Origin of the sequence: Janibacter endophyticus (assembly GCF_016888335.1) — a bacterium.
GTDB lineage: Bacteria > Actinomycetota > Actinomycetes > Actinomycetales > Dermatophilaceae > Marihabitans > Marihabitans endophyticum.
This window is the reverse complement of the sequence record NZ_JAFEJG010000004.1, coordinates 1514074-1742569: the sequence shown is the minus strand read 5'-3', so window position 1 is coordinate 1742569 and position 228496 is coordinate 1514074. Positions and strand designations below refer to the sequence as shown.

The window sequence follows — 228496 nt, the reverse complement described above, 5'->3', positions numbered from 1 at the left end:
GCGGTGAGTTCGACGTGCCCACCGGCAGGGGTGTGGCGCAGGGCATTGTCGAGCAGATTGGTCAGCACTTGCCCGAGCCGGTCCGGATCGGCCTCCACCGCGGCCTGCTGTGCTGTCGGTGAGACCTCGACGGTCAGTGCCACGTCACGTTCCCGGTACCGGCTCTCGGCCTGCGCCCGGGCGGCGCTGAGCAGCTCGGTGACGGCCACCCGCGTCATGCGCATGGTCAGCCGGCCCTCCTCGGCGGTGGTCACCACCGCGATGTCCTCCCCTAACCGGGCCAGGCGAGTGACCTGGTCACGCAGCAAGGTCACGGTCTCTTCATCGGCATCGTGGACGCCGTCGGCGATGGCCTGTAGGTACCCGTCCAAGATGGCCAGCGGGGTGCGTATCTAGTGGGCGAGGTTGCCGAGCATCCGGATGCGGGTGGCTTCGACCTCGGCCAGGTCGGCGGCCGTGGTGTTCAGCGCTTCGGCCAACTCATCGAGCTCCCGGCCCATGCCCACATGTGGGACCCGAACCGAGTGCTCTCCGGCGGCCACCGCACGGGCGGCAGTGGTGGCCGCCGCCAAGGACGCTGTCACCCGGCGGGTGAGGAACAGGCTCACCGCGACCGAGGCCGTCAGTGCCGCCATCAGGGCCAGGGCCAACGACAGGGTCGAGGCGTCGCGGAACGCCCACTCGGCGTGATAGACGACCGGCTCATTGGCTGCCTGGCCGGCGACCATATGCTCGTGAAAGATCCGCGGTCCGAGGCTGGCGGCGACCAGCCACGCCGTCCCCGCACCGACCAGCACCACCGCCACGGTGGACAGCAGCAGCCGCGTGCCCAGCCCCCACCGCCGTGCCCTCACCGTCCGGTGCCCATCGTCAAATGCGACACCGCGATCGCGTCGACCGCTCAGCGCGCCGATCGCGGCGAGCCCGTCGCATTTGACCTGCACGTCGTAGAATCGCAGCAACGAACCCCAAATGACACAGGAGGGTGCGGGCGGCGTGCTGATTGGATACGCGCGGGTCTCGACTGAGCGCCAAGACCTCGCTGCGCAGCTGAAGGGCCTGGCTGACCTCGGTGTGGACCGGGAGCGGATCTACACGGACAAGCGCACGGGGCGGTCGATGAAGAACCGGCCCGGGCTCACACAAGCGATCGCCGCCCTTCGTCCTGGGGATGTGCTCGCGGTGACCAAGCTCGACCGGCTAGCCCGATCGGTGCCAGATGCTCGCGACCTCGTGGGTCAGGTGTACGCCAAGGGAGCGGCGTTGCAGCTGGGGCCGTCGCTGCACGACCCGGAGGACCCGGTGGGAAAGTTCCTGTTCAACGCACTGGCGATGGTCGCGGAGTTCGAATCCGACCTGAATCGGCAGCGCACCATGGAGGGCTTGGCGATCGCGCGGGCGCAGGGCCGGCTCAACGGGAAGCCGCCCAAGCTCAACGAGCGGCGCACGAAGAAGCTGCTCCAGGACTACGAGGCCGGCACCGCGACGGTCGGCCAGCTCGCCGAGGACTACAACGTGTCGCGAGCAACCGTGTACCGCACGATCAAGCGCGCGAAGGCGCAGGTGGAGGATTCTCGATGACCGCGCTCCGGGAGGGAATTCCGTGAGTTCGCCGGCGCCCGAATATATTCTGCTGCGGGGCGAGGACCCGTCGCAGGTCCCGCTGATCTTGTTCCACGGTTCGAACGGCAGCGAGGTCGACCTGCTCCCACTGGCTCAGCGGCTCACGCCTAGCGGCGCGCACCTCGGTGTGCGTGGGACGGTCCGACTGCCCGACGGGCACGCGTTCTTTCGTCGCCACCCAGACCGCCGCATCGACGAGGACGATCTCAGGGCCAGGATTCCCGGGCTGGAGGCGTTCATCCGGGTCATGCACGATGACCTTGGCGGTGTCCGGCCGGTCGCCGTGGGGTTCTCCAACGGAGCGATCACGGCGGCAGCCCTGCTGATGTTCCACGCAGATCTGCTCAGCGGCGCGGTGCTCTTCCGGCCGCTGTCTCCCTTCGTCACCACGCCCCTCTCCAATCTTGACGGCCTCCCGGTGCTGGTCCTCGACGGTGCGCATGACGAGCGGCGGTCGCCCGGTGATGGGTTCCGCTGTGCTCAGGGGCTGGCAGCAATGGGGGCCGACGTGACCCACCACGTGGTGCCCGCGACGCATGCGCTCACGGACCGCGACGAGCGTCTGGCTATTGCGTGGCTGCGTCGGACATCGATCACCCGTCCCGAGGCGGTGTCTCAGTGACCACGGTTTACCGGCTCATCACAATGCAGGGTGTAGTTGGCGAGTCGGAGGAGGCGAGCCGCTCGTCCCTGGACGACATCTCGTCGGGGCGGCGAGGCGGACTGCGCTCCCACAAGGGCGCCCAGGGCGTACGCGAGACCAGCTGTACAACGAGGCGCGGCAGATGGGGATCGAGGGGCGGTCCAAGATGAACAAGGCCGAACTGCAACGCGCGGTGGACGCCAAGAGGTAGTCGCGGGGTCCGGAGCCAGACCCCCGCAGAGTAGCCTGACGCCATGGAGTCGGCGCTGACTTTCCTGGTGGCCGCTTTTCTCGGCGGCGCTGCGGCTGCTGCGCTCAGACTCCCCGCCCTCGTCGGCTTCCTTGCGGCGGGCTTCGTCGTCAATGCCTTCGGGATCGAGGCGCCGGTGTGGTTGGGCTGGGTGGCGGACCTCGGGGTGACGCTGTTGCTGTTCAGCATCGGGCTGAAACTCGACCTCCGCACGCTGCTGCGCCGCTACGTCTGGGTGACGACAGGCCTGCACTTGCTGCTGTTCAGCCTCTTGTCGGCGTTGCTCATCGGAGCGTTCGCCCTCGTCGGTCTGGCCTTCGACCGCGACCCCGGGGCCATCGCGCTGGTGGGGTTCGGGTTGTCGTTCTCCAGCACGGTGTTCGTCGTCAAGCACCTGGAGGAGTTCGACGACGAACGCTCGCTCTACGGCCGGGCTTCGATCGGCATCCTCCTCCTGCAGGACATCGCCGCTGGCGCTGACCCCTGACGGCACAACCCTGCTCGGCGCCAGCTACCACGACGGGTTCGGCGAGGCCTGGCCCACCGACGGCGAGCAGCTCGGCGAGCCGCACTCCCGCTTCGAGTACGCCAACCTGCACGCGATCGTCGCCGCAGACGACAACGTCTACGCACCCTCGCTCGGAGACGACCTCGTGGCGCAGTTCCGGCTCGAAGACGGGGAGCTGAAGCCGCTCTCCCCGGGCGCGGTGAACGCTCCGGCCGGAAGCGGCCCGCGACACCTCATCGTGGACGGCCGGCACGTGTATCTGCTGACCGAGTTCTCCGGCGAGGTGATCCGCTACAGCCGCGGCGACAATGGCGGCCTCAGCGAGGAGCAGCGCACCATCGTCGTCGACCCCGACGCCGGGTTGAGCCGCAGCCGCTACGGCGCCGACCCCATGGAGGAACACCTCATCTGGGGCGCCGACCTCCACCGCGGCGGCCGGTTCCTCTTCAGGGAGAGCGGGGAGCTCACCGAGCTCTCCCGCCGCCCCGTCGACGCACCCCTGGCGTACCTCGGTCCAGGCGCAGCACAGCAATGGATGGATCCTTGGTGGCGGCGAACACCAGGTCGCGCTCTGGGTCGATCGCGAACGTGCTGCAGCCTTTGACGTCGCCCGAAGTGGCGAGCACCTCGAGGCGGGGGTTGGGCTCCCGGTGGATCGCGAGCGTGCTGATGGTGCCGTCTCCGGCGTTGGCGATGAGAACGAGTCGGGTCATGGATCCACGCCAGCCGCTCGGACCGCGGGGAGAAACGGTTCGGGCACGAGAGCGTCAGCCACCCGGCTCGTCGCCGCGCTTCGCCTGCCGCCGCCCGGCGTGGACCCCCAGCTCGTACCCGACCATCGCCACCAAGGTGATCACCACCAGCGGCAACAGGAACAGCACCAGCACCAGCGTGAAACCCTCGAGCGAATCGTGGCCGATCGCATCGAGCACGAGGTACGCCGTGTACGCGCCGTACAGCAGCAGAAACATGGCCCCCTCCCAGCGCGCCACAGTGAAGCCGGTGAGCACCACCGGGGACAGCGCCACGGCAACGGCGAGCATGAGGGGAATGTCCAGCGCCAAGGCGGCGGGCGGCACCGGAAGACCGTTGCCGGAGATGAGCGCAGGGACGCCGAGCACCAGACCGATGTTGGCGATGTTGGAGCCGACGATGTTGCCGACGGCCATATCGCGCTCCCCGCGGACCGCGGCGATGAGCGATGTGGCCAGCTCCGGCAGCGACGTACCGAGAGCCACCACCGTGAGCCCGATGACCAGCTCGCTCACACCCAACGCTTCGGCAATCGACACGGCGCCGTCGACGAGCTGGCCGGCACCGAGCACCAGCAATCCCACTCCGATCGCGAGGAATGCAGCCGACAGAAGTACCCCCGGCCTCCGTCGCCCTGTGCCCGCCTCGTCTGACGGTTGCTCGCTGTCGTCCATCGTCTGGCCGGGATGATCGTCCGCCTCGGGCGAGCGACGGGAGACCCAGACGGTGACTACCGTGTGCACCGCCATCAACGCCAGCAGTATGGTCCCGTCGGCGAGTGAGATGCGGCCATCGAGCGACACCAACAGGAGTACCACAGTCATGCCCACCATCACCGGCACATCGAGGCGTACCAACTGCTGGCGCACGGCGAGTGGCAGCACCAGGGCCGACAGACCCAGGATGACCAGAATGTTGACGATGTTGGATCCGACGACGTTGCCGACCGCCAGGTCGGGTTGACCGTTCAGGGTCGCGCCGACGCTGACGGCGAGCTCAGGTGCAGAGGTTGCCAGGGCGACTACCGTGAGGCCCACCACCAGCGAGCTGATCCCCGCGCGTTTCGCCAGATCGGAGGCGCCGCGGACCAGCAGTTCGCCGCCGCCCACCAGAAGGACGAGACCGAGCACGATTCGGCCCACGTCGAGGAGATTCATACCGAGAAATCTAGCGCGGCCGAACCCTCGCTCGGACTGATCAGCGGCTGTGCTCCGTGCGGTAGGCGTCGAGCGTAGAGGCGACCGCGCCGTCGGTGTCGACGAATTCGCTGGCTAGGAGGTGGGCGAACTCCTCCAGCGCCACGCGCAGCTGCTGACCGCCGTCGCGCACGGAAACGTCCTGCGCGGCCAACGCGGCGTCCCGTAGCGCGAGGGCCTGGTCGAGTTGGAGCGAGAGCGCCATGTTCGGCTCGGTCTCCTGGAAGTAGAACTGCTCCGTGTGGTGGGCGAAGTCGGTGCGGACCTCCAGGATGCTGCGCGCAAGGCCGCTCAGCGTGGCGTGTGCAGCTGACGGGTGCCAATCGACGAGGTGGCCGGCCGCGTCCGTCTCGGCGAGCGTGCGCAGCTCCATCGCCAAGGCCCGGCGGCGGACGAGCGGTCCCTCGATCTGGGAGAACCACGTGAGGGCGGCGGTCAGCAGGGCGAACCCGGCGAGCGCTTCAAGGGGCGGTGCGAACCGTAGCCAGGGACCGGTGCCGACCACGTCGCCGAACCCGAGCGTCGCGATGGACACGAGCGAGAGGTACAGGGCTTCGGCGAAGTCCGGGTACCGCGAGGGGTCGATCCCTGGCGAGTAGAGGAAGCCGTCGGGAACGTACGGGACGTAGATCAACGCCCCGGCCGTCACCATCAGGACCACCCACAAGGCGATGGAGGACACCATGGCCAACGGTCCCGTCGCCGATCCCAGCGGATGTCCGAGTCTCTTCGAGGCCCTCCAGATGAGGCGCATGAATGGGGCGCTCAGCCAGCCGTCACCGCTCGGGTACAGCAGGGTTTGGAACATGTCGACCAGCACCGCGGCCATAGCCACCAGCCCCACGATCACCCAGACCAAGCTCACCCGTGCCTCCCTCCCCGGCGCTCCGAGCCTAGCCCGTAGAGCGCGGTCGTGGGCGGCACCGAGGAATCGCGCCTGCACCGGATCGGCTCTGTGCCGATTCGGACGAGACGGTCGGGGGCCGCGCTATCGTCGGGAGACACTCACGTTGTCACAGCGACAATGTCGGGGGTTTAGTGTGGCTGGCCTCGACCTCTCGGTCCGTCTCAGGTTCACCGATTCGGCGGGAAGTCACTGGAGTAGGAAGGACGCGCGACCGGTCCGCGAGTTGAAGCACCACGACATCGGTTGGCCGATGGACCCCGGGCTCCACACGCCGGTCAACTGAGGGGGGCCTGACCCCGGTTCTTGGACACGCTGAATCCAGCACGTGGTGCTGGGGAAGCGAGATGATCCGAGAATCATGGCTAGGAAGAACTATTCCGAGGAGTTCCGTCGTCAGGCCGTCGACTTGTACGAGTCCACCCCGGGTGCCACGGTCCGCGGCATCGCCGAGGACCTCGGCATCGTGCGTGGCACGCTGCGGGGTTGGCTCGAGGTCTACGGGACCGGCAAGAAGACCGCTGCTGACGGGACGTTGACCTCCAGCCCACTGCAGTCCAGGCCGTCGAAGAGGAACTCCTCGGCGCCCGAAGGTGAGACGCCGGAGCAGAAGATCGACCGACTGGAGGCCGAGAACGCGGCGCTGCGGGCCGAGACCACCAAGCTCACCACCGAGCGGGAGATCCTGCAGCGGGCGGCCAAGTATTTCGCCGGGGAGACGCGCTGGTGAGTCGCATCCAGTTCGTCGCCGACAACTCCGCCACCTTCGAGGTGAAGCGACTGTGCGAGCTCGTCGAGATCGAGCGCTCCTCCTACTACGCCTGGCTCAAGGCAGCCCCGGCACGCGAAGGGCGAGCTCGGGCCGATGCCGAGCTCGTGGAGCGGATCAGGGCCGTCCACGCCGAGGACAACACTTGCGGTGCGCCGCGGATCACCGCCGAGCTCAACGACAACACCCCTGCCGGTGAGCGGGTCAACCACAAGCGCGTCGCGCGGGTGATGCGGGCCGAGGGCATCCGTGGCTATGTGAAGAGGCGGCAGGTGCGGACCACGATCCCCGAGCCGTCGGGGCAGAAGTACCCCGACCTGCTCCAGCGCGACTTCACCGCCGAGCGCCCCAACCGGCGCTACGTCGGCGACATCACCTACCTCCCGCTCGCGGACGGGACGAACCTGTACCTGGCGACCGTGATCGACTGCTACTCCCGACGGCTCGCCGGCTGGGCGATCGCCTACCACATGCGCACCGAACTCGTCGAGGAAGCGTTGAACGTCGCGGCCGCGACCCGAGACAGCCTCAAGGGCGCGATCTTCCACAGCGACCACGGGTCGGTCTACTGCTCCAAGGCCTACGCCCAGCTCTGCAAGAAGTTCGGCGTCACCCAGTCGATGGACGCCGGCGGCTCGTCGGCCGACAACGCACTCGCGGAGTCGTTCAACGCCACGATGAAGCGCGAGGTCCTCCAAGACACCGCCTGCTGGCCCGACGAGCTGACCTGCCGCCGGCAGGTCTTCAGATGGCTCGTCCGCTACAACACCCGCCGCCGTCACAGCTGGTGCGGCTACCTCTCCCCGTCCACCTACGAGGCCCGCCGGGCCGCTACGCTGCCAACCGCCGCGTAATCACACCCCGTGTCCAAGATCCGGGGGTAAGGCCCAGGGTCTGCACCCCGGGAAGGTGTCTCAGTGACCACGGCTTTCGGGTCACTCTACTTCTGAGCCATCAGTTTCGAGCCGGATTTTGGGCCGTCTGGCGAGACTCGACGAGGCTGCTCGAATACGAACGTTTCCGAGCAGGTGCCGGTCCGAGCGTGTTGATTCTGCAAGTCTGCTCCTCGTGGGTGTGGCCTTGGCCGTTATGTGGCGGGGTTCTGTCGCCGCTTCGTGAGTTCCCTGATGATCGGGCGAATCGTCCCGTGGGTCGATCCCCAACTGACACAGCCTCGTTCGCACGCTTAGCGACTCCGGGCTGCGTAAAACCACTTCAGTCCTCGCTGTATAGTTCAGCGCATGCTGACCATTGCTTCTCGCCTGGACGTGATGAACCGGTTGGGCCGCGCGCTGGCCGACCCGACCAGGTCCCGGATCATCCTGACGCTGCTCGACCGGCCGGCCTACCCGGCAGAGCTGGCCCGCGATCTGGACCTCACCCGCTCCAACGTGTCCAATCATCTGGCGTGCCTGCGCGACTGCGGCATCGTTGCTGCCGAACCCGAGGGCCGCAAGACGCGCTACGAGATCGCCGATCCCCACCTGACGCAGGCGCTGACCGCCCTGGTTGACGTCACCCTCGCGGTTGACGAGAACGCCCCGTGCATCGATCCTGCCTGCTCGGTGCACGGATGCGACGCAGCAGAGGCGGGCGCGTGATCCTGGCTGCGGTCCTGCAGGCAATCGGCCTGTTCATCGCGACCAACATCGACGACATCATCGTGCTCTCCTTGTTCTTCGCCCGCGGCGCGGGCCAACGCGGGACGACCACCCGCATCTTGGTCGGCCAGTACGTGGGGTTCGCCTGCATCCTCGGTGCCGCTGTGCTGGTGACTATCGGAGCCGGAGCATTCCTGCCCTCAGCAGCTATCCCGTACTTCGGGCTCATCCCCCTGGCCCTCGGTCTCTGGGCTGCATGGCAAGCCTGGCGCGGAGACGATGACGACGATGACGCCAAGGTCACGGGCACGAAGGTCAGCGCGTGGACCGTCGCAGGAGTCACCTTCGCCAACGGCGGAGACAACATCGGCGTCTATGTCCCCGTCTTCCTCAGCGTGGAACCCATCGCAGTGGTCGCCTACTGCCTCGTCTTCCTCGCGCTCGTCGCGGTCCTGGTCGTAGTCGCCAAGTTCGTTGCCACCCGGCCGCCGATCGCTGAAGTCCTCGAGCGCTGGGAACACATCCTGTTCCCCATCGTCCTGATCGGCCTCGGCATCGTCATCCTCGTCAGCGGAGGAGCGTTCGGTCTCTGACGGAGCCAAAGCGAACGAGAGAGGTCGCCAGGCTCGACGCTCCGGTATAGGGATCCCTGTGCGGGTTCATGCTGCGCAGCAGGAGAGTTTGGTGATGTCGGTGGTGAAGGTTTGGGCGGTGAGTTTGAGGCCTTCGGCCATGGTCAGGTAGGGGCTCCAGAGGTTGGCGACCTGGTCGGTGGTCATGCCGGCCTCGAGGATGTAGACGCCGGCGGCGGCGAGGTCACCGGCGTCCTGGGCGAGGGCGGTGATGCCGATGATGCGGCCGGTGTCGCCGTCGGTGACGATCTTGATGAGCCCGCGGGTGTCACGGTTGACGATGGCGCGCGGGACGTGCGCCAGGGGCAGGACGCGGCTGTCGCAGCGGATCCCGGCAGTGCGGGCCTGCTGGTCGGTCATTCCGACGGAGGCCAGGGCGGGGCTGGTGAACACGACCCGGGGCAGGTGGCGGTAGTCGACCTCCCGGCCGGCTCCGGTGAGGGCGTTGTCGGCGACCAGGGCGCCGTGGGCCGCGGCGACGTACACGAACTGCGGGTGGGCGGTGACGTCACCCGCGGCCCAGATCCGCGGGTTCGTGGTGCGCAGGTGGCTGTCGATGATGACCTCGCCGCGCTTGCCGGCGCGCACGCCGATGGTGTCGAGGCCGAGCGTGCCGGTGACCGGGCGGCGGCCGGTGGCAACGAGGAGCTCGGCCGCGCGGAGCTCGTGTGAGCCGTCGGCGGTGGTGGCGGTGACCGTGACCTCGCCGGTGGCCGGGTCGCGGCGCACCGCGGTGGGCACCGCGCCGCGGATGATCTCGATGCCTTCGTCGGCGAGGATTTCTTCCAGGGCGGTGGCGGCCTCGGGTTCCTCGTGGGAGGCCAGCCGTGAGCGGACGAGCATGGTGACCTGGGCACCGAGGCGGGAGAAGAGCTGGGCCTGCTCCATGGCGACGTAGCCGCCGCCGATGACCAGCAGCGACTCCGGGACGTGGTCCAGCTCCATCGCGGTCGTCGAGGTCAGATAACCGGCCTCCTGCAGGCCGGGGACCGGCGGCGCCCAGGGCGTGGAGCCGGTAGCGATGAGGTGGTGCGCGGCCCGGACGGTTTCCGCCGTGCCGTCCGGGCCGGTCACGCGGAGTGCCGGCTCAGTCGGTGTGCCGACGAAGGTGGCCTCGCCGGGGTGGAGGGCCCACCCGTACTCGGCGGCCAGGGCCGCGTACTTCTCGCTGCGCAGCGATCCGACGAGCTTGTCCTTGCCGGCGACCATGGCGGGCATGTCGACCGGTGGGGCGTCGGGGAGTGGCAGACCGGGGAACCGGGCGGCGTCGAGTGTGACGTGGCGGGCCTCGGCGGCCGCGAGCAGGGCTTTGGAGGGCACACACCCGGTGTTCACGCAGGTACCGCCGATGGTGCCGCGCTCGATCATCACCACCCGCTTGCCCAGGGTGGTGGCGCGGATCGCGGCCGCGAACGCCGCCCCACCGGACCCGATCACTGCCAGGTCATACGACCTGCCCTTGTCCGTTGCCGTCATAAGTCCTCCCTTGTTGCCGCGCCTCAGGACCAGGATCGACCTTCCAGTGCACTGGAAGGTCAAGGCAGAATGAGTGGCATGCGGATCGGTGAGGTGGCTCAGGCGTCAGGCACGACAGCTAAGACCCTGCGGTACTACGAGGACGTCGGACTCCTCCCCGACCCCGACCGCAGCCCGGCGGGGTACCGGGACTACGGCCCCGAGGTGCTCGACCGGCTGCACTTCATCCGCCGGGGCCAAGCCGCCGGGCTGACCCTGGCCCAGATCGGCCAGGTGCTGGCCATCCGAGACCGGGGCCAGGCCCCCTGCCAGCACGTCACCGACCTGCTCGACACCCGCCTCGCGGTCATCGACCGGCAGCTCGCCGAGCTCGCGCAGCTACGCACCACGATCGCCATCCTGCGCGAGCACGCCACCACTGGCGACCCGGCCACATGCTCCCCCGAGGACGTCTGCCGCTACCTGTGACCCGCGAAGGTCACCGGCCCGTGGCACCATCGCGACATGGCCGATGACACCCAGCAACGATGCTCGTGCTGCGGCCGCCAGCGGCCACGAAGGTCGCTCCACGCACTCGGGAGCGAACCGGCCTACATCTGCCGAAGGTGCGCGCTCTGGGTCGCCCTTCGCATCGCTCGCGACTGAACGACTCCGCCCGCAACGCGGGCACGCCGCCGGCCGCGGCGAACATCGTCGGATGGTGCGCGAAGGAACCAAAGGGCGCGAATGACGACCAATCATCACGCCGCCAGCGCGATCGCGGGCGCCCGTTGCCGCACTCCTCATCCGACGGTCTGAGCTCCACCGCCTGGCAGTGGTCCGAAGCCTGGAGAGGGCATCGGAGCCGGACGGGACCCCCTAACGCTCAGTGGTCCGCCCTCGCAGCGGTTGCGGTCGGTCCAGTTGTCCGTCCCGTAGGAGGAACCCGTTGCGGAGGCGGTGCAGGTCATCGGCGGAAACCCACGCCCGAATGTTCGCAAGACCGCCCGAGAAGGGTTGTCCGGTGACGGTGCGTCATATGGGACGGCCTGTCGTCCCGTAAACGAACGTTTCCGAGCAGGTGCCGGTCCGAGCGTGTTGATTCTGCAAGTCTGCTCCTCGTGCAGAGACCCACTTCCAGAGCTGACCGAGCGGCTTGGTGGCTCATCGGCGTTCTTGGACTCGGGGTCGTTGACAGACTGATCACCGATTGGATCGGTTCTACGGATGGACTGTGGGTCTACGCACCTTCTGCGGTCGCGGTCCTGTTCGTCATCATCACCATGCCCGGCGGAGTCCTTAGCCGTGAACGGCGCGGCGCGAGCCCCCTCGGCCGTCTCATCGCCAGTGTGTTCCTGCTGGCCTACCTGGGTCTCGCCCCCGTGCTGGCCGCTGACGGGCCGGTTGTTCCCACCATCCTGGGGATCAGCCTGCTCGCCATCGCCAGCACCTCATTGACCTGGAATGCGCTGCGCACCCGCCTCTCCATCGATGACGTCGCCCTCGGGGTTGCGCTCCTGTTGCTCGGGGTCGCGGGCCTGTTGCTCGGGGTCGCGACCCTGCTGCTCGGGGTCGCGCTCCTGCTGCTCGGGGTTGCGGTCCTACTTGATAGGGACACCCTGGCCGGGGTTGCGTTCCTGCTGCTCGGGGTCGCGGGCCTGCTGGCCGGGGTTGCGTTCCTGCTGGCCGGGGCCGCGGTCCTACTTGATAAGGCCACCCTGGCCGGGGTCGCGGTCCTGCTGCTCGGGGTCGCGCTCCTGCTGGCCGGGGTCGCGCCGCTCCCCCGCGGCTCGGGCTGCGGTTCCGGCTGAGGCGCCGCCTTGGTGGGCGCGTCAGCTCGGGAGATCGCGGCCCGGTTGTGGTCGCGGAGGGTGCGCCCGGCGCCCTCGGGCTTGGGTGTGGTGTTTGTGGTGGTATCGCGGAGGCTGGTGCGCTTGCGTGCCATCACTTGGCCCCTTCCTCGTCGCGGCCGGTGATCTGCCGCATGGCGTTGCGGTAGTCCTCGGCGATGGCGGAGCCGGGCTCGTAGAGGCTCACGGGCATCCCCGCGGTGTAGGCGTCGGCGGCGGCGACGGCCTTGCGGATGGGTTCGGTCACCTGGCCGGGGAATCGTTCGTTGAGGAGGTCGACGACCTCGCGGTCGAGGAGCTGGCGGGCCTCGAACTGGCCGGGGACGATCCAGTGGACCTTCTGGCCTGGTCGCAGCCTCGGGGCGACGCGCTGGGTGATGACGTCGACCGATGCTCGGGTTCAGGGCAGCCAGGGGTCCTCGCTCACCACGAACCTCAGTCGAGCAGGGCCCGCACGGCTGCGACCGTGTCCGCCTCGACCGCCGTCTTGTCGTCGCGGTAGCGCAGCACGCGGGCGAAGCGCAGGGCGATCCCCGCCGGGTAGCGCCGCGAGGTCTGCACCCCGTCGACCGCCACCTCGACGACCTGCTCCGGGCGCACGTAGACCGTCCAGTCGTCCCGGTGCGTCTCGAGCTCGAGGAAGCGCTCGGTCTGCCACGCGAGCATCTCGTCGGTCATGCCCTTGAAGGTCTTGCCGAGCATCACGAGCCCGCCGTCATCGCCCCGCGCACCGAGGTGGATGTTCGACAGCCTGCCCTTGCGCCGCCCGCTGCCCCACTCCACGGCGAGCACGACGAGGTCGAAGGTGTGCCGCGGCTTGACCTTCGTCCACCCGCGACCACGCGCCCCCGCCGCGTACGGCGACGCGAGGTCCTTGACGACCACGCCCTCGTGCCCGCCCGCGACGAGCTGGTCGAAGAACGCCTCCGCCGCCGCGGGGTCGGCGGTCACGACGCCCGGGACGAGGGCCGACGCCGGCACGAGCGCGCGCAGCGCGGCGGACCGTTCGGCGAAGGGGGCGTCCAGCAGCACCTCGTCGTCCCGGGCCAGCAGGTCGAAGAGGTACGTCGTCAGCGGCGTCGCCTCGCGCAGCGCCTCGACCGAGCGGCTCGACGCGGTCCGGGCCCCCGTCTCCTGGAAGGGTCGCGGCCGCCCGTCGGGCCGCAGCGCGATCGCCTCCCCGTCGAGCACCGCCGACCTCACCGGCAGCGACCGCGCCAGCTCGACGACCTCCGGCAGGCGCACGGTGATGTCGTCGAGCCCCCGCGTGAAGACCCGCACCTCGTCACCGCGCTTGTGCACCTGGACGCGGATGCCGTCGAGCTTCGCCTCGACCGCGACCTCGCCCTCGTGCGCGGCCATCGCGCTCGCGACGTCCGGGGCCGACCCCGCGAGCATCGGCCGCACCACCCGGCCCGTCTCGAGGGTGATCTCGGAGAGCGCCGCCTCTCCCCCGGCCATCGCCGGGGCGACGACGTCATAGGTACGGCCCGCGAGCATCGCCGCCCGGCGCACCACCGCCTCCGGGACCTCGGCCGCCGCAGCCACCGCGGGGATGAGCACCCCGTCGAGCGCGCCCTGCCGCACCTCGCCGAGGAGCAGCGCCCGCAGCCAGTCCTGCTCCGCCGACGTCGCCCGGCCGAAGAGGCCGGTGACGATCTCGACCTTCGCCGCGCGTCCCCCTTCGCCCGCCAGCGCCGACAAGGCCGCGTCGACGTCCGCGACGCTCAACGACGACTCCGCCACCGGCTCGGGCACCGTCGCCAGGGTCCGCCAGCCCACGCCCACCCGGCCCTGCGGCGTGACGCCGGAGAGGTAGGCCGCGACCGCGCGGGCCTGCTCCGGGCCGGCCGCGCGGAGCGCGTCCGCGATGAGCGAGCGTTTCGCCAGACGCGACGAGGTCGCTGCCACCTCGCGGGAGACGGCAACGACCTCGGAGAGCGGGAGCGGGTCCATGCCCGCACGCTAGACCCGCGTCAGTGGCGCATGTGCGTCCACGGCTTGGCGAGCTCGAACCGCCGCCCGCTCATCTCCTTGACCTGGATCTCGACGACGTTGAACTTCTGCGTCGGGACCCACGGCCGCAGCGGGACGTTGTCGGCCCGGTAGGCCTCCTCGCCCTCGAGGACCCGGGCGCTGCCGCGCAGGATGACCGACCAGGCCTCCTCGCTGCGGGTGTCGTCGATCTCGAAGGCGACGTCGGAGTTCATGACGACCCCGAGCAGCTTGTTGCCCTCGGCGGTGCGGAAGAGGATCGTCGAGCCGTCGACGGCGTAGTTGATCGGGGTGATGTGGACCTCGCCGGCGAGGTGGAAGGCCAGGCGCCCGAACTCGTGCTTCTTGAGCTGCTCCCAGCACTCGTCGCGGCTCATCTCGTGGATCGGTGACTCGGTCATCGCGCAGCACCCCTTCGTCGTCACGGTTCGGTCCCCCCATCGTAGGACCGTCGAGGGACGGGCGAAGGGGTGGCCGCCCACCCCGCGTAGGCTGGGGTGATCGACCTCACGCCGGCCCACCGCCGGTGAGGTCGTGCTGCACCCCCGTCTCCCACCAGGAGGGTTTGTCGTGACCGTCGCTCCCGAGGGCCGTCGTCTGCTGCGCGTCGAGGCGCGCAACGCCGAGACGCCGATCGAGCGCAAGCCGAGCTGGATCCGGACCACCGCGAAGATGGGGCCGGAGTACAACCAGCTCCACTCGATGGTCAAGCGCGAGGGCCTGCACACCGTGTGCCAAGAGGCCGGCTGCCCCAACATCTTCGAGTGCTGGGAGGACCGCGAGGCGACCTTCCTCATCGGCGGTGACGTGTGCACACGGCGCTGCGACTTCTGCGACATCGCGACGGGTCGGCCGACGGCCCTCGACATGGACGAGCCGCGCCGGGTCGCGGAGTCCGTGCAGCAGATGGGGCTGCGCTACTCGACGGTGACCGGTGTCGCCCGTGACGACCAGCCGGACGGCGCCGCACGCCTCTACGCCGAGACGATCCGGCAGATCCACGCGCTCAACCCGACAACGGGTGTCGAGATCCTCCCGCCCGACTTCGGGGCGAAGCCGGAGCTCGTCGGGCAGGTCTTCGACGCCCGGCCCGAGGTCTTCGCGCACAACCTCGAGACGGTGCCGCGGATCTTCAAGCGGATCCGTCCGGCCTTCACCTACGACAAGTCGCTCCAGGTGCTGACGATGGCCCGTGAGGCCGAGCTCGTGACGAAGTCCAACCTCATCCTCGGGATGGGCGAGGAGGACCACGAGATCGAGCAGGCGATCCGCGACCTGCACGAGGCCGGCTGCGACATCCTCACGATCACGCAGTACCTGCGTCCCTCGAAGATGCACCACCCGATCGACCGGTGGGTCAAGCCGGAGGAGTTCGTCCACTGGAGCGAGCTCGCCGAGGAGATCGGCTTCAAGGGCGTCATGGCCGGGCCGCTCGTCCGCTCGTCGTACCGCGCGGGTCGGCTGTACGCGCAGGCGATGCGCCGCTGGGGCCGTGAGATCCCGGAGAACCTCGCCCACCTCGGCGAGGGCGAGGGCTCGGCGCGGCAGGAGGCCTCGGCGCTGCTTGCCGCGGGCAAGTCCGGCGCCGCTACCGCGTAAGATCGGCGGCACTATGGCACGCAAGGACACTCCCGCGGCTCCCCAGGAGACGCGCAACCCCTTCAAGCGCATCGCGCAGGTCCACCGGACCGTCAAGACGATCGACCCGCAGATCACGGCGTGGATGCTGCTCGCGTTCGTCGTGGTCATCGGCATCGGTCTGCTCATCGGCTTCCTCATGGGTCACCCGTGGCTGACCCTCATCGTCGCGATCCCCGCGGCGATGCTCGCCGCGATGATCGTGCTGGCGCGCCGTGGCGAGGCCGCGGCCTTCCGGCAGATGGAGGGGCAGAAGGGCGCGACCCTTGGTGGGCTCTCGGCGCTGCGGCGTGGCTGGTACTACGACCAGGAGCCGGTCGCGGCCGACGCGGCGCGGGCGCAGGAGATCCAGAACGCTGCCGTCGTCTTCCGGGCGCTCGGGCGCCCCGGCGTCGTCCTCCTCGCCGAGGGGCCGAAGGCGCGTGCCGCCAAGCTCCTCGAGAAGGAGAAGAAGAAGGTCGCCCGCGTCGCCCCCGGCGTGCCGGTGCACACCTACCACGTGGGCTCCGGCGAGGACGAGCTGCCGGTGAAGAAGATGCGCTGGACGCTCACGCGCCTCAAGCCGGCGCTGTCCAAGGACGAGATCATCGTCGTCAACAAGCGCCTCAAGTCCCTGCCGGGCATCCGCCAGGGCATCCCCGCCGGCGTCGACCCGGCCTCGGTGCGGATGAACCGCAAGGGCCTGCGCGGCCGCTGAGCCAGCACTCCCCCTTCGCCCCCCCCTGTCGCCGCGTCGAGGTATCAACGACCGGTCGGCCGGCCGCTGATACCTCCAATCATGAGGTGCGGATGACGCGAGTGCCGGCAGCCCTGTCGTGCATGCCGTCCCCGTTGCCGTCGGTGATGACCGCCGGGATGACGAGGCAGAGCAGCGCGGCGCGGATGACGCCCTGGAGGATGGTTGTCTGCGGGCGGTGCACGGGGGCGACCGCCACACCGACGAGACGGTGACCGAGCGAGCCGCCGGCGAGGGGCACGAGCAGCGCGTGCTCGACGAAAAGGATGAGCAGCGGGTACCAGCTCTGCTGGGCCGGCGTGATCTCGGTGAGCTGCCCGATGAGCCCGAAGGTGATGGCCAGGCAGGCCATCCAGTCGATCGCGATACCGACGAGTCGACGCAGAAGGCTGGGTCTGGACGGCTCAATCTGGCTCACGCAGGGCCACGATACGGTGTGTAACACGGCGGAAACACTTGGGTCATGGTCGGGAAACCGGGCCTGCCTACGGTGTTCTCACACCACCCGGCTGGCCGGATCGCCAGTCGACTCACCAGGAGGACGGCTTTGTTCAGCAGCCCCGAAGAGGTCCTGAGCTACATCAAGGACGAAGACATCAAGTTCGTGGACATCCGGTTCTGCGACCTGCCCGGCGTCATGCAGCACTTCAACGTGCCGGCCGAGAGCATCGACGAGGACTTCTTCACCGAGGGGCAGATGTTCGACGGGTCCTCGATCCGGGGTTTCCAGGCGATCCACGAGTCCGACATGAAGCTCGTCCCGGATGTGAAGACGGCCTACGTCGACCCGTTCCGGGAGGAGAAGACGCTCATCATGAACTTCTCCATCGTCGACCCCTTCACCGGTGAGCCGTACAGCCGCGACCCGCGCAACATCGCCGCGAAGGCCGAGGCCTACCTCAAGTCCACTGGCATCGCCGACACGGCGTACTTCGGCGCCGAGGCCGAGTTCTACGTCTTTGACGACGTCCGCTTCGAGACCAAGGCCAACGCCGGCTACTACTACCTCGACTCGATCGAGGCCGCGTGGAACTCCGGTCGCGAGGAGGAGGGCGGCAACAAGGGCTACAAGACCCGCTTCAAGGGCGGCTACTTCCCCGTCCCGCCGGTCGACCACTTCGCCGACGTCCGCGACAAGATGTGCCTCAACATGGCCAAGGTCGGCCTCCAGGTCGAGCGCAGCCACCACGAGGTCGGCACCGCGGGTCAGCAGGAGATCAACTACCGCTTCAACACGCTGCTGCAGTCCGGCGACGACATCATGAAGTTCAAGTACGTCATCAAGAACACCGCGTGGGCGTTCGGCAAGACGGCGACCTTCATGCCGAAGCCGATCTTCGGTGACAACGGCTCGGGCATGCACACCCACCAGTCGCTGTGGAAGGACGGCGAGCCGCTCTTCTACGACGAGCAGGGCTACGGCGGCCTGTCCGACATGGCCCGCTGGTACATCGGTGGCCTGCTCAAGCACGCCCCGGCGCTGCTCGCCTTCACCAACCCGACGGCGAACTCCTACCACCGTCTGGTCCCGGGCTTCGAGGCCCCGATCAACCTCGTGTACTCGGCGCGCAACCGCTCCGCGTGCATCCGCATCCCGATCGCGGGCAACTCCCCGAAGGCCAAGCGCATCGAGTTCCGGATCCCGGACCCGTCGGCCAACCCGTACCTGTGCTTCGCCGCGCAGCTCATGGCCGGCCTCGACGGCATCAAGAACCGGATCGAGCCCCCGGAGCCGATCGACAAGGACCTCTACGAGCTGCCGCCGGAGGAGCACGAGGCCATCGAGCAGGTCCCGACGACCCTCCCCGAGGTGCTCGTCGCGCTGGAGAACGACTACGAGTTCCTCCTCGAGGGCGACGTCTTCACCGAGGACCTCATCGAGACATGGGTCGCGTGGAAGCGTGAGAACGAGGTCGCGCCGCTTCAGCTGCGGCCGCACCCGCACGAGTTCGAGATGTACTTCGACATCTGATCGGAGTGCAGAACGAAGGGGTCCAGGACGACGGTCCTGGACCCCTTCGTCGTCCTACGCTGCCGTCATGAGCCCCGCCCCCGCCCTGGACAAGCCCACCGTCGGACTGGCCGCGCTCTTCGCGACCTCCGGAGTGATCCACATGGTCAGGCCCCAGGTCTTCGAGTCGATCATCCCGAAGCCGCTCGCGGGCTACCGCCTAGAGCTCGTCTACGCCTCGGGCGTCGCCGAGATCGCGTGCGCCGCAGGCCTGCTCCACCCGGCCACCCGCAAGGCCGCCGGGCTGGCGAGTGCCGCACTGCTCGTCGCAGTCTTCCCCGCGAACGTCCAGATGAGCGCCTCCCAGGGCAGGAGGGCTCAGCGCAAGGGAACGCCGCAGGCGCAGGCGTTCTTCGCCGGCACACTGGCGCGCCTCCCCCTCCAGTGGCCCCTCATCCGCACCGCCCTGCGGGCCGCCGGCCGCTGACCCCTTCGCCCTCAACGTGGCGAAGATCAAGCCGCCCACCCGGGACGGCCGAGCCCCTGTCGAGGACAATGACGGCAGCCCGACCACCGAGGAGAGCACAGGATGACCACCCCGAGCGAGACCCAGCCCGAGCAGCAGGCGCACGTCCTCTACGACAAGGACGGCAAGCCGACGACGGACCGGCCGTGGATCATCCGGACCTACGCCGGCCACTCGAGCGCCCGCGCCTCCAACGAGCTGTACCGCAGCAACCTCTCGCGCGGCCAGACCGGCCTCTCCATCGCCTTCGACCTGCCAACGCAGTGCGGCTACGACTCCGACGACCCCATCGCGCGGCCCGAGGTCGGCAAGGTCGGCGTGCCGATCAACAGCCTCGACGACTTCGAGATCCTCTTCGACCAGATCCCGGTCGAGGAGATGAACACCTCGATGACGATCAACGGCACCGCCATGTGGCTGCTCGCCCTCTACGTGGCGCTCGCCCGGGAGCGCGGCGTCGACGTCGCCGAGCTCAAGGGCACGACGCAGAACGACCTCATCAAGGAGTACCTCGCCCGCGGGACGTACATCTACCCGCCCGAGGCGAGCCTGCGGATCATCGCGGAGATGTACGAGTTCACCCTCGCCGAGGTGCCGTCGTGGAACGCCTCGAACATCTGCAGCTATCACCTCCAGGAGGCCGGCGCGACCCCGGTCCAGGAGCTCTCCTTCGCCCTGGCCAACGCGATCAGCCTGCTCGACCTGCTCAAGGAGCGCGGCAACATCGGGCAGGACGACTTCGAGCGCTCCGTGGGCCGCATCTCCTTCTTCGTCAACTCGGGCATCCGCTTCGTCGAGGAGATGTGCAAGATGCGCGCGATGACGGAGATGTGGGACGAGATCACCAAGGACCGCTACGGCGTCCAGGACGCTCGGTACCGCCGCATGCGCTACGGCGTGCAGGTCAACAGCCTCGGACTCACCGAGGTCCAGCCGGAGAACAACGCGTGGCGCATCCTCATCGAGGCGCTCGGGGTGACGCTCAGCCGCGACGCCCGCGCCCGAGCCGTGCAGCTCCCGGCGTGGAACGAGGCGCTCTCGCTCCCCCGCCCGTGGGACCAGCAGTGGTCGCTGCGGCTCCAGCAGATCCTCGCCTACGAGACCGACCTGCTCGAGTACCCCGACCTCTTCGAGGGCAGCGTCGTCATCCGCTCGAAGGTCGACAGCCTCAAGGCCGAGGCCTACGCCGAGATCGAGAAGATCATGGGCATGGGCGGGGTCATCGGCGCCATCGAGAACGGCTACATGAAGTCGGCGCTCGTGAAGTCGATGTCGGAGCGCTTCAGCCGGATCAACGCCGGCGAGCAGCTCGTCGTCGGCCTCAACAAGTGGACCGACGGCATCGAGTCGCCGCTGCTCAGCGGTGACGACGGTGGTCTCTTCACGGTCACCGCGGAGTCGACCCAGGAGTCGCTGGACAACCTCGAGCAGACCCGCCGGACCCGCGACCAGGCCCGCGTCGACGCCGCGCTCGAGGCGCTCAAGACCGCGGCCCGTGACGGCAGCTCCATGATGGAGCCCTCGATCGAGTGCGCCCTGGCCCGCGTGACCACCGGCGAGTGGGCCCACGCCCTGCGCGAGGTCTTCGGCGAGTACCGCCCGGCGACCGGTGTCGACGGCCAGAAGCTCACCCTCGAGGGTGACCGGGTCGAGGCACTGCGCTCGCGCATCGACGCGCTCGCCGAGGAGATCGGTCACCGGCCGCGGCTCGTCGTCGGCAAGCCCGGCCTGGACGGCCACTCCAACGGCGCCGAGGTCATCGCGGTCTCCGCGCGGCACGTGGGCTTCGACGTCGTCTACTCGGGCATCCGGCTCAGCGCGCAGGAGATCGTGCGCTCCGCGGTCGAGGAGAGCGCCGACCTCATCGGCGCCTCGGTCCTCTCCGGCTCGCACGTCGAGCTCGCCCGGCAGATCATGCAGGGTCTCGAGGACGAAGGGGTCAAGGACGACGTCGCGGTGATCCTCGGCGGGATCGTGCCGAAGGGTGACTTCCAGGCCCTCACCGACCTCGGGGTCGCGAAGATCTACACGCCGGCCGACTACGACATCCTGGACATCATGGAGTCCTTCGTCGGGATCCTCGAGGACAAGGCGCGCTCGTGACCCGCGGCGCGGACCTCGCGGGGGCCGCGCTCTCGCGTCGGCGCTCGGACGTCGCGCGTCTCGTCTCGCTCATGGAGGACACGCGCGTCTCCCGGGCGGGCGAGCGTGACGAGGCGATCGCGGTGCTCGAGGAGGACGCCCGCTCGCGGGGTCACCGCAGCACGGTCCTCGGGATCACCGGCACGCCCGGCGCGGGCAAGTCCTCGCTCGTCTCCGCGGCGACGCGGGAGATGCTGCGGCTCGACGCGGAGGCGACCATCGCCGTCGTCGCGGTCGACCCGTCGTCGCAGATCACCGGCGGCGCGCTGCTCGGTGACCGGACGCGGATGACGACGTCGGTCGAGGAGGAGCGGCTCTTCTTCCGCAGCCAGGCGTCGGTGACGGCGCTCGGTGGGCTCGCTCCCCCGACGTACCTCGTCGTGCGGGCGCTCGTGTGCCTCTACGACTACGTCATCGTCGAGACCGTCGGCATCGGCCAGAGCGAGGCCGACATCAAGCACCTCGCCGACACGGTCTATCTCGTGATGTCACCCGGCGGCGGCGACGACGTGCAGATGCTCAAGGCGGGGATCGTCGAGATCCCGGACGCCTTCGTCATCAACAAGGCCGACTCCCCCGGCGCCCAGACGGCGTACCACCAGCTGCGCGGGGCGCTCTGGCTGGCGCGTCCTGTCGACGCGGACTCGGTGACGGTGATGCTCACGTCAGCGCGTCGCGGTGACGGGGTGGCCGAGCTGGCCGGCGAGATGCTCAGGCACCGTGAGGTCGCGGTGCCGCCGGAGGCCGTGGCCGAGCGGGCGGCGCACTTCTTCGAGCTGTGGGTGCGCGACGAGTGGGGCCGGCAGGGCCTGCGGGCGCTGCGTCCCGACCCGTCGATGGGTGGTGCCTGCGACCCGGTGGCCGGCTTCGGTGCGGCCCAGGCCGCCTTCGGCGAAAGGATGCGCGAGCACCTCACCGCCAGCCGGCCCTGACCCACGCCCTGCCCCTTGCAGGCGCACGAGCCAAGGCTCCTACCCGCTCTCCTGGGTAGGAGCCTTGGCTCGTGCGACGTGTGGGGCGAAGGGGGTCAGGCGGCGACGAGGGCGAGACCGGCGTAGGCACCGTCGCGCTCGATGAGCTCGGCGTGGGCGCCCTGCTCGACGACCCGGCCCTCGTCGAGGACGACGATCTGGTCGGCCCGCTCGATCGTCGAGAGCCGGTGGGCGATGGTGATCGTCGTCCGGCCCGCGGCCAGGGTCTCGAGGGCGACCTGCACGGCCCGCTCCGTCTCGTTGTCGAGCGCGCTCGTCGCCTCGTCGAGGACGAGCACCCGCGGGTCGCGCAGGATCGTCCGGGCGATGGCGATCCGCTGCTGCTCCCCGCCGGAGAAGCGGTAGCCCCGCGACCCGACCACCGTGTCCAGACCGTCGGGCAGCGACGCGACGAGGTCGGCGACCTGCGCGGCGGCCAGCGCCTGCCACAGCTGCGCGTCGGTGGCGTCGGGCGCCGCGAGCAGGAGGTTCTCCCGGATGCTCGCGTGGACGAGGTAGGTCTCCTGGCTGACCACGCCGACGATCGCAGCGAGCACCTCGGGGTCGAGGTCGCGGACGTCGACGCCGTCGATCGTGACCCGCCCGGCCGTCGGGTCGTGCAGCCGCGCAACGAGCGAGGCGAGCGTCGACTTGCCCGAGCCAGTGTGCCCGACGAGGGCCAGCGAGCTGCCCGCCGGCACGGTCACCGAGACCCCGGCGAGGGCGTCCCGGTCCGACCCGCTGTACCGGAAGGTCACGTCCTCGATGCGGACCACGCCGCGGACCCCCTTCGGGTCGAGCGTCACCGGGTGGGCAGGCGCGACGATCTCCGGCTCGAGGTCGAGGTACTCGAAGACCCGGCTGAAGAGGGCCATCGAGCTGACCCACTGGGCGCCGACGTTGAGCAGGCCCATGAGCGGGCGGAAGATCCCGGCCTGGAGGGTCGTGAAGGCGATGAGCGTGCCGATCGTCATCCCGCCCGAGGTCGCGGGGAGACCGGCGGCGAGGTAGATCGCGGCGGGCACGGCGGCGAAGACGATCTGCATCGTCGCCATCCGCCAGCGCCCGGCGAGCTGGCTGCGCATCTCGAGGTCGATGAGGTCGTGGCTGACGGTCGTGAATCGCTCGGCGTCGCGGCGGGTCGTGCCCATGAGCTTGGCGAGGCGGATGCCGCTCACGGACAGGCCCTCCTCGATCCGGACGTGGAGGTTGGCCAGCGCCGACTGCTGCCGGGCGGTGATCTCGCGGCGCAGCAGGGCGACCTTGCGGGTCAGCCACACGGCCGGCGGCACGACGACCAGGGAGATGAGCGAGAGCCGCCACGACAGGGCAACCATCGCGACGGCCGTGGCGATGGCGGTCGTGAGGTTGCTCGCGATCGAGGTGGCGGTCGTCGTCACGACGCCCTGCATGCCGCCGACGTCGTTGATGAGCCGCGACTGCACCTCGCCGGCGCGCGAGCGGGTGAAGAAGCCGAGCGACTGGCTCTGCAGGTGGGTGAAGAGGCGGGTGCGCAGCGTGTGCATGACCTGCTGGCCGACCTGCGCGCTCATCCAGGTCTGGACGACGCCGAGGAGCGAGGTGACGATCGCGACGCCGACCATGCCGGCGACGACGAGCAGGAGCAGCCGCACGTCCTGCTGCGGGATCGCCACATCGACGACCTCCCGCACGAGGAAGGGCTGGGCCATCGAGACGACGGAGATCGCGACGATGATCGCGGTGACGACCGCGAGGACCCGGCGGTGCGGGCCGAAGAGAGCCGCGACCCGGGCGAAGGGGACGGGGCGGGCCTGGAGCTGTGCCCGGTCCTTGGGGTCGATCCGGCGGGGGCCTCCACCGCCGCTACGCACGCCGGGGCCGCCGCGGCCGCGCTCTGGGTTCATCGGGATGTCGGTCATACGCACCCCTCCTTTCATTACTGAGGTTGGCTCACAATGAGGGTAACGCACGGTCTCGCGATAGCATTCCCAGCACCATGACGCCCACCACCGACTCCCCCGAGCCGCTCGGCGAGCTCTTCCTCGCGACCTCGCGGCGCCTGCGTCGGCAGACGATGGAGGCCTTCGCGCCGCTAGGGATCACCCCGCACCAGGCCCGGACGCTGCGGACCGTGCTCGCCGAGGGGCCGATGCGGCTCGGCGTCCTCGCCGGCCGCCTGCGGATCGCACCGCGCAGCGTCACCGACGTCGTCGACAGCCTCGTCGAGGCCGGGTGGGTCGCCCGCTCCCCCGACCCGGACGACCGGCGCGCCACCGTCATCGAGGTGACCACGTCCGGGCGTCGGCAGGCCGAGGCGGTCGAGGCCGTGCGCCGCGAGGCGAGCGGGCGCTTCTTCGACGCCATGCCCCCCCAGGACCGCGCCGAGCTCAAGCGGATCCTGGGCGACTTCCTCGCCGACTGACTCCCCGTGATCGCACGAGCCAAGGCTCGTGCGAGTGGTTGGGGGCGGCGACGGTCGCACGAGCCAAGGCTCGTGCGACGGAGGCAGGTCAGGTGTCGAGGAAGAGGTCGAGCGCCGGGTCGTCGCCGCCGCCGTAGCCGGAGAGGTCGGTGACACCCTCCTCGGCAAGCACCTCGTCGTCGATGAAGAAGCGGCCGGTGCACCCCCGCGGGTCCCGCGTGAGGATCGCGTGCGCGGCGTCGGCCATGATCTCGGGCGTCCGGCTCCGGGCAGTCAGCTCGTCGCCGCCGAGGAGGTTCTGCACCGCGGCGGTCGCGATCGCCGTGCGCGGCCACAGGCTGTTGGCCGCGATGCCGTCGCCGCGCAGCTCCGCCGCGAGCCCGAGGGTCACCAGGCTCATGCCGTACTTCGCGATCGTGTAGCCGAGGAAGGCGCCGGCCCAGCGGGGGTTGAGGTTGATCGGCGGCGAAAGGTGAGGATGTGCGCGGCGTCGGAGTGGCGCAGGTGCGGCAGCGCGGTCTTGGCGAGGAGGAAGGACCCGCGGCAGTTGATGTCCTGCATGAGGTCGTAGCGCTTCATCGCGAGGGCACTCGTCGACGACAGGTCGATGGCGCTCGCGTTGTTGACGACGATGTCGATGCCGCCGAACCGCTCCACGGTCGCGGCGACCGCCGACTCGACGGACGTGTCCTCCCGCACGTCCCCGACGATCGCGAGGGCCTGGCCGCCCGCGGCCTCGATCTCGGCGGCCGCGGTATGCACCGTCCCCTCGAGGCTCGGGTGCGGCTGGTCGGTCTTGGCGAGCAGCACGACGTTGGCACCGTCGCGGGCGGCGCGCCGCGCGATCGCGAGACCGATCCCGCGGCTGCCGCCCGACATGAGCAGGGTCCGTCCGGCGAGTGTCCTGCTCATGCGTACCTCCAGGTGGGTAGGAGCCTTGGCTCGTGCGAGGGGTCGGGGGCGATAACGGTCGCACGAGCCTTGGCTCGTGCGAAAGGGTGGGGAGTGGGGTCAGGCGGGGAGTCCGTCGAGACGGGCGAGGACCTGGAGCATGACCTCGTCGGCGCCGCCGCCGATCGAGGCGAGCCGCACGTCGCGGAAGAGCCGGGCGGTCCACGTCTCCTCGATGTAGCCCATGCCCCCGTGGTACTGCAGGCAGGTGTCGGCGACCTCACGGACGAGCCGGCCGGCGACGAGCTTGGCGACCGACGCCGCCCGGGTGATGTCCTCGCCGACGAGGTGCATCTCGCACACCCGCAGGTTGTGGCTGCGCACCAGCTCGACCTGGGCCTGGAGCTCGGCGAGGCGGAAGGCGACGTGCTGCTTCGTCGCGAGCGGGGTGCCGAAGATCTCGCGCTCGTGGACGAACTGCCGCGTCCGGGCCAGCGCCTTGTCGCACGTCCCGGCCGCCGAGTACGCGGCGAACATCCGCTCGATGATGAACTGCGACATCTGTTGCTGGAAGCCGCGCCCGATCTCGCCGATGGTGTTGCGCACCGGCACCCGCACCTCGTCGAAGACGAGCTCCGCGGTGTCGGAGCTGCGGTTGCCGAGCTTGTCGAGGGTGCGCGAGACCGAGAATCCTGCGGAGTCCGTCGGCACGATGATCTGCGACATCCCCTTGTAGCCGCCCTCGTCGGAGGTGCGGGCGAGCAGGCAGATCCAGTCGGCCTGGGTGCCGTTGGTGATGTACATCTTCTGGCCGCTGATGACCCAGTCGTCCCCGTCGCGGCGGGCGCGGGTGCGCAGCCGCGAGACGTCGGAACCGGTATCGGGCTCGGTCACGCCGATCGCGGTGACCGCGGTCCCGGCGATCGCCGGCGCGAGGAACTGCGCCTTTTGCTCCGGAGTCCCGAAGCGCGCCAGCGACGGCGTCGCCATCATCGACTGGACGCCGATGGCCATCGAGACACCCGCGGTGTCGCTCCGCCCGAGCTCCTCGGCGGCGACCATCTGGAAGCTGTGGTCCACCCCTTCGCCCCCGTACTCGGGGTCGTACTCGAGACCGAGCAGGCCGACGGCGGCCGCCTTCGGGAAGAGCTCGTGGGCCGGGAAGCGGCCCGCGGCCTCCCACTCGTCGGCGAAGGGGTTGACCTCGGTGTCGACGAAGTGGCGGACGGCGGCGGCGAGGTCACGGTGGTCCTGGGTGAGCTGCATGAGGGTGACGGTAGGGACGCGTCTCGAAAAAAGCAAGCGTGCTTGCTTTTTTGAGAGGAGGCTGGGACTCTCCTCGCCATGAGCGAGATCTCCGACTTCCTCGACGAGTGCGCCGACCTCGACGCCCTCGTCGCCGACCTCCCCGACGAGGACTGGTCGCGCGACACCCCAGCGAAGGGGTGGACCGTCGCCCACCTCGCGTGGACCGACGAGGTCGCGCACCTCAGCGCGACCGACCCCGAGGGCTTCCAGGCCGTCGTGCAGGAGGCGATCGCCGACCCCTTCGGCTATGTCGACGTCAAGGCCGCCGAGGGCGCCGCCCTCCCCCCGGCCGAGCTGCTCGCCCGCTGGAGGGAGAGCCGCACCCGGCTCGGCGAGGCCCTCGAGTCCCTCGACCCGGGCGCGAAGATCGCCTGGTTCGGCCCGCCGATGAAGCCCCGCTCGATGGCCACCGCCCGCCTCATGGAGACCTGGGCGCACGAGCAGGACGTCGCCGACGCCCTGGGTATCGAGCGCACCCCGAGCGACCGGCTGCGCGGCGTCTGCCACCTCGGGGTCCGCACCCGCGACTTCGCGTACATCATCAACAACCGCGAGCTTCCGACCGAGCAGTTCCGCATCGAGCTCGACGCCCCCGACGGCTCGACGTGGGAGTGGGGGCCGCAGGACGCGTCCGAGCGGGTCACTGGCCCGGCCACGGACTTCGCGCTCGTCGTCACCCAGCGCCGCGACACCGCCGACACGGCCCTGCGGGCGACCCCCGTCGCTGCGGACTGGCTGACCTTCGCCCAGGCCTTCGCCGGCGCGCCCCGGAGCATGCGCCCGTGAGCGCCACGGTGGGCCGCGACCCCGAGGTCCTGCGGATCGGCAACTGCTCCGGCTTCTACGGCGACCGGCTCTCGGCGATGCGCGAGATGCTCGAGGGCGGCGAGCTCGACGTGCTCACCGGCGACTGGCTCGCCGAGCTGACGATGCTCATCCTGCTGCGCGACAAGATCAAGGACGAGAGCACCGGCTACGCCAAGACCTTCCTGCGCCAGGTGCAGGACTGCCTCGGGCTCGCGCTCGACCGGGGCGTCACCCTCGTCGCCAACGCAGGCGGGGTCAACACGCCCGGCCTCGTCGCGGCGATCCGTCAGACCGCCGCCGACCAGGGCCTCGACGTCACCGTCGCCCACGTCCGCGGCGACGACCTCGGCCCGCGTGCCGGCGAGCTCGGCCTCGGCACCCCGATCGGGGCGCACGCCTACCTCGGCGGCTTCGGCATCGCGCGCGCGGTCGAGTCCGGCGCGGACGTCGTCGTCACCGGGCGGGTCAGCGACGCCTCGGTCGTCCTCGGCCCCGCGATCGCCCACTTCGGGTGGACCCGCGACGACCTCGACGCGCTCGCCGGGGTCACCGCCGCGGGGCATGTCATCGAGTGCGGCACGCAGGCGACCGGCGGCAACTACCCCTTCTTCACCGAGGTCCCCGACCTCGTCCGCCCCGGCTTCCCCATCGCCGAGGTCGGCCGCGACGGGTCCACGATCATCACCAAGCACGAGGGCACCGCCGGCGTCGTCAACGTCGACACCGTCACCAGCCAGCTGCTCTACGAGATCGGCGACGCCCGCTACGCCGGGCCCGATGTCACCACCCGCCTCGACTCGCTGACGCTCACCCAGGAGGGGCCGGACCGGGTCCTCATCAGCGGGGCGAAGGGGGAGCCGCCGCCGCCCGAGGTCAAGGTCTCGTGCACCGCCTTCGGCGGCTTCCGCAACGAGATGACGATGGTCCTCACCGGTCTCGACATCGAGGCCAAGGCCGACCTCTTCCGGCGCCAGTTCGAGGACGCCCTGACCACCTCGCCCGCCGAGGTCACCTGGACGCTCGCCCGGACCGACCACGAGGACGCGTCCACCCAGCAGCAGGCCGCCGCCCTGCTCACCGTCGTCGGACGCGACGCCGACGCGAAGGTCGTGGGCCGCCCCTTCGCCAACGCCGCCGTCGAGGTGGCCCTCGGCTCCTACCCCGGCTGCCACCCCACCGCTCCCCCGACGAACGCCGACCCGTACGGCGTCTTCGTGCCGCGGTACGTCCCCCAGGAGGCCCCGGTGCACGAGGTCGTCCTCGACGACGGCACCGTCGAGCGCATCGAGGCGCCCACGGTCACCCAGGCGCTGGAACCCCTTCGTCCAGAACCCGCCGTGGACCCTTCGAGGACCGTTCCTCGCACCTCGGGGACCACGAGGCTGCCGCTCGGGACGATCGCGGGGGCTCGCGCGGGCGACAAGGGCGGCGATGTCAACGTCGGGGTGTGGGTGCGCGACGACGCGCCCTACCCGTGGCTCGTCGACCTCCTGACCGAGGCGACCGTCCGCGAGCTCCTGCCCGAGACGGCCGAGCTCGACCTCGAGATCACCCACCTGCCCAACCTGCGCGCCGTCAACGTCGTGATCCGTGGCCTGCTCGGCCGTGGCGTCGCGTACAACGCGCGCTTCGACCCGCAGGGCAAGGGCGTCGGCGAGTGGCTGCGCTCGCGGCACGTCGACATCCCCGTCGACCTGCTCCCCTCGTCCTCATCGACCCCCGAGAAGGACCCCGCATGACGCACGCAGACTGGAGCAGCGAGGAGCTGCGCGCCCTGCGCGAGACGACCACCCGGTTCGTCGAGCGCGAGGTGCTCCCCCACCAGGCGCAGTGGGAGGAGGACGGCGAGCTGCCCCGCGAGCTCCACGCGAAGGCCGGGTCGCTCGGCCTCATCGGCGTCGCCTTCCCCGAGAAGGCCGGCGGCGGAGGCGGGGGCCAGCGCGAGGCCGTGACCGTCGGCGAGGCCCTCCACGAGGCCGGCGCCGCGGGCGGGGTCTACGCCTCGCTCTTCACCGCCGGCATCGCCTGCCCGCACATCGTCACCGCCGGCGACCAGAGCCAGATCGAGCGGTGGGTCGCCCCCACCCTGGCCGGGGAGATGATCGGCGCGCTCGGCATCACCGAGCCCGGCGGCGGCTCCGACGTGGGCGCCCTGCGCACGACCGCCCGCCGCGACGGCGACCACTACGTCGTCAACGGCGCCAAGACCTTCATCACCTCGGGCGTGCGCGCCGACTTCGTGACGACCGCGGTGCGCACCGGCGGCGACGAGCACCAGGGTGCCCGTGGGCTCTCGCTGCTCGTCATCGAGCGCGGCACCCCCGGCTTCGAGGTCTCGCGCCGGCTCGCGAAGATGGGCTGGCGCTGCTCCGACACCGCCGAGCTCTCCTTCACCGACGTCCGCGTCCCGGCGGAGAACCTCGTCGGCCCGGAGAACGCCGGCTTCCTCCTCATCGGCAGCGCCTTCCTCAGCGAGCGGATCGGCCTGGCCGTCCAGGCGTACTCGCAGGCGCAGCGCTGCCTCGGCCTCGCGACGGCGTGGTGCCGTGAGCGGAGCACCTTCGGGCAGCCGCTCATCGCCCGCCAGGGCATCCAGACCACGCTCGTCGAGATGGCCCGCCGCATCGACGTCGCGCGGACGTACACGCGCTCGATCGTCGACCGCTACGAGTCGGGCGAGCAGCTCATCGACCTCATCCCCCAGGTCTGCTTCGCGAAGAACACCGCGACGGCGACCGGCGAGTGGGTGGCCAACCAGGCCGTCCAGCTCTTCGGCGGGATGGGGTACATGGCCGAGAGCGAGGTCGAGCGGCAGTACCGCGACGTCCGCATCCTCGGCATCGGCGGCGGGACCGTCGAGATCCTCAACGACATGGCCGCACGACGACTGGGACTGACCGCATGAGCACCCTCCGCAGCACCCTCGACCCGAGCACCGACGAGGCCCGGGAGGCCCGTGAGTCGATGCTCGCCGCCCTCGACGAGATCGCGGTGGAGGTGGACAAGGCCGTCATGGGCGGCGGCGAGAAGTCGATCGCCCGCCACCGTGGCCGCGGCAAGCTGCTCGCCCGTGAGCGGATCGAGCTGCTCCTCGACGAGGACTCCCCCTTCCTCGAGCTCTCCAGCCTCGCCGGGTACGGGACGCAGTTCACCGTCGGCGGCAGCGTCGTCGGCGGCATCGGTGTCGTCTCCGGCGTCGAGTGCCTCGTCGTCGCCAACGACCCGACGGTCAAGGGCGGCGCGAGCAACCCCTCGTCGCTGAAGAAGAGCCTGCGCCTGCACGAGATCGCCCTGCAGAACAGGCTGCCCGTCATCACCCTCGTCGAGTCCGGCGGCGCCGACCTGCCGACGCAGAAGGAGATCTTCATCCCCGGCGGGGCGATCTTCAAGAACCTCACCCGGCTCTCCCGCGAGGGCATCCCGACGGTCGCGCTCGTCTTCGGCAACTCCACCGCCGGCGGCGCCTACCTGCCGGGCATGAGCGACCACGTCGTGATGATCGAGGAGCAGTCCAAGGTCTTCCTCGCCGGCCCGCCGCTGGTCAAGGCGGCCACGGGCGAGGACAGCGACGACGAGTCGCTCGGCGGCGCCGAGATGCACGCCCGCACCTCGGGCCTGGCCGACTACTACGCGCTCGACGAGCAGGACGCGATCCGGCTCGGCCGCCGCATCGTCGCCCGGCTCAACTGGCACAAGGCCGCCGGCCCGGTCACCACCGAGCCGCTGCCCCCGCGCTACCCGGCCGAGGAGCTCCTCGACATCGTCCCGCCCGGCCTCAAGGCCCCCTTCGACCCCCGTGAGGTCATCGCGCGGATCGTCGACGACTCCGACTTCGACGAGTTCAAGCCGCTCTACGGCGGATCGCTCGTCACCGGGTGGGCGCAGCTGCACGGCTACCCCGTGGGGATCCTCGCCAACGCCCGCGGCGTCCTCTTCAGCGAGGAGTCGCAGAAGGCGGCGCAGTTCATCCAGCTCGCCAACGCCTCGAGCACGCCGCTGCTCTTCCTGCACAACACGACCGGCTACATGGTCGGCAAGGAGTACGAGCAGGGCGGCATCATCAAGCACGGCGCGATGATGATCAACGCGGTGTCGAACTCGACCGTCCCGCACATCTCCGTGCTCCTCGGCAACAGCTACGGCGCCGGGCACTACGGCATGTGCGGCCGCTCGTACGACCCACGCTTCGTCTTCGCCTGGCCGTCGGCGCGCTCGGCCGTCATGGGGGCCAAGCAGCTCGCCGACGTCGCCTACAACGTCTCGAAGGCGTCGGCGCTGGCGCGCGGCAACGACTTCGACGAGGAGGGCATGAAGGCGGTCCGCGAGATGATCGAGGGCCAGATCAACGCCGACTCCATGCCGATGGTCCTCTCCGGGCTCGTCTACGACGACGGCATCATCGACCCGCGCGACACCCGTGACGTCCTCGGCATCGCCCTGTCCGCCATCCACACCGCGCCGGTCGAGGGCTCCTCCTCCTTCGGCATCTTCCGAATGTGAGCGCCGCAATGACGACCCCCACAACCACCCCCATCACCAGCGTCCTCGTCGCCAACCGCGGCGAGATCGCCCGCCGGGTCTTCGCCACCGCGCGCCGCCGCGGGCTCGCGACCGTGGCGGTCCACTCCGACGCGGACGCCGACGGCCTGCACGTCGGTGACGCTGACGCGGCGATCCACCTGCCGGGCAACGCGCCCGGCGAGACCTACCTGCGCAGCGACCTCGTCATCGAGGCGGCGCAGCGGGCCGGCGCCGACGCGATCCACCCCGGCTACGGCTTCCTCTCCGAGAACGCCGACTTCGCCCAGGCCGTCATGGACGCCGGACTGACCTGGATCGGCCCGGACCCCGAGGCGATCCGCGTCATGGGCTCCAAGATCGCCTCGAAGGAGAAGATGCGCGAGGCCGGAGTGCCGGTCCTCGAGCAGCTCGAGCCGTCGGCGATCACGCAGGACGATCTGCCCGTGCTCGTCAAGGCCTCCGCCGGTGGCGGCGGTCGTGGCATGCGGGTCGTGCGCACGCTCGCCGAGCTGGAGAGCGCGGTCGAGTCCGCGTCGGCCGAGGCGGGGTCGGCCTTCGGTGACGCGACGGTCTTCTGCGAGCGGTACCTCGAGACCGGCCACCACGTCGAGGTGCAGGTCATGGCCGACCGGCACGGCACGGTGTGGGCGCTCGGCGAGCGGGAGTGCTCGCTGCAGCGGCGCCATCAGAAGGTCGTCGAGGAGGCTCCCTCGCCGCTCGTCGAGCGGGTCGGACCGCAGATGCGCGAGGCGCTGCTGTCGGCGGGGCGGGCTGCCGCCGCGGCGGTCGGGTACGTCGGCGCGGGCACCGTGGAGTTCCTCGCGACCGAGGACGGATCCTTCTACTTCCTCGAGATGAACACGCGCCTGCAGGTCGAGCACCCGGTCACCGAGTGCGTCACCGGGGTCGACCTCGTCGGGCTGCAGCTCGACGTCGCCGAGGGCCGCCCGCTCGTCGGCGACGAGCCGACGATGACCGGCTGGTCGATCGAGGCGCGGATCTACGCTGAGGACCCGGCCGACGGCTGGACCCCGCAGACCGGCACCGTGGCCACCTTCGACGTGCCGGGCGTGCGCGCCGAGTTCGACCTGCCGCCCTCGCACGGGGTCCGGCTCGACGCCGGCTACGGCGCGGGCTCGGTCGTCTCGACCCACTACGACGCGATGCTCGCGAAGGTCATCACCTGGGCGCCGACCCGGGAGGTGGCGGCGCGTGAGCTCGCCTCGACCCTGCGGCGCAGCCGGGTCCACGGCGTGACGACGAACCGTGACCTGCTCGTCGCGACCCTCCTGCACCCCGAGGTCCTCGCGGGCACGGCGGACACGGGCTTCTACGACGCCCATGGGCCGGCCGAGCTCACCGCGGGCAGCGGCCTCTCCCCCGAGCTGGGCGCCGTCGCCGCCGCGCTGGCCGACGCCGCCGCGGGCCGCCCTTCGCTCGGTGGGCTGGCCGGGATGACCCCGGGCTTCCGCAACGTCGGCGGTGGGCTCTTCCGCCGGCGCGGGTACGCCGTCGGCGAGGCCGAGATCTCGGTCGGCTACCGGCTGGGGCGTGACGGCCTCGAGGTCGAGTCCCTGCCCGAAGGGGTGGAGAGCCTCGCCCTGGTGAGCCACGACGCCGACCGGGTGGTGCTGCTCGTCGACGGCGTGCGGCGCACCTTCGAGGTCTCGCGGCACCCGGTCGCCGGCCAGGACGAGCCCGGTGTCGCCGTCGACTCCGCGCTCGGCTCGGTCGAGCTGCGGACGCTGCCGCGGTTCGTCGACCCGTCGGCTCAGGCCCCGGAGGGCGCGCTCGTCGCGCCGATGCCGGGTGCGGTCGTCCGGGTCGCGGTCGAGGTCGGCGACACCGTCACCGCCGGGCAGCCGCTCATGTGGCTCGAGGCGATGAAGATGGAGCACCCGGTCGCCGCGCCCGCAGCCGGTACCGTCACGGAGGTCATGGTCACCGTCGGCCAGCAGGTCGAGCAGGGCACGAGCCTGGCCGTCGTCGAGAGCACCGAGGAGGACGCAGCATGAGCGAGCAGGCTGCACCCGAGCGCCGAGTCGCCGTGGGCACCGAGGGCGGGGTCATGACCCTGGCCCTGGACTCGCCGCACAACCGCAACGCGCTGTCCAACCAGCTCGTCCGCGAGCTCACCGAGGGGCTGGCCGCGGCGGACGCCGACGAGTCGGTGCGCTGCGTCGTGCTCACGCACACCGGTGGCACCTTCTGCGCCGGCGCGGACCTCACCGAGGCGACCGAGGGTGGCACCGACGACCCCGCCCGGGAGCGTGCCGAGCAGCTCGTCGACCTCCTCGAGGCGATCGTGCGGTGCGGCAAGCCGGTCATCGGTCGCATCGACGGGCACGTGCGGGCCGGCGGCATGGGGCTCGTCGCCTCGTGCGACATGGTCGTCGCCGGGCCGTCGTCGACCTTCGCGCTCACCGAGGCGAAGCTCGGGCTCGCGGCAGCGGTCATCTCGATCCCCGTGCTCGCCCGCCTCGACGACCGCTCCGCCTCGCGCTGGCTGCTCACCGCGGCGACGTTCGACGCCGCGGAGGCGCAGCGCATCGGGCTCATCACGCAGGCTGCGGAGGACGTCGACGCGGGTGTGACCGCGCTGACCGACGAGCTGCTCCAGTGCTCCCCGCAGGGGCTGCGCGAGACCAAGGTGCTGCTGACCCACGCCCTGCTCGAGGCCTTCGCCGCCGGGCGTGACCGGGTGGCCGAGCAGTCCTCGCGGCTCTTCCAGAGCGAGGAGGCCCAGGAGGGGATGATCGCCTTCCTCCAACGGCGACCGCCGCGCTGGGCGCCCGGGGCCCAGGGCTGATCGGAGCCAGCATGAGCACGACGACCGAGCCGAAGCAGGACCGCAGCCGAGCCACCCGGCAGCGGCTCCTCGAGGCGGCCGTGACCTGCCTCGCGACGAAGGGGTGGGAGGCCGCGACCGTCTCGGTCATCGCCGCGGAGGCGGGGATCAGCCGGGGCGCCGTGCAGCACCACTACCCGACCCGCGAGGACCTCGTGCTCGCCGCGCTGCGCTTCATCTTCGACGAGCGCAAGGCGCAGATCGAGGCGACGCAGATCTCCCGCAAGACCGGTCGGGCCCGGGTGCACGAGGTCGTCGCGCTCATGGTCGACGTGTACGGCGGCGAGCTCTTCCGTGCTGCGCTGCAGGTGTGGACGGTCGCCGCGGCCGACCCGCACCTGCGGGATGCGGTGCAGCCGATGGAGCGGACCTTCGCCCGGGAGGTGCACGAGATGGCGGTGCGTCTGCTCGAGGTCGACGACGCCGACCCGCAGAGCCGGGCACTCATCCAGGCCACCCTCGACCTCTCCCGCGGGCTCGCGCTGGCCAACCTCATCACGGACGACTCCAAGCGCCGCCGCCGCGTCGTCGCCACGTGGGCCGACCAGCTCGCCGACGCCCTCGGCGTCACCGACTGACCCCGCCCGCCCCTTCGCCGGCGCAGAAGGTGTGTCTGTTCTGGACGACATGCCAGATCGGGCCTGTCGCCCTCCGACTCCATGCGGATGACGCACGCGGACATGGCCGATCAGTCATGTCTCCAACCCTCACGTCAGGGGACGGGAGCCGGCCGCTCCTGAGACCACCGAGACTGCGCCGAGCGGCGCACGTGGCTGCGGGCGTGCTCGAGCGCTGGCGGGAAGGTGTCGAAGAGGTGCCGCTGGTGCCGCAGGGAGTCGATGACGCCGACGCTCTGCATGAGCGGGAGGTGGGCTGCGGGGACACCCTTGATGAGCACCGTCACCCCCTGGCTCTCCAGGGCGCGGACGATCTCGGCGAGCGTGTTGGCGCCGGTGGCGTCGAGCGTGCGCAGCTCGGAGAAGGCGAGGATGACGACCTCGATGCTCCCCTCGGCGCTGACCTCGCTGCGGACCCGCTCGGCCGCGCCGAAGAACATCGATCCGCTGAGGCGGTATACCGCGATCCGCTCGTCCTCGGCGATGGGCGCCGAGGTGATCTCCTCCCGGCGGACGCCGCTGGTTCGGGCCACCGCGAGGAGCGCGAAGACCGCCGCGACCCCGATCCCGAGCTGCACGGCCTCGATGAGGTCGACGAGCACGGTGACGGCCATGGTGAGGACGAGGACGATCGCGTCGGCTCGCGTGCTCCGCAGGATCGTGCGGACCTCCTGGTAGGGGATCATCCGGACCGCGGTGAGCATGAGCACCGCGGCCAGGGCCGCCATGGGGATGCGTGAGACCGGCCCGGAGGCGAGGTAGATGACGCCGAGCAGCACGACGGAGTGCGAGATCGCCACGAGGCGGGTCTGACCGCCGGAGCGCACGGCCACCGCCGTGCGGGCGATCGCCCCGGTCGCCGGGATGCCACCGAAGGAGCCGGAGGCGACGCATGCCAGACCCTGCCCAACGAGCTCGCGGTCGGGGTTGTACCGGGCGTCCCCGGAGAGGTCGACGGCGACCCGCGCGGACAGCAGCGACTCGATCGCCGACAGCGCCGCGACGGCGACGGCCGCACCGAGCACGGCGGAGATCACCTCGGGCTCGAGCGACGGCACCGCGGGGGCGGGCAGGGAGGAGGGCAGCTCGCCGATCCGCGCCAGGGGCAGGTCGCCGAGCTCCGCGAGCACGGTGACGAGGACGATCGCGAGCAGGGACCCGGGCAGGCGAGGAGCGAGCCGACCGAGCAGGAGCATGATCCCGACGACCACGAGGACGACGAGCACGGGCCAGCCCGCGGCCGTCCAGTCGGCGGACTGCACCGCGTCGAGCGCCGCGGCGACCGGGCGTCGGCCGACCGCACCGGAGGAGTCGAGGACGAGCGGGACCTGCTGGAGGAAGATGATCGCGCCGATCCCGGCGGTGAAGCCGGCGATGACCGGCCACGGGACGAGCCCGATGAGCTGACCCAGGCCGAGCAGCCCCGCGGCGACGAGCGCCAGGCCGGCGAGGATGCCGACGAGTGCCACCGCCGCGACGCCGTGCTCGCCGACGATCGGCACGAGGACGACGGCCATGGCTCCGGTCGGCCCGGAGATCTGGATGTTCGAGCCACCGAAGACCGCGGCGACCAGACCGGCGACGACCGCGGTGACCAGACCGGCGGCGGCGCCCGCACCAGAGCTGATCCCGAAGGCGAGCGCCAGCGGCAGGGCGACGATGCCGACGGTCGCGCCGGCAGCGAGGTCGCCCTTCCACGTCCGGCGGACGTCGGCGTAGTCGGAGCGGTGCGGCAGCAACCCGCGCAGGGCGGCGGCAGTCATCGTGCGCCACCGGACTCGACGGCCAGCGCGAGCCGCTCGTGCTGGGCGTCGAGGTGGGCCAGCAGGAACTCGCGCGCGCTGCCGAGCAGGGTGGCGACCTGGGGGTAGGCGAGCTCGCAGGTCACGGTGTTGCCGGTGCGGGTCGAGGTCACCACGTGGTGCCGCCGCAGGACGCCGAGGTGCTGCGAGAGCAGCGACGCCTCGAGCTCGGTCTCGGCGAGCAGCGTGCTCACGGGGACCGGGGCGTCGGCGGCGACGAGGATCTCGAGCACGCGGATCCGGGCGGGGTGGGCCAACGCCTTGAAGAGGTTGGCCTTGATCTCGTAGAGCGGGGCGTCGGCAGGAGGTCCAGGCATTTGAGCAGTTTAGCAAATGCTCAATCCGTTGCCGACCGGTGCCTCTCTGCGCAACTGCCCGGGTGCGAGAAGGACGCGGTGGCGAGCACGCGCTGGCAGGATGCGCGCATGACGCAGCGCCAGACGACCCCGCCCGCGGAGCGGCAGGTCTGGGCGGTCGCCGCGCTCGTGTGGCTGCTCGTCGAGCTGATGCGGGGCTGGACGCCGCTGCTCATCACGGTCTTCGGCCGCGCGGCGGAGACGCCGCCGGAGCTCATCGGGCTCTTCGCGCTCGCCGTCACCGCGCTGCCGCTCGTCGTCCTCGGTCTCGCCGCGGACCGGCTGTCGTCACGCGCCGCCGCCCCCGCGCTGGTCCTCGCTGCGCTCCTCGCGCGCCTGCTCCTCCCCCTGCTCTCGGGCCGGCTCCTGCTCGCCGTCGCCACCCTCGGCGTGATGCTCGCCCTGACCGCGCTCGCGCTGACCGCCGCCCGGCTCGGCCGGGCGCTCGTGCCGGGCCTCTTCACCGGGCTCGCCGCGGGTGCGACGACCCACGCCGCCCTCGGGACCTGGGGTGCGGTGCACCGGCTCGACGTCGCTGGGTCGGTCGTCACGGCCCTCCTCGTCGCGGCGGTCGTCACCACCCTCCGAGGCCATCGCGAAGGGGCCCCCCGGCCGGCCCCCCTTCGTCTCGCCTGGGTCGTCCTGCCGGTCCTCCTCGTCGCGGGCATCGCCCTGGCCAACCCGGCCCGCGGGCTCGTCGCGGGCTCGGTCGGCGCGATGCTCGTCGTCGCGGCCACCGCCGCCGCGGCCCTCCTCGCCCGGCGCGCCTGGCCGCTCCCCCACCGGGCCGTCGCCGGCGTCGTGGTCGTCGCCGCCACCGCGGCGTCGATGCTCCGCGACCCGCTCGACGCGGTGGTCCTGCTCGCCCTGCTCGTCGGCATGCCCGCGCTGGCAGTGCTGCTCTCCGACGGCCGATCCGGGAGCGCCTCGCCGACACACGTAGCCCGCGCGGTCGGGTCGAGCGCGGTGGTCTTTACGGTGCTGCTCTTCGCCTTCTACGCCGGGTACGACATGGGCTACCGCGCGGACTGGGTGGTCGTGGCGGTCGCGGTGGCCGTCGTGGCCGTCGCCCTCCTGCCACCGCCGCCCGAGACGGTCACGACCGCCGGCCTGGCCCTCCCTTCGCGCGCGGCGACGGTCGTCGTCGTGGCTGCCCTGGTGGCGGGGGTCGGCCCCTTCGTCACCGTCCGTGCCCTCGACGACGCGAGGCCGCCCACCGACGGCACCGTCCGCGTCGCCGCGTGGAACCTGCGGATGGGCTACGGCATGGACGGCACCTTCCGCCCGGCCGAGGTGGCGCGGGTGCTGCGCGAGGAGGGCAGTGACGTCGTGCTGCTCAGCGAGATCGACCGGGGGTGGTTGCTCAACGGCGGTCAGGACCAGCTCGGGGTGCTCGCGCGGCTGCTCGGCTTCGAGATGGCCTTCGGACCGGCCGGCGACCAGGTCTGGGGGGACGCGATCCTCAGCCGGTGGCCGCTGGACGACGTCCGGGGCGAGCGGCTCCCCGGCTACGACTCGCTGACCGGCGCGACGGCGCTCAGCGCGACCGTCACCCCGCCGAAGGGGTCGAAGGTCCGGGTGGTCGCGACCCACCTCCAGCCGGACTCGGAGGGCGAGGACCCGACGCTGCGGCAGGCCCGTGACGTCGCGGCGATCGCGAAGGGGGTGACCGGTCCCGTCGTCGTCGGCGGTGACTTCAACTTCCAGCCGGGCAGCGGGTCGTGGCAGGCGATGCTCGACGCCGGGCTGACCGATGCCCTGGCCGCTGCGCGTCCGCTGCGGACCGCGCGCAGCGACGAGCTGACCGAGGAGATCGACCACGTCTTCGTCCGAGGGCTGACGGCCGCATCGCCCCGCGCCCCGGAGTCGCTGCTGTCGGACCACCTGCCGATCGTCGTCAACCTCCGGGTTGCAGCCCCGGCCAGCGACTGACGCCCGTCACGCGTGGCAGCGCGGTGAGAGGCACTGTCCGCCCTGGCAGACATGCGCGATGAGGCATATGGGTATGCAGCAGGCGAATGCCGATATGTCTCAACCGCTATGTGCCATACGAATATGCCGGATCGGCACTACGGGGAGAACGAGGGATGTCTTTCAGCGCCAGTGGTCTCCCGCGCCGTTACAGGCCGGTCCTGGCCCGGGCCGCCGGCTGATCGCGGTCAGCAAGGAAGTCAGCAGTCACCGTCGAGTCGACACCGTTGACCGCCCGAACGAGCGAGGCCAGCTGCGCGCTTGGCTCCGCCTCCGCGTCGAGCGCCGCCTCGAGCTGTGCGACCGCCGCGGGTGACAGCCTCAGAACACGCTGCTCGGCCAGGACCACACGAGCACGTTCGAGGGACGCCCCCATGACGAACGACGTGAGGTCCTGGCCCTGCGCCTCCGCCGCCTCACGCAGCAACGCCAATGATTCGGCACTGCACCGCAGGTTGAGTCGCTCGCTCTTTGTCGTCATGGCTTCACCCTCTTCTTCGCGCCGGGACTGTCAAATGTACTCACTCAGTACGCACATCGCAATGCGCTACTGATTCAGGGTGGCTAGCGGGCGTGCCGCTCCGGAAGCCACTACGGTCGAGCGCACTGCTGAAGGCAACGATCTCAACGGGATGGACCGAACTCATATTCTCACCGTACGAGTCAGGCACGACAACGTCCTGGCACCAATCAGCCGGGCCTCGTCAGACGTCCACCCAGCGCTTCTCGCCCGGGACGGCCACCCCTTCGCCCGAGGTCGCGGAGGCGACGACCGCGGCGAGACGCGCCTCCTCCCCCGGCGCGACGGCGACGTGCAGGGTCGCCCGCTCGGCGTAGTCGGTGCCGGTGACGACGAGCCCGGCGCTGCGCAGCTCGTGCTCGACCCGGCCGGCGTCGGCATGGCCGACGGCGAGGGTGTGCTCGTGGACGAGCCGGCGCTCGAGCGGCCGGGCGTCGTCGAGGGCTGTGCGGACGGCGTCGCCGTAGGCGCGGACGAGCCCGCCGGCGCCGAGGAGGGTCCCGCCGAACCAGCGGGTGACGACGGCGGTAACGTCGCGGTACCCGGAGCCGCGGAGGACGTCGAGCATCGGGGTGCCGGCGGTGCCGGCGGGTTCGCCGTCGTCGTTGGAGCGCTCGGTGCGTCCGTCGGGGCCGAGGATGAAGGCGCTGCACGTGTGCCGGGCGTCGTGGTGCGCGCGCCGCTGTTCGTCGATGACGGCGCGGGCCTCGGCCTCGGTGGCGGTACGCACGATCCGGCAGCGGAAGCGTGACCCCCGGTCCTCGACCTCACCCCACGCATCGGCCGCCACAGTGCGGTAGGACGACGGGGCCCGCGGGGGTTCGCCGCCTGCCATCAGTACTCGGCTGCGGACAGGTCCGTCGCAGCGAAGTCGTCGCCGACGAAGATGACCGGCTCGCCGGTCGTGGCGGCGAGCGCGTAGGTGAAGCAGTCGCCGAGGTTCAGCCCGGCTGCCGATCCCGTCCCCTGGCCGAAGTCGCGGTGTGCCTCACGGGCCAGCTCCGCCTGCTCGCGCGTGAGGTCGACGACCTCGACCCGGAGGACCGTGAGCAGCTCGTCGAACCGACGGCGGCCTGCGGGCCTGGTCCGCCGGTCCAGGACGATGCCGCACTCGACGTAGGTCGCCGCGGACATCCGAGGGCGCTCGGCCGCCGCGATGGCGGCAAGGATGCGATCCGCCTCGCGTTCCTGCAGGAGGACTGCCATGACGGCCGAGGTGTCGATGATCATGCGGGCAGCCCGTCCTCGTCGTACATCCCTGCGAGGTGCCGGCGCACGGCCTCCCGGTCGGCGTCTGTCCAGGACTCGGTGATCTGTGCGGCGAGTTCCTGGGCCCGGGCGATCCGCTCGGCCACCGGGTCATCGGAGCTGTCGAGTCCGGCGAGGTAGCTCTCGAGTGCGGCTTCGAGCGCACTCGTCTGGGTCGTACCGGTCCTCTCGGCAGCCTCACGCGCCAGGGCATGGACTCGGGCGTTCTTGATGTTCATCGCCATGGTTTACACCTCACTATCGCCAAGTCTACACCTAGGTACCATACGGGGCGCTGCGTAGGGTGCGGCGATGACCTTCTCGATCGTGGCCAGGGACGGGGACGCGTGGGGCGTCGTGGTGGCGAGCAAGTTCCTCTCGGCGGGTGCGGTCGTCCCGCAGGTCGAGATGGGGGTCGGCGCGGTCGCCACCCAGGCGATGGCCCGGGTGGCGTACCGGGGCGAGCTGCTCGCGGCGCTGGCGCGGGGCGAGTCCGCGCAGGCGGCGCTCGATGCCGCGGTGGCCGCGGACGCCGGACGCGGTGACCGTCAGGTCGGGGTGGTCGGCGATGGCGGTGCCGCGTCGTGGACGGGGCCGGGGTGCATGCCGTGGGCGGGTGGACGCACGGGCGAAGGGGTGAGCTCGGCCTACGCGATCCAGGGCAACATCCTCGTCGGTCCGGAGGTCGTGGAGGAGATGGAGCGGGCCTGGCTGGCGTCGGCGGGCGACCCGCTCGACGCGCGGCTGCTCGCGGCGCTGCTCGCCGGGGACGCGGCGGGTGGGGATGCGCGGGGCCGGCAGTCGGCGGCGATCCTCGCCTACGAGCCGGGCACGGGGTACGACCGGTGCGGGGTGCTGGCGGACCTGCGGGTCGACGATCACCCGGACGCCCCGGCCGAGCTCGCGCGGATCCACTCCCTGCACACGCTGTACTTCGGCGCTCCCGAGGGCGTCGCGCCGCTCGAAGGCGAGCTGCGTGAGGAGGTCACGGGACTGCTCGTGCAGGTCCGTGCCCGGTCGGCGGACGCGGCGGAGTCGGTCGAGGCGACGCTGGAGTGGTGGATGGGCGAGGTCAACCTCGAGACCCGGCACGCGCTGGTGGGATCGACGCCCGCGTGCTCGAGGAGCTGCGGCGGGAGGCGGCTGAGCGCAGCGCGGGCTAGCGCGCGTTCTCGCCGCGGTCGACGGTGCGGGTCCACCCGTCGCCGTCGCGTCCGTAGATGATCCGGATGTGCTGCCGGTCGGGCGAGCCCTGCCAGTACTCGATGCGCTGGGGCTGGACGCGCCAGACCCGCCACTCCCCCGGCGGCACGGTGGCGCGGGCCTGGGGGCTGCGGGCGGCGAGGTCGGCCTGGCACTCCTCGTGGCTCGCCTGGACGACGGGTCCGCGGATGCGGATGGCGCGCATCTGCGGCTGCCTCCACAGGCTGAGGGCTGCGGCGGGGTTCGCGGTGAGCTGAGCGGCCTTGCGGGAGGAGGCGGTGCCGGCGAAGGCCCACCCTCGCTCGTCGACGTCCTTGAGCAGGAGGGTGCGCGCGTCGGGGATGCCGTCAGCATCGACGGTGGCGAGGGTGACGGCGATCGGCTCAGGGACGCCACCTACGACGGCCGTGCCGAGCCAGTCGGTGAAGAGGTCGTGCGGGTCCGAAGGGAGCGCGTCGAGGTCGGGGGCGGTACCGGTGAGCGAAGGGATGGTCCGGAGCCGGTCGGCGATGCTCATGCGATCACCCTGGCATGTTGCATGTTGCTCACGCGTCGCCGGGGTCGCCGCGGAAGGTGGACATCGTCTCGCCCAGGGTGATCTCGTGCCCGCAGTCCTTGCACTTCACCGTCCAGAAGGTCGGGCTGATCACGCACCCGCCGAGCTCGAGGTCGTGGTCACGCTCGACCTCCTCCATGGCGGCTGCGGACGGCAGGCCGTAGAGGCGTCGCCGGAGACTGGTGGAGCCGCGGGCGGGGCAGGTCTCGGCGGTGGTCATGCGCTCTCCCCGAGGAGGACGAGGTGGAGGGTCTGACGCAGGAGGGTGACGGTGCGCTCGGCGTGGGCGCGCTCCCGCTCGCAGGCGGCTGCCTCGGCCTGCTCGCCGCGGTCGAGGGCGTCGTCGTGCGCCGTCATCCACTCGATCTCCTGCTCCTCGTTCCACCGGATGAGCTCGAGGATGAGGTCGTCGTCGTACCCGCAGAGCTTGGCCATGGCGTGGGCGTCGACTGAACCCTCCTCGAGCGCGTCGAGCTGGAGGAAGCGCGCCATGACGGGGTGGATGCGGTCGGGCTCGCCGTCCGACGGGGCTGACTGCGGAGACCCGAGGAAGGTCCGCCCGCCGGTCGCTCCGGCGACGCTCTCCTGCTCGCTGTCGATGACGTGCAGGAGGTGGGCGAGCGCCCCCTTGAGGTGAGCCGGGACGAAGGGGGCGGCTGGCAGGTCGACGCTGACGAAGACGGTGCCGTCGGCGTGGACGAACTTCAGGAGCTCGTGCTCCTGGTTGAGCCGGGCCACCGCGGCGTCGGCAGCAGCACCGACGCTGATGTCGATCGCCAGGTGCCCGAAGACCTGGACGAGGGTCCGTCGCGGGTGGCACCGCACGAAGGCGACTGCCCGCCCACGAGGCACGACAAGGTCGCCGTCGGAGTCACGGCGCGGCTCCTGGCCGAGCATCGCGGTGAGGGTGCCGACGACGACGTGACCCAGGTGGTCCGGGCCCAGGGGGCGGACGACCATGTCGCCCCACGCCTCCGGTGAGCCGGCCGGTGCCTCAGGAGTGAGGGCTCGCTCGCGGCTCACGAGCATCGACGGGTGGACGACGTCGAGGACGTCACGCAGGACGCTGACGACGAGCGCTGCCGCCTCGTCGACGTGGCTCATCGGGAAGGCGGCGGTGTACCCCTTCGCCGAGCGCCGGGAGAGACCGAGGCGACGCAGGTCGGTCAGGCTCGACCGGCTGAGCCGCTGATCCGGCGCGACGGTGCTGTTCGACGCGACCCAGACGACGACCTCGTCGCCGGCGCGTCGCACCGCGACGAAGTGGCGACGCACCCGGTCGTCGCGCTGCTTGATGAAGAGCGGGATGCGCCCGTCCCGCAAGGTCACCATCGTGTCCGCGAGCGCCTCGCGGAAGTCACGCCACGCGCTCTCCAGCGCCTCGTCGAAGCTCCCCATCTCGACCACCCGACCCCCCCATCTCGAACCGACACCCCAACGGTACGGATGACCACTGACAACGCTGGGGCGTCAGGAGGTCCGCCCGGCTCGGGAGCCCTTCATGCAGGTGCCGATCCGGTGGTGACCTGCGAGCTGACGAGCCGCTCGAGCTCGGTGAGGCCTGCACGCAGCTCGGCGGCGAGCCCGTCGAGCCCTGCGTCCTCCACCGCCCGCGACTCGTAGGCGGAGGTCAGCGCACCGAGGTACCAGAGGTGCCGGCGGGGGTCCTTCTGGTTGAAGCGCTCCCACAGCGACGAACCCTGTGCGCGGTGGTCGGCGATCATCGACCGCAGGTTCTGCAGCTTGTCCGCTGCGCTGACCCGCAGGACGTCGATCGGCTGGTCAGCCACGTGGTCGACGTAGGCCTGCTTCCGCTCATCCCACGGAGGCTTCTCCTCCCCCTTCGCCGGGAGAGCGTCCGAGAGGCCCTCGACCATGCTCGCCACGTGCGCGCCGAAGGCAGTCTCGATGCGGGCGAGGGTCTCTCGGCCGCCCTGGTCCTCCGCGGTGTCGTGCAAGAGCGCGGCGACGACGTCGTCGGTCGCTCCGCCAGCCTCGAGGACGAGCGAGGCGACGCCCCACAGGTGCGCCATGTACGGGATGTCGGTGCCCTTGCGGGCCTGGTCGACGTGCTCGTCGAGGGCGAAGTCGAAGGCGGCCTTGACCGTCGACCAGTCGATCTCACGGGGTTGGGTCATCGAGGGTCCTCTCGGGGTTGTGAGGGTGTGGTGCGAGCCTGGTACCGCTCGTTGCGAAGTGTTGACCGTTCCGGAAAAGTCCGTGCTCGTCAGGCCACGATGAGCAGCGTGAGGCAAGCGCCCCGAGGCGGTCGATGGCCAGGTCGAGCACCGCTCGGTCGTGGCCCGGTTGAAGAGGTCGGTGTCATCGGCGACGGCGTCCATGTCCACCACTTGAGCCGCCCGTCCGGCGAGGTGAGGTGAGGTGAGGTAGATGTTCGTGTAGGGCCCGAACTTGCCGGGCGTGCCGAAGGTTCTGATGACCCGGCCAGCACGGATGAAGTCCTCACGCGTCATCCCCGCCGAGCGGCCGAGGACGACGTCGGCGCTCCCTTCATCGGAGGACTCAAGCGCGTCAATCGTGTCTCTAACTCAAACCCTCCAGTTGGCGGGCGTTGAGACGGCGTAGTCGCCAACACCGATCGCGGCGAAGTGCTTGGTCGCTGCCTTGATCTTCGCGTTCTCGGTCGGGCGGCGCTTGACCTCGTCGTCGGTGCTCTTGGTCTCGCGGATCATGTAGATCCGGTCGGCACCGTCCTCGTGCTTGATGATCGCCCAGTCCGGGTTATACGGGCCGACGGGAGTGTCGATCTTGAACTTGCCCGGGAGCTTCATGAAGAGCTTGATGTCGCTGCGGCCGTCGAGCAGTTCGGCGAACTGGCGCTCGGGCTCGGAGTCGTAGACGACGTAGTCGAAGTCGGACTTCTCCGGGTTCTGCAGCTTGTACATCTGGTCGAGGAAGCGGTCCTTCTCCTCCTGACCGTCCTTCTGCAGCTCGCGCAGCTCATAGACGTAGCCGCCGATCTTTTCGTACTGGATGCCCTCGGTGACGATCTCTGCGAGCACGGCCTGCAGCCGACCCTTGACCATCTGGATGAAGTCATTGGGGTTCCCGATGAACTCGGGCAGGCGCTCGCTGTCCAGAAGGATGTCGATGATCGTCTTTCGCGTCAGCGACGTGGCTTCCTGCAGCTCGGTGATGATGTCGGGCAGGTCGTAGGCCCCCTGGAGAGATGCGGATCGCTGGCCGGTCTCGGTCGCCTTGGTGCCACCGCGAAGAATCTTGACTCCGGCACGGGTCACTTGGATGCGAAGCGGCTGGATGGCCGGCGCTTCCTTGATCGCCTTCACGGTCGCCTCAATGAGCCGGTCACGCTCGACCGAAACCCGGTACGTCGTGCGAGCTGAGATGGCGCGCCAGAACTCTTCGAACTCGGGGTTCGCGAAGAGCTCCTTGTTGAGCTTGCGTGCCTTCCGCTTGGACTGCGGCTTCACGTACCGCTCGATGCTAGAGCGGCCGATGTACTCGATGATCGTGTCTTCGTACGGCCAGAAGAAGTCCGGGATGTGCTGCTTGAGGTCGAACCCGAGCTGCGTCGGATGGTAGGCAGCGGTGACCTTGCCGTCCTTGATCATCCCCGAGGACTCCAGTGCCTCGTAGAGAGTCTTGGAGCGCTCGTAGCCGAAGTACTCCGGGCCGTCGGGCTCGATGTGCTCTTGGTAGAGGGCGATCTTGGAGAACTCCTGCAGGCGCACGCGACCGATCTCGACGCCCGACTTCTCGTACTCGGTCTGGAGCGACTTGGCGAACGCGACGTAGGACTCGTTGGCGATCACGGTCAGCTGGGCGACGCTGCGGTCTGCCACGCGCTCGCCAGTCTGGTCAACCGGCAGGCGGAGGCCACGGCCGATGGTCTGGCGTCGCTCTACCTCGGCACCCATTTCGCGCAACGTGCAGATCTGGAAGACGTTCGGGTTGTCCCAGCCTTCACGAAGTGCGGAGTGGCTGAAGATGAAGCGGACGGGCTCCGCCTGGTCGAGCAGGCGGGCCTTGTCGCGCATGATCAGGTCGTAAGCGTCGTCGTCGGCCTTGGTGCTGCCTGACGTGTCCTGGAAGGTGTCGGTGCCGCCGCGCTTGGCCTTGAGAACGGAGAAGTAGCCGCGTCGAAGCTCGGCGGGATCCTGCGGGAAGAGTTCCTGCCATTGCGGCGACTTGGCTCGCTCCTCGCGGAACAGCTCGTCGAACCACTGGACGAACTGGCCGTTGGCGTCGATGTTGTTGAAGCCGTCGCCGAGGAAGTTCTCGACCTTGTCGATGAAGAACAGGCTGAGCACCTTGATGCCCTTCGACGCCAGCATCGTCTGCTTGCGGAAGTGCTCCTTGATCGTCTCGCGGATCATCTCGCGGTAGATCGAGTCGGAGTTGCCGCCGATCTCCTCGCCCTGCTGAAGCATGCCGTGCTTGTTGAGCTCCACGAACTGAGGCTCGATCGACAGCTCGGTGATCCACCAACCCTCGTAGGCGGGATTGTTGGTGAGGTTGGACAGCTCCTGGTCTCGCTTGGCCTTCACGACTCGGCGAGTCAGAGAGCCATCGGCACCGCGTACGGCCAGCTCGAGCTTGGCCTCCCACGGGTCGCGCTTGACCTCGACGACCTTGATGTACGGCGTGGCGTCCGAGCCCTGCTGGGCGACCTCTGCGACGACGATCTGCTTGACGAGGCCGTGGTCGTGGGCGTCGACCGGGTCGAGCCGGTAGACGACATTGCGCTGCTTGCGGTGCGTCGCAGAGAACCGCAGCGTGGCAATCGGGTCGAGCTCCCCGATGGAGGACTGCGAGAGCTGCGACTCCATGTTCTGCGGCTCATCCATGATGACCACCGGACGAGTCGCCTTAAGGTAGTCAATCGCGCGAAATCCTCCCAATTGGTTTCGGGCCTGATGGATAATGCGCGTATTAGCATTTCCGCGGATCGCGTCAATTGTCATAACCATGATCTGAACGTTCGTGCTGGTCGCGAAACCTTGAACCTCATCTGCGAACTTTCCCGAATAAACCGAGTAATCGAATGGCTGCGCGGGATACAGGCCACGGAAGTGCTGGTGCATCAACTTGATGCTGGTGGTGACGCCTTCCTTGATCGCGACGCTCGGCACAAGAATGACGAACTTGGTGAAGTTGTACGTCTTGGCCAGCTCGAAGATCGTCCGCAGGTAGACGTACGTTTTGCCGGTGCCGGTCTCCATCTCGATGTCGAAATCGAGGGCATCTCCCGCGAGAGCCCCGAGAACCTCCAAGCCGTTCTTGTCCTGGACAGCCTGCAGGTTCTGCAAGATGGTCGCCTCGTCGAGAACGAGGTTGTTGCCCACCGCTCCGACCTCCTGCGAGAGATCGAGATCGAGACTGGTCTGATCCTGGGCTCCGTTCAGCGTGCCCTTCGTACGCAGCGTAGTCAGGACCGCTTCCGCGTCTTTGGGCTGGCCGTCGAAGAGCTGCACCAGCGACCCGATCGCGTCGAGCTGGTATTGCTGCTTGGCGTCGAACTTGAACTCCATCAGGCAGTCCAGAGCTCCACGCCCTTGCTCTTACAGAGCTGAGCGAGGTTGGTCTTCAGTTCGTCGTCACCGTGGAACGCGTCCTCGAGGATTACGAATCGCGCGGGCTCCTCATCCACGACCGCGCGGAGCTGGTCGAGCGAGGGCTTCGTGTGCTCGTCGAGGTACGCAAGCAGCAGGCCGCCTCCAACAGCTTGAACGGTGAGGCCTGCGATGTCCTGTTCCGCCGACTCCTCCGTGAGGGAGTAGCCCTGCTTCAGCAGCAGTTCGGCGAGCAGCGAGTCAGCGGTCGCGTCATCCTCCGCGCTGTCGCGGAGCTCAAGGAGGTGCTGCTGAAGCTTGTCGGCATCGACGTCGCTCGACACCCGCCACTTCGAGAAATTGGTGTCGACCAGGGCGAAAGCCCGGAATCCAACATCGACCGCCTGGCCGGCCAGTTCCGCCTTCACCTGTTCGCCTGCCGCGTCGATGCGCTTACGCGAGATGTCAGCAATGGTGTCGAAGCCAGCCCGCTTCGCATCGGCATCGTCCGTCGGCTCGGGCAACTGGACTGCGATGAACCGGCGGGCGCCACCGTCCTTAGCGTTCACTGCCATGACTGAGTGCGCACTGGAGCCCGACCCGGCAAAGAAGTCCAACACGATCGAGTCGGGCGTCGTGCCAATCGCGACCAAGGTCTTCAGAAGCTTGGTCGGCTTCGGGTTATCGAAGTAGCTGCCGCCGAGCAACTCCCGGACTTCGGTGCTTCCAGTCCGCGTACGGCCAAAGCGGTCGTCGACGAACAACGAGCGCGGCTTGCCGCCCGGCTTCTGGTAGTTCTTCGTGTAGACGTTCCCGTCTTTGAAGACGAGCTGGTCCATGTTGTTCTGGACCTTGTCCTTGGACCAGCGCCAGATGGCATTCGGGCGAGCGGGATCGCGATGCGAAAGCTTGTAGACCTGCCCGTCCGGACCCACAAGGTCGTAGTCCATCGAGCTGGAGTACTGAAGGTTTTGCTTGTCTAGGCGTTCGAGGGCGTATTTCCCGCGCTCGTCCTCATTGTTGTACGAGGTTGTCGCCACCGCATCGGGATCGAGGCCGAGCGCGTTGTCGGTCTTCGAGCGAGAAAAACACACGATGTATTCGTGATCGACAGCCACCTCGCCGCTGTCATTGGCGCCGCCGCTCTTGCTCTTCCAGATGAAGGACGCGAGGTGGTTGCCCTCACCGAAGACCTCGTTACAGACCTTCACGAGGTTGTCGATCTCGTTGTCATCGATCGAGATGAAGATGACGCCATCCTGCGTCAGCAGGTTCCGGGCCAGCTTGAGGCGCGGATACATCATGTTCAGCCAGTTCGAGTGGTAGCGCCCCTCGGACTCGCTGTTGGTTGAGACCTTCTTGCCCTCTTCGTTGACCTGCTTGGTCCACTCGAGATAGGTCTCCAGCCCCTCCTTGTAGTTGTCGGGGTACACGAAGTCCTTGCCTGTGTTGTACGGAGGATCGATGTAGATCATCTTGATCTTGCCGTGGTAATGCTTCTGCAGGATCTTGAGCACTTCCAGGTTGTCGCCCTCGATGAAGACGTTCTTGGTCGTGTCCCAGTCCTTGCTCTGGTCCTTCATCGGGCGCAAGGTCGCTGTGGTGGGCTCCTGGGCGGCGCGGAGCGCGCGCTTCTTGCCCGGCCAGAACAGGCCGAACCGCTCGCTGCTGTCGGCGACGTCGTCGGCGAGGAGCTCGGTCAGCTTGGTGACGTCGACCTTGCCGTCCGCGATCGCCTCGGGCACCAGCTCCTGCAGCTGGCGCGCCAGCTCGGTCCGCAGGTGGGGGGTGGCGCTGGGGATCTCGTGGATCTCGTCGTTCATGCAGTGATTCTCCATAGGATGTTGAACAGGTCTTCGGTCTCGCGCTTGCCCTTGAGCGACTGCTCGATCAGGTCGAGGTACTTGTCGATCTCTTCCCGGAGCTTGATCCGCTCGCCTCGCGCGCGGTCGTCCTCGTCTTCGGCCTTCTGTGCCCAGCGCCTGGCTTCCTTCTTGTGTCGCAGTTGCTCCATCGGGTCGTCGGTCTGTCGCGCCGCCTTCCGGCTCTCCTTCTCCTTCTGGCGGTAGTCGCGGATCAGCCCTTCGGACTCTGCCTTGCGGTCGAGCGTGTTCCGGTAGAGCAGCTCCTCCTGCTGGTCGTAGTAGCGAGCGTTGCGTGCCTGCACTTCCTTCTCGAACACCTCTCGCTGGGCGTCCAGATGCTGCTCGAAGGCCGACTCGTCGATCATGTCAATCGGGTCCGACACTTCTGTGCAGGCGAGGTCCATCAAGTCAGCGACGTATTCGTGGTCGAGCCACTCGCCGTCGTCGGTCAGGAGCCCCGCGAGCGCGTACGACTCAGAGATGTCCTCGGTGCCGGCCTTCATGCGGAACGTGACGACCTTGCTCACGAGCTGCCCGCTCTTGCCCTGCAACGCCTTGATCGCGGTGCTGGCCCGCTGGGACTTGCCGAGGCTGAACGTCAGCTCACGCGCAGGCGTGTCCGCGTCCTTCGAGGTGGCAACGACGTACTCGGCCAGGGGGCTGGCGAAGCGGTACTGGTGAGCGTGTTCCTGCGGCTGCGACTTGAAGAAGTAGCGGCCGGTCTTGGCGTCTGGGATCGGGGCCGTGTGGAGCTCGAACTGGCGGCCGTCTCCCTCGAAGGTGGCGACGCTGTCGAGCTGGTACTTGGTGACCGCCAGCAGGAGCTGCTCGAAGCGGTTGAGCACCTCGCCGGACTGCGCATCATACGACTTGAGGCGGTCCTGGACGTTGGGGTCGAGGTTGTCGAAGACCTTGGCCTTGGCGCTGGCCATCTCCTTCGAGATCTCGCCTTCGAACTGCTTCTCCAGCTGGTTGAAGGCGACCTCGATGTCGCCAGCGGTCTTGCAGCGGTTGAGGATGTCGCTAATCGTCTTCTCGAAGTCAAGGCCGTCCTCGATCGAGCCGAGCACCTCGTCGCTGGCGCCGAAGACGCCCTTGAAGAGGTGGAACTTGTCCTCCAGCAGCTCGAGGATGCGCTGCTCGGCAAGGTTGCCCTTGTTGGAGAAGTTCACGACGACGACGTTGTGCTGTTGGCCGAAGCGGTGGGCGCGTCCGATGCGCTGCTCAACGCGCTGCGGGTTCCAGGGCAGGTCGTAGTTGACGACCATGGAGCAAAACTGCAGGTTAATGCCCTCCGAGGCTGCCTCAGTGGCGATCATGATTGTGCCCTCCTCGCGGAAGTAGTCCACGAGAGCCTTGCGACGGTCGGCAGCCAGGACACCGGTGACGACGTCGCTTCCCTTGTTGCGTTCGAGCCACTTCTGATAGATCGCTGTGGCCTGCGGCGAGTCGTTCCGGCCGTTGAACAGGAGCAGTCCCTCGCCCCATCCGGCCTCGGTCAGCGAACGGGCGATGTAGTCCTGAGTCACCGTGGAGTCGGTGAAGATGATGGCCTTCTGAGGCGCTCCCAACTCGCGCAGGCGCTCGAAGCCGAGGTCAAGCGCGTGATTGAGCTGGACGGCCTTTTGGTTGACCGTGATCGCCCGGGCCAGCGCGGCGTACTCGCGCAGCTCACGGACCTCATCCTTCATGGGCTCGATATCACGCGGGTCGAGGGCCGTGAATCCGGACTTCGGCTCCTCGTCGAGCTCTTCCTCTTCCTCGTCGGTGAGGTCGGCGTCGACCATGAAGCTGCCCGTGTTGGTCCACCGCTTGCCCTCCTCGACTTCTCGCTCCAGCCGGCCCGCAACGCGTTCGAGCGTGCTCGCGATGGCGTACGTCGAGGAGCCGAGGCGCTTGCGGATGATCAGGGCGCTGAGGTGGCGTGTGGACTTCGAGAAGGCGTAGACCTCCTCGCGCTGGAGGTAGTCGTTGACCAACTCGTACAGGCGCTGCTCGTCGCGAGACGGCTCGAATCCCACAGTGAGTGGGAGACGCTCGGTGAACCGGATGTACTTGTCGGCGTCGCGGCGGAGCGTTCGCTTGCTGACCTGCGCGACGCGGTCGCTGAGGTCGTCGAAGGCTGCCGACTCCCGGTTCTTGATGTAGCGCTCGCGGAAGGCGTCCAGCGAATAGAAGTAGTTGGGGTCGAAGACTGAGACCAGGCCGTAGAGCTCCTCGAGCTTGTTCTGGAGCGGAGTCGCGGTGAGCAGAACGGTCTTGTGCGCGCCATCGACGATGTGGGCGACGGCGTTGGCGACCTTCGCCTTGCCGTTCCAAAAGTTGCGCAACCGGTGCGCTTCGTCGGCGACGACGACGTCCCACGCGCGCAGTAGCGACAGCTCGTGACGCTGCGCGAACTCGTAGGAGCAGATCAGCACCTCGGGTGATCGGCCCGCACCGAGCAGGCGGTCTTTCGTCTTGGCATCGAGGAGCGAGCTCGGGATGAGGAACTTCTCGTGGAGCTCCTGCTGCCACTGCTGGCGCAGGCTGGACGGCGCGACGATCAGGATGCTGCGCTTGCGCTCAGCCCAGTACTGGCTAATGACGATGCCCGCCTCGATCGTCTTTCCGAGGCCGACCTCGTCAGCGAGGATGACGCCCTTAAGGAACGGGGTCTGGAGCGCGAAGAGCGCCGCGTCAATCTGGTGCGGCTTGGGCTCGACCTGAGCGTCGAAGAGGAGGCCGGCGAGTTTGCCGACGTGATCGCTGGCGTAGCTGCGCTGGAGTTCGTGGGCGTAGTACTTCGCTTGATAGTCCGTGAATCCGTCACGAGGTACGACCTTCGCACCCACCAGCGGACCGCCTGTGTCCCCCTCTAGACCTGACACTGAGCCTCCGCTGACTGACCATATCGCTGGCGTCACCTTACTCTCTGCTACCGACACGCGTGTCCGCTTTGCTTACTAGGGTCGAACCGTCGCCGTCCTCAGATGGGAGTCCCCTTGTCCAAGTACGAAGTCCGCCAATTGCCCGTGAGCAACTTGCTCGCCTCAGTCAAGGCTGAGCAGATCGCGATCCCGGAGCTGCAACGTCCCTTCGTCTGGGACTCGGTCAAGGTCCGCGACCTCATGGACTCCCTCTACAAGGGCTATCCGGTCGGGTATCTCATCACGTGGCAATCGATTGGAGCCCACCTCAAGGGCGGCAGGGTCGCCAACCACCAGCAGATCCTCATCGACGGGCAGCAGCGCATCACCGCTCTACGGGCGGCGATCGCAGGACTCCCGGTGATCAACAAGAGGTACAAGTCGATCCGGATCAAGATCGCGTTCAACCCCATCACCGAAGAGTTTGCGACCTGGACCCCGGTCATCGGAAAGAACCCTCAGTGGATTTCAGACATCAGCGAGCTTTTCACGACGGATACGCCGTTCTCCTTCTTCAGCTCGTACTTCGCGGCCAACCCTGATGTCGACCACAAGGTCGCCGAGGTCAACCTCAACCGGCTGAACCAGATCAACACTGCTCCCATCGGCATCATTGCCCTGAGCGATGACCTCGACGTCGAGACCGTGTCCGAGATCTTCATCCGGATCAACTCTAAGGGCGTGCCCCTGTCGAGCGCAGACTTCGCCATGAGCAAGATCGCGACTTACGGCGATCGCGGTCGCAACTTGCGGAAGCTCATCGACTACTTCTGCCACCTCGCGGTGGCCCCCCACGCATACGACGACATCCAGGCCAACGATACGGAGTTCAGCTTGAGCCCTCACCTGGCCAAGATCTCCTGGCTCAAAGCTGACAGCGAGGACCTCTATGACCCCGCCTACGGCGATGTCATCCGCGTTGCTGGACTCGTCGGGTTCAGCCGAGGCAAGGCGTCAAGCATCGTCTCCGAGCTGTCCGGCCGAGACCCTGAAACCCGCAAGGTTGATGAGGCACGGATCCCGATCGCCTACGACAGGCTTGAGGCCGCCCTCGACTCGATCGTCAAGCGATACCACTTCGAGAACTTCGTGATGACCATCAAGTCGACCGGCTTCATCTCCCCCCGGATGGTGAACTCCAAGAATGCCCTCAACTTCGCCTATGCCCTTTACCTCCGACTTCGGCAGGACACCACCCTGTCAGAGGGAGAACGTAAGCGCCTCGTCCGCCGGTGGTTCGTTATGTCGATGCTCACTGGGCGGCATTCCGGCAGTTTCGAGTCCACGTGGGAGCAGGACATCCGTCGCATCGGGATGATCGGGGCGGCCGCCTACCTCAAGCAGATCGAGGAGTCCGAGCTCACCGACGGATTCTGGGAGGTGGCGCTCCCGGCCAACCTTGAGACCACGAGCACGGCGAGCCCCTACTTTCAGACCTTCCTTGCCGCGCAGGTGACCAGCGGGGCGCGAGGGTTCCTTTCCAGGGCCATCACCGTCGCGGCTATGCACCAGCAATCAGGCGATATTCATCACGTGGTGCCCAAGGACTACTTGCAGAAGAACGGCTTCCCCGACCGAGGTGACTACAACCAGGTAGCGAACTACGCGCTGACAGAGACATCTATCAACATCAGCATCTCGAATCAACCGCCTACGCAGTACATGGCCCGACTGGATGAGCAGATCGACTCCGGGCAGCTGACTCTCGGAGAGATCACCGACCGTAGAGACCTCAATCGAAACCTTACCGAGAACGCCATCCCAGCGACGCTGGACCAGGTCAGCGCCTCCAACTATCCCGAGTTCCTCAACGCACGACGCCGACTCATGGCCCAACAGATCCGTACCTACTTCGACCAGCTCTAACGGCGGTGGTGGAGCAACGCGTCCCGGAAACCCTGGTTCGGTGACGCACCCGGCAACGCCGAGCACACCCCCTTCGTCGCGATGTCGTGGTCGACCCCCCGCAGCATGGCGTACGCGATCCCGACCGCGGGGGTGCGCGACTGCGCGGCCACGCAGTGGACGAGCACCTCGTGCCCCTCGTCCCGCAGCGCGGCGACGGTCTCGGCAGCGTCGCGCAGGACGAAGGCGAGGTTGAGGTTCGACTCCTCGGCCGCGTCGTCGATGAGGCGGAAGGGGACGTGCACGACCCCTTCGGGCACCTGCTCGTGGCCGACGAGGCACAGGCTGACCACCGCGGTGATCGACTCTGGCAGGTCGTCGAGGGCCCGGACGTTGCCGAGCCACACCCCGTCGTCGAAGGGGTGCCGCACGAGGACCCGCTGCTGCCCCCACCCGTCGTAGGGCAGGCGACCCAGCTCCGGCCATCCGTGCGAGGTCGGGCGGCCACCCGCCGCCGCGAGGTGTGCGAGCCCGACGAGCCTCTCCCCCGTCAGTCCCGGGTAGCCGTGGAGGATCCGGCGCCACCGCGCCGGCACCGCCGACGCACCCCACCGCGCGCCGAGCAGCCCGCCCGCGATCGCGGCGACCGTGTCGGTGTCGTGCCCGATGCCGATGGCGCGAGCGAGCGCGTCCTCGAGGTGGCGACGCGGGTCGTCCGTCGGGACCGGCGTGTGGTGGATCGCCGACCACGCCGCCTGGAGCGACTCGACGACCCAGCCGTTGCGGGTGAAGCGCTCCGGCGGTCCCGCCTCGGCCTCGCGGATCCGATCGGTCCAGTACCGGACCGGCTCCGGCTCGAGGTGCTCGAGACCCGCACGCACGTCCACCTCACCCGTGACGATCGCGTGCCGTATCGCGTGCGACCACAGGACGCAGGCCTCCCCCGCCCGCGGGTCGGCGTGGGTGAGGCGACTGACCGCGTTCGCCGCTTCAGTGAGCCCCTCCGGGTCGTCGAGGTAGCCGAGCGCGACCGGCGCAGTCCGCATGAGCGAGCCGTTGCCCGCAGTGTGACCGGTCCGGGCGTGCAGCGCGTCCGAGGCCGCCGTGAGCGCAGCGCCGCTGGGCTCGCGGCCCGCGGTGCTGAGCACCGACCGGGTCTGGTTGCCGATGTCCGCCGGACCCGACTCGTACCAGCCGCGGAAGCGGCGGGCGATCTCCGTGAGCGACTGCTCCGACCGGAGGTCCACCCCCTTCGCCGCGACGTCGAGGACGCACCACGCCATCGTCGTGTCGTCCGTCCACTCCCCCTTCGCGAAGTTGCCGAGCCCACCACCAATCATCTGCGGACCCTCGGGACCCGGCCCCGCACCGAACTCGTACCCCGCGCCCAGCGCGTCGCCCGCAGCCGTCGCGAGGACGGCGCCGCACGCCCGGTCCGTCTGTGCTGTCGTCAGCCTCATTCAGGCCACCTCTCCTCGGGCGCGGAGCGCCAGGTCGTCGCGGGTCGCAGTCATCGTGCTGCGGAAGGAGTCGAGCAGGGCCACCAGGTGCCCCGGCGCGAAGGGAGCCGCCGGGATCGTCGTGCGCAGGAAGACCGAGCGGTCCTCGAGGACGAAGGTCTCCCATCGGTACTTGCGGTTGAGAACCGAGACCTCGGTGGCGGTGTTGCGGCGCGAGTACACGCCGTGGACAAGCCGGGCGAAGATCATCACGCACGGGACGTCCGCCTCGGCGCGCACGAAGACCGGCTGGCCCATATGCTCGACGACGAAGTCACCGTCGCTGTCGACCGTCGGCTCGCCACCGACGATCTGCTCCATCGCGTCGTGCACGAGGACGCGCAGCTGGTCGTGGTCGTGCGGCATGAGGACCATCACCGGCGTCGGCTTGCCCTCGGCCTCTGCGGCGGGCTCGTGCCGGACGACCTCGGAGGGGATGAGCGGCAGCAGGTCCTCGACCGTCGCGGCGGAGGGACCGCTCGCGCTGAAGGTGTAGAGGCCCGGGTGCGGCAGGCCGAAGCTCTGCATCGCGACGACGACCTCGCGGGCCATCTTGTCGGCGTACGACGTCGGGCGCTGGCGGTGCCAGTCGACCTCGGTGTCGTCGTTGCCGGTCCAGTCGCGCTGACGGAGGAAGGCCTCCGCCCAGGGAGCCATGACGTGCTGGACGGTGAGGCGGGCGTCGCCGCTGACGACGGCGTCGACCCGCGTGCCCTCGGGCGTCGCGGTCAGCGTGACGAAGGGGTAGGTGCCACCCGGCTCGTTGCACACGATCTCGAGGACCAGACGGTCGGTGTCACCCCCTTCGCCCTGGTGGGTGGCGGCTGCCGCAGGCAGCCCGGCGACGTAGGTGGTCAGGCCGCTCTCGAGTTCCTGCCACACGGCCTCGACCTCGGGCGGGAGGTCGAAGGGGTACCTGGCGGCACTGCCGCCACTGCTGGGTCGGGTCATCCGGCACCTCCTGGTCGGGGCGAGCGCTGATTAGCACTCTCTTGTCGCTATCTATTAGAGCATATCATCGCTAAAGTTTCTCGCATGGCCCCCAGGACCCGCTCGCTCGACTCCTACCCCCGCCCCGGCATCACCGTCGATCTCGCGATCCTCACGGTCACCGACGCCGACACCGACCCCGTGCTGCGGCTGCTCGTGCAGGACCGCGACTCCCCCGCCGGGCGCGCCCTGCCCGGCGGGTTCGTCCGGGAGCGCGCGACGATCGCCGAGACGACGCTGGATGTCTTGTCCCGCAAGGTCGGGATCACGCTCGACGTGTCGGTCACGCCGCGGCTGCTGCGGCTCTTCGACGACCCCGATCGTGACGACAGGAGCTGGGTGATGTCGGCGGCGCACGCTGTCTCGCTGCCGGAGGCCGCGCTGGCCGGGGCGAAGGGGGACCTCGTCCCGGTGCTCCCGGACGGCTCGCTCGAGGGTGAGAGCGGGCTGCTCTTCGACCACGACGAGATCGTGTCGGCAGCCGTGGCCGACGTGCGGGAGCGGTACGAGTTCCGGGGCCGGAGCGAAGGGGTGGCGCCGGACCCTGACGGGTTCTTGGGAGCGCCCTTCACGTTGCACCAGCTGCGGAAGGTGCACGAGGCCGTCGTCGGCGACGAGATGCACAAGGACAACTTCAACCGGCGGATGAAGGACGGGCTGCGACCGGTGATGCGCGGTGGGACGCCCGTGGCATCGAGCGGCCTGCGGGGGCGTCCGGCGACGTTGTACCGGCGGCGGCAGGCCGGACGTCGCAGTGCAACCGACGAGTAATGTCGGAACTCCCACTCCAGCACCAGGAGCACCCATGACCGACGACCCTCTCGCACCCGACGTCCCCACGGCCGCAGAGCTCGACGAGGTGTCAGACGTCGAGGTCCTCGATGCCGCCGAGGCAGCTGGCGAGGTCGAGCGCGCCGTCGCTGGTCGGCGGGGCATCGCCCGCCGCTACCTCCTGCGGATCCGGCGCCGCAACCCCGATGCAACGCCGGCCCAGGTGATCGCTGTCCTCGAGCGTCACTACCTCGCGGCGATCAGCGCTGCCGGCGCTGTGGTGACCGTCGGAAGCCTGGCTGCTGAGATCGGGATCAGCCTCATCCCCGGTGGTGGCGTCGCCGCGAAGGGAGGCAAGGTCGCCGCACGGACGGCCTTGAAGTCCGCCGGCAAGGGGCTCCTGAAGAACGCAGCGAAGACGGGCGGTGAGCAGGCCCTCACGAAGCTTGTGCCTGCGGGCGACAAGCAGCTCCAGTTCGAGGTGACGGGGCTCTTCGCCCTCGCACTGGCCGAGCTCTACAGTTTCGATCTGGACGAGCAAGAGTCCGCGGAGCTGGTCCAGCGGTTGACTGACGAGGACCCTGAGACCGGCCGATCGGCGACCGACATGATCGGGTCACTCGTCAGCGCCGACGACGAGAAGAACTTCCGCTCTCATCTCAACCAACGGCAGGGCAAGGTGCTCGATGTCGGCTCTGAGGCATTCACCAGCGGGGCCCGCCGGTTCGTCTTCGGCCGAGCCGTCGTCCAGTCCGCACGCGAAGCCTTCGGCGACGCCCCCGACGACTTCCCCGCCTACCTGGCTGTCCCAGAGCACGTCGCTGAGGAGGAGCCCAGCCGCGGTCTGGCCGCGCTCGAGCGAGCTGCACGATCGGTGGGCGACACCGCAGGGACGCGCGCTCAGGCCTTCGGCGCCGGCATCAGCAGCGCAGCGGACTCGGCAACACGACCCCTTCGCCGGGTGGACCTCGACGGAGATGGGATCCCGGACGAGGCCGCCGCACTCACGGCGGCGAAGAACGCCGGCAGCGCCATCGCGGCACGCACGGGCGCCGTCGGCAAGAAACTGAGCGCGCCTCTGGCAGCTCGACGACGCCGTGGTCGGGAGGACGCACCGCGGATCGACTCCGACCCAACCGACCAGGGAGGCGTCCCGGATCAACTCCCGCCTGACACCCCTTCGCCCTGACCGTCCAGCCTGACAGCTTCGACGTGTGAGCCTTGGGTCAGGAGAGGGGTGCCTCCTCGGCACCCGGCCGGCCCGGGTCGATCGGCTCGCTGCCCGCCCTTCGCAGCTCGTGGAAGCCACCGAAGACCATCCCCCAGCTCGACGCGTCCGGCTCACGCTCGACGAGTCGGATGATCGCGCAGTGCCGATGCTGCACCCTGAACCCGATCGCCGCCGACATGCCGTACCCCGCCCGCATGTGCAGCACGTGCCGCCCGGCCGGGATCTCCCAGCGCACCGTGTCGCGCCCGTCGAGCCGGCCCAGTTCCTCGTCCCCGAGGAAGAACGTCGCCTCCGTCAGGGTCGCCGGGTCCACCTCACCGATCGAGATCTCTACCGCTGCCGTCATCCCCATCACCCCAATGTTGTCCGTCGGTCCTTCGATCATCCTCCCGAGCCCGGCGCGGGGGAAGGAGGTGCGTCACACTCCCCGGACGGAAGTCGCGCAGTCCCGCTCGTCTCGGACCGGACACATCGCCCGCGGCACCGAGTGACCCCTTCGCCGCCGTTAGGCTGGACCCATGGCCGAGGTCCTCTTCGACGAACGACCCCGCTACCCGCGCTGGGCACGCTGGGTGCCGGCCGTCCTGATCCTCGTCGCGATCGGCGGCCTGGTCGCCAGCGCGATCCTCGGCAGCGACAACTGGCTGCCCGACTCCCCCAGCGGCTGGCTCCTCGTCGGGGTGGCCGTGCTCGGCCTGGTCGGGTGGTTCACGATCGAGGCCGTCGACCTCAGCTGGCTCCCCGGCGGGCGCGACGCCGTGCGGGTCACCGACGAGTCGCTGCACCTCGGCGACACGACCTTCCGCCTCGACGAGCTCAACGGCGAGGCCACGTGGGAGCCGGGCGCGCCGGAGCGGCTCGAGCTCGGTCTGACCCGCGGGGGCACCCTCCCCGTCGAGACCGAGCGTCCCGACGAGCTGCGGGCCGCGCTGCGCCGGGCCGTCGGGCCTGCCTGACCCGTGGGCGCCCGCGTCGCGAGGGTCGTCTCCGGCGGCCAGAGCGGCGTCGACCGGGCAGCCCTCGACTGGGCGATCGCGCACGACCTCCCGTACGGCGGGTGGTGCCCCGCGGGCGGGTGGGCCGAGGACCTCACCGAGCCACCCGGCCTACTCACCCGGTACGAGGGACTGCGGGCCACCCCTTCGCCCGAACCCTCCGAGCGCACCCGGCGCAACGTCCGCGACAGCGACCTCACCCTGATCGTCTCCGGGGCGCCCTCGCCCGGGACGGAGCGGACCGTCGCCGCAGCCCGGGAGCTCGGGCGCCCGGTCGTCGTCACCGACGGGGGCGAAGGGGTGGTGCCGGCCGTCGCGGCCGCCCTTGCTGAGATCGGTGGTCGCGTCGTCGTCAACGTCGCCGGGCCGCGGGCGAGCGAGTGGGCGAAGGGGTACGAGGTGACCTGGTGGGTGCTCGACGCCTTGCGGGCGGGCGGGCTCGTCGCCGACCAGGGTCGGGGCGCGCCGACGAGGGGGACGCGATGAGCGGCAGGCGATGGAGAAGGCCATCGTCGCGACGGACCATGGCGACCAGTGCGCGGTGATCCTCGTCCAGGGCGCCGAGGGTGACGCGCAGCAGCTGGCGCGCGAGGTCGTGGGGTCGCTCGACTGGCAGTGATCACGCGACGTTCCGCTCTCGGCGGAATCTCTGGTGATCGAACATATGTTCGAATCGCGTTGGCGCATGGAGACGTTGGCACGACGACCAGCACCCGGGTCACCGGGCGTCTTCGACGTGCCGGTCGCGATCGTCGGGTGGGACCGGCTGCCGCTGATCCACAACACGTTTGCCGGCGCGCTCGAGACGATCGACCGGGCGCTCGACCACCTCATCGCGTCCCTCGACGAGGGCGGAGCTGCGGGCGCCGCTGACCTCGTCGCGGTGGAGCGGCTGGGCCGGCGGCTCGACTCGGCCCGCCTGCGGCTGGTCGCCAAGGCCGAGCGCGAAAGGGTGGCGGAGCGGGCCGGGCACACCGACACCGGGTCGTGGGTGGCCCAGACGACGAAGAGGGACCGCCGGGCCGCAGCCCGCGACGTGCACCTCGCCAAGGCGCTCGGGGCTCCCGGGCTCGATGACTCTGCGCTGGCCGGCGCCCTGGGCTCCGACGAGGCCGCGCCCACCCTGGACCTCACGCGCGGGACCCTGGACCAGGGCGAGCTGTCCGCGGCGCACGCGCGGGTCATCGCCCAGGCGATGGCTGAGCTGCCCGACGGGCTGAGCATCGAGGAGCGGCAGCGGTGCGAGGCCGAGCTCGTGCGCCTGGCCGCCGGCCGCTCCCCCGCCCAGCTGCGGATCATGGCGCGGCGGGTCCTCGAGCAGGTCGAGCCCGACGTCGATGTCGTCGACGCGCACGAGGACGCCGTCGTTCAGAGCCAGGAGGAGCGGGCCTACGAGGCCAGCGCCTTCTGGATCAAGGACAACCAGGACGGGACGATGATCGGGCAGTTCACCGTGCCGTGGGCCTCCGGGATGGTGCTCAAGAAGGTCATCGACGCGATGACCGCCCCGCGCCGGCACACTCCTGATGGCGTCGAGCGTGAGTGGCCCACGGACGGCCCTGCGGGCGAGTTCAAGGTCGCGGAGATCGACTGGCAGCACCGCCGCGGTACCGCCCTCGCCGACCTGCTGCTGCACCTCCCCACCGACCACCTCTCCGGCAAGATCGCCGCCACGCTGCTCGTCAGCACCCGGCTCGAGGACCTCCGCGGCGAGCTCGCCCGGTGCGGGAGCACCGACGCGGCCGACCTCGTGAGCGCCGGGACGGCGCGGCGGCTCGCGTGCGGCGCCGGCATCATCCCCGCAGTCCTCGACGGCGACTCCCTCCCCCTCGACCTCGGCCGGCAGAAGCGCGCCTTCACCGAGGCGCAGCGGGCCGCGCTCGCGACGAGGTACGACGAGTGCGCGGCCGAGGGGTGCGACCGACCCTTCGCCTGGTGCGAGGTCCACCACGAGCACGCGTGGGAGGCCGGCGGGCGGACCGACCTCGCCAACGCCGTACCCCTCTGCGGCCGGCATCACCGGATGATCGACGAGCATGGCTGGTCGCACATGGTGCGCCGTCTCGACGGCGGGCGCACCTCTGTACGTTTCCACCGGCGGACGTAGGAGACTCGTGCCGTCATCGGGGTCCACCACCCTGGTGGGGGTACCGCTGCTCCGCTCGAGACGAAAGGATCGACTCATGCCGACACTGCCGAACCTGCACCTGCCCGGACTCTCCCGCTCCGACGCGGACCCCAGCCCTGACGAGCTGATGCGGATCTACCTGCGTCGGCACCTCGCCGCAGCTGGAGCAGGCGTCGCGCTCTTCCGCCGGGTCGCCTCGAGCGTCGCCTCTGACATGCGCACCCAGGTCGGGGAGCTGGCGCGCGACGTCGAGGAGGACCAGCAGTCGCTCCTGGCGATCGCGGAGCGCTTCGGCGCTCAGCGCCCGGTGCTCCAGGAGAAGATCGGGGGCCTGGCGCAAGAGCTCGGTCGGCTCAACCCCACCGGTACGGCCATCCGTCGCTCCCCGCTCGCTGACGTCATCGAGCTCGAGGCGCTCGGCACCGCCGTCCAGGGCAAGCTGCTCGGCTTCCACACCCTGCGCGAGCTCGCCGACGACGACACTCGTCTCGATCCCGCCGAGGCCGACGTCCTCATCGAGCGGGCCGAGGACCAGAAGGAGCGCATCGAGGCCCTGCGCCTCGAGGCCGTGCGACGCGCGATGGACTGACCCTGGGGACGGCCGCGCCCGCGGACGGCCGCCGTCACGATCGGTCAGGCTCACGTCAGCCTAGGGTTGGCTCCGCCGCCACCGACGAAGGAGCCCCATGGCCGACAACACCCGCGACCTCGAGGCCGGCATCCACGAGGACTTCCGCGAGGAGATGAGCTACGGCAGCTATCTCGCGCTCGACACCCTGCTCGACGCGCAGCGTCCCGTGAGCCTGCCCGAGCACCACGACGAGATGCTCTTCATCATCCAGCACCAGACCTCGGAGCTCTGGCTCAAGCTCGTCCTGCACGAGACCCGCTCCGCGATGGAGCTCCTCGCCGCCGACGAGATGCGCGTGGCCCTCAAGCGCATCGCCCGCGTCAAGCACATCCAGCGCACCCTCACCGATCAGTGGTCGGTCCTCGCGACCCTCACGCCGACCGAGTACCAGGAGTTCCGGCCCTACCTCGGGCACGCGAGCGGATTCCAGTCCTGGCAGTACCGGGCGGTGGAGTTCGCGCTCGGCAACAAGCACCCGGGGATGCTCAAGGTCCACGAGTCCGACCCCGCCGCGCACGCTGTGCTCTCCGAGCTGCTCGCGGCGCCGAGCCTGTACGACGAGTTCTTGCGCTACCTCGCCCGGCGCGGCCACGCGATCCCGCAGCGGGTCCTGGAGCGCGACGTCACCCGCGCGCACACGATGGACGACGAGCTGACCGAGGTCTTCACCAGGATCTACGAGGACGCCGAGCGCCACTGGGACATCTACGAGGCGTGCGAGGAGCTTGTCGACCTCGAGGACAACTTCCAACTGTGGCGCTTCCGGCACCTCAAGACGGTGCAGCGCACCATCGGGATGAAGACCGGGACGGGCGGCAGCTCCGGCGTCGGGTTCCTCCAGCGGGCACTCGAGCTGACCTTCTTCCCCGAGCTCTTCGCGGTGCGGACCCAGATCGGGCGCTAGTGCTTCGCGTGCCCAGCGCCCTGCATCGACAGCGTCCGCGGCGCGGAGGCTTCCTGGCCCGGCTCGACCACCGTGAACTGCATCATCATCCCCATGTCCTCGTGCTGGAGGACGTGGCAGTGAGCCATGTACGGGACAGTCTCGCTCGCGTGCTCGGGCATCGTCACGAGCAGCCGCACCACCGAGCCGTCCTTCGGGACCTTGACGGTGTCCTTCGGCCCGCGGTCGACCGCGTCAGGATCCCCATCACCGACGGACAGCACACGGAAGCTGACGCCGTGGATGTGGAAGTTGTGCGCCGTCGTACCGAGGCTGCTCACCTCCCACACCTCGACGCCGCCCGCGGCGTGCACCGAGTCGATGCGGGACATGTCCATCTCCTCGCCGTTGATGGCGCTGTGCCCGTCGAGCCGGATCCTGCGCACCGGCACACCCGGAGTCTCCGGCGGCGACGACGCAGGGGGGAACGCGGGGGGGGCGGGGAGGCGGACAGCGACCCCTTCGCCTCGAGACGGAGGACGTCGAAGTCCTTGCCGGTCCCGTACTCCTTCCCGCCCGGGTAGTCGGAGGTCACGCTGCGCAGCGTGAGGTCCTCGCCGGCGCGCATCGTCACGACGACCTCGTAGCGCTCCCCCGGGCTGACGAGCAGCGTGCGGACCGTCGCAGGGCCGCCGTAGAGCCGGCCGCCGTCCGTCGCGACGACCTGCATGGCTCGGCCGCCGGACAGGGCGAGGTGGTACCACCGGGTGTTGGAGCCGTTGACGATGCGCAGGCGGGTGCGCTCGCGGGTGACGTCGAAGCGTGCCCCGGGGGTGCCGTTGACGAGGATCGTGTCGCCGAACATGCCGAGCGCCCCAGCACCGCTGGTGGCGAGCTCTCCATCGTCGTCGAATCCGCGGTCCTGGATGACCACGGGGATGTCGTCGATCCCGTACTCGCTGGGCAGCCGGTGGTCGAGGTCCTCCGGGTCGTCGACGATGATCATCCCGGCGATGCCCTCCCACACCTGCTGCGCGGTCCTGCCGTGCGGGTGAGGGTGGTACCAGAGGGTTCCTGACTCGTTGGTGCAGCGCCAGCGCGCGTGCCAGGTCGCACCCGGGGCGATCGACTGGTGCGGCGTCCCGTCCATCTCCGGCGGCACGTGCATGCCGTGCCAGTGCATCGTTGTCGGCTCGTCGAGATCGTTGCGGACGTCGATCATCACCTCCTCACCCCGACGGACCCGCAAGGTCGGTCCGAGGTAGGAGCCGTTCACCCCCTTCGTCGCAGCCTCCCGTCCGCCGACGAAGGCCGTCCGGCCGGCCCGCACGGTCAGCTCGACCACGCCGCCCCCGGCCGTCACGACCTCTGGGATGCGCAGCGGGGAGTCCATCGGCTGCGGCGTGACCGACGTGTCGGTGACGAAGCCGTCGATCCGAGGACCGATGACGGCCATGGCCCCGGCCCCTCCGACGCCGCACAGCGCGAGCGCACCGGCGCCCAGGAGGAGGTTGCGGCGGCTGACCCGGGTCGCGCGGGGCTCTGGCTGAGTGTGCTGCGGCATGCCTCAACGCTCCCCCGGACGTGAGGTCCCCAGAAATGGGGCCAGCCTCCGGGCTCACGGGGGTCAGGCCGACGCGACGTAGGCGCTGCCCTCACCGGTGAGATGCAGCTCGCCGGCCTCCGGGACGAAGACCGACTCCCCCTGCCCCACCGTCCGCGCCTCGTCGCCGACACCGACCTCGAAGGACCCCGCCATCACGAGGACGATCGCCGGCGAACCCGTCTCCACCGACGCGTCGCCGGTGACCACCCGCAGCTCGAAGGGGACGTCCGCACCCGACTCGGCCGAGGCCGGGCGATAGCGCGCGACGGTCCCCCCTTCGTCCTCCGGCGCGAGCCGCGACGGCTCGCCGTCGGAGGTGTCGAGGCTGGCAAGCAGACCCGCGACGTCGACGTGCTTGGGCGTCATCCCGCCCCGCAGGACGTTGTCGCTCGGACCCATGAGCTCGACGCCGACGCCCTCGAGGTAGGCGTGGATGTTGCCGGCGGGCAGCCACAGGCACTCCCCGGCGGCGAGGGTCACGTGGTTGAGCATGAGTGCGACCGCGACCCCCGCGTCGTCTGCGTAGTCCTCACCCAGACGCAGCACGGTCGCGAAACGTTCGGGTTCCCGTCCCGCCGTCGCAGCGAGTGTCGTCGCGACCTCGTGGGCATCCTCCTCGTCGGAGAGCAACCACGCCACCGCCTGGCGAAGGGGGTCCTCCCCCTGGAGCAGCTCGGCCCACCGTTCGTAAGGGGCCGGGTCGTCGGCGAGCTCACGCAACGCCGCGACCTCAGCGCGCGACTCCTCGAGCGGGCGGAAGCCGCACAGCGCCTCGAAGCCGTCCTCGACGGCGACGAGCAGCTCGGGCTTGGCGTGCGGGTCCTTGTAGCTGCGGTGCGGCGCGTCGAGCGGGACGCCGTGCCCCTCCTCGAAGGCGTACCCCCGCTCCGCCCGCTCCGCGCTCGGGTGCGTCTGGAGCGAGAGCGGCTTGGCCGCTGCGAGGACCTTGAGGAGGTAGGGCAGGCGCTCGCCGGTCTGCTCCTCCCAGTCCTGCAACGTGGACCAGCGCTCGTCCTCGCAGCGACTCGGGGAGCCGGCGTGCGCACCGAGCCAGAGCTCGGCCTCGAGTGCGTCGGTCGCAGGCCGACCCAGGAGTCGCGAGAGACCCCCCGGCTGACCCCACGCGTAGTCGCGGAAGTCGTTGGAGATCGGGACGATGCGGGACATGGGGTGCATTGTCTCCGACGTTGCCCCATATCTTGGGGCAACGACCGAGGCGGGCGAGCCACCCCTTCGCCCCGCCGTCTCGAGGAGGAGACCCATGGACCTGCGCGCCCGCGCCGCCGAGCTCGACGCCACCGACCCGCTGGGCGAGTGCCGTGACCTCTTCGTCCCCGCCGGAGCGGGGCACGACGCCGTCGTCGCCTACCTCGACGGGAACTCGCTGGGCCGACCCCTTCGTGCCTCCGCGGAGCGGATCAACCGACTCGTCACGCACGACTGGGGCACCCGGCTCATCCGGTCCTGGGACGAGCAGTGGATGGACCTGCCGATGCGGCTCGGCGACCGGATCGGGTCCGTGTGCCTGGGCGCCGTGGCCGGGCAGACGGTCGTGGCCGACTCGACGACGGTGCTGCTCTACAAGCTGTTGCGCGCCGCGGTGGCGGCGGCGAGCCCCGAGCGACCCGAGATCGTGCTCGACTCGGAGAACTTCCCGACCGACCGCTACGTCGCCGAGGGCGTCGCCGCCGAGACCGGCGCCGAGCTCGTGTGGCTGCACCCCGACCCGGCGACCGGCGTGACGGTCGAGGACGTCGCTGGTGCCGTCGGGCCGAGGACCGGGGTGGTGCTGCTCTCGCACGTCGCGTACAAGTCCGCGTGGATCGCCGACCTGCCCGAGATCACCCGGGTCGTCCACGAGGTCGGCGGGCTCGTGCTGTGGGACCTCTGCCACTCGGCCGGGGTGCTGCCTGTCGGGCTCGACGCGGCCGGGGTGGACCTGGCGGTGGGGTGCACGTACAAGTTCCTCGGGGGTGGGCCGGGTGCGCCGGCGTTCGCGTACGTCGCGGCGCAGCACCAGGGGTCGATTCGGCAGCCGATCCAGGGCTGGATGGGGCACGCGCGGGTCTTCGAGATGGGGGCGTCCTACGAGGCGGGCGAGGGGATGCGGGCCTGGATCTCGGGGACGCCGCCCGTGCTCGGGATGGTCGCGATGGAGGACACCGTCGACCTCATCGAGTCGGTCGGGCTCGAGGCGGTGACGGCGAAGGCGGTTGCGCTGGGGGACTTCGTCGTCGCGGCGGTCGATGCCCGGTTGGCTGCCTCGGGGGTCCGGGTTGCTTCTCCCCGTGACCCCGGGCGAAGAGGTGGCCACGTCACCCTGGCCCACCCGCGGTCGCGGGAGGTCTGCGCCCAGCTCTGGGGCGAAGGGGTGATCCCCGACTTCCGCGAGCCGGACGGGATCCGGCTCGGACTCTCCCCGCTGTCGACGTCGTTCGCCGAGGTGGCCGAGGCGCTGCTGCGGATCGAGGAGCTGCTCGGGTAGGCGCGCTCCCGCTGGATCTCCGGGTCGACGCTGCTCAGGCCTGTGGATACTCGAGATGCGAGCGCGGCAGATTTCTCTAGGGTGGTGAGGCAGGAGAGAGCCCGGCCGGCAGGTGGCCGCGGCACGGAACGCCAAGGGGATCCGCTCGATGCGCCTACGACGCCTGACCGCCGCCCTCGCGCTGAGTGCGCTCGCGCTCAGCGGGTGCAGCGGCGACACCAACGGGGACGGCACGTCCACGACGAGCTCGGTCAAGCCCACGGTCATCGACCCGACGGGATCAAGCAGCCCGACGAGCGAGAGCCCTACGTCGAGCAGCGCGTCGAGCACGACGGAGGCCGCACCCGATGGGCCGCCCGAGGAGGCGAGGGCGAACACCAAGGAGGGCGCTGAGGCGTTCGCGAAGTGGTACGCCGTCGAGATGGGTGATGCGACGACTGACGGCGACACATCCACGCTTCGATCCCACACCAGCATTGACTGCAAGGTCTGCCTCAGGTACTTGGAGCTCACGGAGGAGACTGCTGCGCGGTACGGCCACGTGAGGAGCAACCCTCATCAAGTCGGCGTCGAGCGGTCCTCGCAGGATGAGGAGGGGGTGTGGCGAGTCAAGACGCGCATCGACCACGACAAGATCGAGTACCGAAAGGGTGGGAAGGTTCGGTCGTTCGTGGACCCGGGAGGCTTTGATCTCAACCTTGAGTTGAACCGTCTGAACGGTGGTTGGGAGACTCAGGATTGGCTCCTCGTCCAATGACACGGTGCCCACTTACCGTCCTACTCGCAGGCGTTGTAGCCATCTTTGGCACCCCCACTGCGTCCGCCGACGACGAGCCAGTTCGCATGAATCACAATGCGATCCAAGCCTCCGCAGAGAGCCAGCGGCAGGTTACCGATGTCTCCGCCCAAGACCAGAGCAGCTCCGCCAACGCGAAGTACGAGAAGGCCACTGGCAAGAAGGTCGAGTGGGACGTCCGAGAGGTCACCTGCAGCGCCTCATGGAGCCACGAGTCGTGCGGCTCGGTCCGCTTCGAGTGCACCAACCAGGCCGCCGGCGAAGCACCTCGCGTGTGGGTCTACACCCTCCGCGGCGGGGGCGGCTCCTGGTCCATCCCTAGCTGCTCCACCTCACCACCCGCGCCCCCGGCGCTCGACTCCCCGCAGGGCGTGCAGGCCCCACCTGTCCCGACCGTGGGCCAGATCCAGCAGGCGTTCCGCGAGCTGCCGTTCTGCAAGCCGAGTCCCGCGATGCAGCCCGTTGGGGGCAAGACCCTCATCAACCTGCCGACGTACTTCCGCGCGACGTGGCCCGAGGGCGGGTCCTGCCTCAAGCCGGGCCAGGTCAGCGACCCGGTGCAGCTCCTGTCCTGGAGCATCGAGTTCCGGGTCGAGGCGCAGGACTACCGCTACAGCTACGGCGACGGCCAGACGTCCGGCTGGACCACGAGCACCGGCGGCAGCTACCCCGACGGCGACATCACCCACACCTACGCCGAGACCGGGAGCCGCGACGTCACGGTCGATGCCCGCCTCACCGGCTCCTACCGCGTCAACGGCGGCGAGTGGCAGGACATCGACACCGTCGCTGACCTCCAGGACGAGCCGGCCATCACCTACGAGGTCGTCGGCACCCGCACGCGCCTCCACGCGAGGACCGACGCCGGCTGAGCCCCTCGTCCACCCGAACCGCCCCGCCCGCACCCGTGCTTCCCCAGGGCGAGCGCCTCAGCCCAGAGCCTCGACGACCCGCGGCCAGTACGGCGACGCGGGGTCGACGAGATCGAAGTGATGCGCATCCGCCAGCACCTCCGCGTCGCGCGCCCACGCGAGCGACTGCGCCGCCGGTACCGTGACATCCGCCTCGCCGTGCAGCACCCGGACCCGAGCGCGGACGTCCGCCCCGGCACCGGCCACCGCGAGCAGTGCCACCGGGTCGACCGCTGACAGCTCGGACTCGCCGACCCACTCCTCGACCGCGCCCTGCCCCAGCCGATCCCGCACGGCCCCGGCCAGGTCCGCGAGTGGCGCCAGCACGACGACCCGCACCGCGGGCAGATGGTCCGCGAGCGCCCGGAGGAGCACCAACGTCCCGCCCGCCGAGTGCCCGACCCACACCGCGGGGTCCAGCGCCTGTGCCCGCAGCAGACCGTCGGCCGCCCAAAGGTCCGACATCGTCGCGGCCGGGTCCCCCGGGACCCGTCGGTACTCGACGAGGGCGACGGTCCACCCCGCATCCGCGAGCGCCACGGCCATCGGCCGGGCGTGGGTCCGGTGGATGCTCGGGCGGAAGTACCCGCCGTGGACGACGACGACGCACCGGCCGCCCCCTTCGCCGTAGAGCTCGACGACCTGGTCCGGGTGCCCGCCGTACGCGACCACCCGACCCGCGATCGACTCCCCCTCGCCCAGGAGCCGCTCCAGCACCGCGTCCTCTGCCGTCTGGCCCAACGCCCGCTCCCTTCGCCGGTCGTCTGACCCTACGCCGACGTCATGACCCAACCGCACTGTCGTAGGGTCAGCCGGTGCCGTCCGTCTACCGGTCGCCGGGGATGCCGGCGCTCATGCTTGTCACGCTCGTCGGGTTCACCGGCTACGCGGTGCTCCTGCCGACGGCGCCGCTGTGGGCGATCCGCGGCGGCGCCGACCTCGCGGGTGCCGGCCTCGTCAACGGCGTCGTCCTCCTCTTCACCGTGCTCACCCAGCCGGTCGTCCCCGGCCTGCTGCGCCGCGTCGGGTGGGGCCCGGTGCTCGCCGTCGGGGTCGCGCTCATGGGCCTGCCCTCCCTGGCCCACCTCGCGACCGACGCGCTCACCCCGACCCTGGTTCTCTCGGCGGTGCGCGGCCTGGGATTCGGCGTCCTCACGGTCACCGGCAGCGCGGCCGTCGCCGAACTCGTCGACCCCCGACGAAGGGGTGCCGCCGTGGGCGCCTACGGCCTCGCCATCGCCATCCCGCAGGTCGCCCTGCTGCCGGTCGCTCCGTGGCTGGCGGAGAAGGTCTCCTTCGCGGTCGTCTTCGGGCTCGGGGCGCTGCCGCTGCTCGGGATCCCGGGCGCGCTGGCCCTGGGACGGCACTTCCACCAGCGGGCGGCCTCAGAGCCGGCGGCCACCCCGTCGAGCACCTCGGCAGTCGTCCCCGCTGGACGGCTGAGCGGCATCGCGCCCCTCATCCCGCCGATGCTGCTGCTCCTCGGCATCACCCTGCCCGGTGGTGCTGTGCTGACCTTCGCGCCCCAGCTCGTCGACGACCCGGGGCTCGTCGTCCTGCTGCTCGTCGCCCTCAACGCGACCGCCGCGCTGGCCCGGTGGCGGATCGGGTCCTTCGCCGACATCAAGGGGCCTGGCGCGTTCGTCCCGCCGCTCGTCGTCCTCGGCACGCTCGGCATGGCTGGTGTCGCACTCGCCGTGCACTGGACCGCGCCCGTGCTGCTCGTCGTCTCCGGCGCTGTGCTCGGCATCGCCTACGGCGGGCTGCAGAACCTCACGCTGCTGCTGTCCTTCGCCGCCGTCGAGCGGGGCCGCTACGGCACGGCGAGCGCCGTGTGGAACATCGGTTTCGACCTCGGCACGGCACTCGGCTCGGTGCTCATCGGCGCCATCGCCGCCGGGGCCGACTTCACGGTCGCCCTGCTCGTCGCGGCGGGAATCACCCTCGCGACCCTGCCGCTCACCCTCGTGGGTCGCCGGATCGCTCGCTGACGGAATCCCCGACGAGAGGTTCGGTCGCGCCGATCTGGTCGAGGACCCACGCCCACTCCCACGCGGTCTGCTCCCACGCGCCGTAGCGCCCCGACCGGCCACCGTGCCCGGCGACCATCTCGGTGCGCAGCAGGATCGGCCGCGCAGCGAGGTCGTTCGTGACGGTCTCGCGCAGGCGCGCGACCCACTTGGCCGGCTCGGTGTAGCTGACGCGGGTGTCGTTGAGCGAGGTCGTCGCGAGGATCGCCGGGTACTCGACGGGCTGGATGCCCTCGTACGGCGAGTACGCCCGCATGTACGCGTACACGGCGGGGTCCTCGAGCGGGTTGCCCCACTCGTCCCACTCCCCGACCGTCAGCGGCAGGTCGGGCCGCAGGATCGTCGTCAGCGCGTCGACGAAGGGGACCTCGGCCAGCACCGCGCGGAACCGCCCGGGCGCGAGGTTCGTCGCCGCACCGACGAGGAGACCACCGGCGGACCCCCCTTCGATCGCCAGGCGGTCACGGGCCACCCACCCGGAGTCGTGGAGGTGCTCGGCGCACGCGACGAGGTCGGTGAAGGTCGTCTGCTTCACCGCGAGCCGCCCCGCCTCGTACCAGGCGCGTCCCATCTCGCCACCGCCGCGCACGTGCGCGACGGCGTAGACGACGCCCCGGTCGAGCAGCGAGAGCCGCGCGGTCGAGAAGTACGGGTCGAGCGAGATCTCGTAGCTGCCGTAGCCGTAGAGCAGCCCGGGGTTCGTCCCGTCCGGCGTGGTGCCGCGGCGCATGACGATCGAGAGCGGCACGAGCGTGCCGTCGGGCGCGGCGACCCACTCGCGGCGCTGCTCGTAGTCGGAGAGGTCGACCCCGAGCACCGGGGTCTGCTTGTGGACGATCTGCTCGCCGGTCGCGACGACGACGTCGAGGATCGTGCGCGGGCTGACCCATGACTCGTGGCTGACCCGGATGCGGTCGGCATCGGGGTCGGCGGCGCCGAGCGCGCCGAGGGTGGCCATCGGGTCGTTGCCGACGACGACGTCCTCGCCGGGCCCGTAGTCGTCCGGGGCGAAGGGGGTGGACCGTCGGGTCCTCGGGAGGACCCGGATCGAGGGGACCCCGTCGCGGCGCAGCGCGAGGACGGCGAAGTCGTCGTACGCGTCGACGCCGAGGAAGCGCTCCCCCTCGGCCCGGTCGAGCAGCGGCTGCCACTGCTCGTGGCTCGTCGCGGTGAGCGGTGCCCAGGCCAGGTCCCACTCGCGCTGCCGCTCGTTGTGCACGACGAGGAGGTGGTCGGCGGCCGGCTCGACGTCGTACTCGACGCCCTCGCGGCGCGGTGAGACGCACCGGGCGGGGGCCTCGACGTCGGTGGCGTCGATGAGCCACACCTCGCTCGTCGTCCGGCTGGCGAGCCCGAGGACGATCCACCGGTCGTCGCGGCTGCGGTCGACCCCCATCCAGAAGCGCTCGTCGCTCTCCCGGTGCACGAGGACGTCGCCATCAGGGTCGCTGCCGACCTCGTGACGCCACAGCTCGAAGGGTCGCCACGCGTCGTCGACCCGGACGTAGAAGACGTGCCGGCCGTCGCCGGAGAAGACCGCGCCGTAGCCGATCCCGCGGATCGCGTTGTCGAGGACGGCGCCGCTGTTGAGGTCGAGCACCGTGAGGTCGAAGCGCTCGTCGCCGCTCACGTCGACCGAGTAGGCCAGCCTCGTGTGGTCAGGGCTGATCTCGTAGGCACCGACCGAGAGGTACGCGTGCCCCTCGGCGAGGGCGTTGTCGTCGAGGAGCACCTGCTCCCCCGGCAGCGGGCGCTCCGGGTCGAGCTCGGGCACGACGGTCCGGTCGGTCAGCGGCGCCCGGCAGTGGATGCCGTACTGCCGCCCCTCCTGGGTGCGCGTGTAGTACCACCACGGCCCCGCGGCGACGGGGACGGACAGGTCGGTCTCCCGGGTACGCCCCTTGATCTCGTCGTAGATGGCCTGGCGAAGGGGTGCGAGGTGGGCGGTCCGGGCGTCGGCGTAGGCGTTCTCCGCCTCGAGGTGAGCGATGACGGCCGGGTCGTCGACGTCCCGGAGCCACTCGTACGGGTCCTCGACGGAGTCGCCGTGGTGCTCGCGGCGCCACGGGCGTCGTTCGGCGACGGGCACGCTCGGTCCGACGGCTCCCCCTTCGTCCGCCGCCCCCTCGTCTGCCGGAGGCTCCACCCCTTCGCCCCGGTCCGCGGCGCCCGTCATGCGGACACGGCCCGGGGGCCGAGGAGGACCTTGAGGTCCGCGACGAGGGCCTCCGAGACGTCGACCCGCCACGCGGCGTCGACGGCCATGGTCACCGAGCGGCCCGGCTGGACGAGCTTCAGGTGGACCTCGGTCGAGCCGGGGTGCTGGCCGAGGACCTCCTTGATCTGCTCGATCCGCGCGCTCGTGGCGCGCCGCAGGTCCATCGTCAGCGTCACCGGGCCACGGGGGCCGTCGGTGACCTCGGGCAGGGTGAGGTCCTCGGCGAAGATCGAGACCGAGTCGTCGCGGGTGCTGACCCGGCCGCGGACGACGGCGACGACGTCCTGGGTGAGCATCGTCTGCACCGTCATGTACGTGCGGGGGAAGAACAGGCACTCGATCGCGCCGCCGAGGTCCTCGACCATGGCGACGGCCCAGAGCTCGCCCTTCTTGTTGCGCTTGACCGACAGGCTCGTGACGAGCCCGGCGATCGTCACCATGCCCTTCTTGTCCTCGAGCGACTCGGCCTGGGTGAGCGCCGAGATCGAGGTGTCGGCAGCGCGCTGGAGCACGTGCTCGATGCCGAAGAGCGGGTGGTCGCTGACGTAGAGACCGAGCATCTCGCGCTCGTTGCTCAGCTTGGCCTGCTTGTCCCACTCGACCTCTGGGACGGGCCGCAGCCCCATCCCCTCGATCCCGCCGGCGCCCTCGTCGTCGTCCCCGCCGCCGAGGATGTCCCACAGGCTGTCCTGGCCGACGGCCTCCTGGCGCTTGACCGAGACGAAGGCGTCGACGTACTCCTCGTGGACCATGACGAGGCCCTGGCGCGGGTGGCCGAGGTCGTCGAAGGCGCCCGCCTTGATGAGCGACTCGATGGTGCGCTTGTTGCACACGACGGCCGGGCACTTCGAGAGGAAGTCGTCGAAGGAGGTGAAGCGCCCCTTCTCCTCGCGGGCGGTGACGATCGCCTCGACGACGTTGCGCCCGACGTTGCGGATTGCCTCGAGGCCGAAGCGCACGTCCTCGCCGACGGCGGCGAAGCGACCGACCGACTCGTTGACCGACGGCGGGAGCACGCGCACGCCCATGCGGCGGCACTCGCCCAGGTACAGCGCCGACTTGTCCTTGTCGTCACCGACGGAGGTGAGCAGCGCCGCCATGTACTCGGCCGGGTAGTTGGCCTTGAGGTAGGCGGTCCAGTACGAGACGAGGCCGTACGCGGCGGTGTGCGCCTTGTTGAACGCGTAGTCGGAGAAGGGCACGAGCACGCCCCACAGGGCCGCGATCGAGGCCTCGTTGAAGCCGTTGGCCTTCATCCCCTCGGAGAAGGGGAGGTACTCGGCGTCGAGGACCTCCTTCTTCTTCTTGCCCATGGCGCGGCGGAGCAGGTCGGCGTTGCCGAGGGTGTACCCGGCGAGCTTCTGCGCGATCTCCATGACCTGCTCCTGGTAGATCACCAGGCCGTGGGTCACGCCGAGGATCGGCTCGAGCGCCGTCTCCATCTCGGGCTGCAGCTTGCCCTTGAGCTGGGGGTCGAGAGGGGTGACCTCCTGCTTGCCGTTCTTGCGCAGCGCGAAGTTCGTGTGCGCGTTGACGCCCATCGGGCCCGGGCGGTAGAGCGCGAGCGCCGCAGAGATGTCCTCGAAGTTGTCCGGCTGCATGAGCCGCAGCAGGGTGCGCATGCCGCCGCCGTCGAGCTGGAAGACGCCGAGGGTGTCGCCGCGCGAGAGCAGCTGGTACGTGGCCTTGTCGGTCATGTCCTTGGACAGCGCGTCGAGGTCGAGGTCCTCGCCGCGGTTGGCCTTCACGTTCTCCAGCGCGTCGTCGAGGATCGTGAGGTTGCGCAGGCCGAGGAAGTCCATCTTGACCAGGCCGAGGCTCTCGCAGCTCGGGTAGTCGAACTGCGTGATGACCTGCCCGTCGGCGAGACGCCGCATGATCGGGATGACGTCGATGAGCGGCTCGCTCGACATGATGACGCCGGCCGCGTGGACCCCCCACTGCCGCTTCAGGCCCTCGAGGCCCTTCGCCGTCTCGACGACCTCCTGGAGGTGCTTCTCGCCCGCGACGAGATCGCGGAACTCCTGCCCCTCGGCGTAGCGCTCGTGGGTCTCGTCGTACATCTTCGACAGCGGCACGCCCTTGCCCATGACGTCCGCGGGCATCGCCTTGGTGAGCTGCTCACCGACGGAGAAGGGGTGGCCCATCACCCGGGCGGCGTCCTTGACAGCCTGCTTGGCCTTGATGGTGCCGTAGGTGACGATCTGGGCGACCCGCTCGTCGCCGTACTTCTCGGTGACGTAGCGGATGACCTCGCCGCGCCGGCGCTCGTCGAAGTCGACGTCGAAGTCGGGCATCGAGGCACGCTCGGGGTTGAGGAAGCGCTCGAAGATCAGGCCGTGCGGGATCGGGTCGAGGTCGGTGATCCCCATGGCGTACGCGCACATGGAGCCGGCACCGGAGCCACGGCCAGGACCGACGCGGATGCCGTTGCGCTTGGCCCAGTTGATGAAGTCGGCAACGACGAGGAAGTAGCCGGGGTAGCCCTTGCCGACGATGACGTCGATCTCGAACTTCGCCTGGTCGATGGCGTACTGCGGCACGCCCTCGGGGAAGCGCCGCTCGAGGCCGGTCATGACCTCCTTGACGAACCACGACTGCTCGGTCTCCCCCGGCGGGCACTCGAAGCGCGGCATGTAGCGCCCCTCGCCCTCGGTGAAGGAGACGTCACACATGTCGGCGACGAGCAGCGTGTTGTCGCACGCCTGCGGCAGCTCGCGCCAGAGCCGGCGCATCTCCTCGGGCGACTTGATGTAGTAGCCGTCGCCCTCGAAGGCGAAGCGGCTGCCGCCCTGGGCGTAGGTCGCCTCGAGCATCGTCGAGCCCGAGTTGACGCACAGGAGCGCCTCGTGGGCGACCGAGTCCTCCTTGCGGACGTAGTGGAGGTCGTTGGTCGCGAGGAGCGGGAGGTCGAGCTGCCTGGCGAGGCGCAGCAGGTCGTCGCGGACCCGCCGCTCGATCTCGACGCCGTGATCCATGAGCTCGAGGAAGTAGTGCTCGCGCCCGAAGATGTCGCGGAACTCCGAGGCCGCCTCGACCGCCTTGTCGTACTGCCCGAGCCGGATGCGCGTCTGGATCTCGCCGGAGGGGCATCCGGTCGTCGCGATGAGCCCCTCGCCGTAGCGCCCGAGGAGCTCTCGGTCGAGCCGCGGCCACTTCGCGTAGACCTGGTCGAGGCTGGCCTGCGAGTTCATCCGGAAGAGGTTGGCCAGCCCGACGTTGTTGCGGGCCAGGATCGTCATGTGGGTGTACGCGCCGCCACCGGAGACATCGTCGTTCTTCGGCGTCCGCTCGTCACCCCAACGGACGCGGTTCTTGTCGCTGCGGTGCGTGCCCGGCGCGACGTAGGCCTCGAGCCCGATGATCGGCTTGACCCCGGTCCCCTGCGCCTTCTTCCAGAACTCGTAGGCCCCGAAGAGGTAGCCGTGGTCGGTCGTCGCGATCGCCGGCATGCCCATCTCCTGGGCGACCTCGAACATCTCGCCGATCCTCGCGGCACCGTCGAGCATCGAGTACTCGGTGTGGTTGTGGAGGTGGACGAAGTTCTTCTCGCGGGGCAGCAGCTCGGACATCGGAGTCAGTCTAGGTGCGGTCGCAGACAGCCCTCGGCGTGTCGCGAGCGTGTCCGCCGAGAGCGGACGGAGACCCAGGGCGAAGGGAGGTCAGCGCATCCCGTCGAGCCGGTCCAGGGCCTGCTGCAGGTCCTGCGGGTAGGTGCTCTCGAAGTGCACGTACTCCCCCGACCCGGGGTGGACGAAGCCCAGCCCCATGGCGTGCAGCCACTGCCGCTCGAGCCCGAGCCTGGCCCCGAGGGTCGGGTCGGCGCCGTAGAGCGGGTCGCCGACGCACGGGTGCTTGAGCGCGGCCATGTGGACGCGGATCTGGTGCGTGCGCCCGGTCTCGAGGTGGACCTCGAGCAGCGACGCGTGCCGGTAGGCCTCGATGAGCTCGTAGTGCGTGATCGCCGGCTTGCCGGAGTCCATGACGGCGAACTTGTAGTCGTGCCCGGGGTGGCGCCCGATCGGCGCGTCGATGGTGCCCTGGAGCGGGTCGGGCAGCCCCTGGACGAGCGCGTGGTAGGTCTTGTCGACCGTGCGCTCCTTGAAGGCCCGCTTGAGCACGGAGTACGCGTACTCGCTCTTGCACACGACCATGAGGCCCGAGGTGCCGACGTCGAGGCGGCTGACGATGCCCTGCCGCTCGCTCGCGCCGCTCGTGCTGATCCGGTAGCCCGCCGCCGCGAGCCCGCCGAGGACGGTCGGCCCGCTCCACCCGACGCTCGGGTGGGCGGCGACGCCGACCGGCTTGTCGACGACGACGATGTCGTCGTCGTCGTGGATGACCCGCATGCCGGGCACCGGCTCGGCGATGACCTCGACCGTGGGGATCTCGTCGGGGGTCGGCAGGCTCACCTCGACCTGGCTGCCGGCGTGGACCCGCTCGGACTTCCCGACGGGCCGGCCGTCGACGAGGATCTGACCGCTGGCGGCGAGCTCGGCGGCCTTGGTCCGGGAGACCCCGAACAGCCGGGCCACCGCGGCGTCGATCCGCTCGCCGGCCAGTCCCTCCGGGACGAGGACGTTGCGCACGTCAGGCATCGGCGCTCTCCCCCTTCTTCGCGTGCCGGCCGGCCTTGAGGCCGTCGAGGCCGACGTCGGTGAAGGTGAGCCAGATGAGCCCGATCGCGCCGAGGACGATCGCGATGTCCGCGATGTTGCCGACGAAGAAGCCCGCGTAGTCGATGAAGTCCACGACGTGCCCCCGGCCCGGGCTGGGCTCGCGGAAGAAGCGGTCGTAGAGGTTGCCGAGCGAGCCACCGAAGAGCAGCCCGAGCGAGACCGCCCAGCGCCGGCTCGCCGTGCGCCACGCGGCGACCGCGACGGCCACCGTGATGCCGACCGCGAGGATCGTCATGACGAGCGTGAAGGAGTCACCGATCGAGAAGGCGGCGCCCGGGTTGCGCAGCAGCCGCAGCGAGAGCAGGTCGCCGAGCACCGGGACGACGTGACCGTCGTCGAGGGAGCCGAGCGCCCAGATCTTGCTGCCCTGGTCTGCGACGAGGCTCACCAGGGCGACGAGGGCGAAGGGGATGAGCGTCGCGGGGGTGCGTGGGGCCCGTCGCGCGCCGGCGGGGGCGCCGTCGTCGGCGCCCCCGCCGGGGCTGTCGTGGTCGGAGTGGGTCAGCGTCGTTCCTGTTTTGTCTTGCATGCCACGCACAGGGTCGCACGCGGGTAGGCCTGGAGTCGAAGCTTGCCGATCGGGTTGCCGCACGACTCGCACTGGCCGTAGCTGCCGTCCTCGAGCCGCTCGAGGGCGTGGAGGTTCTGGATGAGCATCGCCCGGGCGTTGTTGGCCAGCGAGATCTCCTGCTCGCGCTCGAAGGTCTTCGCGCCCTGGTCGGCCTGGTCGTCGCCCGCGCCGTCGGCGTGGTCGCGCATGAGGTCCACGAGCTCCTGCTCGGCCTCCTCGATCTCGGTCCGGAGGCGGGTCACCTCCCCCTCGAGCTCCTTGCGGACCCCCTTGAGCTCGGACTTGGTCCACGGCGACTCGTCCTCGCGGACGACGAGCTTGGGCGCGAGAGTCTTCGCCTTCGTCCGGCTGCGGGGCGCGGCGGGGGTCGAGGTCGTGGTCGTGGTCGTGGTCGTGGTCGTGGTCGTGGAAGGCTTCTTCGCGGGGGCCTTCGTCGCAGTCTTCTTCGACGTGCTCTTCTGCGACGTCGTCTGCTTGGCAGTCATCTTCTGGGCAGTCGTCTTCTGGGCGGAGGTCGTCGTGGCGGGTGCCTTCTTGGCAGAGGGCTTCTTCGCCGGGGCTGACTTCTTGGCCGCGGCCTGCTTCGCGGGCGCCTTCTTCGCGGTGCTCTTCGTCGTCGCCTTCTTGGCGGGCGCCTTCTTCGCAGCCGTCTTCTTCGTCCCGCTGCCGCTGGTCGACCTCGCCATGTCCGTCCTCACCTGGGACGACCCGCCGTTCGCGGGCCGAATTGGGCCCGACAATAGACGCTCCCGGCCCCGGGGAGCCACCGAAGCGCCCACTAATGACGGACTTTCGTCCGCACCCGACCCCTCGGCACCCCTGCCGGGCACGACGAAGGGGTGGTGCCACCGTGCGGTGACGCCACCCCTTCGTGCTGCCCGTGGGCCGAGGTCAGCCCTGCTGCTGCGGCTGACGCTCGGTGACGCCGACGGAGTCGAGGTCGGCGAGCTGGCTGGAGATGTACTCCTTGAGCCGGCCGCGGTAGTCCTTCTCGAAGGCCTTGAGGTCGGCGATCTGCTTCTCGACCTTGGTCTTCTCCTGCTCGAGCTCACCGAGGATCTTCTTCTTCTTCTCCTCGGCCTCGGAGACCATGCCCTGCGAGCGCGAGGTCGCGTCGGAGATGAGCTTGTCGCGCTGCGAGGTGCCCTCGCCGACGAGCTTCTCGTTCTCGGCCTTGCCGCGGCTCAGCAGGTCGTCGTGCTGCGACTGACCCTTGGAGACGAGCTCGTCGTGCTTCGACTGGCCCTGGCCGACGAGCTCCTCGAACTTCGCCTTGCCCTGCGCGACGAGCTTGTCGTGCTGGGACTGGCCCTCGGCGACGTGCTCGTCGTGCAGGCGCTGGGCGAGTGCGATGAGGCCGCTCGCGCCGCCGCCGGCCGCGGCGCCACCGGCGAGGGCAGCGGCCGTCGAGGCGCCGTCCTTCTCGTCCTGCTGCGGCGCCTGGGCGGCGCGGGCCTGAGCCTCGGCGGCTGCCTTCTCGGCCTCGTCACGGCGACGCTTGGCCTCCTGGACGGCCTTCTCGGCGTCGGCGTTGGCCTTGGCGATCCGCTCCTGGGCGGCCTTCTCGGCCTCCTCGGCGCGGGCGTTCACGGTGGCGATGCGCTCGTCGGCGCTGCCCTGAGCCTTGGCGACGAGGTCGTCCTGGGACCTGGCGTCCTTGGCGCGGGCGTCCGCGGCCTTCGCGTCGGCGGCCTTGGCGTCGCTCTGCTCGGCGAGGCGCTTCTTGACGTCGGCGAGGGCGGCCTGCTCCTTCTCGAGCCGGGACCTGAGGTCCTCGTTCTGGCGCAGCAGCGCGTCGCGCTCCTTGGCCAGCTGGCCGTTGTCGCCGGAGGCCGCAGCGGCGGCGGGCGCGGCAGCCGCGGCGGGGCGGCCGGTGCCCCCGTCCTGGACGCGGGCACGGAGGTCCTCGTTCTCCTTGACCATGCGGCGCATCTCGGCGACGACCTCGTCGAGGAAGTCGTCGACCTCGCGCTCGTCGTAGCCCCGGCGGAACTGGGTCTGGGTGAACGTCTTGTTGAGGACGTCCTCGGCCGTCAGCGCCATGTCTTCTCCTCGTTGCACGGGCAGGTGGGCAGTCGATGCTCGTACGAGCAGACCGCGATCACACTAGATGATACGCAGCAGGATCGAGACACCGAGGATGAGGACCAGGAAGGCGAGGTCGAGAGCGACCCCACCGATCCGCAGCGGCGGCAGCACCTTGCGCAGCGCTCGCAGCGGTGGGTCGGTCACGGTGTAGATCGCCTCGGCCACGACGAGGACGATCCCGGTGGGTCGCCACTGCCGGGCGAAGACCTGGATCCAGTCGAAGATCAGCCGTCCGATGAGCAGCAGGAAGAACCCGTAGAGCAGCAGGTGGAGGACGGCCCGGATCAGATCCATGCCCTATTGATACCCGAGGACCTGGGTGTGCCCTGACACCGGACCGGCGACAGGCCGTCCTCGTCGGGCGGGCCGGGACGCAGACGGGCGCCCACCCCGTCGCGGCGATGGGGTGGGCGCCGGGCGCACGGTGACCGGCGGTGCGGCGTCAGCTCTGGTTGAAGAGGTGGCGGGCGGCGGGGGCGTCGGCGCCCTCGGCGGCGACCTCGATGTGCTCCGGCGAGAGGAGGAAGACCTTGTTCGTCACGCGCTCGATCGAGCCGTGGAGGCCGAAGACGAGGCCCGCGGCGAAGTCGACGAGGCGCTTGGCGTCCGAGTCGTCCATGTCGCTGAGGTTCATGATCACCGGGACGTCGTCGCGGAAGCTCTCGCCGATGGCGCGGGCGTCGTTGTAGGTGCGGGGGTGGATCGTCGTGATCCGGTTGAGCTGCCCGACCTGGACGTCGCGGACGGCGACGGAGTGGTCGCGGTCGACCGCGCGCAGGCGGGTCACCTCGGCGTGCGGCGCGTCGTCGACCTCGTCGTAGGACTCGTGCGCCTCGTCGGCGTAGTCCTCGTACTGGTCGTAGCGCTTCTGATCCTCGGCGAGCCCGAGGTAGACCATCGCGTCACGCAGTCCCATGTCACATCCTTGTCGCCTGCGGCCTCGTGGGCCGCCCTGTCGCCGGTCGTGACTGAAGTTACCGGTGTGACGGTCGACTTCCGAGGATTGCGGTACCGACACGCAGGTGTGTCGCGCCGTGCGCGACGGCCTGCTCGAGGTCACCGCTCATCCCGGCGGAGAGCATCGTCGCGTCGGGGTGCTCGGCCCGGAGCCGCTCGGCGACCTCCGCCAGCCGGACGAAGGCGGCCCCCGGGTCCTCTCCCCGAGGGGCTACCGCCATGAGCCCACCGAGGGTCAGCCCGCTCTCGGCCACGGCGTCCGCCAGGGCCGGGACGTCGGCCGGCAGCGCTCCCCCGCGCCCGGGGTCGGAGCCGTCGAGGTCGACCTGGATGAGCCCGGTGATCGAGCGACCCGAGGCCTGCGCGCCGCGGTCGAGGGCGCGGACGATCTTGACCCGGTCGACGGAGTGGACGACGTCGGCCCAGCGCGCCACCTCCCCGGCCTTGTTGCTCTGCAGCTGCCCGATGAAGTGGGTCCGCACGCCCTCCGGCGCGCCGCCCTCCTCGGCGAGCTTGGCGGAGGCCTCCTGTGCCTTGTTCTCCCCGATATCGGTGACGCCGAGCGCGGCGAGCGCGTCGACGTCGCTGCGGGGGAAGTACTTCGTCACGACGACGAGGGTGACCTCGTCCGGCTGCCGACCGGCCGCGGCGCACGCGGCGTCGACCCGCTCGCGGACGGTGGCGAGGTTGGTCTCGAGCTCGGCGACCCGCTCCGGGGTGGCGCTCATCGGGTCATCCCGACGACGCCGGCGAATCGGCCGGTCTGCCCGTCCCGCCGGTAGGAGTAGAGGGTCGGCTCCTCGCGGGTGCACCCGGGCAGCCAGGTGACGTCGACGTCGAGGGCGACGAGCTGCTCGACGACCCCCGCGGCGACGTCGATGGCGGGCGTGCCCTGCCAGGTGGTGGCGAAGGCGGCGGGGTTCTCCCGGGCGGCGTCGGCGCGCATCGCCTCGGGCACCTCGTAGCAGCGGGCGCACACCGACGGGCCGACCGTCGCCTCGATGCGACGGGCGCCGAGGTCGCGCATGGCCTCGACCGCGGCCGGGACGACCCGGGCGAGCATCCCGGGGCGGCCGGCGTGGGCCGCACCGACGACGCCGGCCTCGGGGTCGGTGAGGAGGACTGGCGTGCAGTCGGCGACGAGGGCGGCCAGCGCCAGGCCGGGTGTGGTCGTGACGACGGCGTCGCAGGTCGGGACGCTGGCGGCGTCGCGCACCTCGACGACGTCCGCGCCGTGGACCTGGTCCATGTAGGCCACCGGCATCCCGACAGCCTCCTCGACGACCTGCCGGTTGCGCTCGACGTCGGCGAGGTCATCGCCGACGTGGACGCCGAGGTTGAGCCCGTCGTAGACGCCGCGGCTGGTCCCGCCGAGACGGTGGGTGACGACGCGGACGACCCCTCCGTCCCGTCGGGCCCAGCGCAGCGGCTGCTGCGTCGGGGCCTGGGGCGAAGGGGTCGTCACGGGTACGTCGGTCTGCGTCGCGCTCAGTCCCGGCTCACTTGAGGAAGTCGGGGATGTCGAGGTCGTCGCCCTCGTCGAAGGTCACCTGGCGCGGCGGCTGCTGGGCCTGGGGGCGCGCCTGCTGGGCCGGGGCGTCCTGGGCGGGGCCGCCCTGCACGGCGTCGCCGACGGGCGCCTGGCCACCCTGCGCCGAGGCCTGGGGTGCGGCGGCCGGCTGGCCCCCCTGGGGCTGAGCACCCTGGGGCTGGCCGACCTGAGGCTGACCGCCAGGAGCCTGACCGCCCTGGGGCTGGCCACCCTGCTGCGGAGCAGCCTGCGGGGCGCCCTGCTGGGGGGCCGGGGCGGCCTGCGCGGGACGGCCCTGCTGCGCTGCGGAACCCTGGATCGTGCCGAGGGCGCGCTCGTCGGGGCGACGGTTCGGGGTGCCGCCGTCGAAGCCGGCGGCGATGACGGTGACGCGCACCTCGTCACCGAGGGCATCGTCGACGACGGTGCCGAAGATGATGTTGGCGTCGGGGTGGGCAGCCTCCTGGACGAGACGCGCGGCCTCGTTGATCTCGAAGAGACCGATGTCGGAGCCACCCTGGATCGAGAGCAGCACACCGTGGGCGCCGTCGATGCTCGCCTCGAGGAGCGGGCTGCTGATCGCGAGCTCGGCGGCCTGGACCGCGCGGTCCTCGCCCCGGGCCGAGCCGATGCCCATGAGCGCCGAGCCGGCGCCCTGCATGACCGACTTGACGTCGGCGAAGTCGAGGTTGATCAGACCGGGCGTCGTGATGAGGTCGGTAATGCCCTGGACGCCGGAGAGGAGCACCTGGTCGGCGCTGCGGAAGGCGTCGAGCATCGAGACGGCGCGGTCGCTGATCGAGAGCAGCCGGTCGTTCGGGATGACGATGAGCGTGTCGACCTCCTCGCGGAGCTGACCGATACCCGTCTCGGCCTGGTTGGCGCGACGGCGACCCTCGAAGGTGAAGGGGCGCGTCACGACACCGATGGTCAGGGCGCCGAGGCCCCGGGCGATCTTCGCGACGACGGGCGCACCACCCGTGCCGGTGCCGCCACCCTCGCCCGCGGTGACGAAGACCATGTCGGCCCCCTTGAGGACCTCCTCGATCTCGTCGGCGTGGTCCTCGGCGGCCTTCTTGCCGACCTCCGGGTCGGCGCCGGCTCCGAGACCGCGGGTGTTCTCCCGGCCGACGTCGAGCTTGACGTCGGCGTCGCTCATGAGGAGCGCCTGCGCGTCGGTGTTGATGGCGATGAACTCGACACCCTTGAGGCCCACCTCGATCATCCGGTTGATCGCGTTGACACCTCCGCCGCCGATGCCGACGACCTTGATGACGGCGAGGTAGTTCTGGGCAGATGCCACGGGGTTCTCCTGGGTGCGTTGCGAGCGGCTGAGCGGGTTCGTCCACCGGGAGAGACCTTGCCAGAGATCTCGATCTCAACTTGAGATCACGTTTTGGTCACGCACGGTGTGGCGCTGACGTTATGCGTCCTGGGCCCCCGCCGCAAGAAGGCGACCCGCGTGTCGTGCGCTCAGCGGGTCACCGGGGTCGTCGGGGCGGACACGTCGAGCAGCTTCGGCTTCTTCTGGAGGAGCAGCTCAACCACCTTGACCTTGAGCTGAGGTTCGGAGCTGTCGCCCCAGACGACAGTCGTCCTCCCCGCTCTGAAGGTCACGTGGTCCGCCGCATCGACGGTCACCGAGCGGACCTGTCCACGGAGCTTCTCAGGCAGCGCCTCGAGCATCGAGCGAGCGGCCGAGACCCCCTCGGCGGAGACCGTCGCGCCCTGCGTCGCCGCGACCTTCGGCACCCCCTTCGGCGCAGACCGCACGGTGCGGATCCGCACGCCCTCCATGTCATAGACCTCTACCTGACCTTGAGATCGTTCCACGGCCAGCGCAGGCACCCTGGCGAGGACGTCGACGGACAGCGTGCGAGGCCAGGACCGCTCGACGCGGACCGACTGAACGCCGGGCAGCTCCTCGATCTCGCTCACGAGGTCGCCGGTGTCGACCCGCGCGAGAGGCGTCCCTCGGACTCCCGAGACGATCGCGGTGACCGCCTTCTTGTCCGCCGGGTCTGCCCCCGTGACGCTGATCGTCTCCGCGGTGAGGGCCGGGCTGAACCCGACGAGGTAGACCAGCCCCGTCACGACGGCGGCGACCACCGCACCCCAGAGCCACCGCCCCCGGCGTGCCGCGGCCACCTCGGCCGCGCGCTGCTCGAAGCGCTCGTGGGTGGGCTCGCCGCGTCGCCCGGTCATCGCCGCGTCAGACCCGTGACGATCTGGCCGGTCAGCGCCGTGACGTCGCCCGCACCCACGGTCATGACGAGGTCGCCGGGACGCGCCTCGGCGACGACATGGGCGACCGCCTCCTGCGGCGCGAGCACCTGGACCGCGCGGCCCGCGGCACGCAGCGGCGCGGCGACGATCTCGGAGGTCACCCCGGGGACGGGGTCCTCGCGGGCGCCGTAGATCTCGAGGAGCGTGATGTCGTCGGCAGGGGCGAGCCCGGCCGCGAACTCCTGCGCGAAGTCGGACGTGCGGGAGTAGAGGTGCGGCTGGAAGATCACGAGCAGCCGACCGGGCCGGGCGATCTCGCTCGCCGTCGCGACCACCGCGGTGACCTTGCCGGGGTTGTGCGCGTAGTCGTCGACGACGGTGACGCCGTCGACCTCTCCCCGGACCTCGAAGCGTCGCCGGGTGCCACCGAAGGCCGCGAGGCCGGCGAGGACGGCGTCCGCGTCGTGGCCGCAGCCGAGCGTCGCCGCGGCGAAGGCGGCCGCGGCGTTGAGCAGGTTGTGCCGACCCGGGACGCGGACCCGCAGCTCGTGGGTCGCACCGTCGACGGTCAGGGTGGCGCGGCCACCGCGCCCCTCGAGGACCGGCTCCCCGAGCCGGACGTCGGCGTCCTCCCCGAAGCCGTAGGTGACGACCCGGACCCTCGACGTCCCGGCGGGGGCGACCTCACCCCCTTCGCCCGCGCGCAGCCGGGCGGCGAGCCGAGCCGAGCCCTCGTCGTCGGCGCACGTCACGACGAGACCGCCGGGGCGCACCGTCCGCGCGAACTCGGCGTAGGCCTCCTGCACCGTCGCGTAGTCGCCGTAGAAGTCGAGGTGGTCGGGCTGGACGTTGGTGATCACCGCGACGTCGGGGTGGTAGACGAGGAAGGAGCCGTCGGACTCGTCGGCCTCGGCGACGAAGTCCGGGCCGTCGCCCAGCGCGGCGTTGGTCCCCTGCTCGGCCAGCTCGCCGCCCAGGGCGAAGGACGGCCGCGCCCCGAGGTGGAGCAGCGCGGAGGTAAGCATCGAGGAGGTCGTCGTCTTGCCGTTGGCGCCGGCGACCGCGACCCGGCGTTGCTCCCCCATCGCGGCCACGAGCCCCTGGCTGCGGTGCAGGACACGCACCCCGGCCGCCCGGGCCGCGACGAGCTCGGGGTTGTCGTCGCGGATCGCCGAGGAGACCACGACCGTGTCGACACCCTCGACGTGCTCGGCCGCGTGACCGACGTCGATGGTGGCGCCGCGGGTGCACAGCTCCTCGAGCACCGGGCCGTCCTTGGCGTCGCTGCCGCTGACCGTCAGCCCCGCGTCGAGGAGCAGCCGGGCGACGGCGGACATGCCCGCACCGCCGACGGCGAGGACGTGCACGCGGCCGAGCGCGGCGGCGGACGGCACCGGCGCGTCGACGTCGAGACGCAAGGGCAGCCGGTCGCGCACGCTCATCGGGATGCCCGCCCCTCTGCCCAGGCCCGGGTCACGAGGTCGGCGAGCAGCTCGTCACCGTCGCGCTCCCCCACCGCGTCGGCCGCCGCGGACATCGCCGCGACCCGCTCGGGGTCGGTGAGCAGCGGGACGACCTCGGAGGTCACCCAGGTCGGGGTGACGGCGGCGTCGTCGGTGAGCGCCCCGCCGCCGGCCTCGACGACACCGGTCGCGTTGAGCCGTTGCTCTCCGTTGCCGATCGGCAGTGGCACGTAGAGGCCCGGGAGCCCGACCGCGGTGAGCTCGCAGACGGTGTTCGCACCCGAGCGGCAGACCGCGACGTCCGCGGCGGCATAGGCGAGATCCATCCTGTCGACGTAGGGCACGACGGCGTAGGGCACGGCGGGGCTGCCGCCCCGAGGCACGAAGTCCTTGTCGCGCCCGGTGACGTGCAGGACCTGGACCCCGGCCTGCCCGAGCGCCGCGACGGACGCCGCGAAGGTGTCGTTGAGCCGCTTCGCGCCGAGCGAGCCGCCGGTGACGAGCAGCGTCGGCAGGTCCTCGCGCAGGCCGAAGAACGCCCGGCCCTCCGAGCGCAGCGCAGCCCGGTCGAGGTGGGCGATCTCGCGGCGCAGCGGCATGCCGACGAGCTGCCCGTGAGCGAGCCGGGTCTGGGCGAAGGTGATGCCGACGTGCCGCGTGAGCCGCGCACCGACCTTGTTGGCCATGCCGGCGCGCGCGTTCTGCTCGTGGATGGCGATCGGCACCCCGCGGCGCCGCGCGGCGAGGTAGACCGGCGTCGAGACGTAGCCGCCGAAGCCGACGACGACCTCCGCGCGCGAGCTCTCGATGATCTCGCCGGCGCGGGCGACCGCGCGCCGCAGGTTGCCGGGCAGACGGAGCAGGTCGCCGGAGGGGCGCCGCGGCATGGGCACCTTGGGGATCGTCGCGAGCTCGTAGCCGCGCTCGGGGACGAGCCGGGACTCCAGGCCCGCCTCGGTGCCGACGGCGAGGATCGTGACGTCCGGGTCGCGGCGGCGCAGGCAGTCGGCCAGCGCGAGGAGCGGGGAGACGTGGCCGGCGGTTCCACCTCCGGCGAGCAGGACGCTGCGTGGGCTGGTGGGCGCGAGGCTCATGGGGTCGGCTTGCTCCGTCGGACGAAGGGGATGGGCAGGTGGGCGGTCATCGCCCGGAGCCGGGAGGGGCGGGCCGCGAGGGCGGCCGCGCACGTCGGCTCGGAGCGGGCGAAGGACAGGAGGACGCCGACGGCGAGCATCGTCGTCACGAGCGAGGAGCCACCGGCGGAGACGAAGGGCAGCGGGACGCCGATGACCGGGAGCATGCCGATGACCGAGCCGATGTTGATCATCGCCTGGGCGAGGATCCACGTGCAGATCCCGGCCGTGGCGACACGGACGAAGAAGTCGTCGGTGGCGTTGACGATCCGGATGCCGATGACGGCGAAGCCGGCGAAGAGCGCGATGAGACCGAGGCTGCCGAGCAGACCGAGCTCCTCGCCGACGATCGCGAAGATGAAGTCGTTGTACGGCTCGGGCAGCCAGCCCCACTTCTCGCGGCTGTTGCCGAGGCCGACGCCCCACCAGCCGCCGTCCGCGAGCGCGTAGCGACCGTGGATCGACTGGCGGCACATGCCGTAGTAGAGGTCGGTGCCGGGGGCGCAGCGGGTCGGGTCGAGCCAGATCGCGATGCGCTCCATGCGGTTGCTGCTCACCGAGGCCATGACGGCGCCGAGCACGGCGAAGACACCGAGGCCGAGCGCGAACCAGCGCAGCCGCAGCCCGGAGGCGAAGAGCATGCCGACGACGATCGAGGCGATGACCATCGCCGTCCCGAGGTCGTGACCGAGCATGACGAGGACGAGGATCGTCATCGCCGTCGGCAGGACGAAGGGGATGACGGCGTGCCCGAGCGAGCCGAGCAGGGCCCGCTTGCGCTCGAGCATGAGGGCGCCACCGAGGACGAGCCCGATCTTGGCGATCTCGCTCGGCTGGATGCTCGCCGACCCGACGCCGATCCAGTTCTTGTTGCCCTGGAAGCCGTAGCCGATGAAGGGCACGAGGGCGAGCAGGACGAGACCGACCGCGAGCAGGGCGAGGGCAGACCTCCGCCAGAAGGCCACCGAGCGCGTCGAGGCGAACCACATGACGCCGAGGCCGACGACCGCGAAGAGCAGCTGCTTGAGGAAGATCGTCAGGGAGGAGTCGTTCTCCTTGAGCGAGATGATCATCGACGCCGAGAGGACCATGACGAGGCCGATCCCGACGAGCAGCCCGACGATGCCGAGGAGCCCGTAGTACGTGGTGAGCGGCGACTCGAGGGTGCTCGTCCAGGCGCGGGCACGCCGGCCGCCGACCCGCGACGCGAGGCCGGGTGCCCGGCCCCCGCTCGTCGCGTTGCTGCTCATCGACTCATCCCCGCTCGTAGTGGCGCCGCACGGCGGCGGCGAAGGCGTCACCCCGGGCGCCGTAGTTCTCGAACATGTCCATGGAGGCCGCCGCAGGGGCGAGGAGGACGACGTCACCCGGCTGGGCGGTCGCCGCCGCCTGCCCGACGACGAGATCCATCGCCTCAGTGTCGGCCGATGCGATGTCGAGGACGGGGATATCGGGCGCGTGTCGCCGGATCGCCTCGGCGATCTGCTGACGGTCGCGCCCGATGAGGATCGCGGCGCGCAGCCGGTGGGCGTTGGCGGCGACGAGCTCGTCGACGTCGGCGCCCTTGAGCAGCCCGCCGGCGACCCACACGACGTGGTCGTAGGCGGAGAGCGAGGCGGCAGCGGCGTGCGGGTTGGTCGCCTTGCTGTCGTCGACCCAGTGGATCTCGTCGGCGGTGAGGACGTGGGCGATGCGGTGCGGCTCCGGGCGCCAGGCGCGCAGCCCGTCGCGGACGGCGACCGGCGGGACCCCGCAGGCCCGGGCGAGCGCCGCGGCGGCGAGGGCGTTGGCGACGACGTGGTCGGGCACGCCCGGCCCCTCGGCCCCCTCGACCGCCCCGAGGTCGGCGACCGAGGCGAGCTCGGCGGCCTGGTGCGTGCGGTCCGGGACGAAGGCCCGGTCGACGAGGAGGTCCTCGACCCGCCCGAGCATCGAGGGGGCCGGGCTGCCGAGGGTGAAGCCCACGGCGCGGCAGCCCTCGACGACGTCGGCCCGCTCGACGAGCGTGCGCGTCGCGACGTCGGCGACGTTGTAGACGCAGGCGACCTCGGTGCCCTCGAAGACCTTGCCCTTGGCGGCGAGGTACTCCTCGTAGCTGCCGTGCCAGTCGATGTGGTCGGGCGCGATGTTGAGGCAGGCCGAGGCGAGCGGACGCACCGAGTCCTGCCAGTGCAGCTGGTAGCTGCTCAGCTCGACGGCGATGATGTCGAAGGGCTCGGGGTGGAGCACCGCCTCGAGGATCGGGGTGCCGACGTTGCCGGCGCTGCAGGCGCGCAGGCCGGCGGCGGTGAGGATCGAGGTGAGCATCTGCACCGTCGTCGTCTTGCCGTTGGTGCCGGTGAGGGTGAGCCAGGGTGCTCCCCCGTCCTCCGGTCGCATCCGCCAGGCGAGCTCGACCTCGCCCCACACGGGGATGCCGCGCCCGACGGCCGCGGCGAGCAGCGGCTGCGACGGCGGCCACCCGGGAGAGGTGACGACGAGGTCGGCACCCACGAGGACCCCTTCGTCCTGCGCGTCGCCGAGGTGCAGCCGGGCACCGAGAACCTCGAGGATCGTGGCCCGATGGGCCATCTCGGACCCCTCGACCGGGGTACCCCCGTCGACGACGGTGACCTCGGCGTCCCGCTCGAGCAGGGCGTCCGCCGCGGCGAAGCCGGAGATGCCGAGGCCGGCGACGACGACGCGCAGGCCGGACCAGTCGGCGTCGCGGTGGGTCAGGTGCTGGAGACGCCAGGTGCTCACGCGCCGACGACCCACTCGGCGTAGAAGATGCCCAGGCCGAGCGCGACGCACAGGCCGGCGACGATCCAGAAGCGGATGACGATCGTCACCTCTTGCCACCCGAGGAGCTCGAAGTGGTGCTGGAGCGGTGCCATCCGGAAGACCCGCTTGCCGGTCGTCTTGAAGCTCGCGACCTGGATGATCACCGAGAGGGTGATGGCGACGAAGAGCCCGCCGAGGATGACGATGAGCAGCTCGGTGCGGGTGGTGATCGCCAGGCCGGCGAGCGCGCCGCCGAGGGCGAGCGAGCCGGTGTCGCCCATGAAGATCTTCGCGGGCGAGCCGTTCCACCACAGGAATCCGAAGCACGCGGCCATGCCGGCGGCGGCGACGACGGCGAGGTCGAGCGGGTCGCGGGCCTCGTAGCACTTGACGGACGGCGAGACGTGGCAGTTCTGGTTGAACTTCCAGATCGAGATGAGGACGTAGGCGGCGAAGACCATCGCCGACGCCCCGGTCGCGAGCCCGTCGAGACCGTCGGTGAGGTTCACCGCGTTGCTCGTGCCGGCGATCATGAGGTTGGCCCAGATGACGAAGAGCACGATGCCGACCATCGGCCCGGCGAAGGCGAGGTCCAGCGGCAGGTCGCGCACGAAGGAGATGTGCGTCGAGGCGGGCAGGCGGCCGCTCTCGTCGGGGAACTGCAGCGCGAGCACGGCGAAGATCACGGCGACGAGGGTCTGCCCGATGAGCTTCTCGTGGGAGCGCAGGCCGAGGCTGCGCTGCTTGCTGATCTTGATGTAGTCGTCGGCGAGGCCGACGGCGCCGAGGCCGGCCATGAGGAAGAGGACGAGCAGGGCGCTCACCGTGGGCCGCGACCACGTCGCGAGGTGGGCCACGAGGTAGGCGACGACGGTCGCGGTGATGATCACCGCCCCGCCCATCGTCGGGGTGCCGCGCTTGGTGTGGTGCGAGGTCGGGCCGTCGTCGCGGATGAACTGGCCGTAGCCCTGCTTCACAAGGACCTTGATGAACATCGGGGTCCCGAGCAGCGCCACGACGAGTGACACGACCGATGCGATGAGCACCGCCTTCACTGCCCGACCTCCTTCTCGCTGAGTCGATCTCCGAGCCACCGTAGCCCCGCGTCGCGGCTCGACTTGAGAAGCACGACGTCTCCGTCGGCGAGTCGCGCGGTGAGCAGCTCCTCGGCGGCGTCGACGTCGCTCACGTGCTCGACGGTGGTCACGCCCGCCGAGCGGGCACCCTCGGCGATGTCCGTGGCGAGCCCGCCGACAGCCACCACGGTGTCGATGCCGAGCTCGCCGGCGAGCCGGCCGACCCCTCGGTGGAGCGCGGGCGACTCCTCCCCCAGCTCGAGCATCGAGCCGAGGACGGCGACGCGACGGCCGCTCGCGGACATCGCGGCGAGGGCGTGCAGGGCCGCGGCCATCGAGTCGGGGTTGGCGTTGTAGGCATCGTTGACGACGCGGACCCCGTCGGCCCGCTCGGTGACCTCCATGCGCCAGCGGCTGGCCGGGCGCACGTCGGCGAGCGCGGCGACGATCGCCTCGAGGTCGAGCCCGCACGCCTGGGCGGCGGCGATGACGGACAGGGCGTTGCCGACGTGGTGGCGGCCGACGAGCGGCAGGCTCACCTCCGCCGTGCCGAAGGGGGCGGTGACGGTGAAGCGGGGACGGCCGCCCTCGTCGAGGGTCACGTCGGTGGCGCGGACGTCGGCGTCCTCGGCCTCGCCGACGAGGACCACCCGGGCGGTGGTCACCCCGGCCATCGCGCGCACGCGGGGGTCGTCGGCGTTGAGCACCGCGACGCCGTCGGCGGGCAGGGCGCGGACGAGCTCGGACTTGGCGAGCGCCACCTGGTCGATCGAGCCGAACTCCCCGACGTGCGCGTGCCCGACGTTGAGCACGACCCCGACCTGGGCCGGGGCGATCTCGGTAAGGTACTCGACGTGGCCGACCCCGCGGGCACCCATCTCGACGACGAGGTAGCGGGTCGCCTCGGTGACGCGGCAGACGGTGAGCGGCACCCCGACCTCGGAGTTGTAGGAGCCCTGCGGGGCGACGGTCTCCCCTGCCGTGGCGAGGACCGACCCGAGGAGGTCCTTGGTGCTCGTCTTGCCGGAGGACCCGGTGATCCCCACGACGTGGAGCTCGGGCAGGCGGTCGATGAGCGCGCGGCTCAGCGCGACGAAGGCGTCCTGGGTGTCGTCGACGACGACGCAGGCGAGCTCGTCGACGACCCGGGTGGTCAGGGCCGCGGTCGCACCCCGCTCGGCGGCCTGACCGGCGTAGTCGTGCCCGTCGGCGTGCTCGCCGACGCGGGCGACGTAGAGGCTGCCCACCTCCGCCTCACGGGCGTCGGTGACGACGGGCCCGCTCACGGTGGCGCTCTCGTCGCCGTGGGGCGTGCCACCGGTGACGGCGGCGACCTCGACGAGGGTCATGGGGATCATCGGGTGCTCTCCTGGGCCAGCGTGCGCAGCACCTCGGCGGCGACGAGGCGGTCGTCGAAGGGGGTGATGACCCCCTGGATCTCTTGTCCGGTCTCGTGGCCCTTGCCGAGGAGGGCGACGACACCGCCGGGTCCGGCGGCCCGGACCGCGTGCTCGACCGCGACGCGCCGGTCGGGGACGACCTCGACGTCGGCCCGGCCCTCGCGAGCGCCGGAGGCGACGGCCTCGCGGATCGCGGCGGGGTCCTCGGCGCGCGGGTTGTCGTCGGTGACGATGACGAGGTCGGCGTGGTCGGCGGCGGCGCGGCCCATGTCCGGGCGCTTGCCCGGGTCGCGGGAGCCGCCGGCACCGAGCAGGGCGACGAGGCGACCCCGAGTGCTCTCGCGCAGCGCGGCGACCGCCGAGGCGACGGCGTCCGGGGTGTGCGCGAAGTCGACGACGACCCGCGGCAGAGCCTGCGCGTCGACGCCCTCGGGGGCCGGCACCGGCTCCATCCGGCCGGGGACGCGGGGCTTGGCCCGCACCGCCGCGACGACCGCCTCGCGGTCGTGCCCGGCGAGGAGCAGCGCCACGGCGGCCATCGCCGTGTTGGTCCGGTTGAAGGCGCCGGCGAGCCCGCTGCGCAGAGCCAGCTGCCCCCCTTCGCCCGAGAGGACGAAGTCCTGGTCGTCGACCGAGGTGATGACGAAGTCGGCCGGGACGGCCGGGTCGGAGCTCACCGTGCGGCACGGGATCTCGCAGGCCTCGGCGATCCGGCGCCCCCACGCGTCGTCGACGCAGACGACGGCGGCGCGGGCACGCCCGGGCGCGAACAACGACGCCTTGGCGGCGAAGTAGTCCTCCATGTCGTCGTGGAAGTCGAGGTGGTCCTGGCTGAGGTTGGTGAAGAGCGCGATGTCGTAGACGACCTCGTCGACGCGGTGGAGGACGAGCGCGTGGCTGCTGACCTCCATGACGCAGTCGTCGATGCCGCGATCGGACATGACGCGCAGCAGGGCGTGCAGGTCGGGGCTCTCCGGGGTGGTCCGGGCGCTCGGCACCCGCTCCTGACCGATCGTCGTCTCGACGGTGCCGATGAGCCCGGTCGTGCGACCGAGCGCCTGCAGCGCGGAGGTGAGCAGGTAGGCCGTCGTCGTCTTGCCGTTGGTCCCGGTGATGCCGAAGGTCCGCACGCCCGGACCCTCGGGCAGCGCCGTGCCGTAGATCGTCGCGGCGACCCGGGCGAGGACCGCGCGGGGGTCGGGCACGACGATGGCGGGCAGGTCGACGCCGGCGTCCCGGGCGATGCCCAGGCCGGCCTCGTCCGTGAGGAGGGCGACGGCGCCCGCCTCGGCGGCCTTCGTGGCGTAGGAGGCGCCGTGGGCGTTGGCGCCGGGCAGCGCGGCGTAGAGGTCTCCGGGGTGGACCGTGAAGGTGCTCAGCGTGACGCCGGTGACCTCAGGCAGGTCGCCGGAGGGCCCTGGGACGAGCTCGCTCAGGGGTCCGGCAGAGCCCGACAGCGCGCTGAGCGGTGTCGGCTCGACAGACTCCGGGCGGGGTGAGGGCACGAGGTGCGACCCTACCGCGCACCCGCGAGACCGCGGTCCTTGAGCAGCCCCGGGGTGTCGTCGGCGGGCGGCCCGTCGAGCTTGGTCCTGATCGGTGTGATCTTGTCGTCGGCGGTCGGCGGGACCTTCTCGGTCTGCAGGGCGTGCGTCATGACGTCCTTGAAGACGGGCGCGGCGACCTGGCCACCGAAGTAGCCCTTGATCGGCCGCTGGAGGATGACGGCGACGACGAGCTTGGGGTCGTCCGCGGGCGCGAAGCCGATGAAGCTCGCGGTCTTGCCGGAGTAGCCGCCGACCTTCTCGTCGTAGCGGTCGGCCGTCCCCGTCTTGCCGGCGACCCGGTAGCCCTCGATCTTGGCCTTCGGCGCGGTGCCCTCCTCGGAGACGACCCCCTCGAGCATCCGGTTGACCGACCTCGCGGTCTCCTCCGAGACGACGCGGTGACGCTTGGCCGCGGGGGCCGGGGTCCATCCCCCTTCGCCGTCCGAGGTCTCGGCGACGAGCGTCGGGGTCACCCGCACGCCGTTGTTGGCGATGGTCTGGAAGACGCCGGCCACCTGCACGGCCGTCGTCGAGAGGCCCTGGCCGTACGTGACGGTGTAGCGCTGGACGCCGTCCCAGGCGTCCGACGCGGGCAGCAGGCCGCCCGACTCGCCGGGGAAGCCGGACCCGGTCGTCTGGCCGAGGCCGAACTTGCGGAAGTAGCCCTCGAGCGTCTTGGGCTCCATCGTCTCGCCGATGAGCATCATGCCGGTGTTGCTCGACTGCGCGAGGGCGCCGCCGACCGTGCGGTACTCGAGCGGGTGCGGGTGGCTGTCCCGCAGGATCGCGTCGTGCCGCCGGAGGTGGTCGGGCAGGACCATCGGGGTGTCCGGCTCGATCGTCCCCTCCTCGAGCCCAGCGGCGACGGTCATGATCTTGCTCGTCGAGCCCGGCTCGAAGACGTCGCTGAAGGCGAGGTTGCTGAAGACGCCCTTGGCGTCCCCGAGGTTGTTCGGGTCGAAGGTCGGGTAGCTCGCGAGGGCGACGAGCTCGGCGGTGTCGGCGCGCATGACGACGACCGTGCCGGAGAGGGCGTCGGTCTCCTCGACCTTGGCGGCGAGGGTGTTCTGCGCGTACCACTGGACGTCGTTGTCGATCGTCAGCCGCACGTCCTTGCCGGGCTTGGCCGAGCTGACGTTGGCGTTGGCGTTGGGCAGGCGGCTGCCGTCCTGGGCGACCTCGTAGCTCGCCTCCCCGGGGGTGCCCCTGAGGGTCTCGTCGAGCATCAGCTCCAGGCCACCACCGGCGGTCTGGTCCTGCGGCTGGACGAACCCGACGAGGCTGGCAACCGTCGTCGACTGCGGGTAGGTGCGCTGCGAGGAGCGCTCGCTGTAGATGCCGGGGATGCCGAGCGCGCTGATCGTGCGCCAGGTGAGCGGCGAGATGTTCTTCGCGAGGATCGTGTAGCGGCGCTCGCCGGTGAGCGCGGCGACGAGCTCGGCCTTGTCCTTCTTGAGGATCGGCGCGAGGTCCTCGGCAGCGCCAGCGACGCCGACGGTCGTGCGGGTGCCGTCGACGCGCTTCTTGTACTCCGGCACCGCGGTCTGGTCGACGACGACGATGCGCCGCTCGGCCGAGCTCGCGAGGACGGTCCCGTGGGCGTCGTAGATCGCGCCGCGCCGGGCCGGGATGGACTCGGTCGTCGTCCGCTGGGCGAGCGCGTCGCGGGCGACCGCCTCGGAGTCGAAGCCCTGGATCCGCAGCAGCTGCGCGCCGAAGAGGCTGAGCACGAAGAGGCTGGCGACCATGAGCGCGCGCATCCGCAGCCGGGCGTTGCCGGGCGGGGGCGGGGTGGCGCCGCCACCGGTGGGCCGGCGCGGGGGCCGGGGCGGACGGGGAGGGTGCGTCCGGGCGGGGCGGGCGGCTGCCGGCTTCGCGGCAGGGCGCCTCGGTGCGGCCTTCGTCGCGGGGGCGGCCTTCTTCGCGGGGGCGGCCTTCTTCGCGGGGGCGGACCTCTTCGCGGGGGCGGCCTTCGTCGCCGTACCCTGGGTCGCCGGGCGCGAAGGGGTGGTCCCGCGCGTCGTCGTCCGGGTGCGGGAGGCCTTCGGCGCAGCCTTGCGGGGAGCCGTCGTGCCGGGTGCGGCCTGGCGCGTCGTGCTGCGGGGACCGCTGCCGGAGCCAGGGCGGCGCTGCGTCACGTCGTCCTCCTCGGGTCGTGCGGTCTCGGTCGGCCGGTGTCTCAGTCCGACGGGGTGCTGCTCTTCTTGTCCGCAGCGGCCTTCTTCTCCGCTGCCTTCTTCGTCTCCGCCGCGGACGCCTGCTTGTCCGCGTCGTCGGCCTTGGTGTCCTTGGCCTGGTCCGTCGTGCTCGCTCCTCCACCGACGGCCGGGGCCGTGGTGGCGGGCGCGCTGCCGCCCGTCGCCCGGGCGGCTGCACCCACGCTAAATCCCTCGGGCTTCTTCGCCGGCTTCGCCACGCCGAGGACCGTGCCATGCTCAAGGTCGACGAAGGCCGCGCTGTCGGCGGGCACCATGCCGAGGTCGCGAGCCTTGACGGCGAGGTGCTGCGGGGCGGAGCGGGCGTTGACCTCCAGGGCCAGCGCCTCACGGGTGTCGGAGAGCTCGGCGACGCGGGCCTCGAGCCGGCCGACCTCGAAGGAGTCACGCGCCATCGTCGTGTTGAGCGCGAGCACCCCGGCGAGACCGGCGAGGAGCAGGCTGACGACGAGGATCGGGAACCACGGGGACCCGGTCGCGTCGGCGGCGGTGAGGACGCGCAGCTCGCGCGTCGTCGCCCCCTTGGGCGTCGTGGTGCGGCGGGCGATGGTCGTCGCGGCGGTCAGCTGGCTCATCGCGAGGTCCTCTCCGGGTGGGTCTGGCGTCGGGCGGGTCGGATGCGCTCGGCCGCGCGGAGGCGGACCGAGGCAGATCGGGGGTTGGCGGCCAGCTCGGCCGCGTCGGGGGTGGCGGCCCCGCGGGTCAGCAGGCGCAGCTCGGGGGCATGCCCCTCGAGCTCGACGGGGAGCCCGGCGGGCGAGGTGGAGGCGGCGCCGGCAGCGAGCCCCCGCTTGGTGATCCGGTCCTCGAGGGAGTGGAAGGACAGGACGGCGATCCGGCCGCCGACGGCGAGCCGGGCGAGCGCCTCGGGCAGCGCGCGCTCCCACACGGTGAGCTCGGCGTTGACCTCGATGCGCAGCGCCTGGAAGGTGCGCTTGGCCGGGTGGCCGCCGCTGCGCTGCGAGGCCGCGGGGATCGTCGAGCGGAGCAGCTCGACGAGCCGGGCGGAGGTCTCGAAGGGTGCCTGCTCCCGCTCACGGACGACCGCCCGGGCGATCTTGCGGGCGAAGCGCTCCTCGCCGTACTCGTGGAGGACCCGCGAGAGCTCGCGCTCGTCGTAGGAGTTGAGGACGTCGGCGGCCGTCGTCGGGGCGCCGGGGTCCATCCGCATGTCGAGCGGGGCGTCCTGGGCGTAGGCGAAGCCGCGCGCGGCCTCGTCGAGCTGGAAGCTGCTCACGCCGAGGTCGAAGAACATCGACTGCGCCGCCTCGATGCCGAGGTCGTCGAGGACGTCGCCGATCTCGTCGTTCGTCGCGTGGGCATAGTCGACGCGGTCGGCGAAGGGGGTGAGCCGCTCCTCGGCGAGCTCGAGGGCGAGCGGGTCGCGGTCGATGGCGACGAGCCGGACGCCGGGGTGGCGACGGAGCACGGCCTCGGCGTGGCCACCCATGCCGAGGGTGCCGTCGACATGGACGGCCCCGTCGCCGAGGACGGGGCCGAGGAGGTCGAGGATGGGCTCGAGCATGACGGGGACGTGACGCTGCGCTGCCGTCGCGTCCGTCGTCGCCATGCGTCTGTCCTCTCTCTGCGGTGGTGGTGGGTGGTGGTCCCGGGTGGCTGCTGGGTCCTGGTCCCCATCCGGACCGGTCCGGCGCGGGGGAAGTCGCGTCGGCGTCGGCTCGGCTGGAGGCCGGGGCCCAGCAGCGGCTCACATGAGTCCCGGGATCACCTCGTCGGACTGGTCGGAGAAGGCCTGCTCGGTCTCGGCGAGGTAGCGCTCCCACGCCTCGGAGTCCCACAGCTCGAGCCGGTTGCCGGCACCGATGACGGTGCAGTCCTTGGTGAGGCCGGCGTACTGGCGCAGCGCCGCGGGGATGGTCACCCGGCCCTGCTTGTCGGGGATCTCGTCGGAGGCGCCGGAGAGGAAGACGCGCATGTAGTCGCGGGCGGCCCGGCTGCTCGTCGGGGCCTTCTGCATCTCGGTGGCGATGTCGGTGAAGGTCTCGAGCGGGAAGACGTAGAGGCAGCGCTCCTGGCCGCGGGTGACGACGAGGCCGGTGGCGAGGCGGTCGCGGAACTTCGCGGGGAGGAAGAGGCGTCCCTTGTCGTCCAGACGCGGGGTGTGGGTACCGAGGAACACCGGCTCACCTCCCCTGCTGCTCGACCCTCCGGGCGCCACCGTGTCCCGATGTCCCCCACTTTACTCCACCCCTGCTCCAGAAACCACCCATCTGACGCCTGAGCTTGCGTTTTCTCCCCGACTTTTCCTTGGGAATCCGCGGTGGTGCAAAGTGGAGGGAAAACGGCCTGGCAACCCTGGCGAAGGGATGGCACGCCCCGGATCGGGACCGCGGGCCCACAGAACCGGGACCCAGGGGGTCCGGGAGGGGCCCCTTCGCCCTAGGGTCGGGAGGACAGTGGGGCGTCGTGGGAGGACCACGGCCGCCCGGCGCGGCCCGCACGACTGTCAGTGACGAGAGGACCCCGGTTGATCCCGGCAGACCAGACCACACGTCCCGCCCCCCCGAGCGCGCCCACGCCTGACGAGCTGGCTCGCCTCGGGGAGGTCGGGTCACGCCTCACCGCGACGATGAACGCCGTCATCGAGGGCAAGAGCGACGTCGTGAGCACCGCCATCACGGTGCTGCTCGCCGAGGGCCACCTGCTCGTCGAGGACGTGCCCGGGGTCGGCAAGACGATGCTCGCCAAGACGCTGGCGCGCGCGATCGACGCCTCGGTGCGGCGGATCCAGTTCACCCCCGACCTGCTGCCGAGCGACATCACCGGCGTGAGCATCTTCAACCAGGACTCACGGGCCTTCGAGTTCCGGCAGGGCGCCGTCTTCGCCAACGTCGTCGTCGGCGACGAGATCAACCGCGCCTCGCCGAAGGCCCAGTCCGCGCTGCTGGAGTGCATGGAGGAGCACAGCGTCACTGTGGACGGGCGCACCCACCAGCTCCCGCACCCCTTCATCATCATCGCCACCCAGAACCCGGTGGAGATGGAGGGCACCTATCCCCTGCCCGAGGCGCAGCGTGACCGTTTCATGGCCCGGGTGTCCGTCGGCTACCCCGACCACCGCGCCGAGGTAGCGATGCTCGACCACCACGGCGCGAGGTCGCCGCTCGACGACGTCCGGCCGGTGACCGACGCCGAGGGCATCGCCGACCTCATCGGCACCGTCCGCGGTGTCCACGCCTCCCAGGCTGCCCGGCAGTACGTCGTCGACCTCACCTCGGCCACCCGCTCGCACTCCTCGATCCGGCTCGGCGCCTCCCCCCGGGCGACCCTGCACCTGCTGCGGGCCGCCCGGTCCCGGGCCGCCCTCGCCGGCCGCGACCACGTGCTGCCCGACGACGTCCAGGCCCTGGCCGTGCCGCTCCTCGCCCACCGGATCATCCTCAGCAGCCAGGCGCACCTCGCCCGGGAGTCGCCGGCCTCGGTCATCGAGGACGTCGTGCGTCGCACCCGGGTGCCCGGCGGCCGGTGAGGGCCCAGCCGGTGAGCGCCGACCCCACCCGGACCGGGCAGCCGTGCGCGGGCTGACGCGGCGCGGCTCGGCCGTGCTCGGGCTCGGGCTGGCCCTCGTCGCCGGCGGGGTGCTCCTCGGGGTGCGGGACCTCACCCGAGCGGGCGCGCTGCTCGTGGTGCTCCCCTTCATCGCGCGGTTCCTCGTCGCGCGGCGCTTCGACCTCGCCGTGAGCCGCGACGTCGTCCCGCCGATGGTCCCGCCGGGCACCCCGGCGACGGTCGACCTGCGGCTGCGCAACACCGGCACGGCCACCTCGCCGCAGCTCGTCGCCGAGGAGCGGGTCACCTACGCGCTGGGCGACCGGCCCCGGATGCTCCTCGCCCGCATCGGGGTCGACGGCGAGCGGCAGATCACCTACCGGGCCCGCTCGCACGTCCGCGGGCGTCACCACCTCGGGCCGCTGACCGTCCGGGTGTCCGACGCCTTCGGACTGGCCCGCCGCGAGGTCGTCCTCCCCGGCGAGAGCAGCGTCCTCGTGCTCCCCCGGACCTACCCGCTGAGCGGGCTGCCGCCGATGCAGGCAGGCAGCGGTGGTGAGGAGGAGTCCTCGCACCGGGTGACCCTCCACGGGGCGAGCGATGTCGGCGTGCGCGAGTACCGCGACGGCGACGACCTGCGCCGCATCCACTGGCCCTCCACGGCGCGGACCGGCTCGATGATGGTGCGCCAGGACGAGCAGCCCGGCCGTCGGCGCGCGCTCGTGCTCCTGGACAACCGGGCCTCCTCCCACATCGGCACCGGTGGCGCCGGGTCGCTCGAGTGGGCCGTGAGCGCCGCCGCGTCTGTCGCCACCCACCTCGTCGCCCGCGACCACGAGACCTACCTCGCGACCGCCGACCTCACCTCCGAGCCGATGACCCCGCTCCCCTCGGTCGAGGAGGCGCTCGCCGCGCTCGCCGTCGTCACCCTCACGCGCGAGGACGACGCCGGTGGTCTGCTCGAGGCGGCGGCCGAGCTCTCCGAGCACGGCGGCGGGACGATCATTGCCGTCGTCGGCCCGCTCGACGAGGCCGCCGTGCGCCGTCTCACCCGGGTCGGCCGAGGTGTCGCTCTCGTCGTCGACGCCGAGCTCTTCGAGCGGGGCGGCACCGACGTGAGCGCGACCGCTGTGCTCCTCGCCGCCGGCGGCTGGCGCGCGGTCGACGTCACCGCCCGCGCCCGGGTCACCGACCTGTGGTCCGACCTCGTCGCGGGGGGTGAGGCCTGATGCTCCGCTCGGCCGTCGCCGCCGTCATCGCCGCGGGCGCCGTCCTCGCCGCGGCGCTCCCGCTGCGTCATCTCTTCGTCGAGACGAGCTTCCTGCGACCGGCGCTCCTCGTCGTGGCCGTCGTCGTCCTCCTCGGGGTGCTCGTGCGCTCCGCGACCCGGTCGGTGACGGCGGTCTTCGTCGCGCAGACCCTCGGGCTCGTCGGGACGCTCGCGCTCCTCTTCGCCCGGGACACCCTGTGGTACCTCGTCCCGACACCGCAGACCGCGAGCGCCTTCGGCGACCTCCTGCTCCAGTCGCGCGAGACGATCCTCGGCTACGCAGCGCCCGCACCGGTCAACCCCGGCATCGACTTCTCGCTCGCGGCGATCATCGGCCTCGTCGCGCTGACGGCCGACCTCGCGGCGGCGACGGCGGACTCTCCGACGCTCGCCGGCCTGCCGGTCGTCGCCCTCTACGGGATCAGCGCCGCCAACGCCCCCTCCGGCCTCCCGTGGCTCGACTTCGTCCTCCCGGCGGGCCTGTGGCTGCTGCTCCTGGCCCACCAGACGCGTGACCAGCAGCGCCGCTGGGCCAACCACCTGCTCGGCGGACCGGGTGAGGACGTCGAGGAGAGCGCCCGGCGCGACTTCGTCCGGCAGGGTGTCGGGCTCGCCGCCGCCGGCCTCGCCCTGGCGGTCGTCGTCCCGGCCTTCGTGCCCCACCTGCCGGCCACGGTCGTCGGGACCTGGCTGCGACCGGCCGAGGATGGTGACGGCCCGGGCGGCCGGGGCCGGGTCGCGATCTCGAGCGAGATCGACCTGCGCCGCAGCATGGAGGACCAGGACCCCTCACCCGTCATGCGGTACCGCACCGACGACCCGAGCCCACCACCCCTTCGCGTCGGCGTCGCCCGGAGGTTCGAGGACGGCCAGGCCCAGATCGAGCCCACCGGCCGGCTCGTCGAGCTCGGCGACCCGTCCGCCTTCGGGCTCCCGATGGTCCAGGACGCCACCCGCACCACCGTCGTCGAGGAGTCGCGGATCCGTGCGCCCCAGCTGCCCGCCCCCTTCGCCGCGGAGTCTGTCGACGGTCTGGGCCGCTGGTCCATCGACGACGAAGGGGTGGTCCGGGTCGGGTCGGCGCCGGACAGCTACGCGGTCACCTACCGGCCGCCCCTCACCGACACCGACACGGTGACCGAGCGCGCGACGACGAGCGACCCCGACCTCCTGCCCGAGCGCACGCCGTACCTGGGTGTCGACGAGGAGATCGTCCCCGAGCTCGAGGAGGTGCTCGACGCGATCGTCCCCGCGGACGCCGGGCCGCTCCAGAGCGCGCAGGCGATCCAGACCTATCTGCGCGGGAGCGAGTTCACCTACGACCTGGAGCTCGCGCCGAGGGGCGCCGGGCAGCACCCGATCAGCCACTTCCTCGACACGAAGCAGGGCTACTGCCAGCAGTTCGCGGCGACGATGGTCCACCTCGCACGGGTGCGCGAGATCCCCGCACGCTTCGTCGTCGGCTTCCTCCCGGGGGCACCCACCGGCTCCGGGCAGGACGCCGAGCGGGTCGTCCGGGCCGCCGACGCCCACGCCTGGCCCGAGCTGTACATCGACGGGGTGGGGTGGCTGCGCTTCGAGCCCACGCCGGGGGGACGCGCCGCCACCGTGCCCGGCTACTCCATCGAGCGGCAGGGCGGCACCGCGACCGAGACGACGACCGCGACGACGTCGGCCCCGACCACCTCCGAGACGACCGACCCAGGCGCGGTCGAGCCGTCCGCGGAGCCGACCGATGAGTCGTCCTGGCTCTCCCGTCTGCTGTGGGCGGTCGTCGTCCTGGCGCTCCTCGCCGTCCTCCCGCTCACGGCCCTCGTGCTCCGAGAGCGCAGCCGCCGCTCGCCGCGGCCGCCGGCCGAGCAGATCGAGGCCGACTGGGACCGTCTCCTCACCGATCTCGGGGACCTCGGCATGTCCGCGACACCGGGGGCGACACCACGCGCCGCCGGGCGGCAGCTCGTCCACCGGTCCGGGGCCGGCGCCCGCGGCACCGATCAGATGCGACGGATCGTCACGACCCTCGAGCGGGCCCGCTACGCACCGCCGTCCGGGGCCCCGTCGCGCGAGGACGCCCAGCAGGTGCGGGACGACGTCGACGACCTCGTCTCGCGGGTCCGCCGCTCCCGCGCCGGCGGGTCACGGGTGCGCTCCGCGCTGGTCCCCCGCAGCGCCGTGCGCTGGTGGGCCGGGCTGCCCGGTCGGGTCGTGGACCAGGTGCGCCGCCGCTGACGCTGCGCGGTACCCGCGTGGACGACGAAGGGACCGTCACCTCGAGGTGACGGTCCCTTCGTCGATCCCGCGGTCCGGGAGGGCGGGTGGGCCCTTGCGCAGCTCGTCAGTCGAGGTAGTCGCGCAGGACCTGCGAGCGGCTCGGGTGGCGCAGCTTGCTCATCGTCTTGGACTCGATCTGGCGGATCCGCTCGCGGGTCACGCCGTAGACCTTGCCGATCTCGTCGAGGGTCTTGGGCTGACCGTCGGTGAGACCGAAGCGCATCGACACCACGCCCGCCTCGCGCTCCGAGAGCGTGTCGAGGACGCTGTGCAGCTGCTCCTGAAGGAGGGTGAAGGAGACGGCGTCGGCCGGGACGACCGCCTCGGAGTCCTCGATGAGGTCACCGAACTCGGAGTCGCCGTCCTCGCCGAGCGGCGTGTGCAGCGAGATCGGCTCGCGGCCGTACTTCTGGACCTCGACGACCTTCTCGGGCGTCATGTCGAGCTCCTTGGCCAGCTCCTCCGGGGTGGGCTCACGGCCCAGGTCCTGGAGCATCTGGCGCTGCACGCGGGCGAGCTTGTTGATGACCTCGACCATGTGCACCGGGATGCGGATGGTGCGCGCCTGATCGGCCATCGCGCGGGTGATCGCCTGCCGGATCCACCAGGTGGCGTACGTCGAGAACTTGTAGCCCTTGGTGTAGTCGAACTTCTCGACCGCACGGATGAGGCCGAGGTTGCCCTCCTGGATCAGGTCGAGGAAGAGCATGCCGCGACCGGTGTAGCGCTTGGCGAGCGAGACGACGAGTCGCAGGTTGGCCTCGAGGAGGTGGTTCTTGGCGTTCTTGCCGTCCTGGGCGATCCACCACAGCTCGCGCTTGAGCTTGGCGTCAAGCTTCTCGCCCGAGCCGAGCTTCTCCTCCGCGAAGAGGCCTGCCTCGATCCGCTTGGCGAGCTCGACCTCCTGCTCGGCGTTGAGCAGCGCGACCTTGCCGATCTGCTTGAGGTAGTCCTTGACGGGGTCGGCGGTGGCGCCGGCCGTGACGACCTGCTGGGCGGGCGCGTCGTCCTCGTCCTGGTTGGACAGGACGAAGCCCGCGCTCTCGTCCGTGCCCGACTCGGACTCGGCCTTGACGTCCTTGTCCTCGGCGTCGTCGGCGTCGACCTCGGCGTCCTCAGGGACCTCGTCCGGCTCGTCGACGGCGGCGGTCTTGGTCGCCGCGGCCTTCTTGGCGGGGGCCTTCTTGGCCGTCGTCTTCTTCGCCGCGGTCTTCTTGGCGGGCGCGGCTGCGCTGGACGCCGCGGCCTTCGTCGCGCCGACCTTCTTGGTGGCAGTCTTCTTCGCCGGTGCGGCCTTCGCGGGCGCGGCCTTCTTGGCGGGTGCGGCCTTGGCCGTCGCGGCCTTCTTCGCGGGAGCCTCCGCCTTGGCGGGAGCGGCCTTCTTGGCCGCGGGGGCCTTCTTCGCGGAGGCCTTCTCGGCAGCCGCCGCCTCGGTGGCGGCCTTGGCGGCCGGGGCCTTCTTCGCGGTGGCGGCGGTCTTCTTCGTGGCGGCCTTCTTCGTCGTGGACGCAGCCTTCTTGGCGGTGGTCTTCGTGGTGGCTGGCACCTGAACCTCGATTCCCTGTTCCTTCAGCGTCTGAAGCACAACGCGAAGCCGCGCTGGCGTGATCCCTGCCTCGTCGACGACGGACCTGACGTCCTCCCCGGTCACTCCCCCGTTGGTGTGGCCCTTGCGAAGGAGGGTCTGCACGGCTGGGTGGTAGAAGTCGCGGGGCAAGGAGCCCGACGACGTCGATGGAGACGACAAGAGGTACCGACACCTTCCGTAGCGCTGAGCTGGCGTGGCCCTGGCTCTCCTCGAGGCGATCGGCGCAGGCGCGTCCGGTCACTTCCGTGGGGGGAGCCGTGAGGCGCTGGGCCGTGGGCTGCCTCCATTATAAGTCGCGCGACGCGAACGGTCCGCACGAGGACTCGTGCGGACCGTTCGTCAGGGCTGCGGCAGACGGACGCGGTGCGGTCAGCTCTCAGCCTTGACCGCGAGCACCGGGCACGGGGCGTCGAGGAGCACCCGCTGGGCGTTCGAACCCAGGATCAGCTTGCCCACCGGGGTGCGGCGGCGCAGGCCGATGACGATGAGCTCGGCGTTCGTCTCCTCAGCGACGGCGATGAGGTCCTCGGCCGGCTCCTTGCCCCGCACGAGGCCGCGGACGTCGACCTCGATGCCGGCGGCGGCCATCTGGTCCTTGACCCCCTGGAGGGCCTGCTCCTGCTCGGCCGCGTGCTCACCGGTGAAGCCCGACCCGCCGCGGTCCGAGTTGATGACGACGAGTGGCTGCGTGCGCAGCTTCGCCTCGGCAACCGCACGGTCGAGCGCGGCCCGACCCTCCTTGGTCGCGACGTAACCGACGACGATCGTCATGGCCTGCTCCTTCGCTTCGTTGACACTTGCGGGCGACGCTACACGGGTGGACGCACAGCGGCACGGATCCCACGAAGGCCGAGACCCGGTGTCGCGCACCGGGGCATCAGCGCGGGTGCCTCGCGAGCGCTGCGGCGACGACCTCGCCGGCCTGGTCGATCTCGGTGAGGAACCCGTCGTGCCCGGAGCGGCTCCGGATCGTCGCCTGGCGGGTGCCGGGTCGCAGGGCGGCAACCTCGGCGGTGAGGCGGGGCGGGTAGAGCCGGTCGCTGTCGACCGCGACGACGGTCAGCTCACCGGCGAAACGGGACAGGGCGGCCTGGAGGCCGCCGCGGCCCCGACCGACGTCGTGCGAGTTCATCGCCTCGGTGAGGACGATGTAGGAGTTGGCGTCGAAGCGGCCGGCGAGCTTGGTCCCGTGGTGGTCGAGGTAGCTCTCGACGGCGAAGGGGGAGCCCGACCGGTCGCCCTGAGGGCGGCGGCCGAAGCGGTCGTGCAGCTCGAGCTCGCTGCGGTAGGTGACGTGGGCGATCTGCCGGGCGATCGCCAGGCCGGCGTCCGGTCCGACGGGCTGGCGGTAGTAGTCGCCGTCGGCGAAGTGCGGGTCGTTGCGGATCGCGAGCACCTGCGCCTGGGACCACCCGATCTGCTCGGCGGTCGCGTAGGCGGTGCTCGCGAGGACGACGGCTCGCTCCACCCGGTCCGGGTGGCCCACCGCCCACTCGATGGCACGCATGCCACCCATCGAGCCGCCGATGACGGCGGCCCACCGGGCGATACCGAGCTCGTCGGCCAGCCGGGCCTCGGCGCTCACCTGGTCGCGGATGGTGATCTGCGGGAAGCGGGAGCCCCAGGCCCGGCCGTCGACGGCGACACTGCTCGGGCCGGTCGTGCCCTGGCAACCACCGAGGACGTTCGGCGCGACGACGAACCAGCGGTCGGTGTCGAGGGGTCGGCCGGGGCCGACCATGCCCTCCCACCAACCAGGGGTCGGGTGGGCGTGGCTCTGCTCGCCGACGACATGGCTGTCACCGGTCAGGGCGTGCTCGACGAGGACGGCGTTGGAGCCGTCGGGCGCCAGGGTCCCCCACGTCTCGTAGGCCATCGTCACGTCGGGCAGACGCGTGCCGCGTTCGAGCTCCAGATGGCCGATGTCGCAGAACTGGCGGTGGCCCGGGTCATCGCCCTCGCGCCACGCGGCGCTGGGCCGGAAGACCGACGTCACACTCATGAGGGTGCTCCTGTGCTCGCATTGCCGCACCCCGACGGTGCGGCCAGGTCATCACCCGGGGCACCCCATCGCGAGGAGGGTTGCCGCCCAGCAAGCCGGGGCTTGATGCTGAGACTCATGACCTGGTCGCACTATAGCGACGGGATCCGGGGAGATCCACGGGCGTCTCACCCTCAGGACCGCTCGGTCAGGCAGCCGCCGGGGGCGTCCGGACACCGCTGCTGACGAGCCGGTCGAGCAGGTCGGCGAGCCGGTAGCCCGGCTCGATCGCGAGCGCCTCCTCGAGGGCGATGCTCGCGAGCGCGCCGTCGCCGCGCGACCAGGCGACCTGGGCGAGGACGGTGAGGACCGGGGCGGCCTCGTCCCGAGGTGCCGCGTGCACGAGCGTCGCGAGACGCTCCAGCGCCAGCGCGGGGTCGAGGTCTGTGACGGCCGCACGGGCAGCCTCGACGGGCTCGTCCGCGAGCAGGCCGTCGGGCATCCAGCCCGGGCAGAGGGCCGCGATGAGAGCATCCCGCCAGATGACGTCGCGCAGCGCGACGAGCGCCTCGGCGACAACCTCGGGGTCGTCGGCTCCCCCGGGCGCCAGGGCGGTGCGCCAGGCACGGACAGGGCTCGGGTCGACGCAGACCTCCTCCGTGGCGATGGCGTCCAGGGCAGACCCGACCTCCTCGGTGACCTCGCTCGTGCCGGTCGCCACGAGCTCACGGAGCGACTCGCGCCCCGGCAGGGGCACCCGCCCCTCGCCGACGAAGACGGCGACCGCAGGCACCCGACTCGGCTCGGGCAGGGGCTCGCCCTCCGGCCGCGACCGGGGCACCACGCCGTCGGGATCGAACCAGCGACCGTCCCGGACGACGATGCTCGTCACGCACCGGATGACGCGGGAGCACACGAGGGACATCAGCTCGGCGCGCATCGGGTCCGACTCCCCCGGCTCACGCTCGAAGGCGAGCGCGGCGATCGTGCTCGCCCCGGACCGGGCGACGTGCCCGATCATCTGGCGCACGACGTCCCGGGCGTGCTCCTCGGGGACGAGGTCCATCCGCTGGGTCAGCCCGAGGCGCTTGCCCTCGAGGGCGAGGACGACGAGTGACCTCTCGGGGTGGAAGCCCAGGAGGTACGGGACGATGACGGCGAGCTCGGCGGGGTTCGTGGCGCGTGCGGTCTCCATGGGGAGAGGCAACCGTCAGGACGAAGGGGGCGTCGCCCCCTTCGTCCGGCTGTGGACAGCGATCGGCCGGCGCGGCCCGCTGTGGAGGACCTCAGTCGCGGACGACCTCGGAGGGCACCGTCTGCGCCCTCGCGTACGCGGCGCGCGGGTAGCCGTCGGAGGCCGGGGCGGCGGTGCGCTCCCACTCGAGGAAGGCCTCGGTCTCACCCACGAGCTGGACGGCCAGCCATGAGAGCACCACCGCGTCGTCGAGCAGGCCGACGACGAGCAGCAGACCCTCGGGCACGAGGTCGACCGGCGAGAGGACGTAGCCGAGCCCGGCGAGCATCAGGGCAAGCTGACCGTTGGACAGCCCGGTATAGCGGCCGCTGCGCACGGCGCGGATCATCCGCGGCAGTGCGGCGATGCGCTCGAGCAGGCTCGGCGAACCGGGGCGCGAGGCGCTGCGGACGGCGCTCGCAAGGTTGGCGGCGGTGCGGAGTCGACGGGCCACGGGTATCCCCTCGGTCGTGGCCCGCGGCGCGGGCCCTCGGGTCGTAGAACGACCAGGGGCGGCCACGGATTCCCACCGCGGCCGCCCCCGTCGTCTCAGGCTGCGGGCGGGAACTCCTTGCGGACGTGGTCACCGAGCTGCTTCATGAGCCAGCCGTCCATGCCGGCACCGACGGCCCCGCCGACGAGCGGGATCGAGCGGCCGAAGCGGGAGAAGGTCTTCCTGCCCGCGGTGCTCAGCAGGCGGAATCCGACCGCCTTGTTGACGACCATGAGTGCCGGGCCGGGCAGCCGCTGCGCCGCGAGGGCGGTGAGGCGGCCGCTCGGGGCGACCATGCCGGCCTTGGCGAGCAGGTCCTGGCTGTCGGCGCCGACGAGCGAGAGCAGCACGGCGCTGCGGATCCTCGGGTCGGCGATGTCGTAGCCGCGCAGGCGGGCCACGGCTGCCGACATCCGCGTCGCGAGGACGTAGAAGCCGAGCACGTTGGCGGGCAGCGAGACGGGCAGCGTGATGAAGCCGCCGAGGTTGGTCACGAAGCCGCTCGCCGCGACGAGCTTGAGGTGGTCGCGGACGACCTCCCCGACGGCCTTCTCGACGTCGCCGCCGTGCTTGGCCCGTGCCGCGTCCGCGACCTTGGCCGCGGAGTCGAAGGGGCCCTTGCCGTCGATGCCGGTGTCCAGCAGGTTCTCGACGACCTTGCTCACCGAGCCGCCGAAGCCACCTTGCGGCTGGGGGTCCTGCGCCTGCTCGAGGGCTGACCTGGTCTGCTGGACCTGCTTCTTCTGGTCCTTGCCGAAGCCCAGTGCATCGGTGATGAAGCCCACTGACGTCCTCCTCGTCTCGCGAGGGCCTCGAGCCCTCGTCCGGCGTCTCATCCTGCCAAAGAGGAGGCTCCTCACACCGCTACGAGACCCCCCCGATCGCGGACGGCCGTCCGGGGGCCCGACTAGCGTTGCCGGGTGAGCACCGACCCCGGCGTCCCCGCGCCCTCGAGCGCGCTCGTCGTCGACGGCTCCGGCCTCGTCGTGGCGGTGACTGCCGCCGGCCACGAGAGCTACGACCTACGGGAGGCCCGTGCTCGCACGGTCCTCGCCGAGCGCTCCGCGTCGACCCGCTGGGTCACCTGGTCCGCCCGCGATCTCGCCGCGGTCCTCTCCGTCGGTGTCGCGCTGCCCCGCGTGTGGGACCTCGCCGAGGCGCACCGGCTGATCCACGGCGGCTGGCGGGCCGACCCGGCGACGGTGTGGGCGGCCGTGCACGACCTCGACCCGGCGGCCATCCCGGCGCCTCCCGGCGACGACCTCTTCGCGGTCCTCGACTCCTCGGCCGACGAGCCGGAGGTCCTCGTGCGCCCCGACGGCTACCTGCGGGCCGACGCGGGCCCGGGCTGGGTCGTCGGCGTGGACCGGGCGGTCGCCTGGGGACGGGCGGCGCTCGAGGCCGCCGCCCGTCAGCAGGCCGCGCTCGAGCGGGTCGGCCCCCGGGCCGTCATGACGACGCACGCCGAGTCGGCGGCCGCGGTCCTCGCCGTCGAGCTCGAGCGCGACGGCCTGCCGGTCGACCGGGAGGAGCTCGAGCGGCTGGTCACCGAGGCAGCCGGCGCGCGGCCGGCCACCGAGCAGGACGAGATGCGCGCCCGGGCCGAGCGGGACGCGCCGGTGCTGGCCACCGTGCCCGGCATCGGGCGGGTCGACCTGCGCAACCCGGCGTCGGTCAAGGGGTTGCTCGCGACCGCCGGCGTCGATGTCCCGAGCACCCGCAAATGGGTCCTCATGGAGCACGTCGACCGTCACCCGCTCGTGCCGGCGCTGCTCGAGTGGCGTCGCCGCGAGCGCATCGCGACGACCTACGGGTGGCGCTGGCTGGCGACCCACGTCGGTGCGGACGACCGGCTGCGGGGGGTGTGGACCGCATGCGACGGGGCGGCCGGACGGATGACGGCGCAGGCCGGGCTGCACAACCTCCCCGCGGAGCTGCGACCTGGTGTGGCCGCCGCGCCGGGCCACGTGCTCGTCCGGGCCGACCTCGGTCAGGTCGAGCCGCGGGTGCTCGCGGTCGTCTCGCAGGACCGCTCCTTCGCCGCGGCGACGGCGGCCGACGACCTCTACTCGCCCGTCGCCGAGCGGCTCGGGGTCGAGCGGTCGGTCGCCAAGATCGCGGTGCTCGCGGCGATGTACGGCCAGCGCAGCGGCGCAGCCGGCGAGGCGCTGCGCGGGCTCGAGCGGGCCTACCCGGTCGCGATGCGTCACCTCGACGCGGCGCAGCGCGAGGGCGAAGGGGGCCGGCCGGTCCGGACGTACGGTGGCCGGCGCGTGCGCACCGACCTCGGGGAGGTCGGGGACGCCGACGCGACCCAGGTCGAGGGGCTGCGGCGGGCGCGGGGGCGCTTCGCACGCAACGCGGTGATCCAGGGGTCAGCCGCGGAGCTCTTCAAGGCCTGGGCCGTGACGGTGCGCGCAGCGGTGCGACCGCTCGGCGGCCAGGTCGTCCTGTGCCTGCACGACGAGCTGCTCGTCCACGTGCCCGAGGCGCACGGTCAGCGGTGCGCGGAGCTCGTCGACGAGGCGCTGACGCTCACCGCTCGGCGCTGGGCCGGGCACGACGGGGTGCGCTTCGTGTCGGACACGAGCATCGTGCGCCGGTGGTCTGAGGCGAAGTAGACCCTCAGGCGTCGCCCTCGTCGACGGTGCGCAGGAAGTCCTCGAACTCCGCGCCGAGCTCATCGGCGGAGGGCAGCTTGTCGCTCTCCTGGGCGAGCAGGCTGGGCTTCTCGATGCCCCGGAGGTGGACGTCGTACTGGCGCTCGAGCCCGGCGACGGCCTCGGCGATCTCGGGGTTCTGCTGGATCTCGCGCTCGATCTCGACGCGGTTCTCCCCCGCCGCCTGGACGAGCGCGTCGTTGGGCAGGTTGAGCCCGGTCGCGTCGACGATCGCGTTGAGCCCGGTGAGCGCGCCGTCGTGGAAGGCGGAGCCGGCGAGGTAGTGCGGCACGTGGATCGCGTAGCCGAGCGCGTCGAAGCCGGCCTCCCCGAGCCGCAGCTCGAGCAGCGCGCTGAGGCTCGCCGGGATCTGGACGGTGCCGAAGACCGGCTTGCGGTCGCCGATGAGCCGCTCGTCGGTCGCGTGCGCCGTCATGCCGACGGGACGCGTGTGTGGCACGGCCATCGGGATGCCGTGGGTCTGGACGGCGAGCGTGATGCCCAGGCGGCGCATGAGGTCGGTGATCGCCATGACCACGGCCTCCCACCGGTAGTCCGGCTCGGGCCCGGTGAGGAGGTAGTACGGCTGGCCCTCGCGGTCGGTGAGCCGGTAGAGCAGCAGCGCCGGGTCGTCGTACGAGCGGTAGTGCGTCGCCTCGAAGACGATGACCGGGCGGCGGCCGCGGTAGTCGAGCAGGCTGTCGACGTCGAAGGACGCGACGACCCGGGCCTCGCTCGCCTCGAGGAGGTGGTCGACGAGGATGCGCTGGGCGCCCCCGGCGTCGATGAAGCCGTCGAGCGCGACGATCATCGGGCCGGGCGTGAGCATGCTCGGCTCGATGTCGACCTCGAAGCGGTAGAGCTCGGTCGGGTCGGTCACGTCGTCCTCCTGGTCGGGTGAGGCCTTCATTGTCGCAACGAGCACGGCCGAAGGGGCATTCCCCTCGCCGGTCGGCGGGTCAGCCGTGCGGGCGCAGGACGGCGCGCACGTCAGCCATCGCCCGCCGGACCCGCTTGGCCGAGACGGTCTGCGCGGTCCCGACGGACTGGGCGAAGAGCGATATCCGCAGCTCCTCGACGAGCCAGCCGATCGCCCGGACGTCCTCGCGGTCGCGCTCGAGCGGGTCGAGCTCGGCGAGGAGGTCGGCGTACTCGCCCTCGATCGCGTCGATGAGCGGCTGCTGCGTCGCGTCGCGGCCGGGGCTGTCGGCGAGCTTGTCGATGCGCACCTGGACCCCGCGCAGGTAGCGGGCGAGGTCGCGCAGCCGCCCGAGCCCGGCGGCCGTGACGAAGCCCGGCCCGGCGAGCCCCTCGACCTGGGCGCGCATGTCGGCGACCGGGACGGCGAGCGCGGGCGCGGTGATCCGCTCGAGGGTGCGCAGGACCTCGCGGCGCTGGGCGAGGACGGGCCGCACCTCGCGCACGACGTGCAGCGTGCGCGCGGCGAGGTGGGTGCGCACGGCGGCGAGCGCCTGCTCGAAGGCGGCCTGGTCGCGCACCTCCCCCGTGACGTGCTCGGCGACGATGTCGTCGACCGCCGCCCCGAGGCAGTCGTCGAGCAGCGCGGGCACGGAGCCGTGCGGGTTGTCGCCGAGCGCGAGCTTGTCGGCGTTCGACAGCCCGGCGAGGACGCGCTTCCACGGCGGGGAGGTGCCCAGGATGAGCAGCCGGCGGACCCCCCTTCGTCGGGCCGCCTCCGCCTGCTCGGCGTCCGGCAGGACCCGCACGGAGACGCTGTCGCCGTCGTCGACGATCGTCGGGTAGCCGACGACCTGACGCTGTCCCCGGCCGGAGGTGACGGTGCGCGGCAGCTCCTCGAGCGTCCACGCGGTCAGGCCCGATCGCTCGATGCCGGCGCCGGCCTTGCTGACCCGGGCCTGGACGTGGCCGGCGACCTCGGCACGCAGCACGTCGAGGTCGGTGCCCTCGGCGAGCCGGCGACCTCGCTCCCCCTCGACCCGGAAGGTCATCCGCAGGTGGGCAGGCACGGCCGAAGGGTCCCACTGGTCGTTCGGGACGGGGATGCCGGTGAGGGCACGGAGCGCGCGGCCGAGGGCGACGACGAAGGGGGTGGCCCCCACCTCGTCGTCCGGGATGGCGCCCAGCGCCCGGGCGGCGTGGTCGGGTGCGGGGGCGAAGCTGCGGCGGGTGGCCTTGGGCAGGCTGCGGATGAGCGCGGTCGCGAGCTCCTCGCGCAACCCGGGGACCTGCCAGTCGAAGCCGCTGCCGTCGATCTGGTTGAGCAGGTGCACCGGCAGGTGGACGGTGACGCCGTCGGCGTCGGTGCCGGGCTCGAACTGGTAGGTCAGCCGCAGGTCGTGCCCGCCCGTCGACCAGCGCGTCGGGTAGTCGGTGTCGTCGACGCTCTCGGCGTCCTCACGGAGCAGGTGCTCGTCGGTGAGGGTCAGCAGGTCGGGGCTCTCCCGGCGCGCGTCGCGCCACCAGCGGTCGAAGTGACGGCCGGAGACGACCTCCGCGGGGATCCGCGCGTCGTAGAAGGCGACGAGGTCTTCCTCGTCGGCGGCGATGCCGCGCCGGCGGGTGCGGGCCTCGAGCTCGGCGACGCGGGCGACCTGCTTGGCGTTGTACCGGAAGACCTCGTGCCGGGTCTCCCAGTCGCCGGCGACGATGCCCTCGCGGATGAAGAGCTCGCGGGCGAGCACCGGGTCGACGCGGGAGAGCTGCACGGTGCGACCGACGACGAGCGGGACGCCGTAGAGGGTGACCCGCTCGGTGGCGATGGCGCTGCCCTGCTTCTTGCTCCAGCGCGGCTCGGAGTAGCTGCGCTTCACGAGGTGCGCGCCGAGCCGCTCGGCCCAGGCCGGGTCGATGGCCGCGTTGCTCCGCGCCCACAGCCGGGTCGTCTCGACGAGCTCGCCCGCCATGACCACCTGCGGCTGGCGCTTGAAGAGGCTCGACCCCGGCTGGATCGAGAAGTGCGCGCCGCGGGCGCCGAGGTAGTCGCGCTTCTCCTCGTCCCGGACGCCCACGTGGCTGAGCAGACCGGCGAGCAGCGCCTGGTGGACGGTGGACCAGTCCGGCTCGGCGTCCGGGGCGGCGGTGCGCGACCGGGTGTCGAGCGAGCGGTCCTGCGCCGCGCGACGCAGCTGCGAGTGCACGTCCTGCCACTCCCGGATCCGCAGGTAGTGGAGGTACTCGCGCTTGCACATGCGGCGAAAAGCGCTGGAGGACAACGACTTCTGCTGGTCCTTGAGATAGGTCCACAGGCTCCACCAGCTCGCGAAGTCCGAGCTCTCGTGACGGAAGCGGGCGTGCTGCTGGTCGGCCTGCGCCTGCTTGTCCTGCGGCCGCTCGCGGGGGTCCTGGATCGAGAGGGCCGCGACGATGACGAGCACCTCGGTGAGGCAGCCCAGCCGGTCGGCCTCGATGAGCATCCGGCCGAGGCGCGGGTCGACGGGGAGCCGGGCCAGCGACCGGCCGACGGGCGTGAGCCGGCGGGCCTCCCCCTTCGCCCCCCGGCGCTCCGGCTGGACCGCCTGGAGCTCCTCGAGCAGGCGCAGGCCGTCGGTCACCTGGCGGGAGTCGGGCGGCTCGACGAAGGGGAAGCGGCTCACGTCGCCGAGGCCGAGGGCAGTCATCTGGAGGATGACCGAGGCGAGCGAGGTCCGCAGGATCTCCGGGTCGGTGAACTCGGGGCGGGAGTCGTGGTCCTCCTCCGAGTAGAGGCGGATGCACACGCCGGCGGAGAGGCGGCCGCAGCGGCCGGCGCGCTGGGCGGCGCTGGCCTGGCTGATCGGCTCGATCGGGAGGCGCTGGACCTTGGTGCGCTGGCTGAAGCGGGAGATGCGGGCGGTGCCCGTGTCGATGACATAGCGGATGCCGGGGACGGTCAGCGAGGTCTCGGCGACGTTCGTCGCTAGGACGATCCGGCGCCCGGAGTGGCGGCCGAAGACCCGGTGCTGCTCGGCAGCCGACAGGCGCGCGTAGAGCGGGAGCACCTCGGTGCCGGGGAGGTTCATGCCCGCGAGCGCGTCGGCGGCGTCGCGGATCTCGCGCTCGCCCGAGAGGAAGACGAGGATGTCTCGGGCACCTCCAGGGTCGGGCTCGGTCCACAGCTCCTCGACCGCACGGCAGATGCCGGTGACCTGATCGACCGGCTCACCGTCGCCCCCGTCGTCCTCGTCGACGAGCGGGCGATAACGAACCTCGACCGGGTAGGTCCGGCCGGAGACCTCGATGACCGGCGCCGGTGTGCCGTCGGGCGCGGCGAAGTGGGCGGCGAAGCGGTCGGGGTCGATCGTCGCCGAGGTGATGATCACCTTGAGGTCCGGGCGGCGCGGGAGCAGCTGCTTGAGGTAGCCGAGGATGAAGTCGATGTTGAGGCTGCGCTCGTGCGCCTCGTCGATGATCAGGGTGTCGTAGCGGCGCAGCTCGCGGTCGCGCTGCATCTCGCCCAGCAGGATGCCGTCGGTCATCACCTTGATCGCCGTCGCGTCGCTGCTGTGGTCGGCGAAGCGGACCTGGTAGCCGACGAGCGCGCCGAGCTCGACCTGGAGCTCCTCGGCGATGCGCTCGGCGACGGAGCGCGCGGCGATGCGGCGGGGCTGGGTGTGCCCGATCTGGCCGCCGAGGCCGCGACCGATCTCGAGCGCGATCTTCGGCAGCTGGGTCGTCTTGCCCGAGCCGGTCTCGCCGGCGATGACGACGACCTGGTGCTCCCGGATCGCCACGGCGATCTCGTCCTTGACCGCGACGACGGGCAGCTGGTCGGGGTAGTGGAGGCGCTCCGCCGGCACGGGGGCACGGAGGGGCGCAGGCATGCCCGTCAGGATACGTCGGGGCGCCGGGTGGACCGCTCCTGGTTTTCCGTGGCTCCGCGCAGCTCCCCGAGCCGTTGCCCGCCGTCACGAGCCCGGCCGAAGGTCGTCGCGGAGCGCTTGGCGACCCTGGCCGTCGACCCGACCGCCTGGACGGCGACCACCCGGCGGGAGGCGCCGGCGACGGCCTCCCAGTCACCGACGATCTGCTCGGCGAGCTCCAGCCCGGACTCGCGGCGCAGCGTGCGCCGGGTCTGCTCGCGACCGAGCGCGGCACCGTGGAGACGCCAGCGGTTGCTCGTCTGCTTGACCCGGCCCCAAGCCGTGGTGGCCGGGACGGGAGCATGGGCGCCGGGACGGTCGAGGACGTCGTGGAGCCGCGACCTCGGTCGGGGGGCGGTGCCGGTGGCGCGGTGGACGTAGCGACCGCTCCCCTTGCTGACCGCGTCAGCCACGTGCGTGGCGCTCGACCGGCCGATGTCGCGCCAGCTGCCCTGGCCGTAGGCGAGCAGCAGCGCGCTCTGCCCCACCGGGTCGAGGGCGCTGCCGACGGCGAGCGGCTTGACGACGGCGCTCACCGGCCCGGTGAAGAGGCTGCTGCGGCCCAGGTCGCGGACCCCTTCGGCCAGGTCGTAGCCGGAGGGGTCGGTGAGGTCGAGCCCGACGGCATAGAGGTCGGCGGCGAGCAGCTGCTCGTCGGCCCAGGCATCCGACGCCTGCCCGACGTAGTCCCGCTCGTGCCGCACGACGGTGGCGATCGCGTCGCCGCGCCGGGCGAGGAGCGCGGGCTCCTCGGGGTGCGGGCTCCACACGGCGAGCTGCCGGTCGATCTCGTCGACGGTCTCGCTCGCGCGCGCGTGGGCCTCGGCCGTGCGGGCGAGGTCCTCCTGGTGCGTCCGGAGCGTGCCGGCGTAGCGGGCGACGAGCTCGCCGGCGTCGCCGAGACGCCCGGCGAGGCGATGCAGGGTCACCGGCACGTCACCGACCGCGGCGGCGAAGGACTCCCCCGACGGCGACTCCCAGACCCCGTGCGTGCTCACCTGCCCGAGCAGCCCGGCGACGAGCTCGAGGTTGTCGGCGACCCCGCCGAGGTCGCGGCCCAGGTCGGCCACGCCGTCGGGCTCGGCCCGGTGGACGGCGTGCGGGTCGAGGTCACGGACGTCGGCCGCTGCCCAGCTCATCGCAGCCCCGCGTTGCGGCCGGCGACGAGCTCGGGGGTCACCCTGCGGGCGACCATCGCCTCGGTCTCGACGTAGCAGGCACCCGCCGACCGGGCGAGACCGGCGAGCGAGCGGAGCTGCTCGCAGAGCCGGACCCGCTCGAGCTCGTAATCGCCGAGCAGGGCGTCGACGGCTCCCTCGGCGCTCACGTCGACGAAGCCGTGGCTGCCCGCTCCCCGCGAGCGCGCGGCGGCGTCCTCGAGGTGGTCGGCGATCTCCACCAGCCGGTCACCGAGCGCGGCCACCCCCTCGGCGCTGATCCTCAGCCTGGTCATGGCTCGACCGTAGGACGGAGCGCGAGGGTGACGTCGGCGGTTGTCCACAGGCCCCCACGACAGGCCGAAGGGGTGGACCGCTCACCCGAGCGGCCCACCCCTTCGCACGAGCTAAGGCTCGTGCGGGGCCAGGGTCACCCTCCCCGACGCACGAGCCAAGGCTCGTGCGGGGCCAGGGTCACCGTCCCCTTCGCACGAGCCAAGGCTCCTACCCGGCCATGGCCGCCCTCCTCGTCGCACGAGCCTTGGCTCGTGCGACGAAGGGGAGGAGGTGGGTCGGAGGGTGGTGTGCGTCAGGCCTGCGCGGCGGCGAAGCCGTTCTCGAGGTCGGCGAGGATGTCGTCGATGTGCTCGATGCCCACGGCGAGCCGGACGAGGCCGGGAGTGACACCGGCCGCGAGGCGGCCCTCGTCGCTGCCCTGGCTGTGCGTCGTCGACGCCGGGTGGATCGCGAGGCTGCGCACGTCACCGATGTTCGCGACGTGGCTGTGCAGCTCGAGGCCCTCGACGAAGCGACGACCCGCCTCCTGCCCGCCGGCGATCTCGAAGGAGACCACCGCGCCGGCACCGCGGGGGGCGTACCTCTGGGCGAGCTCGTGGTACGGGCTGCTCGGCAGCGACGCCCAGCGCACGGCCTCGACCTGGTCGTGGCCCTCCAGGAACTCCGCGACCTTGCGGGTGTTCTCGAGGTGCCGCTCGACGCGGAGGCTGAGCGTCTCGATGCCCTGCGAGATGAGGAAGGCGTTGAAGGGCGAGATCGCCGCGCCGATGTCGCGGAGCAGCTGGACGCGCGCCTTGAGGATGAAGGAGAGGTTCGCCCCGAAGGCCGAGCCGACGCCGAGGTCCGGGCCGTAGCGCAGGCCGTGGTAGCTCTCGTCGGGCTCGTTGTAGTTCGGGAAGCGCTCCGGGTCCTTCGCGAAGTCGAAGTTGCCCGAGTCGACGAGGACGCCGGCGATCGACGTGCCGTGACCGCCGAGGTACTTCGTCGCCGAGTGGACGACGATGTCGGCGCCGTGCTCGATCGGGCGCAGGACGTACGGGGTCGCGATCGTGTTGTCGACGACGAGCGGCACACCGACCTCGTGGGCGATCTCGGCGAGGCCGGCGATGTCGAGGACGTCCGACTTCGGGTTGCCGATCGTCTCGCCGAAGAAGAGCTTGGTGTTGGGCCGGACGGCGTCGCGCCACTGCTGGAGGTCGCCCGCGTCCTCGACGAAGGTCACCTCGATGCCGTAGCGGGTCAGCGTCGTGCCGATGAGGTTGTGCGTGCCGCCGTAGAGCGAGGGGCTGGCGACGAGGTGGTCGCCGGCCTCGGCGATGTTGAGGATCGCGAAGGTCGTCGCCGCCTGCCCGGACGAGAGCAGGAGCGCACCGACGCCACCCTCGAGGGCAGCGATGCGCTGCTCGACGGCGTCCTGCGTCGGGTTCATGATCCGCGTGTAGATGTTGCCGAGCTCCTTGAGCCCGAAGAGGTTCGCGGCGTGCTCGGTGGAGTCGAACTGGTAGCTCGTCGTCTGGTAGATCGGCAGCGCCCGGGCGCCCGTCGTCGGGTCGGGGGCGTGCCCGGCGTGGACCTGCTTGGTCTCGAACTGCCACTGGGTGGGGTCGGACATGGTGGTGCTCCTTGTCGATCGCGCTTGCCCACCGGCGGGCGCCGGCGGACCAGGTCGTCTGTCCCCGGGGGCACCCCACCGCGGTGGAGGGTTGCCGACCAGCGAGCCGGGACTTGGCGCTGGTGCTCTTGACCTGGGGTCAGGTTAACCGGCGCTGACCACGATCTGGTACGGGGGTCTCAGGATGTGGCGGTGCGCCGCAGCCACCACAGCCCGACGAAGGGCAGGACGAGCGGCAGGTAGCCGTAGCCCGACCCGAAGTGCGACCACACGGTCTTGTCCGGGAAGAGATCGGTCGCCACGTAGGACAGCACCCCGACCGTCAGCACCCCGACCGCCTCGAAGACGATCGTCGCCCCCGCGAGGCGGCGCCGGTCGGTGAGTAGCGCCCACGTCGCGACGATGTAGACCACGGCCGCGACCGCGCTGAGCACGTACGCCAGCGGCGCCCGGTCGAAGTACTCGACGACCTGGAGGATCGAGCGGCCCGTCGCCGCGAGCGCCAGCGTCCCGTACGCGAGGACGAGGACGATCCCGGCGCCGCCCCCGATCCGGCGGGCCTCCCCCTTCGCCCCGTCGCGGGTGACCGGCTCAGGCATGGACGGTCCAGATCTGCTGGATCCGCAGGGTCATCACCGCGACGACGATCGCGCCACCCATGACCGCGGCCATCGACCAGCGGCTCTTCTCCTTGATCGCGAGCAGCGCGAGCGCCGGCGGGACGAGCGGGAGGGTGAGCGCGTAGGCCGCCATCGTCGCACCCTCGCCGGGGGTCTGGACCTGCGGCGCCATGACCACGGTGACGACCGCCTGGACGACAAGGAGCAGCTCGACGACGGCGGCGACGAGGAGCAGCAGGTCGTCGACGAGCCGGTCGCGCAGGGCGTAGAAGCCGGCCACCAGGGCGAGCACCAGCGAGGCGATGAGGACGATGGTGGTCAACGGCACAAGCACAGAAGCCAAGGGTAGAGGGTCGGGTGGGGCAGCCTGGGGGCATGTCCTCCAGCGCACGCCGACTCGGGGCTCACGAGCTCCTCGAGGCCGTCATCGACCCCGGCACCTATCTCTCCTGGGACGAGCCGCTCGACCACTCAGCCCTCTCCCCCGAGTACCAGGAGTCCCTCGCCGCCGCGGCCGAGCGGTCGGGGTGCGACGAGTCCGTCATCACCGGGCAGGCGCGGATCGGCGGCCATGACGTCGCGCTCGTCGTCGGCGAGTTCCGCTTCCTCGGCGGGTCGATCGGGCGGGCGGCTGCGGGGCGGGTCGTCGCGGCGATCCGGCGTGCCACCGCGATGCGCCTGCCGGTCATCGCCGCGACCTCCTCGGGCGGGACCCGGATGCAGGAGGGCACGCCCGCCTTCGTGACGATGATCGACATCTCGGCGGCGGTCGTCGCGCACAAGGCGGCCGGACTGCCCTACCTCGTCTACCTCCGCCACCCCACGACCGGCGGGGTCTTCGCGTCGTGGGGGTCGTTGGGCCACATGACGATCGCCGAGCCGGGGGCGCTCATCGGCTTCCTCGGTCCGGTCGTCTACGAGACGGTCAACGGTCGTCCCTTCCCCGAAGGGGTGCAGCTGGCCGAGAACCTCGTCGCCAAGGGCATCGTCGACGCGGTCGTCCCGACGGAGGAGCTCGCCTCGGTCGCGGGCCGCGCCCTGACGATGCTCGGCGCGAGCACCGAGCAGCACGTCCACCCCGACCCGACGAGCACGACGACCGACGACGAGCACTGGCAGGTCGCGCCGTACGCGTCCTTCCCCGAGCCCTCCGACGAGGAGATCGATCAGGTCTGGGCCGACATCACGACGACCCGACGGCCGGACCGGCCCGGGGTGCGCGAGCTGCTGCGACACGCCGCCGACGACGTCATCCCCCTCAACGGCACCGGCCACGGCGAGTCCGAGGCGGGCGTGCTGCTCGCGCTCACGAGCTTCGGCGGACGCTCGTGCGTCCTCGTCGGGCAGGACCGGCGCTATCAGGTGGAGCAGTCGATGGGACCGGCGGCGCTGCGCGAGTCGCGGCGCGGCATGCGGATTGCGAGCGAGCTCGGTCTGCCGCTCGTCACCGTCATCGACACCCCCGGCGCCGACCTCTCCCCGCACGCCGAGGAGGGCGCGCTCGCCGGCGAGATCGCCCGTTGCCTCGCCGACATGACGGCGCTCACCGTGCCGACGGTGTCCGTGCTCCTCGGCGAGGGCACCGGAGGGGGCGCGCTCGCGCTGCTCCCGGCCCGGCGCGTCGTTGCCGTCGAGGACGCCTGGCTCAGCCCGCTGCCGCCCGAGGGCGCGAGCGCGATCGTCTACAAGGACACCGAGCACGCGGCGCTGCTCGCGGCGCGTCAGCGGGTCGGCGCCCGGCAGATGGCGCAGGACGGGCTCGTCGACGTGCTTGTCCCGCTGCGCTCCCCCGCGCACGAGGACGTCGAGGGTTTCGCGCGGGACGTGGCCGCCGCGATCGCGTCCGCGATCGCCGACGCCTGACGCTCGGTCGTCACCGACCGGACGGCGGAAGCGGGGTCAGCTCGCGAGGTCGCGTGCGGTGAGGGTCGGCATGAGGACGACCCCGTCACCCGTCGCGAGGAAGGTCGCGACGAGCTCGACCGCCTCGGCCCGGGCCGCCTGGACAGCGCTCTCGTGCCAGGCCCGCTCGTCGTCGGTCGGGCCGAGCCCGCTCGGGCGACCGATGGCCACGACGACCGACCCGAGGCTGCGACCGAGGTGACCGAGGAAGGCGTCGAAGAAGGCCGCGCGCTCACCCCCCTTCGCCCCCATCGGGACGTCGGCGACGGTGACCGGCTCGATCATCCGACCCTCGTCGTCGCAGAGCAGCAGGGTGATGCAGCCGGCCGCGCGGTCGGCGTCACGGACGACGAGGTCGACGACGTCGGCGGCGAGGCGCAGGTCGCGCAGGGAGCGGGCGGGCCATCCGGGTGGCAGGTCGTGAAATGTCATGGATCGAGCCTGGCGGAGGCAGCGGATCGCGTGCCGGACTTTTCCACAGCCCTCGCGCGTCCCACATGGTGGGACAGCGAGGGCTAGTGTGACCGGCGTGGCACTGAGCGTCTTCGACCTTTTCAGCATCGGCATCGGCCCCTCGAGCTCGCACACCGTCGGGCCCATGCGGGCTGCGGTGATGTTCGCCGAGAGGGTGCGTGAGGACGGCCTCCTCGACCGGGTGGCCCGGGTCAAGGCCGAGCTCTTCGGCAGCCTCGGCGCGACCGGGCACGGGCACGGCTCGGCGACCGCGGTGCTCCTCGGCCTCTCCGGCGAGCGGCCAGAGCACTGCCAGCCGCGCGAGGTCGCGGGCCAGCTCGAGCAGATCCGCGTGAGCGGCCGGCTCAGCCTGCTGGGAACGCACGAGATCGACTTCGCCGAGGACTCCGACCTCGTCCTGCACCGGCGGGCGACTCTGCCGCTGCACCCGAACGGCATGACCTTCCACGCCTGGGACGTCGACGGCGAGCTCGTGAGCGAGCACACGTACTACTCCGTCGGCGGCGGCTTCGTCGTCGGCGAGGACGCCTCCGGCTCGACGAAGATCGTCGAGGACAAGACGCCTGTCGCGCACCACTTCACCACCGGCGACCGGCTGCTCGAGATCTGCGAGGAGACCGGGCTCTCGATCGCGCAGGTGATGCTCGAGAACGAGACCGCCTGGCGCCCCGAGGAGGAGGTGCGCGCCGAGCTGCTGAAGATCTGGGCGGTGATGTGCGAGTGCATCGCCAACGGTCTGCGCACCGAGGGGGTGCTCCCCGGCGGGCTCAAGGTCAAGCGCCGCGCGCCCGAGCTCTACCGCCGGCTCAAGGTCGAGGGCAGCAGCGACGACCCGCTGCGCGGCATGGACTGGTTGACGCTCTACGCGCTCGCCGTCAACGAGGAGAACGCCGCCGGCGGCCGCGTCGTCACCGCCCCGACGAACGGCGCCGCCGGAATCATCCCTGCGGTCCTCACGTACTACTGCGAGTTCGTCCCCGGCGCCGACGAGGACGGCATCGTCCGCTTCCTGCTCACCGCCGCGGCGATCGGCGTCATCTACAAGGAGAACGCCTCGATCTCGGGCGCCGAGGTCGGCTGCCAGGGCGAGGTCGGCTCGGCCTGCTCGATGGCTGCCGGCGCAATGGCCGCGGTCATGGGCGGCACCCCCGCCCAGGTCGAGAATGCCGCCGAGATCGGCATGGAGCACAACCTGGGCCTGACCTGCGACCCGGTCGGCGGGCTCGTCCAGATCCCCTGCATCGAGCGCAACGCGGTCGCGTCCGTCAAGGCGATCACTGCGGCCCGCACGGCCCTGCGCGGCGACGGCAGCCACGTCGTCTCGCTCGACAAGGTCGTCAAGACGATGCGCGAGACCGGCCGCGACATGAAGGTCAAGTACAAGGAGACCGCCCGTGGCGGGCTCGCCGTCAACGTCATCGAGTGCTGATCAGGCGCGAGTGCTGACGGCCGGGTCCTCCGGGCCCCAGGCATGACGAAGGGCCTCGGCCGGGAGATCCCGGCCGAGGCCCTTCGTCGTGGGCTCAGCTGCAGCCGCTGGTGGAGCCGCAGCCCTCGCAGACGTAGCAGGAGCCGGCCGGACGCATCTTCGTCCCGCAGGTCATGCACATCGGCGCGTCCGCGGTCTTGCCCTGGAACTTCTCCAGGAGCTCGGCGGAGCTGTGGATCTCGCTGCTCACCTCACGGGCGGAGGCGGCACCGGCACCGGACCTCACCTCGTCGGCGTGCTCCTCGACCTTGGCCTCGGGCTTCGAGGCGGCCGGGGCAGCCGACTGGCTGTAGGACTCGAGCTCGTCCTCGTAGTCGTCCTCGCCCTCGTCCGCCGAGGACGCCTCGTAGGAGCCGGTCTCGAGCTGGCGGGCCCGCTCCTCCGCGGTGTGGATCCCCATGAACGAGCGGGTGTCGAAGTCGAGGTAGTCCAGCGCGAGGCGACGGAAGACGTAGTCCATGATCGACTGCGCCATCCGCACGTCCGGGTCGTCCGTCATGCCCGCCGGCTCGAAGCGCAGGTTGGTGAACTTCTCGACGTAGGTCTCGAGCGGCACACCGTGCTGCAGCGCGATGGAGATCGCGATCGAGAAGGCGTCCATGAGGCCGGCCAGGGTCGAACCCTGCTTGCCGAACTTCAGGAAGATCTCGCCGAGCTCGCCGTCGTCGTAGGTGCCGGCGGTGAGGTAGCCCTCGGCCCCGCCCACGGCGAAGGACGTCGTCTGCGAGGTGCGGCGCTTGGGCAGGCGGCGACGCAGCGGACGGTACTCGACGACCTTCTCGACCGCAGCGGCCCCCGCCTCCTTGGCGTCCTTCGCGTCCTTGGCGGTGGAGCCGCCGTCGGAGAGCGGCTGACCGACCTTGCAGTTGTCGCGGTAGACGGCGAGCGCCTTGAGGCCCATCTTCCAGCCCTGGATGTAGACGTCCTCGATCTCCTCGACCGTGGCCTCCTCGGGGAGGTTGACGGTCTTGCTGATCGCACCGGAGAGGAAGGGCTGGACCGCGGCCATCATGCGGACGTGACCCATCGGGCTGATCGCCCGGGCGCCCATGGCGGTGTCGAAGATCTCGTAGTGCTCGGTCTTCAGGCCCGGGGCGTCGATGACGTGACCCTTGTCGGCGATGTACTCGACGATCGCCTCGATGGTCTCCTGGGTGTAGCCGAGCTTCTTGAGCGCCCGCGGGATCGTCAGGTTGACGATCTGCATGGAGCCGCCACCGACGAGCTTCTTGAACTTCACGAGCGAGAAGTCGGGCTCGATGCCGGTCGTGTCGCAGTCCATCATGAAGCCGATGGTCCCGGTCGGGGCGAGCACGGAGGCCTGCGCGTTGCGGTAGCCCTGCTTCTCGCCCACCTTGACGACCGCGTCCCACGCCTTGGTGGCGTAGGCGTGGATGTCCTTGTCCATCGTGTGCATGGTGCGGATCTGGTCGTTGGCCGCCTGGTGCTTGCGCATGACGCGCTTGTGGGCGTCGGCGTTGCGGGCGTAGCCGTTGTACGGGCCGATGACACCGGCGAGCTCGGCGGAGCGCTTGTAGGCGGCACCGGTGAGCAGCGAGGTGATCGAGGCGGCGAGCGCGCGGCCGCCGTCCGAGTCGTAGCCGTGGCCGGTCGCCATGAGCAGCGCGCCGAGGTTGGCGTAGCCGATGCCGAGCTGACGGTAGTTGCGGGTCGTCTCGCCGATCGGGTCGGTCGGGAAGTCCGCGAAGCAGATCGAGATGTCCATCGCGGTGATGACGAGCTCGGCGACGGCCTGGAAGGTCTTGGCGTCGAAGGTGTCGTCGTCGCGGAGGAACTTCAGCAGGTTGAGCGAGGCGAGGTTGCAGCTGGAGTTGTCGAGGGACATGTACTCGCTGCACGGGTTGGACGCGGTGATCCGCCCCGTCTCGGGGTTGGTGTGCCAGTCGTTGATCGTGTCGTCGTACTGGATGCCCGGGTCGGCGCACTCCCACGCGGCCTTGGCGATCTTGCCCATGAGCTCGCGGGCGTCGACCGTGGAGACGACGGAGCCGTCCATGCGCGAGGTGAGACCGAACTCGGCGCCCTCCTCGACGGCACGCATGAACTCGTCGGTGACGCGCACCGAGTTGTTCGCGTTCTGGTACTGCACCGAGACGATGTCGGCGCCACCGAGGTCCATGTCGAAGCCGGCGTCGCGCAGGGCGCGGATCTTGTGCTCCTCGCGCGCCTTGGTCTCGACGAACTCCTCGATGTCGGGGTGGTCGACGTCGAGGACGACCATCTTCGCCGCGCGGCGGGTCGCGCCACCGGACTTGATGGTGCCCGCGGAGGCGTCGGCGCCACGCATGAAGGAGACCGGGCCGGAGGCGGTACCGCCGGAGGAGAGCAGCTCCTTGGAGGAGCGGATGCGCGAGAGGTTCAGGCCGGCGCCGGAGCCGCCCTTGAAGATGAAGCCCTCCTCCTTGTACCAGTTGAGGATCGAGTCCATCGAGTCGTCGACCGAGAGGATGAAGCAGGCGCTGACCTGCTGCGGGCTCTTGGTGCCGACGTTGAACCACACCGGGGAGTTGAAGGAGAAGACCTGGTGGAGCAGGGCGTAGGTCAGCTCGTGCTCGAAGACCTCGGCGTCGCCGTCGGTCGCGAAGTAGCCGTGCTCCTTGCCCGCCTTGACGTAGGTGAGGACGACGCGGTCGATGAGCTGCTTGAGGCCCTGCTCGCGCTCGGGCGTGCCCACGGCGCCACGGAAGTACTTCGTCGTGACGATCGTGCTCGCGTTGACCGACCAGAAGTCGGGGAACTCGACGCCGCGCTGCTCGAAGATCGTCTCGCCGGTCTTCCAGTTCTGCTGGACGACGTCGCGCTTCTCCCAGGTCACCTCGTCGTACGGGTGGACACCCTCGGTGGTGTAGATGCGGTCGACGGTGATGCCGCGGTTCTTCGCGGATCGACGTGCGCTGGTCTTGCCGGCGGTCTCGGTCATGAGTCCCTCTCTCAGGTCGTGCTCGGTCGTCTGTGGTGCTCGTGGCTCGTGCTGCGGTGGTGCTGTGGTGCGGGTTCGTCCCAACGTCTCACCGGGTACCGACAGCCCGCTCGCGTGTCGGTACCCGGGGGCCTAGGGGGTGAGCGCCGGGGTGCCGGCGCTGTCGGTGCTTTCGCGGGCGTCCCGCTCGGTGCGCAGGACGCCGATCGCGGCCTCGAAGTCCTCGAGGGACTCGAAGCCCTGGTAGACGCTCGCGAACCGGAGGTAGGCGACCTCGTCGAGCTCACGGAGCGGCCCGAGGATGGCCATCCCGATCTCGTGGGCGTCGATCTCGGCGCTGCCCTGGGCCCGGACGGACTCCTCGACGCGCTGCGCGAGCAGCGCGAGGTCGTCCTCGGTGACCGGGCGGCCCTGGCAGGCCTTGCGGACCCCGACGAGGACCTTCGCCCGGCTGAAGGGCTCCGATGCGCCCGAGCGCTTCGCGACCGAGAGGCTGGCGCTCTCGAGCGTGGTGAAGCGGCGGTTGCACTCGGGGCACTGGCGGCGACGACGGATCGAGGACCCGTCGTCGGCGGTGCGCGAGTCGATGACGCGGGAGTCGGTGTGCCGGCAGAAGGGGCAGTGCATGGCCGGTCTCCTCTCGGTCCTCGGACAGCTCGTGCGGGCAGGACGCACCGCTCTCACCCCGGGTCTCCTGTGGACGGAGCTGGGGATCGGGGCGTGTCTGTTGTGGACATCCGTGGCTCTGCGGTGGAAAACCGTCTCCGCCCTGTGTACTACATGTGGGCGAATGACAACCGTGTAACCACTAGATGTAGTGCTATTTGAACACGGGCACCACAAGGCACGCAAGACCCCGGCGTGTCGATCTTCGACGCGGCGCGCAGATCCCCTCTACGCGGCGGCAGAGCGGGGGGAAGCGCCCGGGGACGCGACAGCGGCCGCACCCAGATGGGTACGGCCGCCGCCCGCTTCCCCGGGTCGGGTCGAGGGACCCGGGAGGTCTGGTGCCGCCTCAGCGCGCCGGGATGACGATCTGCTGGCCGGCGTGGACGAAGGGGGTGCTCAGCCCGTTCGCCGAGCGCAGCTGCGCGACGGCGGCCGAGGTCGGGACCTCGGCCATGTGCCGCACGGCGATCTCGCCAAGGGTCTCCCCCGAGCTCACGGTGACGGTGGTCGCCGCCGGCGAGCCGGCCCCGGCGTTGGCCACACCCACACCGGTGGTGACGAGGGCAGCGGCCGCCAGCGCGGTCAGCGCGAGGCGACCGCGGCGGGTGATCTGCAGGCGCGTCGGCACCGCAGCACCGGTCGGGACGGACACGAGGTGACGCGTCGGCAGCGTACCCGCGCGACGGGGTGCGCGGGCACCGGCAGCGTGACGGGTGATGGTGGTCGCAGCAGCTGCGCTCATGGCTTCCTCCTGGTCGTCGATCGAACCGGTGTTCGATAGAACGTCTGTACGATGTCTAGCACACGCGTTCGATCAAGTTCAAGACACGCTCGAACATGTGTTTGATTTGTCTGAGGTCGACGGCGTACCGTCGGCCTCACGCAGAAGCGAACCAGTGACCACCGACAACGTTGATCCGCACCGTTGTCTCCGGGGTTGCCGGCCGCTCCAGACGGACGAGACGGCGAGGGTCGACATGAGTGACGACAACATCCGCACACTCCCCCTTCGGGACAACGGCGACGGGCTGACCGCCCGCCAGACCAAGGTCCTCGAGGTGATCCGCAGCGCCGTCGCGACCCGCGGCTACCCGCCGAGCCTGCGCGAGATCGGCGACGCCGTCGGCCTCACGAGCCCGAGCTCGGTCGCCCACCAGCTCACCGCGCTCGAGCGCAAGGGCTACCTGCGCCGCGACCCCAACCGTCCCCGGGCCATCGAGGTCGTCTCCCCCGACCCGTCCGCCACCGCCGACGGTGGCGCGGCGACGACTCACGACCTCCACGGCTACCGCGGCGGCGCCTCCCCCGACGACGTCGACGTCACCGGCAGCGGCGACGAGCGCCCGGCCGCCACCTATGTGCCCGTCCTGGGCCAGATCGCCGCCGGAGTGCCGATCGTCGCCGAGGAGAGCGTCGAGGAGGTCTTCCCGCTGCCCCGGCAGATCGTCGGCGAAGGCGCCCTCTTCCTCCTCAAGGTCGTCGGCGACTCGATGATCGACGCCGCCATCTGCGACGGCGACTGGGTCGTCGTCCGCCAGCAGCCCACCGCCGACAACGGCGACATCGTCGCCGCCATGCTCGACGACGAGGCGACGGTCAAGACCTTCAAGCGCCGCGACGGCAAGGTCTGGCTCATGCCGCACAACCCCGCCTTCGACCCCATCGACGGCGACCACGCGACGATCCTTGGCAAGGTCACCGCGGTCCTGCGCCGGGTCTGACACCCGCGCGGCTCAGAGCCGGTCGAGGAGACCCCGCAGTGCCGGCTCGAGCTCTCCGTCGAGCCGGTGGGTCGCCAGCTCGTCGCCGCGCGTCGCCCCCCGCGTGATGATCACGACGGGCACGCCGTTGCGCGCGGCCCGGCGCACGAAGCGCAGCCCGGACATCACCTGCAGGCTCGAGCCGAGGACGAGCAGGCTCGGCGCGGCGTCGGTCAGCGCGAAGCAGCGCTCGACGAGGGGCTTGGCCACCGCTCCCCCGAAGAAGACGACGTCCGGCTTGAGCGTGTCCTCGCCGCAGCCCAGGCAGCGCGGCGCGACGAAGCGGTCGACGTCGACCTGGTCGAGCCGCACGTCACCGTCGGGGCGGATCTCATCGCTGTCCGCGTCGAAGCCCGGGTTCTCCGAGCTCATCCTCTCGTCGAGATCGACCCGCCGCTCCCGCGCCCCGCAGGTGAGGCAGACGACCTCGGCGAGCGTGCCGTGCAGGTCGATGACGTCGGTCGTCCCCGCGGCCTGGTGGAGCATGTCGACGTTCTGCGTGATGACCCCGCCGACCGCCCCACGCTGCTGCAGCTCGGTGACGAGGTGGTGCGCGGCGTTGGGCCGGGCAGCGCTGAAGCGCCGCCACCCGACGAAGCTGCGCGCCCAGTAGCGCTGCCGCGCCTGACTGCTCGCGACGAACTCCGACAGATGCATCGGCGTGACCCTGCGGGTGCCGTCCGGGCCGCGGTAGTCCGGGATCCCCGACGCCGTGCTCATCCCGGCACCGGTCAGCACGAGCGCCGGCCGCTCGCGGAGGATCTCGGCGATCGAGGCCGCCTCGGCCATCCGTCCGGTCGTCGTCGGGGAGGTCACCGGGCCAGTATCGACGACCGGCGAAGGGGGAACCCCGGCGGACCCCTTCGCGCGAGGTCCGCTCGCGACCCCCTTGACGATGCCGTTTCCCCAGGTCAACGCCCTAAAGGGTGAGTTCCTCTCGTCCCGATCGGGCCTGATCCTGACTAGCGTCGACATCACGGACCGGCACCGTCGGCCCGACTTGTCGAGACAACACAGCAAAGGGGACTGCCCATGTCTGCAGGACCGTACGACCAGACCAGCCCGGCGACGACGCCCGGGACGCAGGAGGCGGCGACCACGGACGTCGCCAAGGAGGAGGCCGCCTCCGTCGCCCAGGACGCGAAGGAGGGGACCCGCCAGGTCGCCGAGACCGCCAAGAACGAGGCGCAGCACGTCGCGGGCGAGACCCAGCAGCAGATCAAGGAGCTCTACCGCCAGCTGAGGTCGGAGATCACCAGCCAGAGCTCGGACCAGCAGAAGCGGGCCTCGGGCGGTCTGCGCACACTGGCCGAGGACCTCGACGGAATGGCTCAGCACTCCGACTCCGGCATCGGCGGCGATCTGGCCCAGCAGCTCTCCGGACGGACCCGAGAGATCGCCGACTGGCTCGAGAACCGGGAGCCCGGCGACGTCCTCGACGAGGTCAAGCGGTACGCCCGTCACCGTCCCGGAGCCTTCCTCGCCGGTGCCGCGGTCCTCGGTCTCGTCGCCGGTCGCCTCACCCGCGGCGTCGTCGCCGAGAAGCAGGACGAGTCCGCCCAGGCGTCCCCCCAGGGGCAGGTCCCGCACGGTCGCGCCGTGGGCACCGACGCCGCCGGTCAGCCGCTGGCACCGGCCGCCGGGACCGGGGCGCTCCCCGGTGCCGGGACCATGCCTGCCACGGCAGCGGTCGCGCCTCCGCCTGCCACCCACCCACACGGCACCCCGGGCACGGTCCCAACGACCGGCACCCCCGGGGCCGTCCCCCCTCCCGGCGGACCCGGGACGCCTCCGTCCCACCCGACGACCGGGGGTGAGGTCTCCTCATGAGCCACCCCACCCACGGAGGGAGCGTCCCGCCGGCGGAGCCGCACGACAACACGCCGCCGGCGGAGCCGCTCCACGGCGCGCACGACACCTACGACAAGGGCGAGGTGGGCTCCATCGGGGCGCTCGTCTCAGACATCGCCGCCGACATGTCCTCCCTCATGCGGCAGGAGCTCGCCCTGGCCAAGGCCGAGGCGAAGGAGTCGGCGACCCAGGCGGGCAAGGGCGCGGGGATGCTGGGAGCGGCGGGCGTCGCGGCCCACGTCTTCCTCATCTTCATCACGCTCTTCGTGATGTTCGTGCTCGCCGAGATCTTCGACAGCCTCCTCTGGGCCTCCCTCGTGGTGGCCGTGCTGTGGGGCATCACGGCTGCCGTCCTGGCGATCGTCGGACGCAGCCAGCTGAAGAAGGTCCGCGGGATCCCGCGGACCACCGAGACCGTCAAGGCGGTCCCGGACGCGATCAAGGGAAATGAGGACAGGACATGAGCACCTACGGAGAAGACATCGCCGCGACGACCGGGACCGACCCCTACGCCGGTCAGGACCGGATCACCCCCGGGGACAGCCCCGAGGAGATCCGCCGGGAGATCGAGCGGACGCGGGGCAACCTCAGCCGGGACGTCAACGCCCTCGGCGAGGCGGTCCAGCCGGGCAACGTCGCCCGCCGCCAGGCGCAGAAGGTCGGCGGTGCCGCCGCCAACCTCAAGGACAGCATCCGGGAGAAGGTCATGGGCTCGGACGACCCGTACGACAGCTCGCCGGGTGTCGGTGACCGGGTAGGGGCCGCCGCCTCCGACCTGGGCGACCGGGCGCAGGACATCCAGCACACCGCCGTCCGCAAGGCCCAGGGCAACCCGCTCGCCGCGGGGCTCATCGCCCTCGGCGTCGGCTGGCTCGTCGGCTCGCTGCTTCCCGCCTCGCAGCGGGAGCAGGCGCTCGCCCGCACGGCCATGGACAACGCGGACAAGGCCCAACCGCTCGTCGACGAGGCCAAGACGGTCGCCCAGGACGCCGCCGAGCACCTCCAGGAGCCGGCCCAGCAGGCCGTGGCGACCATCAAGGAGACCGCCCAGGAGGCTGTGGGCACCGTCCGATCCGAGGGCGAAGGTCAGGCCCAGCAGGTCAAGGACAGCGCCCAGGAGTCCAAGGACACCGTGCAGGAGCACCAGCAGGGCTCCTGACCGCCGGGTCCTGCCTCAGGGGACCTGGCCGACCGGGCCCGGCGAAGGGGTGACCCCGACGACAACGTCGGGGTCACCCCTTCGTCCGCCCGGGACGCGGCGCGCCGCACGACAGGTCCGGCCGGAGGCCGCCCGCAGCTATCGTGACCCCCATGATCGATGCGGCAGGCCTGCGGGTGATGCGTGCGATCGCCGACGAGGGCAGCTTCACCGCCGCGGCGCTCGCACTCGGGTACTCCCAGCCTGCCGTCTCCCAGATGGTCCGCCGGCTCGAGCAGCGCACCGGCACCGTCCTCGTCGAGAAGGTCGGCCGCTCCGTGCGGCTCACCGAGGCCGGCGAGGTGCTCGCCCGTCACGCCGGACCCGTCCTCGCGGCCCTCGACGCCGCCGAGGAGGAGGTCGCCGCGATCGCCGGGCTGCGCGCGGGCCGGGTCCGACTCATGGCCTTCCCGAGCAGCTCGGTCTCGCTCGTGCCGCAGGCGCTGGCCGCCGTGCGCCGGGCGCACCCCGACGTCAAGGTGACCTTCACCGAGGCCGAGCCGCCGGAGTCTCTCGCGGCGTTGCGTCACGGGGAGTGCGACCTCGCGGTGGCCTTCAGCTACGACGGCGCGGACCTCGGCCGGGGCGAGGACCTCGAAGGGTTCGTCGTGCACCCCCTCCTCGAGGAGGAGGTCGGGATCGCCCTGCCGAAGGGTCACCGTCTCGCCGACGCGGACCGGGTCGACCTCTCCGACCTCTCCGACGAGGAGTGGATCGCGGGGTGCCCGCGCTGCCGCGGTCACCTGCTGCAGATCGCGCACGACGCGGGCTTCGCGCCCCGGGTGGCGTACGAGACCGAGGACTACGTCGCGGTGCAGGGCTTCGTGGCGGCCGGGCTCGGCGTCGCCCTCATCCCCGGGATCATCCGGCAGGCGACGGCCAACGAGGACGTCATCGTCCGGCCGCTCAACCCACCGACCCGACGCAACATCCACGTCGTGACGACCGCCGACCTCCAGCGGGTGCCGGCGGTGCAGGCGACGATCGACGCACTGGTGGCCGCGGCGAAGGGGTGAGCCGCCCACAGGCGTCGTGGCACCGGTCGGGTCGTCCACAGGTCTGAGGTGACCGCTGACGGGCCTGCGGCCCGGTCCATAACGTCACCGGCATGCGAGCCAACCCCGAGCCGAGCGAGCGACTGAGGGCGATCCTCGAGCGCGCGGGCGCCTCGGGACCAGAGGGGGCTCCCCCGGCTGAGGTGTCCGGGCCCGACAGGGTGCCCGCGCTCATCACCCCGCCGCAGGTCGTCACCGCATCGCGTTGGCAGGTGAGTCGTCGCGCCGCGATCGGCGCCGGACTCGTGCTGCTCGTGGCGGTGGCGGTGCTCGTGGGGCGCTCGCTGCTCGCGGAGCGGGCTGCCGAGCCGGTGCCCGTGGCGGGGTCCCCCGGCGTGACCACCGGAGGCGACCGGTCTGGCTTCTCCGGGTCCGGTGCCGCGGCCGCGCCCGGTCCGACCTCGAGCGGCCCGGCCGGGGAGGTCTACGTCCATGTCGTCGGGCGGGTACGCTCCCCCGGCGTCGTGCGGGTCAGGGCCGGCTCTCGGGTCGCGGATGCCGTGGCGAAAGCGGGAGGGGTCGAGCCGTCGGCCGACGTCGCGCAGGTCAACCTCGCCCGGGTCGTCGTCGACGGTGAGCAGATCGTCGTGCCGGCGGAGGGTGAGCGGGTCGCCGCGGTGCCGGGCGGCGGTGCCCCAGCGGCACCCAGCGGAGCAGCGGCCGGCGCGAGCACGGACGGCACGGTCTCGCTCAACACCGCCGACCAGACCACCCTGGAGTCCCTCCCCGGGGTCGGTCCTGTCCTCGCCGGGCGGATCATCGAGTGGCGCACGACGAACGGCGGCTTCACGACGGTCGAGGAGCTCCACGAGGTCTCGGGGATCGGAGAGAAGCTCTTCGCACAGATCAGCCCGAAGGTCAGCGTGTGAGCACTCCGGAGCCGGCGGAGGGCCGGGTCGACCTGCGCCTCCTCGTGCCCGCGCTCGTCGCGTGGGCAGCCACCGTGTGGGGTCTCGGTGCGCCTCCGGGTGCTCGTCTCGTGGGCATGGGCACAGCCCTGCTCGCCGGCACCTGGCTGCTGGCCAGGGGTCACCGCTCCGTCACCGGGCTCCTCGCCCTGAGCTGCCTCACGTCGGCCGCCTGCCTGAGCGCCGCCGCTGCTCAGGACATCCGGAGCCGGGCCGGCGGGATCGACGACCTGGCGCAGCGCCAGGCCGCGGTGAGCGCGACGGCGAGAGTGCTCACCGAGCCGGTCGTGCGACGGGCTCCCGGGCGGGACGAGGGCACGGTGATCCTCAGGCTGCGGCTGACCGAGGTCACCGCCCGGGGCCAGACACGACGCACGGCCGCGCCCGTGCTCGTCCGCACGCAGGACATGTCGTGGCGCTCGCTCGCCTGGCGCGACGAGATCCAGCTCGCGGGATCTCTGAGACCTGCTCGGCCGGGCGACGCCGTGGTCGCGCAGCTGCGGCCGCGTGGGCCACCCGAGATCTCGTCGCGGCCGGCCGTGCTCGCGGCCACAGATGGCATGCGCTCCCGGCTGCGGGAGGCCACGGCGGGGCTGCCCGCCGACGCCCGCGGGCTCGTCCCGGCTCTCGTCATCGGGGACACGAGCCAGACTCCGCAGGACCTCACCGACGACATGCTCGTCACCGGGATGTCGCACCTGTCCGCGGTGAGCGGCAGCAACGTCGCCATCGTCCTGGCCGCCGCGCTGGGCCTCGCCATGGTCACCGGCGTCCCCCGTCGCGCACGACCGTGGCTGGCGATGCTCGTCCTCGCCTGGTTCGTCATGCTCGCCCGCCCCGAGCCGAGCGTCATCCGGGCGGCGACGATGGGGGTCGTCGGGCTGCTCGGCATGAGCGCCTCGCGTCGAGGCGCGGGCGCCCCGGCACTGGCCGCAGCGATCGTCGCCCTGCTGCTCATCGACCCGTGGCTCGCGCGGAGCTACGGCTTCGCGCTCTCGACCCTCGCCACGCTCGGGCTCCTGCTCTTCGTGCGGCCGTGGTCGGCCGCGATCAACGCCCACCTGCCGCCACGGCTGCACGTCATCGGTCCGGCCCTGGCCATCCCTGTCGCCGCCCAGCTCGTCTGCGCCCCGGTGATCGTCCTCCTCCAGGGGTCGGTGAGCACGATCAGCGTCGCTGCCAACCTCGCCGCCGCCCCGCTCGTGGCACCGACCACGGTCGCCGGCGTCATCACCGCGCTGCTGGCCGTGCTCAGCCCCACCCTCGCCTCCTGGCTGGCCTGGTTGGCAGGGATCCCTGCTCTCGGGATCGCACGGGTGGCACGGGTCTGCGCCGACGTCCCGGGTGGCACCGTCGACTGGCCGGACGGGAAGCCCGGCGCGCTCCTCCTCGCGGCCCTCAGCCTGCTGCTCGTCCTCGCCTGGCCGTGGATCGGCCACCGGGCGCGGGCGACACCGCTCGTCGCCGCTGCCGTGATCGTCCTCGTCGCCAGCACGGCCGTCCCGGCCACCACCCTGCGCGGGGTCCCGGAGCGCTGGGTCATGGCGGCCTGCGACGTCGGGCAGGGCGACGCCATCGTGCTCGCGACCGGGGCACGGAGCGCCGTCCTTGTCGACGCCGGACCCGACCCGGCCTCGGTCGACCGGTGCCTGCGCCGGCTGCGGGTCGACCGGCTCGACGCCGTGGTCCTGACGCACCTGCACGCAGACCACGTCGACGGGCTCGCCGGGGCCCTCGACGGGCGCCCGGCAGGTGCTCTGGTCCTCTCCGCCGTCGTCGATCCCGAGGATGCCGGCCGCCGGGTCCGGGAGATCGCCGCTCGTCATCGCATCCCGGTCACCGAGGTCGTCGCCGGCGACACACTCTCCTTCGGGCCGCTCCACGGACGCGTCTGGTGGCCGGCTCGCCGGATCGCAGAGGGGTCCATCCCCAACAACGGCTCCGTCGTCCTGAGGCTGCGCTCCGGCGAGACCGACCTGCTGCTGCTCGGCGACATCGAGCGAGAGGCGGGCCACGCGATGCTCCTCGCGATGAGGCGCGACCCCCTCATGGCCGCCGGGGCGGACGGCATCGACGTCCTCAAGGTCGCCCACCACGGCTCGGCGAACTTCGACGACGGCCTCCTCGATGCCGTGGCCGCGCCCGCCAGCATCATCAGCGTCGGTGAGGACAACGACTACGGGCATCCCGCCCCGTCGCTCCTCACGGCGCTGCGGCAGCGCGGCAGCCGCGTCTGGCGCACCGACCGGGACGGCCTCGTCCTCGTCGTCGAGGACGACGGTCAGCCGGCCGTGGCCCGGCTGCGGTAACCCCTTCGCCCAGATCCGCTCAGGGATCTGACAAGACGCCCGCGAACATTCGCGAGCGCCTGACAGAAGCCTGGGGTAATTCGGATCTTCAGGCGGACGGGGAGAGGGTGACGGCGAGGGTTCCGGGGCCGACGTGGGCACCGATGACCGCGCCGAGCTCGACGACCTCGGGAGGCTCACCGTGCTGGCCGGCCAGCCGGCCGGCGAGGGCGTCGGCGCGCTCCTGCGCGTCGAGGTGGAGCACCGAGATGCTCACCTCGCGGCCGGCGTCACGCAGCGCCTGGGCACGCTCGAGGCTCAGCACCTCGAGCCGGGCCAGGGCCTTGCCCGCCGTGCGCACCCGCTCCAGCGGCTCGACCACGCCGCCGCGGAGCTCGAGGATCGGCTTGATCGCCAGGGCCGAACCGAGCAGGGCCCGCGCTCCCCCGATCCGGCCACCGCGCCGCAGGTGCTCGAGGGTGTCGACGTAGAGCAGCACCTCCGCGCCCTCGCACGCCCCGACCGCGGCGGCCTCCACCGCGTCGAGATCAGCACCCTCGGCTGCGCAGCGTGCCGCCACGAGCGCCGCGTTGCCGAGCGGCGCGGCGATGAGCCCGGTGTCGACGACCCGGACCGGCACCGGCGAGTCGACCGCCGCGCTGCGCGCCGCGTCGATCGTCCCCGACAGCGCGGAGGACAGGTGCACCGAGACGATCCCCTCGGCACCCTCCTCGGCCAGCCGCTCGTACTCGCAGAGGAAGAGGTGCGGCGTCGGGCGCGACGTCGAGACCTGTCGGCGCTTGCGCATCGCCGCGGCGAGGTCGGCGCCGCTCACCGTGCCGTCCGTCTGCGAGCGGCCGTCGACGACGACCTGCAGCGGCACCACCGTCACCCCCTCCCGCCCGGACCCGAGACCGGCGGTGGAGTCGGTGACGACGACGATGCCCATGTCAGACCGGGACGACGTTGACGAGCTTGGGGGCCCGCACGATGACCGTGCGGATCCCGTCGGTGGTGGCGGCCTGGACCTTCTCCCGGGAGAGCGCGAGCTCGCGCAGGTCGTCCTCGCTGATGTCGCCCGGGACCTCGACCCGGTCGCGCACCTTGCCCTTGATCTGGATGACGCAGGTGACGCTCGCCTCGACCATCTTGCTCTCGTCGGCGACCGGGAAGTCGGCGTGCGTCAGCGACTCGTCGTGACCGAGCCGGCGCCACAGCTCCTCGGCGAGGTGCGGTGCGACCGGGGCCACCATGAGCACGAGCGCCTCGGCCGCCTCGCGCGGCACCTCGTCGAGCTTGGTGAGCGCGTTGTTCAGCTCGATGAGCCGGGCGATCGCCGTGTTGAAGCCCAGGCTCGCGTAGTCGGACCGCACGGCCGCGATCGTCTGGTGCAGGACCCGCTCGGTCGCGGCGTCCATCGGCGTGTCGACGACGACGAGCTCGCCGCTCTCCTCGTCGACGACGTTGCGCCACACCCGCTGGAGGAAGCGCTGCGCACCGACGACGGCCCGGGTCTCCCACGGCTTGCTCTGCTCGAGCGGGCCGAGCGACATCTCGTAGACGCGGAAGGTGTCGGCCCCGTACTGCTCGTACATCTCGTCCGGGCTGACCATGTTCTTCAGCGACTTGCCGATCTTGCCGTACTCCTGGGTGACCGCCTGACCCTGCCAGGTCCACCCCTTCGTCCCGCCCTCGGTGACGTGCTCCTCGACCTCGGCCGCCGGCACCGGCTGGCCGCGGTCGTCGCGATAGGCGTGCGCCTGGATGTAGCCCTGGGAGAAGTAGCGGCGGAAGGGCTCCTCGCTCGTGACGTGCCCGAGGTCGAAGAGAACCTTGTGCCAGAAGCGCGCGTAGAGCAGGTGGAGCACGGCGTGCTCGACGCCGCCGATGTAGAGGTCGACGCCGCCCGGGTCCTTCGCGCCCTCCGGCGCGCCCGCCACCGGCTCCGGCCGCGGCCCGACCCAGTAGGCCTCGTTGGCCGGGTCGACGAGCGCCTCGTCGTTGGCCGGGTCGAGGTAGCGCAGGTAGTACCAGCACGAGCCGGCCCAGTTGGGCATCGTGTTCGTCTCGCGGCGGTACCGCTTCGGGCCGTCGCCGAGGTCGAGCTCGACGTGGACCCAGTCCTCGGCGCGGCCGAGCGGGGCCTCCGGCTCCTTCGTCGAGTCCTCCGGGTCGAAGGTCTTCGGCGAGTAGTCGTCGACCTCGGGCAGCTCGACGGGCAGCATCGACTCGGGCACGGCGTGCGCGACGCCGTCCTCGTCGAAGACGATCGGGAAGGGCTCGCCCCAGTACCGCTGCCGCGAGAAGAGCCAGTCGCGCAGCTTGTAGCTCACGGTGCCGCGGCCGAAGCCCTTGTCCTCGAGCCAGGCGATGATCCGCTCCTTGGCCTCGGCGACGCCGAGCCCGTCGAGGCTCATCTCGTCGTTGGCCGAGGCGGTCGCCACGCCTTCGCCGGTGAAGGCACCGGAGTAGTCCGTGGCGGCGTCCACCGGCGCGATGACGTGGACGATCGGCAGCTCGAAGGCGGTCGCGTAGTCGAAGTCGCGCTGGTCGTGCGCGGGCACGGCCATGATCGCGCCGGTGCCGTAGCCCATGAGGACGTAGTCGGCGACGAAGACGGGGACCTGCTCGCCGTTGACCGGGTTGGTCGCGTAGGAGCCGGTGAAGACGCCGGTCTTGACCTTGTCCTCGATCTGGCGCTCGACGTCGCTCTTGCGGGCGGCCGCGCGGCGGTAGTCCTCGACGGCCGACGAAGGGCTCTCCGCACCGCCGGTCCACACCGGCCGGGTGCCCTCGGGCCAGGCCTGCGGGACGAGCCGCTCGACGAGGGGGTGCTCGGGGGCGAGCACCATGAAGGTCGCGCCGAAGAGGGTGTCGGGGCGGGTGGTGAAGACCTCGATGCCCGCCTGCTCGCCGTCGACCGTCGTCACGGGGAAGGTCACCGATGCGCCCTGGCTGCGACCGATCCAGTTGCGCTGCATGGCCTTGACCTTCTCCGGCCAGTCCACCCGGTCGAGGTCCTCGGCGAGACGGTCGGCGTAGGCGGTGATGCGCATCATCCACTGCCGCAGGTTGGCCTTGAAGACCGGGAAGTTGCCGCGCTCGGAGCGGCCGTCGGCGGTGACCTCCTCGTTGGCCAGGACGGTGCCCAGGCCGGGCGCCCAGTTGACCGGGGCGTGCGAGGTGTAGGCGAGCCGGTGCTCGTCGAGCACCTGGGCGCGCTGCGCGGACGAGAGCTCCGACCAGGTGCCGTCGTACCCCTTCGGCAGCGGGCGGCCGGCCTCGAAGGCCGCGACGAGCTCGCTGATCGGGCGGGCCCTGCCGAGTCCGCCGTCCGCGCGCACGGCCTGCTCGTCGTACCAGGCGTCCCAGATCTGCAGGAAGATCCACTGCGTCCATCGGTAGTAGTCGGGGTCGATCGTCGCGAAGGCGCGACGGTCGTCGTGGCCGAGCCCGAGACGACGCAGCTGGCGCTTCATCGTCACCATGTTCTGGTCGGTGGTGACGCGCGGGTGCTGGCCGGTCTGCACGGCGAACTGCTCCGCGGGCAGGCCGAAGGCGTCGTAGCCGAGGCAGTGCAGGACGTTCTTGCCGAGCATCCGGTTGAAGCGCGAGTACACGTCGGTCGCGATGTACCCGAGCGGGTGGCCGACGTGCAGCCCGGCACCCGAGGGGTAGGGGAACATGTCGAGGACGAGCAGGTGGTCGTCGTAGCCGGCGACCCGGTCGGGCTCGGCCCACGGGCCGGCCGGGTTCGGCGCCCGGAAGACGCCGAGCTCCTCCCACCGGTCCTGCCAGGCGAGCTCGATCTCGTCGGCCAGTTCGGCGGTGTAACGGTGCGGGGTCTCGCTCATCGGTCCTTCGTCTCTCGCAGGGGTCCGCCCGGTGCTGCGGTGGCAGCCGGCCGACGCTCGCAGGATACCGACCGGAGGGGGGTGCGCCGCGGCCCGGTCGGCCCGGGCGAAGGGGTTACCGGTCGCCCTGCAGCCAGGCGACGCCGACGCGGTGCTCGGCGTCCCAGCCGTGGGCGAGCTTGTCGGCGAGGAGCTTCTCGATCCTGCCGCCGAGCAGAGGGACCTTCGCGGTGGCCTCGCCCTCGAAGACGTCGAGCGTGCCGTCGCCGTCCTCGACCAGCGAGCGGGTCCCGCGGATGCTCGCCGGCAGGCCCGTCGTCGCGATGGTCATCAGGGCCTCGTACACGTCGTCGGCCCAGTCCTCGGTCTGGGTGATGTGCAGCTCGACGTCGCCGATGAGCTTGCGCGCGAATGCGGGGATCTCGTCGTCGGGACGCCGGGCGTCGACGGTGACGCGGCCGCCGGCGACGGTGGCGCTCGCCGAGATCGCGCCCTGGGCCAGGGTGGCTCGTTCACGGAAGTCCGGATCGGTGAGCATCTCGCAGACCTGGTCGACGGATGCGGCGTACCGGACGGAGTGGGTGATCTTCATCCACCCATCATGACGCCTGGCGCACCGCTCCAGCGGCGACGAGGGCCTGTCCGAGCAGGTACGGGACCATGATCTTCAGCCCCGGGTCGTCGAGCGGCTCGACGAAGCTGTGGACCGCGATAACCGTGTCGCTCACGACGAAGAGGCTGGCGCCGGCCCCGACGAGCGGGTTGCCCGTCGACCAGGCCGCGAGGCTCATCACCCCCATCCGGCGGAAGGCCTCGATGTAGGCGAGGTGGCCGACGAGGAAGGACGAGAGCCCGGCGAGGAAGGAGCGCTGGTCCTCGCGGAGCAGGAGCACGTCGCCACCGAGCCCGAAGGCCTGCCCGACGAGCACCGGGGCCCCCCACCGCTTCTCGGGCAGCCCGGCCTCCACGCACGCCAGGGCCAGCGTCGGCATCGCGGCGGGCTTGGCGACGAGCTCGAGCTTTCGCCGGTCGGTCGCGACGGCCACCCAGTCGGCGGCGAAGGCGCCCGCGGCGAGGGTCCAGGCGGCGGCACGGCGAAGGGAGGGCATCGGGCCACCCTACGTGGCCCCTACCCGCCGGTAGCCTCAGGCGCCGCGGAAGATCGTGCGGTGCCACTCCTTGCGCGCCGTCCCGGTGATGTCGGTCATGACGTGCTTGACCTGCGTGTACTCCTCGAAGGAGTAGTGCGACATGTCCTTGCCGAAGCCGGACTGCTTGTACCCGCCGTGCGGCATCTCGCTGATGATCGGGATGTGGTCGTTGACCCACACGCAGCCCGCCTGGATCTCGCGGGTCGCCCGGCCGGCGCGGTAGACATCGGTCGTCCAGGCGGAGGCGGCCAGCCCGTAGACGGTGTCGTTGGCCAGGGCGATCGCCTCGTCGTCGGTGTCGAAGGGGACGACGGTGAGCACGGGGCCGAAGATCTCGTCCGTGACGATCTCGCTGTCCGGGGCAGCACCGGTGATGAGGGTGGGCCGGTAGTACGCCCCCTTCGCCAGGTCACCGTCGGCCGGCGACCGTCCCCCGCAGACGACCGTGGCGTAGCCCCGAGCCCGCTCGACCATGCCGGCGACCTTGTCGCGGTGCTCGAAGGAGATGAGCGAGCCGAGGTCGCTCCCCTCGTCCCGGGTGGGGCCGAGGACGACCTGCTCGAACAGCTCGGCGACGCCCTCGACGAAGGCGTCGTGCAGGTTGCGGTGGACGATGGCACGGGTCGCGGCGGTGCAGTCCTGGCCGCTGTTGATGAGGGACCCGGCGACCGCGCCGTGGACAGCGGCCTCGAGGTCGGCGTCCTCGAAGACGACGAAGGGGGCCTTGCCCCCGAGCTCGAGGTGGACGCGCTTCGCGTTCGTCGCGGCCGCCTCGAGGACGGTGCGGCCGACCCGGGTGGAGCCGGTGAAGGAGACCATCGAGACGTCGTCGTGGCGCATCAGGTGGGCACCGGCGTCGGCGCCCCGGCCGGTGACGACGTTGACGACCCCGGCCGGGACCCCGGCGTCGAGGAAGGCCTGGGCGAAGAGGACCGAGGTCGTCGGCGTGAGCTCGCTCGGCTTGAGGACGATCGTGTTGCCGGCGGCGACGGCCGGGAGGATCTTCCACGCGGCCATCTGGAGCGGGTAGTTCCACGGCGCGATGGAGCCGACGACGCCGATGGGCTCGCGGCGCAGCGTCGAGGTGTGGTCAGCGCTGTACTCGCCGCTGGCCATCCCGCTGAGGTGGCGGGCCGCCCCCGCGAAGAAAGCGACGTTGTCGATGCTGCCGGGCACGTCGAACTCGCGGGAGAGCCGGATCGGCTTGCCGCACTGGGCGGTCTCGGCCTGGGCCAGCTCCTCGGCCCGGCTCTCGAGGATCTCTGCCGTCTTCGCGAGCAGGCCAGAGCGCTCGGCCGGGGTGACCCGCGACCACTCCTCGAAGGCGCGGCCGGCCGCGGCCACCGCGTCGTCGACGTCACCGGTGGAGGCGAGGTCGACGCTGCCGAGGGACTCACCCGTCGAGGGGTCGAGGAGATCGATCTCCTCCCCCGCCGACCCGGTGCGGACCTGTCCGTCGATGAGCTGGTACATCGTTCTCCCTTCGCCGTCAGGTGACGGTGAGCTCGAAGTGGTCCCCGGCGCGGGTGAAGCCGAGCCGGTCGTAGTACGGCCCCACCATCCCGGGCGGGGTCTTCACCCGACGGTATCCGCTGCTCCTGATCGGTCCCGATGGGCCGAAGACGAACTCGCCCGGGCTGCGGTCGCGGTAGCGCGGTGTCACGTAGTCGAGGAGCACCTGCGCGACCCCGTCGGGCTCGGCCCGCACGATCGTCACGCCGACGGTCTCGTCCCCGGTGAGGACGAGGTAGGCGTCGTCACCGGCGAAGGGGTCGTGGACGAACCCCGGTGTGAAGCGGCGGATGTCGGCCTCGTGGACGCGCAGCACGTGGCGCAGGTAGGTGTCGTCACCGTCCACCTGGAGGATCTCGTAGGCGCGCTCGTCGTGCCGGTCCCGGGCCGCGCGGACGAGGTGCCAGAGGTTCACCGCGGCGAGGACGACGTTGAGCCCGACCATGGGCCAGACCCCGACGACGGCGTTGTAGCCGACGAGCACGAGGCACCCGACGAGGTTGATCCAGCGCAGCCGGTGCAGGTTGGTCTGGACCAGCGAGACGACGAGGATCGCCGACCCGACCCAGCCGATGACCTCGAGGAGCGTTCGATCCATCCCCGGAGGTTATCTGCCGGCTCCCCGAGGTGTGAGGAGCTCTGCGACGAGCCTCGAAGGGTCAGGCGCGGGCGCCCGGCACCGTCGGCGACCCGCTCGCGAAGCGGCTCACGATGATGCCGGCGATCGTCATCGTCAGGGCGATGCCGGCGAGGACGACGAGCTGGAACTTCGCGGCCTCGAGCGGGCTGGCCCCGCCCATGATCGCCCCGACGAAGGCCCCCGGCAGCGTGACGAGCCCGGTGCTGCGGGTCTGGTCGAGGTTGGGGATGAGCATCTCGTGCACGGCGTGCCGGCCGATGTCGTCGTGCGCCTGACGGGGCGTGGCACCGAGCGCCAGCCACCCCTGGATCTCGTCGGAGCGCTCGCCCGCGAGGGTCCGGAACTGCCGGCCGGCGAGGGTCGTCGCGCTCATCGCGTTGCCGATGACGATGCCCGCGACGGCGACGAGGTAGCGCACCGTCCAGTCCATGAGGTGCAGGCCGAAGACGAGGACGATCGTCACGAGCGCCCCGACGACGACGGCGACGACGGCCGCCTGCCGTCCGCGGTAGAGCTCGCTGATCCGGCCCCCGGAGGTCAGTGACGCGGTCGTCAGCATGAGCAGGACGAAGAGGGCGACGGTCCAGCCGGTCGCGAGCACCCCCGAGAGGAGCGCGGCGACGACGGCGAGCTGGAGGGTGGCGCGCAGGATCGCGGTGACGGGGGTCCAGCCGAGCCGGACGCGGGCCCACCGCTGGAGGCCGAGCGTCAGGGCGGTGAGGACGAGCAGCCCGGCGAGGAAGGCGACCTCTCCCACCCATCCGTCCGTCAGCTCGATCACCCGCCCCACCCTGCCACGGCACGACAAAAGGCCCGGACCGGGTGGTCCGAGCCTTGTCGTGCGGTGGAGCTGAGGGTGTCGAGTCTCATGACATAGGAAACCCATGTGTCGAGACATAGGAAACCTCGGCCGGGTCGGATGCGTGCATGTCGAAGGCGCGTCTGGTCATCACCGCGGTCACCGTCCAGGGCCTGACTCAGGCCGAGGCTGCTACGCGATACGGGGTGTCCAAAGGGTGGGTATCCAAGGTGATGGCCCGCTACCGTGCGGAGGGCGAAGCCGCGTTCGAACCCCGCTCACGACGTCCGCGCAGCAACTCCCGCGCCTACCCGGCCGAAGTCATCGACGCCGTCCTGACCGAACGCGACCGCTTGACCCGCAGCGGCCACGACAACGGGCCGGCGACCATCGCCTGGCACCTGCAGCAAGCCGGCACGCCCGTCCCCTCACAGGCGACGATCTACCGGATCCTGCGTCAGCACGAACGCATCCGCCCCGAACCGAAGAAGAGACCCAAGTCCTCATACACCCGCTTCGAAGCAGACCTGCCCAACCAGTGCTGGCAGTCCGACACCACCCACTACCCCCTTACCGACGGCACCGATGCCGAGGTCATCACCTGGCTCGACGACCACTCCCGGTACGCCCTGCACACCACCGCCCACCACCCCGTCACCGCAGCAACCGTCCTGGCCACCTTCCGCGCCACCATCGACGAGCACGGCTGCCCCGCAAGCACCTGACCGACAACGCCATGATCTACACCGTCCGTCACGCCGGCCGGACCTCCCGCGGCGGACGCAACATCTTCGAGCACGAACTCGCAGCCCTGGGCGTGCAACAGAAGAACGGCCGCGGCAACCACCCCCAGACCCAGGGCAAGGTCGAACGCTTCCAGCAGACCCTCAAGAAATGGCTCCGCAAGCAACCCGCCCAACCCGCCACCCTCGACCAGCTCCAAGCCCAGCTCGACCAGTTCCGCCACGAGTACAACCACGACCGACCCCACGCATCCCTGAACCGCCGCACCCCCGCAGCCGCCTACCAGGCTCGCCCCAAAGCCACCCCACCCGACGAACCCACAGACCGGACCCACAACCGAATCCGCACCGACAAGGTCAACGAAGGCACCGTCACCCTGCGCCACGCCGGCCGACTGCACCACATCGGCATCGGAAGAGCCCACAACGGCCAACCCGTCCTGCTCCTGATCCAAGACCGCGACATCACCGTCATCCACGCCCACACCGGCGAACTCATCCGCGAACTCGTCCTCAACCCCACCAAGGACTACCAACCCCAAAACCAAAGGAAACCCCCGAACCCGTAGGTTCGAGGGTTTCCTATGTCCCGATACAGGACAGCGGTGGAGCTGAGGGGATTCGAACCCCTGACCCCCTCCATGCCATGGAGGTGCGCTACCAACTGCGCTACAGCCCCGAGCGTGACGCTCAGCGTCCCCCGAAGGGGACTGCGCGAGTTTACCCAGACACCCCCCTTCGCCACCAAATCGGCCAGTCTGCTCCCTGAGGTGCGAGCCGGCGAGCCTCGGAGGGTCAGGCGGTGACGCCGTCGCTCTCGATGGTCTCGGCGGGGGCGCCGGCGTTCCACTCCACGATCCGCCAGCCGCTCCGGCCCTCCTCGAGGAGCACCCAGTGGCAGTTGCGCAGGCCGCCGAGGGCCAGCCACGCCTGCTGCTGGTCGAGCCCGACGAGGTCGGCGGCCAGGGTGCGCCCGGTGACGCCGTGGGTCGCGAGGACGACGCACTCCCCCGGCTCCATGGCGGCGAGGACCTCCTCGACGAGGGCCCGGGCCCGCTCGGCGACCTCGGCGACGGTCTCGCCGTCACCACCGCGCCGGAAGTCCTCACCCGTGAGGAGCCGCTCGGCGTCCTCGGGGTACTGCTCACGGACCTGGTCGCCGGTCATGCCCTGCCAGGCGCCCGCGTGGATCTCGCGCAGCCGGGCGTCGGTCGTGATCGGCACGCCGCAGGCAGCGGCGACGTCCTGGCCGGTGACCTGGGCGCGGCGCAGGTCCGAGGAGACGACCCGGACGGGACGAAGGGGGATGAGCGCGCGGGCAGCCGCTCGGGCCTGGGCGTGCCCGCGGGCGGAGAGCTCGTGGTCGAGCTGGCCCTGCCAGACCCCGGCGGCGTTGGAGTCGGTCTCGCCGTGGCGCAGGACGACGAGGCGGCGGGCCGCGCTCGCGTCACCGATCACGAGGCGGTGCCCTCGCCGGAGCTCGTCTCGATGCCGAGGTCGATGACCGGGCAGTCCTTCCAGAGGCGCTCGAGCTCGTAGTAGGCCCGCTCCTCCTCGTGCTGGACGTGGACGACGATGTCGCCGAAGTCGAGCAGCACCCAGCGGCCCTCGCGGGCGCCCTCGCGACGCAACGGCTTGACGTCGATCTCGCGCAGGGCCTCCTCGACGGCGTCGACGATGGAGCCGACCTGGCGCTCGTTGTCGGCCGAGACGATGAGGAAGATGTCGGTCAGCGGCATCTGGCCGCTGACGTCGAGGGCGACGACCGACTCGGCGATCTTGTCGGCGGCGGCGCGCCCGGCGATGGTGGCGAGCTCACGGGCTCGGGGGGTGGCACTCACGTGGTCGTGGTCTCCGTGTCGTCTGCGGTGTAGAGGGCGTACTTGTTGATGTACTGCACGACGCCGTCGGGCACGAGGTACCACACGGGCTCGCCGTCGGCGACGCGGTCGCGGCAGTCGGTCGAGGAGATCGCCATGGCGGGGACCTCCTGGAGGGTGACCTTGTCCTCGGGCAGCCCCGACTCGCTGAGCTCGTAGCCGGGGCGGGTCACGCCGATGAAGTGCGCAAGGTCGAAGAGCTCGTCCGCGTCCTTCCAGGACAGGATCTGCGCCAGGGCGTCGGCCCCGGTGATGAAGAAGAGCTCGTCGTCGGGCCGGGCCGCGCGCAGGTCGCGCAGCGTGTCGATCGTGTAGGTGGGGCCGTCTCGGTCGATGTCGACCCGGCTCACGGTGAAGCCTGGGTTGCTCGCCGTCGCGACGACGGTCATGAGGTATCGGTGCTCGGCCGGCGAGACCTCACGGTCGGCCTTCTGCCAGGGCTGCCCGGTCGGGACAAAGACGACCTCGTCGAGGTCGAAGAGGGACTGCACCTCAGAGGCCGCCACGAGGTGCCCGTGGTGGATGGGGTCGAAGGTCCCACCCATGACGCCGAGGCGCACGGTCAGTGGGCGCCGGTGTCCGTGTGGTGCTCGTCGCTGGGGGCGTTGGGGACCTTGGCGGCGGTGCCGCGGAAGGACCAGAGCGCACCGAGACCGGCGGCGAAGAGGGCGAGCGCGATCCCGCCGAAGCCCCAGTGGCTGAAGGGCAGCTCGTTGTGCTCCAGGGGTGCGATCTCGGCGGCGTACGACGCGACAGTGCTCAGCATGGGGCCATGCTACCCGCGCCCGGGGTCCCTCGGGACGGCCACCCGCCGGGACGGACGGGGCGCCGGCACGTCGTGCACAGGCTCCGTGCACAGAGGTGTGCACAGAGACGAGGTTGCGCCGCTGCTCCTGTGGAGAACCTGTGGCCCGCGGTCCGCTCGGCGCACAGGCCCGGGAGCCGGTTGATCGGGGTGGGGCGCAGCGGGTAGACATCACCTGCACCCAGCCACGGCGACTTCCCCCACCAGGTTGCGTCGGGCAGCACGGGTGGTGGGGATAACGGACCTGCACCGGCGCGCGAGCGCGACGGCGGCCTCGGCTGCCGGGTGACCGCAGGGACGGACCCTCGCCGCTCGAGGCCCGGGCCGTCCGGCGCACACGCGCCGTCGCTCGTCACCGCGGAGCCACGCGACTGACGGTCCCCGCCACGCGCGCAAGGGCCCCTCCGGATCACCGGAGGGGCCCTTCGCCATGCCCCACCCCCTCGTCCCTGTCCGGCAGGTTGGCCCAACCTGCCGGCGCACGGGTCAGCGGATGTGGCCCTCGCCCTCGACGACCCACTTCGTCGTCGTGAGCTCGGGCAGCGCCATCGGGCCGCGGGCGTGCAGCTTCTGCGTCGAGATGCCGATCTCCGCGCCGAAGCCGAACTCGCCGCCGTCGGTGAACCGGGTCGACGCGTTGACCATCACCGCGGCCGCGTCGACCTCGGCGACCCAGCGGCGGGCGGCGGCGCGGTCCTCGGTGACGATCGCCTCGGTGTGGCCGGTGCCGTAGCGCCGGACGTGCTCGAGCGCCGCGTCGAGGTCGGGCACGACGGCGACGCTCATCTCCAGCCCGTGGAACTCCGTCGCGAAGGCCTCGTCCGTCACCGGGGTGCTCGCCACCCCTTCGGCCTGGGCGGCCCGGCCCGCCGCCTCGTCGGCGTGCAGGACGACGTCGGCGTCACCGAGCGCCCGCAGGACCCGCGGGAGGAAGTCCGCGGCGACCGCCTCGTGGACGAGGAGCGACTCGGCGGCGTTGCACACGCTCGGCCGGTGGGTCTTGGAGTTGACCGCGATCGCGAGCGCCTTGTCGAGATCCGCGCCCGCGTCGACGTAGACGTGGCAGTTGCCGATGCCGGTCTCGATGACGGGCACCGTCGAGCCGAGCACGACGGACTCGATCAGACCCGCTCCCCCACGCGGGATGAGCAGGTCGACGAGCCCTCGGGCAGTCATGAGCGCCGTGACGGTGCCGTGGCCCCCCTCGAGCAGCTGGACGGCGTCGGCGGGCAGCCCGGCGGCGGTGAGCGCCTCGCGGAGCACCTCGACGAGGACCCGGTTGCTGCTCGCGGCCGCGCTGCCACCGCGCAGGATGACGGCGTTGCCGGACTTCAGGCCAAGGCCGGCGGCGTCGACGGTGACGTTGGGGCGGGCCTCGTAGATCATCCCGACGACGCCCATCGGCACCCGGACCTGCCGGATCTGCATGCCGTTGGCCAGGGTCGAGCCGCGGACGACCTCGCCGACCGGGTCGGGCAGCCCGGCGACGTCACGGAGCGCCTGGGCGATGGCCCGGACCCGTCCGTCGTCCAGCCGCAGGCGGTCCTGGAGGCTCTCTGTCATCCCACCGGCCTGGCCGCGGGCGATGTCCTCGGCGTTGGCTGTGACGATGCGCGGGACCGCGGTGTCGAGCGCGTCGGCGAGGGCGAGCAGTGCGGCGTCCTTCTCGGCGCGGGTGAGCAGGGCGAGCTGGCGGGCGGCGGCGCGGGAGCGGGTCGCGAGCTCGCGGACGAGCTCGACGTCCTGCTCGCTGGCGGGCGCCGGTCCGGTCGTCGTGGCGGTCATGCCGCCAAATCTAGGCGACCGTGCCGTCAGGGCCGGTGTCGTCCCGCTCCGCGGGAAGGGCCGAAGGGGTGGCCTCACCCTGCGGGATCGGCTCACCCTCGCGCGCGGTGCCCGGGCGGGAAGCACTGGATGATGCTGGGGTCGAGGGGTCGGTGCTCGACGGGGTCGGCCTGCTTGTTGCGGACGACCGCGGCGATGACGAGGCCGATGACGAGGAGCAGCAGGACGACGCCGACGACAACGACGACGACGACAGGCATCGCGCTCATGGGACTCTCCGGGGGTGCGATCCGGCGGGCGTGGCCTCCAGTGTGACCCGAGAAGAGGCACAATGCTCCGGTGAGCACGACGATTCTCTCGATCCAGTCCTCCGTCGCCTACGGGCACGTCGGGAACTCCGCGTCCGTCTTCCCCATGCAGCGGCTCGGGGTGGAGGTCTGGCCGGTGAGCACCGTGCTCTTCAGCAACCACACCGGCTACGGCGAGTGGCGCGGCCCCCTCGTCCCGCCGGAGGACGTGCGCGAGGTCATCTCCGGCATCGGTGAGCGTGGCGCCTTCCCGGAGGTCGACGCGGTCCTCTCCGGCTACCAGGGCGGGGTGCAGATCGGCGACGTCATCCTCGACGCCGTCGCCCAGGTCAAGGCGGCCAACCCCTCCGCGATCTACGCGTGCGACCCGGTGATGGGCAACGCGAAGTCGGGCTGCTTCGTCCACCCCGACATCCCCGTGCTCCTCCGCGAGCGGGTGGTGCCGCAGGCCGACCTCATCACGCCCAATCAGTTCGAGCTGGGCTTCCTCACCGGCACCGAGCCCGCCGACCTGGAGTCGACGCTGGCCTCCGTCGACGCGGCCCGCGCGATGGGCCCGTCGACGGTGCTCGTCACGTCGGTGCTCCAGCCCGACCGCCCGGAGGACACGATCGAGATGCTCGCCGTCCATGGCGACGGCGCGTGGATCGTGCGCACCGAGCACCTGCCGATCAAGTGCAACGGCTCCGGTGACGTCACGGCCGCGCTCTTCACGACCCACCTGCTCCAGTCCGGCGGCGACGCCGAGGTCGCCCTCGGCCGCACGGCGAGCAGCGTCTGGGACCTCGTGAAGCGGACCCTCGACTCCGGGCGGCGCGAGCTCCAGCTCGTCCAGAGCCAGGAGGAGATCGCTCACCCGCGGATGCAGTTCGAGGTCACCCGCGTCCGCTGACCCTCCCTCCCCCTCCCCTGATCGCACGAGCCAAGGCTCCTACCCTCTCCTGATCGCACGAGCCTTGGCTCGTGCGCACCGTTTGGGCGAAGAGGTGAGGTACGAGCCTTGGCTCGTGCGAAGGGGTGGGCGAGCGGGGTGGGGGCGGGCCCGGACCGCCCCGCCGACGGGTCAGCGGGAGGTCAGCGCGAGATGGTCGCGGTGGATCGCCTCGCGCTCGTACTGCGCCCCGAGCTCGGCCGCGATCTCCTTCGTCGACCGTCCGAGCATCTGCGGCAGGTCGGTGGACGAGTAGCTGGAGAGCCCGCGGGCGACGACAGCGCCGTCCGGGCCGACGACGTCGACGACGTCACCCTCGGCGAAGCTGCCCCGGATCTCGACGATCCCGGCTGGCAGGAGCGACTTGCCGCGCTCGGTCAGCGCGGTGACGGCGCCGGCGTCGACGACGAGCGCTCCCCGCGAGGTCGTCGCGTGCTGCAGCCACCAGGTCCGGTTGGGCCGGCGACGGCGCGCCGGCACGAAGACCGTCCCGACGTCCTCGCCGGCGAGCGCGCGGCCGATGTCGGGGGTCGCGGCGAGGACGGCGCTGATCCCGGCCGCGTTTGCGATCGAGGCCGCCTCGACCTTGGTCTGCATCCCCCCGGTCCCGACACGGGAGCCACGGGCGCTGACGTCGATGTCCTTGAGCTGGTCACGACCGCGGACGACGGCGATCCGACGGGCGCCCGGACGGTCCGGCTTGTCGGTGTAGAGCGCGTCGACGTCGGTGAGGAGCACCAGGGTGTCGGCCCCGATGAGGTGGGCGACGAGGGCGGCGAGCCGGTCGTTGTCGCCGAACTTGATCTCGCTCGTCGCGACCGTGTCGTTCTCGTTGATGATCGGGACGATCCCGAGCGTGAGGAGCCGGTCGAGCGTGCGACGCGCGTTGGTGTAGTGACCGCGACGGGTGGTGTCGTCGGCGGTGAGGAGGACCTGTCCGACGTGCAGCCCGTGGCGGCGGAAGGCGGCGTCGTAGGCGGCGACCAGCACGCCCTGCCCCACGCTCGCGGCCGCCTGCTGGGTCGCGAGGTCGCGCGGACGCCGGGCCAGCCCGAGCGGGCCGATCCCCGCCGCGATCGCGCCGGAGGAGACGAGCACGACCTGGACACCCTCCGCGACCCGGCCGGCGATGGCGTCGACGATCGCGGTGACCCGCTCGCCGTCGAGATGACCGCCGTCGGCGTTGGTCAGCGACGACGAGCCCACCTTGACGACGACACGACGGGCCTGCGCCACGCGGGCGCGCGCCTGCTCGTCGGTGATCTCCAGCGGGGTCATCTCAGTCCTCGTCGCTCCAGACCCCTGCGCGACGCTCCTCCGCGAGCTCCTCACGGGCCGCGGTCTGGGCGTCCTTGCGCGCATGGAACTCGTCGCGACGCTCGGCGTTGGTCCGGCGCGTGCGCTCGTCGAGACGCAGGTCGGTGCCACGGCCGCCGAGCAGCTCGGCGCCCCCGACGAGGGTGGGCTCCCAGTCGAAGATCACGGCGTTGTCCTCCGGGCCGATGAGCACGGTCGACCCGGCGACGGCGCCGGCCTTGACGAGCGCCTCCTCGACGCCGGCGCGGGCGAGCCGGTCGGCGAGATAACCCACGGCCTCGTCGTTGGCGAAATCGGTCTGGCGCACCCAGCGGGTCGGGCGTTCGCCGATGACGCGGAAGACCTCGCCGTCGGGCGTGCTCTCGCGGCGCACGACGAAGCCGGAGTCGTCGACGGCCTTGGGTCGCAGGACGACCCGCTGCGGGACGATCTCACGCTCGAGCTCGGCGCGGGCCTGCTCGACGTGGCGGGCGAGGGCGAAGGTCAGCTCCTTGAGGCCCGTGTGCGCGACGGCCGAGACCGTGTGGACCTCGAGCCCGCGCTCCTCGAGCATCGGGGTGACCATCTCGGCCAGCTCGCGAGCCTCGGGCACGTCCGCCTTGTTGAGGACGACGACACGGGTGCGCTCCGAGAGCGGGATGCCCCCGAGCGCGTCGTCACCGACGTAGGAGGCGAGCTCGGCCTCGATGACGTCGAGGTCGCTCATCGGGTCGCGACCCGGCTCGAGCGTCGCGCAGTCGACGACGTGGACGAGCACCGAGCACCGCTCGACGTGGCGCAGGAACTCCAGGCCGAGGCCCTTGCCCTCGCTCGCGCCGGGGATGAGCCCGGGCACGTCGGCGATCGTGTAGCGCATCGCGCCGGCCGTGACGACCCCGAGGTTCGGCACGAGCGTCGTGAAGGGGTAGTCGGCGATCTTCGGCCGCGCGGCAGAGAGCACGGAGACGAGCGAGGACTTGCCGGCGGAGGGGAAGCCGACGAGCGCGACGTCGGCGAGCGACTTCAGCTCGAGGACGATCTCGTCGCTCTCCCCCGGCTCGCCGAGGAGCGCGAAGCCAGGCGCCTTGCGCCGCTGGGAGGCGAGAGCCTTGTTGCCCAGGCCGCCGCGACCCCCCTTCGCCGCCACGTACCGGGTGCCCTCGCCGACGAGGTCCGCGAGGATCTCGCCGGCGCGGTTCTTCACGACGGTGCCCTCGGGCACGGGCAGGATCAGGTCCTCGCCCTGCGCGCCGTTCTTCTCGTCGCCGGCGCCCGGGGCGCCGTTCTTGGCGCGCCGGTGCGGGCTGCGGTGGTAGTCGAGCAGCGTCGTGCTCTGGGTGTCGACGACGAGGACGACGTCACCGCCGTTGCCGCCGTTGCCCCCGTCGGGGCCGCCGAGCGGCTTGAACTTCTCCCGGTGGACCGAGGCGACGCCGTGGCCGCCCTTGCCCGCCTCGACGTGGAGGACCACGCGGTCGACGAAGCTCGTCATCTGTCCTGCTCTCTGGGGGATGCGCGAAGGGGGCGGGTCAGCGTGGCGCTGAACCCCGCCCCCTTCGACGTGGTGCTACGGGTGTCGTCAGCTGGCGCTGTCCGCGAGGACGACGTTGACGACCTTGCGGCCACGCTTGGTGCCGAACTGGACGGTGCCGTCGGTGAGGGCGAAGAGCGTGTCGTCGCCGCCACGGCCGACGTTGTCGCCGGGGTGGAAGTGGGTGCCGCGCTGACGGACGAGGATCTCGCCCGCGCCGACGACCTGGCCGCCGAAACGCTTCACGCCGAGGTACTGGGGGTTGGAGTCGCGACCGTTCTTGGTCGAGGACACACCCTTCTTCGATGCCATGTCTGTGGTTCCTCCTGCTGCGCGGCCGTCAGGCCTTGATGTCGGTGATCTTGACCTGGGTGAGCGGCTGGCGGTGGCCCTGGCGCTTCTTGTACCCGGTCTTGTTCTTGTACTTCATGATCGTGATCTTCGGGCCCTTGGCGGGACCGACGACCTCGGCCTTGACGGAGACCTTCGCGAGCTTGTCGGCGTCGCTGGTGATCGTCGAGCCGTCGACGACGAGGATGGGCTGGAGGTCGACGGCGTCGCCGGCCTCGCCCTTGATGCGGTTGATGAGGATGGTGTCGCCGACGGAGACCTTCTCCTGGCGGCCACCCGCGCGAACGATCGCGTACATCAGTGGGAACTCACTTTCGCTGGCAAGGCGCACTCTCTCTGTCTGACCGGCCGACAGTCCGCGGGCCCAGAAGGGCTCGAGGCGTCCGCTCGGTGGGCGCACCGAGCGTCAAGACTACCGGCGGGCGGGCCTGGTCACCAAACCCGCGCCGCCGGGGACCGACGTCGTCAGTCCGTCGTCGTGGGCGGGCCGGCCTCGGAGGTGACCCGCTTGCGCTTCTTGCGGGCCGGGGCGGCCGGCTCGGGCTCGGGCGAAGGGGTGGGCTCGGGGTCCGCGGTCGGCTCCCCCGCCGTGGCCTCGCCGGCGATCGTCGTCAGCGGCTCGGCCTTCGGCGCGGTCGCCGTGAGGTCGACTGCCTCGAGCGTCACCGGCGCGCCGCTGGAGGCGGCGCGGCGGCCGCCGCGGCGGCGCCTCGGCTCCTGGGCCGGCTCGGGCTCGGGGGTCGGGTCGGGCTCGGACGCGGGGGCGCGCTCGGGCTCGGCCGCCTGGACCGGCTCGACCTCATCGACGGGCTCGATGGACGCCTCGGGAACGATGTCCTGCGTGTCGGCGCCCTGGAGGTCGAGCTCGGCGACGTCGTCCTCGCTCGGCTCGCCGGCGACGTTGCGGATGGCGGCGGCGTGCGCGGCCGCCGCGATCTGCGCAGCCGTCCGGCCGTTCTGGTCGGTCTGCTCGCGCTCGGGGACCTTCGCGGCGGACTGCTGCTGCTCCTCCCCCTTCGACCCCTTGCCGCGGCCACGGCCACGACCGCGGCCCGATCCGTCGTCCCGCTGACCGCCGCCCTGGTTGCCGGAGTCGCCGGCGACCGGCTCCGAGGAGACGTGGATGCCCCGGCCCTGGCAGCACTCGCAGACCTCGGAGAAGACCTCGATGAGGCCGCTGCCGACCCGCTTGCGGGTCATCTGGACCAGGCCGAGCGAGGTGACCTCGGCGACCTGGTGCTTCGTGCGGTCGCGACCGAGGCACTCGAGGAGACGCCGGACGACGAGGTCCCGGTTGGCCTCGAGGACCATGTCGATGAAGTCGATGACGATGATGCCGCCGATATCGCGCAGGCGGAGCTGGCGGACGATCTCCTCGGCCGCCTCGATGTTGTTCTTCGTCACCGTCTCCTCGAGGTTGCCCCCGGAGCCGACGAACTTGCCGGTGTTGACGTCGACGACCGTCATCGCCTCGGTACGGTCGATGACGAGCGAGCCGCCGGAGGGCAGCCACACCTTGCGGTCCATCGCCTTGGCGATCTGCTCGTCGATGCGGTGCGCTGCGAAGACGTCGCCCTCGCCCGTGAAGCGCTCGAGCCGGTCGGAGAGGTCGGGCGCGACGTCGTCGACGTAGCCCTTGATCTCGCGCCAGGCGTCCTCGCCGGAGACGACCATCTTCGCGAAGTCCTCGTTGAAGATGTCGCGGATGACCCGGACGGTCATGTCGGGCTCGGCGTGCAGGACCGTCGGGCCGCTGCCCTTCTTGCCCTTCTTGGACTCGACCTTCGAGGAGATCCGGTCCCAGGCCTTCGTGAGGCGCTCGACGTCCTTCTTCAGCTCCTCCTCGCTGGCCCCCTCGGCGGCCGTACGCACGATGACGCCGGCGCTGTCCGGGACGACCTCCTTGAGGATGCCCTTGAGCCGGGCCCGCTCCTTGTCCGGGAGCTTGCGGGAGATGCCGGTCATGCTGCCCTCGGGCACGTAGACGAGGTAGCGGCCCGGCAGGGAGACCTGCGAGGTGAGCCGGGCGCCCTTGTGACCGATCGGGTCCTTGGTCACCTGGACGAGGACCATGTCGCCGGAGGACAGCGCGTTCTCGATGCGGCGCGCCTGGCCGTTGCCGACGCCGTGGGCGTCCCAGTTGACCTCACCGGCGTAGAGGACGGCGTTGCGGCCCTTGCCGATGTCGACGAAGGCGGCCTCCATGCTCGGCAGGACGTTCTGCACCCGGCCGAGGTAGACGTTGCCGACCATCGTCGAGGTGGTCTCGCGCGAGACGTAGTGCTCGACGAGCACGTCGTCCTCGAGCACGCCGATCTGGGTGCGCTCGCCGGAGCTGCGCACGACCATGACCCGCTCGACGCTCTCGCGTCGGGCGAGGAACTCGGCCTCGGTGATGATCGTGCGGCGCCGGCCGGCCTCGCGGCCCTCACGGCGGCGCTGCTTCTTGGCCTCGAGGCGGGTCGAGCCCTTGACGGCCTGCGGCTCGTCGCGGTCCGTGCGGGCCTCACGGACCCGGGTCACGGTGCCGGGCGGGTCGTCCTGGGAGTCGTTGCCCCCACCCCCGGAGCCGCGGCGGCGACGACGGCGGCGACGGCTCGAGCCAGCCTCGCCGTCACCGGGGTCGTTGCTGTCGTCCTGGTCGTCGCTGCTGTCGCTGTCGCCGTCGTCAGAGTCGTCGGAGGTGTCGCTGTCGGACTCGTCCTTGCTCGCCTGCTGGCCACGACCCCGCCCACGGCCCCGGCCGCGACCGGAGGGCTGCTGCTCCCCCTTCGCCTCGTCGCTGTCCGCCTCGCCGGACTCGTCGGAGTCCTCGGACTCCTCGCCCGGGTCGCTGCTGTCCTCGGAGCGGTTGCGGCCCCGGCCACCACGACGGCGGCGACGACGCGGCTGGCCCTGCTGGTCCTCCGGGCCGTCCTGGTCCTGGCTGTCGTCGTCGGAGCCGTCGGCGTCCTGGGAGTCGTCCCGCTCGTCCTCGACCGGGGCGGCCTCGGGAGCGCGGCGGGGGGCCCGGCGCGGCGCGACCGGCTCGGGGGGCTGGAAGAGCAGACCGAAGCTCGGGACGGTCGCGGCCGGAGCCTGCTCGGCCTCGTCCTCGGTCTCGTCGGTGTCCTCGTCCTGGTCCTCGACCGGGGCCTCGGCCTCGTCGGCCGGCTGCTCGGAGGTCTCGTCGAGGGTCTCCTCGACGGGCTTCTCGGCACCCTCCGCGGCGAGCGGGAGGGTCGATTCTTCGGTGGTCTGGTCGGTCTTGTCGGTCGCCATGCGGCACCTCCGGCGGCAGGACCGGTGCCACACCATCCCCGGAGGGATCAGCCGGCCGCTGCTGCGGCTCGGCGTGGCGCTCGCGCCACGCCCGAAAAGTCAGTGCTGCCCGCAGGCGGCTCGCGCCGAGCGCGTCACCTCTGCAGGCCGACGGTGTCGTCGTCGGTCAACGGGTCGATGACCGTTGCCTGCGCGTCGTCCCACACGCCCTGCTCGAGCCGGGTGACCAGTGGCGGTCTCGGTGGCTCGAACGGCGTGACGAGCGACAACGCGCTGAGGACGTCGTCGGGGCGTACAGCCGGTGTGGTGTGCCGTACGACCGTGGTCAGTATCGCACAGGCGGTCTGCGCAGCCCCGGCGACGCCGCTCTCGACGCGCGCCTCGATGACCGGCCCGCGGGCGTCGAAGGACCTGCGCCCCCGCTTGAACATCCGGGAGACCTCGACCTGCTCCTGCGCGAGGAAGGCGTCGACGACGCCCTGGAGCTCCTCGACGGCGACCCCCTCGAAGGCCATCCGCCACCGACTGGCCTGCAGCCGGTCGGCGAGCGCGCCCGGCCGGGCCTCGACGACCGTGATGACGTCGATGCCCTCGGGCAGCGCCTCGTCGAGGGCGAGGCGCACCCGCTCGGGGTCCACGTGCTCGGTCACCGAGATCTCGAAGTACTCCGCCTCGGAGGCCATGCCCGTGGGCGCGCCGTTGGCGTAGGAGATCTTCGGGTGCGGGTGGAAGCCTGCGGAGAAGGCCATCGGGACACCGGACCGGCGCAGCGCCCGCTCCAGCGCTCGCGCGAAGTCTCGGGTCGAGGAGAACCGGAGCCTGCCCCGTCGGGCGTACTGCACCCGCAGCTTCTGGACGGGCGGGGGCGGAGGAGGACCGTCGGGGGTGCGCTGAGCCATGATCCCCCAAGCGTACGTCGGGACGAAGGGGGTGCCTCAGGCCTAGCCTTGGCTCATGACGCCCGTGGACCGTGCCCGCCTCCGCCAGCTGCTCGCCGCGGAGGTCGCCGACTACTCGGCGCGCAACCCTCGCAGCCGCGCCCTCCACGAGGCCGGCGAGCACCTCTTCGGCCGGGTGCCGATGACCTGGATGAACATGTGGTCCGGCGGTTTCCCCCTCGGTCTCGAGAGCGCGAAGGGGGCCCGCATCCGGGACCTCGACGGTCACGAGCTCGTCGACCTGGCGCTCGGCGACACGGGCGCGATGGCTGGCCACTCCCCCGACCCGACGCTCGCGGCGATCCGTCGGCGGGCCGAGGACCTCGGCGGGCTGACGACGATGCTGCCGACCGAGGACGCCGAGTGGGTGGCGGCCGACCTCAGCCGCCGCTTCGGGATGGACCGGTGGAGCTTCACCCTCTCGGCGACCGACGCCAACCGTTGGGCGGTCCGGCTCGCCCGCCTCGTCACCGGCCGGGCCAAGATCCTCGTCTTCGGGCACTGCTACCACGGCAGCGTCGACGAGACCTTCGCGCTGCCCGGCCCCGACGGGAGCACCGTGAGCCGCCCGGGCAACGTCGCCCCGCCGGTGCCGCTCGACCTCACGACCCGCGCCGCGACGTGGAACGACCTCGAGAGCGTCGAGGAGCAGCTGCGCCACGGGGACGTCGCCGCGATCCTCACCGAGCCGGCGCTGACCAACATCGGGATCGTCCTGCCCGAGGAGGGCTTCCTCAAGGGTCTGCGGGCGCTCGCGAGCGAGCACGGGGCGCTGCTCATGATCGACGAGACGCACACCTTCTCGGCCGGGTGGGGCGGCGCGACGACCGCCTGGGGGCTCGACCCGGACATCGTCGTCATCGGCAAGTCCATCGGCGGCGGGGTGCCGATCGGCGCCTACGGCCTCACCGCGGAGGTCGCGGACGCGGTGACCCGGCGCACCGAGCGGGGCGACGCCGACATCGTCGACGTCGGTGGCGTGGGCGGCACCCTCGCCGGCAACGCCCTCTCGCTGGCCGCGGCGCGGGCGACGCTCGGCGAGGTCCTGACACCCGAGGCCTTCGAGCGGATGGACCGGCTCGCGACGGACTTCACCGCCGGGGTCCAGGCGGCGATCGACGAGCACGAGCTGCCGTGGTCGGTGAGCCGGCTCGGGGCGCGGGCGGAGTACCGCTTCGCCTCACCGGCGCCGCGGACGGGCGCCGAGTCTGCGGCGGCGGCCGACGACGACCTCGACGCGTACCTGCACCTCGCCCTGCTCAACCGCGGCTACCTCATGACGCCCTTCCACAACATGGCGCTCATGTGCCCGGCGTCGACCGAGGCCGACGTCACGGGTCACACGGCGGTCTTCGGCGAGGTCACTGCCGCGCTGCGCGGCTGAGCAGCTCGACGAGGTGGACCGCCTGGCGGTCGGTGAGATCGGCGACCTGCGTCTGGCAGGAGAAGCCGTCGGCGAGAACGACCGCGTCGGCCGAGGCCTCCTCGATCGCCGGGAGCAGCTGCTGCCGGGCGACCTCGACGGAGACCTCGTAGTGGCCGAGCTCGACGCCGAAGTTGCCCGCGAGCCCGCAGCACCCGCCGAGCCGGCGGACGGTGGCCCCGGTCGCGGCGAGCAGCTCCTCGTCGGCCTTCCACGACATCACGGCGTGGTGGTGGCAGTGGGGCTGCGCGACGATCTCGGTGCCGGTGAGGTCCGGGGCCTGCCACCGGCCGTCGGCGATGGCGGCGGTGAGCAGCTCGGCGACGGTCCGGACGGACCCGGCGACGCCGCGCGCGGCCGGGCTGTCGACGAGCCGGGGCAGGTCGTGGCGCAGCGCGGCGGTGCAGCTCGGCTCGAGACCGACGACGGGCACGCCGGCCGCCACCACCGGTGAGAGCGCGGCCGTCGCGCCCTCGAGCGTGCGCCGGGCCTGGTCGAGCTGACCCGTCGAGATGAGGGTCAGCCCGCAGCACCCCTGCTCCGCCGGGACGAAGGGGGCGTACCCCGCCTCTCGCAGGACGGCCACGGCCGCCTGGCCGACGTGGGGGCTGAAGTGGTCGGTGAAGGAGTCCACGAAGACCGCCACGGGGTGCTCGAGCCCGACCACCTCGTCGAGGCGACGGACCATCCCTTCGTCCTGGGCCCAGGACCGGAAGGTCTCCCGGGCGAAGGTCGGCAGGTTGCGCCGCGGGTCGACCCCGCCGAGCGGGAGCGTGAGCCGCCGCGCGCCCGGCAGGTGGGTGAGGGCGTTGACGAGTCGTGGCGTGCGGGAGGCGACGCGAGCGAGCCGAGGCAGCCAGCCGAGGGTGTAGTGGCTGCGCGGGCGCAGGCGCCCCTTGTAGCTCTGATGGAGCACCTCGGACTTGTAGGTCGCCATGTCGATGCCGGTCGGGCAGTCGCTCGCGCAGCCCTTGCAGGACAGGCACAGGTCGAGGGCCTCGTGGACCGCCGGGTTGCGCCAGCCGCCGGTGATCGTGGCGCCGTCGAGCATCTCCTGGAGCGCCCGGGCACGACCGCGGGTGGAGTCGCGCTCCTCGCGGGTGGCCTGGTAGCTCGGGCACATCACCGTCGTCGGCGTGCCGGCCGCCCGGCACTTGCCGACGCCGGTGCACCGGTGCAGCGCCTGGGTGAGGTCGCCGTCGTCCTCGGGATAGGTGAAGGCGAGACCGTCTGCGGCGCGGGTCAGCGAGCGGGCACGCGGGATGCGCAGGTGCGCCTCGACGGGGTCCGGGTCGACGAGGACGCCCGGGTTGAGGAGGTTGTCGGGGTCGAGTGCGTGCTTGACGGCCCCGAAGAGCGAGATGACCTCGGGCGAGTACATCCGGGGCAGCAGCGCGCTGCGGGCCCGGCCGTCGCCGTGCTCGCCGGAGAGCGAGCCTCCGTGCGCGGCGACGAGATCCGCGGCCGCCTCGACGAGGGACCGGTAGCGCTGCTCCGCACCCGCCGAGGTGAGGTCGGTGTCGAGCCGCACGTGCAGGCAGCCGTCGGCGAAGTGCCCGTACGGCAGGCCCTGGACGTCGTGCTCCTCGAGCAGGTCGTCGAAGGCCCGGAGGTAGTCGCCGAGCCGCTCCGGTGGGACGGCGGCGTCCTCCCAGCCAGCGTGAGCCGGCCGGTCGCGCTGCGAGCGCCCGGACAGACCGGCGCCGTCCTCACGGATGCGCCACAGCGCGCGGGCCTCGGCCGGGTCGGTGACGATCCGGGCGTCGAGGGCGCTGACCCCGGTGACGACCCGGCGGGCACGCTCGAGCGCCTCGGCCGGGGACTCCCCGGTGACCTCGACGAAGAGCCAGGCATCCCCTTTCGGCAGGTCCGGGACGTGGTCGGGGCCGCGACGCTCGCGCGTGACGTCGACGATGCGCCGGTCGATCCCCTCGGCCGCGACCGCGCCGAGCCGGCCCAGGGCCGGGGCGACGTCGCCGGCGGCGTAGATGTCGACGAAGCCGAGGGCCACGAGGCAGGTGGCCGGCGGGTCGGTGACGAGGCGGACGCGCGCCTGCGTCACGACGGCGAGGGTGCCCTCGGAGCCGACGAGCATCCGGCCGACGTCGCGCCCGTGCTCGGGCAGGAGGTGCTCGAGGGCGTACCCGCTGACCTGCCGCCCGAAGCGGCCCAGCTCGGTGCGGATCGCCGCGAGGTGCGCGTCGGTGAGCTCGGCGAGGCGGGCGAGGACGTCGTCGGCGCCGGTGAGCGAAGGGGTGCCGCCGACGCCGGTCGTCGCCTCGACCCGTCGTCCGTCGGCGAGGAGGAGGGACATCGCGGTGACGTTGTCGGAGGTGCGGCCGTACCCGAGGGCGCGGTTGCCGCAGGCGTTGTTGCCGATCATCCCGCCGACGGTGCAGCGGGTGTGGCTGCTCGGGTCGGGGCCGAAGCGCAGCCCCGCCGCGACGGCCTGGGCCTGGAGGGTCGCATGGACGGTGCCCGGCTCGACGAGGGCGGTGCGGCTCTCGGGGTCGACCTCGAGGACCCGGCCCAGGTGACGGCTCGTGTCGAGGACGATGCCGGGGCCGATCGCGTTGCCGGCGCAGGAGGTGCCCGCGCCGCGGGCGGTGACCGGGACGCCCGTGGCCCGGGCGACCTCGAGGGCGGCCGTGATCTCGTCGACGTGCCGGGGCATGACGACCGCGCGCGGGGGGATGCGGTAGATCGAGGCGTCGGCCGCGTACATGCCGATCGAGAGCGGGTCGGTGCGGACGTCGTCGATGCCCGCACGGGACAGCGCCTGGCCCAGGTCGTCGACAGACACGCTCATGCGCGGCATTCTCCCCCGACGCCCCGGCTATCCCGCCACCGGTCCGCCCCGTGGGCTCCCGACCCCTCCCCCTTCGCACGAGCCAAGGCTCCTACCCGAGCGAGGCGACACGAGCCTTGGCTCGTGCGAATCCGGTTGCGCCTACCAGGGCTCCTGCGCGGCGACCGTCGCGGTGACCACCGGGACACGCGAGACGTCGGGTCAGGCGCCGCGGGTCATCGACTCCTTGCCGGAGCCGAGGACCGTGAGCGGCAGGAGGGTCTTGCCGGTCGGGCCGATCTCGATCTCGGTGCCCATCTGCGGGCACACGCCGCAGTCGAAGCACGGGGTCCAGCGGCAGTCCTCGACCTCGGTCTCGTCGACCGCGTCGAGCCAGTCCTGCCAGAGCCACTCCTTGTCGAGCCCGGAGTCGATGTGGTCCCAGGGCAGGACCTCGCTCTCCTCACGCTCGCGGGTCGTGTACCAGTCGACGTCCACGCCGGTGCCCTCGAGGCCGCGGTCCGCGCCGGCCATCCAGCGCTCGTAGGAGAAGTGCTCGCTCCAGCCGTCGAAACGGCCGCCGTCGCGCCAGACCTCCTCGATGACCCGCCCGAGCCGGCGGTCGCCGCGGCTGAGCAGTCCCTCGACGATGCCGGGCTTGCCGTCGTGGTAGCGGAAGCCGATGGAGCGGCCGTAGCGCTTGTCCGAGCGGATCGCGTCGCGCAGCTTGGCCAGCCGGGCGTCGGTCTCCTCGGCGGAGAGCTGCGAGGCCCACTGGAAGGGCGTGTGCGGCTTGGGCACGAAGCCACCGATGGAGACGGTGCAGCGGATGTCGTTGTGCCCGGCGACCTGGCGGCCGGTCTCGATGACCCGCTTGGCGACCTCGGCGATCTGCAGGACATCCTCGTCGGTCTCCGTCGGGAGCCCGCACATGAAGTAGAGCTTGACCTGACGCCAGCCGGCGCCGTACGCCGCGGCGACGGTACGGATGAGGTCGTCCTCGGTGACCATCTTGTTGATCACCTTGCGGATCCGCTCGCTGCCGCCCTCGGGGGCGAAGGTCAGCCCGGAGCGGCGGCCGTTGCGGGTCAGCTCGTTGGCGAGGTCGATGTTGAAGGCGTCGACCCGCGTCGACGGCAGGGAGAGCCCGGTGTTGGTGCCCTCGTAGCGGTCGGCGAGACCCTTGGTGAGGTCGGCGATCTCGGAGTGGTCGGCCGAGCTCAGCGAGAGCAGCCCGACCTCCTCGAAGCCCGACGCCTGCAGGCCACGCTCGACCATCTCGCCGATGCCGGTGATCGAGCGCTCGCGGACCGGGCGGGTGATCATCCCGGCCTGGCAGAAACGGCAGCCGCGCGTGCAGCCGCGGAAGATCTCGACGCTCATCCGCTCGTGGACCGACTCGGCGAGCGGGACGAGCGGCTGCTTCGGGTAGGGCCACTCGTCGAGGTCCATGACGGTGTGCTTGGCGACCCGCCACGGCACGCCGCTCTCGGCGGGCGCGACGCGCTGGATGCGCCCGTCGGGCAGGTACGAGACGTCGTAGAAGGCGGGGACGTAGACGCCGCCGGTCTCGGCGAGGCGGCGCAGCACCTCGACCCGGCCGCCGGGACGACCCTGGGCCTTCCAGCCCGCGACGATGTCGGTCGCGCCGAGCACCGCCTCCTCGCCGTCGCCGACGATCGCGGCGTCGATGAAGTCGGCGACCGGCTCGGGGTTGAAGGACGCGTGCCCGCCGATGAGCACGATCGGGTCCTCGTCGGTGCGATCGGCGGCGTGCAGCGGGATGCCCGCGAGGTCGAGCGCGGTGAGCATGTTGGTGTAGCCGAGCTCGGTGGAGAAGGAGATGCCGAAGATGTCGAAGTCACGCACCGCACGGTGCCCGTCGACGGTCACCTGAGGCACCCCGTGCTCGCGCATGAGGGCCTCCATGTCGGGCCACACCGCGTAGGTGCGCTCGGCGAGGGCGTCCTCGCGCTCGTTGAGCACCTCGTAGAGGATCATGACGCCCTGGTTGGGCAGCCCGACCTCGTACGCGTCGGGGTACATGAGGACCCACCGGACGGTGAGGTCCTGGCCGTCGGGTCCGTGGCCGCCGCAGTCCCACTCCTTGACCGTGGAGTTCAGCTCGCCCCCGACGTACTGGATGGGCTTGCTGACGCGCTCGAGCAGCGGCTCGAGCTCGGCGAATCGGGACTGTCCAGGCATGGGTTCCAGGGTAGGTGCCCCGGCCGACCTGCCCAAACGACGGACGAAGGGGAGGTGCCGGGTCTCCCCGGCCCCTCCCCTTCGCGTCCTGCCGGGTCAGCCGGCGTACATGCCGTCGATGTCGCTCTTGAACTTGTCGGCGACGATCTTGCGGCGCAGCTTCAGGCTCGGGGTGAGCTCGCCGTCCTCGACGCTGAGGTCGCGGCCGAGGATGGTGAACTTGCCGATCCGCTCCCACTTGTTCAGGCCCTGGTTGAGCTCGTCGACGTAGGACTGGACCATGTCGCGCGCCTGCGCCGAGGAGACGATCTCCTGGTAGGACGCGCCGCCCAGGCCGTTGGCCTGCGCCCACGGCTGGATGGCCTCCTCGTCGAGGGTGACGAGCGCGGTGACGAAGTGCCGGCCCTCGCCGTGGACGAGGAACTGCCCGACGTAGGGGCACAGGCCCTTGAAGGTCGACTCGATGAGCGAGGGCGCGACGTACTTGCCGTTGCTCGTCTTGAAGAGGTCCTTCTTGCGGTCCGTGATCTTGAGGAAGCCGCGCTCGTCGATCTCGCCGATGTCGCCGCTGTGCAGCCAGCCGTCCTCGTCGAGCGTCTCAGCGGTCGCCTCGGGGTTGTTGTGGTAGCCCTGCATGATGCCCGGGCCCCGCATGAGGACCTCGCCGTCCTCGGCGATCTTGACCTCGGTGCCGATGAGCGGCCAGCCGACCGTGCCGGTCTTGTTCGCGTACGGCCGGTTGACCGTCGCCGCCGAGCTCGTCTCGGTCATGCCGTAGCCCTCGAGGATCGTCAGGCCGGCGCCGTTGAACCAGTTCGCCACCTCGGGGTTGAGCGCGGCCGAGCCGGAGATGAAGAAGCGGATCCGCCCGCCGAAGCGCTCCCGGACCTTCGCGAGCACGATCTTGTCGGCCAGGCCCATCTGGAGACTCTTGCCCGGGCCGAGGCTCCGGCCGGACTGCTCGGCCTCGGCCTTGGCGCGGCCGAGCCCTGAGGCCCAGTTGAAGAGCTTGAGCTTGGCGCCGCCCTCGGCCTCCATGCCGAGGCTGACCTTCGCGTAGACCTTCTCGAAGATGCGCGGGGCCGCGGCCATGAAGGTCGGGCGGACGACTGCGAGGTTGTCGACGATCTTGTCGATCCGGCCGTCGATGGCCGTGGACATGCCGGTGGCCAGGGTGAGCATGAGCAGCTGCTTGCCGAAGACGTGGGCGAGCGGCAGCCAGAGGTACTGGACGTCGTCGCTGCTCAGCATGCCCGTCGCGGCGACCGCGGCGCCCTGGTAGGTCCAGGCGCTGTGCAGCAGGCGCACGCCCTTGGGCCGACCGGTCGTGCCGGAGGTGTAGATGATCGTCGCGAGGTCGCCCGCCTGGGTCGCGTCGATCCGCTCGTCGACGACGTCCGGGGAGGTCTCGAGGAGGGCACGGCCACGCTCCTCGAGGTCGTCGAGGGACATGACCCAGTCATCCCCGTCGATGCCCTCGGCGTCGATGACGACGACCTTGCGGACACCGGGGATGGCGTCACGGACCTCGCGGAGCTTGGCGACCTGGTCGGCGTCCTCGGCGACGACGACCTCGGAGCCGGAGTTCTCGAGGATGAAGGCGACGTCATCGGCGATCGTCGTCGGGTAGATCGTCGTCGTCGCGCCACCGGCGGCGTTGATGGCGAAGTCGGCGAGCACCCACTCGATCCGGGTGCCGGAGGCGATGGCGACACGGTCCTCGGAGACCACCCCGAGGTCGACGAGCCCGGCGGCGAGGCGCCAGACCCGGTCGCCGAGCTGGGCCCAGGACATCTCGCCCCAGGCCACACCCTCGGGGTAGCTGTACGCGGGCAGGTCGGGGGTGGCGCTGATGCGGTCACGCAAGAGGTGGCCGACGCTCTGCGCCGGGTTCTCCAGGACGGATGCGTCGTACTGCTCGTCGCTCGGCTTCTGGACTGCGGTCTTGCTCACGGTGCTCCTCGATAGCAATCGGCCCCCGGCGCCGTCGACGGGAGTCTGACGGCAACAATGACACCCGGGCGCGCCCCCCGTCACGAGAACGGCGACGAACGTTGCCGCACGGTGACCAACGCCACGCCCCCTGGCCGTTCGCGCTGGTCAGGGCCTGATCAGCGGCGCCCGGGGCTCACCGAGACGACGAGCGCCAGCGCGAGCCAGCAGGCGAACATCGAGCTCCCGCCGTAGCTGAGGAAGGGCAGCGGCAGCCCGGTCACGGGCAGCAGCCCGAGGTTCATCCCGATGTTCTCCACGACCTGGACGCCGAACCACGACGCGACCCCGACGCACACGAGCCGCCCGAAGTCGTCCGCCCGGGTCGCCGCCCGCCAGATCCGGGCGAGCAGCAGGCCGTAGAGCACCACGAGTCCGGCCGCGCCGAGGAAACCGAGCTCCTCCCCCGCCACCGAGAAGATGAAGTCGGTCTCCTGGAAAGGGATCCGCCCGGACTGGGTGACCTCGCCGGTGCCCAGCCCCGACCCGAGGAAGCCTCCCCCGCTGATCGCCGCGCGCACCTGCTGGGTCTGATACCCGATCCCGAGCGGGTCCGCCGCCGGGTCGAGGAAGGCCGTGAGCCGGTCGCGCTGGTAGGGACTGAGCAACGGTGTCGCGAAGGCCGCGGTGACGGCGGCCGCGCCGGCTGCCGCGATGCCGACCAGCCAGGGCCAGCGCGCCCCGGAGGCGACGAGCACCCCGAGCGACATCGCGACGAGCACGAGCGCGGAGCCGAGGTCGGGCTGGGCGAGGACGAGCAGGACCGGCAGGCCGACGAGCGCGCCGGCCCTCAGGACGTCCGACGGGGTGGGCGCCCGCCTCCTCTCCGCGGCGCCGGCGAGGATCATCGGCAGGGCGACGCAGAGGGCCACCTTCGCCAGCTCGGAGGGCTGGACGGAGAAGCCGCCGGGCAGCTCGATCCACGACCGGGACCCGTTGATCGTCGACCCGACCGGGGTGAGGACGAGGACGAGCGCAGCGACGGACAGCCCGTAGGCCAGGGGTGCCAGCGCGCGCAGGGTGTGACGGTCGAGCCGGACGAGCAGCCCGGCCATGACGAGCCCGACCACGAGGTTGACGAGGTGCTTGACCGAGGTGGTCGAGCCGGCCTGCGCCTGGGTCGCGGAGCGCACGAGGAGGGCCCCGACGAGGCTGAGCGCGAGAGCCGTCGTCAGCAGGACGATGTCGCTGCGCAGGAGATCGGCGAAGGTGGTGGCCCGGCGCCTCGCCGACGGGGCCGGCTCAGCGCGGCGGGAGGCCAAGGACGGCGCGGGTCTGGGTGACGTCGTCGGCCATCGCGTCGATGAGCTCCTCGATCGAGGTGAAGCGCAACGTCGGGCGGATGCGCTCGACCACCTCGACGGCGACCCGCTCGCCGTAGAGATCGAGGTCGGTGCGGTCGAGCACGTAGGACTCCATGACCCGTCGGACCCCGTCGAAGGTCGGGTTGGTGCCGACCGAGATCGCGGCCGGCAGCCGGCGGTCGACGTGGTCCTCGGGGAGGTCGCGCCGCACCAGCCAGCCGGCGTACACGCCGTCGGCCGGCAGGATGCCCAGGGAGTCCCGGCTCATGTTCGCGGTCGGGAAGCCGAGCTCGCGGCCGCGGTGCTCGCCGTGGACGACCTCGCCGATGACGCGGTGCGGGCGTCCGAGGATCTCGGCGGCGCCGGCGACGTCCCCCTCGGCGAGCAGCCGGCGCACGGTCGAGGAGGACCACCGCTCTCCGTCACCGACGTCGTCGACCACGACGAGCTCGAAGCCTCGCTCCGCTGCGACCTGCCGCAGCAGGTCGACGTCACCGGTGTAGCCGGCGCCGAAGCCCCTGGTGTCCGCGCCGACGACGAGGCACGCGACGTCGAGCCCGTCGACGAAGGTGCCGACGACGAAGTCGAGGGCGCTCGTCTGCGCGTACTCCCGGGTGAAGGGGATGACGAGGACCCCGTCGATGCCGGCCTCGCCGAGCAGCTCGTCGCGCAGCGCCCCCGGCGCGATGAGCTCGGGTGCCCGCTCGGGGTGCATCACCTCGACCGGGTGCGGGTCGAAGGTGACGACGACGGCGGGCAGCCCCCGGTCGCCGGCCTCCTGGGTCACCCGACCGAGGATGGCCTGGTGCCCGCGGTGCACCCCGTCGAAGTTGCCGAAGGTCGCCACGCACGGACGCATCGCGTCGGGGGTGGCGTCGGGAGAGGTCCATCGCTGCACAGCAGCACACTCTACGAAGTCCGCGGGAGGCCTAGGCACCCTCGGCCCCCGCGGGCGCGAAGACGACGTGCGCCCGGGCCTGCGCGCGGGACTCGTCGAGGACCGCGACGAGCGCCCCGTCAGGGCCCAGCGCAGCGACCGGATCGGTCCGTCCAGGCTCGGCGGACGGGACCCGCTGGCCGTAGCCGAGGGCCCGGGCCTCGGCCTCGTCGAGCCGGCGCACGACGAGCGAGGCGGCGGCCGCGTCGGCCAGCGGCAGGAGCGGCATCGGGGCGTCCGGGTCCTCGGCCCGGTCGCTGAGCGCCTCGAGGTCGACGGCCCCCTCGAGCGTGTACCCGCCGACGCGCGTGCGACGCAGCGCCGTGAGGTGCCCTCCGGTCCCGAGCGCGGCACCGAGGTCCCGGGCGAGCGCGCGGACGTAGGTGCCCGAGGAGACGGCGACATGGACGTCGAGGTCGACGACGGGCGTGCCGTCCTGCGCCGAGCTCTCGCGCCGTCCGAGGACCTCGAAGGTCTCGATGGTCACCGGCCGCGCCGCGAGCTCGACCTGCTCTCCCGAGCGGACGCGGGCGTAGGAGCGCTGACCGTCGACCTTGATGGCGCTCACCGCGCTGGGCACCTGCGCGATCTCACCGGTGAGCCCGGCGACCGCCTCGTCGACTGCGGCCCGGCTCAGGCCGGCTGCTCCGGCCCGGGTGGTCACCTCGCCCTCCGCGTCGTCGGTGACCGTCTCTTGCCCGAGCCGGATCGTCGCGGCGTACTCCTTGTCGCAGCCGACGAGGAAGGTCAGCAGCCTGGTCGCCCGCCCCACCCCGAGGACGAGCACCCCGGTGGCCATCGGGTCGAGGGTGCCTGCGTGGCCGACCTTCTTCGTGCCGTAGAGGCGACGGCACCGGCCGACGACGTCGTGGCTGGTCCAGCCCGCCGGCTTGTCGACGACGACGAGACCGTCGCCGGCGAAGGGGCGACGCCCGCGGGCCGGCTGGCCGCTCACCCTTCGTCGGTCCCGGCGTGGTCCGCGTCTCGCGGCTTCTTGTACGGGTCGGCGTCCCCGGCCGGGCGGGCGCCGGCACGGCCGGCGGCCAGCTGGGCGTCGCGCTCCTTGGCCGCCCGCAGCGCCTCGTTGAGCTGGGAGGCGGTCTCGGGGAGGGCGTCGGGGATCAGCTCGAGGGTCGGCGTGAGACGGATCCCGAGCTGGCGCCCGACGAGCGAGCGCAGCCGGCCCTGGTGCGTGGCGAGGACGCGAGCGGTCGTCTCGCGCTGATCCTCGTCGCCGAAGACGGTGTAGAAGACCGAGGCGTGCTGGAGGTCGCCGGTCACCCGGACGTCGGTGATCGTCACGAAGCCCAGGTCGGGGTCCTTGATGACCTGCTCGAGGTTGGCCGCGATGACCTCCTTGATGCGGTCGGCGATCTTGCGGGCGCGGGCCGGGTCAGCCATGGGGCACCTCCGGGTAGGAGCGGTCAGGGAGCAGGGCCACGCTAGGCGATGCGCCCCCGTCCGGTGGACGGGGGCGCATCGTCGAGGCGGTCGAGCGAGCCTCAGAAGCCCGTCGTGCTGTACGTCGCGTTGAGGTCGATGACGCCCGTCGCGACGAGGACCCAGTAGACGACCGCGATGAGGATGCCGATCGCACCGGTGATCAGACCGGTCATGATGAAGGTCTTGAGGTCCGGGCGCGGGTTGCCCTTGGTCTGGTTCTTGGCGAGGTACCCGGTGATGAGGGCGATGATCGAGAAGATCGGCAGGCCCCAGCAGCAGCAGAGGACGACACCGGCGATACCGGTGCCCATCGAGACCAGCGACAGCACCTTGGTGCTGTCGCTGCCTCGCGGCGGCTGCTGCCCGTAGGCCCCCGGGCCGGGCGCCGGGGCGGCACCCGGGTAGGGGGAGGGGCCACCGGCGGACGGGCCACCGGGGTACGAGGACGGGCCCTGGGACGGGCCGCCGGTCGGGTAGGCCGGCGGGCCGCTCGGCGCCGAGCCGGCAGGCGTCTGCGGGACCGCCGGGCCGTCAGGCTGGCTGCCGGGTGCGGGCTGGCCGCCCGGGTACGGCGAGGAGCCGGTCGGGTCGTAGGGCTGGTTGCCGCCGCTGCCGGGCGGAGGAGGTGGCGTAGTCACGGTGGATCCCCTTGGCTGACGTTCGTTGTTCGGTCTGCGTGCAGGCGCCACCCTAGGTGAGGAGGTCCGCCGGGTGTGGGAGGCAGGACGCCCGGATCCTGCAGATCCCTGGGGTCCGTGCCGCGACGTATGCCCCCCTCCGTATGCTCGAAGGGTGACCAGCGGACGGCTCCCGGCCGTCAGGGCCGTGCGCAGCCTCGCCCTGACGGCGACTGCCGTGGGCGCCGGCCTCGTCGCCCACTGGCACGCTGGTGGCCCGACACCGCACCCCGTCGCCCTGCTCGTCCTCCTCGCGCTGCTCACCCTCCCGGTGGCCCGGCTGAGCGTCCGCGAGGTCTCGCCCGTCGTCGCGACCGTCGTCCTCGGTGCGGGCCAGCTGGCCGTCCACCTCCTCGGCATGGCCGGCGTGGGCGAGGCGTCGACCGTCGCCGGGCCGGGCCACGTGCACTCGGTCGTCCTCGACGGCACACCGTCGTCGGGGTCCGCGCCCGGGATGCTTGGGGCCCACCTCGTCGTCACCCTCGTCCTCGCGGCCGCGTGGTCCCGCGGCGAGCGGATCCTCTTCGCCGTCGCCTCCCGGCTGCGGCCCCCGGCCGTCCCCCGGTGGTCGGTCCCCGCGGTCGTGGCCGTCACGGTCCCCGCGCAGGCCGCCGCGGGCACGACAGGGCCCTGGCGGGCCACCGGCCGCGCACCACCTCTCCCTGAGCGCTGACCCCCCTTCGCGCTGCCCCGCGCACCCTCCACGCTCACCAGGAAGAGATCACCCATGCACAGCTCACGACGCGGCGCCCTGCGCGCCCTCACCACGCTCGCCCTCGTCGGCACCCTCGCCGCCTGCGGGTCGGACACCACCGACCCGGAGGGCTCCCCTGCCGGCCCGCGGCTCACCGTCACCGACGGCTGGGTCAAGGCGACCGACGACGGGATGACCGGCGCCTTCGGCACCCTGAAGAACCTCGGCGAGGAGGATGTCGTCGTCACCGGCGGCTCCTCCGAGATCGCCGGTGACGTCGAGGCCCACGTCATGGCCCCGGGCCAGGACGGCACCCTGGTCATGACCGAGGCCGAGGACGGGCACACCGTCCCCGCCGGGGGCGAGCTCGTCCTCGAGCCCGGCGACGCCCACCTCATGCTCCTGCAGCTCACGGAGCCCGTCGTCGCCGGTGAGGACTACGTCATCACCGTGACGACGGCCGACGACCGGAGCATCGAGCTCACCTTCGCGGGACGCGAGTTCAGCGGCGCCCAGGAGGAGTACGAGCCGGGCATGCCGCACGACGACGCCGAGAGCTCGACGACCTCGAGCTCGAGCAGGTGAGCCCGACGACCGAGGGGCTCGGACCGCGGCGCCGGGCCCTCCTCGGCAGCGGCCTCGGCGCCGCGCTGGCCGGCTCGGCGGCCGCCCTCACCGGGGCCGCCTCGTCCGCGGGCGGCTCGTCAGCGGGCGCGACGACCGCGGCCCCGGACGTCCCCGGCACGGTGCCCTTCTACGGCCCCCGGCAGGCCGGCGTCACGACACCACCGCCCGCTCACACCCGGTGGGTGGCGCTGGACCTCACGCCGGGCGCGACGCTCGAGGACCTGCGCCGGGTCCTGCGCATCTGGACCGAGGACCTCGCCCGGGCGACGCAGGGTGCCTCGCCCCTGGCCGACCACACCCCGGAGCTGACCCGGGAGCACACCCGCCTCACGGTGACGGTCGGGCTGGGCGGCAGCGTCTTCGAGCACGTCGGCCGGCCCGACCTCGCGCCCCCGTGGCTGGCCGAGCTGCCCCCCTTCGCCACCGACGCGCTGGAGGACCGGTGGAGCGGCGGCGACGTCGTCCTCCAGGTCGAGGCGACGACCGCCGAGGCGACCGCACGGGTCCAGCGGGCGCTCGTCCGCGCCGCGGGGGCGGTCGTCCGGCACCGGTGGACCCAGGCGGGGACCCGTCCCACGCCGGGCGCGCCGACGTGGCGGGCGCCGCGCAACGCCTTCGGCCAGATCGACGGCACGGTGCAGCCCGCCCTCGACGGCTCGGACGACGACCTCCTGTGGCGGGGTCCCGAGAGCGGGCCGTGGGAGCACGCCAGCACCCTCGTCCTGCGGCGGATCGCCATGAACCTCGACACCTGGGAGGAGCTCGACCCGGTCGCCAAGGAGCACGCGATCGGCCGGCGGCTCGCGGACGGGGCGCCGCTGACCGGAGGGCATGAGGGCTCACCCCCGGACCTCACGGCGAGCGGCCCGCACGGCTTCACGGTCATCGACCCCGGCTCGCACATGGCCCGCGCGATGCCTCGTGAGCCGTGGGAGCGCTTCCTGCGCCGGCCCTGCGCCTACGAGCTCCCGGGACGGGACGAGGTCGGGACGCTCACCGCGCGGGACACGGCGCGCTCGGCCCACGGGCTGCTCTTCGCGGCGTACTGCGCCGACGCCCACCGCCAGCTCGTGCCCGTCCAGCGGCGGCTCGCCGAGGCGGACCTGCTGAACATCTGGACGGTGACGGTCGGCTCGGCGACCTTCGCGCTCCTCCCGGGGGTGCAGGAGGGCGAGTCGCTCGGCGAGCGGGTCCTCGCGGGCTGACCGGCCGGCGGCACGACGAAGGGGTGATCCTCCCGGTCCGGGAGGCTCACCCCTTCGTCGGTGGGGAGAGCGGGTCAGGCCCGCGGCTTCTCCCGCATCTCGTAGGTGGCGATGAGGTCACCCTCCTGCAGGTCGTTGAACGACCCGAGGTTGATACCGCACTCGAAGCCCTCGCGGACCTCGGTGACGTCGTCCTTGAAGCGACGGAGGCCGGCGACCTCGACGCTCTCGGTGATGACGACACCGTTGCGGGTGATCCGCGCCTTGGTGCCACGCTTGATCTCGCCGCTGCGGACGATCGATCCGGCGATGTTGCCGAACTTGCTCGAGCGGAAGACCTCGCGGATCTCGGCGGTGCCGAGCTCGACCTCCTCGAACTCCGGCTTGAGCATGCCCTTGAGCGCCTGCTCGATCTCCTCGATCGCCTGGTAGATGACCGAGTAGTACCGGATCTCGACGCCCTCGCGCTCGGCGACCTCGGCGTTCTGACCCTCGGCCCGCACGTTGAAGCCGATGATGATCGCGTCGGAGGCCATCGCGAGGTTGATGTTGTTCAGCGTGATCGCGCCGACGCCACGGTCGATGATCCGCAGGTCTACGTCGTCGCCGACGTCGATCTGCAGGAGCGCGTCCTCGAGCGCCTCGACAGAACCGGACACATCGCCCTTGAGGATGAGGTTGAGCGTGTCGATCTTGCCGGCGGCGATGACCTTGTCGAGGTCCTCGAGGCTGATCCGCTTGCGCGCCTTGGCCAGGCTGGCCTGACGGTCGGCGGCCTCCCGCTTCTCGGCGATCTGCCGGGCGGTGCGGTCGTCCGGAGCGACGACGAAGGTGTCGCCGGCGCGCGGGACGGAGGACAGGCCGAGCACCTGGACCGGGCGGGACGGACCCGCCTCGTCGACGGTGTTGCCGTGCTCGTCGAGCATGGCGCGCACACGGCCGAAGGCGCTGCCGGTGACGATCGCGTCGCCGACCTTGAGCGTGCCGGCCTGGACGAGGACGGTCGCGGTGGCACCGCGCCCCTTGTCGAGGTTGGCCTCGATCGCGACACCACGGGCGTCCCGGTCGGGGTTGGCGCGCATGTCGAGCGCGGCGTCCGCGGTGAGCAGGACCGCCTCGAGCAGGTCGTCGATGTGCAGACCCTGCTTGGCCGAGACGTCGACGAACATCGTGTCGCCGCCGTACTCCTCGGCGATGAGGTTGTACTCGGTGAGCTGACCGCGGACCTTGGCCGGGTCGGCCCCCTCGACGTCGATCTTGTTGACCGCGACGACGATCGGCACGTCCGCGGCCTGGGCGTGGTTGAGCGCCTCGATGGTCTGCGGCATGACGCCGTCATCGGCCGCGACGACCAGGATCGCGATGTCGGTGACCTTGGCACCACGGGCACGCATGGCGGTGAACGCCTCGTGACCCGGGGTGTCGATGAAGGTCATCGCACGGTCGATGCCCTCGTGCTCACGGTGGATCTGGTAGGCGCCGATGTGCTGGGTGATGCCACCCTCCTCGCCCCCGCCGACGTTCGCGTTGCGGATGGCGTCGAGGAGACGCGTCTTGCCGTGGTCGACGTGACCCATGACCGTGACGACCGGCGGACGCGGGGTGAGGTCGTCGTCGTCCTCGCCCGCGATGCCCGTCTCCAGGTCGATGTTGAAGGAGTCGAAGAGCTCGCGCTCCTCCTCCTCCGGCGAGACGATCTGGATGTCATAGCCGAGCTCGGCGCCGAGGAGCTGGAAGGTCTCCTCGTCGAGCGACTGGGTCGCCGTCGCCATCTCACCGAGGTTGAAGAGCACGGTGACCAGCGATGCCGGGTTGGCGTTGATCTTGTCGGCGAAGTCGGTCAGGGACGCACCCTGACGCACACGCACGATCGTCGAGCCGTCGCCCCGGGGGACGATGACGCCGCCGATCGACGGCGCCTGCATCTGCTCGAACTCCTGCCGCTTCGCGCGACGGCTCTTGCGCTGCTTGTTGCGACCGCCACCGCGACCGAAGGCACCCTGGGTGCCGCCACGGCCGCCGGGACCACCGCGGTAGCCGCCGGGACCGCCGGGGCCACGACCGGCACCGGGAGCGCCACCGGGACGGCCACCCGGGCCGCCACGGCCGGGACCGCCGCGGGGACGCTCACCGGGACGGGCGACGGAGCTGGACGACGGCATCATGCCGGGCGTCGGCGCGCCGGGGCGCGGGCCGCCGGGGCGAGGACCGCCGGCGCCACCGGCGCCCGCAGGGGCCCCGGGACGGGCCGGCCGCTGGCCGGGACGAGGCATGCCCTGCGAGGTGGCGAAGGGGTTGTTGCCCGGACGCGGGCCGCCGGCGCCGCCGCCACCCTCACGTCGGGTGCCCATGCCCTGGGACGGGGCGAAGGGGTTGTTGCCGGGACGCGGGGCGCCACCGGGGCGGCCGGCCGGACGCGGTGCGGCACCGGGACGGGCACCCGGTCGGGGGGCACCGCCCTCGGGGCGCTCGGGACGGGCCGCGGGACGAGGACCGGGGGTGGGGCCGCCCTCGGGGCGGGCCGGGGTCTCGGGCGCGGACGGGGCCGCCGGCGCAGCCGGAGCCTCGGCGGCCTTGGCCGCCGGAGCAGGTGCTGCCGGGGCGGGAGCCGCGGGTGCGGGGGCCGCGGGGGCGGGCTTGGCTGCCGGCTTCTCTGCCGGGGCGGCGGGGGCCTCGGCAGCGGGCTTGGCGGGAGCAGCCGGCGCGGCCGGACCGGGTCGGGGACCCGGGGTCGCTGCCGTGGGCTCCTTGGGCGCCGTGGGGGCCGCCTTCTTCGCAGCCGCCTTCTTGGCGCCGGCCTCGGGGACCGGGGGGTTCTCCTGGACCCGGCGCACGACCGGGGCCTCGATGGTCGAGCTCGCCGACTTGACGAACTCCCCCATCTCCTTGAGGTGCGTGAGCAGCGTCTTGCTGGACACGCCGAGCTCCTTGGCGAGCTCGTGGACACGGACCTTAGCCACGTTTCTCCTTCTCCTGGTCCGCGTCAAGAGAAGGCGCGAACCGTCGTTAGTGCAGGGGGATGCTCATCGCTGAGTACTCATCGGGTGCTCATCAGCGTCAAACCCGCTCTCGGTCTTCTGGGACGGTGGTGTGACCTGCGAGTGCTCGTCGACCCACGCCCGCAGCGCGTCGACACCCTCCACAGGAGCGCGCAACGCCCGGGCGAAGGCCCGGCGGCGGACGGCGAGGTCGAGACAGACGGTGTCGGGGTGGATCCATGCACCACGGCCCGGCAGCCGTCGCCGTGGATCCGGGACGACGACAGGGTTGCCGTCGCCGCGCGGCTCCGCGACCACTCGCAGCAGGACCGACCGGCTATCCGTCCGACGGCACCCGATGCAGGTCCGCTGGGGACCCGCCTCTGACGCCGACGCCCGGAGTCCAGTCCGGTCGATCCCCGCCAGTCTAGCGCGTCCCCCCGTGGCGTCAGCCACGACCCGCAGGGGGCGGCCCGGCGACCGAGCCTGCCGAGGGGCCTGCCGAGGGGCCGTCCGGGGCGGTGTCCGGCCGGATGTCGATGCGCCAGCCGGTGAGCTTGGCGGCGAGGCGGGCGTTCTGCCCCTCCTTGCCGATCGCCAGGCTCAGCTGGTAGTCGGGGACGATGACGCGCGCGGCGCGCAGCTTGGGGTCGACCACGGTGACCGACTGCACCTTGGCGGGCGAGAGCGCCGCCGCGATGAACTCCTCCGGCTGGTCGGAGAAGTCGACGATGTCGATCTTCTCGCCCTGGAGGTGGTCCATCACGGCGCGGACCCGCTGGCCCATCGGGCCGATGCAGGCGCCCTTGGCGTTGAGCCCGGGGACCTTGGAGCGCACGGCCATCTTCGTCCGGTGCCCCGCCTCGCGGGCCAGGGCCGCGATCTCGACGCTGCCGTCGGCGATCTCGGGGACCTCGAGGGCGAAGAGCTTGCGCACGAGGTTGGGGTGCGTGCGGGAGAGGCTGATCTCTGGCCCGCGCAGCCCGCGCCGGACGCTCACGACGTAGGTACGGATCCGGTCGCCGTGGGCGTACCGCTCCCCCGGGACCTGCTCGGCCGCGGGCAGGATGCCCTCGACGGAGCCGAAGTCGACGGTGACGTGCCGCGGGTTGGGGCTCTGCTGGATGACACCGGCGACGATGTCGCCCTCGCGCCCCCGGAAGTCTCCGAGGACGGCCTCGTCCTCGACGTCACGCAGGCGCTGGACGATGACCTGACGCGCGGTCGCCGCGGCCACCCTGCCGAAGTTGCTCGGGGTGTGCTCGAACTCGGGGCCGAGCTCCCGCCGGATGCGGGGCCGGGGCGGCTCGGCGTCCGGGTCGACCTCGGCCTCGGGGTCCGGCTCGGGAGCGGGCTCCTCGATGGTGAGCTCCTCACGGGCCCACACGACGACGTGGCCGTGCTTGCGGTCGAGCTCGACCCGAGCGTGCTTGTACGCACCCTCGGTGTGGTGGTACGCGCCGAGCAGGGCCGCCTCGATCGCCTCGACGAGGACGCCGAAGGGGATCTCGCGCTCGCGCTCGATGGCCTTGAGTGCGTGGATGTCGATGTCCATGGGGGCTCCTACTGCTCGTTCTCGTCGGTGGGGTCGGCGGTCAGGTCGTCGGCCGCCTGCGCGTCCGGGGCGTCCTTGGGGCGGTTGAACTCGACCTGCACGCGTCCACGGCGCACGTCGTCGAGGGAGACCTCGACCTCCTCGGCGGGACGCTTGCGCTCGGCGGGGATCTCGAGGACGACGGCGTGGGCGGTGACCGAACGGACCCGCCCGGTGACCGGCTCCTGTCCCTCGAGGTCGACGTCGACGAGCCGACCGACGTTGCGGCGGAAGTGCTCGGCGCTCGTCAGCGGGCGGGACACACCGGGCGTGCTCACCTCGAGCGTGTACGGCTGCGAGCCGAGCAGGTCGGTGGCGTCGAGGCTCTCGCTGACCACCCGCGTCGCGTCGGCGACCTCGTCGAGGGTGAGCGGCTCCACGGGGTCGGAGCCCTCGAGGCCCGGCAGCAGGCGCTCCACGGTGACCCGGACGACCCGCCGACGGCCGGCCGGCGTGACCGTGACCTCGTCGACGACGACGCTCTCGCCCAGCGAGGTGGCGACCAGCTCACGCAGATCGTGCTCCAGGCTCATGGTGGCGGGCCTTCCGTGTGCAGTTGAGGTGCCGTGGGTGGCACGCCACTCTAGCCCGGCCGCGACGGCTGCCGCACCCGCTCCGCCGCGCGCTCGTGACAGCATGTCGGGGTGCCTCGTCCCCCTTCGCCGTCCCGCCGGGCCGTGCTCCTCGGAGCCGGCCTCGCCCTCGCCGTCACCGGCTGCGGGGTCCGGCTCGAGGACGACGCCCCGGACCTCCCGCTCGTGCCGCGACGCACGCCGATCTCCGGAGAGGCCGCGCTGCTCGCGATGGTCACCTCGCTCAGCCGGGAGACCGACGCGACCTCCGTGCCCCCGGGTGCCGCCGGAGAGCGCGTCGAGACGCTCGTCGACGCGCTGACCGAGCTCGAGGTCCCCGAGGCCGAGATCCGGCGCGCCCGAGAGGCCGACCCCACCTGGACCGAGGCCGAGGACGTCGCCGTCTACGAGGGCGCGCTGCGCGAGTGCCAGCCCGGTCTGCTCCCGCTCGTCGGGAGCCTCGCGGTGGCCCGGGTGCTGCGTGGACCGGCCACCCTCTGGGCCAAGGAGCCCCCCACTGCCTGGCAGGTCACCGACCCCGCGCGGTCTGCGGCCCAGGACACCCGTGCGGCGCTCTGGTCGCTCACCGTCGTCACGGCCCGGGCCGGCGGCGACGAGCGCTCGACGGTCCAGGCCGTCGTCGCCGGGCTGCAGGAGCTGCTGAGCCGTCAGGTCGTCGCCGGCGACGACGACGGCAGCACCGCCCCGCTCGGCTACGACCTCGAGGAGAGCCTGGCGACCCCCGACGAGCGGGCCACGCTCGTGCGCGAGACGCTCGCCACGCTGGGCGCGCGGTACCTCGCCCTGCTCACCTCGCTGGCGGACGACCGGGACGCCGCCCACGAGGTCGTCGCCTGGGCGGCAGCACCCCTGCGGCTCGGAGACCCCTGGCAGGTCGAGGTCGGAGCCCTCCCGGGCCTGGAGGGCTGAGGTCCGGTGCTCGTCCCGGAGGCCTTCGCCGCGCGGGTCCGAGGACGGCGACCCGAAGGAGGACCCAGCGGGGCCGACTGGCTGGACCGCCTCCCTTCGCTGCTCTCCGACCTGCTCGCCGAGTGGCGGCTCACCGCTGTCGCCGAGGTCCGGCACGGGCAGACCGCGGTCATCGTCCCGGTCGAGGGCCCCGACCTGCCGCGCGACGGCGCCGCCCTCAAGGTCGTCTGGCCCCACCCCGAGGCGGCCACCGAGCACCTGGCCCTGCGCCGGTGGGACGGTCGCGGCGCCGTCCGGATGCTCCGCGCCGACCCGGCCCGCGGGGCCCTGCTCCTCGAGCGGCTCACGACCGAGGACCTCACGCAGATGTGGGACGAGCAGGCCTGCGAGATCGTCGGCGGCCTCTACCGACAGCTGCACGTCGAGCCCTACCCGCAGGCGCCCCGGCTCTCTGTCTGGGCCCGCCGGCAGGCCGACGCTCTCGGCGAGGTGGGCGACGCCCTGCCCCGGCGGATGATCGAGCGGGCCCGCGCGCTCGTCACCGCGCTCACGGACGACCCCGCGTGCGACGCGACGCTCGTCCACACCGACCTGCACTACGCGAACGTGCTCTCCGACGGCACCGACTGGGTGGCGATCGACCCCAAGCCGATGGCGGGGCACCCGGGCTTCGAGATCGCCCCGATGCTGTGGAACAGGGTCGAGGAGATGGGCAGCGGGTCGTCCTTCCGCTATCTCGTGCGGCGTCGCCTGGAGGTCCTCTGCGAGGAGTCGGGCACGCCGTGGGAGGCAGCGCGCGACTGGTCGGTCGTCCGCGAGGTGGTGAGTGCGATGTGGGCCGCGCGGGTCGGTCGACCTGGTGCTCGGGAGCGGGTGTCGCTCGCGATGACGCTCGTCAAGGCGCTCGGCGACTGACGGAGTGGTCGAGGTGGTACCCATCGCTTGCAGCCCCCGGTGCTACCTCGTTGCGCGGTCGATGGTGAGCACAGCGCCGGGCGGCAGCGGCTCGTCCCAGTCGAGCTCGCGCCAGGAGCGCCCGCGCAGGACGGCGAGCGCGGCCCGGATCGTGTGCTCGTGGCTGACGACCACGAGCTCGCTGCTGTCCTCACGAGCCCCGGTGAGCCACGCGGCGACGCGCGCGTGGACGGCACGCACCGACTCACCGCCCCCCCACGCGACCTCGCTGATGTCCACGCCGTCGGGCACCGGCCGCGAGGCGAGGCCCGCGGCGAGCTCCCCCTCCATCGAGCCGAGGTGCTGCTCGCGCCAGGCCGGGTCGAGCCGCACGGCCGCGGCGTCCAGCCCCAGCACCTGAGCGATCAGCCGGGCGCTCGCTGCCGCCCGGGCCAGGTCGCTCGCGACGATGCGGGCCGAGCCGGGCTCGTCGAGCCGGTCCGCGAGCAGCCGGCCGGCTGCGCGGGCCTGCTCCTCCCCCTTCGTCGTGAGGACCGGCTCCCCCGGCCCGGCGTACTGCCCCTGGACCCGGCCCTGGAGGTGCCACGTTGACTCGCCGTGCCGGACGAGGTGGACGGTGGGAGCACGCACGCGGGCCACCGTAGTCCGGTCCCGCCTCGTCCGTAGACTCACCGCTCGTGAGCGGGCTGCTGGTGACCGGGACGAGCTCCGACGCGGGCAAGTCCCTCGTCGTGACCGGCCTGTGCAGGGCGCTGTCCCGGCGGGGTCTATCCGTCGCGCCCTACAAGGCGCAGAACATGTCGAACCACTCGATGGTCTGCCGCGACGGCGCCGAGATCGGTCGGGCCCAGTACCTCCAGGCCCAGGCCGCGGGGGTCGAGGCGACGTCCGCGATGAACCCCGTGCTCCTCAAGCCGGGCAGCGACCGGCGCGCGCACGTCGTCGTGCGCGGCCGGCCCGCCGGCACGCTCATGGCGGGCGAGTACGCGACCGGCCGGGCACACCTGGCGCAGGCCGCCTTCGCCGCCTTCGAGGAGCTCGCGGCCGAGCACGACGTCGTCGTCTGCGAGGGCGCGGGGTCCCCTGCCGAGATCAACCTGCGGGCCGGGGACTACGTCAACCTCGGTCTGGCACAACGCTTCTCGCTTCCCACGGTGCTCGTGGGCGATATCGACCGGGGTGGCGTGCTCGCTGCGCTCTACGGCACCTGGGCGCTCGTCTCCGACGCCGATCGGCCGCTGCTCGCCGCCTACCTCATCAACAAGTTCCGCGGGGACGCGTCGGTGCTCGAGCCCGGCCTGGCCGAGATCACCCGCCGCACGGGCATGCCCTCGCTCGGGGTGCTGCCGTGGCTGCAGGACGTGTGGCTCGACTCGGAAGACTCGCTGTCGATGGGCGCGTGGGGCGACCCGGACGACGGGGTCCCGAGCGAGCGACGGCTGTCGGTCGCGGTGGTCCGGCTGCCCCGCACCTCCAACGGCACCGACGTCGACGCCCTCGCGGCCGAGCCTGGCGTCGACGTGCGGGTCACGGTCGACGCCGACGCGGTGCGCGAGGCCGACCTCGTGGTCCTCCCCGGGTCCCGTGCCACGACCTCCGACCTCGCCTGGCTGCGCCGCACCGGTCTGGCCGACGTCGTCATCGACCGGGCGTCCCGCGGGGCGCCGGTCCTCGGGATCTGCGGTGGCTACCAGATGCTCCTCGACCAGATCGTCGACGAGGGGGTCGAGGGTGACGCGGCCGAAGGGAGCGAGTCCGCCTCTCCCACAACGGTTGCGGGCCTCGGCCTGCTGCCCGGTCGCGTCGTCTTCCACGAGGACAAGGTGCTCGCCCGACCGAGCGGGACCTGGCGTGGCCACCCCGTCGAGGGGTACGAGATCCACCACGGCGTCGTGGCCCCGAGCGGCGGCGAGGACTTCCCCGGCGGGCATGCCGTCGGGGAGGTCCGCGGCTCGATCTGGCACGGCACCCTCGAGTGCGACGACTACCGCCGTGCGCTGCTCGCTGACGTGGCCGCGACGACGGGGGCGCGGTGGACCGCGGTGGCGAGGGCCGCCCCCTTCGCCGCTCGACGGGAAGGCATGATCGACATCCTCGCCGATGCCCTCGAGAGGCACGCCGACGTCGACGCGATCATCGACCTCACCCGGGAGAACCGTTGAGCGACACCAGCCCGCGCCGCATCCACGTCATCGGCATCGGAGCCGGCTCTCCGGAGCACGTGACCGCGGAGGCGGCCGCGACGATCGCCGAGGTCGACGTCTTCCTCGTCGCGGACAAGGGTGGGGTCAAGGACGAGCTCGTCGCGGTGCGCCGCGCGATCTGCGACCGCTTCATCCCCGCCGACCACGGGTACGAGTTCGTCACGGTGCCGGACCCGAAGCGCGGACCCGACGCCGACCGGGACTCCGCGGAGTACGCGCAGGGGGTGCGGGACTGGCATGCGGCGCGCACCGACGCCTACGTGCGGATCATCGAGGAACTGCCTCAGGAGGCGGTCGTGGGCTTCCTCGTGTGGGGCGACCCTGCCTTCTACGACAGCACGATCCGCATCGTCGACGCGATCGGCGAGCAGATCGCGACGCGGGTGCGGGTCATCCCGGGGATCTCCGCCTTCCAGACCCTCGCCGCCGCGCACGGCATCGTCCTGCACCGCGTCGGCGAACCGGTGCACATCACGACCGGGCGTCGGCTCGTCGACGAGTGGACTCGCGCGCAGGCCGCCGGGTTGGAGCTCGGGACAGTCGTCGTCATGCTCGACGGGCACCTGCACTGCCGCGAGCTCGTGGCCACCCACCCGGACACGGTGATCCACTGGGGCGCCTACGTCGGCATGCCGCAGCAGGAGCTGCGCTCCGGGCGCCTCGCTGACGTCGTCGACGAGATCGTCGAGCTGCGGGCGCGGCTGCGCGAGACCCATGGCTGGGTCATGGACGTCTACGCCCTCACGCCTGCCTGAGGCTTCGAGGCGGTCGCGGAGCGACCTCCTCAGCCACCCTCGTCAGCGGGTGCGAGCCGCGACGCGGCGGACGGCGAGGCCCTGCAGGACCATCGAGGCGGCCAGGCATGCGCCGACGCCCTCGCCGGAGCGCAGCCGCAGGTCGAGCAGTGGCTCCAGACCGAGCTCCCGCAGGACCAGAGCGTGGGCCCGCTCCCGACTCACCTGGCCGGCGAGCAAATAGGCCTGCGCGGCCGGCTCGAGGCGGGCGGCGATGACTCCCGGCAACGACGCGGCGAGTCCGTCGAGCACGACGGGCGCGCCGGCGGCCGCGGCCCCGAGCGTCACACCCGTGAGCAGCGCGATCTCGGGTCCGCCGACCATCGCGAGGAGGCGAAGGGGGTCGGACTCCCCCTTCGTTCGATCGCGGGCGGCCGCCACGACCTCGCGCTTACGCGCGACCATGTCGGCGTCGGAGCCGGAGCCGAGGCCGACCGCGTCCTGCGGCTCGAGACCGAGCAGGGCACAGGCGAGTGCGGCGGCCACCGTCGTGTTGCCCACCCCGACCTCCCCGAGACAGACCAGACCCGAGGCGGCGACCTCGGTGCCGATCTCGCGACCGGCAGCGACGAGCGCCTCGACGTCGGCGAGGGTCATGGCGTCGCTCGATGCGAGGTCGCCCCGTTCCCCCGCCGGTCGCGCGTCGTACGAACCCGAGACCGCTCGTGCCACACCGGCGTCCACGCCGACGACGGCGAGGCCGGCCCCCTTCGCGGTGGCGGCTCCGAGCGAGGTGCCCGCGACGGTCGCTGCGAGCACGTCGTGGGTGGTCGCTGCGGGGAAGGCGCTCACACCCAGCCCGGTCACCGGGTGGTCAGCGCCGGCGAGGACGAGGGTACCGCCGGTGACGTCCTGCGCGCCGACGGCGAGCACGCGGTTGAGCGCGCGGTCGAGGACCCCGAGGGACTCCGGCGGTGAGAGCAGCTCGTCGGCGGCATCGGTCGCCCGGACGAGCCGCGTGGGCTCCGGCCCGCGCAGGTGCGACACCGGCTGCTGGGGTGCATGCTCGTCGGCCGGCCAGCGGCCGTGCAGGACGACCTGCTCGAGCGGCATCTTCTTCGACCACGCGGTGCGCTCCAGACCAGGCGACGGCGGGCGCTCGTCAGGCCAACCGAGGCAGAGCCACCCGAGCGTGACGACACCCTCGGGCAGGCCGAGCAGGTCGGCGAGCTCGTCGGGGTCGAAGAGAGTCACCCAGCCCATGCCCAGGCCGTGGGCACGGGCGGTGAGCCACATGTTCTCGATGGCCGTCGCGCAGGACCACAGGTCGGCGTCGGGGAAGGTCGCCCGGCCGAGGACACCCAGCGCAGGAGTGCGCCGGTCGCAGGCGACGACGATGCCGACGGGCGCCTCGCGCAACCCCTCGAGCTTGAGGTCGAGCATGCGCGCCGCCCGTTCCGAGGACAGGTGCGCGGCCTGGTCGACGCGCGCCCTGTCGGCCATCGCGGCGGCCCGGTCACGGGTCGCCGGGTCGGTGACGACGATGAAGCGCCAGGGCTGGGAGTGGCCGACGCTCGGCGCCCGGTGCCCGGCCTCGAGGACGGCCGTGATGAGCTCGTCGGGCACGGCGTCTGGACGGTAGCGACGGATGTCTCGGCGACCGGCCACGACCGCGGCGAGGGCCTCGGTCACCGCCTCGCCCATGGCCCAGCCCGACGGGTCGTCCCGACGCTGCGCCGCGCTGCTCGTGTCGCCGATCGTCGGGACCGGTCGGGCGTAGCGGGGCTGGCTCCCTGCGCCCGTCACTCGCCGTCCTCCATGTCCCCCTCGATGTCGAGGTAGACCTGCTGCATCGCGCGGACGACCTCGGGGTCAGGCTCTTCCCACAGACCGCGGTCGGCCGCCTCGGTGAGTCGCTCGACGATGCCGCGCAGGGCCCACGGGTTGGCCCGGCGCATGAAATCCTGGTTGGTCTCGTCGAGCACATAGTCGCGAGCCACCCGGTCGTACATCCAGTCGTGGACGACACCGGCTGTGGCATCGAAGCCGAAGAGGTAGTCGACGGTCGCCGCGAGCTCGAAGGCGCCCTTGTAGCCGTGGCGCTGCATCGCCGAGATCCACCGCGGGTTGACCACGCGCGAGCGGAAGACCCGGTTGGTCTCCTCCTGCAGGGTGCGGGTGCGCACCTGGTCCGGCGAGGTCGAGTCGCCGACATAGGCCCGCGGCTCGGCACCGGTGAGCGCGCGGACGGTCGCGACCATGCCGCCGTGATACTGGAAGTAGTCGTCGCTGTCGAGGATGTCGGACTCGCGGTTGTCGACGTTCTTAGCGGCGACCTGGATGCGGCGGTAGGTGCGCTCCATGTCCTCGGCGGCCGGCGCGCCGTCGAGGTCGCGACCGTAGGCGTAGCCGCCCCACGCGGTGTAGACCTGCGCGAGGTCGTCGTCGCTGCGCCAGTTGCCTGACTCGACGACCTGCAGGATGCCCGCGCCGTAGCTGCCGGGCTTGGAGCCGAAGATCCGTGTGCGAGAGCGCCGCTCGTCGCCGTGCTCCGCAAGGTCGGCCACGGTGTGGGCCCGCACGTGGTTGTCCTCCGGGGCCTCGTCGAGGCCGGCGACGAGCGCGACGGCGTCGTCGATAAGGGCGATGACGTGCGGGAAGGCATCGCGGAAGAAGCCCGAGATGCGCACGGTGACGTCGATGCGCGGGCGGCCGAGCTCCGCGAGCGGGATCGGCTCGAGTCCGGTGACCCGGCGGGACTGCTCGTCCCACACCGGCGTCACGCCGAGCAGGGCGAGCACCTCGCCGATGTCGTCGCCGGAGGTGCGCATCGCCGACGTGCCCCACATCGACAGCCCGACCGAGGTCGGCAGCTCGCCAGTCTCATCGCGGTAGCGAGCGAGCAACGAGTCGGCCATCGCCGTGCCGGTCTGGTAGGCCAGCCGCGAGGGGATCGCCTTGGGGTCGACGGAGTAGAAGTTGCGGCCGGTGGGCAGCACGTTGACGAGGCCACGAAGGGGGGACCCGCTCGGCCCCGCAGGGATGTAGCCCCCGTCGAGTGCGTGCAGCACCATCGGCAGCTCGCGCTCGGTCGCGGCGAGCCGCGGCACGACCTGCGTCGCGGCGAACTCGAGCACCCGGGTGACCTCGGCGGCCGCCTCCGGCGCAAGGTCGGGCTCGTGCTGCGCGACGAGACCGCCAGCGGCAGCAGCGGACCAGCCCATGGCGGCGAGGGCCTCGACAAGGCGACGAGCCCTCCCTTCGACCCCATCGGTCTCGGTGGTGGAGGCGTCCTCGGCGAGGCCGAGTGCAGCCCGCAGACCCGGGACTGACCCGACCTGGCCGGAGAAAACCTGCGCGGCACGCAGGACGGCGAGCACGAGGTTGACCAGCTCCTCGCCCTGCGGCGCCTGGCCGAGGACGTGCAGGCCGTCGCGGATCTGGACGTCCTTGATCTCGCAGAGCCAGCCGTCGACGTGCATGACGAGGTCGTCGAAGCCGTCGGCGTCGTCGAGGTCGACGTCGTCGCCCAGCCCGAGGTCGACGTGCATCTGCGCGGCGTGCAGCAGCTGCCAGATCTCGCCACGCAGGGCCGGCGCCTTGGCCGGGTCCATGACCGAGACGTTGCCGTACTCGTCGAGGAGCTGCTCGAGGCGGGAGATGTCGCCGTACGACTCGGCGCGGGCCATCGGCGGGACGAGGTGGTCGACGATCGTCGCGTGGGCACGGCGCTTGGCCTGCGTGCCTTCACCGGGGTCGTTGACGAGGAAGGGGTAGACGAGCGGCAGGTTGCCCAGGGCCGCGTCGGTGCCGCACGAGGCGGACATCGCGAGGTTCTTGCCGGAGAGCCACTCGAGGTTGCCGTGCTTGCCGACGTGGACGACGGCGTGGGCGCCGAACTCCTCCTCGATCCAGCGATAGGTCGCGAGGTAGTGGTGGGTCGGCGGCAGGTCAGGGTCGTGGTAGATCGCGATGGGGTTCTCGCCGAAGCCGCGGGGCGGCTGGACGAGGAGGGCGACATTGCCGCGGACGAGGGCCGCGGTGACGATCTCGCCCTGCGCGTCACGGGTCGTGTCGACGAAGACCTCGCCGGGCGCCGCGCCCCAGTGCTCGGTCATCGCCTCGCGCAGGTCGGCGGGGAAGGCGTCGAACCACTCCCGGTAGCGCGCGGCCGGGATGCGCACCTGCGCGCCCTCGACCTGCTCCTGGGTGAGCCACTCCTCGTCCTGCCCGCCGGCGGCGATGAGCTCGTGGATCAGGGCATTGCCCGACGTCGTGTCAGGCTCCTCGCCCTCGACCGGAGGGAGCGGGTCCATCCCCACGAAACCGTCACCGAGGTCGTAGCCGGTCTCGCGCATCGCTCGCAGCAGGCGGATCGTCGAGACCGGGGTGTCGAGGCCGACGGCGTTGCCCAGGCGGGAGTGCTTCGTCGGGTAGGCCGAGAGGACGACGGCGATCTTGCGCTCGGCGACGGGCGTCGAGCGCAGGCGCGCGTGGTTGACCGCGATGCCGGCGACGCGGGCGGCGCGCTCGGGGTCGGCGACGTAGCGCGGCAGGCCCTCGTCGTCGAACTCCTTGAAGGAGAAGGCGACCGTGATGAGGCGACCGTCGAACTCGGGGACGGCGACCTGGGTCGCGACGTCGAGCGGGCTCATGCCGTCATCGGACTCCTCCCAGTCGGCGCGGCCCCAGGTCAGGCACAGGCCCTGGAGGATCGGGATGTCGAGGGCGGCGAGCTTCTCCACGTCCCACGCCTCGTCGTCCTCGCCGGCGCCGACCGTAGCCGGCTTGGTGCCGCCGGCCGCGAGCACGGTCGTCACGAGCGCGTCCAGGGTGCCGAGGTGCTCGAGCAGACCGTCGGGGGCGTCGCGCAGCGAGGCGGAGTGGATGACGACGCCCTGGCCGCCGGCCGCGTCGATCGCGTCGGCGAGCGCGTGCGCGTAGTCGGTGTTGCCGGCGGCGTACTGGGCTCGGTAGATGAGCACGCCGACCCGGGGGCGGGTGGCGCCGTCGGGAAGGGAGGTCGGCTGGTCGCGCTCGAGGACGCCCCACTGCGGGAGCGCCTGCGGCGCCTCGAAGCCCTCGCCGGTAAGGAGCAGCGTGTCGCCGAGGAAGGCGTGGAGCTGTGCGAGGTTGGCCGGCCCGCCCTCGGCGAGGTAGCGGTGAGCCTCCGCGGCGGTGCCGGGTGGGACGGTCGACAGCTCCATGAGGGCCGCGTCGGGTTCCTGGGTGCCGCCGAGGACGACGAGCGGTGCGCTGGCGGTGCGCAGGTCGGCGAAGCCCTCCCACAGACCCTGCGGCGAGCCGAGGTAGCGGACGACGACGATGTCGGCGCCGGCGACGCGCTCGGCGATCTGCTCGTCGGTGAGACGGGCGGGGTTGCCGACGACATAGTGGGCTCCGTCCTCGGCGGCGGCGCGGGCACTGAGCAGGTCGGTGTCGGAGGTGGACAGCAGGGCGACGGTCGTCACGTCGTGGGCTCCTTGGCGGGGGTCCGCGCCCCGCGGTTCGAAGTGAGTGACCCGCACGGTCTCGTGCAGGGCGGCCGGCAGAGCGTGTCTGACTCGCGAAGGGGGCTTCGCTCACAGTGGCGGGACCGTCCCGGACTCGCACCGGGTTCCGCGCTGCTCGGTTGTCCGGCAGCCTACCGGGGCCGCGTAGGCTGCCCTGCCGTGACGACACCGAGCCCCTCCCGCAGCGGTGCCGACCGCTGCCCGGGCCTGCTCACCCCCTTCGTCTCTGCGGACGGGGCAATGGTGCGCCTGCGCATCCCCGGTGGTCGGGTGGACGCGTCCACCTTGTACGCGATCTCTTCTCTCGCAGGCCGTTTCGGCGACCCCGAGGTCACGCTAACCTCGCGAGGCAGCCTGCAGCTGCGCGGCCTGCCCGACCCGCTACCCCGTGAGCTCATCACGGCGATCGACGACCTCCGGCTCGTTCCCTCCGGACCCCACGACAAGGCCCGTAACATCGTCGCCGACCCGCACGCCGGGCTCGACCCCCTCGTCACCGCGCTCGACGAGGGCCTGCTCGGCGATCCCGGGTTGGCCGAGCTGCCGGGGCGGTTCCTGCTCGCCGTCACCTCCCCCGGCGGCCCCGTGCTCGCCGAGCCGTGGGACGTCGCGATCGTCGCCTCCCCGCGCTCTGACGTGACGTCGAGGCACCCACGCGGACCGTCGGGCCCAGCTGCTCGCACCTCAGCCACCGTGCACGTCGTCGCGGACGGCCGCGCGGTCACCGTCCCGCGCGATGAGGCCGCCGAGACAGCTCTCGACGTCGCCCGCAGCTTCCTCGCTGCCCGCCCCGACACCCGCACGTGGAACCTGCGCGACCTGCCCGAGGCGGCCCGAGCTGACCTCCTGCCGGGGTCCCTCCCCTTCGACGTCGTGGCAGGAGACCCGCCTGCGCCGGGACCCGTCGGTGCGGACCTCGTGGCGCTCGTGCCGCTGGGGTTGCTGACGCCGGCGATGGTGGAGGGCCTTCAGGGCTCGGCCGCGGACGGCATCGCACCTCAGCCAGAAGGGTCGGGTCAGCGATTGGCGGTTACGCCCTGGCGCTCGATCGTCGTCCCGGGTGCCGCGGCGCGGGCCGAGGAGCTCGCGACGGCAGGATTCGTCACCGCCCCCGACTCCCCGTGGACCGTCCTCACCGCCTGCGCCGGGGCCCCCGCCTGCGCTCGGACCACCACCCCCACACGTGACCTCGCCCGGGCGGCAGCACCGCTGATCGACCCTGCCGGGTCGCCGGTGCACGTCATCGGTTGTGAACGCGCCTGCGGCCACCCCGCCCGACCCCACACAATCGCCCTGAACCCCCGCACCGCAGCGGACGTCGTTGCAGCACAACTCGAGAAGGCCTGATGGATCCCCTTCGCCAACCGTCTCGCCGGTACGACTACGTCACCGACGGGCAGGAGATCTACCGTCGCTCCTTCGGCATGATCCGCGACGAGGCCGACCTCACCGGTCTGCCCGCCGACCTGCACGGTGCTGCCGTGCGGATCGTCCACGCCGCCGGTGACGTCGGCATCACGCGCGAGATGGCCGGCCACCCCGAGGTCGCCGCCGCAGCCCACGCGGCGCTCGTCGCCGGGGCGCCGATCCTCACCGACAGCAACATGCTCGCGCAGGGCGTCACCCGCCGCCGCCTGCCCGCCGACAACGACGTGATCTGCACGCTGCGCGAGCCCCAGGTGCCCGGCCTCGCCGCCCGGTGGGGCACCACCCGTGCGGCCGCCGCCGTCTCCCTCTGGGGTGAGCGTCTCGAGGGTGCCGTCGTCGCGATCGGCAACGCCCCGACCGCCCTCTTCCACCTGCTCGAGATGCTCCACGACGGCGCCCCCCGACCGGCCGCGATCGTCGGCATGCCGGTCGGCTTCGTCGGGTCTGCGGAGTCGAAGGTCGCCCTCGCCGAGCACGACCTGACCGGCGGGCCGGTCCCGTGGCTCGTCGTCCACGGCCGCCGCGGCGGTTCCGCCATGGCGGCTGCCGCGCTCAACGCGCTCGCGCACCCCGACGAGCTCGCATGAGCACCCGCGCGACCGACGCCGCGCAGCCCGGCCACCTCTACGGGGTCGGGGTCGGGCCCGGCGACCCCTCCCTCATCACCCTGCGCGCCGCCCGCCTCGTCGAGACCGCCGACGTCGTCGCCTACCACCGCGCCGCGCACCGGCCGTCGACCGCCCGCTCCATCGCCGCCGCGCACGTGCGCGAGGGAGCGATCGAGGAGCCGCTCGTCTACCCCGTGACGACCGGCACCACCGACCACCCAGGGGGGTACTACGGGGCGCTCGCCGACTTCTACGACGAGTGCGCCGAGCGCTTCGCCGCCCACCTCGATGCCGGCCGCAGCGTCGTCTGCCTCGCCGAGGGCGACCCGCTCTTCTACGGCTCCTTCATGTACGTCCACGACGCCCTGCGCGAGCGTTACCCCACCGAGGTCGTGCCCGGCATCACCGCCATGGCCGCCGCCAGCGCCGCCGTCGGCACCGGCCTGTCCCGCCACGAGGACACCGTCACCGTCCTCCCCGGGACCCTGCCGGTCGCCGAGCTCGCCCGGCGCCTCGCCGACACCGACGCCGCCGTCATCATGAAGCTCGGGCGCACCTTCGACAACGTCCGCGAGGCGCTGCGGCAGGCCGGGCTCCTCGAGCGCGCCGTCTACGTCGAGCGCGCCAGCCGGGAGGGCGAGCGGGTGCTGCCCGTCACCCAGGTCGACCCCGAGACCGTGCCCTACATGTCGATCGTCGTCGTGCCGGGGCGAGACGTGCGGGCGGACGCGGCCGGCCGGGCTGTCGGCGACGGCTCGGCTGCGGGCGCCGTTGCTCCTACGACAACCGCCGCCGCCTCCCCCTCCGGGAGGACGGGGACCGTCCACGTCGTCGGCCTCGGGCCCGGCCCCGACCGCTGGCTCACCCCCGAGGCGAGCGAGGTGCTCGCCCGGGTCGACCACGTCGTCGGCTACGCCCCCTACGTCGCGCGGGTGCCGCAGCGCGAGGGCCTGACCCGCCACGCCTCCGGCAACTCCGTCGAGCTCGACCGCGGACGGCTGGCACTCGACCTCGCCCGCGAGGGCGCGGACGTCGCGCTCGTCTCTGGAGGCGACGCCGGGGTCTTCGGCATGGCGACGGCGCTCTTCGAGTCGCGCGAGACAGCGCTGACCGACGACCCCGGCTACGCCGACGTGCCCGTCGAGGTCGTGCCGGGCGTCACCGCCGCGCACGCGGCGAGCGCCCTCGTCGGTGCCGTGCTCGGCGGCGACCACGCCCTGGTCAACCTCAGCGACAACCTCAAGCCGTGGGAGGTCCTCGCCGCACGGCTGACCGCACTGGCGACGAACGACATCTCGATCGCCCTCTACAACCCGCGCTCCCGCTCGCGCCCAGACACCCTCTGCGCCGCACGCGACCTGCTCGTCGAGGCCGTCGGTTCGGAGCGCGTCGTAGTCGTCGCACGCCACGTCGGCCGCGACGAGCAGTCGTCGTGGGTGACGACGCTCGGCGAGCTCGATGTCGAGGCCGTCGACATGGGGTGTCTGGTCGTCATCGGCGCGTCGACGACCCAGGTCACCGACGACGGTCGCGTGTGGACGCCGCGCTCGGTCGGCTGACTGCTCACCCCCCAGAAGTGCGGCGGCCCTGCCGGTGCCTCCTCGCGGGCAACGGCAATCGGGTTCCGTCTCCCCACCCCTTCGCCCGCTCTGGCACGCGGCTCGCCGCTTCGCCCCGAGTATGGAACCCCTGCGGAGGGGCGGTTCATCGGGCGACCTGCGAGCTACGCGACGGATGGGACGCCCGCACCGCCACCGCCACCTCGGTGGGCGTGCGGGGCCAGCCGCTTGCGGCGGGCTCGATCCCCAGCTCGCGCAGGAGCTGCACCGACCACGGCGGACGCAGCCGCGCCGCCTCGAGGAGATCGACACCGGTGAGTGCCTCGGTCACCTCGCCCTGGTGGACGACGTGGTCGACCACCAGGGCGACCTCGTCGGCCCAGCGCCAGGCGAGGTCGACGTCATGGGTCGACAGCACCACCGTCGTGCCGTGCGCCTCGAGCGCCGCGACCGCGGCGAGCATCTCCTCGACCCCGGCCGGGTCGAGCCCCGCCGTCGGCTCGTCGAGGAGCAGCACCTGCGGGTGCATCGCGAGCGCACCGGCGACGGCGACCCGCTTGCGCTGGCCGAAGGAGAGCCGGTGGACCGGCCGGTCGGCGAGGTCCTCGAGCGAGAGCACCGCGAGCGCCTCGTCGACCCGCCCGGCGATCTCGGTGGCGCCGAGACCCAGGTTGGTCGGGCCGTAGCCGATGTCGCTGCGCACGTCGGCGCTGAAGAGCTGGTCATCGGGGTCCTGCATGACCAGCTGCACCCGCTGCCGGTGGCCGGTCAGCCCGCGTCGGGTGTGCCGCAGGACCTCCCCACCGGAGACGACCGACCCCTCGGCCGGCTCGTGCGCGCCGGAGAGCACGCGCAGCAGCGTCGTCTTGCCCGACCCGTTGGCGCCGAGGATCGCGGTGCGCCGACCCACGCCGATCGTCAGGCTCACGCAGTCGAGCACCCCCGGGGTGCCGGGGTAGCCGGCGTGCACGCCGCGCAGCGCGAGCGCGGTGTCGGCGTCGTCGGGTGGGGTCCACGACCCGAGGCGATGCGTCATGACAGCCCCATCCGCAGCGACAGCCCGGCCAGCCCGACGACGAGTGCTCCGGCCGCCAGGACGAAGGGGGTCGACACGGCGCGGGCAGGGACGAGCGGCACGGCGGCGACTCCTCCACGCCCGGTCAGTCCGTCCTCGAGCCTGCGCGCCTTGTCCCACGCGGCAACGAGCACCACGGCGCACAGCTGGCCGACCGAGCGTCGCGCGGCCCGACCGGTCGCGTAGCCCAGCCGCCCGGCCTGAGCGGCGCGGATCGCCGACGCAGCCTCGAGCAGGGCGAAGATCATCCGGTAGGTCACCGCAGCGACGTCAACGGCCACCTCCGGCACCCGCGCCCGGCGCAGCCCGGCGAGCAGGTCGACCATCGGCGTGGTCGCCGCCAGCAGGACCGTCGCGCTCGTCGCGGCGAGGGCCCGGGCGACGACGAGGAGGGCCCGGGAGGCACTCCCTTCGTCGACACCGACCGGACCCCAGCTCACGAGGTCCCCCCCACCGAAGGTGACCGCGATCGTCACGGCGCCGATGGCGATGAAGACGGCGGGCCCGGCCATCGCGTGGCACCAGACCCGCCCCGGGACCCGCGCCACGGCGGCGAGGCCCACGGCGCACACCCCGACGAGGCCCGCGACCACGAGCGAGGTCGTCGTCGCGGCGACGAGGAGCAGTCCCACGCAGAGCAGGGACTTCTCCATCGTCGAGCGGGTCCGCCACGGGGAGGACCACGCCGCGTCGTCGAGCGTGAGCCTCATCCGCGGGCGTCGCCCGTCCGGGTGGCGTTGCGCCCCTTGAGCCGACCGAAGACGTAGCCGAGCGCCAGGCCGCCGAGGCCGGCCTGCAGGGCGAAGAGACCGGACTCGATCTCGCCACCGGCCGGCGACATGAGGGGCTCGAACCACGGCTCGTGGCCGGCCTCCTCGAGCTGCTCGGTGGCGGCGGCGTCGGTGCCGCCGAAGGCCTCGTCCTCACCCGCGGCGGCGCGACCGCCGAGGTAGAGAGCGACGGCCAGCAGGACGACGACAGCGGCGAGGACGAGTGCGATGCCGCGTCGCCCGAGGGTCTGGGTGGACTCACGCACGGGCAGGCTCCTTGGTCTGGGCGGGGACGACCTCGAGGTCCTCCATCTCAGGGCGCGCCCAAGCGATGAGCGCATTGATCAGCAGGACCCCGACAAGGCCCTCGACGATCGCCAGGGGCACCTGGGTCACGGCGAAGATCCCGAGGAAACGACCCCACGCCTCGACGAAGCCGCCTTCCGGGTAGGCGAGCGCGAGCTGCGTCGCGGTCGTCACGTAGGTGGCCAGGTCGGCCAAGGCCACGCCGACGAAGACGCGCACCATGAAGGGCGCGGCTGCGAGCAGCCGGAAGAGCCCGTATCCGACCCACGGCCCGACGACCGCCATCGAGAAGACATTGGCCCCGAGCGTCGTCAGCCCGCCATGCGCCAGCAGCAGCGCCTGGAATAGCAGGACGATCGTGCCGAGCAGGGCCATGACCGGCGGCCGGACGATGATCGCGCCGACGCCGGTGCCCGTGGGGTGCGAGCTCGAGCCGGTCACCGACGGCAGCTTGATCGCCGACATGACGAAGGTGAAGGCGCCCGCGGCCCCGAGCAGCAGCCTGGCGCTCGGGTTGTCCCGCACGATGCGGGCGGCACTGCGGGTGCCGTGGATGACGAACGGGGCGGCCACGACCGTCCACGCGGCGGCGTGGACCGGTGGCAGGAAGCCTTCGGCGATGTGCATCAGTGCACTCCCTTTCTGGCCGGATGACGCGTCCGACCGCGGCAGCCCTCGCCCCGGAGTTCCTGACTCGCGGAAGACCCGCTCACAGTGGCGCGACCGTCCCGGACTCTCACCGGGTTCCTCCAGGTGGAGGCGAAGACTGCGGCCGAGACTAGCGAAGCCCACCGGGGATGTCTGCCGCCGTCCGCTCCTCGCGCTCGGCCGCGCGACGGCAGGAGTAGAGGTGCGACTCGACGAAATCCTCGGCCCGCAGTGCCCATCCGACGACGATGATCGCCGCCTGCCGCAGGTCGTGCGACTCGACCTGGTCGGCGATGTCGGCCAGCGTCCCGTGCAGGACGATCTCCTCGGGCTGCTCGACGCGGTAGGCGACGGCGACGGGGCAGTCGGCGCCGTAGTGCTGGGCGAGGCGCTCCGCGAGCTCGCGGGTGCGGCGGATCGCCAGGTGCAGCACGAGCGTGGCACCAGTCGCGGCGAAGGTCTCGAGCGACTCCCTCGACGGCATGGCCGTCGAGTCGCGCTGGGCACGGGTGAGCACCACTGACTGGGCGACCTCGGGCACCGTGAGCTCACGCCCCAGCCGCGCGGCAGTGGCGGCGTAGGCCGCGACGCCGGGCGTGATGTCCCAGGGCACCCCGGCAGCGTCGAGCCGCCGGGTCTGCTCGGCGATCGCGGAGTAGACGCTCGGGTCGCCGGAGCACAGGCGGGCGACGTCGTCGCCGCGCTCGTGGGCAGCGACGAGCTCGGCGGTGATGCCGTCGAGGTCGAGCTGCTGGGTGTCGACGAGACGGACCCCCGGCGGGCAGTGCTCGAGGACCGCGGCGTCGAGGTAGGTGCCGGCGTAGAGGCACACCGGGCTGGTCGCGAGCAGGCGGGTGGCGCGCACGGTGAGCAGGTCGGCGGCGCCGGGGCCGGCGCCGATGAAGTGGACGGTCATGTCGGGTCCTCGGTGGTCGTGCGGGTCGCGGCGAGCTGGGTGACGGTGCGGGCGGGGGTCCAGGACCGGAAGCGGCCGAGCTCGACGGCCCGCTCCACGGACAGGCGGGTCAGCTCGCCGGCGGTGCGGTCGGCGAGCGCGACGAGCGCGGCCTCCCCCTCGAGCGTGACGGCGTGGGCGACGAGCCGCCCGCCGGGACGGAGGGAGGACCACGCGGACTCGAGCAGGTCGGGCTCGAGACCCCCACCGACGAAGACGGCGTCGGCCGGGCGCAGGGTCGTCAGGTCCGTGGTGGTCGTGTCGGCGACGAGCACCTCGACCCGGCCGGAGAGGCCGAGCGCGGCGGCGTTGGCGGTGATGCGGGCGGCGCGGGTGGGGTCCCGCTCGACGCAGGTGGCGCCGGCGCGGTCCGCGGCGAGGCACCACTCGAGCGCGACGGAGCCGTTGCCGGCGCCGAGGTCCCACAGGTGGTCCCCGGGGGCCGGACGCAGCCGCGCGAGGGCGCTCGCGCGGACGTCGCGCTTGGTGAGCTGGCCGTCGTGGTCGATGAAGTCCTCCGGCCGTCCCGGCACCGGGCCGGCGGTCCTCGCGGCGCTCGCGGGGTCGTCGGCGCGCACGTCGAGGCAGGCGAGCACCAGGGGTGGGGTGGCTCCTGCGAATGCGTCGGCGCGCTCGGCGCGGGCGCCCTCCTCCGGTCCGCCGAGGTGCCATCGGGCGGTGAGCATCGTTGCGCCCCAACCGCGCTCGGTGAGGAGCGCGGCAAGGGCAGCGGGTGCGTCGCCGTCGGACAGCAGGACGACGAGGCGGGCGCCGGGGCTGAGGTGCGGCAGAACGGCGCGCAGGTCGCGACCGACCGTCGTGACGACGAACACCTCCTCGGCGGACCAGCCCTGTCGCGCCCGGGCGAGGGCGTGGCTGCCGACGTGGGGGTGGACCCGCACGCGGTCGGTCCCGACGAGGTCGATCAGGGTCGTCGCGATGCCGGAGCGCAGCGGGTCGCCGCTGGCGAGGACGACGGCGTCAGGGTGCGCCCGGAGCAGGTCCGGCAGGGCGGGGCGAAGGGGGCTCGGCCAGTCGACCAGCTCGGCAGCCGGGGCGTGCGGGGCGAGCAGGTCGAGGTGTCGGCGCCCACCGATGAGGGTGACGGCACGCTCGACGAGGCCGCGTCGCCCTGCGTCCAGGCCGGCCCAGCCGTCGTCCCCGATACCCACGACGTCGATCACGGACGCCCACCTTAGGCCCCCGGGCGCTGTGAGAGGATCGCGCTCGGCACGCCCCCCGAAGAATCCGGTGCAACTCCGGAGCGGTCCCGCCACTGTGACGGCCCCACGGCCCGAGCCAGAACGTCGGAGCGCGCCCGCCGGAGCGAACCCGCCCGGCGCGTCGGACGGCGAGCGCGGATACTCGCCAGGAGGCCACCTTGACCCGCAGTGACCAGACCGCCCCGGTCTTCCCCTTCACCGCGCTCGTCGGCGCGGACGAGCTGACGACCGCCCTGCTGCTCAGCGCGATCTCCCCCGAGATCGGTGGCGTGCTCGTGCGCGGGGAGAAGGGCACGGCCAAGTCCACGGCGGTGCGCGCCCTGGCCGCAGTGCTCCCCGAGCAGCGCGTCGCGAACGGGTGCCGGTTCGGCTGCGACCCGGACCGCTCCGAGAGCTGCCCCGACGCCCCGCACGACGCGCCCGCCACGACCCGACCCGCCCGTCTCGTCGAGCTGCCCGTCGGCGCGACAGAGGACCGGGTCGTCGGCTCCCTCGACCTGCGCCGCGCCCTCGGTGACGGCGAGGCCGCCTACCAGCCCGGCCTGCTCGCCGAGGCACACCGCGGCATCCTCTACGTCGACGAGGTCAACCTGCTGCACGACCACCTCGTCGACGTCCTGCTCGACGCGGCGGCCATGGGGCGCAACACGGTCGAGCGTGATGGCGTGTCGATCTCGCACCCGGCGCGGATCACCCTCGTCGGCACGATGAACCCCGAGGAGGGCGAGCTGCGCCCGCAGCTGCTCGACCGCTTCGGCCTCACCGTGCACGTCGCCGCGAGCCGCGACCCGCACGTGCGCGCCGAGGTCGTGCGCCGCAGGCTCGAGGCCGACCTCGACCCGGTCGCCTTCGCCGCACGCCACGCCGACGCCGAGGCAGCCCTCTCCGCGCGCCTGGCCGGTGCCCGCGAGGCCGTGCGCCACATCCGTCTCGACGAGCGGACCTTGCGCACCATCGCCCGGGTGTGCGCCGGCTTCGACGTCGACGGGATGCGGGCCGACATCGTCACAGCGCGCACGGCCGTCGCCCACGCGGCGTGGCAGGGGCGTGAGCAGGTGACCCGCGAGGACATCCGGGCCGCGGCGCTGCTGTCGCTGCCCCACCGCCGCCGCCGCGCTCCCTTCGACGCGCCGGGGCTCGACGAGGACCTCCTCGACCGGCTCCTCGACGAGGAGCCCGAGGACGACCCGCCGGGTGGCGGCGAGGAGCCGGACGAGGGGCCCGGCGCCGACGACGCTGCCGAGGGTCCGTCCGACGACTCCGGCCCTGGCTCGTCCGGTGAATCTGACGCGACCTCGTCGGCCCCGCCGTCCCCTTCCGACTCCGCGCAGGACGACGGGAGCTCGCATTCCCCCAGTGCGATGCAGGACCCCGAGCCCGGGGAGTCCCCTGCCGAGCCACCCCGGCGCGCCACGCCCACCCCCACCGGCGTCGCGAGCGCCCAGCCCCCCTACCGCGCCCGCCGCCTCGAGCTCACCGGTGTCGGGTCCGGCCCGGCTGGTCGCCGCTCCCCCGCACTCACCCCCCGGGGGCGGGTCGTCGGCACCCACCCGGCCGGGCACGAGCCCGCCGGGTCGCCGGTGCACCTGACCGCCACCCTGCGCGCCTCCGCCGCCCGCCGTGCCGCCCGCACCGGGCCCGCCCGGGTGACCGGCGACGACCTGCGCCACGCCATCACCCGCGGGCGCGAGGCCAACCTCGTCCTCCTCGCCGTCGACGCCTCCGGCTCGATGGCCGCCCGCAAGCGGATGGGTGAGGTCAAGACCGCGGTCCTCTCGCTCCTGCTCGACGCCTACCAGCGCCGCGACCGGGTAGGTCTGGTGACCTTCCGCGGGCACGGGGCCGAGCTGCTGCTGCCCCCGACCTCGTCGGTCGAGGCGGCCGCCGCGCGCCTCGCCGAGATGCCGCACGGAGGCCGCACCCCGCTCGCCGAAGGACTGACCGAGATCGCGAAGGTCGTTGCGCGAGAGCGCGTCCGCGACCGACATCAGCGCGCCCTGGTCGTCCTCGTCACCGACGGGCGCGCCACCGCCGGCCCCGAGGCGCTCGCCCGCGCCCAGCACGTCGCCGACGCCTGGGGCGGCACCGCGCAGACGGTCGTCGTCGACTGCGAGACGGGCCGGTTCCGGATGGGTCTGGCCGCCGACCTCGCCCGGCGGATGGGCGCCGAGCACATCCCCCTCGAGCAGGTCGCCGCGAGCGGCCTCGTCGAGATCGTCACCGACCGCATCGCCCCCCGAAGGAGCGCCGCCTGATGGCCCAGGGACAGACCCCCGTCACGCCGAAGGACGGACTGACCACGCGGCAGCGCCGCAACCGCCCGCTCGTCGTCGTCCACGGTGGCATCGGCAAGGGCAAGTCGACGGCGGCCTTCGGCCTCGGCCTGCGCGGGTGGAACCAGGGCTGGTCCATCGGCGTCTTCCAGTTCGTCAAGTCCGCGAAGTGGCGCATCGGCGAGGAGGAGGTCTACAAGACCCTCGGCCGCGTCCACGAGGAGACCGGCGAAGGGGGTCCCGTCGAGTGGCACAAGATGGGCTCGGGCTGGTCGTGGTCGCGCAAGGCCGGGTCCGAGGAGGACCACGCCGCCGACGCCCGTGAGGGCTGGGAGGAGATCAAGCGGCGGCTCGCCGCGGAGGCGCACACCGTCTACATCCTCGACGAGTTCACGTACGTCATGAAGTGGGGCTGGGTCGAGCTCGACGACGTCATCGACACGCTGACCCACCGACCCGGCTACCAGCACGTCGTCATCACCGGCCGCGACCCTCACCCGCGGCTGCTCGAGATCGCCGACGTCGCGACCGAGATGACGAAGATCAAGCACCCCTTCGACCGCGGTCAGAAGGGCCAGAAGGGGATCGAGTGGTGAGGATCCCTCGACTCCTCGTCGCCGCCCCCGCCTCCGGGCACGGCAAGACGACGATCACCGTCGGAGTGATGGCCGCCCTCGCCCGGCGCGGCCTGACGGTCGCGCCCGCGAAGGTCGGGCCCGACTACATCGACCCGGGCTACCACGCGCTCGCCACCGGCCGGCCGAGCCGCAACCTCGACCCGTGGCTCGTCGGTGAGGACCAGGTCGCGCCGCTGCTGCTGCGCGGCGCCACCCACCCGACCCCGGCCGACGTGTGCCTCGTCGAGGGCGTCATGGGGCTGCTCGACGGGCGGCTCGGCGGCGACGGCTTCGCGAGCAGCGCGCACGTCGCCGCGCTCACCAGCACCCCGGTGCTCCTCGTCGTCGACATCTCCTCGACCTCGCGGACCGTCGCCGCGACCGTCGCCGGCATGGCCGCCTACGACGAGGCGCTCGACGTCGTCGGGGTCGTCCTCAACAAGGCCGGCACCGCCCGCCACGCCGACGAGGCGCGCCGCGCGGTGGAGCAGACCGGGGTGCCGGTCTGGGGGGTGGTCCCGCGGGACGTCGGGATGCACGTCCCCTCCCGCCACCTCGGTCTCGTGCCGGCCGCGGAGAGCGGCGAGGCCGCCGCGACGCTCGGCCGGATCGCCGACCTCGCCGAGGAGCACGTCCACCTCGACGCCGTCCTCGCGGCGGCCGGTGGCGCGCCCGACCTCGACGCGCGCCCGTGGTGCCCCTCGGCGGCGCTCGGCGAGGCGGCCCGCGAGACCGGGCCGGGCGCACCGGTCGTGGCGGTGGCGGGCGGGCGGGCCTTCACCTTCCGCTACCCGGAGACCGAGGAGCTGCTCACCGCGGCCGGGTGCCGGGTGGCGCTCCTCGACCCGGCGCGCGACCTCGCGCTGCCGCCCGGGACCCGCGCGCTGTACGTCGGCGGTGGCTTCCCGGAGGTGCACGCCCGGGCGCTGGCGAGCAACACCTCGCTCCTCGACGACATCCGCGCCGCGGTCGGTGCCGGGATGCCGACGACGGCCGAGTGCGCGGGGCTGCTCTACCTCGCCCGCTCCCTCGACGGGCACCCGATGGCCGGGCTCGTCCCGACGGACGCCGCGATGGGTCCGCGGCTCACCCTGGGCTACCGCGAGGCGGAGCTGCTCGCCGACTCCGTGCTCGGCCCCGCGGGCACGCGGGTGAGCGGGCACGAGTTCCACCGGACCGTGACGCAGCCGCCGGCCGCGCCGGCGGCGCGAAGGGGGGAGGCGCCGGCCTGGTCGCTCGGCGGCCGCGCGGAGGGCTTCGCGCTCGACCCGGCCGGGACCGGCCGGGCGACGCTCGTCGCGTCGTACCTGCACACGAGCTGGGCGGGGTCGCCGGGGATGGCGGCGGCCTTCGCCGAGGCCGCCTGGGGGCACGAGGGGCACACCGCGGCAGCGACCGCCACCGAGGCACCCGTCGTGCCGCTCGGCCGCCCGGTCGGCGCGGGCGTCGCGCCCGTCCCGGTCCAGGGCGAGCCGGCGGACGGGGTCGACCTGGACCACCACGGCGATGCCGAGACCGGCGACGGGCTCGTCGACCTCGCGGTCAACGTCCGGCTCGACGCCCCTCCCCCGTGGCTGGCCACCGCGCTGCGCGACGAGGTCGGCCGGCTCGCCGCCTACCCCGACCCGGCCCCGGCCCGTGACGCACTGGCCCGTCGGCACGACCGGCGGCGTGAGGAGGTGCTGCCGACGAGCGGCGGCGCCGAGGCCTTCACGCTGCTCGCACGGGCCCTGCCGGTGCGCGACGCGGTCGTCGTGCACCCGCAGTTCACCGAGCCGGAGGCCGCGCTCGTCGCTGCCGGGCGCCCCGTTCGGCGGGTGCTCCTACGGCCCGAGGACGGCTTCGCGCTGACCCCGCAGTCGCTCGGCGAGGTCGGCGACGCGGACCTCGTCGTCCTCGGCAACCCGACCAACCCGACGGGTGTGCTCCACCCCGCGCGGGTGCTGCGCTCGCTCGTGCGGCCCGGGCGGGTCGTCGTCGTCGACGAGGCCTTCATGGACGCGGTCCCCGGCGAGGGCGAGTCCCTCCTCGCCGGCGACCTCGGCGGCCTCCTCGTCGTGCGCTCGCTCACGAAGACCTGGGGCGTCGCCGGCGTCCGTGCCGGCTACGTCGCCGGGGACCCGCGGCTCGTCGCGGCGCTCGCTGCGCACCAGCCGCACTGGTCGGTCGGCAGCCTCGCCCTGCGTGTCATGGTCGAGACGGCCACGCCCCGGGCGCTCGCGGAGGCGGCCCGCGGCGCCTCCGAGCTGCAGTCCTGGCGGCAGCACCTCACCGCCGGGCTGCGGACGCTGGACGTTCCCGTCGTGGGCTCCTCCGCCCCCTTCGTCCTCGCCCGTCCCGGTCCCGGGGCGCACGCCACCCTCCGGGAGCGCGGGTGGGCGCTGCGGCGCTGCGACACCTTCCCCGGCCTGGACGCGAGCTGGGTCCGCGTCGCCGCCCGGGACCCCCTGACCACCGACGGGCTGCTCCGCGAGCTGTCCCGGATCACGAGGAGGACCGCATGAGCTGGCTGCTCACCGGCCGCCGGGTGCTTGTCCGCGAGCCCGGGCCCGACATCACGACGACAATCCAGCGGCTGCTCGACGACGGCGCCGCCATCGTCGTCGTCGAGACGGACGAGCCCACGCCGGAGCTGCGTGACGTCGTCGGCCGCGGGCTGGCCGAGCTCGCCACGCCCGGCACGGCGAGCGCCGATGTCGTCCTCACCGACCCGGTGCGCGAGCCTGCCGGTCCTCGGCGGCCGGGCGGCACCGGGCGGGTCGTGCTCGTCGGCGGCGGGCCCGGTGACCCGGGGCTGCTCACCCTCGCCGGCTATGAGGCGCTGCGCCAGGCCGACGTCGTCGTCACCGACCGGCTCGGGCCGCTCGGCGCGCTCACCGACCTGCCGGCCGACGTCGAGGTCGTGCACGTCGGGAAGATCCCGCGGGGCGATTTCACCCCGCAGGAGCGGATCAACGCGGTGCTCGTCGAGCGGGCCCGGGCCGGGCAGGTCGTCGTCCGGCTCAAAGGAGGCGACGGCTTCGTCCTCGGGCGCGGCGGCGAGGAGTGGCTGGCCTGCACCGACGCCGGGGTGCCCGTCGAGGTGATCCCCGGGGTGAGCTCGGCGGTCGCGGTGCCGGCGCTCGCGCAGATCCCGGTGACCCACCGCGGGCTGTCGCAGGGGGTCGTCGTCGTGTCGGGCCATGTCGATCCCGGCGACCCGCGCAGCGAGGTCGACTGGGCCGCGCTCGCGCAGAGCCGGCTCACCCTCGTCGTGCTCATGGGCGTCGCGACGCTGCCCGCGATCGCCGAGTCGCTCGTCGCGGCAGGGCTCGACGCGGGGACGCCGGCGGCGAGCATCGCCAACGGCGGCACCCCGCTCCAGCAGGTTGTCCGCGCGCCGCTGTCCCGGATCGCCGAGGCGGCCCGCGAGGGCGGCATCGCAGCCCCTGCGGTCACCGTCATCGGCCCCGCGGTCGCGGCCCTCGAGATGGGGCTCGACGCGGCGGCGGCGACTGCGGCGGCACCAGCGTCGGCGAACGGTGCGAGCCCGACCCGGCCCGAGACGGCGGCCGCCCGATGACCGGCCCCCTCCTCCCTTCGCAGACGCTCCAGCAACCTCCCCTGCGTGCGTCGTGAGCGGGGGCACCCTCCGCGAGGGGCTGCGCCTGGCCGTCGGCACCCTCACCGTCCTCTCGAGCGGCCCGGTGATCACGACCCGCCCCGTCGCCGGCGCGGCCATGACCCTCGCCCCGCTCGCCGTCCTCCCCCTCGCCCTCGCCGTGCTCGCCGTCGCCGCCGCCGGGAGCGCCCTCGCCCTCCCCCCGCTCGCCACTGCCACCGTCGTCGTCGCCCTCCTCGCGGCCGGCACCCGGGCCATGCACCTCGACGGGCTCGCCGACACCGTGGACGGCCTCGGTGGCGGGTGGACCCGCGAGCGCGCCCTCGAGATCATGCGCACCGGCGACGTCGGCCCGATGGGCGTCGTCGCGCTCGTCCTCACCCTCCTCCTCCAGGTGACCTGCGCGGCCCACCTCCTCGGTGGCCCCCACCTGGGCCCCCTTCCCGCCGGTGCCCTCGCCCTCGCCGCCGCGATCCCCCTCTCCCGGACGGCCTGCCCTCTCCTCTGCCGCCGCGGGGTGCCCGCCGCCTCCCCCACCGGCCTCGGCGCCACCGTCGCCGGCACCGTCCCGACCGCCGCCGCGGCCGCCGCCGTCGTCCTGCCCGCAGGCCTCCTCGCCCTGGCCGCCATGCCCGTCAGCCCGGTTGGTCCCGTCCACGGCGTGCTCGCCGCGCTCGGCGCCACCGCCCTCGCCACCGCCACCTCCCTCGCGCTGGCCGCCCTCGCCCACCGCCGCCTCGGCGGTATCAGCGGCGACGTCATCGGCGCCGCCGTCGAGCTCGCCCTCGCCAGCGTGCTGCTCGTCCTCGCGGGGACCCTGCGATGAGGGTCCTCGTCACCGGCGGTGTCCGCTCCGGCAAGTCCCGGCACGCCGAGTCCCTCGTCCCCGCCGGCGAGCCGGCCACCTACCTCGCCTGCGGGCCCACCTCCGACGACCCCGACTGGGCGCTGCGCGTCGCCGCCCACCAGGACCGCCGTCCGGCCACGTGGACCACCGTGGAGACCAGCGACGCCGCGCGCGCCCTCCGCGAGCACCCCGGCGCCGTCCTCCTCGACTGCGTCGGCACCTGGCTCACCGCCCAGCTCGACGCGCTCGACGCCTGGGAGAGCCCGCAGGACGCCTGGTCGCCCGCGCTCGACGCCCGCGTCGACGACCTCGTCGCCGCCTGGGCGGACCACCCAGGCCTCGTCGTCGCCGTGACCAACGAGGTGGGCTGGGGCGTCGTCCCGGCGACCCGCTCGGGCCGGGTCTTCGCCGACCGGCTCGGCCTGGTCAACCAGCGCCTCGCCGCCACCGCCGATCGCGTCCTCCTCGTCGTCGCCGGCCAGGTGCTCCCCGTGAAGGACCTCCCGTGACCCGCCCCGACCCGGTCGCGGCCGGGCTCCTCGCCGGCTACCTCCTCGACCGCCTCCTCGGCGACCCGCGAAGGGGGCACCCCGTCGCCGTCTTCGGGGGTTGGGCCGGGCAGGTGGAGCGGGTCCTCCACCGGCCCGACCGGGGGGCGGGCGTGGCCGCCACAGCCACCGCGCTCGCGCCGCTCGTCGCCGCCGGGCTTGCCGCCCGCCACCTCGGCCCGAGCGGCCAGGTGGTCGTCACGACCGCGGTCACCTGGGCCGCTCTCGGCGGGACCTCGCTGGCCCGCGAGGCGAGCGCGGTCCACGACCTCCTCGCCCGCGGCGACCTCCCGGCGGCCCGCGTCCGGGTCCGCCACCTCGTGGGGCGGCGCACCGACGACCTGGCCGCCGACGAGGTGGCCCGGGCGGCGGTCGAGTCGGTGGCAGAGAACACCTCCGACGCCGTCGTCGGCACCCTCGTCTGGGGTGCGGCGCTCGGGCCGCTCGGTGTGCTCCTCCACCGCGGCGCCAACACCCTCGACGCGATGTGGGGTCACCGCAGCGAGCGCTACGCCGCGTACGGCTGGTCCGCCGCCCGCCTCGACGACCTGCTCGGCTGGGTCCCCGCCCGGGCCACCGTCCTCGCGACCGCCGCGGCGGGCGCTGGGGCCGGGACGCCCCCTTCGTCCGTCGTGCGTACCGCTCTCACCGACGGGCGGGACCACCCCTCGCCCAACGCCGGGCCGGTCGAGGCGGGCTTCGCCGCGGCGCTCGGGGTGCGCCTCGGCGGGCGCAACGACTACGCCGGCCAGGTTGAGGAGCGCGGCCTCCTCGGCGAGGGCCCGCCACCCACGATCGCCGATGTCCCCCGCGCCAGCGCGCTGGCCGACCGGGTCGGCATGGTCACCCTCGCGGGGGCGGTGCTCCTGCGCTCGCTGCGCCGCTGAGCAGCCGGGCGACGACCTCCGCCGCGCGCGCGACCTCGGGCACGCCCGCCTGGACGGCCGGCCGGCGGACGACGACGACGGGCACGCCGAGGGTCGCGGCGGCGGTGAGCTTCGGCGCGGTGAAGTCCCCGCCGGAGTCCTTCGTGAGCAGCACGTCGACCGCATGCTCGCGCATCGTCGCCAGCTCGGCGTCGAGGTCGAAGGGCCCGCGCGAGCGCAGCACCGTCCACGCAGCGGGGAGCGGCTCGGCGGGCGGCTCGACGAGCCGCACGAGGACCGGTCGCTGCGCCCACGGACGGGTGTAGTGGTGGAGGGTCTGCCGCCCGGTGGTGACGAAGGGGGCACCGCCGAGGTCGTCGGCGGTCTCGCGGGCGGCCTCGTAGCCGTCCACCCAGGTCCAGCTGGCGGCCTCGGGGTGCCCGGCCCACCCTGGCCGGGCGAGGCGCAGGAGCGGGTGCCCGGTCGTGGCGCAGGCCTCGGCGGCGTGCCGGCTCATCGTCGTGGCGAAGGGGTGGGTGGCGTCGACGACCGCGTCGACCCCGTGCTCGCGGGTCCACGCGGCCAGGCCGTCAGCCCCGCCGAAGCCGCCGACACGGACCTCGCCGACCGGCAGCCGCGGCCGGGAGACCCTGCCGGCGAGCGAGGAGGTGACCCGGACCCCTTCGCGCTCGAGGAGGGCGGCAAGCTCGCGGGCCTCCGCGGTGCCACCGAGGACGAGGACGTGCATGCTCACCATGCTCCCAGCAGGTCGCCGCCGATGTGCACGAGGGAGGCGCCGACGTGGTCACCGCAGAGGGTGCCGAGGGCCAGGTCCACCCGGCTAGGCCTCGGCGCGCCAGCCCTCGACGACGCCGAGGATCTCGCCCAGGTCCTGCACGGTGGCGTCCGGCTCGAAGGCCAGCGCGTGCGGCTTGGTCACCCGGATCTCGCTGGAGTAGACGTCGGCCTGCGCCGAGGTCCGGCACGGCCAGAACGCTCTCGTCGTCCTCGTCCGGGGCGACGACCTGCCCCGCAACGGCGCCGTCCTCAAGGTCGTCTGGCCGCACGCGGAGACCGCGACCGAGCATCTCGCGCTGCGCCGGTGGGACGGCCACGGCGCCGTCCGGCTGCTGCGTGCTGACCCGGCCCGTGGCGCGCTGCTGCTCGAGCGGCTGACCACGGAGGACCTCACCGAGGTCTGGGACGAGCAGGCGTGCGAGGTCGTCGGTCGCCTCTACCGGCAGCTCCATGTGGACCCGTACCCGCAGGCCCCGCGGCTGTCGGCCTGGGCCCGCCGGCAGGCCCAGGCCCTGACGACGACGAGGGACGCCCTGCCCCGGCGGGTGATCGAGCAGGCGCACTCGCTCGTGGCCGAGCTGGCGAGCGACCCCGACTGCGATGCGACGCTGGTCCACTCCGACCTGCATTACGAGACCGTCCTCTCCGACGGCACCGACTGGGTGGCCATCGACCCCAAGCCGATGGCGGGGCACCCGGCCTTCGAGATCGCCCCGATGCTGTGGAACCGGGTCGAGGAGATGGGCACCGGGTCGTCCTTCCGGTACCTCGTGCGGCGCCGCGCCGAGGTGCTCTGCGAGGAGTCGGCGACGTCGTGGGAGGCAGCGCGCGACTGGACGATCGTCCGCGAGATCGTCAACGCCATGTGGTCCATCGAGGCGGGCGGACCCGAGACCCGCGATCGCGTCAGCCTCGCCCTCGCCCTCGTCAAGGCCGTCGACGACTGACCGGCGGCCGGCGCGCTGCTGAGCCGTCGGTTCGCTCGGTGGCAGGATCGGTGCCGTGGTCACCCCTTCGCCCGACGCCCTCCGCCGTGTCGCCCCGCGCCGGCTCGAGATGCTCCAGGCCCGCACCGCCCGATGGCTCCCCGACCTCGCCGCCGGGCTCAGCGAGGTCTACGGGGCCGACGCCGCACCGGCACTGACCCAACGGCTGCTCGACCTCGCCACGAGCACCTACGCGACGCGCAGCGAGGAGCTGCACCGGCTGGACCTCGACCGAACCCTCCAGCCCGACTGGCTGCAGGACCCGACGATGATCGGGTACGCGGCGTACACCGAGCGGTTCGGCGGCGACCTGCGCGGGCTGCGGGAGCGCCTCCCCCACCTCGAGTCGCTCGGCGTGCGCTACCTCCACCTCATGCCGCTCATGGCCACCCGCGCGGGCGACAGCGACGGCGGGTACGCGGTGAGCGACTACGGGACCGTCCGCCCCGACCTCGGCTCGATGGACGACCTCGAGGCCCTGGCCACCGAGCTCCGTCACAGGGGCGTCAGCCTCGTCATCGACCTCGTCCTCAACCACGTCGCCCAGGAGCACGAGTGGGCCGTCCGGGCCCGCGCCGGTGAGCAGCGCTACCGCGACTACTTCCACGTCTTCCCCGACCGAACCCTCCCCGACCGCTACGAGGAGGCCCTGCTCGAGGTCTTCCCGGACTTCGCGCCCGGCTCCTTCACCTGGGACGACGACCTCGACGGCTGGGTGTGGACGACCTTCAACTCCTTCCAGTGGGACCTCGACTGGTCCAACCCCGAGGTGCTGCTCGAGCTCGCAGGGGTCGTCCTCGACCTCGCGAACCGTGGCGTCGAGGTGGTGCGGCTCGACGCCATCGCCTTCATGTGGAAGAGGATGGGCACGCTCTGCCAGGGCGAGCCCGAGGTGCACGCGATCACCCAGGTGCTGCGCGCCGTGGCCCGGATCGCCTGCCCCGCCCTGGCCTTCAAGGCCGAGGCGATCGTCGCGCCGAGCCAGCTGCTCCCCTACCTCGGGCAGGGCGCCCGGACCGGCCGGGTCAGCGACCTCGCGTACCACAACACCCTCATGGTCCAGGTGTGGTCGATGCTCGCCAGCGGCGACGTCCGGCTCGCCGCGCACACCCTGGGGACCCTGCCGCCCAAGCCGTCATCCGCCACGTGGATCACCTACCTGCGCTGCCACGACGACATCGGCTGGGCGATCGAGGACACCCTCGCCCACGACGTCGGGCTCAGCGGGCCGGCCCACCGCCACTTTCTCGCCGACTGGTACACGGGTGCCTTCCCCGGGTCGACCGGTGAGGGGCTGACCTTCCAGGAGAACCCCGAGACGGGCGACCGCCGGACCTCCGGCACTGCGGCCTCGCTCATCGGGCTGTCCCAGGCCGAGCGCGAAGGGGATGACGCCGACGGCCCGTCGTCGGTCACCTCGGCGCTGGCGCGGCTGCGCCTCGCGAACGCCCTCGTCGTCGGGTACGGCGGGATCCCGGTCATCTGGTCAGGCGACGAGATCGCCACCCCGAACGACGCCCGGTGGGCCGAGGAGCCCGGCCACGCGTCGGACAACCGCTGGGCGGGACGGCCCCGGCTCGACGACGAGCGGCTCGCGCTCGCCGACGACCTGGGGAGCGTGCCGGGCCGCGCGCTCGCCGACCTGCGCCACCTCCTCGCCACCCGCGCCCGGCTCCCCCACCTCCACGGCTCGGTCGAGACGGTCGTGGGCCCCGTGGACGACCCCGGTGTCCTGGTCCTCGAGCGGCACCACCCGCTCGGCCTCATGGTCCAGGTCGCCAACGTCACCGACGGCTGGCGGCCGTGGCCCGGGCGCCGTGCCCGGGCGCTGGGCGTCGCCGAGGCGCGCGACGAGCTCACCGGGGACCCCCTCCCGTGGGGCGGGGACGACCAGGTGTGGCTCGCCCCCTTCGCCGTCCTGTGGCTGCTCGCCCCTCAGGGCTGAGCGCGCCAGCCCTCGACGACGCCGAGGATCTCGCCCAGGTCCTGCACGGTGGCGTCCGGCTCTACCTCGACGGCGATCTGCTGGTCGAGCGGGATCTCGCTGTGCGGCACCCAGATCGTGCGCATCCCGACCTCCTGCGGTCCGAGCACGTCCTCGAAGAGCCGGTCCCCGACATAGACGGCGCTCGTCGGTGCGACGTCGAGGGCACGGCACGCCGTCTCGAAGGCCAGCGCGTGCGGCTTGGTCACCCGGATCTCGCTGGAGTAGACGTCGGCGTCGATGAGGTCGAGCACGCCGTCGCGCTCGAAGATCCCCCGGTGGTACTCGCGGCTCCAGATGGTGTTGGACAGGACGCCGACCTTGAGGCCGTGCGCCCGCAGGCCCTCCCACAGCGGCCGCACCTGCGGATCGGTCGCCGTGTGCGGCTCCCAGAACCGCCGGTAGGCCGCCAGGGCGAGGTGATGGCGGTCGTGCCAGGGATCGATCCCGGCCGCCCGGAGCACGTCGTCGAGGTGAGCGCTCGCGTGATCGGAGCGCGACCGCTGCCAGGCCTCGTCCTCGGCGGCGAGGATCCGGTCGGCGAGCTCGTGGGCACGCTCGAGGTCGGCATGCGGCACGTCCTCGGAGGCGAAGGGGATGCCATGGATCTCGCGCGCGAAGACCCGCCACTGCTCCCCGAGGTCGATGGAGTGCCAGGGAGTCAGCGTGCCGCCCCAGTCGAAGATCACCGCCTCGACCGGGCCGGGCTCCGGGCGGCCCGGGCTCGGCCTGCGCGGCGTGTCCTCCTCGCGGCTCACCCGCCCCGGACCTCCTGGACGACCTGCGCGACGGCCTCGTCCACCGGCACCTGGCGGGCCTGCCCGGAGCGGCGGTCCTTGAGCTCGACGACACCCTCGGCCAGGCCCCTGCCGACGACGAGGATCGACGGGATGCCGAGCAGCTCGGCGTCCTTGAACTTCACACCGGGGCTGACCTTGCCGGCCCGGTCGTCGTAGAGGACGTCGAGGCCCTGCGCCTCAAGCTGCGCCGAGAGATCGGCAGCAGCGGCGAAGAGCTCCTCGCCCTTGCCGGCGGCGACGACGTGGACGTCGAAGGGGGCGACGCTGCGCGGCCAGACGAGGCCCGCCTCGTCGTGGTTGTCCTCGGCGATGACGCCGACGGCCCGGGTGACGCCGATACCGTATGAACCCATCCAGACGGTGACGAGCTTGCCGTTCTCGTCGAGGACCTTGAGGCCGAGCGCGTCGGCGTACTTCTGGCCGAGCTGGAAGATGTGGCCCATCTCGATGCCGCGGGCCAGGGTGAGCGCCTCGCCGTTCGGGCCGAGGTCGCCCTCGCGGATCTCGGCGGCCTGGATCGTCCCGTCTGCGGTGAAGTCGCGCCCGTGGACGAGGTCGATGACGTGCTTGCCGTGCTCGTCGGCGCCGGTGACCCAGGCCGAGCCCTCGGCAATGCTCGGGTCGAGGAGGTACCGGATCCCCGACGCCTTCTCCCCCCCGAGGACGCCCGGGCCGATGTACCCCTTCGCCAGCGAGGGGTAGGCCGCGAAGTCCTTCTCCTCGAACGCGACGGGGGTCGCCGGCGAGACCTTGGTCTCGAGCCGCTTCGGGTCGACCTCGCGGTCGCCGGGCACGCCGATGGCGAGCGGCTCGCGCCGGCCCTCGGGATGCTCCGCGTCGGCCGGGTGCTCGAGCATGACGATGACATTCTTCAGCGTGTCCGCGGCGGTCCACTCGCGGCCGTCGGCGCGCGGGTGGTCGCGGTTGAGCGCGGCGACGAGGGTCTCGATCGTCGGGGTGTCGGGGGTGTCCTCGACGTGCGCGGGTCCGGCGGTCACCTCGACGGGCGCGGCCTGCGGGATCTCGACAGCCTCGACGTTCGCGGCGTAGCCCTGGTCGTCGCGGACGAAGGTGTCCTCGCCGCCCTCGTTGACCGCGAGGAACTCCTCGCTCGCCGAGCCGCCCATCGCGCCGGAGTCGGCGTGGACGATGACGTACTCGAAGCCGAGCCGGTCGAAGATCTTGACGTAGGCGTCGCGGTGCGCGTCGTAGGACTTCTGCAGCCCGGCCTCGTCGACGTCGAAGGAGTAGCTGTCCTTCATGATGAACTCGCGGCCGCGCAGCACGCCGGCGCGCGGACGCGCCTCGTCGCGGTACTTCGTCTGGATCTGGTAGAGGCTCAGCGGCAGGTCCTTGTAGGAGCTGCAGACGTCCTTGACCGCGAGGGTGAACATCTCCTCGTGGGTCGGGCCGAGGAGCATGTCGGCGCCCTTGCGGTCCTGCAGCCGGAAGAGGTTGGGGCCGTACTCGGTCCAGCGATTCGTCGCCTCGTAGGGCTCGCGCGGCAGCAGCGCGGGGAAGCTCAGCTCCTGGCTGATCTTGTCCATCTCCTCCCGGACGATGCCCTCGACCTTGCGCAGCACGCGCATGCCGAGCGGCAGCCAGGTGTAGATGCCCGGGGCGGCGCGGCGGACGTAGCCCGCACGGACGAGCAGCTTGTGACCCGGGAGCTCGGCGTCCACCGGGTCCTCGCGGAGGGTGCGGAGGAAGAGGTTGGACATGCGCATGACCACGGGGCGTGCTCCTGACGAAGGGGGTGGTGGGTCCTGGGCAGGATATCCCCGCCGAGGAGGTCAGCCGAGGGCGGCGACGAGAGCGGGCAGCGTCGTCGCCGCGCTCCCGCGCACGACGATGTCGCACATGTCGGAGATGTCGCTCTCGTGCGGGTTGATCTCGACGACGGTCGCGCCCGCACCGCGGGCGATCGCCGGCATCCCCGCCGCCGGGTAGACGATGCCGGAGGTCCCGACGACGAGGCAGACATCCCCCTTCGTCAGGGACTCGAGGGCCTCGACGCTCGCCTGGAAGTCGTCCATCGGCAGGTCCTCGCCGAACCAGACGACACCCGGCCGGACGTCGCCGGCGCAGGCCTGGCAGGTCGGCGGGTCGAGCCGCTCGACCGGCTCGCTCGGCACCTCGACCGGTGCGTCGTAGCGGACGCCGCAGTCGCCGCAGCGGTACTCGAAGAGCGAGCCGTGGATGTGCGCGAGGACCTCGCTGCCGGCGCGCTCGTGGAGGTCGTCAACGTTCTGCGTGACGATCGTGACGTCGTGGGTGCGGGCGAGAGCGGCCAGGGCCCGGTGGCCGTCGTTGGGCTCGACGTCGCGGACCAGCCCGACCCGCCACGCGTACCAGGCCCAGACGAAGGGAGGGTCGGCCTGCCACGCCTCGGGGGTCGCCAACCGGGAGGGGTCGAACTCCTCCCACAGCCCGGACTGGGCCTCGCGGAAGGTCGGGACGCCGGACTCGGCGCTCATCCCGGCCCCGGAGAGGACGACGACCTGCTGCGCGCCCCGGAGGGCGGCCGCGGCCTGCTCGACACTCATACGAGGACGGTACCTGCGATCGTGTCGTGCTGAGGTTCGCGGCCCCGGCAGCGAGATCCCGGAGTCCACGGGGGTGGTGGTCGACGAACCTCAGCAGTACCCGACAGTCACGAGGCGGGTCGGCGGCCGTCGGGGAGGCGGAGCAGGCAGGCACCGGGCTCGGCGAAGGGGGTGAGGCTGCCCCCTGTCCCGGGGCCACCGAGGGCGGCGTCGACGCCGTGGACGAGGCCGAGGTGGACCTCGCACACGACCTCGGGGTGGGCGGTCGCGGCCCCGAGGAGCGGGCAGGTGCGCAGCTCGACGACGTTTTCACGCGGCCGGGGCGAGAAGCCGAGCCGGTCGAGGACGTCGAGGACGTCGCCCGAGCCCACGGCGAGGCGCTCCCCCCACCCCCGGCCGACGGCGCGGGCCACCGGGGCCGGGTCGACGCTGGCCACGGCGAGCTGCTCGGCGAAGGCGGCCGCCAGGGCGAGGTACTCCTCGGCGAGATCGTCCTCGGTGGCGAGGGCCGCGCGCCCCGCCGGGGTGCACCCGTAGCGTCGGGACGGGCGGCCGGGTCCGGACGGCTCGGTCCGGGCGCTGACGAGCCCGTCGGCGAGGAGCCGGTCGAGGTGGCGGCGCGCCATGTTCGGGTGCAGCCCCGCGACCTCCCCGGCCTGCGCGGCCGTGCACACCTCCGCGGCGTCCACCGCCGCGAGGACCGCGCGTCGGCCAGGAGGCAGGTCCGGGCGCTCGCCCGGGAGCGGAGTTGCCGCGGGGCCCAGCGGAGGCGTAGTTTTCACACCGTCAGTGTAGTAACTCGATCGACCGAAGGACAGACCCCATGACCAACGATCTCGGCCTCTCCGCCTCGGCCGGCTGCGCGTGCGGCTGCAGCGACACCGGCACCCCGGAGCTCGACGTCCGCACGATCCCCCACGCGATCCGGCACGGCGTCGTCTTCGGCGCCCTCGGCTCGGTCCCCGTCGGCGGCGCGATGGTGCTCGTCGCCCCCCACGACCCCAAGCCGCTGCTCGCCCAGATCGAGGAGCGCGAGGCCGGCGCCATCGACGTCACCTACCTCACCGAGGGCCCCGAGGCCTGGCACCTGCGGCTGGCGCGCACCCGCTGATGTGCTCGTACTGCGGGTGCGACTCGATCGAGAGCATCGGTCGATTCATGGAGGAGCACGGCGAGATCATCAACCGGCTCGGTGAGCTGCGCCGCGCCACCGAGAGCGGTGGCACCGGCGCTCGCGAGCAGGCGGCCGACCATCTCGCCGCGCTCCTCGACCCGCACACCCGCGCCGAGGAGGTGGGGCTCTTCCACGTCCTGCGCGAGGACCCGGAGTTCACCGAGCACATCGACCGGCTCTGCGGCGAGCACACCGGCATCGACGAGCTGCTCGCGGCCGTCCGGGCCGGCGACGCCGCCCGGATGCCCGACCTCGAGCTCGCGCTCCGCGCCCACATCGACCACGAGGACAACGGGCTCTTCCCGGCCGCCGCGATCGCCCTCGCCGGCGGCGACGGCTGGGAGCGGGTCCACGACCTCACCCCGGCTCCCTGACGGCACGCCCGAGATGACCGCACCCAGCCGGACCTGGCTCCTCCTGCCCGGCGGCCTCTGCCTCGCCGCCGGGCTCGTCGGGGCGGTCCTCCTCACCGGGGTGACTCCCCCGTCGGCCGCGGCGCACCTGCCGGACCGGCACGGGATCATCATGACCCTCGGCTTCCTCGGCACCGTCATCGCGCTCGAGCGCTCCGTCGCGCTCCGGCAGCCGTGGGCCCACGCCGCACCCGGCCTCCTCGGCGCCGGGGGCATCGTCCTGGTCGCCGACGGGCCGCGGGCGGCCGGGGCCGTGCTCCTGGCCGCGGGGCTCACCGCCCTCCTCGCCGTCTACGCCCGGCTCTACGACCGGCAGCGCGACGCCGGCACCGCCGTCGAGGCGCTCGGCTCGGCCGCGGCCCTCGTCGCCGTCGTCCTGTGGCTGCGCGTCGACGTCCCGGCGGTCCTGCCGTGGCTCGTGAGCTTCGTCGTGCTCACCATCGCGGCCGAGCGCGTCGAGCTCGCTCGCCTGCAGCTGCCCTCGAGCGCCGGCGGCGTCCTCCTCCTCGTCGGCGTCTCGTTGCTCGGCGCCTGCACCCTCGCGCTGCTGCGCCCGGAGCCGGGCGTCCGGGTCGTCGGGGCCGTCCTCCTCGCCCTCGCCGCGTGGCTGGCCCGGCACGATGTGGCCCGCCGGACCCTCAAGGTCCCCGGCCGCCCCCGCTTCGCCGCCGTCGCCATGCTCCTCGGCTACGCCTGGCTCGTCGTCGGCTCCCTCGTCTGGCTGCTCGGCGGACCGCCGGCGAGCATCCCCGCCTACGACTCCGTCGTGCACTCCGTCTTCCTCGGCTTCGCGATGTCGATGGTGCTCGCCCACGCGACGATCATCCTCCCGGCCGTCATCCGCCGGCCCGTCCCGCACGGGCGTCGCATGTGGGTCCCGCTCGTCGTGCTCCACGCCGGTCTGCTCGTCCGGGTCGGCCTCGGCGACGGGCTCGGCCTCGACACCCCCTGGGAGGTGGGCGCCCACCTCACCGTCGCGGCCCTCGTGCTCCTCCCGCTCACCGTCGTCTCCAGCCTCGTCACACCCACCGCACCGACAGGACGTCTGGCATGAGCACGCCCCCTTCGCCGTCCGGGTCGTCGTCGACCCCCGAGCCCGTCACCTCGGCCCCCGCCGGGGCGAAGGGGGCGGGCGGCCGACCCGTCGACCGGGGCCGGTGGGCGCTGCGCGACCGTCCCGGTGTCGTGTGGCTCGTCCTGGCCGCCCTGCTCGCCCTCGTGCACCCCTTCGTCCCCGAGTCGCGGTGGCTCATGGTCCACCTCGTCCTCCTGGGCGCGGTGACCCACTCGATCGTCGTGTGGAGCAACCACTTCGCCGACGCGCTGCTCAAGACCGGGGGCGAGCCCCGCTCCCTCGTCAACCGGCGCCTCGTGCTGCTCATCGTCGGTGTCCTCGCCGTGCTCGTCGGGGTCCCGACGGCGCTGTGGCCGGTGACGGTCGCCGGGGCGACGCTCGCCTCCCTCGCGGTCGCGTGGCACGGCTGGTCGTTGTGGCGACGGCTGCGGCACGCGTTGCCGGGCCGCTTCCGGGTGACGATCCGCTACTACCTCGCCGCCGCCGCGTGCATGGTGCTCGGCGCCGGTCTCGGCGCGACCCTCGCCCGGGGGCTGACGAGCGAGACCCACGGCCGGGTGCTTCTCGCCCACACCATGGTGATGGTCCTCGGCTGGGTCGGCCTGACCGTCACCGGGACTCTGCTCACGCTGTGGCCGACGATGCTGCGCACCCGCATGGACGAGCGGGCCGAGAGCCTCGCCCGCCAAGCCCTGCCCGCGCTCGTCATCTCCCTGCTCGTCGTCGTCGCCGGCGCGCTCGGCGACGTCCGCCCGCTCGCCGTCGCCGGGCTCGTGGGGTACGCCCTGGCCGTCGGCTGGTGGGGACGTGCCCTGCTGCGCCCGGCCCGGACGGCACCGCCGCGCCACTTCGGCACGTGGTCGGTGACGGCCGCGCTCGCATGGTTCGCCGTCGCGCTCGTGCTCGTCCCGGTCCGGGTCGCGGCCGCCGGGTCGTGGGCCGAGCTCGGGCTGACCTACGGGCGGATCACCTCGGTCGTCACCGTGGGCTTCGCCCTCCAGCTCGTCATGGGAGCGCTCGCCCACCTCGTGCCGGTCGTCCTCGGCGGTGGCGCCTCCGTCGTCCGCGTCGCCCAGGAGCGCCTCGACCGGTGGGGCGTGCTCCGCGTGGCGACGGTGAACATCGGGCTCGTCCTCTCGCTCCTGCCGGTCCCCTCGGCCGTCCGGGTGCTCCTCACCGTGCTCGTCCTCGCGGCCCTCGTGAGCTTCGTGCCGCTGCTGCTCGGCGCGATCCGGGCCGCGGTGCGCACGCGGGTCGCGCTCGCCGGGCAGCCGCGCGGGCTCACCCCGCTCGGGCCCGAGGCCACCGTGTGGTCCCCGGGGCAGCTCGTCGCGGCCGTCGGCGCGATGGCACTCGCGGTCTCGCTCGGCGTCGCCTGGGACCCCGCCGCGGCGGGCGTCCCGGTCGCCGCCGGCGGGTCCGCGGCAGCCGCCGGCGAGGTCACCCCCACCGGCGAGACGACCGAGGTCGTCGTCGAGGCGCACGACATGCGCTTCTCCCCCTCGAGCATCACCGTGCCCGCCGGCAACACGCTCGTCATCGAGCTCGTCAACGTCGACGACCGCTCCCCCCACGACCTCGTCTTCGCCAGCGGCGCACGCTCCTCCCGGGTCGCCCCCGGGGCCCGGGAGCGGATCGAGGTCGGTGTCGTCGGTGCCTCGACGCAGGCCTGGTGCTCGGTCGTCGGGCACCGGCAGATGGGGATGGTCCTCGACGTCGTCGTCGAGGGCGCAGGGGGCGGCGCCGGGGTCTCCGCGGTCGCCGGGTCTTCCGACGAGGCCGGTTCGGGCGACGGCCACCAGGCCGGACCCTCCCCCGCCGACACCACCCCTTCGCCCACGGTCTCGCCCGACGACAGCGTGAGCGAGGACTTCGAGGCCGTGCCCGCAGGGCTGCCTCCGCTGACCGACGAGACCGTGCGCAGGGTGACGCTGACGATCAAGGAGGTCGAGCTCGAGGTGGCCCCGGGCGTGCGGCAGAAGCGCTGGACGTTCGACGGGGCCGTGCCCGGCCCGACCCTGCACGGCCGGGTGGGAGACCGTTTCGAGGTCACCCTCGTCAACGAGGGGACGATGGGCCACTCCATCGACTTCCATGCCGGCTCGCTGGCCCCCGACGAGCCGATGCGCACGATCCCGCCCGGCGAGTCGCTCGTCTACGAGTTCACCGCCGAGCGCGCGGGGATCTGGATGTACCACTGCTCGACGATGCCGATGAGCGCGCACATCGCGGCCGGCATGCACGGCGCGGTCGTCATCGAGCCGCCCGGGCTGCCCGAGGTCGAGCGCAGCTATCTCCTCGTGCAGTCCGAGGTTCATCTCGACGGCGACGGGCGCTCGCCGGTCGTCGAGGTCGACGCACCGGCCGTGGCGGCCGACGCCCAGCCGGACCTCATGACCTTCAACGGGATCGCCCACCAGTACGACCACCGCCCGCTCACGGCACGGGTCGGCGAGCGCGTACGGATCTGGGTTCTCGACGCCGGGCCCAACCGGCCGAGCAGCCTGCACGTCGTCGGCGGTCAGCTCGACACTGTCTACGCCGAGGGCGGGTACCTCCTGCGGCGGGGGCGTGACGCCTTCGGCACCCGCGACGGCGGGAGCCAGGCGCTCGCGCTGCAGCCGGCACAGGGCGGCTTCGTCGAGCTCGTGCTCCCCGAGGCCGGGACCTACCCGGTCGTCACCCACGTGATGGCCGACGCCGAGCGCGGGGCCCACGCGCTGCTGCGGGTCACGTCGTGACGACGGGGCGGGTGACCCGTCGGAGCAGCGCCTCGGCCGCCTCGCCGACCGGCTCCTCGATCTCGCCGGGCAGCAGGTAGCGCGCCCGCGTGCCGTACTTCTTGAAGCCGAGCCGCTCGTAGAGCGAGCGGGCCGGGTTTTTGCTGCCGACGGCGAGCCAGACCCGCTCGGCCCCGCGCTTCTGCATGGCGCGCAGCGTCCGGACGACGAGGTGGGCCCCGACGCCCTTGCCGCGCCAGGCGGGGACGACGCCGACCTCCTCGATCCAGTCCTCGGAGACGGTGACGAAGCCGACGACGTGACCGGTCTTGTCGATCATGACGCGCGACGCCTCGGGTAGGAAGCCCTCCTGCTCACGCAGCCATGCGCCCCAGGCGGTCGCGGCGCCCTTGTCGTAGCCGGGCTGGTCCTGGAAGGACTGCTCGTAGGCCTTGTGGAAGGTCTCGGACAGGTCCTCGGTGAAGGGCAGGCTGACGAGGTCGTCGGCGAGCCGGACGAAAGGGATGTGCTTGAGGTTGTGGCGCATGACGGTCTCGGAGAAGGTCCGGTGCAGGCCGATGTTGGCGAAGAGCTCCTCCGCCTCCGGGCTCACCGACTCCATCACGAGGTGGATCGTTGCGCCCTTGCTGTGCTCGCGGACCCATCGGGCGAGCTCGAGGCCGAGACCCTGGCCGTAGGCGCTGGGGTGCACGAGCCCCGAGGCGGTGAATCCGCCGCGGATGTCCTTGGTCATCGCCACCGCCGCGACGACCTCCTGGAGGTCGTCCCGGCCGACGATGCCCTCGCGCCCGCCGAAGAGCGAGGCGATCCGCTCCGGCGTCGCGAGGTCGGGCAGACCACCGTCCCGGTCGAGGCAGGCCTGCGCCACGGCGACGAGGGAGTCGAGGTCCCCATCGGTCAGTGGTGTCCACACAAGCTGGCTCATCCGTGCTCCTAGAAGAGGATCGTGGCGAAGGTTCCTATGCGCTCCATGCCGATTCGACCGTACGTCGCCAGCGCCGGAGCGTTGTAGTCGTTGACGTAGAGCGTGACGAACGGCGCATGGTCGGCCATCGTCAGCTCGACGACGCTGGCCATCATCGGGGCGGCCAGGCCCTGCCCGCGCAGCCGCGGCGCGAGCCACACGCCCTGGACCTGCGCGCAGCCGACGGCGAGCGAGCCGACGTCGGCCTTGAAGATCACCTCGCCGTGCTCCACGACGACATAGGTCCGGCCCTTGCGCAGGAGCGCCCGCAAGGAGTCGAGGTAGTACGTCGGCGAGCCCTGGTAGGGCGGGTAGCCGATCTCCTCGGTGAACATGTGCTCGGCCGCGGGCAGGACCAGGTCTGCCTCCTGCACCAGCCCAGGGCGGACCCGTGGGTCCAGCTCGACCCCGAGGCTCGACGGGGGGACGCGCATCCCGAGCAGCGGCTGCTCGGAGCGGATCGAGCGGGGTCGCGCGTACGCCTCGCCGACGACGTCCCACAGCCCCATGACCTGGTCCTGGGGACCGAGGAAGGACGCGCACCGGCGCCGCACCTTGCGGGCCCGGTCGGCGAAGGCGGCCCGGGCCGCAGCATCGGTCTCGACGGGCACGACGTTGGCGATCGTCCAGAGCAGCGAGCGCAGCTCGTCGCCGTCGAAGTACCCGGCGACGGCGGTGCTGCCCAGGCCGAGGGCCCCGTCGAGGATGCGGCTCGCGACGTAGACGTTGGCCGCGGGGTCACGCGCGCACAGCTCGAGGGCAGCGTCACGGTCCTCCAGGGTGAGGAGGCGGACGGGTGACCTGGTGCGCAGCACTCCCTGAGTCTGTCAGCCGACGGTGACGCTCGGCGCGCTGGCCTCCTCGCCGTCGATCGGCTCGCCCATCTCCTCGGCGAGGCGCATGGCCTCCTCGATGAGGGTCTCGACGATCTGGGACTCGGGCACGGTCTTGATGACCTCGCCCTTGACGAAGATCTGCCCCTTCCCGTTGCCGGAGGCGACCCCGAGGTCGGCCTCGCGGGCCTCGCCGGGGCCGTTGACGACGCAGCCCATGACGGCGACGCGCAGCGGGACGGTCATGCCCTCGAGACCCGCGGTCACCTCGTCGGCGAGCTTGTAGACGTCGACCTGGGCGCGGCCGCAGGACGGGCAGGAGACGATCTCAAGCTTGCGGGGCCGCAGGTTGAGGCCCTGGAGGATCTGCAGGCCGACCTTGACCTCCTCGACCGGCGGGGCCGAGAGGGAGACGCGGATGGTGTCGCCGATGCCCTTGGAGAGCAGCGCACCGAAGGCGGTCGCCGACTTGATCGTGCCCTGGAAGGCGGGCCCGGCCTCGGTGACACCGAGGTGCAGCGGCCAGTCGCCCTTGCTCGCGAGCAGCTCGTAGGCCTGGACCATGACGACCGGGTCGTTGTGCTTGACCGAGATCTTGAAGTCGTGGAAGTCGTGCTCCTCGAAGAGGCTGGCCTCCCAGACCGCGGACTCGACGAGCGCCTCGGGCGTCGCCTTGCCGTACTTCTCGAGGAGCCGCTTGTCGAGCGAGCCGGCGTTGACGCCGATCCGGATCGAGGTGCCATGGTCCTTGGCGGTCCGGGCGATCTCCTTGACCTGGTCGTCGAACCTGCGGATGTTGCCCGGGTTGACGCGCACGGCCGCGCAGCCGGCCTCGATGGCCTGGAAGACGTACTTCGGCTGGAAGTGGATGTCGGCAATGACCGGGATCTGGCTGTGCTGCGCGATCTCGGCGAGCGCGTCGGCGTCGTCCTGGCTCGGGCAGGCGACGCGCACGATGTCGCAGCCGGCGGCGGTGAGCTCGGCGATCTGCTGGAGCGTCGTGTTGACGTCCGAGGTGAGGGTCGTCGTCATCGACTGCACGGAGATCGGGTGGTCGCTGCCGACCCCGACCTTGCCGACCTGGATCTGGCGGGTCTGGCGGCGGGGCGCGAGGACGGGTGCGGGGGCCTTCGGCATGCCGAGGGAGACAGTCATGGCTCCCATTATGCGCCGTTGCCCTGGGCGCACCCTGAGGGGCGGACCGGCCCGTCCCACAGGATGCGCGGTGTCAGGTCACCAGCGGTGGGCGACGTCGATGACGACCATGCGGATGGTGCCGCTGCGCATCGTCCACACGCGGAAGGGCAGCCGGGCGCGCACGCCCAGCCCGATCGTCGTCTGCCCCTCGAAGCTGCCGCCCCAGGCGACCTGCCGGAAGGTCCGGTAGCCGCTGACGTCGCGCAGCGCGAGCCGGTTGCGGGGGGTGTAGCCGCGCGGGTAGGAGGGTGCCCGCACGACGATCTGGAGGTCCGCGGCGCCACGAAGGGGGATGACCCGCCCCTCGCCGTCGGTCCGGAAGGTCCGGACGTAGCGCACGTCGTAGCCGGCGGCAGCGATCCCCCGCACGTCGACGACGAGCCTGTCGTAGCAGGCGTGCCGACCGGTGCGGACGTTGATCACCGGCCCGCGGACCATGGCGCTGCGGCGCTCCGGCAGCGAACCCCAGCCGGTGGGGCAGGCGGACGTCTCGAGGGGCGCGGCCCCGGACTGCGGCGCGAGGAGCGTCGCGGTGCCGAGCGCAGCGGTGCTGCTCACGGCGAGGCCGAAGGCTCGGCGGGTGACTGGTGCGCTCGGTGCTGGCATGGCGGGACCCCTGCTTCCCCGACCCGGCGGGTCGACCCCTTCGACCGTCCTCCGGACCCGGCCGCCCCGCAAGGCCTACCGGTGGGGAACCAGCCGAGCGGTCAGAGCAGGCTGATCGGCTTGACGATGTCGGCGTAGACGAGCAGCACCGTCATGGCGATGAAGGTCAGGGCGACCCCGTACGCGAGCGGGAGCGCCTTCGCGACGTCGACCGGGCCGGGGTCGGGCAGGCCCCGCACCCGGGCCCAGGTCTTCTTCACGCCCTCCCACAACGCCCCGGCGACGTGGCCGCCGTCGAGCGGGAGGAGCGGGATGAGGTTGAAGGCGAAGAGCATGAGGTTGAGGGAGCCGATGAGGCTGACGAGCATCATGAGCTTCTCCGCCGGGGTGCCGAACTCGTCCGAGCTCGCGACCTCGCCCGCGACCCGGCCGACACCGACGACAGACATGGGCCCCTCGGGGTCGCGCTCCTGGCCGCTGAACGCCGCCTGGTACACCCCGACGAGCTTCTGCGGGATCTTGCCGACGGCGGCGAAGGTCTGGCCGAGCATGTCGGCGAAGAGCCCGGGCACCGCGGTGGCCGGCTCCTTGACCCGCTCGACGCTCGGGGACGCACCGAGGAAGCCGACCTCTTCGAGCACGTACTCCCCCGCCGCGTCGGTGACGAAGCGACCGTCCTCGCCGATGCGGGGCTGCTCGAGCGACATCGGCGTCGCGACGAGCTCGGTGGTCGCGCCGCCCCGGGTGACGGTGAGGGTCATCTCCTGCTCCGCGTGGGCCCGGATCGCCGTCCGGACCTCGTCCCAGGTCTGCACGGCCTGGCCGTCGACGGCGGTGATGGTGTCGCCGGGGCGCAGCCCGGCGGCGTTGGCCGGCGCCGCAGGCATGTCCGGCGTGCACTCCTGCGCCGCGGTCTGACCGACCCGCTTGACGTCGACGCACTCGCTGACCGAGGACACGGTGGGGGTGGCCTGGGCGGTGCCGTAGAGCGTGAAGATCCCGCCGAAGATCAGGAAGGCGATGAGGAGGTTCATCATCGGCCCGCCGAGCATGACGGTGACCTTCTGGGGCACCGACAGCTTGTAGAAGAGACGGTCCTCGTCGCCGGGGCGGACCTCCTCGAAGGACTGCGCCCGCGCCTCGTCGGCGAGCTGGGTGAAGCGCCCGGTGCTCGAGGTGCGGATCGTGCCCGGCTCGTCGCCGGGCTTGGGCGGGAACATCCCGATCATCCGGATGTAGCCGCCGAGCGGGATCGCCTTGACGCCGTACTCGGTCTCGCCGTGGCGGCGCGACCAGATCGTCGGGCCGAAACCGACCATGTACTGGGGCACGCGGACCCCGAAGCGCTTCGCCGGCACGAGGTGCCCGATCTCGTGGAGCGCGATGGACAGCGCGATCCCCACGGCGATGATGAGCACCCCTGCGACGTACAGCATGAGGATCATCGTCTCACCCGGCGACGATCTGCGCTGCCACCTCTCGCGCCCACGCGTCGGCCCCGAGGACCCCGGCGAGGCTGTGCGCGTCGAACTGGCTGCTGTCGTGCCGGTCGACGACCGCCGCGACCGTGTCGACGATGCCGACGAAGGACAGCGCCCCGTCGTGGAAGGCGTCGACGGCGATCTCGTTGGCGGCGTTGTACACGGCGGGGAAGGTCCCACCGGCGGTCCCGACCTCGCGGGCCAGACGCACCGCGGGGAAGGCCTCGTCGTCGATCGGGGCGAAGTCCCAGCTCCAGGTCTGGGTCCAGTCGCTCGGCTCGTCGACATCGGGCAGCCGCTCCGGCCAGGACAGCCCGAGGGCGATCGGCACGAGCATGCGCGGCGGCCCCATCTGGGCGATCGTCGAGCCGTCGTGGAACTCGACCATGGAGTGGATCTGCTGCTGCGGGTGGACGACCGTGGCGATCCGGTCGAAGGGGATGTCGAAGAGCAGGTGGGCCTCGATGACCTCGAGCCCCTTGTTGACCAGGGTGGCCGAGTTCGTCGTGATGACCCGGCCCATGGCGAAGTTCGGGTGGGCCAGGGCCTCCTGCGGCGTCACCTCCGCGAGCTCTGCGCGGGTGCGGCCGCGGAAGGGGCCGCCGCTCGCGGTGACGACGAGCCGGCGGACCTCCTCAGCACGCCCTCCCCGCAGGCACTGGGCGATCGCCGAGTGCTCGGAGTCGACGGGCACGATCTGGTCGGGCGCCGCGACGTCGCGCACGAGCGGCCCGCCGATGATGAGCGACTCCTTGTTGGCCAGGGCCAGGGTGGCGCCCGCCCGCAGCGCGGCGAGCGTCGGACGCAGCCCGATCGCGCCGGTGATGCCGTTGAGGACGACGTCGGCGGGGCGGCCGGCGACCTCGGTCGCCGCGTCGGGACCCACGAGGACCTCGGGGTGGTACCCGCGGACCCCGGCCGCCGCGGCCGCGGCCGCGACGGCCGCGCGCAGTCCCCCTTCGTCCCCCGTCGCGGCAGCGACGAGCGGCGGGGTGAACCGGGCGGCCTGCTCTGCGAGCAGGGCGATGTTGGACCCTCCGGCGAGCGCGGCGACCTCGAAGCGCTCGGCGTGGGCGGCGATGACGTCGAGCCCCTGGGTCCCGATGGACCCCGTGGAGCCGAGGAGGGTGACCCGCGTGGGGCTGCTGGCGGTGGGTGTCGTCACCGGCCCATCATCCCAAGCGCTCAGCCGACGGCGACGGTGAGGCCCTCGCTCTCCATCTCGAGGTCGGCGAGCACCCCGAGCAGCCCGGCGTCGTCCGCCGCCTCCGACCCGGCGGCGGGGAGCCACAGCAGCGTCCACGGGCCCTCGTGCCGGTCGACGATGTCGAGGAGGCAGTCGTAGAGGGCGTCGAGGTTGCGGCCGAACCAGTCCGGCAGGTCGAGGGCCGCCTCGAAGGCGTCGTACGCGCTCTCCCGGTCGTGGCCGCCGTCGACGACGTGGAGGTGGAGGTTGCCGTGCATCGCCTCGACGAGCAGGGAGTCGACGGCCTCGGCGTCGAGACGGATCATCGGTCCTCCTCGACCTGGCGGAAGCTGTCGTAGTGGTCGTCGGTCCAGTAGACGTCCCCGTCGTCGCCGACGACGAGCCGCCGGGCACCCCGGTCGCGCTCGCCCGGTGTGCGCACCGTGTACTCCGCGTAGTAGCCGCGGGGCTGCAAGGGCAGGATCCGCTCACGGTTCTGGAAGGGGGTGCCGTCCCTGTCGTACGGGAACGGTCCGCCGCGGTGGATCAGCTCGAGGGTCTGGCGCCCCTCCCGGGGCAGCTCGGAGGCAACCATCGTCGGCAGCCCCGAGTCCGGGGTGCCTCGTCCCGTCGGGGACGAAGGGGTGGCCCGTCCCCCCGTCGGGGACGAAGGGGTGGCCCGTCCGGTCGTCGTGGACGAAGGGGTGGTGACGGACGCGGAAGACCCGGCGGACCCCCCTTCGCCCTCGGTCGCGTTGCCGAGGACCAGCCAGATCGCGAGCGCGACGAGCAGCAGGCCGGCGAGCAGCTGCAGCCGGCTCTTCCAGGGACGGCTCATCGCTAGAGGGCGATGCCGATGTACTTCGTCTCGAGGTACTCCTCGATGCCCTCGAAGCCGCCCTCGCGCCCGTAGCCGGAGTGCTTGACCCCGCCGAAGGGGGCCGACGGGTTGGAGACGATGCCCTGGTTGACGCCGACCATGCCGAACTCGAGCGCCTCGGCGACGCGGATGACGCGGGCGTTGTCCTGGGTGAAGACGTAGCCGACGAGCCCGTACTCGCTGGAGTTCGCGAGCTCGACGGCCTGCTCCTCCGTGGTGAAGGTGATGATCGGTGCGACCGGGCCGAAGATCTCCTCGCGCAGGACCCGCGCGTCCGCGGAGACCCCGGTGATGACGGTCGGCGGGTAGAACCAGCCCTTGCCGGTGGGCACCTCTCCGCCGGTGAGGATCTTCGCGCCGCCAGCGACCGCGTCGTCGACGAGCTCGGCGACACCGGTGCGGGCCTTCTCCGTGATGAGCGGCCCGACGTCGACCCCCTTCGCCGTGCCCTTGCCGACGTTGAGCGCACCCATCCGCTCGGCGAACCGCCGGCCGAACTCCTCGGCGACGCTCTCGTGGACGATGAAGCGGTTGGCGGCGGTGCACGCCTCGCCGATGTTGCGCATCTTCGCGAGCATCGCTCCGTCGACGGCCTTGTCGAGGTCGGCGTCCTCGAAGACGACGAAGGGGGCGTTGCCTCCGAGCTCCATCGACAGCCGGAGGAGCTGCTCGGCGGACTGCTCGACGAGCGCCTTGCCGACGCCGGTCGACCCGGTGAAGGTCAGCTTGCGCAGGCGCGGGTCGCGGATGATCGGCTCGGAGACGTCG

201 protein-coding genes, 1 tRNA gene, 3 pseudogenes and 4 riboswitches (2 of these 209 running past the window's edge) are annotated in these 228496 nt (G+C 72.0%); of the genes and pseudogenes, 77 read left to right on the top strand and 128 right to left on the bottom strand.

The window, feature by feature from the left end; genetic code table 11:
• Nucleotides 1-314, bottom strand: the 5' portion of a protein-coding gene (locus JNO54_RS14495; protein WP_307818125.1) for a sensor histidine kinase. The gene continues 283 nt to the left of window position 1, outside the view; the window shows 314 of its 597 coding nt (coding positions 1-314); its start codon is at nucleotides 312-314; its stop codon lies beyond the left edge, outside the window.
• Nucleotides 315-392: 78 nt separating this feature from the next.
• A complete protein-coding gene (locus JNO54_RS14490) occupies nucleotides 393-962 on the bottom strand; it encodes a HAMP domain-containing protein (protein ID WP_233703214.1) in 570 nt (189 codons plus the stop codon).
• Between the two features lie 10 nt (nucleotides 963-972).
• On the opposite strand from JNO54_RS14490, the gene JNO54_RS08380 reads away from it, so the two are divergent.
• The 4 genes from JNO54_RS08380 (at nucleotide 973) to JNO54_RS08365 (ending at nucleotide 3628) form a co-directional block, all read left to right on the top strand.
• Nucleotides 973-1581 (top strand): recombinase family protein, encoded by a 609-nt coding sequence (locus tag JNO54_RS08380; RefSeq protein ID WP_204143491.1) that lies wholly within the window; start codon nucleotides 973-975, stop codon nucleotides 1579-1581.
• Between the two features lie 22 nt (nucleotides 1582-1603).
• Nucleotides 1604-2245 carry an alpha/beta hydrolase gene (locus tag JNO54_RS08375; RefSeq protein WP_204143490.1) on the top strand — a complete coding sequence of 214 codons (642 nt, stop codon included), beginning with the start codon at nucleotides 1604-1606 and terminating at the stop codon, nucleotides 2243-2245.
• A gap of 275 nt (nucleotides 2246-2520) precedes the next feature.
• Nucleotides 2521-3003 (top strand): cation:proton antiporter domain-containing protein, encoded by a 483-nt coding sequence (locus tag JNO54_RS08370; RefSeq protein ID WP_204143489.1) that lies wholly within the window; start codon nucleotides 2521-2523, stop codon nucleotides 3001-3003.
• The gene (locus JNO54_RS08365; RefSeq protein ID WP_204144620.1) at nucleotides 2987-3628 is read left to right on the top strand and encodes a lactonase family protein; all 642 of its coding nucleotides are present in this window, start codon (nucleotides 2987-2989) and stop codon (nucleotides 3626-3628) included. Before JNO54_RS08370 ends, JNO54_RS08365 begins: the two co-directional genes overlap by 17 nt.
• 163 nt (nucleotides 3629-3791) lie before the next feature.
• Here the strand turns inward: JNO54_RS08365 and JNO54_RS08360 are convergent, their stop codons facing one another.
• Complete coding sequence (locus JNO54_RS08360) at nucleotides 3792-4934, bottom strand: calcium/sodium antiporter (protein WP_204143488.1); 1143 nt, start codon at nucleotides 4932-4934, stop codon at nucleotides 3792-3794.
• A gap of 40 nt (nucleotides 4935-4974) precedes the next feature.
• Entirely contained in the window at nucleotides 4975-5838 is an 864-nt protein-coding gene (locus JNO54_RS08355) for a potassium channel family protein (protein WP_204143487.1), read from the bottom strand.
• 400 nt (nucleotides 5839-6238) lie between these two features.
• Here JNO54_RS08355 and JNO54_RS08350 point away from each other — a divergent pair.
• The 3 genes from JNO54_RS08350 (at nucleotide 6239) to JNO54_RS08340 (ending at nucleotide 8840) form a co-directional block, all read left to right on the top strand.
• Nucleotides 6239-7500 (top strand): IS3 family transposase gene (locus JNO54_RS08350; protein ID WP_204143486.1). Its coding sequence is split into 2 segments (ribosomal slippage): nucleotides 6239-6587 and nucleotides 6587-7500, totalling 1263 coding nucleotides; the frame shifts between segments, so codons are not numbered across the junction.
• Between the two features lie 387 nt (nucleotides 7501-7887).
• Nucleotides 7888-8247, top strand: coding sequence for a Cd(II)/Pb(II)-sensing metalloregulatory transcriptional regulator CmtR (gene cmtR, locus JNO54_RS08345; protein ID WP_028708027.1), 360 nt, complete (start codon nucleotides 7888-7890; stop codon nucleotides 8245-8247).
• On the top strand, nucleotides 8244-8840 hold the full coding sequence (locus tag JNO54_RS08340) for a cadmium resistance transporter (protein ID WP_030153505.1): 597 nt from the start codon (nucleotides 8244-8246) through the stop codon (nucleotides 8838-8840). The genes cmtR and JNO54_RS08340 overlap by 4 nt, the downstream gene beginning before the upstream one ends.
• A 66-nt stretch (nucleotides 8841-8906) precedes the next feature.
• On the opposite strand, the gene merA is transcribed toward JNO54_RS08340, so the two are convergent.
• Nucleotides 8907-10355, bottom strand: a complete 1449-nt coding sequence (gene merA, locus JNO54_RS08335; protein ID WP_204143485.1) for a mercury(II) reductase — start codon at nucleotides 10353-10355, stop codon at nucleotides 8907-8909.
• 78 nt (nucleotides 10356-10433) lie between these two features.
• Here merA and JNO54_RS08330 point away from each other — a divergent pair, with 78 nt between their 5' ends.
• Complete coding sequence (locus tag JNO54_RS08330) at nucleotides 10434-10823, top strand: heavy metal-responsive transcriptional regulator (protein WP_028708020.1); 390 nt, start codon at nucleotides 10434-10436, stop codon at nucleotides 10821-10823.
• Nucleotides 10824-11683: 860 nt separating this feature from the next.
• Nucleotides 11684-12145 (top strand): hypothetical protein, encoded by a 462-nt coding sequence (locus tag JNO54_RS08325; protein WP_204143484.1) that lies wholly within the window; start codon nucleotides 11684-11686, stop codon nucleotides 12143-12145.
• 133 nt (nucleotides 12146-12278) lie between these two features.
• Here the strand turns inward: JNO54_RS08325 and JNO54_RS08320 are convergent, their stop codons facing one another.
• The 3 genes from JNO54_RS08320 to JNO54_RS08310 form a co-directional block, all read right to left on the bottom strand.
• Nucleotides 12279-12431 (bottom strand): hypothetical protein, encoded by a 153-nt coding sequence (locus JNO54_RS08320; RefSeq protein WP_204143483.1) that lies wholly within the window; start codon nucleotides 12429-12431, stop codon nucleotides 12279-12281.
• Nucleotides 12432-12619: 188 nt separating this feature from the next.
• Nucleotides 12620-14140: an ATP-dependent DNA ligase gene (locus JNO54_RS08315; protein WP_204143482.1), complete on the bottom strand. Its 1521-nt coding sequence runs from the start codon at nucleotides 14138-14140 to the stop codon at nucleotides 12620-12622.
• A gap of 20 nt (nucleotides 14141-14160) precedes the next feature.
• On the bottom strand, nucleotides 14161-14580 hold the full coding sequence (locus JNO54_RS08310) for a pyridoxamine 5'-phosphate oxidase family protein (RefSeq protein WP_204143481.1): 420 nt from the start codon (nucleotides 14578-14580) through the stop codon (nucleotides 14161-14163).
• Between the two features lie 169 nt (nucleotides 14581-14749).
• Between JNO54_RS08310 and lipA the strand changes: the two genes are divergently transcribed.
• Both lipA and JNO54_RS08300 read left to right on the top strand, forming a co-directional pair.
• Nucleotides 14750-15778: a lipoyl synthase gene (gene lipA / locus JNO54_RS08305; RefSeq protein ID WP_204143480.1), complete on the top strand. Its 1029-nt coding sequence runs from the start codon at nucleotides 14750-14752 to the stop codon at nucleotides 15776-15778.
• Nucleotides 15779-15791: 13 nt separating this feature from the next.
• Entirely contained in the window at nucleotides 15792-16514 is a 723-nt protein-coding gene (locus JNO54_RS08300; protein ID WP_204143479.1) for a DUF4191 domain-containing protein, read from the top strand.
• 79 nt (nucleotides 16515-16593) lie between these two features.
• Here the strand turns inward: JNO54_RS08300 and JNO54_RS08295 are convergent, their stop codons facing one another.
• Nucleotides 16594-16971, bottom strand: a complete 378-nt coding sequence (locus tag JNO54_RS08295) for an RDD family protein (protein WP_204143478.1) — start codon at nucleotides 16969-16971, stop codon at nucleotides 16594-16596.
• Between the two features lie 129 nt (nucleotides 16972-17100).
• Between JNO54_RS08295 and glnA the strand changes: the two genes are divergently transcribed.
• From glnA to JNO54_RS08275, 4 genes are all read left to right on the top strand, one after another.
• Nucleotides 17101-18525, top strand: coding sequence for a type I glutamate--ammonia ligase (gene glnA / locus JNO54_RS08290; RefSeq protein ID WP_233703213.1), 1425 nt, complete (start codon nucleotides 17101-17103; stop codon nucleotides 18523-18525).
• Between the two features lie 67 nt (nucleotides 18526-18592).
• Nucleotides 18593-18991, top strand: a complete 399-nt coding sequence (locus tag JNO54_RS08285) for a DoxX family protein (protein ID WP_204143476.1) — start codon at nucleotides 18593-18595, stop codon at nucleotides 18989-18991.
• Nucleotides 18992-19093: 102 nt separating this feature from the next.
• Nucleotides 19094-21133, top strand: coding sequence for an ethylmalonyl-CoA mutase (locus JNO54_RS08280; RefSeq protein ID WP_204143475.1), 2040 nt, complete (start codon nucleotides 19094-19096; stop codon nucleotides 21131-21133).
• The gene (locus tag JNO54_RS08275) at nucleotides 21130-22104 is read left to right on the top strand and encodes an ArgK/MeaB family GTPase (protein WP_204143474.1); all 975 of its coding nucleotides are present in this window, start codon (nucleotides 21130-21132) and stop codon (nucleotides 22102-22104) included. Before JNO54_RS08280 ends, JNO54_RS08275 begins: the two co-directional genes overlap by 4 nt.
• 95 nt (nucleotides 22105-22199) lie before the next feature.
• Here JNO54_RS08275 and JNO54_RS08270 read toward each other — a convergent pair whose 3' ends face one another.
• Nucleotides 22200-24044 (bottom strand): ABC transporter ATP-binding protein, encoded by a 1845-nt coding sequence (locus JNO54_RS08270; protein ID WP_204143473.1) that lies wholly within the window; start codon nucleotides 24042-24044, stop codon nucleotides 22200-22202.
• 77 nt (nucleotides 24045-24121) lie between these two features.
• Here JNO54_RS08270 and JNO54_RS08265 point away from each other — a divergent pair, with 77 nt between their 5' ends.
• Entirely contained in the window at nucleotides 24122-24547 is a 426-nt protein-coding gene (locus JNO54_RS08265; protein WP_204143472.1) for a MarR family winged helix-turn-helix transcriptional regulator, read from the top strand.
• An 88-nt stretch (nucleotides 24548-24635) separates the two neighbouring features.
• On the opposite strand, the pseudogene JNO54_RS08260 reads toward JNO54_RS08265, so the two are convergent.
• Together JNO54_RS08260 and JNO54_RS08255 are read right to left on the bottom strand one after the other, a co-directional pair.
• Nucleotides 24636-25459, bottom strand: a pseudogene (locus JNO54_RS08260) (SDR family oxidoreductase).
• 99 nt (nucleotides 25460-25558) lie between these two features.
• On the bottom strand, nucleotides 25559-26704 hold the full coding sequence (locus JNO54_RS08255) for an acyl-CoA dehydrogenase family protein (protein WP_204143471.1): 1146 nt from the start codon (nucleotides 26702-26704) through the stop codon (nucleotides 25559-25561).
• 78 nt (nucleotides 26705-26782) lie between these two features.
• Here JNO54_RS08255 and JNO54_RS08250 point away from each other — a divergent pair, with 78 nt between their 5' ends.
• The 7 genes from JNO54_RS08250 to JNO54_RS08220 are packed head-to-tail and all read left to right on the top strand — an operon-like array spanning nucleotide 26783 to nucleotide 35500.
• Complete coding sequence (locus JNO54_RS08250; RefSeq protein ID WP_204143470.1) at nucleotides 26783-27532, top strand: TIGR03084 family metal-binding protein; 750 nt, start codon at nucleotides 26783-26785, stop codon at nucleotides 27530-27532.
• Nucleotides 27529-29292 carry an acyclic terpene utilization AtuA family protein gene (locus JNO54_RS08245; protein ID WP_307818124.1) on the top strand — a complete coding sequence of 588 codons (1764 nt, stop codon included), beginning with the start codon at nucleotides 27529-27531 and terminating at the stop codon, nucleotides 29290-29292. The genes JNO54_RS08250 and JNO54_RS08245 overlap by 4 nt, the downstream gene beginning before the upstream one ends.
• A complete protein-coding gene (locus JNO54_RS08240) occupies nucleotides 29289-30458 on the top strand; it encodes an acyl-CoA dehydrogenase family protein (RefSeq protein WP_204143469.1) in 1170 nt (389 codons plus the stop codon). Before JNO54_RS08245 ends, JNO54_RS08240 begins: the two co-directional genes overlap by 4 nt.
• The gene (locus tag JNO54_RS08235) at nucleotides 30455-32053 is read left to right on the top strand and encodes an acyl-CoA carboxylase subunit beta (protein ID WP_204143468.1); all 1599 of its coding nucleotides are present in this window, start codon (nucleotides 30455-30457) and stop codon (nucleotides 32051-32053) included. The genes JNO54_RS08240 and JNO54_RS08235 overlap by 4 nt, the downstream gene beginning before the upstream one ends.
• Before the next feature lie 8 nt (nucleotides 32054-32061).
• Nucleotides 32062-34089, top strand: coding sequence for an acetyl/propionyl/methylcrotonyl-CoA carboxylase subunit alpha (locus tag JNO54_RS08230; RefSeq protein WP_204143467.1), 2028 nt, complete (start codon nucleotides 32062-32064; stop codon nucleotides 34087-34089).
• Nucleotides 34086-34883 carry an enoyl-CoA hydratase family protein gene (locus JNO54_RS08225; RefSeq protein ID WP_204143466.1) on the top strand — a complete coding sequence of 266 codons (798 nt, stop codon included), beginning with the start codon at nucleotides 34086-34088 and terminating at the stop codon, nucleotides 34881-34883. Before JNO54_RS08230 ends, JNO54_RS08225 begins: the two co-directional genes overlap by 4 nt.
• An 11-nt stretch (nucleotides 34884-34894) precedes the next feature.
• Nucleotides 34895-35500, top strand: a complete 606-nt coding sequence (locus tag JNO54_RS08220; RefSeq protein ID WP_204143465.1) for a TetR/AcrR family transcriptional regulator — start codon at nucleotides 34895-34897, stop codon at nucleotides 35498-35500.
• A 134-nt stretch (nucleotides 35501-35634) separates the two neighbouring features.
• Here JNO54_RS08220 and JNO54_RS08215 read toward each other — a convergent pair whose 3' ends face one another.
• Entirely contained in the window at nucleotides 35635-37302 is a 1668-nt protein-coding gene (locus JNO54_RS08215) for a SulP family inorganic anion transporter (RefSeq protein WP_204143464.1), read from the bottom strand.
• The gene (locus JNO54_RS08210) at nucleotides 37299-37658 is read right to left on the bottom strand and encodes an ArsR/SmtB family transcription factor (protein WP_204143463.1); all 360 of its coding nucleotides are present in this window, start codon (nucleotides 37656-37658) and stop codon (nucleotides 37299-37301) included. The genes JNO54_RS08215 and JNO54_RS08210 overlap by 4 nt, the downstream gene beginning before the upstream one ends.
• 108 nt (nucleotides 37659-37766) lie before the next feature.
• Between JNO54_RS08210 and JNO54_RS08205 the strand changes: the two genes are divergently transcribed.
• A complete protein-coding gene (locus JNO54_RS08205) occupies nucleotides 37767-39629 on the top strand; it encodes an endonuclease/exonuclease/phosphatase family protein (RefSeq protein ID WP_204143462.1) in 1863 nt (620 codons plus the stop codon).
• Nucleotides 39630-39816: 187 nt separating this feature from the next.
• Here the strand turns inward: JNO54_RS08205 and JNO54_RS08200 are convergent, their stop codons facing one another.
• From JNO54_RS08200 to JNO54_RS08185, 4 genes are all read right to left on the bottom strand, one after another.
• The gene (locus JNO54_RS08200; RefSeq protein ID WP_204143461.1) at nucleotides 39817-40149 is read right to left on the bottom strand and encodes a type II toxin-antitoxin system TacA family antitoxin; all 333 of its coding nucleotides are present in this window, start codon (nucleotides 40147-40149) and stop codon (nucleotides 39817-39819) included.
• 223 nt (nucleotides 40150-40372) lie between these two features.
• Entirely contained in the window at nucleotides 40373-41023 is a 651-nt protein-coding gene (locus tag JNO54_RS08195; protein ID WP_204143460.1) for an IMPACT family protein, read from the bottom strand.
• Nucleotides 41023-41418, bottom strand: coding sequence for a type II toxin-antitoxin system VapC family toxin (locus JNO54_RS08190; RefSeq protein ID WP_204143459.1), 396 nt, complete (start codon nucleotides 41416-41418; stop codon nucleotides 41023-41025). Before JNO54_RS08190 ends, JNO54_RS08195 begins: the two co-directional genes overlap by 1 nt.
• Complete coding sequence (locus tag JNO54_RS08185) at nucleotides 41415-41681, bottom strand: type II toxin-antitoxin system VapB family antitoxin (protein WP_204143458.1); 267 nt, start codon at nucleotides 41679-41681, stop codon at nucleotides 41415-41417. Before JNO54_RS08185 ends, JNO54_RS08190 begins: the two co-directional genes overlap by 4 nt.
• Before the next feature lie 67 nt (nucleotides 41682-41748).
• On the opposite strand from JNO54_RS08185, the gene JNO54_RS08180 reads away from it, so the two are divergent.
• Nucleotides 41749-42660, top strand: coding sequence for a DUF1028 domain-containing protein (locus tag JNO54_RS08180; RefSeq protein WP_204143457.1), 912 nt, complete (start codon nucleotides 41749-41751; stop codon nucleotides 42658-42660).
• Here JNO54_RS08180 and JNO54_RS08175 read toward each other — a convergent pair.
• From JNO54_RS08175 to JNO54_RS08145, 7 genes are all read right to left on the bottom strand, one after another.
• On the bottom strand, nucleotides 42596-43156 hold the full coding sequence (locus JNO54_RS08175; RefSeq protein WP_204143456.1) for a pyridoxine/pyridoxamine 5'-phosphate oxidase: 561 nt from the start codon (nucleotides 43154-43156) through the stop codon (nucleotides 42596-42598). The two genes, JNO54_RS08180 and JNO54_RS08175, sit on opposite strands and share 65 nt — an antisense overlap.
• Before the next feature lie 28 nt (nucleotides 43157-43184).
• Entirely contained in the window at nucleotides 43185-43415 is a 231-nt protein-coding gene (locus tag JNO54_RS08170; protein WP_204143455.1) for a hypothetical protein, read from the bottom strand.
• Complete coding sequence (locus JNO54_RS08165) at nucleotides 43412-44593, bottom strand: T3SS (YopN, CesT) and YbjN peptide-binding chaperone 1 (RefSeq protein ID WP_204143454.1); 1182 nt, start codon at nucleotides 44591-44593, stop codon at nucleotides 43412-43414. The genes JNO54_RS08170 and JNO54_RS08165 overlap by 4 nt, the downstream gene beginning before the upstream one ends.
• Nucleotides 44594-44694: 101 nt before the next feature.
• Nucleotides 44695-45333 (bottom strand): HD domain-containing protein, encoded by a 639-nt coding sequence (locus JNO54_RS08160; RefSeq protein ID WP_204143453.1) that lies wholly within the window; start codon nucleotides 45331-45333, stop codon nucleotides 44695-44697.
• A 411-nt stretch (nucleotides 45334-45744) separates the two neighbouring features.
• Nucleotides 45745-48708, bottom strand: a complete 2964-nt coding sequence (locus JNO54_RS08155; protein ID WP_204143452.1) for a restriction endonuclease — start codon at nucleotides 48706-48708, stop codon at nucleotides 45745-45747.
• Nucleotides 48708-50552, bottom strand: coding sequence for a site-specific DNA-methyltransferase (locus JNO54_RS08150; protein WP_204143451.1), 1845 nt, complete (start codon nucleotides 50550-50552; stop codon nucleotides 48708-48710). The genes JNO54_RS08155 and JNO54_RS08150 overlap by 1 nt, the downstream gene beginning before the upstream one ends.
• Nucleotides 50549-53428 carry an SNF2-related protein gene (locus JNO54_RS08145; RefSeq protein WP_204143450.1) on the bottom strand — a complete coding sequence of 960 codons (2880 nt, stop codon included), beginning with the start codon at nucleotides 53426-53428 and terminating at the stop codon, nucleotides 50549-50551. The genes JNO54_RS08150 and JNO54_RS08145 overlap by 4 nt, the downstream gene beginning before the upstream one ends.
• Nucleotides 53429-53608: 180 nt before the next feature.
• On the opposite strand from JNO54_RS08145, the gene JNO54_RS08140 reads away from it, so the two are divergent.
• Nucleotides 53609-55369, top strand: coding sequence for a GmrSD restriction endonuclease domain-containing protein (locus tag JNO54_RS08140; RefSeq protein WP_307818123.1), 1761 nt, complete (start codon nucleotides 53609-53611; stop codon nucleotides 55367-55369).
• Here the strand turns inward: JNO54_RS08140 and JNO54_RS08135 are convergent.
• Entirely contained in the window at nucleotides 55366-56808 is a 1443-nt protein-coding gene (locus JNO54_RS08135) for an ADP-ribosylglycohydrolase family protein (RefSeq protein WP_204143448.1), read from the bottom strand. The two genes, JNO54_RS08140 and JNO54_RS08135, sit on opposite strands and share 4 nt — an antisense overlap.
• Nucleotides 56809-57798 (bottom strand): T3SS (YopN, CesT) and YbjN peptide-binding chaperone 1, encoded by a 990-nt coding sequence (locus JNO54_RS08130; protein WP_204143447.1) that lies wholly within the window; start codon nucleotides 57796-57798, stop codon nucleotides 56809-56811.
• Nucleotides 57799-57882: 84 nt separating this feature from the next.
• Here JNO54_RS08130 and JNO54_RS08125 point away from each other — a divergent pair, with 84 nt between their 5' ends.
• Complete coding sequence (locus JNO54_RS08125; protein WP_204143446.1) at nucleotides 57883-58608, top strand: NrtR DNA-binding winged helix domain-containing protein; 726 nt, start codon at nucleotides 57883-57885, stop codon at nucleotides 58606-58608.
• A gap of 34 nt (nucleotides 58609-58642) precedes the next feature.
• Nucleotides 58643-59797 (top strand): hypothetical protein, encoded by a 1155-nt coding sequence (locus JNO54_RS08120; protein WP_204143445.1) that lies wholly within the window; start codon nucleotides 58643-58645, stop codon nucleotides 59795-59797.
• A 37-nt stretch (nucleotides 59798-59834) separates the two neighbouring features.
• Here the strand turns inward: JNO54_RS08120 and JNO54_RS08115 are convergent, their stop codons facing one another.
• Entirely contained in the window at nucleotides 59835-60185 is a 351-nt protein-coding gene (locus tag JNO54_RS08115) for a hypothetical protein (RefSeq protein WP_204143444.1), read from the bottom strand.
• 172 nt (nucleotides 60186-60357) lie between these two features.
• Here JNO54_RS08115 and JNO54_RS08110 point away from each other — a divergent pair, with 172 nt between their 5' ends.
• From JNO54_RS08110 to kynA, 6 genes are all read left to right on the top strand, one after another.
• Nucleotides 60358-60795, top strand: a complete 438-nt coding sequence (locus JNO54_RS08110; protein WP_204143443.1) for a hypothetical protein — start codon at nucleotides 60358-60360, stop codon at nucleotides 60793-60795.
• Nucleotides 60796-60798: 3 nt separating this feature from the next.
• On the top strand, nucleotides 60799-61320 hold the full coding sequence (locus JNO54_RS08105) for a YpsA SLOG family protein (RefSeq protein ID WP_204143442.1): 522 nt from the start codon (nucleotides 60799-60801) through the stop codon (nucleotides 61318-61320).
• A gap of 10 nt (nucleotides 61321-61330) precedes the next feature.
• Nucleotides 61331-61453, top strand: a complete 123-nt coding sequence (locus JNO54_RS14780; RefSeq protein WP_267911238.1) for a hypothetical protein — start codon at nucleotides 61331-61333, stop codon at nucleotides 61451-61453.
• Nucleotides 61454-61519: 66 nt separating this feature from the next.
• Nucleotides 61520-62941, top strand: a complete 1422-nt coding sequence (locus tag JNO54_RS08100; RefSeq protein WP_204143441.1) for an HNH endonuclease signature motif containing protein — start codon at nucleotides 61520-61522, stop codon at nucleotides 62939-62941.
• 76 nt (nucleotides 62942-63017) lie between these two features.
• Nucleotides 63018-63551: a hypothetical protein gene (locus JNO54_RS08095; RefSeq protein WP_204143440.1), complete on the top strand. Its 534-nt coding sequence runs from the start codon at nucleotides 63018-63020 to the stop codon at nucleotides 63549-63551.
• A 97-nt stretch (nucleotides 63552-63648) separates the two neighbouring features.
• Entirely contained in the window at nucleotides 63649-64497 is an 849-nt protein-coding gene (gene kynA / locus JNO54_RS08090; RefSeq protein WP_204143439.1) for a tryptophan 2,3-dioxygenase, read from the top strand.
• On the opposite strand, the gene JNO54_RS08085 is transcribed toward kynA, so the two are convergent.
• The 3 genes from JNO54_RS08085 to manA form a co-directional block, all read right to left on the bottom strand.
• Nucleotides 64494-64868: a multicopper oxidase domain-containing protein gene (locus tag JNO54_RS08085; RefSeq protein ID WP_204143438.1), complete on the bottom strand. Its 375-nt coding sequence runs from the start codon at nucleotides 64866-64868 to the stop codon at nucleotides 64494-64496. The genes kynA and JNO54_RS08085 overlap by 4 nt on opposite strands.
• A complete protein-coding gene (locus JNO54_RS08080; protein WP_204143437.1) occupies nucleotides 64814-66040 on the bottom strand; it encodes a multicopper oxidase family protein in 1227 nt (408 codons plus the stop codon). The genes JNO54_RS08085 and JNO54_RS08080 overlap by 55 nt, the downstream gene beginning before the upstream one ends.
• Before the next feature lie 63 nt (nucleotides 66041-66103).
• Nucleotides 66104-67249 (bottom strand): mannose-6-phosphate isomerase, class I, encoded by a 1146-nt coding sequence (gene manA, locus JNO54_RS08075; RefSeq protein WP_204143436.1) that lies wholly within the window; start codon nucleotides 67247-67249, stop codon nucleotides 66104-66106.
• Nucleotides 67250-67343: 94 nt separating this feature from the next.
• Here manA and JNO54_RS08070 point away from each other — a divergent pair, with 94 nt between their 5' ends.
• The 3 genes from JNO54_RS08070 to JNO54_RS08060 all read left to right on the top strand — a co-directional run bounded on the left by JNO54_RS08070 (nucleotide 67344) and on the right by JNO54_RS08060 (nucleotide 70235).
• Nucleotides 67344-68567 (top strand): kynureninase, encoded by a 1224-nt coding sequence (locus JNO54_RS08070; RefSeq protein ID WP_204143435.1) that lies wholly within the window; start codon nucleotides 67344-67346, stop codon nucleotides 68565-68567.
• Between the two features lie 148 nt (nucleotides 68568-68715).
• Nucleotides 68716-69324, top strand: coding sequence for a DUF6318 family protein (locus JNO54_RS08065; protein WP_204143434.1), 609 nt, complete (start codon nucleotides 68716-68718; stop codon nucleotides 69322-69324).
• 86 nt (nucleotides 69325-69410) lie between these two features.
• Nucleotides 69411-70235: a hypothetical protein gene (locus JNO54_RS08060; RefSeq protein WP_204143433.1), complete on the top strand. Its 825-nt coding sequence runs from the start codon at nucleotides 69411-69413 to the stop codon at nucleotides 70233-70235.
• A 57-nt stretch (nucleotides 70236-70292) separates the two neighbouring features.
• On the opposite strand, the gene JNO54_RS08055 is transcribed toward JNO54_RS08060, so the two are convergent.
• Nucleotides 70293-71015, bottom strand: a complete 723-nt coding sequence (locus JNO54_RS08055) for an alpha/beta hydrolase (RefSeq protein WP_204143432.1) — start codon at nucleotides 71013-71015, stop codon at nucleotides 70293-70295.
• Between the two features lie 74 nt (nucleotides 71016-71089).
• Between JNO54_RS08055 and JNO54_RS08050 the strand changes: the two genes are divergently transcribed.
• The gene (locus tag JNO54_RS08050) at nucleotides 71090-72265 is read left to right on the top strand and encodes an MFS transporter (RefSeq protein ID WP_307818122.1); all 1176 of its coding nucleotides are present in this window, start codon (nucleotides 71090-71092) and stop codon (nucleotides 72263-72265) included.
• On the opposite strand, the gene JNO54_RS08045 is transcribed toward JNO54_RS08050, so the two are convergent.
• The 23 genes from JNO54_RS08045 to mraZ form a co-directional block, all read right to left on the bottom strand.
• Nucleotides 72234-74480, bottom strand: coding sequence for a S9 family peptidase (locus JNO54_RS08045; RefSeq protein WP_204143431.1), 2247 nt, complete (start codon nucleotides 74478-74480; stop codon nucleotides 72234-72236). The two genes, JNO54_RS08050 and JNO54_RS08045, sit on opposite strands and share 32 nt — an antisense overlap.
• A complete protein-coding gene (dnaE, locus tag JNO54_RS08040; protein WP_204143430.1) occupies nucleotides 74477-78094 on the bottom strand; it encodes a DNA polymerase III subunit alpha in 3618 nt (1205 codons plus the stop codon). Before dnaE ends, JNO54_RS08045 begins: the two co-directional genes overlap by 4 nt.
• Nucleotides 78095-78184: 90 nt before the next feature.
• Nucleotides 78185-79120: an RluA family pseudouridine synthase gene (locus JNO54_RS08035; RefSeq protein WP_204143429.1), complete on the bottom strand. Its 936-nt coding sequence runs from the start codon at nucleotides 79118-79120 to the stop codon at nucleotides 78185-78187.
• Complete coding sequence (gene lspA / locus JNO54_RS08030) at nucleotides 79113-79730, bottom strand: signal peptidase II (RefSeq protein WP_204143428.1); 618 nt, start codon at nucleotides 79728-79730, stop codon at nucleotides 79113-79115. The genes JNO54_RS08035 and lspA overlap by 8 nt, the downstream gene beginning before the upstream one ends.
• Nucleotides 79703-80458 (bottom strand): TraR/DksA family transcriptional regulator, encoded by a 756-nt coding sequence (locus JNO54_RS08025; RefSeq protein ID WP_204143427.1) that lies wholly within the window; start codon nucleotides 80456-80458, stop codon nucleotides 79703-79705. Before JNO54_RS08025 ends, lspA begins: the two co-directional genes overlap by 28 nt.
• Before the next feature lie 205 nt (nucleotides 80459-80663).
• Nucleotides 80664-81815: a DivIVA domain-containing protein gene (locus tag JNO54_RS08020; RefSeq protein ID WP_204143426.1), complete on the bottom strand. Its 1152-nt coding sequence runs from the start codon at nucleotides 81813-81815 to the stop codon at nucleotides 80664-80666.
• 63 nt (nucleotides 81816-81878) lie between these two features.
• Complete coding sequence (locus JNO54_RS08015) at nucleotides 81879-82154, bottom strand: YggT family protein (protein WP_204143425.1); 276 nt, start codon at nucleotides 82152-82154, stop codon at nucleotides 81879-81881.
• A 148-nt stretch (nucleotides 82155-82302) separates the two neighbouring features.
• On the bottom strand, nucleotides 82303-82776 hold the full coding sequence (locus tag JNO54_RS08010; RefSeq protein WP_204143424.1) for a cell division protein SepF: 474 nt from the start codon (nucleotides 82774-82776) through the stop codon (nucleotides 82303-82305).
• 58 nt (nucleotides 82777-82834) lie between these two features.
• The gene (locus JNO54_RS08005; protein ID WP_204143423.1) at nucleotides 82835-83545 is read right to left on the bottom strand and encodes a YggS family pyridoxal phosphate-dependent enzyme; all 711 of its coding nucleotides are present in this window, start codon (nucleotides 83543-83545) and stop codon (nucleotides 82835-82837) included.
• Nucleotides 83542-84282, bottom strand: coding sequence for a peptidoglycan editing factor PgeF (pgeF, locus tag JNO54_RS08000; protein ID WP_307818121.1), 741 nt, complete (start codon nucleotides 84280-84282; stop codon nucleotides 83542-83544). The genes JNO54_RS08005 and pgeF overlap by 4 nt, the downstream gene beginning before the upstream one ends.
• A 34-nt stretch (nucleotides 84283-84316) precedes the next feature.
• On the bottom strand, nucleotides 84317-85651 hold the full coding sequence (gene ftsZ, locus JNO54_RS07995; RefSeq protein ID WP_204143422.1) for a cell division protein FtsZ: 1335 nt from the start codon (nucleotides 85649-85651) through the stop codon (nucleotides 84317-84319).
• A 170-nt stretch (nucleotides 85652-85821) separates the two neighbouring features.
• Complete coding sequence (locus tag JNO54_RS07990) at nucleotides 85822-86553, bottom strand: cell division protein FtsQ/DivIB (RefSeq protein WP_204143421.1); 732 nt, start codon at nucleotides 86551-86553, stop codon at nucleotides 85822-85824.
• Entirely contained in the window at nucleotides 86550-88016 is a 1467-nt protein-coding gene (gene murC / locus JNO54_RS07985; RefSeq protein ID WP_204143420.1) for a UDP-N-acetylmuramate--L-alanine ligase, read from the bottom strand. Before murC ends, JNO54_RS07990 begins: the two co-directional genes overlap by 4 nt.
• On the bottom strand, nucleotides 88013-89131 hold the full coding sequence (gene murG, locus JNO54_RS07980) for an undecaprenyldiphospho-muramoylpentapeptide beta-N-acetylglucosaminyltransferase (RefSeq protein WP_204143419.1): 1119 nt from the start codon (nucleotides 89129-89131) through the stop codon (nucleotides 88013-88015). Before murG ends, murC begins: the two co-directional genes overlap by 4 nt.
• Nucleotides 89128-90420: a putative lipid II flippase FtsW gene (ftsW, locus tag JNO54_RS07975; RefSeq protein ID WP_204143418.1), complete on the bottom strand. Its 1293-nt coding sequence runs from the start codon at nucleotides 90418-90420 to the stop codon at nucleotides 89128-89130. The genes murG and ftsW overlap by 4 nt, the downstream gene beginning before the upstream one ends.
• Before the next feature lie 4 nt (nucleotides 90421-90424).
• Nucleotides 90425-91912 (bottom strand): UDP-N-acetylmuramoyl-L-alanine--D-glutamate ligase, encoded by a 1488-nt coding sequence (gene murD, locus JNO54_RS07970; protein ID WP_307818120.1) that lies wholly within the window; start codon nucleotides 91910-91912, stop codon nucleotides 90425-90427.
• Nucleotides 91909-92988, bottom strand: a complete 1080-nt coding sequence (gene mraY, locus JNO54_RS07965; RefSeq protein WP_204143416.1) for a phospho-N-acetylmuramoyl-pentapeptide-transferase — start codon at nucleotides 92986-92988, stop codon at nucleotides 91909-91911. The genes murD and mraY overlap by 4 nt, the downstream gene beginning before the upstream one ends.
• On the bottom strand, nucleotides 92985-94367 hold the full coding sequence (locus JNO54_RS07960; RefSeq protein WP_204143415.1) for a UDP-N-acetylmuramoyl-tripeptide--D-alanyl-D-alanine ligase: 1383 nt from the start codon (nucleotides 94365-94367) through the stop codon (nucleotides 92985-92987). Before JNO54_RS07960 ends, mraY begins: the two co-directional genes overlap by 4 nt.
• Nucleotides 94364-95914, bottom strand: a complete 1551-nt coding sequence (locus tag JNO54_RS07955; protein ID WP_307818119.1) for a UDP-N-acetylmuramoyl-L-alanyl-D-glutamate--2,6-diaminopimelate ligase — start codon at nucleotides 95912-95914, stop codon at nucleotides 94364-94366. Before JNO54_RS07955 ends, JNO54_RS07960 begins: the two co-directional genes overlap by 4 nt.
• 11 nt (nucleotides 95915-95925) lie before the next feature.
• Complete coding sequence (locus JNO54_RS07950; protein WP_307818118.1) at nucleotides 95926-98094, bottom strand: peptidoglycan D,D-transpeptidase FtsI family protein; 2169 nt, start codon at nucleotides 98092-98094, stop codon at nucleotides 95926-95928.
• Between the two features lie 41 nt (nucleotides 98095-98135).
• Nucleotides 98136-98747 carry a cell division protein FtsL gene (gene ftsL / locus JNO54_RS07945; RefSeq protein WP_204143414.1) on the bottom strand — a complete coding sequence of 204 codons (612 nt, stop codon included), beginning with the start codon at nucleotides 98745-98747 and terminating at the stop codon, nucleotides 98136-98138.
• Complete coding sequence (gene rsmH, locus JNO54_RS07940; RefSeq protein ID WP_204143413.1) at nucleotides 98744-99742, bottom strand: 16S rRNA (cytosine(1402)-N(4))-methyltransferase RsmH; 999 nt, start codon at nucleotides 99740-99742, stop codon at nucleotides 98744-98746. The genes ftsL and rsmH overlap by 4 nt, the downstream gene beginning before the upstream one ends.
• Nucleotides 99743-99880: 138 nt before the next feature.
• Complete coding sequence (gene mraZ / locus JNO54_RS07935) at nucleotides 99881-100312, bottom strand: division/cell wall cluster transcriptional repressor MraZ (protein ID WP_204143412.1); 432 nt, start codon at nucleotides 100310-100312, stop codon at nucleotides 99881-99883.
• A gap of 348 nt (nucleotides 100313-100660) precedes the next feature.
• On the opposite strand from mraZ, the gene JNO54_RS07930 reads away from it, so the two are divergent.
• From JNO54_RS07930 to JNO54_RS07920, 3 genes are read left to right on the top strand one after another with little or no spacing between them, the layout of a single operon-like run.
• A complete protein-coding gene (locus JNO54_RS07930; RefSeq protein WP_372430713.1) occupies nucleotides 100661-101662 on the top strand; it encodes an AAA family ATPase in 1002 nt (333 codons plus the stop codon).
• 43 nt (nucleotides 101663-101705) lie between these two features.
• Nucleotides 101706-102911, top strand: a complete 1206-nt coding sequence (locus tag JNO54_RS07925) for a DUF58 domain-containing protein (RefSeq protein WP_204143411.1) — start codon at nucleotides 101706-101708, stop codon at nucleotides 102909-102911.
• On the top strand, nucleotides 102911-105181 hold the full coding sequence (locus tag JNO54_RS07920) for a transglutaminase TgpA family protein (RefSeq protein WP_204143410.1): 2271 nt from the start codon (nucleotides 102911-102913) through the stop codon (nucleotides 105179-105181). The genes JNO54_RS07925 and JNO54_RS07920 overlap by 1 nt, the downstream gene beginning before the upstream one ends.
• A gap of 106 nt (nucleotides 105182-105287) precedes the next feature.
• On the opposite strand, the gene JNO54_RS14485 is transcribed toward JNO54_RS07920, so the two are convergent.
• The 6 genes from JNO54_RS14485 to JNO54_RS07885 form a co-directional block, all read right to left on the bottom strand.
• Nucleotides 105288-106913: an RNA polymerase sigma factor gene (locus JNO54_RS14485; protein ID WP_372430712.1), complete on the bottom strand. Its 1626-nt coding sequence runs from the start codon at nucleotides 106911-106913 to the stop codon at nucleotides 105288-105290.
• A 267-nt stretch (nucleotides 106914-107180) separates the two neighbouring features.
• On the bottom strand, nucleotides 107181-107582 hold the full coding sequence (locus JNO54_RS07905) for a universal stress protein (protein WP_204143409.1): 402 nt from the start codon (nucleotides 107580-107582) through the stop codon (nucleotides 107181-107183).
• A 106-nt stretch (nucleotides 107583-107688) separates the two neighbouring features.
• A complete protein-coding gene (gene metX / locus JNO54_RS07900; RefSeq protein ID WP_204143408.1) occupies nucleotides 107689-108813 on the bottom strand; it encodes a homoserine O-acetyltransferase MetX in 1125 nt (374 codons plus the stop codon).
• 13 nt (nucleotides 108814-108826) lie between these two features.
• Nucleotides 108827-108936, bottom strand: a riboswitch (SAM riboswitch).
• Between the two features lie 64 nt (nucleotides 108937-109000).
• Complete coding sequence (locus tag JNO54_RS07895) at nucleotides 109001-109987, bottom strand: DUF4192 domain-containing protein (protein WP_204143407.1); 987 nt, start codon at nucleotides 109985-109987, stop codon at nucleotides 109001-109003.
• 91 nt (nucleotides 109988-110078) lie between these two features.
• Nucleotides 110079-110480 carry a YkvA family protein gene (locus JNO54_RS14970; protein WP_204143406.1) on the bottom strand — a complete coding sequence of 134 codons (402 nt, stop codon included), beginning with the start codon at nucleotides 110478-110480 and terminating at the stop codon, nucleotides 110079-110081.
• Nucleotides 110481-110575: 95 nt separating this feature from the next.
• Nucleotides 110576-111304, bottom strand: a complete 729-nt coding sequence (locus tag JNO54_RS07885; RefSeq protein WP_307818117.1) for an EcsC family protein — start codon at nucleotides 111302-111304, stop codon at nucleotides 110576-110578.
• Nucleotides 111305-111439: 135 nt separating this feature from the next.
• Between JNO54_RS07885 and JNO54_RS07880 the strand changes: the two genes are divergently transcribed.
• Complete coding sequence (locus JNO54_RS07880) at nucleotides 111440-113140, top strand: DNA polymerase (protein WP_204143404.1); 1701 nt, start codon at nucleotides 111440-111442, stop codon at nucleotides 113138-113140.
• Nucleotides 113141-113144: 4 nt separating this feature from the next.
• Here JNO54_RS07880 and JNO54_RS07875 read toward each other — a convergent pair whose 3' ends face one another.
• The 7 genes from JNO54_RS07875 to JNO54_RS07845 form a co-directional block, all read right to left on the bottom strand.
• A complete protein-coding gene (locus JNO54_RS07875; protein ID WP_204143403.1) occupies nucleotides 113145-114059 on the bottom strand; it encodes a PAC2 family protein in 915 nt (304 codons plus the stop codon).
• A gap of 79 nt (nucleotides 114060-114138) precedes the next feature.
• Nucleotides 114139-117960 carry an ATP-dependent RNA helicase HrpA gene (gene hrpA / locus JNO54_RS07870; protein ID WP_204143402.1) on the bottom strand — a complete coding sequence of 1274 codons (3822 nt, stop codon included), beginning with the start codon at nucleotides 117958-117960 and terminating at the stop codon, nucleotides 114139-114141.
• 5 nt (nucleotides 117961-117965) lie between these two features.
• The gene (locus JNO54_RS07865; protein WP_204143401.1) at nucleotides 117966-119138 is read right to left on the bottom strand and encodes a hypothetical protein; all 1173 of its coding nucleotides are present in this window, start codon (nucleotides 119136-119138) and stop codon (nucleotides 117966-117968) included.
• Nucleotides 119135-119452 (bottom strand): hypothetical protein, encoded by a 318-nt coding sequence (locus JNO54_RS07860; RefSeq protein ID WP_204143400.1) that lies wholly within the window; start codon nucleotides 119450-119452, stop codon nucleotides 119135-119137. Before JNO54_RS07860 ends, JNO54_RS07865 begins: the two co-directional genes overlap by 4 nt.
• A gap of 293 nt (nucleotides 119453-119745) precedes the next feature.
• Nucleotides 119746-121065 (bottom strand): bifunctional o-acetylhomoserine/o-acetylserine sulfhydrylase, encoded by a 1320-nt coding sequence (locus JNO54_RS07855; protein ID WP_204143399.1) that lies wholly within the window; start codon nucleotides 121063-121065, stop codon nucleotides 119746-119748.
• A 15-nt stretch (nucleotides 121066-121080) separates the two neighbouring features.
• Nucleotides 121081-121199, bottom strand: a riboswitch (SAM riboswitch).
• Nucleotides 121200-121244: 45 nt separating this feature from the next.
• On the bottom strand, nucleotides 121245-121664 hold the full coding sequence (locus JNO54_RS07850) for a hypothetical protein (RefSeq protein WP_204143398.1): 420 nt from the start codon (nucleotides 121662-121664) through the stop codon (nucleotides 121245-121247).
• Complete coding sequence (locus tag JNO54_RS07845) at nucleotides 121657-122019, bottom strand: hypothetical protein (protein ID WP_204144613.1); 363 nt, start codon at nucleotides 122017-122019, stop codon at nucleotides 121657-121659. The genes JNO54_RS07850 and JNO54_RS07845 overlap by 8 nt, the downstream gene beginning before the upstream one ends.
• A 41-nt stretch (nucleotides 122020-122060) precedes the next feature.
• On the opposite strand from JNO54_RS07845, the gene JNO54_RS07840 reads away from it, so the two are divergent.
• Nucleotides 122061-123548: a carboxyl transferase domain-containing protein gene (locus tag JNO54_RS07840; protein ID WP_204143397.1), complete on the top strand. Its 1488-nt coding sequence runs from the start codon at nucleotides 122061-122063 to the stop codon at nucleotides 123546-123548.
• 36 nt (nucleotides 123549-123584) lie between these two features.
• On the opposite strand, the gene JNO54_RS07835 is transcribed toward JNO54_RS07840, so the two are convergent.
• A complete protein-coding gene (locus JNO54_RS07835) occupies nucleotides 123585-124019 on the bottom strand; it encodes a hypothetical protein (RefSeq protein WP_204143396.1) in 435 nt (144 codons plus the stop codon).
• A gap of 97 nt (nucleotides 124020-124116) precedes the next feature.
• Here JNO54_RS07835 and JNO54_RS07830 point away from each other — a divergent pair, with 97 nt between their 5' ends.
• Nucleotides 124117-125490 carry an L-serine ammonia-lyase gene (locus JNO54_RS07830; protein WP_307818116.1) on the top strand — a complete coding sequence of 458 codons (1374 nt, stop codon included), beginning with the start codon at nucleotides 124117-124119 and terminating at the stop codon, nucleotides 125488-125490.
• A 94-nt stretch (nucleotides 125491-125584) separates the two neighbouring features.
• Here JNO54_RS07830 and JNO54_RS07825 read toward each other — a convergent pair whose 3' ends face one another.
• The 3 genes from JNO54_RS07825 to JNO54_RS07815 all read right to left on the bottom strand — a co-directional run bounded on the left by JNO54_RS07825 (nucleotide 125585) and on the right by JNO54_RS07815 (nucleotide 129902).
• Nucleotides 125585-128491: a vitamin B12-dependent ribonucleotide reductase gene (locus tag JNO54_RS07825; RefSeq protein WP_204143394.1), complete on the bottom strand. Its 2907-nt coding sequence runs from the start codon at nucleotides 128489-128491 to the stop codon at nucleotides 125585-125587.
• Between the two features lie 132 nt (nucleotides 128492-128623).
• Nucleotides 128624-129118 (bottom strand): transcriptional regulator NrdR, encoded by a 495-nt coding sequence (gene nrdR / locus JNO54_RS07820; RefSeq protein ID WP_204143393.1) that lies wholly within the window; start codon nucleotides 129116-129118, stop codon nucleotides 128624-128626.
• A 388-nt stretch (nucleotides 129119-129506) separates the two neighbouring features.
• Nucleotides 129507-129902, bottom strand: a complete 396-nt coding sequence (locus tag JNO54_RS07815; protein WP_204143392.1) for a LysM peptidoglycan-binding domain-containing protein — start codon at nucleotides 129900-129902, stop codon at nucleotides 129507-129509.
• 235 nt (nucleotides 129903-130137) lie between these two features.
• Between JNO54_RS07815 and lexA the strand changes: the two genes are divergently transcribed.
• The gene (gene lexA / locus JNO54_RS07810) at nucleotides 130138-130881 is read left to right on the top strand and encodes a transcriptional repressor LexA (RefSeq protein WP_204143391.1); all 744 of its coding nucleotides are present in this window, start codon (nucleotides 130138-130140) and stop codon (nucleotides 130879-130881) included.
• A 12-nt stretch (nucleotides 130882-130893) separates the two neighbouring features.
• Here lexA and JNO54_RS07805 read toward each other — a convergent pair whose 3' ends face one another.
• Nucleotides 130894-131835 carry an NAD-dependent protein deacetylase gene (locus JNO54_RS07805; RefSeq protein ID WP_307818115.1) on the bottom strand — a complete coding sequence of 314 codons (942 nt, stop codon included), beginning with the start codon at nucleotides 131833-131835 and terminating at the stop codon, nucleotides 130894-130896.
• Nucleotides 131836-131952: 117 nt separating this feature from the next.
• On the opposite strand from JNO54_RS07805, the gene JNO54_RS07800 reads away from it, so the two are divergent.
• The 6 genes from JNO54_RS07800 to JNO54_RS07775 all read left to right on the top strand — a co-directional run bounded on the left by JNO54_RS07800 (nucleotide 131953) and on the right by JNO54_RS07775 (nucleotide 138241).
• The gene (locus JNO54_RS07800) at nucleotides 131953-132750 is read left to right on the top strand and encodes a hypothetical protein (RefSeq protein ID WP_204143390.1); all 798 of its coding nucleotides are present in this window, start codon (nucleotides 131953-131955) and stop codon (nucleotides 132748-132750) included.
• The gene (locus JNO54_RS07795) at nucleotides 132747-133235 is read left to right on the top strand and encodes a phage holin family protein (RefSeq protein WP_204143389.1); all 489 of its coding nucleotides are present in this window, start codon (nucleotides 132747-132749) and stop codon (nucleotides 133233-133235) included. The genes JNO54_RS07800 and JNO54_RS07795 overlap by 4 nt, the downstream gene beginning before the upstream one ends.
• The gene (locus tag JNO54_RS07790) at nucleotides 133232-133930 is read left to right on the top strand and encodes a DUF3618 domain-containing protein (RefSeq protein ID WP_204143388.1); all 699 of its coding nucleotides are present in this window, start codon (nucleotides 133232-133234) and stop codon (nucleotides 133928-133930) included. The genes JNO54_RS07795 and JNO54_RS07790 overlap by 4 nt, the downstream gene beginning before the upstream one ends.
• 152 nt (nucleotides 133931-134082) lie before the next feature.
• Nucleotides 134083-134985, top strand: coding sequence for a LysR family transcriptional regulator (locus tag JNO54_RS07785; RefSeq protein WP_204143387.1), 903 nt, complete (start codon nucleotides 134083-134085; stop codon nucleotides 134983-134985).
• A 92-nt stretch (nucleotides 134986-135077) separates the two neighbouring features.
• The gene (locus tag JNO54_RS07780) at nucleotides 135078-135893 is read left to right on the top strand and encodes a helix-hairpin-helix domain-containing protein (RefSeq protein ID WP_204143386.1); all 816 of its coding nucleotides are present in this window, start codon (nucleotides 135078-135080) and stop codon (nucleotides 135891-135893) included.
• Entirely contained in the window at nucleotides 135890-138241 is a 2352-nt protein-coding gene (locus JNO54_RS07775; RefSeq protein ID WP_307818114.1) for a ComEC/Rec2 family competence protein, read from the top strand. The genes JNO54_RS07780 and JNO54_RS07775 overlap by 4 nt, the downstream gene beginning before the upstream one ends.
• 88 nt (nucleotides 138242-138329) lie before the next feature.
• Here JNO54_RS07775 and JNO54_RS07770 read toward each other — a convergent pair whose 3' ends face one another.
• The 7 genes from JNO54_RS07770 to JNO54_RS07740 form a co-directional block, all read right to left on the bottom strand.
• On the bottom strand, nucleotides 138330-139169 hold the full coding sequence (locus tag JNO54_RS07770) for a DegV family protein (RefSeq protein WP_204143385.1): 840 nt from the start codon (nucleotides 139167-139169) through the stop codon (nucleotides 138330-138332).
• 1 nt (nucleotide 139170) lies between these two features.
• On the bottom strand, nucleotides 139171-142074 hold the full coding sequence (leuS, locus tag JNO54_RS07765; RefSeq protein WP_204143384.1) for a leucine--tRNA ligase: 2904 nt from the start codon (nucleotides 142072-142074) through the stop codon (nucleotides 139171-139173).
• A 115-nt stretch (nucleotides 142075-142189) separates the two neighbouring features.
• Nucleotides 142190-142666: a DUF2505 domain-containing protein gene (locus JNO54_RS07760; RefSeq protein WP_204143383.1), complete on the bottom strand. Its 477-nt coding sequence runs from the start codon at nucleotides 142664-142666 to the stop codon at nucleotides 142190-142192.
• A 7-nt stretch (nucleotides 142667-142673) separates the two neighbouring features.
• Nucleotides 142674-143183, bottom strand: coding sequence for a lysoplasmalogenase (locus JNO54_RS07755; protein ID WP_204143382.1), 510 nt, complete (start codon nucleotides 143181-143183; stop codon nucleotides 142674-142676).
• A gap of 36 nt (nucleotides 143184-143219) precedes the next feature.
• Nucleotides 143220-144698, bottom strand: coding sequence for a gamma-aminobutyraldehyde dehydrogenase (locus JNO54_RS07750; protein WP_204143381.1), 1479 nt, complete (start codon nucleotides 144696-144698; stop codon nucleotides 143220-143222).
• A gap of 16 nt (nucleotides 144699-144714) precedes the next feature.
• Nucleotides 144715-145335 (bottom strand): YgjV family protein, encoded by a 621-nt coding sequence (locus JNO54_RS07745; protein ID WP_204143380.1) that lies wholly within the window; start codon nucleotides 145333-145335, stop codon nucleotides 144715-144717.
• Nucleotides 145336-145396: 61 nt separating this feature from the next.
• Nucleotides 145397-146158, bottom strand: a complete 762-nt coding sequence (locus tag JNO54_RS07740) for an ABC transporter permease (protein ID WP_204143379.1) — start codon at nucleotides 146156-146158, stop codon at nucleotides 145397-145399.
• A gap of 146 nt (nucleotides 146159-146304) precedes the next feature.
• On the opposite strand from JNO54_RS07740, the pseudogene JNO54_RS15120 reads away from it, so the two are divergent.
• A pseudogene (locus JNO54_RS15120) lies at nucleotides 146305-147488 on the top strand (IS481 family transposase).
• A 37-nt stretch (nucleotides 147489-147525) separates the two neighbouring features.
• On the opposite strand, the gene JNO54_RS07730 reads toward JNO54_RS15120, so the two are convergent.
• The 7 genes from JNO54_RS07730 to JNO54_RS07700 form a co-directional block, all read right to left on the bottom strand.
• Nucleotides 147526-147598: transfer RNA gene (locus tag JNO54_RS07730), tRNA-Ala, on the bottom strand.
• A 116-nt stretch (nucleotides 147599-147714) separates the two neighbouring features.
• Nucleotides 147715-148377 (bottom strand): histidine phosphatase family protein, encoded by a 663-nt coding sequence (locus tag JNO54_RS07725; protein WP_204143378.1) that lies wholly within the window; start codon nucleotides 148375-148377, stop codon nucleotides 147715-147717.
• Nucleotides 148374-148760: a ribosome silencing factor gene (gene rsfS, locus JNO54_RS07720; RefSeq protein ID WP_204143377.1), complete on the bottom strand. Its 387-nt coding sequence runs from the start codon at nucleotides 148758-148760 to the stop codon at nucleotides 148374-148376. Before rsfS ends, JNO54_RS07725 begins: the two co-directional genes overlap by 4 nt.
• Entirely contained in the window at nucleotides 148757-149359 is a 603-nt protein-coding gene (gene nadD / locus JNO54_RS07715; RefSeq protein ID WP_307818111.1) for a nicotinate-nucleotide adenylyltransferase, read from the bottom strand. The genes rsfS and nadD overlap by 4 nt, the downstream gene beginning before the upstream one ends.
• A 2-nt stretch (nucleotides 149360-149361) precedes the next feature.
• Nucleotides 149362-149565: a hypothetical protein gene (locus JNO54_RS07710; protein WP_204143375.1), complete on the bottom strand. Its 204-nt coding sequence runs from the start codon at nucleotides 149563-149565 to the stop codon at nucleotides 149362-149364.
• Between the two features lie 525 nt (nucleotides 149566-150090).
• Nucleotides 150091-151389 (bottom strand): glutamate-5-semialdehyde dehydrogenase, encoded by a 1299-nt coding sequence (locus tag JNO54_RS07705; RefSeq protein WP_204143374.1) that lies wholly within the window; start codon nucleotides 151387-151389, stop codon nucleotides 150091-150093.
• Between the two features lie 92 nt (nucleotides 151390-151481).
• Nucleotides 151482-151658 carry a hypothetical protein gene (locus tag JNO54_RS07700; protein WP_204143373.1) on the bottom strand — a complete coding sequence of 59 codons (177 nt, stop codon included), beginning with the start codon at nucleotides 151656-151658 and terminating at the stop codon, nucleotides 151482-151484.
• A gap of 70 nt (nucleotides 151659-151728) precedes the next feature.
• Here JNO54_RS07700 and pdxY point away from each other — a divergent pair, with 70 nt between their 5' ends.
• Nucleotides 151729-152589, top strand: a complete 861-nt coding sequence (gene pdxY / locus JNO54_RS07695) for a pyridoxal kinase PdxY (protein ID WP_204143372.1) — start codon at nucleotides 151729-151731, stop codon at nucleotides 152587-152589.
• A gap of 171 nt (nucleotides 152590-152760) precedes the next feature.
• Here the strand turns inward: pdxY and proB are convergent, their stop codons facing one another.
• The 6 genes from proB to JNO54_RS07665 form a co-directional block, all read right to left on the bottom strand.
• Nucleotides 152761-153906 carry a glutamate 5-kinase gene (gene proB, locus JNO54_RS07690; RefSeq protein ID WP_204143371.1) on the bottom strand — a complete coding sequence of 382 codons (1146 nt, stop codon included), beginning with the start codon at nucleotides 153904-153906 and terminating at the stop codon, nucleotides 152761-152763.
• Between the two features lies 1 nt (nucleotide 153907).
• Complete coding sequence (obgE, locus tag JNO54_RS07685) at nucleotides 153908-155416, bottom strand: GTPase ObgE (RefSeq protein WP_204143370.1); 1509 nt, start codon at nucleotides 155414-155416, stop codon at nucleotides 153908-153910.
• A gap of 87 nt (nucleotides 155417-155503) precedes the next feature.
• Nucleotides 155504-155767: a 50S ribosomal protein L27 gene (gene rpmA, locus JNO54_RS07680; protein ID WP_204143369.1), complete on the bottom strand. Its 264-nt coding sequence runs from the start codon at nucleotides 155765-155767 to the stop codon at nucleotides 155504-155506.
• 28 nt (nucleotides 155768-155795) lie between these two features.
• Nucleotides 155796-156104: a 50S ribosomal protein L21 gene (gene rplU / locus JNO54_RS07675; protein ID WP_204143368.1), complete on the bottom strand. Its 309-nt coding sequence runs from the start codon at nucleotides 156102-156104 to the stop codon at nucleotides 155796-155798.
• 167 nt (nucleotides 156105-156271) lie between these two features.
• A complete protein-coding gene (locus JNO54_RS07670; protein ID WP_233703209.1) occupies nucleotides 156272-159067 on the bottom strand; it encodes an Rne/Rng family ribonuclease in 2796 nt (931 codons plus the stop codon).
• 134 nt (nucleotides 159068-159201) lie between these two features.
• Entirely contained in the window at nucleotides 159202-159966 is a 765-nt protein-coding gene (locus JNO54_RS07665; RefSeq protein WP_204143366.1) for a TIGR03936 family radical SAM-associated protein, read from the bottom strand.
• Nucleotides 159967-160021: 55 nt separating this feature from the next.
• On the opposite strand from JNO54_RS07665, the gene JNO54_RS07660 reads away from it, so the two are divergent.
• Nucleotides 160022-161389, top strand: coding sequence for a transaminase (locus JNO54_RS07660; RefSeq protein WP_204143365.1), 1368 nt, complete (start codon nucleotides 160022-160024; stop codon nucleotides 161387-161389).
• Here the strand turns inward: JNO54_RS07660 and JNO54_RS07655 are convergent.
• The 8 genes from JNO54_RS07655 to JNO54_RS07620 form a co-directional block, all read right to left on the bottom strand.
• The gene (locus tag JNO54_RS07655) at nucleotides 161367-164237 is read right to left on the bottom strand and encodes an FAD-binding and (Fe-S)-binding domain-containing protein (protein WP_233703208.1); all 2871 of its coding nucleotides are present in this window, start codon (nucleotides 164235-164237) and stop codon (nucleotides 161367-161369) included. The two genes, JNO54_RS07660 and JNO54_RS07655, sit on opposite strands and share 23 nt — an antisense overlap.
• Before the next feature lie 201 nt (nucleotides 164238-164438).
• Nucleotides 164439-166421 (bottom strand): TIGR03960 family B12-binding radical SAM protein, encoded by a 1983-nt coding sequence (locus tag JNO54_RS07650; RefSeq protein WP_204143363.1) that lies wholly within the window; start codon nucleotides 166419-166421, stop codon nucleotides 164439-164441.
• A 96-nt stretch (nucleotides 166422-166517) separates the two neighbouring features.
• Entirely contained in the window at nucleotides 166518-168374 is a 1857-nt protein-coding gene (locus JNO54_RS07645) for an AMP-dependent synthetase/ligase (RefSeq protein ID WP_204143362.1), read from the bottom strand.
• Nucleotides 168375-168532: 158 nt separating this feature from the next.
• Entirely contained in the window at nucleotides 168533-169675 is a 1143-nt protein-coding gene (gene rodA / locus JNO54_RS07640; RefSeq protein ID WP_204143361.1) for a rod shape-determining protein RodA, read from the bottom strand.
• The gene (locus JNO54_RS07635; protein ID WP_204143360.1) at nucleotides 169656-170615 is read right to left on the bottom strand and encodes a bifunctional riboflavin kinase/FAD synthetase; all 960 of its coding nucleotides are present in this window, start codon (nucleotides 170613-170615) and stop codon (nucleotides 169656-169658) included. Before JNO54_RS07635 ends, rodA begins: the two co-directional genes overlap by 20 nt.
• Before the next feature lie 31 nt (nucleotides 170616-170646).
• Entirely contained in the window at nucleotides 170647-171609 is a 963-nt protein-coding gene (gene truB, locus JNO54_RS07630; RefSeq protein WP_204143359.1) for a tRNA pseudouridine(55) synthase TruB, read from the bottom strand.
• Complete coding sequence (gene rbfA, locus JNO54_RS07625; RefSeq protein WP_204143358.1) at nucleotides 171606-172055, bottom strand: 30S ribosome-binding factor RbfA; 450 nt, start codon at nucleotides 172053-172055, stop codon at nucleotides 171606-171608. Before rbfA ends, truB begins: the two co-directional genes overlap by 4 nt.
• 101 nt (nucleotides 172056-172156) lie before the next feature.
• On the bottom strand, nucleotides 172157-172735 hold the full coding sequence (locus JNO54_RS07620; RefSeq protein ID WP_204143357.1) for a DUF4190 domain-containing protein: 579 nt from the start codon (nucleotides 172733-172735) through the stop codon (nucleotides 172157-172159).
• 154 nt (nucleotides 172736-172889) lie between these two features.
• On the opposite strand from JNO54_RS07620, the gene JNO54_RS07615 reads away from it, so the two are divergent.
• From JNO54_RS07615 to JNO54_RS07605, 3 genes are read left to right on the top strand one after another with little or no spacing between them, the layout of a single operon-like run.
• Nucleotides 172890-173447: a hypothetical protein gene (locus JNO54_RS07615; RefSeq protein ID WP_204143356.1), complete on the top strand. Its 558-nt coding sequence runs from the start codon at nucleotides 172890-172892 to the stop codon at nucleotides 173445-173447.
• 54 nt (nucleotides 173448-173501) lie between these two features.
• The gene (locus JNO54_RS07610) at nucleotides 173502-174053 is read left to right on the top strand and encodes a copper chaperone PCu(A)C (RefSeq protein ID WP_204143355.1); all 552 of its coding nucleotides are present in this window, start codon (nucleotides 173502-173504) and stop codon (nucleotides 174051-174053) included.
• Nucleotides 174050-175300, top strand: coding sequence for a Dyp-type peroxidase (locus JNO54_RS07605; protein WP_204143354.1), 1251 nt, complete (start codon nucleotides 174050-174052; stop codon nucleotides 175298-175300). The genes JNO54_RS07610 and JNO54_RS07605 overlap by 4 nt, the downstream gene beginning before the upstream one ends.
• 74 nt (nucleotides 175301-175374) lie before the next feature.
• On the opposite strand, the gene infB is transcribed toward JNO54_RS07605, so the two are convergent.
• The 4 genes from infB to rimP all read right to left on the bottom strand — a co-directional run bounded on the left by infB (nucleotide 175375) and on the right by rimP (nucleotide 180405).
• Complete coding sequence (gene infB, locus JNO54_RS07600) at nucleotides 175375-178260, bottom strand: translation initiation factor IF-2 (protein ID WP_204143353.1); 2886 nt, start codon at nucleotides 178258-178260, stop codon at nucleotides 175375-175377.
• 63 nt (nucleotides 178261-178323) lie between these two features.
• Nucleotides 178324-178734, bottom strand: coding sequence for a YlxR family protein (locus JNO54_RS07595; protein WP_307818110.1), 411 nt, complete (start codon nucleotides 178732-178734; stop codon nucleotides 178324-178326).
• Entirely contained in the window at nucleotides 178727-179833 is a 1107-nt protein-coding gene (gene nusA, locus JNO54_RS07590) for a transcription termination factor NusA (RefSeq protein ID WP_204143352.1), read from the bottom strand. Before nusA ends, JNO54_RS07595 begins: the two co-directional genes overlap by 8 nt.
• An 8-nt stretch (nucleotides 179834-179841) precedes the next feature.
• Nucleotides 179842-180405: a ribosome maturation factor RimP gene (rimP, locus tag JNO54_RS07585; RefSeq protein ID WP_204143351.1), complete on the bottom strand. Its 564-nt coding sequence runs from the start codon at nucleotides 180403-180405 to the stop codon at nucleotides 179842-179844.
• Nucleotides 180406-180516: 111 nt separating this feature from the next.
• Between rimP and JNO54_RS07580 the strand changes: the two genes are divergently transcribed.
• Together JNO54_RS07580 and JNO54_RS07575 are read left to right on the top strand one after the other, a co-directional pair.
• Nucleotides 180517-181374, top strand: a complete 858-nt coding sequence (locus tag JNO54_RS07580) for a hypothetical protein (protein WP_204143350.1) — start codon at nucleotides 180517-180519, stop codon at nucleotides 181372-181374.
• Between the two features lie 6 nt (nucleotides 181375-181380).
• A complete protein-coding gene (locus tag JNO54_RS07575; protein ID WP_204143349.1) occupies nucleotides 181381-182289 on the top strand; it encodes an aminoglycoside phosphotransferase family protein in 909 nt (302 codons plus the stop codon).
• 42 nt (nucleotides 182290-182331) lie between these two features.
• Here the strand turns inward: JNO54_RS07575 and JNO54_RS07570 are convergent, their stop codons facing one another.
• Nucleotides 182332-182919 (bottom strand): histidine phosphatase family protein, encoded by a 588-nt coding sequence (locus JNO54_RS07570; RefSeq protein WP_204143348.1) that lies wholly within the window; start codon nucleotides 182917-182919, stop codon nucleotides 182332-182334.
• A gap of 47 nt (nucleotides 182920-182966) precedes the next feature.
• Here JNO54_RS07570 and JNO54_RS07565 point away from each other — a divergent pair, with 47 nt between their 5' ends.
• Nucleotides 182967-184451 carry a cobyric acid synthase gene (locus JNO54_RS07565; protein ID WP_204143347.1) on the top strand — a complete coding sequence of 495 codons (1485 nt, stop codon included), beginning with the start codon at nucleotides 182967-182969 and terminating at the stop codon, nucleotides 184449-184451.
• The gene (cobF, locus tag JNO54_RS07560) at nucleotides 184448-185248 is read left to right on the top strand and encodes a precorrin-6A synthase (deacetylating) (RefSeq protein WP_204143346.1); all 801 of its coding nucleotides are present in this window, start codon (nucleotides 184448-184450) and stop codon (nucleotides 185246-185248) included. Before JNO54_RS07565 ends, cobF begins: the two co-directional genes overlap by 4 nt.
• A gap of 42 nt (nucleotides 185249-185290) precedes the next feature.
• Here cobF and bluB read toward each other — a convergent pair whose 3' ends face one another.
• The gene (gene bluB, locus JNO54_RS07555; RefSeq protein ID WP_307818109.1) at nucleotides 185291-187033 is read right to left on the bottom strand and encodes a 5,6-dimethylbenzimidazole synthase; all 1743 of its coding nucleotides are present in this window, start codon (nucleotides 187031-187033) and stop codon (nucleotides 185291-185293) included.
• A complete protein-coding gene (cobN, locus tag JNO54_RS07550) occupies nucleotides 187030-190698 on the bottom strand; it encodes a cobaltochelatase subunit CobN (RefSeq protein ID WP_204143345.1) in 3669 nt (1222 codons plus the stop codon). The genes bluB and cobN overlap by 4 nt, the downstream gene beginning before the upstream one ends.
• 84 nt (nucleotides 190699-190782) lie before the next feature.
• Nucleotides 190783-190848: riboswitch (cobalamin riboswitch) on the bottom strand.
• Between the two features lie 51 nt (nucleotides 190849-190899).
• Between cobN and JNO54_RS07545 the strand changes: the two genes are divergently transcribed.
• Genes JNO54_RS07545 through JNO54_RS07535 form a run of 3 tightly spaced genes read left to right on the top strand, consistent with a single transcriptional unit; the run spans nucleotide 190900 to nucleotide 194335 of the window.
• Nucleotides 190900-192087 (top strand): ferredoxin-like domain-containing protein, encoded by a 1188-nt coding sequence (locus JNO54_RS07545; protein WP_307818108.1) that lies wholly within the window; start codon nucleotides 190900-190902, stop codon nucleotides 192085-192087.
• Nucleotides 192087-192755 (top strand): precorrin-8X methylmutase, encoded by a 669-nt coding sequence (locus tag JNO54_RS07540; RefSeq protein ID WP_204143344.1) that lies wholly within the window; start codon nucleotides 192087-192089, stop codon nucleotides 192753-192755. Before JNO54_RS07545 ends, JNO54_RS07540 begins: the two co-directional genes overlap by 1 nt.
• Nucleotides 192752-194335 carry a precorrin-2 C(20)-methyltransferase gene (locus tag JNO54_RS07535; RefSeq protein ID WP_204143343.1) on the top strand — a complete coding sequence of 528 codons (1584 nt, stop codon included), beginning with the start codon at nucleotides 192752-192754 and terminating at the stop codon, nucleotides 194333-194335. The genes JNO54_RS07540 and JNO54_RS07535 overlap by 4 nt, the downstream gene beginning before the upstream one ends.
• Nucleotides 194336-194480: 145 nt before the next feature.
• Here JNO54_RS07535 and JNO54_RS07530 read toward each other — a convergent pair whose 3' ends face one another.
• The 6 genes from JNO54_RS07530 to cbiE form a co-directional block, all read right to left on the bottom strand.
• Entirely contained in the window at nucleotides 194481-195371 is an 891-nt protein-coding gene (locus tag JNO54_RS07530) for an energy-coupling factor ABC transporter ATP-binding protein (protein WP_204143342.1), read from the bottom strand.
• Nucleotides 195368-196120, bottom strand: coding sequence for a cobalt ECF transporter T component CbiQ (gene cbiQ, locus JNO54_RS07525; RefSeq protein ID WP_204143341.1), 753 nt, complete (start codon nucleotides 196118-196120; stop codon nucleotides 195368-195370). Before cbiQ ends, JNO54_RS07530 begins: the two co-directional genes overlap by 4 nt.
• A complete protein-coding gene (locus tag JNO54_RS14775; RefSeq protein ID WP_204143340.1) occupies nucleotides 196117-196446 on the bottom strand; it encodes an energy-coupling factor ABC transporter substrate-binding protein in 330 nt (109 codons plus the stop codon). The genes cbiQ and JNO54_RS14775 overlap by 4 nt, the downstream gene beginning before the upstream one ends.
• Nucleotides 196439-197113 carry an energy-coupling factor ABC transporter permease gene (locus JNO54_RS07515; protein WP_204143339.1) on the bottom strand — a complete coding sequence of 225 codons (675 nt, stop codon included), beginning with the start codon at nucleotides 197111-197113 and terminating at the stop codon, nucleotides 196439-196441. The genes JNO54_RS14775 and JNO54_RS07515 overlap by 8 nt, the downstream gene beginning before the upstream one ends.
• Before the next feature lie 56 nt (nucleotides 197114-197169).
• Nucleotides 197170-197236: riboswitch (cobalamin riboswitch) on the bottom strand.
• Between the two features lie 28 nt (nucleotides 197237-197264).
• Complete coding sequence (gene cobM, locus JNO54_RS07510; RefSeq protein ID WP_204143338.1) at nucleotides 197265-198050, bottom strand: precorrin-4 C(11)-methyltransferase; 786 nt, start codon at nucleotides 198048-198050, stop codon at nucleotides 197265-197267.
• Entirely contained in the window at nucleotides 198047-199273 is a 1227-nt protein-coding gene (cbiE, locus tag JNO54_RS14955) for a precorrin-6y C5,15-methyltransferase (decarboxylating) subunit CbiE (protein ID WP_204143337.1), read from the bottom strand. The genes cobM and cbiE overlap by 4 nt, the downstream gene beginning before the upstream one ends.
• 197 nt (nucleotides 199274-199470) lie before the next feature.
• Between cbiE and JNO54_RS07500 the strand changes: the two genes are divergently transcribed.
• From JNO54_RS07500 to JNO54_RS07470, 7 genes are read left to right on the top strand one after another with little or no spacing between them, the layout of a single operon-like run.
• On the top strand, nucleotides 199471-201567 hold the full coding sequence (locus tag JNO54_RS07500) for a magnesium chelatase subunit D family protein (protein ID WP_204143336.1): 2097 nt from the start codon (nucleotides 199471-199473) through the stop codon (nucleotides 201565-201567).
• Nucleotides 201567-202181 carry a cob(I)yrinic acid a,c-diamide adenosyltransferase gene (cobO, locus tag JNO54_RS07495; protein ID WP_204143335.1) on the top strand — a complete coding sequence of 205 codons (615 nt, stop codon included), beginning with the start codon at nucleotides 201567-201569 and terminating at the stop codon, nucleotides 202179-202181. Before JNO54_RS07500 ends, cobO begins: the two co-directional genes overlap by 1 nt.
• On the top strand, nucleotides 202178-204706 hold the full coding sequence (gene cobBC, locus JNO54_RS14950) for a bifunctional hydrogenobyrinic acid a,c-diamide synthase/histidinol phosphate aminotransferase CobBC (protein WP_307818107.1): 2529 nt from the start codon (nucleotides 202178-202180) through the stop codon (nucleotides 204704-204706). The genes cobO and cobBC overlap by 4 nt, the downstream gene beginning before the upstream one ends.
• Nucleotides 204703-205764 (top strand): uroporphyrinogen-III C-methyltransferase, encoded by a 1062-nt coding sequence (cobA, locus tag JNO54_RS07485; RefSeq protein WP_204143333.1) that lies wholly within the window; start codon nucleotides 204703-204705, stop codon nucleotides 205762-205764. The genes cobBC and cobA overlap by 4 nt, the downstream gene beginning before the upstream one ends.
• 52 nt (nucleotides 205765-205816) lie before the next feature.
• Entirely contained in the window at nucleotides 205817-206629 is an 813-nt protein-coding gene (locus JNO54_RS07480) for an adenosylcobinamide-GDP ribazoletransferase (RefSeq protein WP_307818106.1), read from the top strand.
• Nucleotides 206626-207159, top strand: coding sequence for a bifunctional adenosylcobinamide kinase/adenosylcobinamide-phosphate guanylyltransferase (locus JNO54_RS07475; RefSeq protein WP_204143332.1), 534 nt, complete (start codon nucleotides 206626-206628; stop codon nucleotides 207157-207159). Before JNO54_RS07480 ends, JNO54_RS07475 begins: the two co-directional genes overlap by 4 nt.
• Nucleotides 207156-208085, top strand: a complete 930-nt coding sequence (locus JNO54_RS07470) for a CobD/CbiB family cobalamin biosynthesis protein (RefSeq protein WP_204143331.1) — start codon at nucleotides 207156-207158, stop codon at nucleotides 208083-208085. The genes JNO54_RS07475 and JNO54_RS07470 overlap by 4 nt, the downstream gene beginning before the upstream one ends.
• Here the strand turns inward: JNO54_RS07470 and JNO54_RS07465 are convergent.
• Nucleotides 208042-208812, bottom strand: coding sequence for a cobalt-precorrin-6A reductase (locus JNO54_RS07465; protein WP_204143330.1), 771 nt, complete (start codon nucleotides 208810-208812; stop codon nucleotides 208042-208044). The genes JNO54_RS07470 and JNO54_RS07465 overlap by 44 nt on opposite strands.
• A gap of 235 nt (nucleotides 208813-209047) precedes the next feature.
• On the opposite strand from JNO54_RS07465, the pseudogene JNO54_RS07460 reads away from it, so the two are divergent.
• Both JNO54_RS07460 and JNO54_RS07455 read left to right on the top strand, forming a co-directional pair.
• Nucleotides 209048-209809 (top strand): annotated as a pseudogene (locus tag JNO54_RS07460) (aminoglycoside phosphotransferase family protein); the annotation flags it as partial.
• Between the two features lie 55 nt (nucleotides 209810-209864).
• Complete coding sequence (locus JNO54_RS07455) at nucleotides 209865-211793, top strand: alpha-amylase family protein (protein ID WP_307818105.1); 1929 nt, start codon at nucleotides 209865-209867, stop codon at nucleotides 211791-211793.
• On the opposite strand, the gene JNO54_RS07450 is transcribed toward JNO54_RS07455, so the two are convergent.
• From JNO54_RS07450 to JNO54_RS07435, 4 genes are all read right to left on the bottom strand, one after another.
• The gene (locus tag JNO54_RS07450) at nucleotides 211784-212590 is read right to left on the bottom strand and encodes an HAD family hydrolase (RefSeq protein ID WP_204143329.1); all 807 of its coding nucleotides are present in this window, start codon (nucleotides 212588-212590) and stop codon (nucleotides 211784-211786) included. The genes JNO54_RS07455 and JNO54_RS07450 overlap by 10 nt on opposite strands.
• On the bottom strand, nucleotides 212587-214359 hold the full coding sequence (locus tag JNO54_RS07445) for a proline--tRNA ligase (RefSeq protein WP_233703206.1): 1773 nt from the start codon (nucleotides 214357-214359) through the stop codon (nucleotides 212587-212589). Before JNO54_RS07445 ends, JNO54_RS07450 begins: the two co-directional genes overlap by 4 nt.
• Before the next feature lie 66 nt (nucleotides 214360-214425).
• Nucleotides 214426-215178, bottom strand: coding sequence for an SIR2 family NAD-dependent protein deacylase (locus tag JNO54_RS07440; RefSeq protein WP_204143327.1), 753 nt, complete (start codon nucleotides 215176-215178; stop codon nucleotides 214426-214428).
• Between the two features lie 107 nt (nucleotides 215179-215285).
• Nucleotides 215286-215960 (bottom strand): helix-turn-helix transcriptional regulator, encoded by a 675-nt coding sequence (locus JNO54_RS07435; protein ID WP_204143326.1) that lies wholly within the window; start codon nucleotides 215958-215960, stop codon nucleotides 215286-215288.
• Nucleotides 215961-216001: 41 nt separating this feature from the next.
• On the opposite strand from JNO54_RS07435, the gene JNO54_RS07430 reads away from it, so the two are divergent.
• Genes JNO54_RS07430 through JNO54_RS07415 form a run of 4 tightly spaced genes read left to right on the top strand, consistent with a single transcriptional unit; the run spans nucleotide 216002 to nucleotide 220581 of the window.
• Entirely contained in the window at nucleotides 216002-216289 is a 288-nt protein-coding gene (locus JNO54_RS07430) for a DUF2249 domain-containing protein (protein ID WP_204143325.1), read from the top strand.
• Between the two features lie 47 nt (nucleotides 216290-216336).
• On the top strand, nucleotides 216337-216726 hold the full coding sequence (locus JNO54_RS07425) for a hemerythrin domain-containing protein (protein ID WP_233703205.1): 390 nt from the start codon (nucleotides 216337-216339) through the stop codon (nucleotides 216724-216726).
• Between the two features lie 13 nt (nucleotides 216727-216739).
• Nucleotides 216740-217819: a DUF8744 domain-containing protein gene (locus JNO54_RS07420; protein WP_204143323.1), complete on the top strand. Its 1080-nt coding sequence runs from the start codon at nucleotides 216740-216742 to the stop codon at nucleotides 217817-217819.
• Nucleotides 217816-220581 carry a multicopper oxidase domain-containing protein gene (locus JNO54_RS07415; protein ID WP_204143322.1) on the top strand — a complete coding sequence of 922 codons (2766 nt, stop codon included), beginning with the start codon at nucleotides 217816-217818 and terminating at the stop codon, nucleotides 220579-220581. Before JNO54_RS07420 ends, JNO54_RS07415 begins: the two co-directional genes overlap by 4 nt.
• Here the strand turns inward: JNO54_RS07415 and JNO54_RS07410 are convergent.
• The 9 genes from JNO54_RS07410 to JNO54_RS07370 form a co-directional block, all read right to left on the bottom strand.
• Nucleotides 220571-221506, bottom strand: coding sequence for a GNAT family N-acetyltransferase (locus JNO54_RS07410; RefSeq protein ID WP_204143321.1), 936 nt, complete (start codon nucleotides 221504-221506; stop codon nucleotides 220571-220573). The two genes, JNO54_RS07415 and JNO54_RS07410, sit on opposite strands and share 11 nt — an antisense overlap.
• Nucleotides 221507-221514: 8 nt before the next feature.
• Nucleotides 221515-222360 carry a GNAT family N-acetyltransferase gene (locus JNO54_RS07405; protein ID WP_204143320.1) on the bottom strand — a complete coding sequence of 282 codons (846 nt, stop codon included), beginning with the start codon at nucleotides 222358-222360 and terminating at the stop codon, nucleotides 221515-221517.
• A gap of 12 nt (nucleotides 222361-222372) precedes the next feature.
• Entirely contained in the window at nucleotides 222373-223533 is a 1161-nt protein-coding gene (ispG, locus tag JNO54_RS07400) for a flavodoxin-dependent (E)-4-hydroxy-3-methylbut-2-enyl-diphosphate synthase (RefSeq protein ID WP_204143319.1), read from the bottom strand.
• Between the two features lie 78 nt (nucleotides 223534-223611).
• The gene (locus tag JNO54_RS07395) at nucleotides 223612-224181 is read right to left on the bottom strand and encodes an AMIN-like domain-containing (lipo)protein (protein ID WP_233703204.1); all 570 of its coding nucleotides are present in this window, start codon (nucleotides 224179-224181) and stop codon (nucleotides 223612-223614) included.
• A 101-nt stretch (nucleotides 224182-224282) separates the two neighbouring features.
• A complete protein-coding gene (locus JNO54_RS07390) occupies nucleotides 224283-225626 on the bottom strand; it encodes a M50 family metallopeptidase (RefSeq protein ID WP_233703203.1) in 1344 nt (447 codons plus the stop codon).
• Between the two features lie 4 nt (nucleotides 225627-225630).
• Nucleotides 225631-226827 (bottom strand): 1-deoxy-D-xylulose-5-phosphate reductoisomerase, encoded by a 1197-nt coding sequence (gene dxr, locus JNO54_RS07385; RefSeq protein ID WP_204143318.1) that lies wholly within the window; start codon nucleotides 226825-226827, stop codon nucleotides 225631-225633.
• A 20-nt stretch (nucleotides 226828-226847) separates the two neighbouring features.
• On the bottom strand, nucleotides 226848-227174 hold the full coding sequence (locus JNO54_RS07380) for a barstar family protein (protein WP_204143317.1): 327 nt from the start codon (nucleotides 227172-227174) through the stop codon (nucleotides 226848-226850).
• The gene (locus tag JNO54_RS07375; protein WP_204143316.1) at nucleotides 227171-227686 is read right to left on the bottom strand and encodes a guanyl-specific ribonuclease; all 516 of its coding nucleotides are present in this window, start codon (nucleotides 227684-227686) and stop codon (nucleotides 227171-227173) included. Before JNO54_RS07375 ends, JNO54_RS07380 begins: the two co-directional genes overlap by 4 nt.
• Before the next feature lie 2 nt (nucleotides 227687-227688).
• Nucleotides 227689-228496: the 3' portion of an NAD-dependent succinate-semialdehyde dehydrogenase gene (locus JNO54_RS07370; protein ID WP_204143315.1), read on the bottom strand. It continues 656 nt past the right edge of the window; only the last 808 of its 1464 coding nucleotides appear in the window; its start codon lies off the right edge, out of view — the gene reads right to left on this strand; it ends in the stop codon at nucleotides 227689-227691.

Excerpts from the sequence above, each read along its gene's own strand:
- JNO54_RS07540 (WP_204143344.1), top strand. The coding sequence starts at position 192,087 with ATGGATCCCCTTCGCCAACCGTCTCGCCGGTACGACTACGTCACCGAC.
- JNO54_RS07670 (WP_233703209.1), bottom strand. The coding sequence starts at position 159,067 with ATGGCGACCGACAAGACCGACCAGACCACCGAAGAATCGACCCTCCCG.
- JNO54_RS08205 (WP_204143462.1), top strand. The coding sequence starts at position 37,767 with ATGACGCAGCGCCAGACGACCCCGCCCGCGGAGCGGCAGGTCTGGGCG.
- JNO54_RS07475 (WP_204143332.1), top strand. The coding sequence starts at position 206,626 with ATGAGGGTCCTCGTCACCGGCGGTGTCCGCTCCGGCAAGTCCCGGCAC.
- JNO54_RS07760 (WP_204143383.1), bottom strand. The coding sequence starts at position 142,666 with ATGAAGATCACCCACTCCGTCCGGTACGCCGCATCCGTCGACCAGGTC.
- JNO54_RS07515 (WP_204143339.1), bottom strand. The coding sequence starts at position 197,113 with ATGCACATCGCCGAAGGCTTCCTGCCACCGGTCCACGCCGCCGCGTGG.
- JNO54_RS07840 (WP_204143397.1), top strand. The coding sequence starts at position 122,061 with ATGTCCTCCAGCGCACGCCGACTCGGGGCTCACGAGCTCCTCGAGGCC.
- JNO54_RS07390 (WP_233703203.1), bottom strand. The coding sequence starts at position 225,626 with ATGATCCTCATGCTGTACGTCGCAGGGGTGCTCATCATCGCCGTGGGG.
- JNO54_RS07665 (WP_204143366.1), bottom strand. The coding sequence starts at position 159,966 with ATGGCTCAGCGCACCCCCGACGGTCCTCCTCCGCCCCCGCCCGTCCAG.
- JNO54_RS07960 (WP_204143415.1), bottom strand. The coding sequence starts at position 94,367 with ATGATCCCCATGACCCTCGTCGAGGTCGCCGCCGTCACCGGTGGCACG.
- JNO54_RS08370 (WP_204143489.1), top strand. The coding sequence starts at position 2,521 with ATGGAGTCGGCGCTGACTTTCCTGGTGGCCGCTTTTCTCGGCGGCGCT.
- JNO54_RS08195 (WP_204143460.1), bottom strand. The coding sequence starts at position 41,023 with ATGGCAGGCGGCGAACCCCCGCGGGCCCCGTCGTCCTACCGCACTGTG.
- cmtR (WP_028708027.1), top strand. The coding sequence starts at position 7,888 with ATGCTGACCATTGCTTCTCGCCTGGACGTGATGAACCGGTTGGGCCGC.
- JNO54_RS08215 (WP_204143464.1), bottom strand. The coding sequence starts at position 37,302 with ATGACTGCCGCCGCCCTGCGCGGGTTGCTGCCGCACCGCTCCGACTAC.
- JNO54_RS07770 (WP_204143385.1), bottom strand. The coding sequence starts at position 139,169 with ATGGGCATCGTCGTCGTCACCGACTCCACCGCCGGTCTCGGGTCCGGG.
- JNO54_RS08160 (WP_204143453.1), bottom strand. The coding sequence starts at position 45,333 with ATGACCCAACCCCGTGAGATCGACTGGTCGACGGTCAAGGCCGCCTTC.
- JNO54_RS08120 (WP_204143445.1), top strand. The coding sequence starts at position 58,643 with ATGACCGACGACCCTCTCGCACCCGACGTCCCCACGGCCGCAGAGCTC.
- hrpA (WP_204143402.1), bottom strand. The coding sequence starts at position 117,960 with ATGCCTGCGCCCCTCCGTGCCCCCGTGCCGGCGGAGCGCCTCCACTAC.
- JNO54_RS08250 (WP_204143470.1), top strand. The coding sequence starts at position 26,783 with ATGAGCGAGATCTCCGACTTCCTCGACGAGTGCGCCGACCTCGACGCC.
- JNO54_RS07790 (WP_204143388.1), top strand. The coding sequence starts at position 133,232 with ATGAGCACCTACGGAGAAGACATCGCCGCGACGACCGGGACCGACCCC.
- JNO54_RS08360 (WP_204143488.1), bottom strand. The coding sequence starts at position 4,934 with ATGAATCTCCTCGACGTGGGCCGAATCGTGCTCGGTCTCGTCCTTCTG.
- JNO54_RS08190 (WP_204143459.1), bottom strand. The coding sequence starts at position 41,418 with ATGATCATCGACACCTCGGCCGTCATGGCAGTCCTCCTGCAGGAACGC.
- JNO54_RS08270 (WP_204143473.1), bottom strand. The coding sequence starts at position 24,044 with ATGACCGACATCCCGATGAACCCAGAGCGCGGCCGCGGCGGCCCCGGC.
- JNO54_RS08300 (WP_204143479.1), top strand. The coding sequence starts at position 15,792 with ATGGCACGCAAGGACACTCCCGCGGCTCCCCAGGAGACGCGCAACCCC.
- rplU (WP_204143368.1), bottom strand. The coding sequence starts at position 156,104 with ATGTACGCGATCGTTCGCGCGGGTGGCCGCCAGGAGAAGGTCTCCGTC.
- JNO54_RS08380 (WP_204143491.1), top strand. The coding sequence starts at position 973 with ATGACACAGGAGGGTGCGGGCGGCGTGCTGATTGGATACGCGCGGGTC.
- JNO54_RS14780 (WP_267911238.1), top strand. The coding sequence starts at position 61,331 with ATGGAGAAGGCCATCGTCGCGACGGACCATGGCGACCAGTGCGCGGTG.
- JNO54_RS08185 (WP_204143458.1), bottom strand. The coding sequence starts at position 41,681 with ATGGCGATGAACATCAAGAACGCCCGAGTCCATGCCCTGGCGCGTGAG.
- JNO54_RS08285 (WP_204143476.1), top strand. The coding sequence starts at position 18,593 with ATGAGCCCCGCCCCCGCCCTGGACAAGCCCACCGTCGGACTGGCCGCG.
- JNO54_RS08070 (WP_204143435.1), top strand. The coding sequence starts at position 67,344 with ATGGACCTGCGCGCCCGCGCCGCCGAGCTCGACGCCACCGACCCGCTG.
- cobO (WP_204143335.1), top strand. The coding sequence starts at position 201,567 with ATGGCCCAGGGACAGACCCCCGTCACGCCGAAGGACGGACTGACCACG.
- JNO54_RS08330 (WP_028708020.1), top strand. The coding sequence starts at position 10,434 with ATGCGGATCGGTGAGGTGGCTCAGGCGTCAGGCACGACAGCTAAGACC.
- JNO54_RS08045 (WP_204143431.1), bottom strand. The coding sequence starts at position 74,480 with ATGACGGGCGCCGCGGACCGGGGCGAAGGGGTGGAGCCTCCGGCAGAC.
- JNO54_RS08130 (WP_204143447.1), bottom strand. The coding sequence starts at position 57,798 with ATGACCCGACCCAGCAGTGGCGGCAGTGCCGCCAGGTACCCCTTCGAC.
- merA (WP_204143485.1), bottom strand. The coding sequence starts at position 10,355 with ATGACGGCAACGGACAAGGGCAGGTCGTATGACCTGGCAGTGATCGGG.
- murC (WP_204143420.1), bottom strand. The coding sequence starts at position 88,016 with ATGAGCGTGCGCGACCGGCTGCCCTTGCGTCTCGACGTCGACGCGCCG.
- JNO54_RS08135 (WP_204143448.1), bottom strand. The coding sequence starts at position 56,808 with ATGAGGCTGACGACAGCACAGACGGACCGGGCGTGCGGCGCCGTCCTC.
- obgE (WP_204143370.1), bottom strand. The coding sequence starts at position 155,416 with ATGACGAGCTTCGTCGACCGCGTGGTCCTCCACGTCGAGGCGGGCAAG.
- JNO54_RS07745 (WP_204143380.1), bottom strand. The coding sequence starts at position 145,335 with ATGGATCGAACGCTCCTCGAGGTCATCGGCTGGGTCGGGTCGGCGATC.
- JNO54_RS07825 (WP_204143394.1), bottom strand. The coding sequence starts at position 128,491 with ATGACCGAGACCGCCGGCAAGACCAGCGCACGTCGATCCGCGAAGAAC.
- proB (WP_204143371.1), bottom strand. The coding sequence starts at position 153,906 with ATGACCCCGCTGGAGATCACCGACGAGCAGGCGCGCGCCCGCGTGGCG.
- JNO54_RS07860 (WP_204143400.1), bottom strand. The coding sequence starts at position 119,452 with ATGACCAGGCTGAGGATCAGCGCCGAGGGGGTGGCCGCGCTCGGTGAC.
- JNO54_RS08235 (WP_204143468.1), top strand. The coding sequence starts at position 30,455 with ATGAGCACCCTCCGCAGCACCCTCGACCCGAGCACCGACGAGGCCCGG.
- JNO54_RS07535 (WP_204143343.1), top strand. The coding sequence starts at position 192,752 with ATGAGCACCCGCGCGACCGACGCCGCGCAGCCCGGCCACCTCTACGGG.
- rsmH (WP_204143413.1), bottom strand. The coding sequence starts at position 99,742 with ATGGCGACGACGGACGCGACGGCAGCGCAGCGTCACGTCCCCGTCATG.
- JNO54_RS08280 (WP_204143475.1), top strand. The coding sequence starts at position 19,094 with ATGACCACCCCGAGCGAGACCCAGCCCGAGCAGCAGGCGCACGTCCTC.
- JNO54_RS08010 (WP_204143424.1), bottom strand. The coding sequence starts at position 82,776 with ATGGGACTGCGTGACGCGATGGTCTACCTCGGGCTCGCCGAGGATCAG.
- JNO54_RS07655 (WP_233703208.1), bottom strand. The coding sequence starts at position 164,237 with ATGAGCGTGTCTGTCGACGACCTGGGCCAGGCGCTGTCCCGTGCGGGC.
- JNO54_RS08155 (WP_204143452.1), bottom strand. The coding sequence starts at position 48,708 with ATGGAGTTCAAGTTCGACGCCAAGCAGCAATACCAGCTCGACGCGATC.
- JNO54_RS07800 (WP_204143390.1), top strand. The coding sequence starts at position 131,953 with ATGTCTGCAGGACCGTACGACCAGACCAGCCCGGCGACGACGCCCGGG.
- lspA (WP_204143428.1), bottom strand. The coding sequence starts at position 79,730 with ATGCAAGACAAAACAGGAACGACGCTGACCCACTCCGACCACGACAGC.
- JNO54_RS08085 (WP_204143438.1), bottom strand. The coding sequence starts at position 64,868 with ATGTCCCGCATCGACTCGGTGCACGCCGCGGGCGGCGTCGAGGTGTGG.
- cbiQ (WP_204143341.1), bottom strand. The coding sequence starts at position 196,120 with ATGAGGCTCACGCTCGACGACGCGGCGTGGTCCTCCCCGTGGCGGACC.
- JNO54_RS07430 (WP_204143325.1), top strand. The coding sequence starts at position 216,002 with ATGACCAACGATCTCGGCCTCTCCGCCTCGGCCGGCTGCGCGTGCGGC.
- JNO54_RS07440 (WP_204143327.1), bottom strand. The coding sequence starts at position 215,178 with ATGAGTGTCGAGCAGGCCGCGGCCGCCCTCCGGGGCGCGCAGCAGGTC.
- dnaE (WP_204143430.1), bottom strand. The coding sequence starts at position 78,094 with ATGTCCGAGCTGCTGCCCCGCGAGAAGAACTTCGTCCACCTCCACAAC.
- JNO54_RS08100 (WP_204143441.1), top strand. The coding sequence starts at position 61,520 with ATGGAGACGTTGGCACGACGACCAGCACCCGGGTCACCGGGCGTCTTC.
- JNO54_RS07705 (WP_204143374.1), bottom strand. The coding sequence starts at position 151,389 with ATGACCGCCACGACGACCGGACCGGCGCCCGCCAGCGAGCAGGACGTC.
- JNO54_RS07425 (WP_233703205.1), top strand. The coding sequence starts at position 216,337 with ATGGAGGAGCACGGCGAGATCATCAACCGGCTCGGTGAGCTGCGCCGC.
- JNO54_RS07920 (WP_204143410.1), top strand. The coding sequence starts at position 102,911 with ATGCTCCGCTCGGCCGTCGCCGCCGTCATCGCCGCGGGCGCCGTCCTC.
- JNO54_RS08220 (WP_204143465.1), top strand. The coding sequence starts at position 34,895 with ATGAGCACGACGACCGAGCCGAAGCAGGACCGCAGCCGAGCCACCCGG.
- JNO54_RS07610 (WP_204143355.1), top strand. The coding sequence starts at position 173,502 with ATGCACAGCTCACGACGCGGCGCCCTGCGCGCCCTCACCACGCTCGCC.
- JNO54_RS08095 (WP_204143440.1), top strand. The coding sequence starts at position 63,018 with ATGCCGACACTGCCGAACCTGCACCTGCCCGGACTCTCCCGCTCCGAC.
- JNO54_RS08115 (WP_204143444.1), bottom strand. The coding sequence starts at position 60,185 with ATGACGGCAGCGGTAGAGATCTCGATCGGTGAGGTGGACCCGGCGACC.
- murG (WP_204143419.1), bottom strand. The coding sequence starts at position 89,131 with ATGAGCCTCGCGCCCACCAGCCCACGCAGCGTCCTGCTCGCCGGAGGT.
- JNO54_RS08315 (WP_204143482.1), bottom strand. The coding sequence starts at position 14,140 with ATGGACCCGCTCCCGCTCTCCGAGGTCGTTGCCGTCTCCCGCGAGGTG.
- JNO54_RS07650 (WP_204143363.1), bottom strand. The coding sequence starts at position 166,421 with ATGCCTGGACAGTCCCGATTCGCCGAGCTCGAGCCGCTGCTCGAGCGC.
- JNO54_RS08165 (WP_204143454.1), bottom strand. The coding sequence starts at position 44,593 with ATGGGGAGCTTCGACGAGGCGCTGGAGAGCGCGTGGCGTGACTTCCGC.
- ftsL (WP_204143414.1), bottom strand. The coding sequence starts at position 98,747 with ATGAGCCAGCTGACCGCCGCGACGACCATCGCCCGCCGCACCACGACG.
- JNO54_RS07785 (WP_204143387.1), top strand. The coding sequence starts at position 134,083 with ATGATCGATGCGGCAGGCCTGCGGGTGATGCGTGCGATCGCCGACGAG.
- JNO54_RS08125 (WP_204143446.1), top strand. The coding sequence starts at position 57,883 with ATGGCCCCCAGGACCCGCTCGCTCGACTCCTACCCCCGCCCCGGCATC.
- JNO54_RS07990 (WP_204143421.1), bottom strand. The coding sequence starts at position 86,553 with ATGACCGGGCGACGCGGCGAGCCCACCCACGAGCGCTTCGAGCAGCGC.
- JNO54_RS07835 (WP_204143396.1), bottom strand. The coding sequence starts at position 124,019 with ATGACATTTCACGACCTGCCACCCGGATGGCCCGCCCGCTCCCTGCGC.
- leuS (WP_204143384.1), bottom strand. The coding sequence starts at position 142,074 with ATGAGCGAGACCCCGCACCGTTACACCGCCGAACTGGCCGACGAGATC.
- JNO54_RS08200 (WP_204143461.1), bottom strand. The coding sequence starts at position 40,149 with ATGACGACAAAGAGCGAGCGACTCAACCTGCGGTGCAGTGCCGAATCA.
- nusA (WP_204143352.1), bottom strand. The coding sequence starts at position 179,833 with ATGGACATCGACATCCACGCACTCAAGGCCATCGAGCGCGAGCGCGAG.
- JNO54_RS07380 (WP_204143317.1), bottom strand. The coding sequence starts at position 227,174 with ATGATCCGTCTCGACGCCGAGGCCGTCGACTCCCTGCTCGTCGAGGCG.
- JNO54_RS07815 (WP_204143392.1), bottom strand. The coding sequence starts at position 129,902 with ATGAGCGCAGCTGCTGCGACCACCATCACCCGTCACGCTGCCGGTGCC.
- JNO54_RS07445 (WP_233703206.1), bottom strand. The coding sequence starts at position 214,359 with ATGCGCATGTCCAACCTCTTCCTCCGCACCCTCCGCGAGGACCCGGTG.
- JNO54_RS07420 (WP_204143323.1), top strand. The coding sequence starts at position 216,740 with ATGACCGCACCCAGCCGGACCTGGCTCCTCCTGCCCGGCGGCCTCTGC.
- JNO54_RS08210 (WP_204143463.1), bottom strand. The coding sequence starts at position 37,658 with ATGCCTGGACCTCCTGCCGACGCCCCGCTCTACGAGATCAAGGCCAAC.
- JNO54_RS08170 (WP_204143455.1), bottom strand. The coding sequence starts at position 43,415 with ATGACCACCGCCGAGACCTGCCCCGCCCGCGGCTCCACCAGTCTCCGG.
- metX (WP_204143408.1), bottom strand. The coding sequence starts at position 108,813 with ATGAGTGTGACGTCGGTCTTCCGGCCCAGCGCCGCGTGGCGCGAGGGC.
- JNO54_RS07415 (WP_204143322.1), top strand. The coding sequence starts at position 217,816 with ATGAGCACGCCCCCTTCGCCGTCCGGGTCGTCGTCGACCCCCGAGCCC.
- JNO54_RS07660 (WP_204143365.1), top strand. The coding sequence starts at position 160,022 with ATGACGCCCGTGGACCGTGCCCGCCTCCGCCAGCTGCTCGCCGCGGAG.
- JNO54_RS08225 (WP_204143466.1), top strand. The coding sequence starts at position 34,086 with ATGAGCGAGCAGGCTGCACCCGAGCGCCGAGTCGCCGTGGGCACCGAG.
- JNO54_RS08005 (WP_204143423.1), bottom strand. The coding sequence starts at position 83,545 with ATGAGCGCCACCCCGGAGCGGGTCGCCGAGCTCGAGACCAACCTCGCC.
- JNO54_RS08240 (WP_204143469.1), top strand. The coding sequence starts at position 29,289 with ATGACGCACGCAGACTGGAGCAGCGAGGAGCTGCGCGCCCTGCGCGAG.
- JNO54_RS08230 (WP_204143467.1), top strand. The coding sequence starts at position 32,062 with ATGACGACCCCCACAACCACCCCCATCACCAGCGTCCTCGTCGCCAAC.
- cobM (WP_204143338.1), bottom strand. The coding sequence starts at position 198,050 with ATGACCGTCCACTTCATCGGCGCCGGCCCCGGCGCCGCCGACCTGCTC.
- JNO54_RS08180 (WP_204143457.1), top strand. The coding sequence starts at position 41,749 with ATGACCTTCTCGATCGTGGCCAGGGACGGGGACGCGTGGGGCGTCGTG.
- JNO54_RS07700 (WP_204143373.1), bottom strand. The coding sequence starts at position 151,658 with ATGAGCGCGATGCCTGTCGTCGTCGTCGTTGTCGTCGGCGTCGTCCTG.
- JNO54_RS08310 (WP_204143481.1), bottom strand. The coding sequence starts at position 14,580 with ATGACCGAGTCACCGATCCACGAGATGAGCCGCGACGAGTGCTGGGAG.
- kynA (WP_204143439.1), top strand. The coding sequence starts at position 63,649 with ATGGCCGACAACACCCGCGACCTCGAGGCCGGCATCCACGAGGACTTC.
- JNO54_RS08035 (WP_204143429.1), bottom strand. The coding sequence starts at position 79,120 with ATGCCTGACGTGCGCAACGTCCTCGTCCCGGAGGGACTGGCCGGCGAG.
- JNO54_RS08265 (WP_204143472.1), top strand. The coding sequence starts at position 24,122 with ATGACGCCCACCACCGACTCCCCCGAGCCGCTCGGCGAGCTCTTCCTC.
- JNO54_RS08060 (WP_204143433.1), top strand. The coding sequence starts at position 69,411 with ATGAATCACAATGCGATCCAAGCCTCCGCAGAGAGCCAGCGGCAGGTT.
- JNO54_RS07710 (WP_204143375.1), bottom strand. The coding sequence starts at position 149,565 with ATGCTGAGCACTGTCGCGTCGTACGCCGCCGAGATCGCACCCCTGGAG.
- nrdR (WP_204143393.1), bottom strand. The coding sequence starts at position 129,118 with ATGCACTGCCCCTTCTGCCGGCACACCGACTCCCGCGTCATCGACTCG.
- cobA (WP_204143333.1), top strand. The coding sequence starts at position 204,703 with ATGAGCTGGCTGCTCACCGGCCGCCGGGTGCTTGTCCGCGAGCCCGGG.
- JNO54_RS07410 (WP_204143321.1), bottom strand. The coding sequence starts at position 221,506 with ATGAGCCAGCTTGTGTGGACACCACTGACCGATGGGGACCTCGACTCC.
- JNO54_RS08080 (WP_204143437.1), bottom strand. The coding sequence starts at position 66,040 with ATGCCGCAGCACACTCAGCCAGAGCCCCGCGCGACCCGGGTCAGCCGC.
- JNO54_RS07905 (WP_204143409.1), bottom strand. The coding sequence starts at position 107,582 with ATGACGATCGTCGTCGGTTACGTCGCGACCAAGGAGGGTCGGGCCGCG.
- lexA (WP_204143391.1), top strand. The coding sequence starts at position 130,138 with ATGAGTGACGACAACATCCGCACACTCCCCCTTCGGGACAACGGCGAC.
- JNO54_RS07855 (WP_204143399.1), bottom strand. The coding sequence starts at position 121,065 with ATGTCCGACCCCACCCAGTGGCAGTTCGAGACCAAGCAGGTCCACGCC.
- JNO54_RS07375 (WP_204143316.1), bottom strand. The coding sequence starts at position 227,686 with ATGAGCCGTCCCTGGAAGAGCCGGCTGCAGCTGCTCGCCGGCCTGCTG.
- JNO54_RS08150 (WP_204143451.1), bottom strand. The coding sequence starts at position 50,552 with ATGAACGACGAGATCCACGAGATCCCCAGCGCCACCCCCCACCTGCGG.
- JNO54_RS07395 (WP_233703204.1), bottom strand. The coding sequence starts at position 224,181 with ATGCCAGCACCGAGCGCACCAGTCACCCGCCGAGCCTTCGGCCTCGCC.
- JNO54_RS08015 (WP_204143425.1), bottom strand. The coding sequence starts at position 82,154 with ATGGATCTGATCCGGGCCGTCCTCCACCTGCTGCTCTACGGGTTCTTC.
- JNO54_RS07780 (WP_204143386.1), top strand. The coding sequence starts at position 135,078 with ATGCGAGCCAACCCCGAGCCGAGCGAGCGACTGAGGGCGATCCTCGAG.
- JNO54_RS08110 (WP_204143443.1), top strand. The coding sequence starts at position 60,358 with ATGGCCGAGGTCCTCTTCGACGAACGACCCCGCTACCCGCGCTGGGCA.
- JNO54_RS08025 (WP_204143427.1), bottom strand. The coding sequence starts at position 80,458 with ATGGCGAGGTCGACCAGCGGCAGCGGGACGAAGAAGACGGCTGCGAAG.
- JNO54_RS08020 (WP_204143426.1), bottom strand. The coding sequence starts at position 81,815 with ATGGCGCTGACGGCCGAGGACGTCCTCAACAAGACGTTCACCCAGACC.
- rbfA (WP_204143358.1), bottom strand. The coding sequence starts at position 172,055 with ATGGCTGACCCGGCCCGCGCCCGCAAGATCGCCGACCGCATCAAGGAG.
- rimP (WP_204143351.1), bottom strand. The coding sequence starts at position 180,405 with ATGAGCCTGGAGCACGATCTGCGTGAGCTGGTCGCCACCTCGCTGGGC.
- JNO54_RS07895 (WP_204143407.1), bottom strand. The coding sequence starts at position 109,987 with ATGGAGACCGCACGCGCCACGAACCCCGCCGAGCTCGCCGTCATCGTC.
- rpmA (WP_204143369.1), bottom strand. The coding sequence starts at position 155,767 with ATGGCATCGAAGAAGGGTGTGTCCTCGACCAAGAACGGTCGCGACTCC.
- JNO54_RS08065 (WP_204143434.1), top strand. The coding sequence starts at position 68,716 with ATGCGCCTACGACGCCTGACCGCCGCCCTCGCGCTGAGTGCGCTCGCG.
- manA (WP_204143436.1), bottom strand. The coding sequence starts at position 67,249 with ATGTCCCGCATCGTCCCGATCTCCAACGACTTCCGCGACTACGCGTGG.
- ftsW (WP_204143418.1), bottom strand. The coding sequence starts at position 90,420 with ATGAGCAGCAACGCGACGAGCGGGGGCCGGGCACCCGGCCTCGCGTCG.
- JNO54_RS07465 (WP_204143330.1), bottom strand. The coding sequence starts at position 208,812 with ATGCACGTCCTCGTCCTCGGTGGCACCGCGGAGGCCCGCGAGCTTGCC.
- ispG (WP_204143319.1), bottom strand. The coding sequence starts at position 223,533 with ATGACTGTCTCCCTCGGCATGCCGAAGGCCCCCGCACCCGTCCTCGCG.
- JNO54_RS07750 (WP_204143381.1), bottom strand. The coding sequence starts at position 144,698 with ATGTACCAGCTCATCGACGGACAGGTCCGCACCGGGTCGGCGGGGGAG.
- JNO54_RS07795 (WP_204143389.1), top strand. The coding sequence starts at position 132,747 with ATGAGCCACCCCACCCACGGAGGGAGCGTCCCGCCGGCGGAGCCGCAC.
- JNO54_RS08175 (WP_204143456.1), bottom strand. The coding sequence starts at position 43,156 with ATGAGCATCGCCGACCGGCTCCGGACCATCCCTTCGCTCACCGGTACC.
- JNO54_RS07865 (WP_204143401.1), bottom strand. The coding sequence starts at position 119,138 with ATGAGCTGGGCAGCGGCCGACGTCCGTGACCTCGACCCGCACGCCGTC.
- JNO54_RS07530 (WP_204143342.1), bottom strand. The coding sequence starts at position 195,371 with ATGACGCATCGCCTCGGGTCGTGGACCCCACCCGACGACGCCGACACC.
- JNO54_RS08255 (WP_204143471.1), bottom strand. The coding sequence starts at position 26,704 with ATGCAGCTCACCCAGGACCACCGTGACCTCGCCGCCGCCGTCCGCCAC.
- JNO54_RS07755 (WP_204143382.1), bottom strand. The coding sequence starts at position 143,183 with ATGCCCTCCCTTCGCCGTGCCGCCGCCTGGACCCTCGCCGCGGGCGCC.
- JNO54_RS07850 (WP_204143398.1), bottom strand. The coding sequence starts at position 121,664 with ATGCCTGAGCCGGTCACCCGCGACGGGGCGAAGGGGGAGGCCCGCCGG.